Origin of the sequence: Millisia brevis NBRC 105863, assembly GCF_001552615.1 — a bacterium.
Taxonomy (GTDB): Bacteria; Actinomycetota; Actinomycetes; order Mycobacteriales; family Mycobacteriaceae; genus Millisia; species Millisia brevis.
Map to the genome: position 1 here is coordinate 115343 of NZ_BCRN01000001.1, position 230686 is coordinate 346028.

Genomic DNA, 230686 nt, shown 5'->3' on the forward strand with positions numbered 1-230686 from the left:
TCTTCTTCTTCGCTTCGGGCGCCTTGGTCTCCCACGTTCCCGACGACATGCACAATCACATCCTCACCACGAGTCACTCCCTGCACAGCGTAGACGGAGAGTTGCCAATGGGGCCAGTGTGGCGTAATGAAGCGTCTGGGGATAGTGGGACAACTGATGGTACACACGCGCACGCCGGATGCCGACCACGGACCGGCACCCGGTGGAAGTTAGACGCCCAGAGACTGAATAACGATGGTGGGCAACGGCACCGACACACCGTTCACGGCGACTGCGACCACAACAATCATGACGATGACCGAGATGATCAGCGCGACGGTCCACCGGGCGGTCGGCGTCATAACGGACGGTTTCGGGGTCGCTCCGATGCCGCCCCTGCACGGGATCGGCCGACCGGACTCATTCCACCCATAGGCTCAACATCCTACTGAGGCGACCCCGGAGTCCGGGGCCGACGTCGGTGATCCGACGCCGGCCCTGCGGGACTCATCGGCGTCGAGCCGTCAGCGCCCCTTCCATACCGGTGCCCGCTTCTGCGCGAACGCGAGCGGCCCCTCCTTGAAGTCCTCGGTCTGCATCAACGCCGCCCACTCCCGGCCGGTGTCCTCCCAGGAGGCCGTCTCGTCGACGCTGCCCTCGCGGGCGCCGTAGGCCACCCGCTTGCTCGCCTGCACCGACAGCGGTGCGTTGACGGCGATCCGGTTCGCCAACTCCAGCGCGGCGTCGAGCAGCTGGTCGTCGGGCACGACCCGGTTGATCAGGCCGTATTCGAGCGCCTGCTCGGCGGTGATCGGGTCGCCGGTCAGGATCATCTCCATCGCCAGTCGGCGCGGGATCTGCTGCGGGAGCCGGAAGACGCCGCCCGCGCCGGCGAACAGACCGCGCTTGACCTCGGGCAGGCCGAAGACGGCCGATTCCGCGGCGACCACCAGGTCGGCGGTCAGCGCGATCTCGGTGCCGCCGCCGAGGGCCGCGCCGTTGACCGCGGCGATCGTCGGGACGTTGACGAAGTGGCGCACGAAGCCGGCGAAGCCCCACTCCGGGTTGTTCGGCGCGTAGATGTTCTCGCCGCGCGAGATCGCCTTGAGGTCGGCGCCCGCGCAGAACGCCTTGTCACCGGAGCCGGTCAGCACGATCGCGCGGATGTCGGGATCGGCCTCCGCGTCCTCGAGCGCCTGCCCCAGTGCGGAGCTGACCGCGCCGTTGATCGCGTTGCGCGCCTCGGGGCGGTTGATCGTGACCACCAGCACGTGGCCGTGCCGCTCGGTCAATGCGGCCGGGGTCGTGGTCGCTTCGGTCATCGGCTCAGATCTCCGTCACGGTGAACGTGCGCAGGACCGGGGGGCCGGCGAGCAGTTCGCCGAGCGGGGCGAGGCCCGCGGCACCCTCGCCGGCGCGCCACTGCCGGTACTTCGCATCGGCCTCGACCGACTCCCAGGTCTCGATGGCCAGGAAGGTCCCGGGGGCAGTGGTGTCCTCCACCACCGTGACGTCCTCACAGCCGGCGAAGGCGCGGGTGTCGGCCAGGATCTTCGACAGCACCGCGGGGGCCTCGTCGACCTTGTCCGGGCGGACCGGCACCTCGAGTTGTGCGATCAATTTCGGCACGTAGTTCTCCTCTCCGGGACGCCCGGCGACGGCGTCGTCACCGGGACCACTCACGAACCTAGCGAACGATCGGCCGGGTGGGCAGGCCATCGGCGGGACCGGCCGTGATCCGGCCGGCCGGTGGTAGCGTCGCATCGACGGACTATCGGAGGGATCGGCGATGTCGCGATCGGATACGCCACTGTCGGACAGCACCTTTCGCCCCTCGGCGGAGCCGTCCGGTACCACCGCTCCCGGCTTCGAGGCGGTCCGGGATGTCCTCGCGCAGCAGGTGGCCGCCGGCGCCGAGGTCGGCGCCTCGGTCGCCGCGAGCCTCGACGGCGAGGTGGTCGTCGATCTGTGGGCGGGTTCGCTCGACGCCGCCGGCACCCGGCCGTGGACCGCCGACACCGTGGTCAACGTCTGGTCGATCAGCAAGGTGGTCAGCGCGATCGCGGTGCTGCATCTGATCGGACGCGGTCTGGTCGACGCCTCCGCACCGTTGAGCCGGTACAGCGATCGGTTCGACCGCCCCGCGCTGCGGGAGATCACCGTCGACCAGGCACTGTCCCATTCCGCCGGAATACCCGGCTGGAACCAGCCCTTCGACATCGACACCTTCTACGACTGGGACGCCTCCGGCGACGCGCTGGCGCAGGTGGAGCCGTGGTGGGAGCCGGGCACCGCGAGCGGCTACCACGTCGCCAGCTACGGGCGGCTGCTCGGCGAGGTGATCGAACGGGCGAGCGGGCTGCGCCCGAAGGACTACCTCGCCGAACATATCGCCGGTCCGCTCGACGCCGACTTCACCTTCGGGCTGGCCGAGGCGGCTACCGATCGGGCCGCCGAACTGCTGCCGCCCTCGCGGGTGCGGATCCCGACCGCGCCGGACTTCGATCGCACCATGCTGCGGAAGGCCTTCGGGGCGCCGGCGATGACGGTCGATCTCGCGATGACGCCGCAGTGGCGGGCCGCCGACCTCGGTGCGGTGAACGGTCACGGCAATGCCCGATCGATCCTGCGGATCGCGCAGTCCTTGCAGGCCGGTTCGCCTCTGCTCGCCGACGCGGTGGCCGAGGACGCCTTCCGGCGCCGGGTGAGCGGGGTCGACAATGTGCTCGGCACGCCGCTGACCTGGGGCGCCGGGATCGCCCTGGCCGACGCGAGCGGGCCGTTCGGCTTTCTGCCCGCCGGCCGGATCGGCGTCTGGGGCGGCTGGGGCGGTTCGCTGGTGGTGATCGACCGCAGCCGGCGGCTGACGATCGCGTACGCGATGAACCGGATGCAGGACGATCTGATCGGCTCGCCCTCGGCCCGCGCCTACGTCGAGGAGATCTACCGGGCGGTGGACCCGGCCGCGTTGGCCGCTGTGCAATCGTCTTCCTGAGCGGGCCGGCGAGGAGATAATGCCCTCGGCATCCCGCTGAGGAAGATGAACGGACGGGTGGTCAGGACGCCGGCACGATTCCCGCCGCTTCGGCCGGCTGCCGGTACGTCCGAGCCAGCGAGGCGATCGTCTCGTGGGCGTTGAGTCCGCTGGGGTTGGGCACGATCCACAGTTGCGCGCGGTAGTCGTCGGTACCGATGCCGCGTTCCTGTCGGCCGGGCCTGGCGGTGCGATCGCCGAAGGCGGTGCGGTAGGCGGTGATGCCGGCGACGGCCACCACCCGCGGTCGGTAGGTCTCGACGGTCCGCAGGAGCCGTTCGCCGCCGGCGCGCAGTTCGTCGCGGCTCAGCTCATCGGCGCGGGCAGTGGCCCGTCGGACCAGGTTGGTCATCCCGATGCCGCGATCGAGCAGGTACTGCCGGTCGGCGTCGGACATCCCGTCGACGCGGTCGATCTCGCGGTCGATCACCCCGCCGGCCAGCAGCGCCGGGTAGAAGCGGTTGCCGGGATGTGCGAAGGGCGTCCGGGTCGCCGCGGTCCACAGGCCGGGGTTGATGCCGACGATCAGCAGCTTCACCGGCGGGCCCTCGCCGGGCGGTGGGAGCAGGTCGGGTATCACCGCATCGCGGAAGCTCTCCAACTGTTCCCGAGTGAATCCCACCGGGCCGACTGTAGTGGTCGCAGCGGGTCACGCGGTCGCGCGGCGCAGCGTCGCGGCCGCGAGGACCACCGCGCCGACCACGAACCCGGCCAGGATCAGCAGCCGCAGCAGGATGTACCCGGCGCTCTGACTGTTGTCGGCGACGGCCTGCATCGCGTCGATGGCGTACGCGAGCGGCACGACATCGGACAGCTGCCGCAGTCCGGTGGGCAGACTGTCGCGGGCCAGGAATACCCCACCGAGCAGGATCTGCGGGAACACCAGGACCGGCATGAACTGCACGACCTGGAATTCGGTGCGCGCGAAGGCGCTTGCCAGCAGACCGAGCACCGTGCCGAGCAACGCGTCGACGATGGTGACCGCGAACAGGAAGACCAGGGAGCCGGCGATGTCGAGGCCGACCGCCACCGCGACACCGACGGCGATCGCCGACTGCACCACGGCGAGCGCGCCGAAGGCCAGGGTGTAGCCGAGGATCAGGTCCGCCCGCCCGATCGGCAGGGCCATCAGTCGTTCGAGGGTTCCGGAACGGCGTTCCCTGAGGGTGGAGATGCTGGCGACCAGGAACATGATGATGAAGGGGAACATCGCGATCATCGCCGGACCGATCCGTTGAAAGACCGGGGTGTCGGAGAAGATCCAGGCGACCAGGGCGATCAGGACGCCGGGCACCACCAGGAGCATCGCCATCGTGCGGTGGTCGTGGCGGAGCTGGCGCAGGATGCGCCCGGCGGTGGCCAGAGTGCGAGAGACGCTCACGACTGCACCTCCTGCGGATTGTCCGCGACGATCGCCAGGAAGGCCGCCTCCGCGGAATCGGTCCCGGTGCGCTCGCGCAGGCCGGCCGGGGAGTCGTCGGCGATGATGGCGCCGTCGCGCATCAGCAGGAGCCGATCGCAATGCTCCGCCTCGTCGAAGACGTGGCTCGAGACCAGCAGAGTCGTTCCACCGCCGGCCAATTCGGCGAAGGTGCGCCACAGGTCCCGGCGGACGATCGGGTCGAGCCCGACGGTCGGCTCGTCGAGCACCAGCAGCGGCGGGTCACCGAGCAGCGCGACCGCCAGGGAGACGCGACTGCGCTGACCACCGGAGAGGTTCTCCACCAGTCGATCCGCGTAGTCGGCCATGCCCACCGTGCGCATCGCCCGGTCGGTGCGGTCACGGTCGGCGCCGACGATCACCCGGAAGTAGTCGAGGTTCTGCCGAACGGTCAGATCGTCGTAGACGCTGGGAGCCTGTGTCACGTAGCCGATCTCCGAGCGCAGCGCGGCGGAGCCCGCGGCACGGCCGAGCACGGTGACCGTGCCGGAGGTGATCCGCTGTACTCCGACGATCGTGCGCATCAGCGTGGTCTTGCCGCAGCCGCTCGGGCCGACGAGCCCGACGATGCCGCCCTCCGGTATCGCGAGGTCGATGCCCCGCAATACGTCCACTCGCCCACGCCGAACCACGAGGTCCCGCGTGTCGATCGCCAGCTTATTCCCCATGTGAGGAATTATTCGCCCGGTGGACCGAACCTGTCAACGGTCACCGAGCGGGCCGCTCATCTGTCACCGAGCGGGCCGCTCATATGTCACCGAGCGGGCCGGTCAGATAGCCCTGCAGGACGGGTCCCACCAGGGTGACGATCCGTTCCGGCGGCAGCGAGGCGATCGGCTCGAGCCGCACCAGATAGCGCGCGGCGATCAGGCCGACCATCTGCGAGGCGACCAGACCCGCCCGCTCCGCGGCGGACGAGTCCCCGATCGCATCGAGTCGGTCCTCGATCCGTCCGATCAACTCTCCGACGATGAACTCCGGCAACGACCGGGCGGCGCCGTCCTGACCGATCGCCGACCGGAACAACGGAATCGCGCGCTCCCGAATCTCGGGGGTATCCCAGGCCTCGAGCAACCTGCCCACCAATCGCTCCCCGAGGCCCTCGATCGGGCCGTCGATCACCGAGCCGAGGATCACATCCGGACGGACGGGCAGGCTCACGGCCGCGGCGAAGAGCTCCGCCTTGTCGGTGAAGTAGTGCCGCACCAGGGCCGGATCGACTTCGGCCCGTCGTGCGATCGCCCGGATGGAGGCGCCGGCGTATCCGGCCTCCAGGAATTCGGCGCGCGCCGCATCCTCGATCCGCGATCGCCGATCCTCCCGGCCCTTGCGCGGTCGACCCGGCCGCCGCGGCGTCGTGACATCCGTGTGCTCAACCATCCGGGCCAGGGTACGTCCGGGCCCGTCGCCGGCTGTCGGATCGCTCAGGCCACCGCCGCCGGGTCGACCCGCAGGATGCGGTCGTCGCCGGGCGTCGGCTCGCCGCGACCGTCGGTGTTGTTGGTCAGGATGTAGAGCGAGCCGTCCGGCGCGACGACGACATCGCGCAGTCGACCATATTGTTCGACGAAGTTCTCGCGCGTTCCGGAGACGGTGGCGTCGGGGGCGATGTCGATCGTCCACAGGCGCTGCCCGCGCAGGGCGGCCATATAGACGGTATCCCCGACCGCGGCGATGCCGCTCGGACTCGCCTCGGCCGGCGTCCAGACGGCGACCGGGTTACGGAAGCGCGGATCGTCACTGAAGCCTTCGACCTCGGGCCAGCCGTAGTTCCCGCCCGGCTCGATCAGGTTCAGTTCGTCGAAGGCGTCCTGGCCGAACTCGGACGCCCACATCCGTCCGCGCCCGTCCCAGGCCAGGCCCTGCGGATTGCGGTGACCGAGCGAGTACACCGGCGATCCGGGGAAGGGGTTGTCCGACGGCACCCCGCCGTCCGGCGTCAGCCGCAGGATCTTGCCGCCCAGCCAGGCGAGGGATTGGGCGCCCTGCGGCACGGTGGCGTCGCCGGTGGTGACGTAGAGCATGCCGTCGGGGCCGAAGGCGATGCGCCCACCGTTGTGTCCGGTGAAGCGCGGGATTCCGCCGAAGATCACCCGATCGAGGGTCAGCGTCAGCTCCCCCGGTTCCCCGTCGATGTTCAGGCGCACGATGCGGTTGTCCCAGAGGGTGGTGATCGCCGCGTACAGCATCTGCGGAGCGCCCGGCGATTCCGGCGCGAGGGCCAGACCCAGCAGGCCGGCCTCGTTGATCGACAGCAGGTCGGGTACCGCGATCAGATCCCGTACCGCCCCCGCGGGGGTCACCTCGCGGATCAGCCCGGTATCGCGCTCACTGATCAGGGCACCACCGCCGCCCAGCGGCACCACCGACCAGGGCGCGACCAGATTCTCGGCGAGCGACTCCGCAACTCCGGCGGAATCCGGCGTCGCATATCCGACGCCTCCGCCGAGAACGGCTACGTAACCGATCACAGCCGCCATAGACATGGTCATGGAACGCCATCTCGGATGCATAAACTCCCCGTTATCGGTTGCGTCGAATCTGCCGATCGCTCGTGCACGTGCACCGAAATACGGGCGTGGGGACGGTTTTACACAGAATGCGCCCACACAGCCCGACCACCGCCTTGTGGCCATGCGGGACACTACACGCCGACCACCAGCGGGGGTCGGCCCGACAACCGATGGGATACGCCACATTCGGGCGTCGATGACACGGCACTCACGCGCCGTTCAGGCAAGCGGTTCGCAGCGAAACCGATAAGGAAACCTATCGGCGGGATATCCGCCGATTACCGCCGGTCAGCTCAGAATGCGGATCTGGAACGGGTATTCGTAAACCTTGCCCGCCAAAGCCCGGAACATTCCGCGCAGGTGCACGAACAGGCTCACCAGGAAAATGATGATCAACAGCGGAATACCGACGACGAGGCCGATGACGGTCGCATTCAGGACCCAGGCCACCAGGTACAACACCCAGAACGACAGGTTGAAGTTGAACGCGCCGGCGGCGGCGGTGCGCACCAGGGGGCCGTTGTCGCGGAAGAGCAGCCAGATGATCAGGGGGCCGAGGATGCTGAGGAATCCCGCGCTCAGCAGGGCGGCGATCGGTGCGGACAGATGGGCGAGCACCGCGAGCAGGCGCGAACTGTTGGCTTGATCGACGGATTGCTGCTGGTAGGTCACGTATCCCAGTGTTCCAGACATATGGGGCGGTGCGCATCGGTGATCCCACCCATAGCCCGGGGGCCGGACGGCAGCGGACGGTGTGCTGGAATCTGCGGCGATGTCCGATACTCCCGCGTCCGATCACCCAGCGTCCGCAGACCCCGCGTCCGATCCGCCCGGCTCCGTCCTGCGCGTGGCGTCGTTCAACGTCAACGGGATCCGGGCGTGTGCACGTCGGGGTTACGCCGACTGGATCGATCGACGCCGGCCGGACATCGTCGCGATCCAGGAGATGCGCTCGCCGGTGTCGGAGGTTCCGCTCGATGCGTTCGACGGCTACCACCTCGCCTACCACCCGGGCGAACTCGCCGGCCGCAACGGTGTCGCGATCGCCAGTCGAGTCGAACCGCTGAAGGTGCGCATCGGGACCGGCAGCCGCGAGTTCGATCCACAGGGCCGCTATATCGAGGCCGACATCGATCTCGGGTCGCGGGTGCTCACGGTCGGCTCGGTCTACGTCCCCAAGGGCGGGACGCTGTACGAGGACGACGCCTCGCGGCTGCGGTACGAGCGCAAGCAGCGCTTCTTCACCCACTTCGCCCGGTACCTGACCGAGGCGCGGCGCTCCGCACTGCGCGACGGCCGGGAGTTCCTGGTGCTGGGCGACTGGAACATCGCGCCGACCGAACTCGACGTCGACAACGCGAAAGCCAAGCGCCGCAACGAGGGTTTCCTGCCCGAGGAACGCGAGTGGATCGACCGGCAGATGTCGCCGCGCACGCTGATCGACGTGGTGCGCCGGCTGCGGCCCGAGGAACAGGGCCCCTACTCCTGGTGGAGTTGGCGCGGACAGCAATGGACCCTCGATCGCGGCTGGCGCATCGACTACCACTTGGCGACGCCGACATTGGCCGCCGCCGCAGTCACCGGTGGTACCGACCGCGAGGACACCTATGAGGCCCGGATGAGCGACCATTCGCCCGTCGTGGTCGATTACGCGCTCGATCGGCTCGACCCGAACGGCTGAGCGCCGGCGATGGGTAGCATCACGATCACGCTCACCCCTTCGCCCACAACCGATTCCATCTGAACGGATCCGCCGTGCGCCTCGACGACGGCGGCGACGATCGACAGCCCGAGCCCGGTGCCGCTGCGGGATTCACCACCCGACCCGGCCGCGCGGAAGAACCGATCGAATACTCGCTGCCGGTCGGCCTCGGGTAGGCCGGGACCCTCGTCGCGCACCACCAGGCGCGCCGAACCGCCGTCGATCGTCACCCCGACGGCGGCCGATGTGCCGGTAGGGGTGTGCACGATGACGTTGGACAGCAGATTGTCGGCCACCCGCCGCAATCGGTCGGCGTCGCCGATCACCGGAATCGGTTCCTCAGCGGTCAGCCGCCAGGCCCGATCGGGTGCCCGCACCCGGGCGGCGACCACGGCGTCGGCCACCACCTCACGCAGATCGACCGGCTGCCGCTCGAGGGGACGCCCTTCGTCGAGGCGGGCGAGCAATAGCAACTCGTCGACCAGTATCCCCATCCGTTGCGCCTCGGCTTCGATACGGGCGAGGATCCTGGCCAACTCCGCCGGATCGTCGGCGCCGCCGCGGCGGAACAGTTCGGCGTAGCCTCGCACGGAGGCTATCGGGGTGCGCAGTTCGTGGGAGGCGTCGGCCACGAAGCGGCGCAGCCGATCCTCGGACCGTCGACGCTGATCGAACTCGGTTTCCAGTTGCGCCAGCATCGCATTGAGCGTGTCGGCGAGCCGGCGGATCTCCACTCCGGGTGTCTCGACGACGATCCGAGTGCCCGATGCGGCGGTGTCGATCGACGCGGCGGTCACCGAGATGTCCTCGAGCGGCCGCAATCCCCGCCGCAATACCCACCAGGTCAGCCCGCCCACCACCGCCAGGGCGACCGCCGTCGAGATCACCGCCACCCCGGTCACCCGGGAGACCAGTTCGTCGACGGCCTCGGAGCCGCCGGCCGGTATGTCGCGGCGCCCGTCCAGCAGGGCCGCCCGGGTGGCGCCCAGGGCGAGGAAGAGTCCGAGCGCGAAGATTCCGACGATGCCGACCACGAGCCGAGTGCGCAGGGACCAGCGCGCACCCGGCCGTATGTCGATCACCCTCCAGTTCTATCGCCTCGCCGGCGCCGCGACCCCTCGGTCGGCCCCGGGAGAACTCTGTGAAGTTGCGCGGATCAGAGCCGCTCGATGATGGTCGCGTTCGACAGGCCACCGGCCTCACACATCGTCTGCAGGGCATAGCGGCCGCCGGTGTCACGCAGTTCGTGGACCATCGTGGTCATGATCCGCGCGCCGCTCGCGCCGAGCGGATGCCCGATCGCGATCGCGCCGCCGCGAGGGTTGACCCGATCCAGGGGCACGCCCAGTTCGTCGGACCAGGCGAGTACGACCGAGGAGAACGCCTCGTTGATCTCGAACAGGTCGATGTCGTCGAGGGTCAATCCGGCCCTGGTCAACACCTTTCGCGTCGCGGGAATCACGGCGGTCAGCATCAGGAGCGGATCGTCACCGGCCACCGCGAACGAGTGCAGCCGCGCGAGCGGGGTCAGACCGAGCCTTCGCGCGGTCTCGCTCGAGGTGATCAGCACCGCCGCACTGCCGTCATTGATCTGACTGGCGTTGGCGGCGGTGATGTTCCAGCCGATCTCCGGGAACCGGGCGGCGATCCGCTCGTCGTAGTAGGCAGGCCGCAGGCCCGCGAGCAGGTCGAGGGTGCTGCCGGTGCGAATGCCTTCGTCGTGCGTCAGCCCCTGCAGCGGCGCCAGTTCGGCGTCGAACAGACCGTTCTTGGTCGCCTCGGCCGCCTTGGCGTGCGAGTCCAACGCGAATTGGTCCATCCGCGAGCGGGTCAGATTCCACCGTGCGGCGATCAGCTCCGCCGAGATCCCCTGTCCCACCATGCCGTCCGGATACCGCTCGGCGAATGCGGTACCCACCAGATCGGTCGCACCCTGCACATTCGACAGCATCGGAACTCGGCTCATCGATTCGAGCCCGGCGGCGATCACCACGTCGTAGGCCCCGGCGATCACGCCCTGGGCGGCGAAGTGGATCGTCTGCTGGCTGCTGCCGCATTGCCGGTCGATCGTGGTGGCCGGCACCGATTCCGGGAATCCCGCGGCCAGCGCGGCCCGGCGGGTGATGTTGACCGCCTGCTCGCTCGACTGGGTCACCACACCGCCGATGACGTCGTCGATCAGCTCCGGGTCGATGCCGGTCCGCTCGACCAGCGCGCTCAGGGTACGGGCGAGCAGGTCGACCGGATGCACCTCGTGGAGGGCTCCGTTGAGCTTTCCCTTGCCGACCGGCGTTCGTACCGCGTCGACGATGACCGCATCCCGCATGTCCGAGCCTCTCCCCTTGCTGGCTTCAGTTTAATTTAGTCAGATACCCGACGGTACCCCCTGACTTCACTCGAGTAAAGTCCGGCTACCATCGATGAGGTGCCCATGACCCTTCGCGGCCCACTCGCCGACAGAACCCGCTGGTCGACCGAGCAATGCTCGATCGGCAAGGCGATGGACATCGTGGGGTCGCGCTCGGCGATGCTGATCCTGCGCGAGGCGTTCTACGGAACCACTCGCTTCGACGACTTCGCCCAGCGCGTCGGCATCAGCGATGCCGCAGCCGCCACCCGCCTCAAATCGTTGGTGGACAACGGCATCCTGACCAAGACTCCGTATCGGGAGCCCGGTCAGCGGGTGCGTCACGAGTACACCTTGACCGCCAAGGGGCGGGATCTGCTGCCGGCGGTGCTCGCGTTGATGCAGTGGGGAAATGCGTATCTGCAGGACGACGGTGGCCCGTTGTCCGTGGTCGACGCCGACACCGCGGAGGCCGTCTCGGTCGCTCCGCATACCGGGACCGGCGAGGTGGATCTCGATCGGATGGAGTTGCGGATCAACCCGCGGTGGGCCCGATCCCGATGAGTGAAGCCGGCGAGCGCACCGTCGCCCATCGGGTGATTCGCTCCGTCGACGGCCGCCCGCTCACACCGGCGATCAGCCTCCTGCCGCTGCGCCGCGGGCCGGGTGACCCGACCTTCCACATCGAGCCGGACGGCACGATCTGGCGGACCAGCCGCCTCGACAGTGGTCCGGTGACCTATCGGGTGCGCGCCCTCGATGCGCATGCTGTCGATGTCGACGTGCGGGGCCCCGGTGGCGCCGAGTTGCTCGATACCGCAGATCGCCTGCTCGGGGCGAACGACGACGATGCCGGCTTCACCCCGGACCACCCGACCCTGATAGCCGCGCGGCGCCGCCATCCCCATGTGCGCCTGGGCCGTACCGACCGGGTGCTGGAGGCGCTGGTACCGGCGATCCTCGAACAGCGCGTCACCGGCAAGGAGGCCTTTGCGTCCTGGCGCCAATTGGTGAACCGATACGGCAGTGCAGCCCCCGGACCGGCCCCGACCGGAATGATGGTGGCGCCCTCGGCCGACACGTGGCGAACCGTGCCGTCCTGGGGCTTTCATCGCGCCGGCGTCGATCCCGGCCGCGCGAAGACGATCGTGCGCGCCGCCGGCCTGGCCGATCGCCTCGAGAAGTTGACCGACCGGCCGACGGTCGACGGCCGACGCGCCCTGCAGTCCCTGCCGGGCATCGGGATCTGGACCGCGGCCGAGGTCGCCCAACGCGCCTGGGGTGATCCGGATGCGTTGTCGGTGGGAGATTTTCACCTGTCCCGTGTCGTCGGCGTGGCGCTGACCGGCAGCGGCATGACCGACGAGGAGATGGTCGCCTACCTCGAGCCGATGCGGCCGCACCGGTACCGTGTGGTGCGGCTATTGGAACTGACCGGGCTCGGTTGGGAGCCGCGCCGTGCACCGCGTGCGGCGATCACCGACCACAGAGGGCACTGATGCGCTTGACATTCCCCCGTCGACGGACGCTGCTGATCGGTGCTGCGGTGCTGACGAGTGTCGGCGTGGTTGCCGCGGCCGGGATGCTGTGGTGGAAGCCGTGGGCGCCGCGGGTCGAGGTGGTCGATCCGGGCCCGTCCGGTACGCGCATCGACGCGGCCGGTGTCGTCGGGAATTACTATCCGGCCGAAGGGGATCCGGCGCCGGGCATCCTGGTGTTGGGCGGCTCGGAGGGCGGGATCTCCGCCGGCGCGGACGCGGTGGCCCGGGCGCTGCACGCGGAGGGCTTCTCCGCGTTGGCCCTGCGCTACTTCGGCGACGCCGGCGGCACCACCCGGATGTCGGAGATTCCGCTGGAGATCTTCGACCGCGGCATCGACTGGTTGGCCGACCAACCGCAGGTATTGCCCGACCGGTTGGGGGTGGTCGGAGGTTCGAAGGGCGGCGAGGCGGCCGTGCTGCTCGGCAGCCGACGACCCGACCTGCGGGCAGTGGTCGGGCTGACCCCGTCGCACGTCGTCTGGCAGGGCTTCGACCTCGGATCCCCGTGGCGCTCGGTCGGATCCACGTGGAGCAGCGACGGCGTCGGCGTGCCCTATCTGCCGAATGGGCGGTATTCACCGGGCGGGGATCTGGTCGACATGTACCGCGACGGGCTCGCCGCGCTTTCCGACCATTCGGAGGCGATCATTCCGGTCGAACGGTCGACCGCGCCGTATCTGTTGGTCTGCGGGGAGTCGGACATCCTGTGGCCCGCCTGCGCGATGTCGCAGCAGGTGGCGCAGCGCGCGGCCACCTTCGGTGGGCCCCCGGTCACGGTGTTGAGCTACCCGGATTCGGGGCATCTCGGCGTGGGTCCGCCGGTATCGGCCGACAGTCCCTCCTACGAGCGCCTGGCCGACGTCGGTGGCACCGTCGAGGGCAACGCCGCGGCGCGCGCGGATTCGTGGCCGCGGATCGTCGCCTTCCTGCGCGATCACCTCGCGACCGGCTGAGCGGGTAGCGCTACTCGCCGTCCGCCGCGCGCAGACAGGCCTCGACAGTCGGCATCGTGCCGGTGAGCGCATGCGCCCCGGCCACCAACTGCGCGCACAGTCGGGCGCGCTCCGCGTCGGCCATGCCGGGGAACAGTGCCCGCTCGATCCTGCCGACCTCGGCGCAGCGCTCGGCCAGATGGTCGCGCCCCGACGGGGTCAGGTCGACGACGCGGCGCCGCCGATCGGTGGGGTCGGCTCGGCGGACCACCAGGTCGGCCGCCTCGAGGTCGTCGAGCAGATAGGTCATCACGGTCCGGTCGATCCCCAGGTACTGGGCGAGGGCGGCCTGGCTGCGGTGATCACCGCGGGCGAGGGCGAGCAACACCTGGTGCCCGCGCTGACCGTGCGGCAGATCGCTCATCAGCGCCGAGAGCCGGCCACGGTACTCCCGGCCGAGGACGTCGAGCGCCCAACCCAGTTCCATCGAGGCATCGGAACCGAGCGGGGCCGGTACCGGCTGCCCCGTGTCGGTATCCGCGGCCGATGTCATGTACCGAGCATACGCCTTCATCGGTCGGGAATATCGTCTGTCTAGAATACGATCTAACCAACAGATAAATTGTTCGACGGGTCAACAGAGGGGCACCGATGGTCGCGGATATCGGCATCGCACTACGGGCGGACGCGGATGGTGTCGCCGACGCCGCGGACCTGGCGAACGCCGCCGAACGCGCGGGGCTGTCCCTCGTGGTGCTGCTTCCGGCGGTCGACGCACCCGATGCCGACGTGTGGACGATGGCGAGTTGGGTGGCCGCCCGCACCGCGACGATCTCGATCGGCATCGATCCGCACCCACCGACGGTCGACGGGCTTGCGGGGATGCCGTTTCGCCGGGTGGTCGCCCGAGCGGTGGAGAGCCTGGAGGCCCTCGTCCCCGGACGGCTGATCACCGACCCCGATCGCTGGACGGTCACCGATCACCTCGACGCCGCGGCCGCCCGATCCGCCGACGCGAGCGAGCGCGCGATCGTCGTACCGGTGACCTCGATCGACGAGATCGACGCCCTCGCCGCCACCGCCCGCACCACCGGTATAACCGGCGGCCCGTCCGCCGACCGCCCGCTCGCGGCGCGGCTGCGACGCGCGGCAGGCATCGACTACGACGGGGTTCCCGGATCGCTGCGCGCATCGGCGATCGAGCCGGGCGATCCGGCCTTCCCCACCGTCTCCTCGACGTACATGCGCGGCGGTCGGCCGGGGCTGGTGCTGCGGCCGCGCACGGTTGCCGAGGTCGGCGACGCGCTGGCCTTCGCCGCCCGGCATCCGCACCTGCCGTTCGGCCTGCGCAGCGCGGGCCACGGCATCAGCGGTCGGTCGACCAATCGCGACGGGTTGATCCTCGACATGGGCGGCTGGAATCAGATCGAGATGCTCGACGCCGAGCGCGGTCTGGTCCGGGTGGGGCCCGGCGCCACCTGGAAGCAGGTCTCCCGAGCACTGGAGCCGTACGGACGGGCGATCGGTTCGGGTGACTACGGCGGCGTCGGGGTCGGCGGTCTGGCCACCGCCGGCGGCGTCGGATTCCTCTCCCGTTCCCAGGGATTGACGCTGGACATGATCACCGCCGTCGAACTGGTGTTGCCGGACGGGACCCCGGTACGCGCCACGGCCGAGGATCACCCCGACCTGTTCTGGGCGATGCGCGGCGCCGGGGCGAACTTCGGGGTGGCGACGGCGTTCGAATTCACCGCACCCCGGCTGGGATCGGTCGGCTGGGCGCAATTGGCGGTGGTCGTCGACGACCTCGGCGACGCCCTGGCGCAGTATCTGCACGTCCAGAACGACAGTCCCCGCGACACGGTGATCTTTGCGCTCACCGGTCGCCCGCGTCCCGGCGAGCCGACGGTCCTGCAGTTCTACGGCATGGTCGCCGACGACGACCCGGGCACGATCCTCGAACGCCTGACCCCGTTCGCCCGGATCGGCACGCTGGTGCAGCAGCAGGTGGTGCTGACCCCCTACGCGGACGTGTTGGCCACCGCGCCCGACCCGGGGCCGGGCGGGCACCGATCCAATCGAGAGGTTCGGTCGCGCTCGGGCCTGCTGTCAGCCAACCGATCCGACGAGTTCGATGACTTCGCCCGGGCTGCAGCCGATTTCATTGCCGGCGGGGCGACGTACTTCTTCCAGTTCCGCGCGATGGGTGGCGCGATCGGCGACACGCCGGCCGACGCCACCGCCTTCGCCCACCGTGACGCCGCGTTCTCGGTCGCCGCGCTCGGCGCCAACGACCAGCGTCTCGACCGCGGCTGGGCGCCCCTGCGCGGATATATGGACGGCACCTATCTCAGCTTCGAAACCGACCGCTCACCGGAACGTCTCGTCGACGCCTTCGGCGCGCGCGGCCTCGCCCGTTTGACCGCCCTGAAGCGGCACTACGACCCGGGAAATCTGTTGAGCGACAACTTCGCTCTCGGTCCGGCCGTCGCCGCGACCCACGAGGAGGAACTCCGATGACCGACTACGGACACGACCCGATGTTCGGCACCTTCGTCACTCCGACCGCCGACAACCCCGGCCACGTACTGGAACTGGCCCAGCTGGCCGACCGCTCCGGCCTGGACATCGTCACCTTCCAGGACCATCCCTACCAGCCGCGCTTCCTGGACACCCAGACGCTGATGAGCGTGGTCGGCGCGCGCACCCACAATGTCGCCATCGCGGCCAATGTCACCAATCTGCCGCTGCGACCGCCCCTGCTCCTGGCCAAGGCGACGGCGACCCTGGACCTGCTGACCGAGGGCCGGGTGGTCCTCGGCCTCGGGGCCGGTGCGTTCTGGGACGCGATCGTGGCGATGGGGGCGCAGCGGCTGACTCCGGGGCAGTCGCTGACCGCCGTCGGGGAGGCGATCGACCTGATCCGGCAGTCCTGGGATACCACCGCCAAGGGCGGAATCTTCTTCGAGGGCAAGCAGTATCAGGTCTCGGGGGCACGCCGAGGACCGGCGCCGGCGCATCCGGTGCCGATCTGGGTCGGCGGCTACGGGCCGCGCATGCTCGACCTGATCGGCCGCACCGCGGACGGCTGGGTGCCCTCGATCAGCTACCTGCCCAAGGGGGTCGACTCGCTACCGGAGTTGAACGCCCGAATCGACGACGGCGCCGAGGCCGCCGGCCGCGAGCCGACCGCGATCCGCCGGGTGGTCGGACTGATGGGTGGCGAGTTCACCCCGACCGTCGGCGACGAGTTGCTGCACGGGCCCGTGGATCTGTGGGTCGACCAGCTCACCGATCTGGCTGTCGAGCACGGGATCAGCGCCTTCCTGCTCGGGACCGACGACCCGGACGTCACCGCGCGCTACGCCGACGAGGTTGTGCCGGCCGTCCGGGAGCGGGTGGCCGCCTCGCGGGCCTGATCATCGGTGCCGGCCTCGAGGACCGCGACCGCCCAACCACGCAGGCTCGCCGCGGCGATCTCCCGCTGTTCGTGGAACGGGTTGTGCCCGGCTTCGACCACCGCATACGTTGCGCGCGAGTAGGAGTCGGCCAGCCCGATCGCGTCGCGCCAGCCGACCATCGGGTCCTCGCGGCCCAGGACGAACAGCACCGGCCGGTCGAAGGTACCGAATGCGTCCTCCGGGTGGGCGGCGAAGTCGTAGTTGTCCATCACCCGCTTGATCGCCGCCCGATCGCCGCTGATCGAGCCGGGCACGATGTCGCGCTGAAAGGCGTCCCAGTTCCGGGTGGTGGGTCGATGGGTGACGGCCCGGAATTCCGCGACGATGTGCTTCGGTTCCAGGTCGAGTACCCACCGCGGGTCGGCCGGGCGGTGCCCCTTGGCGGGCAGATTCCGGTCGGCGCGTTGGGCGTACACCACCGGCGCGAAGAGGGCCATGCCCGCGACCCGGCCGGGATCGCGGGCGAGCACGGCACGGGCGGTGCCGCCGCCGAAGGAGCTGCCGACCAGTGCGTACCGCGGACCGAGCCGGTCGACGAATGCGGCCATCCGACGATGGACGTCGGCCGCGTTACCGATCCCGTCGCCGCTGCTGCTGCCGTGCCCGGGCAGGTCGACGTAGATACGGCGCAGCCCGGGCAGGTCGCCGAGCGTCGCCTCGCCGAACTCGAGCATCTGGTGGTGATCACCGCCGATACCGTGCATGAACACCACGGGGAGCCCCGTGCCGACGTCCACCCGGTGGACGCCGAGGGCGTCGAGATCGGCCGAACCCTGCTGCTGCATGCCCCGGAGGCTAACAAGCAGGACTTTTATACTGTTGACGGCGAGTCCACCCTCGCCGGTCAGGAGAGCCGCCACATGTCGTCGCCCATCGACGCCACGACCGACGACCGCCCCGCGAACCTTCGCGATCTGGGCGGCCTGCCGCTGATCGGGGGCGGTTTCACCCGCACGGGCATCCTGCTGCGCAGCGACGCCCCCTATGCGGGTGACACGCAGTCGATCGCGCCGGTCTGGCCGCCGCGCACCGTCGTCGATCTGCGCTCGGAGGTGGAAACGACCATCAGCCCGCGGACCTGGCCGGCCGATACCCGGGTGATCCACCACCCGCTGTTCACCGCCGCCCGGGTGGACGGCCACCTGGCGAAGCCTCCCACGATGACCGATATGTATCAGGAGATGCTCGATCTGGTACCGGAACGGATCGCCGCGGTCCCCGGTCTGATCTCCACCGACGGTCCCGCCCTGGTGCACTGCACCGTCGGCAAGGACCGCACCGGTGTGGTCATCGCGATCCTGCTGATGCTCAGCGGGGTCGACCGGGATGCGATCGTCACCGACTACCGGCGCACCGAGGCGTCGCTGCCGGGCATCGTGCGCCGTATCCGCGCGCATATCAATGTGCCCGACGACTTCGACGCCGACCATCCGATGGCGCAGGCCCCCGCCGAGGCGATCGAGGCGGTCATCGACCGGGTCGACTCCGAACGCGGCGGCGCGAAGGGCTGGTTCCTACGCAATGGCGGCGACCCGACCGCCCTGGAGACCCTGGTCGGGAGATTGGCGAACTGACATCGTGTCGACGGAGGAGGGTGTGGACGCGCTGGTGCGGCGCCGGCTGCGGGAGCTGCGACAGGCCCGCGGGCTGACCCTCGAGTCGGTGGCGACGCGGGCCGGGATCGACGTGTCCACCCTCAGTCGTCTCGAGTCCGGCAAGCGCCGTCTCGCTCTCGACCATCTCCCGCGATTGGCGGCCGCCCTGTCGGTGACCACCGACGACCTGATGCGTGCGCCGGAACAGACCGACCCGCGGGTGAACGGCGCATCGCAGACGCACGACCTGATCACGTTCTGGCCCTTGACCCGTCAGGGACCGGCCGGCGGTCTGCACGCCTACAAGATCCGTATCGACCCGCGGCGGGCCACGCCGCCGCGGGAGTTGCCGATCCACGACGGGAACGACTGGATCTACGTGCTGTCCGGGCGCTTGCGGCTGCTGCTGGGCGACCGGGACTTCACCATCGAGCCCGGCGAGGCGGTCGAGTTCACCACGCGCACACCACATTGGTTCGGGGTCGCGGAGGGCACGGTCGAGGCGATCCTGATCCTCGGGGCGTCCGGCGAGTCGATCCACCTGCACGAGTAGCCGCGCATGTACGAGCAGCGCGAGTCGCCGCCCGAACTGATCTCCCTCGTCTGGCGCGCCCACAGCGACACCGCGGCGACGTACGTCGAACCCGCGGCGGAGAACTGGGGCATCGCGTTTACGCAAAGCACCGACGGCGGCCGGGTCGCGACCGTCATCGGGCCGGCGGTCTCCGCTCGGACCATCGATTATGTGGCGGGAGAAAGACACTGGGGTGTCGACCTGGTCGCACACGTCGCATGGCGCGGGTTGGACAAGGAGCCGCTGCTCGGCCGGATGATCGACATCCCGATCGAGGACGACTGGTGTGTGATCGCCGGGGTGCGCATCACCGTCCCGGGGTACGACGACCTCGAGGCCTTCGTCGACGGGCTGCACCGGCAGGGCCTGCTGGTGACCGATCGCGACGTGTCGACGACTCTGGGCGGCGGCGACGCACACTGGTCCGGCCGCACGATGCAGCGACGGTTCCGCGACGCCACCGGACTGCGCCGCAAGCAGATCGAACAGGTCCGGCGCGCACATCGGGCACGGGATCTGTTGCTGGACGGGGTCAGTCCCGCCGAGGCGGCGCTGCGGGCCGGCTACAGCGACCAGTCCCATATGACGCGCGCCCTGCACGCGCTGATCGGCCGGACGCCCGCGCGGATCATCGAGGAGCGCTGATCGCGGGCTGGCTGTCCGTTTTCTTCAAGAGGAGCCCACCCCGGGTGGGACAGAGTGGTCGGCATGACCACAACCGAAGCCGCACCGACCATCCGCCCCTTCACGATCGAGGTTCCGGGTGCCGACATCGACGACCTGAACAGCCGGCTCGACCGCATCCGCTGGCCGAATGTGCCGGACGGCGCGGACGGCCACGGCTTCGCCCTCTCCGAGGTGCGCGCCCTGGCCGATCGGTGGCGCCACACCTTCGACTGGCGGTCCGTCGAGGCGCGCCTGAACGAACTGAATCACCTGATGATCGACGTGGACGGTGTCACGATGCACGCGGTCCACGAACGCGCCGCCGACGCCTCCGATCGACTCCCGGTCGTGCTGCTGCACGGATGGCCGGACAGCTTCGTCGGGCTGATCGACGTGATGAACGCCCTGGTCGAGGCCGGTCATGACGTCATCGTGCCCAGTCTGCTCGGGTACGGCTTCTCCGGGCAGCCCGCCGGGCCGCTCGCCGTGGAGACGATCGCCGCCGCGGTCGACACCGTCGTCGACCGGTTGGGGTACGCCCGCTATGCGGTGCACGGCGGGGACTGGGGTAGCGCGGTGGCCGAGCATCTGGCGCTCACCCGGCCGGAGCGGGTCGGCGCGATCCATCTGCTCGATGTGCCGTACTACCACATGTTTCTGGTCGACACGGCCGAGGCGACCGACGACGCCGAGCGCACATACCTGGAGGCAGCGGCCGATTGGGGTGACACCAGCGGCTACCTGGCGATCCAGTCGACCCAACCGTTGACACTCGCCTACGGTCTGTCCGATTCTCCGGTCGGACTGCTGGCCTGGATCGGCGAGAAGTACTCGGCGTGGACCGACCGGACACCCGACCCGGATGCGGTGCTGACGCTCGCGTCGCTGTACTGGTTCACCAATACGATCTGGTCGTCGACGCGGCTCTACGCCGAGGGGATGACATCGTGGGACGAGGAGGATTCCGAATCCGACTGGTCGACCCCCGCGGTGGCGGTGCCCGCCGGTTTCGCGCTGTTCCCCGCCGACATCACCTCCGCCCCACGTACCTTCGCGGAGCGCTTCTTCACCGATATCCGCCGCTACAGTCTGATGTCCTCCGGCGGTCACTTCGCGGCCCGCGAACAGCCGCAGGCCGTGGCCGCCGAGATCGTCGCCTTCCTCAGCGGCGTCGCCGCGTCGGCGGACGGTGCGGCTGCGGCAGGATAGGGCGGTGACCCGCCCCTCCCGTGTCGCCGCGGTGCCCGGCAACCCCATCGTCCGCGAACGCATGGCACGCCAGCAGGTGACCGCGCCGAGCTTCGACGACCCGGTCGAGGTGGTGCGGTCGCTCGGCGCGATGCAGGCCCAGGATTACGGACAATCGTTGTGGGCGATCGCCTCCCGGCTGCGGGTACCGGCGATCGAGCCGGTGCGCGACGCGATCGCCTCCGGGCGCATCCTGCGGACCTGGCCGATGCGCGGCACGATCCACTGGGTGCCCGCCGAGGATGCCGGCTGGATGGTCGGGGTCTCGGCCGAACGAACGCTGCGGTCGGCGCGCACCCGGCACGAGGAGTTGGGGGTCGACGCCGCCGCGGTCGCCGCGGCCGACGAACTGTTGACCGCCCGGCTGGTGGGCGGGCACGCGTTGGCCCGCCCGGACGTCATGGCGCTGTGGGAGGACGCCGGGATACGGACGGATCAGCAACGCGGCTATCACCTGCTGTGGACGCTCGCCCACCACGGCCGCATCGCGATCGGCCCGATGGCCGGTAAACAGCAGACATTTGTTCTGCTCGACGAATTCGCGCCCGAGCCCATGCTCTTCGAACCCGTCGCCGGACTGGCTGAACTGGCGGCGCGGTATCTGAACGGGCACGGCCCGGCGACGGTGCACGATGTGGCGTGGTGGACCGGGACCACGGTGTCGGCGTCGCGGGCGGCGGTCGACGCCGCCGCGGCGGCGGGGCGGGTGATCCCTTTCGCGCACGACGACCGGCAGCTGTGGACCGGTGCGAGCACCCCCACCGACGTCGATGAGCCGGTGGGCGTGCGGCTGTTGGCGTCGTTCGACGAATTCTGCCTGGGCTACAAGACGCGCGACGACTGCCTCGATCCCCGCGACTTCACGAAGGTCGTGCCCGGCGCCAACGGCATCTTCCACCCGACCTTCCTCGTCGACGGTGTGGTGGTCGGCACCTGGCGGCGCACCGTGAACGCGAAGTCGATCGACGTCACGGTCGATATCTTCCGACCGCGTTCGGCGACGCTGCGCGATCTTCGGGCGGCGATCGACCGCTTCGTCGACGCCTACGACCTGCCGGTCGGGGCCGTCACCATCGATCGGTGACGGCCCCGCCGATCAGGCGCCGGCACCCACGCTGCGGGGTCGTCCGATGACCACCAGCAGCACGGTCAACACACTCAGCACCGCCATGACCCCGCCGATCTGCGGCAGTGAGGTCAGCGGCCCGAGGATCGCCACTCCCAGCGCCGAACCCGCCTGTCGTCCGGCGTTCAATACGCCTTGCGCCGCGCCGGCGACGTCGGCGGGGGCGTGGACGGCGATATCGGCGGTCGCCGCCGGGATGACGGTGGTGCAGGCCAGCACGAGCGCGATCTCGGCGGGCACGATCCAGGCGAGCGACGAGTTTCCGGCCACCATGATCAGCAGGAGTCCGGCCAGCACGTCGAACATCAGGCCGCCGAGGATGACTCGCCGCGCCCCCCAGGCGGCGACCATGCGACCGGTGAAGATCGGCAGGACGCACATCGGCAATGTCATGGGGATGAAGGTCAATCCGGCCTGCAGTGGTGTGAGGTCACGTTCGAACTGCAGCCACAACGTCACCGCGTAGAGCACGCCGTAGAAGACCAGCGTGGCCACGGCCGCCGCGACGATGCTGCCCCGCAGATCGGGCCGACTCATCAACTGCGGTGGGATCACCGGAAAGGGGGCCCTGCGTTCGGCCACGGCCAACCCGACCCCGAGCACGGCGGAGACCGCCAGGATCACCCACGGCAGCGGACGCGACCAGCCCCCGGTCCCCCCTTCGATCAGGCCGAGCGTCAACGATGTCAGGGTCAGCACCGACAGCACGATGCCCGGGCCGTCCACCGCACGCGCACGCGCCGCCGGCGCGTTCACCAGTCGATGCACCAACCACATCGCCACGAGCGCGATCGGCGGATTCACCAGGAAAATCCATCGCCACCCGCCCAATTCGACGAGGATGCCACCGAGAATCGGTCCGAGCAGCAGACCGCTGCTGGTCAACGCCGCCCAGAGCCCGATCGCCTTGGCCCGCTCCCGCGGATCGGCGTACTGCCCGGCCAGCAACGCCACCGACGACGGGACCAGGCAGGCCGCGGCGACGCCCAGCAGGGCCCGCCCGCCGATCAGGGCGGCCATCGACGGCGCCGCCGCACAGCAGAGCGACAGGACGGCGAAGCCGATCAGCGACCACCGATAGAGCCGAACCGAACCGACCCGATCCGAGATCGCTCCCGCGGCCAGCAGCAGGCCGGCGAAGGTGATCGTATAAGCCGTCGCGGCCCACGGCAGTTGCCCCGCGCTCGCCCCCAGGTCGGCCTGCACATCGGGGAGTGCGACGTTCAGAATCGAGGTGTCGAGCAGCACCAGGAAGTTGCCGATCGAGACACCAACGAATACGACCGCGGAGGTGCGTGAGCGCGCGGCTGTTGCCGTCCGATCGCTCATCACGCACCGATCCCCGTCGGGAGCACCCCGGTGCGCGCCCACTCGACCAGCGGGTCGGCGGCGTCGGTCCCGACGTATTCGATGCGGTTGCCGTACCGATCCGGCTTGGTGATGATCGAGAACGGCGTCCCGCCCTCCTCCATCCGGAAGACACCCTCCGTGCCGACACCACCGGGAGCGTGAAGTTCCTTGAGCCGCAGGCTCATATCCGGCTCCCAGTAGCCGTGGTAGTAGATGCCGCCGCGGTGCGCGGGCCCGACCACCCCGTCTCCGCTCGCCTGAATCAACTCCAGGAACGGTGCGTCGGTCATCGACAGCACGGCCGTTAGCCGGAACGGATGCGGGTCGGGATCCTCGAGGCGCGGGATGTCGAAGGTGCCCGGTTCGGTGAAGCGGACGCCGAGGCTGTCGCTGTAGTACGCGACCGCTGCGGCGAGATCGTCGACCACGATGCCGGTGTGGAAGAACGGGGCCGTGCGCGCCTGCTCGAAGGCGTCGGCGTATTCGACGACTCGCGGGGGCTCGACGAGACAGTCCAGCAGGTGCGGGAGGAAGGCGGCCAGATACGGGGTGGCCGCGTGCGACTCGAAGGCTGCGCGGTCGCGATAGGTTTCGACGACCAGCCGACGCAGCGAATTCGACGCGTCGACGACATAATCAAATCGGGTACAACCGGGCTCGTTGTGAAAAATTTCACCACTGAGGGCCAGCATTAATGCGTCGACACGTTCTTCCGTACCGGGTTTGAGTATTTGTTCGGCCGTGACAGTGATCATGTTCGAGCCTTTCGAATTCATCGAACGGGAATGACTACACCGAAACCGTGGAACGAGTGGTCACCGGCACCGCGAAGGAGGCGCGGTCGCCCACCCAGCGGTCGTCGGGGACCACGGTGGCGAGTTGGGCGAGTTGGGCGTCGTTCAACGGGGAAGACATCGCCGCGGCGTTCTCCCGGGCGCGGTCCGGGCGCCGGGAACCGGGGATGGGGACCACATCGGGCCCCTGCGCCAGCAGCCACCCGAGCGCCGCCTGCGCAGCGGTGATTCCCCAGGAGCGGGCCAGGTCGGCCAGGTGCCGCACCTGCTGCTGGTTGGCTTCCAGCCGGTGCTCCTGGAAGCGCGGGTCGTTGCTCCGGAAGGGGCTCTCGGCGACCGACATCGGATCCACCAGGGTGGCGGTCAGCAGGCCTCGACCCAATGGGCTGTACGGGACCACCCCGATTCCGAGCCGGCGGGCCGTCGGCACCACGTCGAGCTCGGGCTCGCGCCACATGAGAGACCACTCCAGCTGAACGGCGGCCACCGGGTGCGTACGATCCGCCGCTTCCAGCTGGTGCGCGTCGACCTCCGAGACGCCGAGGTGGCGTACCTTTCCGGCGTCGACGAGCCTGCTCATCGCACCGACGGTCTCCTCGACCGGGAATCTCGGGTCGACGCGATGCAGGTAGTAGAGGTCGATGTACTCGACTCCGAGTCGCCTCAGGGATTCCTCGCAGTAGCCCTCGACGTGGTCGGGATTCCCGTCGAGCACAACACCATCGGCGCCACGCACGATGCCGAATTTGGTGGCGATGCGTACCTGATCGCGCGGCGCCGCACCGGCGAGGGCCGCGCCGAGGAGGCGTTCGTTGTGGCCCTGGCCGTAGCTCATCGCCGTATCGAACATCGTCACACCGGATTCGAGGGCCGCGCGAATCGCTGCCGTGGACTCGGTGTCATCGGTGGCGCCGTAGCCCTGCGAAAGACCCATGCAGCCCAGGCCGATTGCGGAGGTTGTCAGACTATTCGGACTATTCAGACCGTTTGCGCCGAGAATTCTTGTGGTCATGCATCAACCATTGCCCGAACCGGCCGGTAGTTCAAAGACACGTTGATGATGGGGGCGATATCGAACTAATATGGGCGCCGTGGAGTTACGCCAGCTGGTGTATTTCGATGCCATCGTTCGTTATGGAGGATTTACGCGGGCCGCGCAGAACCTGCACGTGGCACAACCCGCGATCTCCTCCCAAATACGGAAACTGGAGCACGAACTGGGGGTGCAGTTGCTCGTCCGTTCCCCCCGCGGCGTCGTGGTGACCGAGGCGGGAGCCCAACTGTTGGAGCACGCTCGCGCGGCGTTGTCCTGCGTCGCGGACCTGACCACCACCGCTGCGGAGCATCGCGGCGTCGACTACGGAAGCGTGCGGATCGGGGCGACACCGTTGACCGGTGGCGTCGAGTTGTCCCGGGCGTTGGCCGACTACCGCGGGCGCTATCCCAATGTGCGGCTGACGCTGCGGTCCGGACTCGCGGCGGAACTGATCGAGGCGCTCGTCCAGGGCGAACTCGATCTGGTGGTCGCACCCGAGCACGACTTCCCGGACGGCACGATCACGCTCCGCCGGCTCTCCCGGGAAAAGTTGGTGATGATCGCGCCGGTCCATTGGGACGCGCGCCCCGGCGCGCTGGCGGACATCCTCGAGGAACAGTTCATCTGCCTGCCCGCCAACAGCGGTCTTCGGCGACTGCTGAACACCGCGTTCTCCGCTTTCGATCGGGAGCCCAGCATCGTCTTCGAAACCCACAGCCCGGCCAGCATCCGCGAGATGGTCGCCAACGGCGTCGGGATCGCATTGGTCGCCGAATCGATCGCCACCGCACCGGGACATCCGGTCTCGGTGTTTCACCTCGACGGGCTGCCGGCGCATCCACCGATCTGCGCCTACAGCCCGGTCACCCCGACCAACCCGGCCGCCGCGCGTTTCACCGCCGAGTTGGTGACTCAACCACCGTTGCGGGGAGTGGTGGCATGATCGGCCGCGCGTAGTCCCGACATCATCGCCGCTGTCACCGTCGCCGGATCGTCGGTCCAGGTCGCCTCACCGGCGAGGTGCAGGACGCCGCCGATCGGCGTGGCGATGACGTCATGGTCGGCGGTGGTCGACCCGAGGCGCATGTAGGCATAGGAGCCGCGCGACCACGGGTCGTCCTGCCATCGGGTGATGTGCACTCCGGTGGGCGGGGGTACCGGCCCGTAGATCTCGGCGAGGGCGTCGAGCACCGATGCGGTGATCCGTTGGTCACTCCAGTCGCGGATCTCGGCCGCGCAGGGCCCGGCGGCGAAGGTCAGCAGGGTGGGCACCCCGTGCAGGCGGGTTAGGTCGTACCAGGAATGCCACCACCGGGCGGCCGGTCCCTGGCGGCGGATCGCGTAGACGCCGTCGTCCCAGAAGCGGTCCTCGAAGCGCAGGAACACCTTTTCGAAGGCGTTCATCGCCAGGCGTTCGATCGCTGCGGCGACCGGTTCGGGAAGCGGCGGTTCGAACGTGAGGTCGCCGGCCTGCAGGACACCGATCGGCACGGTGACCACGGCGTTTGCGGCGCGGACGGTTCCATCGGACATGACGGCGGTGACCCCCGCGTCCGACCAGTCGATCCGGTGCACCGGGGTGTCGAGCCGGATGTCGAGCCCCTCGGCCAGGCCGTAGGCCAGCTGGTCGTAGCCGTCGGGGAAGACGACCTCGTCGCCGATCGTCTCGTCGTCGTCGAGGCCGTGCGCGTCGAGGTCGGCCCACCACACGCCGTACTGCTCCTCGGTGCGGTGCCGGAGGAATTCGGCCACCCGCTCGGCCCGCTCGTTCTCCCATCCCAGTGTCGTGAACGCCGCCTGCGCGGCGTCGCGATAGGACAGCCCGGGGTCCGCCGCGGCGATGATGTCGCCCAGGACCCTGTCGCAGGCGCCGACGTCGGCGATGAACGACTCTGTGTCGACGGCGGAAAGCCGGGTTCCGTCGGGGCCGTAGTAGGCGATCGGGCGCCCCCCGGCCTGATAACTGCCCACCGTGAATTCGACGTCGGGCATGTCGAACGCGCGGGTCGTCTCGTGCACCGGACTGTCGGTGATGCCGTGGATCCAGGAGGCGCCGAGGTCGGTGACGAGGACCCGCCCGTCGGGACCCGGTTCGCGCAAGGTGTGGACCCGGCCGCCGATCCGATCGCGAGCTTCGAGCACCACGACGCGGCGGCCCGCAGCGGTGAGCGTGCGAGCGGCGGCGAGGCCGGAGATGCCGGCGCCGACCACGAGGGTGTCGAACGCGGGTCCATCGGGATCGGGCATGTGCGTCAGCCTATGGCCCGGCTCAGCCGTCGGGCAGCCGCATGACATAACCGATGCGCGGGACGGTGTGAATCAGGGCAGGCCCGTTCGCGTCGACCTTGCGCCGCAGGTAGGAGATATAAGTCTGGAGAACTCCGTCGTTGCCGTTGAAGTCGTATTCCCAGACATAGTCGAGAATCTGCCGTTTGGTCAGCACCCGGCCGGCGTTGACCAGCAGGTAACGTAGCAGAGCGAACTCGGTGGGCGTCAGGTCGAGTCGCACACCCGCGCGGGTGATCCGGTGTGCGTCGTCATCGATCACCAAGTCGGCAAAAACCAGCGCAGTGCCGGCTCGATCCGTTCCGGCACGCCGCAGGACACTGCGGACCCGGGCGATCAATTCCTCGAGACTGAACGGCTTGGTGACGTAGTCGTCACCGCCGACGGTCAATCCGGCCACCTTGTCCTCGGTGGCGTCGCGAGCAGTCAGGAAGACGACGGGGGCGGACCTACCGGCCGCTCGGAGTTCGCGGCACAGGTCGATCCCGGAGCCGTCCGGCAGGCCGATATCGAGGACGATCAGGTCCGGTTCGAAGTCGGCGACAGCGACCTTGGCGGCAGCGGCGGTACCTACGGACTCGGTCTCGAATCCCTCGTAACGCAAAGCCGTTGAGACGAGATCGGCCAGGTACACCTCGTCGTCGACCACCAGCACTCGGGCACGGCGCGTCGTACGCTCCTCCCCCATCAGCCGAGTCACACCTCCAGTTCTATCGGGCGACGTTCCGCTTGTCCGCCCTACGCCTCTTAGAGAACTCTGTGACAGAGGAATCCAAGAAGCACCACACATCCGCCCAAGAACGGATTGTTGTGCTTGCCCTATGAAAACTCTCTCGGGTGTTGTCCTGAATCATGCGCGAACGGTCGTCATCGTCGCGCTCGCCCTGATGATGGCCGGAGCGGGATGCGTCCTGCTGCTGGTACCGCAGATCTCCGAGCGGAACGAATATCCGGGCCTACCCGCATACGAGGCGAACGCGGCGATCGATCGCCACCTGGGTACCGGCGGCTACGAGCGCCCGATCATCCCCGTCATCGTCCTGCCCGAGGGAACCGATGCGCGCGCTCCCGACGTCGTGGCAGATCTGTCGGCGGGATTCGCCGCCATCGAATCCCGCACCGGTGCCCGGGTGGCAAGTTACGGAAACACCTCGGACGCCGTGTTCATCGGGAACGACCACCGCACGACGTTCGCGTTGGTGTACGGCCCGCATGTATCGCAAGGGGGCATCCCCGGAAGCGCGCTGGGGGAGGGAATCGTCCTGGACCAACAGATCATGGATGCTCTCGAGGGTCGACTCCCCGCAGGCTCCACGCTGACGGTTACCGGCCTCGACACCCTCGCGACCGGGTCGGACACCGGAGGCCTGAACGTCGCCATGAAACTGGCCATGACGATCGTGGCCGCATTGATCGTGCTCGCGTGGGTCTTCCGCTCCGCTCTCGCGGCTGTGCCGCTACTGATCGCCCTGGTGGCGCTACCGGTCTCCTGTATCGGACTGTTCCTGGTGTCACCATTTGTGCCCATCCACGAAACAACTCTGCAGATGGTCCCCTTGTTCGGTATCGGTATTGCCGTCGACTACGCACTGATCCTGGTCATCAGGTGGCGCGAGGAACGCGCACACGGCTATCGGGGCGACGAAGCGGTACACCGGGCCATGGACACCTCCGGTCACGCCATTCTGTTCAGCAGCGGCGCTGTGGCTCTGGGGCTGTCGACCATGCTGATCCTGCCGATTCCCCTACTGCGCAGTCTCGCCATCGGCGGCGTCGCGGTCGCGGCGGCGAGCGCGCTGGCGGCCATCGTGCTGCTTCCCGTGTTGCTCTCCGCCGCCGGGCGTCGTCTCGATCGCAATCCCGAGAAGTCGGAACGCCACGACCGGCGAGAGGAGAAGGCCGGTCGCGCCTGGACGGCTTGGGCGCAGCTGATCGTTCGGTATCGCTGGATCGCAGCCGTCTCCTGTACCGCCGCCCTGTTGGCACTGGCCGTGGCGGGATCGACCATCAACCTCCACCTGCCGGCCGCCGAGAACCTCAGCCAGTCGGGACCGGGGCGAGAAGGCCTGACGCAGTTGGAGGACACCGGTGTGCCGGCCGGAGTCCTCACCTCGTTCGACGTGTTCGTGGACGACGCCACCGATGCACCGACGGTAGTAGGGACCCTCGAAGGTGTTGCGGGCGTTCGTACCGTCCTGTGGTCCCGGGAGTCGTCGTGGCTCGGCGATGGCTCGGCGGTGGTCACGGTGGTTCCCTACGAGGAGGGCGGAACTCCGGCCGGGCGGGCGACCATCGATCGGGTCATCGCAGCAGCACCGGACGGGTCGATGGTCGGCGGCAATGTCGCCCAGCAGATGGACTACATCGACGCCGCCTACGGCACGTTCCCCCTGGTGCTGACCCTGCTGGGATTCGTGACCTTCATGATGCTGGCGGTGGCGTTCCGTTCGTTGGTATTGCCCATCAAGGCGATTCTGCTGAACCTGTTGTCCCTCGGTGCCGTTCTGGGAGCGATGGTCATCCTGTGGCAGTGGGGCTGGGGTACGGAGGCCATCTTCGGGCTTCAACCGGACGGCACGGTGGGAACCTTTGTCCCCCTGACCATCTTCGCGTTCCTCTTCGGTCTGACGATGGACTACGAGGTCTTCATCCTCTCGCGCATGCGTGAGGAGTACGACGCCACCGGTTCCACGCGGGAAGCGGTGATCCGCGGCGTCGGACGCACAGGACGCCTGGTGAGCGCAGCCGCCCTCATCCTGTTCTTCTCCTTCGCTTCGATGACCACCGGCGGGGAACTGGACGTGGCGGTATTCGCCTCGGGAATGGCGTTGGGGCTGTTGATCGATGCCACCATCATCCGCTCGATTCTCGTCCCGGCCACGGTCGCGATGATGGGACGGTGGAATTGGCGACTTCCGACATGGGGCATCACGCGGGCACTCCCGGCGGCCGAGGCGCCACGCTCCGGTAGGCATGTCCGGTCGGGGTGATGGTCTCGACCGCGTGTCGTCCGGAGGGATGGGCAACGGTTCGGGTCACCCATCCGGACGGCTGTTTGGCGTGGTTGCACCCCGCGCACAATCCCTGCCCGTTGGCGAACGTGGTCGGCCCACCCGCGGCGACGGGAGTGATGTGGTCGATATGCCGAATCGGCGCATCACAGTAGGGCATGCGGCAGGTGCGATCCCGGGTGCGGATCATCCGCCCCAATCCGGCCGGGAAACACCTGGAGCGCGATTCCATGGCCACGATCCCGACCGGATTGGTGTACACCCGGCGCAGAGTTGCGAGGCCTTCGGCGTCGGCGGCCACGACCAGATCGCGGGCGAGGTCGGCGGGGATCGGCCCAAACCCTTCGCAGTGGGCCGGTTCGTTCCCACGCCCGAACAGCGTGGTGTCCGAGATCGTGAGGTTCACCTCGACCGGCACCACCGGCATTCCGGTCGCAGGCGTGGTCGTGTGCAGGACCCGGTCGACGAGGGTGTCGACCATGATCGCTCCACCGGAGCGCTCGTCACCGGTGTGTGGGGCCGCGTCGGCTGCGCGCCGCAGGGCGGCGTACACGGCGACTCCCTCCACGAGGGGGACGGTCGCCGAGAGTCGGGCCATCCCACCGGGAAGTGGCCGCAGGGAGACCCGCCGATCCTTCACGGCCTGTTCGGCGGCCCTGACGAATACCTCCCGGTCGGCCTGGTAGGCCCACTCCCGGATCTCCTTCTCCAACTGTCGGACCGACAGCGACTCGAGCCGGTCGAGGTCGGCCCCGATTCTCGCGTCGATCGCGCCTCGATCCTCCCGCGAGATGCACGCGGTCTCACGGGCAATGATCGTCGCGCGCCATTCGTCGATCCGCCCCGCCCGCAACGCGGAGAACGTGTGTGGCATCTCCGTGGTCAGCACCATCGCCAACCCGACTCGGCGACCACCGGCGTGCGGGGATTCCCGCCGCGCCATCCCGACCTGAGCGTTGATGCTGCGATTGATCCGTTCGACCTTTTCGGCGCGGTGAGTGACGCCGCGTTGGGAGCGGACGAACTCCGCGGTGACCGCTGCCGCGTATCCGGCGGCGGCGGCCGTCAACCGGGAGATCGCTGCCAACGCGTCGATACGGGTGTGATCGTCACCCGGCCCGGCCGATCGCGTGAGCGCGGCAATCCAGGTGTCGAGCACCTCGGGGGTCACCGCACCCGGTAACACAGGCATCTCCGATGGGAACATGTGTTCGACACTATCCGATCCGACCGACAACAAGCCAGAGCCGTCTCTCATCTGTGGATAACTCCGCACCTGTGGAAAATGCAGGAGCGCAATCGAATCGCGGATCGCCGGCTGTCGGTGCGGGCGAGTACGTTGCGGATCAATCGAACATTCGAGCGACACGGAAGGGAGTCGAGCCGATATGACGCAGCGGATCGAACGAGCCGAGAACCGAGGCCCACCGACGGTGGACCCGACTCGCACCGCAGAGCGCCGGAACCGACCACGCACACTGTGTGCGTGGATCTCAACCAGGTGGCGACCGAGCTGTACGCGGGCTCCCGCGAGGAGTTCGTCGCCCGACGGACGGAACTGGCCAAGCGGGCCCGCTCCGGAGGGGACCGCGACCTGGCGAAGCAGATCGGCGAGCTGCGCAAACCGACCGCAGGGGCGTGGGTGGTCAACCGGCTCGCGACCGACCCGGAGAGCAACCTGGCCGGCCTGCTCGAACTCGGCACCCGGCTGCGCGCCGCCCAGTTCGCGCTGGATACCGCCGGCATGCGGACGCTCGGGACCGACCGACGCCGAGCGATCGCGACCCTGGTGCGCCATGCCCAACGGATCGCGCAGGACGCCGGCATCGCCGTGGGCGCCGGACTGGTCCGCGACGTCGAGGAGACCCTGACCGCCGCAGTCGCGGACGAGGCGGCCGCCCGGGCGGTGGCGTCCGGACAGTTGACCCGGACGCTGCAGTACTCCGGATTCGGCGAGGTCGACCTGGAAGCCGCCACGGCGACCAGGCATCCGAGCACGCCGGAAGACCCGACCGCCGGGTCGGTGGGAGACGGCGCGCCCGATCGGGACGAGCGAGCGATATCCGACGGCGCCGCCGCGGCAGCCGACACCGCAGACGCAGACGCAGACGCAGACGCAGACGCAGACGCAGACGCAGACGCAGAAAGGAAAGCACAAGCAGCCCAACAGAAGCAGCGGGAAACAGCCCGACAGGCCCTGTTCGCAGCAACCGAACGGTACGGCCGGGCCGAGCTCGAGCAGGCGGTCGCGGACGCACAGGTTCGCACCACCGCGGGCGCGCTCGAACACCTGCAGAGCGATCTGGCCGACCTGATCGAGCGCATCGAGCAGGCCCGCGCGGCGGCGACCGCGGCTACCGCTCGTGCGGCCGAGGCCGCGGACGAACTCAGCAGTGCCAGTGCGGAATTGGCGCGCGTCCGAGAAACCTCGGCCCGCGCGCGAGACGCCGACTGAACGATGCGGACCACGGTGGTCGGGCGGGTCGCCTCAGGGTGAAGACCGGGGTATTCCCCGATGGAGCCCAGTCCGATTCGCCCGTAGCGTCGACCCCGGTATCGGCCACTCGGCAGGGGGAAGCTCGTGACCAGCCCACGCGTAGAAACCGTTTCGCCCGAACATCCTTCCGAGCGAACGAGTCGGTTCGCCGGTTGGGACCGCCCGATGCTGTGGATGGCGGCCGCCATGGCCACCTACAGCGTGATCGCGGTGATCGGCCTGGCGATCGACGACCGCATGATCACCGGCGCGCCGGCTTGGGCCAAGCCGCTCAAGTTCGGCATCTCGATCGCCCTCTACGGGGTGGTGTGGGCGTGGCTGCTGTCGTACCTGACCGGGCGGCCCCGCCGTATCGCGTCGATCGCCTCGATCGGGATCGTCGCCGCCTTCGCGGTCGAGATGGTCGCGATCACCGTCCAGGTGCTGCGCGGAACGTCGAGCCATTTCAATCAGCAGTCCACCTTCGACAGCACCGTCTACTCCGCGATGGCGGGTTCGGTTGTCGCGCTCTACCTGCTGACCCTGGGCCTGAGCATCCTGCTGTTCCGCGTCACCATTCCGGATCGGGCCCTCCGGCATGCCATCCGCTGGGGCGTGGTGATCGGACTGGTCGGCATGGGCCTCGCCTTCCTGATGACCTCACCGACCGCGCAACAGCTGGCGACCGAGGACGCCGGCGGCACGGTCGATGCGATGGGCGCCCATACCGTCGGTGCGGTCGACGGCGGCCCCGGCCTGCCGCTGCTGGGATGGAGTACCGAGTACGGCGATCTGCGCATCGGCCACTTCGTGGGAATGCACGCCCTGCAGATCATTCCGCTGGTCGCGCTCCTGCTGGCCGGCCTGGCGCCGCGGCGACCGTGGCTGACCGAACACGTACGGACCACCCTGATCACCGTGCTCGCGGCGGCCTGGCTGGCCGCCACCGGCCTGGTCACCTGGCAGGCGCTGCGCGGCCAGTCGATCGTCGCGCCCGACATGGTGACTCTGCAGGCGTGGGGACTGCTGGCCATCGGCATGGTCGCCGGGGTCGGCCTCGGCATCCGCCTCGGTGGACCCGCATCCAGCGACGGCACGGCCATCGCAACAGTCCGGCGATCGGTGGCGGCTCACCCACCCACAGCGAAAAACTATCCCGAATAGTAGTAATGTGGCCGGGACCGTTATCGCCGCGTGATTTCGACGCGGCGACCAGCCGACCACGAGGACCTACTGTGGCTCACCATCGCAAACCGTCGGTGCGGCGGGAACGAACGTTGAGCGTCTCGCTGGCGCTCGGCGCCGTCTTCGCGGCCGCCACCACGACCGCCGGCGCGTTGCCGGGCGAGAGCCGGGACGTCGAGGAGGTCGCCGATCCGGCCGGCACGCCGCCGACCGATCCCATCCCGGCCGCCGACGCCGTCGACGCCGCCGGACTGCTGCCGCCCGCACCCGCGCAGATCCTTCCGGTCGTCGCGACGGGCCCCGGCGCCGAACTGCTCGACAGCCTCCGCCGCGCCACCGTGCGGGACGCCGAACGCGCGGCGGCCGAGGCCGAGGCGATGCGACCGCGCACCTTCTTCCCCGTGTCCGGCACGGTGACCTCCGGCTTCGGGCCGCGCTGGGGCACCACCCACTACGGTCTCGACATCGCGAACACCATCGGGACCCCGATCGTGTCGGTCACCGACGGCACCGTGATCGATGCGGGGCCGGCGTCCGGCTTCGGGATGTGGGTGCGCATCCTGCAGGACGACGGGACCATCGGGGTGTTCGGACATATCGATCAGGCCCTGGTCAGCGTGGGTCAGCGGGTCAGCGCCGGCGAGACGATCGCCACGGTCGGCAACCGCGGCCAGTCGACCGGACCGCATCTGCACTACGAGGTGTGGCAGGCCGACGGCAGTAAGACCGCGCCGATGGCGTGGTTGAATGCACGAGGAATCGGCCTGCCCTCCGACGCCGCCGTCTGACGAGGACGGGCGACGCGGCGCACTTTCGAGGCGCCACATCGACACGAGCCGGTCGCAACCATCGGGGTGAGCCAATGCAGGGTCTGGGTGACCTGGAAGCCCTCGTCATGGACGAGTTGTGGTCCACCGACGAGCCACAGTCGGTGCACGACCTGGTCGCCCGGCTCGAACGGCACAAGTCCCTCGCATATACAACGGTCCTGACCGTCGTCACCCACCTGCACGACAAGGGGTGGGTGTCCCGACAGAAGCGCGGCCGGGCCTACTTCTATACCGCCACCGAATCCCGAGCCGCCGCCACGGCCCGTGCGGTCCGCGAACTGCTCGACAGCAGCGCCGACCCCGCCGCGGTGCTGCTGCACTTCGCCCGTACCGCCACCGCACGCGAATCCGACATCCTGCGCCGCGGCCTGTCCGGGGAGTCGGATCAGCCATGACCGTTGCCGTCATCCTCGGCACCGCCGCGATCCTGATCGCTGTCGCCGGCCCGAAACTGCTCGAATCGCCGGCCCTGGGGAGTACCTCACCGGGCACCCGGATGACCGCTTGGCTCGCCGCGCTCGCGGGCGTGCCGGTCTTCGCCGGAGCGGCCCTGATCGTCTCCGCCTGGCCGCGTCATCCGATGGTCGAGTCGCTCGTCGACGCGATTCTGTTGTGCGCCGGCACCCTCTCGCACGCACTGCCGACCGGCACCGCTCGCGTGGTCGCCGCGCTGATGCTGCCGGTATGTGCCGTGCTCGCTGTCCGGCTCGTGCGGGCGGCCCGCCGCGACGCCGGGGTGCGTGCGCGCCTGCATCACCATCATCGGGATGTCCTGTCGGTGATCGCCCGTCCGGTCGACGGGGTCATCTGGCTCGACCATCCGCTGCCCCTGGCGTACAGCGTCGCCGGCCGACCCGGTTATGTGGTCACCTCCGCCGGATTGACCGAACGCCTCACCGACAACGAACGGGCGGCGGTCCTCGCCCACGAGCGGGCCCATCTGCGCGGCCGCCATCACCACATCGTGTCCGTCAGCGAGACGCTCGCCGCGGCCCTGCCCGTGCTGCCACTGTTCTCCCGGGCGCCCGCGGCGATCCGCACGCTCGTCGAACTGGAGGCCGACCGCCGTGCGGCCCGCGCGACCGATGCCGCGACCGTGCGATCCGCGCTGGCCACCCTGTCCCCCGAGGGACAACCGGCCCCGGCCGGGGTGTTGACCATCGGCACGCAGGTCGCCACCCGGCTCGACGCCCTCGCTTCGCCGGCGGTCGACCGTCGGGGAGGATTCGGAGGCGTCGTGGCGGCGGTGCTGATGTGGGTTTTGCCCGCAGGTATCGCGCTGGGCACGGTCGCGGGACTGTCGGCGATGATCTGCGCGGCGTTCATCGGATGACCCACATGTCCGGCCGTCGCCCGAACAGCGGACACTGGTCGGTACTGCCATATGTTCACAACAACGACGGAGGCTTCAGCGGTGGTCGATGACGGGACGAAACGAACCGGCGACCCACTGGCGGATGCAGCGGTCACCGAACGCTCCCTGGCGGGGTCGATCGATCCGGGGCCGCGGGCCCTGGTGATCGCCGTGGCGGTGCTGGTCCTGGCGGGATCGTTCGCACTGCCGCTCAGCCCCGGAGCAAACGGCTGGCAGGTCCTCGCCTCGGCGCCCGCCGCGGTCGCCGACACGATCACGCTGCCCTCGCGGGTCTTCGTGATCATGGCCGCGAGCTTCGGCATCGTGCTGTCGATCCTGAGCCTGGTCACCCGGATCTGGCCGGTGGCGTTGGTGACCGCGGCCGGGTGCACCGTCTCGATCGTCTTCGGTCTGCTCGCGATCTGGTCGCGTCAGACGATCGATCCGGCGTCCGGCAATCCGGGGATCGGCATCGGCCTGCCACTGGCTTGGCTCGCCGTGATGGTGCTCGCCTTCAACTGGGCGACGATCGCCTCCCGTCGCTCCGCGGCGATGTACGAGGCCGAGCATGCTCGCCGGATCGCCGCCGCCGAGGCGCCCGAGGGCTTCAACTACCGCCTCTCGCCGCCGGTCGCGCCCGCGAAGATCGTCTCCGAGGCCGAGGCGGACAAGACGGACTGATCGACTCGGTCAGGCGCCCAACGCGTCGTCGATGCGAGCCAACAGTTCGTCGTAGGTGCCGATCGTGAGCATCTCGCCGTTGAGGAAGAGCGTCGGGGTGCCCTGAACGCCGAGGGCCAGACCGGCATCGAAATCGCGGCGGACCCGTTCGGCGACCGCCGGGTCGACCAGATCGCGTTCGAACTGCTCCATATCCAGTCCGAGATCGACCGCGAAGGTACGGAACAGCTCCTCCTGCGACTGGCTCGACTCACCCCACTGGGCCTGGGTGTCGTACATGCGCTTGTACATCTGCTCCAACCGGTCCTGCCGGGCCGCCGATTCGACGACGCGAGCGGCCAACTCGGAGTTGGTATGGCTCGGGATCGGGAAGTAGCGGATACCGAGGTTGATCCGGCCGTCGTAGTCGGCGCGCAGTTGCTCGATATACGGATAGATCGCCCGGCACGCCTCGCATTCGAAGTCGAGGAACTCCACCAGCTCGACCGACCGATCGTCGGAGGTCGTCAGGGTGCGGATGTCGTCGGTCCACACCGCGGAACGATCATTCGCGGCGACAGGGGTGTCATCGCTTCGCCCGAGCAGCAGCACGCAGGCCATGGCGATCACGGCGATCGCGACCAGCCCGACGGCAACCGTGACGTCCTTCGACAGTTTCATCCGGTGCGCACTTCCTCACGATCGGTTCCGGCTATCGGGCCTCCCCGCACCGATGCGTATCCGGAGGGCCCACCCAAAAAACTACACTCCATAGTTTTTTCCGGTTCCGACTCGCCCGGGGCGACACCCCGAGATAACGAAACTGCATCGAAGATCACCGTCCGGCGACGGGCGGCCTTGTCGGACAACAAAAAAGCCTGCGGACCGTGGTGGTCCGCAGGCTTTTCACTGTGTCTACCGACGGTCGAACCGTCGCAGTGGGCGAAGGGGGACTTGAACCCCCACGTCCCGAAGGACACTGGCACCTGAAGCCAGCGCGTCTGCCATTCCGCCACTCGCCCGAGTGGAACTGCTGAACGTTAACACGACCCGCCGCCAGTTCCGAAATCAGTGTCAGAATGGGCATACGGACCGACGGGTGCTCAGCCCCAGACGTATATCATGCGTGGACGGTAAGTCCCTGCCGACACGCGCGCGTCCCCTTGCGGACGACCCGGGTGGGCGGGATACCGTCGGCATGGTCGGAACACGGTGGGAAGGAGTGACCCGATGGGCATGGTCCAGCGTTTCGAACGCAAACTTCAGTCCGCAGTCGGTGACGCTTTCGCCCGGGTCTTCGGCGGTGGCGTTCTCCCGCAGGAGGTCGAGGCGGCACTGCGGCAGGAGGCCGCCGACAGCCTGCAGCACGACGAGAACGGCCGCTCGATCGCACCGAACCTGTACGTGATCACGATCAGCGAGTCCGACCACGAGCGTTTCGCCGAGGATCGCGAGCTGACCACTAAGGCGTTCTCCCGCCACCTGCAGGACCACATCCGCGAGCAGGGCTGGACAACTCCGGGTGACGTCCAGGTCAGATTCGAGCCCGCCGGCGGTCTGCACACCGGAATGTTCCGTACCAGTAGTGCGGCGGATTCCGAAGCCAAGTACCCTAGCCGGGCTCCGGACGAGGCTCCGGCGCGTCCGGGTACACGTACGAGACAGCCCAACGAACCCAGCCTGGGTTCCCTGGTCCGCGTGCCCGAACAAGAAGAACCGAGTCCCCGCCCACCAGAACAACCCCAAGATCCGATTCCAGGAGCCGGCAGCATGTCCCAGAACCAAGGCCAATCGTCCGAAGGTCACCAGAACGGACGTGCCTACAGTGGGGCGGCCCAGTACGACGACTACCCGCCGGAGGATCCGGGCAACCGGGTGCAGCCGCCGAGTACCCGCGCCCAGGCCGAGGCCTACGACGATCAGCGCGGCTACGACCCGGCCTACCGCGGCGGCTACCCCGAACAGCGCTACGGCGGCTACGACCGCGAGTACGACAACGGCTACGGCGATCGCGGCGGCTACGAGCAGGGCTACCAGGACGATCCGCGTCGTCGCCCGTACCAGGATCAGGGACAGGCCTACGGCCGCCCGGAGTACGAGCAGGCTCCGCCCCGCGCCTACGAGCAGGGCTACGGCGAGCCGGCCTACCGCGGCGGCAACGGCTACGACCAGGGCTACCAGAACGACGGCTACGACCGCGGCGGCGACTACCGCGACGGCGGTTACGACCGCCAGGCGTACGCCGAGCCCGCCTACGAGGCCCCGCCGGCCGCCCGCGAGCCCGACTACGGCCGCGGCGGCTACCAGGGCAACTACCCGGGCGCCCAGGCCGGCCGGGTGGTCACCGCCACACTGCAGCTCGAGGACGGCAGCGGCCGGTACTTCCAGCTGCGCGAGGGTGTGAACATCGTCGGTCGCGGTCAGGATGCCCAGTTCCGCGTGCCCGATACCGGCATCTCCCGTCGCCACCTCGAGATCCGGTGGGACGGCCGGGTGGCCATGCTCACCGATCTGGGGTCGACCAATGGCACGACCGTCAACGGTGCGCAGGTCGGCGACTGGCAGCTCGCCGACGGCGACATCATCCGCGCCGGGCACTCCGAGATCGTGGTGCGCATCGGCTGAGCCGGTCGCGACCGGTTATCGTCTTCCCGCGGCACCCGCCGGTGCCCGCGGTCTCCTGCGGGGTCGGGACACGCCGCGAACAGTGCTGTACCCACTGCTGTTCGTATCGACGAATCATCCCCATATGATGGCGAATCAGCCGCATATGATGCAGCGGGTGGACCCGTGTGGTCCCGACTACCAAGGGAGGTGCGCGCCGTGCAGGGCCTGATTCTGCAGCTCACTCGGGCGGGCTTCCTGATCCTGTTGTGGCTGTTCGTGTGGTACGTCGTACGTACCCTGCGCGCCGACGTGTACGCGGCCTCGGGCATGCGCGCGCCGGCGCCGTACAAGCGCTCCGGGCGGGGTCTGCCGAGCTTCGGCAAGTCGAAGGTCGCCAAGTACCTCGTCGTCACCCAGGGCGCGCTGGCGGGGACCCGTATCGCGCTGGGCACCCAGCCGGTGCTGCTCGGCCGCGCGGACGATTCGACGCTCGTACTGACCGACGATTACGCGTCGACCCGGCATGCGAGGCTGTCGCCACGTGGGCACGACTGGTATCTCGAAGACCTCGGTTCGACCAATGGCACCTATATGGACCGGGCGAAAGTCACGACGGCCGTTCGGGTTCCATTGGGTACCCCCGTACGAGTAGGCAAAACCGTAATCGAGCTGCGCCCGTGACCCTTGTTCTGCGCTACGCGGCCCGCAGCGACCGCGGGCTCGTCCGTTCCAACAATGAGGACTCCGTCTACGCCGGCGCGCGTCTACTCGCCCTGGCCGACGGTATGGGCGGACATGCGGCCGGCGAGGTCGCCTCGCAGTTGATGATCGCCGCCCTGGCCCATCTCGACGACGACGAACCCGGCGAGAATCTGCTCGGCAAGCTCGAGCAGGCCACCCGCGACGGCAACGACGCGATCGCCCACCACGTCGAGGAGGACCCCGAACTCGACGGCATGGGCACCACGCTGACCGCGTTGTTGTTCTCCGGCCGCAAGATCGGCCTGGTCCACATCGGCGACTCGCGCGCCTATCTGCTGCGCGACGGCGAACTGAGCCAGATCACCCGCGACGACACCTTCGTCCAATCCCTCGTCGACGAGGGGCGCATCACCGCCGAACAGGCGCACAGCCACCCGCAGCGGTCGCTGATCATGCGCGCGCTGACCGGCAACGAGATCGAACCGACGCTGATCCTGCGCGAGGCGCGAGCCGGCGATCGCTACCTGCTGTGCTCCGACGGTCTGTCCGATCCGGTCAGCGAGGAGACGATCGCCAATACGATGCGCGAGGGCGCCTGCGACGAGTGCGCCGATCGGCTGATCGAATTGGCGCTGCGCAGCGGCGGACCCGACAACGTCACGGTGATCGTCGCGGACGTGATCGACCTCGACTACGGCGATTCGCATCCGATCGTCGGGGGCGCCGCCTCCGGCGAGGACGAGGACGACGCCCCGCCGCCGAATACCGCCGCCGGCCGCGCCGCCGCGATCCGGCCCAAGCAGGAACGCCGGCCGAAGCCGCTGGTGGTCGGTCCCCAGGAGGAGCCGCCCCGCAAGGGTCGACTGCGGCTGTGGATCGCCGGTTTCCTCGCGGTGGTCGTGTTGGCCGGCGCGGGCACGGTCACCGCCAACTATCTGATGCGGTCGAACTTCTTCGTCGGCGAGAACAACGGCAATGTCGTGATCAAGCAGGGTCTGCCGGAGTCCTTCCTCGGGCTGTCGTTGACGACGGTCGCCGAGGTCGGGTGTCTGGTCGGCGAGGACTCGGTGCGCCTGAGCGCTGCCGGCTCCAACTCCTGCGATCAACTGCGCCTCGACGATCTGCAGCAGGCCGGGCGCCAGCAGGTGCAGAACCGCCTGCCGTCCTCGAGCCGCGAGGGCGCCCGCGATCAGTACAACCGTCTGGTCAGCGAGTACCTCCTGCCGGAGTGCACCACCGGCGAGGAGCAGACGCAGGACGCGACCCCGAGCGCGGAGCCGTCGCCGACCACCGAGGCCGCCCCGGCCGCACAGCCCGCTCCGCCGACCGCCGCGGCGCCGACCCCGGTCGATCCCAATGCGCTGCCGCCGGAGACCGCTCTCGCTCCCCCGGCTCCGCCCGAGGAGTTGACCCCGACGTCGACGCCGGTGCCGCAGATCGAGGGCACCACCTGTAGGGCGACCCGGTAATGGCTTCCCCGTCGACCACCGGACAGTTCCCGAGCCCGGCCGGGGGATTCGCCCCCGCGCCGGGCATCTCCGACAAGCGCAATGTCGAGGCCGTTCTGCTCGCGGCCGCGGTCGCCATCACGACGATCTCGTTGATCCTGGTGGAGATGAGCCAGGATCGGGTGATCGGCTGGCCGCTCGCCAGGTACGGCTTGGCCTATCTGGTGTTGGTGCTGATCGCGCACCTGGCGATCCGCCGCTTCGCGCGGTGGGCCGATCCGCTGTTGCTGCCGATCGTCGCCCTGATCAACGGTCTGGGCCTGGTGTTGATCCACCGCCTCGACCTCGCCGAGCAGAACCAGGCCCGCTACGAGGGTCTGCCGATCCCTTCCCCCGACGCCACCCAGCAGATCCTGTGGACCGCGCTGGCGATGACCGGCTTCCTGGTGGTGCTGATCGGGCTGCGCGACTACCGCACCCTGGCCCGCTACGGCTATACCTTCGGGCTCGGCGGACTGATCCTGCTGATGATCCCGGCGCTGCTGCCGTCGGCCTACTCGGAGGTCAACGGCGCCAAGATCTGGATCCGACTGCCGGGCTTCAGCATTCAGCCGGGTGAGTTCTCCAAGATCCTGCTGATCATCTTCTTCGCCGCGGTCCTGGTGGCCAAACGCGAACTGTTCACCACCGCGGGCAAGCATGTGCTGGGCATCGACCTGCCGCGCGCCCGCGATATGGGTCCGATCATCCTCGCGTGGATCATGTCGGTCGGCGTGCTCGTCTTCGAACGCGATCTCGGCTCGTCGCTGCTGCTGTTCGGCACCGTTGTCGTGATGCTGTACATCGCGACCGAGCGGGTCGGCTGGGTGATCGTCGGCGCCGCCCTGCTCGGTGTCGGATTCGTGCTCGCGTACAACCTGTTCGGCCACGTTCGGGTGCGGGTGCAGACCTGGCTCGATCCCTTCCAGGACTATGCGGGCACCGGCTACCAGATCTCGCAGTCGCTGTTCGGCCTGTCGACCGGCGGTCTGGCCGGTACCGGCCTGGGCAGCGGGCGCCCCGAACAGGTGCCCTTCGCCAAGACCGACTTCATCGTCGCCACCGTCGGTGAGGAACTCGGACTGATCGGCCTGGCCGCGATCCTGATGCTCTACCTGATCTTCGTGGTGCGCGGCCTGCGCGCGGCCCTGGCGGTGCGCGACAGCTTCGGCAAGCTGCTCGCCGCCGGCCTGGCCTGCACGGTGGCCATCCAGGTCTTCGTCGTCGTAGGCGGCGTGACCAAGCTGATCCCGCTGACCGGTCTGACCACGCCCTATCTGTCGTACGGAGGCTCCTCCCTGCTGGCCAACTATCTACTGCTCGCGTTGCTGGTCAAGATCTCGGCAGCGGCCCGCGAACCCTCGACGGGGGTGAAGCGGACGTGAACACCCCCCTGCGCCGCGTCTCGCTGGCCGTCATGGTGATGGTGATCGCGCTGCTGCTCAACGCGACGTATATCCAGGTCATCAAGGCGGACAGCCTGCGCTCCGATCCGCGCAACTCCCGGGTCCTGCTCGACGAATACTCCCGCCAGCGCGGCCAGATCTCCGCGGGCGGTCAGGTTCTGGCCGTGTCGGTCGCCACCGACAACCGCTACCGATATCTGCGCACCTACCCGGCGAGCGCCCTGGGCGATACGAGCCCACTGGCGAACGCCCCGGTGACCGGTTTCTACTCGATGCTCTACTCCTCGGTCGGGATCGAGAACACCGAGGACTCGATCCTCAACGGCTCGGACAGCCGGCTGTTCGGCAAGCGCTTCCTCGACACCGTCGCCGGCCGCGATCCGCGCGGCGGCAACGTGGTCACCACGATCAACCCCGCCATGCAGCAGGTGGCCTACGACGAGCTGACCTCGCGCGGCTATACCGGCTCGGTGGTCGCGATCGAACCGTCGACCGGCAACATCCTGGCGATGGCCTCGACGCCGAGCTACGACCCGAACCGGTTGGCCTCGCACGACGGAGCCGAGAGCACGCAGGCCTGGGAGGAACTGACCAACGACCCGGGCAATCCGCTGCTCAACCGGGCCACCCAGGCGACGTATCCGCCCGGCTCGACCTTCAAGGTCGTCGTGACCGCAGCGGCGCTCGCCCAGGGCGCGACCCCCGACGATCAGCTGACCGCGGCGCCGGTGATCACCCTGCCCGATACGACCACCACCCTGGAGAACTACGGCGGCAGCTCCTGCGGCGGCGGTGCGACGGCCTCGCTGCGCGACGCCTTCGCCCGGTCCTGCAATACCGCCTTCGTCGAGCTCGGTATCCGCACCGGCGCCGATCAGTTGCGCCAGACCGCCGAGGCCTTCGGGATCGACGATCAGCCGATGAACGTCCCGGTCCCGGTCACCGGCAGCACGATCGGTCCGATCGAGGACGGCGCGGCGCTCGGCCAGTCGAGCATCGGTCAGCGCGATGTGGCGCTGACCCCCTTGGAGAACGCCTCGATCGCCGCGACGATCGCCAACGGCGGTGTACGGATGGAGCCCCAGCTGGTGTCCGAGCTGCAGGGACCCGACCTGTCCACGTTGTCCCAGACGACACCGGAGTCGCCCGGTCAGGTTATTTCCCCGGAGGTGGCGTCGACCTTGACCAGTCTGATGATTGGTTCCGAGCAGCACACCGGCGGCGTCGGGCAGATCCCCGGTGTGCAGATCGCCTCGAAAACCGGTACGGCGGAACATGGTACGGATCCCCGTAATACCCCGCCGCATGCCTGGTATATCGCCTTCGCACCGGCGGACAACCCTCAGGTGGCCGTGGCCGTGATAGTGGAGGATGGCGGTGACCGCGCGCTCGCCGCCACGGGCGGGTCGGTGGCCGCCCCGGTGGGTCGCGCCGTCATCGCGGCCGGATTGCAGGGGAGGTGAGGTCATGGCACTCGGCAACGGCGCACTGATCGCCGATCGCTATCGGCTTCAGCGGTTGATCGCCACCGGCGGTATGGGTCAGGTCTGGGAGGCGGTCGACAACCGTCTCGACCGACGGGTGGCGGTCAAGATCCTCAAGCCCGAGTTCTCGACCGACGCCGAGTTCTCCGAGCGGTTCCGCGTGGAGGCACGCACGACCGCGCTGCTGAACCACCCCGGCATCGCCGGGGTCCACGACTACGGCGAGATCACCGACCCGGACGGGCAGACGACGTCCTATCTGGTGATGGAACTCGTTGTGGGCGAACCGCTCAACGCCGTGCTCGCCCGGATGGGCCGACTGCCGGTGCGCCTGGCGCTCGACATGCTCGAGCAGACCGGCCGCGCCCTGCAGGCCGCGCACAGCGCCGGCATCGTCCACCGCGACGTCAAGCCGGGCAACATCATGATCACCCCCGCCGGGCAGGTGAAGATCACCGACTTCGGCATCGCCAAGGCGGTCGACGCCTCGCCGGTCACCCGCACCGGCATGGTGATGGGCACCGCCCAGTACATCGCCCCGGAGCAGGCCGTCGGCGACGACGCCACCGCGGCCTCCGACGTCTACTCGCTGGGCGTGGTCGGCTACGAGGCGCTGTCCGGCAAGCGGCCGTTCAGTGGTGACGGCGCCCTGACCGTCGCGATGAAGCACGTCCGGGAAACCCCGCCGCCGCTGCCGACCGATCTGCCGGCGAATGTGCGCGAGCTGATCGACATCACGATGGCCAAGAACCCGGAGGACCGGTACCGCGACGGCGGCGAGTTCGCCGACGCGGTGGCCGCCGTGCGCGCCGGACACCGCCCGCCGGCCCCGGGTACCACCGTGCCCTCGACCGGTCGATTCGGCGGCGCGGCGGCGCCGGTCGCCGGAACCCGGGTGGCCACCGCGGCGTCCGCGGGCACCGTCCCGCCCAACGGGACCTCCTCGACGCGCGCCACCGGATCCGGTGGCGACAGCGGCGGATTGGCGCCCGGTCTGACGCAGGGGCAGCGCAATCTCGCGATCGGAGCGGTCGCTCTGCTCGTCCTGGCGGCGCTGATCGCGATCGGCGTGCTGCTGTTCCAGAACACCGGCGGCGAAGCGGCGGTCACCACGACCACCACGCAGGCCCCGACGACCACGGTGCACACCACGACGGCCGAACCGGAACCGACGACCGTCGCCCCGGCCCCGCCGCCGGAAACGCAGACCCAGCAGCCGACGCAACCGCCGCAGACGACGACCGAGGCGCCGCCGACCACGACCGAGGCGCCGCCGACGACGACGGAACCGCCGGTCACCACGACGCAGGCGACCACGCCGCCGCCGGTCACCACGGCACCGTCGACCACCGGCAACGCGATCCAGCTGCCCGGATTGGACGTCCTGCCCAGCATTCTCGAGCGACCGGACTCTGCCAACGACGCCGGCTTGTTCAGCCCATCCGATTCCGACCGAGGTAGCCCGTGACAACCACCCCCCGCAAACTCTCCGAGCGGTACGAGCTCGGGGAGACGTTGGGCTTCGGTGGCATGTCCGAGGTTCACCTCGCTCGGGATATCCGTCTCAGTCGCGATGTGGCGATCAAGGTGCTGCGACAGGACCTCGCCCGTGACCCCACGTTCTACGAGCGGTTCAAGCGGGAGGCGCAGAACGCCGCCGCCCTGAACCACCCGGCGATCGTCGCGGTCTACGACACCGGCGAGGCCGAGACCCCCGAGGGGCCGCTGCCGTACATCGTGATGGAGTACGTCGAGGGCGACACGCTGCGCGATATCGTGCGCGGTGAGGGGCCGATGCCGCTGCGGCGGGCGATGGAAGTGATCGCCGACGTCTGCTCGGCGCTGGATTTCAGCCACCGCAACGGCATCATCCATCGGGACATCAAGCCGGCCAACATCATGATCAACCGCGCCGGCGCGGTGAAGGTGATGGACTTCGGCATCGCCCGGGCGATCGCCGACGCCGCGAACCCGATGACCCAGACCTCCGCGGTGATCGGCACCGCGCAGTATCTGTCGCCGGAGCAGGCGCAGGCGATCGGCGTCGACGCCCGCTCGGACGTGTACTCGCTCGGCTGCGTGTTGTTCGAGATCCTGACCGGCCGGCCGCCCTTTGTCGGTGATTCGCCGATCGCGGTTGCCTATCAGCACGTGCGGGAGGAGCCGCCGGTTCCCTCGACGGTCAATCCGAATATCACCACCGAACTGGATTCGGTGATCCTCGAGGCGCTGAGCAAGAACCCGGACAACCGGTACCAGAGCGCAGCGGAGATGCGCTCCGACCTCGTCCGGGTTTTGGGCGGTCAACGTCCGACCGCTCCGGCGGTGCTGCCGGAGGAGGACCGCACCGACCTGATCAACGCCTCCGGCGCCGCGGCGCCCCCGCCACCGCCGGCGGGCCGCCGCAACGGACCGCGGGAGGTGTCCTCGGGGCCCGGTCGCCATCACGCCGATCGGCCGCGCGTCGGCTCGGGTCGGTGGATCGGGCGCAGCCTTCTGGCGCTGCTGCTGGTCGCGGTGGTCGGCGGTATCGGGGTCTGGCTCTGGCAGCAGCAGTCCTCCGGTGGCGGCGGTGCGCAGCAGATCGCGGTACCCGATGTGGTGGCCCAGCCGGCGGAGACCGCCCGCGCCCAGTTGACGGCCGCGGGACTGAATTACGACATCACTCAGAAGCCCGATCCGCAGATCGCGGCGGGATCGGTGATCGCGACGCGGCCGCTTGCCGGCGCCTCGGTCGACCCGGGCACGACGGTCAGCATCGACGTGTCGACCGGTCCGGCGCAGGTATCGGTTCCCGACCTGAGCGGTATGAGCCGTTCGGCGGCCGAGAGCGAGCTGACCGACGTCGGCTTGACCCTGGCCCCGCAGGTCGACACCACCGCGTCCTCGCTCGGGCAGCGCGACCAGGTGATCCGGCAGACCCCGGCGGCGGGCAGTGCGGTCAACCCCGGCAGCGCGGTGCGGATCGTGCTCGGCAGCGGGCCCGAGGAGAAGGTCGTTCCCGACGTCTCCAACCAGGCGCTCGGCGCCGCCCGGCGCACTCTGGAGGACGCCGGCTTCCGGGTCCAGATCGAGCAGGTGTCGTCCTCGCGTCCGGTCGATCAGGTGATCTCGACCAATCCGGCCGGCGGCAGCGATGCGGTCGACGGCGACACGATCGTCATCCGGGTATCGCTCGGCGACCTGTTCACCGTGCCGAGCCTGACCGGCATGACGGTCGAGCAGGCCGCGGCCGCCCTGAACTCGGCGGGCTGGACCGGAACCGAATCCCAGATCGGTCAGACCACGACCACCGTGCTCACGCCGGATCAGAACGGCATCGTCTCGCAGCAGTCGATCGGCGCCGGGACCGAGCAGCGCAAGGACGTGGGGATCAGCCTGACCGTCGGGTCGTTCATCCTGGGCGGCATTCCCCAGTAGCGGGCTAGACCCGGACGGCGGTGCTCTCGAGCAAATCGACGAGCCCGGCGTCCGGGGCCTCGCCGCAGATGGTCAACCAGTTGGCCAGCATGCGGTGGCCGCCGTCGGTCATCACCGACTCCGGGTGGAACTGCACCCCGTGCAGGGGCAGTTCGCGGTGGGCCATCGCCATGACGATGCCGCTGTCGGTCTTCCCGGTGACCTCGATCTCGTCGGGGATCGTCTCGGGTACCACGGTCAGCGAGTGATAGCGGGTGGCGGTGAACGGCGAGGGCAGGTCCGCGAGCACTCCGCCGCCGGTGTGGAAGACCTGGCTGGTCTTGCCGTGCAGCAGTTCGGGCGCGCGGGTGACCGTCGCTCCGAAGGCCGCGCCGAAGGCCTGGTGGCCCAGGCAGACGCCGAGCATCGGGGTGCGGGTGCGCGCGCAGGCCCCGACGAGGTCCATCGTCGCTCCGGCGCGCTCCGGCGTGCCGGGTCCCGGGCTGAGCAGAACGCCGTCGACATCGCCGATCGCGGCCTCCCGATCGGCGAGCAGCGGATCGTCATTGCGCAGGACGCGGGTCTGCGCGCCGAGCTGGCCGAGGTACTGCACCAGGTTGAACACGAAGCTGTCGTAGTTGTCGACCACCAGGATCCGCATACCACCACGATAGCCAGGGCGACCGCTGCGACACAGCCCCCGGTACGCTGTAATGCCGAGGAGTCGGATCGTGCAAAGTCCCCCCATCCTGTCCACAATCCATCCACAGCCCTGAGGAAGATATGCCGAAGTCGAAGGTCCGCAAGAAGCCCGAGGTCACCGGAGGCTCCCGGTCAGCCACCCGGCAGCAGGCGTACGTCGAGCCGTCCAGTCCGCTCTATGTGACGGTGATGCTCGGCTTCATGCTGCTCGGGCTGGTATGGCTGCTGGTGTATTACCTGGCCCAGAACCACATCGCCTTCATCGGCGCCCTCGGCGCCTGGAACTTCCTGATCGGTTTCGGCCTGATGATCGTCGGCCTGTTGATGACCATGCGGTGGCGCTAGCAGGTCCCGCCCGCGGGCCGCACGCTCGAATCACATCGCTGTAGTCTCTCCCCACTGTGGAAAGTGCCTGTGGATAACTCTTCGACGACGACGGCGGACTCCTGGTCGACGCCGCTTCCGGTGGTCGCGGCCACCGGCCTGGGCGGTATCGCTCTGCTCGCCGCCGGGTGGCTGTCCGCGCTCGATCCCGGCGGCCGGGTCCTGCTGACCGTCGCCGCGGCCGTGCTGCTGGTCTACGCCGCACTGGGCGCGCGGGTGCGACCCCGGCTGGCCGTCGAGGGCACGGAACTGGTCCTGGGCGGTATCAGGGGTACCCGCCGGATACCCCGCGGGCAGATCGTGTCGATCGTCGTCACCCGCACCGTTCGGATCGTGTCGCGCTCGACACTGCTGGAGATCGACTTCCTGGACGACGCCGGCGGCGAACATATGCGGGTGCTCAGCCGCTGGGACCTCGGCACCGCCCCGGACGCCGTCCTCGACCGCCTCGACGAACTCGGCTTCGTTCCCCCGAAGGAATACCTCCCCCCGCAGGAACACTGAGCGCCCGTCAGGCCGCGCGGATCGCGACCTCCCGCACCAGTTCGACGAAGCGGCGCGGGTTCTCGAAATGGAAGCCGTGCCCGGTGGCGACACGCACCACCCGACCCCGGCGCAGCAGCCCACCGGCCCGTTCGGCGTCGTCGTCGGTCATCGCCCCCTCCAGGATCCCGGCATCGGTCACCCGCCAGTCGGCGTGCACCAGGATCGTCGGCGCCTCGATCGCCCCCACCATCGCCGCCTGGTCGAGGTCCCCCACCCAAGTCCCGTCGTAGAAGGCGTCGGCGAATTCCGGGTCGAAGCGATGCATCCCGGCGAACGCCTCGTTGGCCGTCGGCGGCAGGAACCACAACCGCAGCGGCCGGTCCGGATGGATGCGGCGATATCGCTGCGCGTACCGGACGATGCCGTCGCGACCCGACCCGAAATAACCGATCCAGCCGTTGTGGGCGATATACCAACTGGCGAAGTCGGTGACCGTGTCCGGCGCGAGCGGGTCCTGCGCCAGGAATTCGTGGGCGGGACGGGCCAGATCGACGTAGTTGAACTGCCGCGGCATGCGGTCGGGGTCGGTGGAGAACAGCGGCGGGTCCTCGAGCAGCAATCCGCGGACCCGATCCGGGGTGCTCGCGGCGATGCGGGCGGCGATCAGGCCGCCGGAGGAATGCCCGGACAACAGCACCGGGCCGCCGATGAAGCGGTCGATCAGGTCGATGATCTCGCCGCTGATCGCGTCGATGCGGTAGCGCCCGGGGGTACGCGCCGACCGCCCGTGGCCGGCGATGTCGACGGCGTGGACGTGGAAGTTGCGGGCCAGGTCCGGCAGCACCCGCGCGTAGCTCTGCCAGGCCGCACCCTGGCCGTGCAGCAACAGCACCGGCGGACCGTTGTCGGGGCCGACCGCGACGTTCAGTTCGGTGCCCGCGGCGGTCGACCACCGGACCTCGGTGACGCCGAACCGCCGCGCGCGGGCGACCTCGCGGTCGGCGTAGGTGGAATTGTTCCAGGCGTAGCCGCCGAGAGCGGCCGCCGCGGCGGCGGTCACGGCGGCGACCGGAACGAGCAGGGCGGGGGCGAGCAGGGCCTGCGGAAACCGGTGGCGGCCGGTCGAGTCGTCGCGCACGGTTCAACCGTAGTCGACCCGCGTACGAACTATATGCGGCGCCGCAGTTTATGCGGTACCGTATGCGAGTGGAGCGTGACACGGGGTCCGAACTCGACGGGGTACGGACCGAACTGGATGCCGCCGAACAGGTGATCGGGCAGCCGAATCCCGAACGCGCACTGATACACCTGCGCGCGGCGGCCGATCGGCTCGCGCGCCTGATCGACGAGACGATGGCCGAGGCGGTGATCTCCGGAGGAGCCACCCTGCGTTCGGCCGGCGCCTCGGCGGGCCTGACCGAGAATGCGGTCGGCCCGCGGCTGGCCCGCACCGACGCGCTGGCGCCCTACGCCAACGACTCCGGCCGGGTGACCGCGAGCGGCATCCGCCGCGCCCAGTACGACCGCGAGACCGGTGCGCCGCCACCGCCCGCCGAACAACGAGAGCCCTTGCGGTTCAAGCCACGTCGTCCCAGCTAGTCGCCAGGGGCGGGACAGGAGCGCGACAATGACCAACGCCGATCTCACCCACCTGTACTTCCTGCTGGACCGGTCGGGTTCGATGCAGAGCATCAAGACCGATACCGAGGGCGGCTTCGACGCCTTCATCGAGGAACAGCGCCGCGCCCCGGGGCGATGCCGAGTGACATTGGCCCAGTTCGATCATCGGTACGAGGTGGTCTACCGGGATCTCGACGTCCACCGGGTGCCACCGCTCGACCTGCGCCCGAACGGTTCGACCGCCCTGCTCGACGCGATGGGCCGGTTGATCACCGACACCGGTGCGGATCTGGCCGCGCTGCCCGAACAGCAACGGCCGGGCACCGTCCTGATGGCGATCATGACCGACGGCATCGAGAACGCGAGCATCGAGTGGACCCGCCCGGCGATCCGTTCCCTGGTCGAACAGCAGGCGACGGTCTACAACTGGCAGTTCCTCTACCTGGGAGCCGATCAGGACGCGATCGAGGTCGGCGCGTCGATCGGGGTCTCGGCCGGACGGTCGATGACCTACTCGCGCGGACGTTCCGGCCCCGCGATGGCGGCGGTATCGGCGAACATCACCTCGTTGCGCGCCGGCCGGATGCGCGATCCGGCCGCTCCGCTGCGGGATTTCGACGCCGCACAGCGCCGCTCGGCCGAGGATTCCTGACAGACTGGCGGTATGCAGCGACCCGTGGGGGGCCTCAGGGTGGCGGCGGGGGGCGCGGCGATCGGACTGACCGCTGCGATCCTGGCTGCCTGCTCGGTGCTGCCCGCGACGCCGGATCCCGGCCCGGCGACCACCGAAACGGTGACCGAGACGTCGAGCGGTCCACCTCCACCGACGGTACGGGAGGTGGTCGGAGCACCGGCGGCGGCCGCGGCGGTCCAACGGTTCGTCGACGATCTGGTGGCCGGGCGGGAGTCGACCCAGCGGTGCTGGGCGGTGGCCCCCGTCCGGGTGCGGCAGATGTACGCCGACCCGGACGCGGTCGTCTCCGCCCTGACCGATGCCGGGGTGGCGGCTCCGACCGAGGTCACCTGGTCCGACGGGAGCACCCGCGCGACGGTCACCTATCCGCAGATCGCCTCCGGCTACGCCTGTCCATATGTCGGGGCGAGCGACGACCCGAACGTGCTGTACACCGCCGCCGACGCGATCCACGTGGTGACGCGCTATCTGGGGCGGTTGGCGGGCCGACCGGTCGACCCGGCGGACGTCGAGTCGTCGCAGCCCCTGGTATGCGAGACGGGGCCGTCACCAACCCCGCTGCGGGACAACCCGTCCCCCTTCGACTCGGTCGGCCTGGTCGACCCGACGGGAGCGGCCGCCCTGCCGTCGTTCGGAGACGACGTCCGGGTGACCATTCCCGCCGAGATCGACGGCCTCTGGCGCGACGTGACCGCCCTGGTGCGCATCGGCGGCAACGGCTACTGCCTCGAGGAACTCGCCACCGCGGGCTCCGCGGCGGCTACACCTGCTCCGTAGACGCCTGCGTCACCACGTGGGTGACCGGAATGTCGTACTGCTCGCGCGCCCGATCGACCATCTCGAAGCGCAGCCATACCGATTCCTCCGCCGGCAGGGTGACGATCACCAGCTGATCGGGGTGGAAGGTCTCGACCGCCTCGGCCATCGCACGCAGCGGCCGGTAGTCGCCGAGCGCCCCCTCGGCCGACAGCCCGCCGCCGCGCATGATCGCGAGCATGTCGTCGAGGCGTTTCTGGGCGGCCTCGTTGGTTGCCTCCCAGATGTACACCGCGCCTTTGTAGTCCGCCTGTCCGGTGTCGATCGGATTGGCGGGCACGCAGACGAAGTATTCGCCCGAGCTGTCCGGGTCGATCTCGCGCAGCCGGTCGAGCAGTTCGTCCGCCTGCATCGACTGATTGGCCATCACCAGCACCCGGCCGGCCGGACCGCTCGGGGCGGGGGTCTCGGTGACCGCCTCGACCGAGCCACCGCGCCACTTGGTGATCGCGTAGAGCACCAGGACCACCGCCCACGAACCGAGGCTCAGGAACAGCTGGGTGCGGGTACCGGGGTCGAAGAGCATCTGCACCAGCACCGCGACGATGCCGACGCAGGCGACGATCGACAGATACGGGAACGCCCACATCTTGATCCGCAACTTGTCCGGGGTCGTCCTGCGGCGCAGCACGATCTGGGAGATGCAGATCAACAGGTAGACGAACAGGATGATCGCACCCGAGGAGTTGAGCAGGAACGAGAAGACGGTGTCCGGCGAGATCGCGGCGGCGATGACGCACAGAAAGCCGACCACGGACGAGGCGAGGATCGCCGGAGCGGGGACGCCGCGATGGGTCACCCGGATCAGGGCGACGGGGGCCTCCCGCCGGGCGGCGAGGACGAACAGCATCCGGGATGCGGTGTACAGACCGGAGTTCAGGCAGGACAGCACCGCGGTCAGAACCACCGCGTTCATGATGTGGTCGACACCGGGGATGCCGATCGCCTTGAGCGCGGCGACATACGGGGAGGCGGAGGTCTCCTCGGAGTTCCACGGCAGGATGACCGCGACCAGGAACATCGAGCCGACGTAGAAGATCGCGATACGGGCGATAACGGAGTTGGTCGCCCGGCTGATCGCCCGCTCGGGGTTCTTGGTTTCGGCGGCGGCGATGGTGGCGATCTCGGCGCCGACCATCGAGAAGATCACCACGACAACGGATGCGAAGATCGCCCCGATGCCCATCGGGAAGAACCCGCCGTGTGCGGTCAGGTTGCTGAAGTCGGCGTCGCGACCGGGCCACAGGCCCGAGATGAAGATACAGCCGATCACCAGGAAGCCGACGATCGTGGCCACCTTGATACCGGCGAACCAGAATTCGAATTCGCCGAACGACGACACCGAGAACAGGTTGGTCGCCGTCATCGCGACCATCAGGATCAACGACAACAACCACAGCGGAGCATCGATCCAATAGGTGATGACCTGGGCGCCGGCGACCGCCTCGAAGCCGACGACGATCACCCAGAAGTACCAGTACAGCCAGCCGACCGAGAAGCCGGCCCAGCCGCCGAGCGCCCGGCGGGCGTAGTCGGCGAAGGAGCCGGTTGTCGGGTTGGCGGCGGCCATCTCGCCGAGCATCCGCATCACCAGGATGATCAGCAGACCACAGATCGCGTAGGTGATGAACGCGCCCGGGCCCGCTTCCTTGATGACCGTTCCCGAGCCGACGAACAACCCCGCACCGATGACCCCACCGATCGCGATCATGTTCAACTGCCGCTGAGTGAGGCCCTTTTGCAGTTCCGGTGATCCGCTCATTTCGATACCCTCCCCCCGTCTCGGCGAGACGCGAATATCCACATGGAAACACTGGATATCGCGACGTGCAGCGCAACCGTCGAATACCGAATTCGTTTATCCGTATTGTCCGGTTGATGCCGATTTTCGGGAGGGTGAATACCGGGCGAAGAGTCGATTTCTTTTGAGTTACTCGGGCGTCAGTTCGAATCGGCGGTTTCGAGAATCCGGCTGTGGCGCCGATGTTCCCAGACCAGGGCGCCAGCGACGATGCCGAAGCCGAGGACCATGAACAGCAGGGTTGCCGGAATATCGGTGGGCGCCACGTACGCCCGATCCTCGTCCTGCCAGGGCCACAGTGCGCGAAGCGATCCGGCCATCAGACCGGTCAATACGACCAAAGTGATCGCCCGCTTGTGTTCGAGCAGGAATTGCAGAACCTTGACGAACAACGCGAGCCCGGTCGCCGCGCCGAGTATGAAGACCGCGACGTACCCCATATCGGCACTGCGCACCGCGGCCAACGTCGGCTGGTAGAGCCCGACGGTCAACAGGATGAACGATCCCGACAGACCGGGAAGCACCAATGCGCAGACCGCGATAGCGGCGGCGAAGAAGATGATCACCGGATGGGTCGGCAGGTTCGCGCCCGGCAGGCCCATGATCAGAAATGCCGCCACCGCCGCAGCGGCCGCCGTGGCCCAATGCTTGAGCTCCCAGCGGATTCCCGAGCCGTGGTACGGAATCCACACGCTGGCGAGCACCAGGCCGAAGAAGAGCGCGTAGAAGTACTGGGTATAGCGCTCGAGCAGCGGTTCGATCGTGACCAGCGCGATCAGCAGGAAGACCACCATGCCGATCAGCGCGGGGACGAGCACCGACCAGTCCGCCCGACGGAACTCCGCCGACGCGCGATCGAAGCCGCGCCGGCGGATCCCGTCGGCCACCGCCAGGCGTGCCCCGCTGACGACGTGGCCGGCACCGACGATGAACTGGTCGTAGAGGCCCACGATCAGGGCGACCGTGCCGCCGCTGATCCCGGGCAGGGCCTCCGTGGTGCCGACCGCACCCCCTCGCAGAACGTTCAGGGCAAATCTGCTCGATGCGGTAGCCATGCGGTGCGGCGATCTCCTCGGTGTGGGGCGCGCGCGGTCACACGGCCTCGTGGTCGTCTTCCCGGCCACGAATACGTCCCCGGCCGACCGTCACGATTCTAGAGATTCGGACAGAAGGGACTAAACCGGCTACTCGACGCCGTCGCGGTCGACCCAGCCCATGTCGGGATAACGGTCGCCCACCGCCGACATCGACGACAGTTCGTCGAGCACCGCGGTCGGCAGCTGCAGGTCGAGGGCGCCGAGGTTGTCGGCCAGATGCCGGCGCCGCTTGGTGCCGGGGATCGGGACCACATCGGCGCCGCGGGCGAGCAGCCAGGCCAGGGCCACCTGCGCCGGGGTGGCGTCGACCTCACCGGCGATCGCGACGATCCGCGCGACCAGGGCGCGGTTGGCGGCGAGGTTGTCGCCCTGCCAGCGCGGCAGGGTGGTGCGGAAATCGCCGTCCGCAGGGGTGAGGGCTTCGGAGCTGCCGGTGAGCATGCCTCGCCCGAGCGGGGAGTACGGGACGACGGTGGCGCCGACCTCGCGGGCGACGGGGACGACCTCGTTTTCGATATCACGGCTGAAGATCGACCACTCCGACTGCACGGCGGCGATCGGGTGGACCGCGGCCGCGCGGCGCAGGCTCTGCGCGGAGGGCTCGGAGATGCCGAGCCTGCGGACCTTGCCCGCGGTGACCAGTTCGGCCATCGCGCCGATCGTCTCCTCGATCGGGATCGTGGTGTCGACCCGGTGCAGGTAGTACAGGTCGATCACGTCGACACCCAGCCGGGACAGCGACCCGTCGACGCTCGACCGCACGTAGTCGGCCGATCCCTTGGCCCCGCTCGGATAGCCGCCGTCCGGGTCGAGCACGATGCCGAACTTGGTGGCGAGCACCACCTCGTCGCGGCGGGTCGCCAGCACCTCGGCGAGCAGGGCTTCGTTGTGGCCGTCGCCGTAGATGTCGGCGGTGTCGAGCATCGTGATGCCGCGGTCGATCGCCTCGTGGAGGGTGGCGATCGATTCGTCGTGATCGGGGGTGCCGTAGGCGTAACTCATCCCCATGCAGCCGAGGCCCAGCGCGGAGACGGGCAGGTCGGCGAGGTGGCGTTGCGGCAGCGCGGTCGAACGGTTGGTGGTGGGCGTGGACACGATGAACCTCCGGGGGAGCCCGAAAGGGCGTGGCAGGGTGGCCCGCGACCCGGACGGGGCGGGCGATAGGTCGAGCGTGAGGGGGCGGCGGTCCCGGTCAGGGAGCGCCGTAGGTCTCGAGCTTGTAGTCGGTGACGGCCAGGGCGGTCTGCAGTTCGGCGATCTGCTCGAGGATCCGCTCCCGATGCCGCAGCATCATCTCGCGGCGTTCGTCGACGCTCGCGCCCTGATCGACCAGCTCGACGTAGCGATGCAGATCGGCGATCGACATGCCGGACGAGCGCATGCGGATCAGAAACAGCAGCCGGCGGACGGCCTCCTCGTCGAACCGCCGATGCCCGGAGGCACTGCGGCCGATCCGGACCAGCCCGGCACGTTCGTAGTAGCGGATCGTGTGCGGGCTGACCCCGAGCAGATCGGCCACCTCGGCGACCGAGAGCGGCTCGGAGATCTGCCAACCGTCGATCACCTCGGTGACCGTGGGGACTGCTGTCATGTCTTCGACAGTAGGACTGTGAGCGCACTCGAAGGCAACGCAGAGATTTTGTGACCCCGGACACAGGTCGACGGCAGCCCGGGATCAGGCGTCCGGGCTCAGGTACCGCAACGCATGGTGCGGGACCAGCCCGAGCCGCTCGTAGAGCCGCAGCGCGGGTCGATTGCCGGTCTCGACGTGCAGCCACACCGTCTCGGCGCCGCGCCCCGCTCCCCAGCGCAGCATCTCCCGAACGATCAGGTGGGCCAGACCCGCGCGGCGATGCTCGGGGTCGACCTGCAGTCCGTGCAGGTAGAGCCAACCGTCGTCGAGCGCTCCCGCACCGCTGCCGACCGGCAGGGTGACCACCACGTGATCGGCCGCGCCGGTCACCACCGGCTCCGGGGCATGGTCGGACGGGACCTGCGCGCACCGGGCGACGGCGGTCGCGATCGAGCCCACGAGGACCTGCGAGTCGGCGCCGCGGATCGGCGTCCACTCCCGGCCGAGCAGATCGCGGTGGATCGGTGAATCGGCCACCACCTGCACGATGACGCGTCGCTGCCGACTGCGGTAGAAGTCGACAACCCTGTCGAGCGCGGTATCGATCGGCATTCCGGGATCGCCGATCGCCAGGGCGCTGTTGGCCCGCCGCCGCAACCGACCCCACGGCTGCGGTTCCCAGCGCAGTACCCAATCCCCCAGCCCGGTCGCGACCATGTCGGGGAAGGCCACGAAGGAGTGCGCCTCGACCGCACGCGCGTCGGCTGCATGCACCGGCGCAGCATAAACCGACGCCCGGGCCCACCGAACGAATCGGTGGACCCGGGCGCCGTGCGTTGCGACCGCGGGTGGGACTAGGTGCGGTCCGGCTTGTCGAGATCGGTGTCGGTGCGCACCGGCGGGGGTGCGGTGGCCACCGAGCCGTTGGTCTCGGCCAGCGCGGGGCTGCTCGACGGGTGGGTGAACTTCTCGACGAACTCCTCGTTCGTGGCCAGGTTGCGGTCGATCTCGTTGAGGTCGATCGGCTCCTCGTCCTTGATCATGTCGTCCGGGTCGACCGAGTTCGGGTCGTTGAGCACCTCGTTGAGCCGTTCCCGGTCGAGGTCGCCGGTCCAGCGGGCGATCACCAGGGTGCCGAGGCCGTTGCCGGTCAGGTTGGTCAGCGCGCGGCCTTCCGACATGAAGCGGTCGATGCCGACGATCAGGGCGATACCGGCGACCGGGATCACCGAGTCGAAGGCGGCGAGCGAGGCGGCCAGGGTGACCAGGCCGGCGCCGGACACACCGGCGGCACCGTTCGAGGAGATCAGCATGAAGGCCAGCAGGGCGATCTGGGTGCCCAGCGGGACGTCGATACCGAACGCCTGGGCGATGAAGATCGCGCCCATCGACATGTAGATGGCGGTGCCGTCGAGGTTGAACGAGTAGCCGGTCGGGATCGTCATGCCCACGACCTGCTTCGGGACGCCGGCGGCCTCCATCTTGGCCATCATCCGCGGCAGCACCGTCTCGGACGACGAGGTGCCGAGCACGATCAGCAGCTCATCCTTGATGTACCGGATGTACTTGAAGATGCTGAAGCCCGAGAGCGCACAGATCGGGCCGAGGATCAGGAAGATGAACAGCAGGCAGGTCAGCCAGAAGCTACCCATGAAGTAGGCCAGGGCGCCGAGGATGGCCGAGCCGTACTCGCCGATGGTGAAGGCGATTCCGCCGAGGGCGCCGAGCGGGGCGACCCACATGACCAGCTTGATGACGCCGAACATGATCTTGGCGAAGGTATCGAGAGCGCTGACGACCGGCGCGGCCTTCGGGCCGAGCATGGTGACCGCCACCGCGACGAGCAGGGCGAGCAGCAGGACCTGCAGCAACTGGCCCTCGACGAAGGCGCTGACGAAGGTCGTCGGCACCAGGTTGAGCACGAACGCGGTCAGACCGCCCTCACCGGCCGCACCGGCGGCCTCGATGGCGTTGTTCGCCGCCGACGCGTCGAAGGTCGAGATGTCGTATCCGAGGCCGGCGCCCGGCTTGAGGACGTTGACGACGATCAGGCCGATGCCGAGCGCGAAGACCGTGGTGACGTTGAAGTAGACCACCGTCTTGAAGGCGAGGCCGCCCGCCTTGGCGAGGTTGCCCATGCCTGCGATTCCCACCACAACCGTGGCGAAAATGGTCGGCGCGATCACCACCTTGACCAATTTGATGAACAGGTCCGCCATCCACTTCAGCTGGGATGCGAACTCCGGGACGGTCAGACCGAGAATGATCCCGACGCCGATACCGAGCAGGACCCAGAAGTAAAGATGCTGGTAGAGCTTCTTCTTCTTGCGAGGCTTCTTGCCCGCCTCGGATTCGACACTCAAATGAGCCATATCGCCACCTCGATGTGATGCGCGCTGCCGTGATGCACCCGCCCGGGCGGGTGCCCGGATGACAACGTGTTCTCATTAGGCTGGCGTGTGTTGGACCTCACATGAAGGCAAGAGCGCGAAACTTGAGGTTGACTTGACACAACTTGCGGTCGAACGGCCGGAGAACACCGGCCGGAGGAAGCCCATGCCGACCGCGGCGTCGAGGACCAGGCGCGACTTCCTGCGGGCCGCCGGCGTCGCGGTGGTTGTGCTCGGTGGCGGTCTGGCGGCGGCGTGCGGTTCGACGCCCCCGGTACCCGGTCCCCAGCGTCTGGCGACCGGTCCGTCCGGAGCCGCGTACCGCGAGGTCGGAGCGGCGTTGACCGACCTGTGGAACGGTGCGTGGGGCTCGCCGGTCGTCGAGGCGATCACCACCGAAGCCGCCGTCGACAATCTCGACCTGCTGTTGTCCGGCGACGTTCAACTCGGCTTGCTCAACGTCGACGTCGCGGCCGACCACGTCGACGACCTCGCCGCCCTGATGCGGATCTTCGACTCGGTGCTGCAGGTGGTCGTGCCCCGCGACTCCCCCGCCCGGTCGGTCCGCGACCTCGCCGGCGGCCGGGTCTGCGTCGGACTGCCGGGATCGGGCTCGCGCTTCGTCGGCGATCGGGTCTTCGAGGTCGCCGGCATCGACGTCGAGCGGATCAGCCTGGGTCAGACCGAGGCGGTCGCGGAGATGATCGCCGGGCACCTCGACGGCTGGATGTCGATGTCGGCGATGCCCACCCCGGCGATCTCTGAGCTGCTCGACCGCGAGCCCGGCCGGTTCCGGTTCGTGGAATTGGGGGTCCACGACGAGATGCTCACCCGTTTCCCCGGCGTCTACCTCGACACGACGATCTCCCCGGCGATCTACCCGGGCGCCGACCCGGTCCGCGCGGTCGGCAGCCCGACACTGCTGACGGTGCGCCCGGATTTCGACGAGAACATCGCCTGGTTCCTCACCTCGACGACGATGCGCAATACCGATCGGCTCGCCGGTCGACGCACCGAGTTGTTCCAGCTCAACCCGCGCACGGCGGTGGCGACCACCCCGGTCCCCCTGCACCCGGGGGCGGCGCGCTACTTCCGCGAGGCGAAGCTCTAGGCCTCGCCGTCTCCGACCAGCGGCAACCGCACGACCACCCGCAAACCCGACGGGAGGTTGTCCTCGAGCCGCAACTGGCCGCCGGCGTCGGTGATCACGTCGGCGAGGATCGCGAGCCCCAGTCCGGTACCGGCGACGTTCTGGTGGCGCGAGGCCCGCCAGAACCGTCCGGTGGCCCGCGTCCGCTCCTCGCTCGGGATGCCGATGCCGTCGTCGGCGACCCGCACCTCGACCATCGACGCCCCCTCCGTCCGTTCGTCGACCACCGCGTCCACGACGATCCGGGTCCCCCCGGACAGCCGGGTCGCATTGGAGATCAGCTCGTCGAGGACCGCCGCGAGGCCGCCCGCGGGCTGGCGCGCCACCAACCGCAGGTCCGGGGTTTCAACATCGAGGGTCATCCCGGCCTCGGCGGCGATCGCGGTCCAGCGCGCGAGACCGTCGGCGAAGACGTCGAGCAGGGCGGGGGCCTCGGTATCGGGGATCGGCGCCCCACCGGCGAGGGTGGTCGCGACCAGCATCGCCTCGAGGGTCTGCGCCATATGCTCGACCTCGGCGACCGCGTCCGCGTGCGCCTCGCGGGCATCGTCGTCCTCGAGCCAGAGCTCGAGATTGTCGACGGCCAACTGCAGGCCGGTCAGCGGATTGCGCAGCTGGTGGGCGGCGTCGGCGGCGAAGGCCTCCTGCCGGCGGATCGACCGCTGCACGGTGCCGACCATCGCGTTGAACGACGTCGACAGTTCGCGCAGTTCGGGAGGCCCGAGGTCGACATCGGCGCGCGCGTCCAGGTCGCCGGAGCGTACCCGCCGGGCCGCGGTCTCCAGGTCGGTCACCGGTCGCAGCGCCCAGCGCGTCATCGGCAGCACCGCCCCGACCAACAGCGCAAAGGGCACCAGCAACACCCCGATGCCGATCAGCCAAATCCGCAGGATGCGATCCTGGAGGTGGTCGACCGGCGCGGCGATCACCACGACCGCGCTGACCTGGGAGTCGCGGCCGACCGGTTCGACGACGTACATCGGCCCCGACGACCACGGCCACACCGTCCGCGGGTCGGTCTTGGGGCTGCCCGCGAGCGCGGCGCGCAGCTCGTCGGTCAGCCGATCCGGCAGCGGCAGGTCCGAGCCGTAGAGACGTTCGCCGCCGATGCCGACCACCCACACCGTCGAGTCGTAGAGGTCCTGGTACTCGTCGAGTTCGGCGGTCAGCCGGGAGCCGGGTTCCGGTTCGGCGGCGATCGTGCTCGCGAAGCGGGTGGCGTCGCCGACCCGATCATTGAAGGTGGTCTGGGTGCTGCGCAGCGCCGCCAACCACGCGTAGGGCACCAGCAGCCCGATCATCAGCAGGATCAGCGCCGGGATCAGCAGCACCAGGAGGCGATTGCGCACGTCAGAACCCCGGGTCGGCGGGCTCCGGCGGGACGGGGTCGCCGGGCGCCTCGAGCCGGTAGCCGACCCCGCGCACGGTGCTGATCGTCACCGATTCACCGAGCTTGGTCCGCAACGACGCCATATGGGTGTGCAGGGTGCGGCTGCCGCCGGCGTAGGAGGACTGCCAGACCTGGTCGAGCAGGTGTTCGCGGGTGACGACATTGCCCATGCTGTGCGCCAGCAACAGCAGGATCTGGAACTCCTTGCGCGACAGCGTCAGGGGTGCCTGCCGCAGCCGCGCCTCGCTGCGATCGAGGTCGAGTTCGAGCTGCCCGACCGCGATCACGCCGCGCGCCGCCGGCACCGCCCGCACCGCCCGCAGCCGCCGGGTGACCGCCTCGATCCGGGCGAGCAGTTCGCCCACTCCGAACGGTTTGACCAGGTAGTCGTCGGCGCCGGCGCGCAGGCCTCGGACCCGCTCGACCTCCGCGCCCAGCGCGGTCACCGCGATCACCGCGGTGCCGGGGTGGTCCCGCAGGACTCGGATGACCTCCACCCCGTCGCCGTCGTCGAGCATCAGGTCGACCAGGGCGACGGTGAATTCGCGTTCGGCGATCCGCTCGCCCGCGGTCCGGATATCGGCGGCGCGAAAGACCTCGTAACCGGCAGCCCGCAGCGTGCGGGTCAGGGCGCGCGCCACCCGGTCGTCGTTCTCGACAACCAGTGCGCGCATATGGAAAAACGATAGTGCGAGCGGCCTCCCCCCGGCGGGAAACCCGACGACGTTCGGGTGAAGGGTCAGGATTGCGGTATCCGATAGGCCTCTTCGATGACGGTCCGCAGGTTCTCCAGGTAGGTCGGCGGGTCGGCCCGGCGCCAGATCAGCCGAACGGTCAGCGGCGGCGCGTCGACGACCGGCCGGTAGACGACGCCGGGGCGGCGGAACTGTTCGACGGTCGCCTCCGGCGTGATGCCGACGCCCTGACCTGCGGCGATCAACGTCAGCCATTCGTCGGTGCCCTGGACGCGGCGGAACGACGCCGGCCCGGCCCGGCCCGCCCACATCTGCGGGGAGGTGGTGCCGAGCACGGTTTCGATGCCCATCACCCGTTCGGTGAAGTCGTCCATATGCAGCCGGCGCCGCCGGGCGAGCGGATCGTCCGAGGGCAGGGCGGCGAACCGACGTTCCTGCCCGACGTCCACCGAGGCGAGGCGGCGGTCCTCGATGGGCCGGCGGACCACCGCGACGTCGACGGTCCCGTCGGTCAGCCCGACGGTCCGATGCGACGACTGCACGAAGATCAATTCGCTGCCCGGATACAACTGCGCCCAGCGGCGCTGTACCGCGATGGTGTGTTTACCGAGAGCGGCCCAGCCGAATCCGATGCGCACCTCGCCGGTCGGGACCTCGGCCCGGGTGATGATGGCGGCGACCGCCGCGAGCGCCTGTCGGGCGTAGGGAAGCACCGACAGCCCGGCCGCGGTGAGCGCGACATCGCGGGAGGTGCGCCGCAGTACGGCAAACCCCAACTCCCGCTCCAACGAGGCGACCCGGCGCGAGATGGTCGCCTGCGAGGTGCCGAGCGCGATCGCGGCGTCGGTGAAGGTCCCCTCGTCGACCACGGCGACCAGCGCCCGCAGCTGACGCAGGTCGATATCCATACGCCCAGTGTATGGATATCGGCGGCGCATACATTTTTCGCAAACGCCGGCGGTCCGCACACTTATCGCATGTCGATGACCGAGGAGCGCCCCGTGGCGACCACCGACGCGCCCGGGCATTCGGGGCGCGGGCTGGCCCTGATGCTCTCCGCCGCCGGCTCGAGCCAGGTCGGCGCCGCGATGGGCGCGCACGCCTTTGGCGCGATCGGTCCGGCCGGCGTGGTGGCCGTCCGGCAGTTGGTCGCCGCCGCGGTGTTGCTGCCGATCGCGCGGCCCAACCCGCTGCGTCTGACCCGCGCCCAGTGGTACCCGACACTCGCGCTGGCCGCGATCTTCGCCGGCATGAACCTCGCTCTGTACACCGCCGTCGATCGGGTCGGCCTGGCGCTGGCGGTGACGCTGGAATTCCTCGGGCCCCTGGCGGTCGCCCTGGCCGGGTCGCGTACCCGGCGGGATCTGCTGTGCGCCATCGCCGTTGCCATCGGCGTCTACATCCTCGTGCTCCCCGGGCCTTCGTCGGATCTGCTGGGCATCGGATTCGGGCTCGCGGCCGCCGCCTGCTGGGCCGGCTATATTCTGCTCAATCGGATTGTCGGACGTCGTCTTCCGGGGTTGCAGGGCACGGCGGTGGCCACCTCGGTATCGGCGCTGGGCTATCTGCCGGTCCTGGTGTGGCTGTTCGTATCGGATCGTGTGACACCGGCAGCCTTCGGATTCGCGGTGGTGGCCGGGATTCTGTCCTCGGCGGTGCCCTATACGCTCGACCTGATCGCCCTGCGCGGCGTCTCCCCGCGGGTCTTCGGCGTGGTGATGAGCGCGCATCCGGTGATGGCCGCGATCGCCGGGTTGTTGTTGCTCGGACAGCAACTCGCGCTGCACGAGGTGGCGGGTATCACCATCGTCGTCGCGGTCAATATCGTCACCGTTCTCGCGGCCGGTCGCGGTGGACCGGTCAGCCCGGGATCGACAGGCCGTGGTTACCGTTTCGGTTTCGGTCGACGATCGAAGGCATGACACGACGAGCCACGAACCGTTCCGCTTCGATCGACATCACGATTCCCGACCTGTCCGGCCGACGCGCCGTCGTCACCGGGGCCAGCGACGGGATGGGGGTGGGCATCGCCTCCCGACTGGCCGCGGCCGGTGCGGAAGTGGTGATGCCGGTGCGCAATCCGAGCAAGGGCGAGGCGGCGATCGCCACGATCCGCGCCGCCGTTCCGGGAGCCAGGGTCTCGCTGCGCTCCCTGGACCTGTCCTCACTGGAGTCGGTCACCGCGCTCGGCGATACCCTGCGCGCCGAGGGTGATCCGATCCACATCCTGATCAACAACGCCGGAGTCATGCGGCCCCCGCAGCGACAGACGACGGTCGACGGATTCGAATTGCAGTTCGGCACCAACCATCTCGGCCACTTCGCCCTGGTGGCGGGGCTGCTGCCGCTGCTGCGCGCCGGACGCGCGCGGGTCACCTCCCAGGTCAGCATCGCCGCCCGGCGGGGCACCATCAACTGGGACGACCCGAACTGGGACCGTTCCTATGCCGCCATGCGCGCCTACAGCCAATCCAAGATCGCCCTCGGACTGTTCGGACTCGAACTCGAACGTCTGAGCACGGCCAACGGCTGGGGTATCACCAGCAATCTCGCCCACCCGGGTGTGGCCCCGACCGCTCTGATGGCGGCCCGTCCCGAACTCGGCCGCAGCGCGGACACCCCGAACATCCGGATGACCCGCGCCCTCTCGGCTCGCGGCATCCTGGTCGGCACCCCGCTCACCGCCGGCCTGCCCGCGCTGCTGGCCGCGACCGACCCGACCGCGAAGGCCGGCGCCCTCTACGGGCCGGGTGGATTCGGCCAACTCGGCGGCCGCCCCGGGCGGGTGCAGATGTACCGCCCGATGCGTAGCGCCGACGATGCCCGGCGCATCTGGGAGCTCTCCGAAAAGCTCACGCGGACAGCGTACGTCCCCGCCTGACCGGTCCTGCCCGACCGGCCCACTACGTGAGGAACCGCATGTCCGTCACCACTTCGCAGGGCGGCACCCCGTCCGGCCGACGTCAACGCAATCCCTGGTGGGTCGCTATCGGCGCCGGCACCGCCAACGTCTTCGGCACCCAGATGTACCTGGGGACGATCGGCATCTTCGTCCTGCCGATCTCCGAGTCCACCGGCTTCAGTCGCACCACCGTCACCGGCGCGTATTCCGTTGCCGCGGTGGGTATGGCGATCGGGCTGATCATCGTCTCGCAGTTCGTCGACCGCTATGCCGCGCGGTACATCCTCATCCCGGGCTTCATCGGATTCGGGGCGTCGATGGCCGCGATCGGCCTGATGCCCGCGATCGTCCCGATCTACTTGATCCCCAGCTTCTTCGTCGGCTTCTTCGGCGCCGCCACGGTGGTACCGGCCACCCGGGCGGTGGTCAGTTGGTTCGACAACAATCGTGCGTTGGCCGTCGGCATCGTCACCGGGATCATCGGTCTCGGCGCGGCCCTCGGCCCGATCCTGGCCGGCGCGTTGATCGACGCGGTCGGCTGGCGCGCGGCCTACGGCGTGATGGGCCTGCTGTCGGCGACCGTCTCGGTGACGCTGGTCGGCTTCTTCGTCCGGGCCCGAGCGGAGCGGCACGTCCGCGGACGCCTGGTCGACCACACCACGGTCGACGACCACGATGTCAGCCTCGAACTACCGGGGGTGACCTTCCGCGAGGCGACGCGCACCCGCCAGTTCTGGGCGATCGCCATCGGTTTGGGCCTGGTCGGTGTGGTGGTGGTCGGCCTGCAGGTGCACCTGGTGCCGATGATGACCGACCGCGGCCTGAGCGCATCGCTGGCGGCGTCGCTGCTGGTCATCTTCGGGTTGGCGTCGCTGATCGGCCGCGTGATCGGTGGGTTCGTCATCGATCGGGTGCACGCCACGATCGTCGGTCCGATCGTGATGCTCGCCCCGATCGCGGGCATGCTGTTCCTGCACCCGCCGTTCACGTCGGCGGCGATCGCGGTGGCGTTCATCGGTCTCGCCTTCGGTGTCGAGGGCGACCTGCTCGCCATCCTGATCACCCGCTACCTCGGCACCCGCTCCTTCGGTCGGATCTTCGGCGCGGTCCAGGCGGCCTTCCTGCTCGGCACCGCCTTCGGTCCGCTGCTGCTGGGGCTGGGGTACGACAACCTCGGGTCCTACGACCCGGTGATCCCGGTGCTGATGGGCATCCTGGTGGTCGGCGCAATCCTGATCGCCACCCTCGGCCGCTACCCGTACCCCGCCGTCGCCGGCTTCGACCGCCTCGCCGCTCGTGACGAGATCGCCGCCGCGGAGGTGCTCAGCGATATGGCGGAGGGGAACGACGGTCAGGTCACCCGGAATCGGATGCGGGTGCCGGGCGGGGCCTGAGCCAGCGCATCGAGGTCCTCGTCGCGGACCACCGCGATCACCGGATAGCCACCGGTAACGGGGTGATCGGCCAGGAAGATCAGCGGCACTCCGGAGGAGGGGACCTGGATCGAGCCGGTCGCCACCCCCTCGCTGGGCAGTTCCCCGGTCCGGGCGCGGGGTAGGGCGGGGCCGATCAGGCGGGCGCCCACCCGGTCGGTCTGGTCGGAGATCGTCCAGGCCGCGGTGTCGAGCATGTCGATCGCCTCCGGCTCGAACCAGCTGTCGCGGGGGCCGAGGCGCACGGCGACGGTCAGTTCGGTGGGAGGCGGAGCCGACCAGACCACGGCACCACCCACGATCCCGGTCGGTCCGTCGCCGACCGGGATCGTGGCACCCGCGAGCAGCGGGGCCGGACCCAGGCCGGCCAGTGAATCGAACGACCGAGACCCGAGCACCTCGGGCACGTCGACCCCACCGCGCACCCCGATCACATTGCGCAATCCGCCGACGGGCGAACCGATCTCGAGCGCATCACCGGCGTCGAGGCCGATCGGACGCTGATCGTGCACCTCACGTATGCGCCCGGAGGCTCGCTCGACAATGATCTCCACCGGCGCACCGGTCACCGCGACCACCGCCCGCTCGGTGGCCGCCAACCGCACACCGCCGGCCAGAACTTCGAGAACCGCCGCATCCGAGGGGTTTCCGACCAGATCGTTCGCCAGGCGGGCGGCCACCCGATCCATGACGCCCGCCGCCCCGACACCCGATGCCGCCAGCCCCGGCCGGCCGCGGTCCTGGACGAGGATCGGGAACCGGGTCTGTTCGACCACCAGCGGACCGGGCGCGGGTACGACATCGACCGGCGCCTCTCCGGTGTCGGTCAACGCCTCCACCGGGAGGAAACGCACCCGGTCGCCGGGCCGCACCAACGCCGGGCGCTCCCGATCGACGTCCCACATCCGCGCGGAGGTCCGCCCGATCAGTTGCCATCCACCGGGACTCGACCGCGGGTAGACCCCGGAGAACTCCCCCGCGATCGCCACCGAGCCGGCGGGGATGCGCGTGCGCGGCGTCGCCCGGCGCGGCACATTCAGCAGCGGGTCCCCGCCTACCAGATAGACGAACCCCGGCGCGAAGCCGGCAAATGCCGCAGCGTAAACAGCCCCGCTGTGCCGGTCGATCACTTCCTGCGGCGAGATGCCCGCCAGTTCGGCTACTTCGGCCACATCCTCACCGTCGTAGAGCACCTCGATCTCGACCAGATCACCGGCGGCGGCACCCACAGGATCCGGCCGCGCCGCGTCGATCACGTCGCGCAACGCCACCGGGTCGAGACGGGTCGGGTCTATCCGGACCAGAACCGTTCGGGCGGCGGGCAATACCTCCAGAACACCGTCGATCGGCCGCTCGGACAGCGCCCGCGCCACCGCCGCCACCTCGTCGTGGTCACCCACATCGATGAGGACGGCTCGGTCCCCGGCGCTGCGGATCGTGCGGCCGCTCATGAGGCGAAGGGAGCGATGCCGATTCCGTTGTCGGTCAGCCGGGTGCGCACCGCGGTCGCCATCTCGACCGCGCCGGGGCTGTCGCCGTGCACGCAGATCGAGTCGGCCTCGAGCCGCACGATCGATCCATCGATCGCCTCGACCACGCCGTCCTCGACCAACCGAACGATGCGCTCCGCCACCAGGTCCGGGTCGTGCAGGACGGCGCCGGCCTCGCGCCGGGAGACCAACGTGCCCGCCGGGGTATAGGCACGGTCGGCGAAGGCCTCGCGCACCACCCGCAGGCCGGCGTGTTCGGCCACCTTCAGCACGGCGCTGCCCGGCAGCCCCAGCAACGCCAACGAGTCGTCCACGCCGCGGATCGCCTCGACGACGTCGCGTGCCTGACGTTCATCGTGAACGATGGTGTTGTACAGCGCGCCATGGGGTTTCACGTACGTCACCGACCCACCCGCCGAGGCGGCGATCGCGGTGAGGGCCCCGATCTGGTACATCGCCTCGGCCACCAGGTCGCGGCTGTCGACGTCGATGGTTCGGCGGCCGAAGCCGGCCAGGTCGCGGTAGGCGATGTGTGCGCCGATCGCCACACCGTTGCGCACGGCGCCGGTGCAGGTGTCCTGCATGATCGCGGGGTCTCCCGCGTGGAAACCGCAGGCGACGTTGGCGCTCGACACCACCTCGAGCATCGCGGCGTCGTCGCCCATGGACCACTGCCCGAAGCCTTCGCCCATATCGCTGTTGAGATCGATGGTCATGTCCACTCCTTCGACGGTACGGTCGTGCCTCAGCCGGTCACCAGCGAGAAGATCGGTCCGATCGACATCGCCCCCATGTAGTACGACAGCGCGGTCGCGGCGGTACCGGCGATCAGCAGCCACCGCGGATAGCCGACGCCGCCGAGCAGATCGCGACGGAACCATCCGATGTAGATGAAGATGGTCAGGCCGATCGGTAGGACCAGTCCGTTGAAGCCGCCGACGAAGACGAGGATCGTCGCGGGCGCGGCGCCCCAGAACAGGAAGACCACCAGGCTGACGACGATGAAGCCGATGGTGATCCAGTTGCGCACCCGCTGGTTGCGGCCGAGTTCCTCGGAGAACGCCGAGAAGAACGAGCTCGAGGTGTAAGCCGCGCCGATGACGCTGGAGATCGCGGCGGCCCAGAACACCACGCCGAAGACCTTGTAGCCGATCTCGCCCGCCGCGGCCTGGAAGGCCTGCGCGCCGGGGTTGGCCGTGACGTCGAGAACGACACCGCTGGCGACCACGCCGAGGACCGCCAGGAACAGCACGTAGCGCATGATGCCGGTGACCAGGATGCCCTGGACGGCGGCGCGGGTGACCTCCTTGGCGTTCTCGGGCCCGGCGGTGCCCGAGTCGAGCAGCTTGTGGGCACCGGAGTAGGTGATATAGCCACCGACGGTGCCGCCGACGATCGTGGTGATCGCGGCGAAGTTCAGTTGCTCGGGCAGCACCGTCTGGATCAGGGCGTCACCGATCGGCGGACCGGAGACGATCGCGACGTACAGCGTCAGCGCGATCATGCCGATACCCAGGATGATCAGCACCCGGTCGACCAGCAGGCCGGCCCGTCGGGACAGGAAGATGCCGATCGCGAACAGCGCGCCGATCGCGCCACCGATCTTGGGATCCCAGCCGAAGAGGACCTGAAAGCCGAGTCCGGCGCCGGCGATATTGCCGATATTGAAGGCCAGGCCGCCGATGATGATCAGTACGGCCAGGACGTGACCGGAGCCGAAGAGCGCCCGGTTGGCGAGCTGCGGGGCAAAGAGCCGGGACATCGTGACCATCCGCCAGACGTTGAGCTGGATGGCGAAGTCGATGATGACCGACAGCAGGATGCCGAAGGCGAATGCCGCCCCCAGCTGCTGGGTGAAGGTGGCGGTCTGGGTGATGAAGCCGGGGCCGATGGCGCTGGTCGCCATCATGAAGATCGCGCCGATCAGCGCGCCTCTGCGGGCCTTGGCGTGAGCTTTGGCTTGTTGGCCGAGCCCGGGCTCGCGGGCGCCGTCCGGGGACTCTGATGTGTTCATCGCGTATTTCCCATCCATCGCGTTCTGTCGATACGGGGTACTGCCCGTCTCCCACGGACGCACCGTTGGGTTCACAGAAGGTCGGGTTTCACAGAAGTATGCCCTGTTGTTGAACAACTCGCAGCGCTTCGTTGAACATTCCTCGGAAGAGTTTCAACAGGGAGCCATGGATCCTTCTACGATGAGGCCATGGATCGTGGCCTCGACCTCACCGAACGCATCGCCCAAACCCTGCGCGGGCTGGTGGTGGACGGCGAACTCACCGCCGGGGCTCAGGTCAACGAGGTGGCGCTGTCCGAACGGCTCCGGGTGTCCCGCAATACGCTGCGCGAGGCCGTGCGCATCCTGGTGCACGAGGGCATCCTCGAACGCCGCCCCCACCGCGGCGTCTTCGTGGCCGCCCCGGACCTCGGAGACGTGCTCGACCTCTATCGGGTGCGCCGAATCATCGAGATTCAAGCGGTTCGCGACACCCCGCGCCACCACCCCGGAATCGCGCGGGTGATCGACGTCGCGGAGCGAGCGGCCGAACTGCGCGAGGACGGCGACTGGTCGGGCGTCGGGTCCACCAATATGGACTTTCATGCCGCGATCGTGGCCCTGGTGGACAGCCCGATGCTCGACGCGATGTTCCGCACCCTATTGGCTCGGATGCGATTGGCGTTCTCCCAGTTGGGTTCTCCCGAGTTCGTGCACGGTCCGTTCGTCGACGACAATCTCGAACTGGCCAAGCTGATCCGCGACGGCGACACCGAGCGCGCCGCGGAACTGCTCGACACCTACTTCATGCGATCCGAACGCACGGTCACCGCCGCCTACGGCCGCATGGATATCGAGCGTTCCCGCCCGGTATAGGCCGCGGCGATGTGACGGGTGCCGCGCGCCGGTCGGGTGAGAATCGGGAAGGATGGTGGGCGTGCCTCGACAGGGAGATCCGCTGCGGCGGCTGGGATTCTTGACCATCGGACTGTTCGACGCGGACAACCCCGCGGCCGGTCACGAACAGACCCTTCGCACCATCGAACGGGCGGAGGACCTGGGGTTCGACAGCGCCTGGCTGCGCTGTCGACATATGCAGTACGGCATCTCCTCGCCGGTGGCGGTCATGGCCGCCGCCTCGCAGCGCACCAGCCGCATCGAATTGGGGACCGCGGTCATCCCGCTCGGCCTGGAGAACCCGCTGCGGCTGGCCGAGGACCTGGCCACCGTCGACGTACTGTCCGGCGGCCGCATCAATCCCGGTGTCTCGGTGGGCACTCCGATGCACTACGACGACTTCAAGGAGCACCTCTACCCGGACACCCACGACGTCGAGGACTTCTCCAAGAAGCGCGTCGAGCGCCTGCTGTACTGCCTGCGGGGCGAGCCGGTGAGCGACTTCAGCGGGACCCAGGGCTTCGAGACGTTCAGCCGCCGTGTCGAGCCCCATTCGCCCGGGCTCGCGGACCGGGTCTGGTACGGCGGGATGCGCTCGTCCGCGATCTGGGCCGGCCGGCAGGGCATCAACTTCCTGAGCAGCTCGATCGTCACCATCGAGGGCACCGACCGCACCGGCACCGATCCGGCCGACTTCGGGATCGTGCAGGCCGGTGACATCGACGCCTTCCGCGCCCACCACCCGCTCGGCGAACGCGCCCGTGCCTCGCAGGGCCTGGTACTGATCCCCACCGATTCGGCCACCGACGATCAGAAACGCCGCTACGCCGAATTCGCCGCCGCCCGCCTGCCGCGCACCAAGGGCCCGGTCGGGCCGCGCGGCATGCTGATCTCCCCCGATCTGGTCGGCCCGAGCGACGAGCTGGCCGAACAGCTCTGGGCGCACCCGGGCTTCCATCGGGTGGACGAGATCGCCGTCGCGCTGCCGTTCACCTTCGGGGAGGACGACTACACGCAGATCATCACCGACCTCGCCGAGCACCTGGGACCGGCGCTCGGATGGTCGCCGCGCTCGTCCGCGACCGGGGACACCGCCTAGGCTCAACCCCATGAGCACAGCGGCCCAGCAGTGGATCGACCAACCCGCCCTCGCCGGCGGACAACTGCTGCTGCGGCGGCAACCGGGGGCGGTGGAGGTCACCTTTCATCGACCGGAGAAGCACAACGCGTTCACCGACGCGATGTACGACGGTCTGCTGGCACTGACCGCGAGCCTGGTCGACGACACCGAGACGCGCGTTGTCGTCTTCCGCGGGGGCGGTGGCCGCGCCTTCGCGGCGGGCAACGACATCTCGTCGTTTGCCGGCTTCACCACCGGCGCCCACGGGGTGGCCTACGAGGCACGCATCCGACAGGTTCTCGACGGCCTGTCCGGACTGCCGCAGACCACGCTCGCGGTGGTCGATGGGCTCTGCGTCGGGGGCGGTCTGGCGGTCGCGAACGCCTGCGACCTGCGGGTGGCGACGCCGGCGTCCCGGTTCGGATATCCGATCGGCCGGACCCTGGGCAATGCGCTGTCCGCCTCGCTGGTACACCGCTGCGTCGAGGTCTTCGGCGATCCGATCACCCGCGAGATGCTGTTGACCGCGCGGCTGATCGACGCCGAGCGCGCCTACGCGGTCGGCGCGGTCATGCAGGTCCAGCAGGCCGACGAGTTGGACGCCTTCATCGACGGATTCGTGATCACCACCGTGCCGTTGGCTCGGCTGACCGGCGTGCTGACCAAGTCGCAGCTCGCCGAGGGCCCGCACCGCTACGACCGCGACGCCGACGATGCCCGCCTGGACATCGCCTACGGCAGCGCCGACTTCCGCGAAGGGGTGTCGGCCTTCCTGGCGAAGCGCAGCCCCGCCTTCGGCGGCTCGATCGACTGAGCCGACTACCCCGCGCAGTCGCCGAGCATCGTGGTCTCGAGCATGATGCGGCCGAGCGCCACCCAGGCGGAGCCGTAATAGCTCGGCTCCCGTTCCAACAGGTCGGATGCCTCGTCCAGGCGCAGGCCGGCCCGCTCGGCGTCGCCGGCGGCCGCCGCGGCGCCCGCCGCGCCGACCAGCGCCAGCGGATGCGCCCAGTCCACCCGCGCCGTGCCATCCAGGCCGAAGACCGCCACCGTGCCCGCCCCCTCGCCGTCACCGATGCGCCCGTCGAGCGCGGCGGCCAGGGCCCGGTCGGCCGGATCGCAGGATTCGGCCATTCGGATGGGGAAGCGGGCCGCGTCCATGCCGTACTGGGTGTTGCCCGCGGTATCGGTCGGGGTCGGGGTGGCGGTGCCGACGGCGTCGACGCGGACCCAGTCCGCGGGCAGGTTGCCGGTGCCGATCAGTTGCCAGGACACCGCCCGTTGGGTCTGTGACAGCAGGTCCCACCGCGGATCGTCGCTCGCCTCGCCGAGCACACGGTCGGCGCGCGGGCTGAAGTAGCTGGGGTTGACGGTCGCCGGGGTGGTCGTCGACCAATTGCCGGCGGTCAGCACGATCCCCTCACCGGATATCGCCGAACCGTCCGGCAGCGTCGCCGCGGCCACGCCGGCGACCGTCGTGCCCACCCGTACGGTCTCGCCGGCGAGGACCGCCCCGGCCAGCATGCGCCCCGCGGTCGTCATCGCCGGGTCGGCAAACCGTTGACCGGCCAAAACCAGGGCGCGGGCCGCGTCGAGGTCGGCATCGGCGGCGCTGCTGGGATCGACGACGGCGCCGTCGGCCCACCGCCAGGACAGCAGGCTGTCGGGGCGCTGCAGATGCTCGCGCGTCCAGTTCCACACCGAGCGGAACCGCTCGCGGTCCCCGATGGCCACCGCGACCAGCAGGGCGTACGCCTGCCCCTCGCTGACGGTATCGCCGCTTTCGTCCCGGCGAACGACACGACCGTCGGGATCGACGTAGTCGTCGAGGAATTGCTCCCCCGCGAGCCGGGCCGCCACATCGGGGCCCGGCTCGCGGGGATCGGAATCACGCTGGTGGACAAGCACACCGAAGGCAATAAGGCAGACGACCACCAGCGTGAGCAGCCCGAGGACCGGGCGGCGCCGGCGGGTCACCACATGGGGTCCGGTCCACCCACCGGCCCGATCGCGTCCGGCTGAACTCGCAACTCCGGAACTCCGTCACCGACGCCGAGCAACATCATCGTCGCCCGTCCACCGTCGGGCACCGGAGCGGTGAGATGCCATACCCGTTCGCCCGCTTGTACGGTGACGGCAACCTGCCCGGCCGGGATCTGCGCGTATCCGGTGACCAGCCCGTAGCTCACGCCGTCGGCCAGGACCATCCCCTCCGCCCCGAATCCCGGATCGGTGAGCGTCATCCGCAGCGGTCCGACGTCCGGCGTGGCCACGGCCAGCCGCACCAGTCCGGTGCCGATCGGCGGATCGGCGGCCATATCCCCGACGAACTGGGTAGTGGCCGATTCCGGACCACCCGCCCCGGCGAAGAGGGTGAACGTATGACTCTCCCCCGGTCGCACGGTGATCCGCTGGCGCACCACCGACGGTGCGGTGGGCGAAACGCGACTCGCGAGCACGTAGGAGCCCGCGGGCAACTCCCGATAGTCGCCGACGCTGCCGTAGCCGCCGACGGGGATCGAGCCGACCGGACCGCCGGAGGTGTCGAAGATGTCGACGATATGCGGCCCGGCCATCGGTCGCAGCTCCGCGACCCGCACATTTCCCGGGGTGGGTGCGACCTCGCCGAGATCGCCCCCGACGGGTGCGATCGGCGGCGCCTGGTTCGAGAGGGATTCGGCCGGTAGGGGTTCCGGCGGGAACCGCACCAGCAGTCCGTCGGGAAGTTCCCGGATCGAGTCCGGCGCGAAGGGCTCGACCTGTGCGGAGAAGAACTCGACCAGGGACGCGCGATCGGCCTCGTTCGCGGTGAACAACACCTGTCGACGGAGCCCGCCGACCAGGTCCTCCGCGGGGATCGCCGGCAGGCCGAGAACCCCGAACGGCAGACGCGTCGACAGCACCGCGAGCGAGGCGAGGATGCGCGGATCGACCGGTGCGGTGCGCAACGTCTCCGCCGCCGCCGGGGCCGCCCGGTCGCCGAGGCGGATCGCCAGCTGGTCCCCGATACCCGCTGTGTCGGTGACCGGTTCGGTCGAACCGATGTGGCGCACCTCGACACTCGTGGCGCCGGCGCCGAAAGCCGCCACCGGTACCGAGTGGGCGATCGCGTCGGCCACGACCCCGGCGGCCGGGGTATCCGATCGGATCGAGGCGGTGACGATCACCCAGTCGTAGTCCTTCCGTCCGCGCGGCGCCCAGCTCTGCACCTCGACGTCGGTGTCGGTCTTGTAGAACCAGACCACGTCCCGGCGGTCGCGCCCGGCCTGCACCAGATTGGTCCACATCGCGTCGTCGACGATCAACCGATCACCCAACGGCACGTTCTCGTGAATCCACTGCTCCGCCTGACGAATCGGCGCGTCCTCGTCCACGGTGAGCGCCCGGGTGAGCGCCGGCCCGGAGACGAGGGCGGCGGTGGCCGCGAACGCGATGACAACCAGCAGCACCGACCCGCGCCGCAGCGCGGACGATGCCGCCGATTCCCGTCCGGCCGAGCTCACCGCGTGTCGGGCCGGGGCCGGCTCGCCGTGTGCGATCGTCGCCCGATAGGCGGCGTCCGCGATACCCGCCGCGAGGATCGCGACGAGCGGGATGACGGCGATCACGAAGGGAACCGGCAGATATCCCTGGCGCAGCACCGCGGCGACCAGGATCAGCATGCCCAGCGTCAGCGGACGCAGGGCGTGGACGTACCAGCCGGCCAGGGCGACGGGCACCGCGAGCCCCATCAGCAGCGGATCGAGTTCCCACCACCGCAGGACGGTGTGCTGATTGAGCGTGCCCGGCTCGAAGACGCTGCCGCCTCCGGCCCGACCCCACAGCTGGAATCGAATGGCGTCGACCAGGCTGACGTGGTCGGGACCGGGGAACAACTCGTTGCGCACCGCCGCGAACAGGACGTACCCGGTCAGGATCAGTCCGATCACGGTGGCGGTCACCGCCATCGTGTAGCGCCGCGTTTCCCGGGCCGACCGCGTCCACGCCATCATCAGCACCATCGGCAGCAACAGCAGCATCGTCTCCTTCGTCAACACCGCCACCCCGAAGCAGACCGAGCCGCCGAGGGCCGCGGCCAGCCGCTGCTGCGGCGAACAGAACAGGACGAGCGCCGCCAAGACCCAGGCCATCGCGATGTTGTCGAGGTAGACCATGCGCCCCAACGAGATCGCCAACGGCGACAACGCGAAGATCGTCACCGCCGCGGCCGCCGCCACGGTCGACAGGCCGAGCCTGCGCGCCAGTATCCAGATCAGCACGGCGGTCATCACGGCGATGACCACCATGAACGCGCGGCCGGCCACGATCGCGTCGATCGAGGAATGTGGACCGCCGATCAGCAGGAACCACCCGGCGATCTGCAACCAGCCGAGCGGTGGATGGTCGTACCAATAGGTGTAGTGCGCAAGCGAACCGAGCTGGAGCACCGCGTACGCCTGGGCGACGTACGTCCCCTCGTCGTCGACCCGTTGCGGCGAACCGATCAGGTTGACGATCCGCACCGCCGCGGTGAGCAGGACCAACGATGTCGGCAGCGCCCACATCCGCATGCGGTTCCACCGGCCGACTCCCCGACGGCCGGTGACCACTGCAAACGGTGTGGTCTCCGCGGTGGCGGTCATGCGACACCCGCCGCGGACGGGGTGCGATGCAGATTCGAGTGCGCCGTCTTCTCCCACCCGCGGCGGCCGCGAGCTTCCCGCCACACCGATCGCAACGCCGCGAATGCCAACAACAGTTGATACGGGAATGCGCCGAGCACCAGTCGAATACGGTCGCGCCAGCGCAGCCGCACCCCGAAGGCGCGGGAGAACTCCCCCAACCCGGCCATCTCGACCGCCACGGTGACGATCGTCGGTGTCAGCGGCAGGAAGGTGAGCAGGGTGATCGGGACGGGCACCTTGACCAGCAGCATTGCGGCGAGCGACAGCGGGATCAGCAGGCCGGTGGCCGCCTGCAGGAAGGGCATCGCGAGCGTATAGCGGGCGAGCCAGCGCTGCCGCCGGGTCGGCAGCCGGCGCCACTCCTTCTTGCGCAGGACCTGCAGGAACCCCTGGTTCCATCGGGTGCGCTGTTTGATGAGCGCCGGAATCGAATCCGGAGTTTCCTCCCTGGTAACCGCGTCGGGGTCGTAGGCCACCGCGACGGTAGCGCCCGCCGCCGACAGCCGGACACCGATCTCGCAATCCTCGGCCAGGCACTCCGGATCCCACCCCCCGTGGGCCCGCAGCAACTCGGTCTTGGTGAAAACGGTATTGCCGCCGAGCGGAATGAACCGCTGCTGCGCGTGGAAGTGCAGCCGCGAACGGAACCAGAAGTAGTACTCGAGGCAATTGCGCAACGACCACCAACTGCTGTGCACGTTCATCAACTGGACGCCCGCCTGGACGACGTCGGCGCCGGTCTCCTCGAACCGGGCCTCGATCAGGCGGAGCAATCCGGGGTGCACCTCATCCTCGGCGTCGAAGACCCCCGTGATCTCACCGGCGCAGGCCGGCAGCGCCCGATTCAACGCCTTGGGCTTGTTCTTCGGCACATTGTGATCGATGATCACCCGCACCCGATCGGGATGTCGGCGCTGGGCCGCGCGGGCGACCGCCTCGGTCTCCGGATCGTCGTGACCGATGATCGCGATGATCTCGAAGTCCGGATGATCCTGCATTGCAAGCGAATCGATCGTATCGCCGAGTACCTCCTGTTCGTGGCGCGCCGGCAACAGCAAGGAGAACGAGTGCGGTCGTCGCGCCGATCGGCGGGTGAACCCGGTGGCGACAAGGGATCGCGGGGTGCGCCACGCGTGCAGCATCCACCACAGCGTTGTGGAGGCGACCACCGTGAGCGCCAACGCGACGACCGCGAGCACGACGCTGATCAGCACCGTTCCCCAGCCGGTCGAAAGACTTTCGGGTGCATCGGGATACGCGGTGCGTACATCCGGAGCGGGGAGCGCCTGCACCCCGTCCGCGCGCGGGAGGACCCCGCCGGAGTTCCCGGTCGCGTCATCGTCGTCGCCGGATACGGCCGCCGGGGCGGCGCCGCCCACGATCACCGACTGCGCGGCGTCGTATCCCACCTCGGGATTCGACGAAGTGGCATCCGTTCGGGAGCCGGGTAGCGCGGTGAGGACCATCACGAGCAGGAAGACCGCGAGCACCGCGGGTAGGCCCAGCCGGCGCAGCAGCGGCCGGAGTCGACTGGGCAGGGGAAGGTTCGAAAAAGCGCGTTGCATACGGCGACTCCTCTTGGTGGCGAGAGGGGGACGCATCATTGCGTATCCACAGACTGACCGGTCGGTGATCCGGCGACACGCGTAGTTGCCTACGCGATTGGCAGGACCAATGCGTAAATCACTGATACCTATCAGTCACCCCGGTTGACCGACAGCCGCCGACGGCCCCCGCCCGGCCGGCATTCACGGGACACAACAGACCCCGCCGCGAGCACCAATCGCCGAAAGCCCGCGCGCGAGATAGTAACCGTGAGGCTGACCAGGAGTCGACTACAGCCCGACCCTCGCTCTCCGACCGGTCGCGCCGAACCGGACCGAACAACAAAAAATCGGACCGGCTATCGCCGGTCCGATTAATTTGAACTGTGGGCCGAAACCGAGTGGCCTCCATGTCGGAGGTTCACCTGAAAGGAACCGGCTCACAGAACGACCAAGATCACATTTGCATGCCGCCCCTCGGCGCCGACCGCGACGCTACTTCTTGCCGTCCTCGGCGGGCTTCTTCTTCGCCGGCTTCTTGCTGTCGGACCCCGGCTTCTTGCCGTTGGTCGACGGGGCGCTGCCGTTGAGGGAGACAGCCGTCGCCGCGGCGCCGACCGTTCCGGCGTGGTCCGGGACGTAGCGCAGGGTTTCCCGCGGCGGACGCGCGTACCCGACGGCCGGCGGCCGATCCGGGATCTCGATCTTCGCCGGCGGGATGTGCTCGTAGGGGATCGAGGCCAGCAGGTGCGCGATCGAGTTGATCCGCGCCGCGCGCTTGTCCTCGGACTCGACGGTGTACCAGGGCGTGACGCCGGTATCGGTCGACTCCATCATGCGGTCCTTGGCGCGGGAGTAGTCCTCCCAGCGGCTGATGGACTGCATATCCATCGGCGAGAGCTTCCACTGACGCATCGGGTCGGTCGCACGGGACCGGAAGCGGGCCTCCTGCTCGACGTCGGACACCGAGAACCAGTACTTGCGCAGCAGGATCCCGTCATTGACGAGCATCTTCTCGAACTCGGGCGTCTGGCGGAGGAACCGCTCGTACTCGTCGTCGGTACAGAAGCCCATCACGCGCTCGACACCGGCACGGTTGTACCAGGACCGGTCGAACAGGACGATCTCACCGGCGGCGGGCAGATGCTGGATATAGCGCTGGAAGTACCACTGGGTCTTCTCCCGCTCACTCGGCGCGGGCAGGGCGACGACGCGGACGACGCGGGGGTTGAGCGCCTCGGTGATGCGTTTGATCGCACCACCCTTGCCGGCGGCGTCGCGGCCCTCGAAGATCACGATGACCCGTTGCCCGGTCGCCTTGACCCATTCCTGCAGCGCCACCAACTCCTGCTGCAGCCGCGCCAGTTCCTGCTCGTAGAGGACCTTGTCCATCCTGCGCTGGCCGCTCGCCGTGTCCTTTGCCATCTGTTCATTCTCCCGCCCCATGTCCGTTTCCGCAGAAGAAGCGCCGACCCCGGGCGCCGGCGTGACGAACACAACGCTTCGCGCGGCCGGCTATGCTGGTCGACGCAGCTGGTTCGCCCGTGCGGTCGTGAGGAGCCCCGAAGACCGTCGCGTGCGTCGAAGCATTCCGACCTCCCCTGTGGATCGTCGGCATGTGAGAGGGAACCCGGTGAAAGTCCGGGACTGTCCCGCAGCGGTGAGTGGGAACGACCGCCGTCATCAGCACTGGGTATCCCCCGGGAAGCGACGGCCAGTAGGTGCGACTTTCTGTCGTGTGCCCGCGAGTCCGAAGACCTGCCGCCTGCGTCGGGTGCGCCGCATCCGACGGTCCACCGCCTCGAGGATTGGGCGGAGCGACCCGGTCGTGCTTGTCGCGCGTCCGCCCCTCGCGGCGGGCGCTGCGTGTGCTGTGGGCTCATCGGGCGTGTCCGTTCGCGGGTGGTGGTTCATCAACCACGTACCGAAGGACAACATCGTGTCCCCTGCCGATCAACCCGGGCGGTTCACCGCCACCGTGCTCGGTTCCCCGCGGATCGGGCCGAAGCGCGAACTGAAGAAGGCCGTCGAACGCTACTGGGCCGGGCGTATCGACGCCGACGCGCTGGCGGCCGTCGCCGCCGATCTGCGCCGCCGGCACAACGCCGATCTGCGGGCCGCCGGGCTCGACTCGGTCCCGGTCAATACGTTCTCCTATTACGACCAGGTCCTCGATACCGCGGTTCTGCTCGGCGCCCTGCCGGAGCGGGTGGCCGGCATCGCCGATCCGCTCGATCGGTACTTCGCCGCCGCTCGCGGCACCGACACGATTCCCCCGCTCGAGATGACCAAGTGGTTCGACACCAACTACCACTACCTGGTCCCGGAGATCGGACCCGATACGTCCTTCGCGCTCGACGATGCGGCGGTCCTGGCCGACCTGGCCGAGGCCCTCGCCGACGGGATCCCGGCCCGCCCGGTGATCCTCGGGCCGGTTACCTTCCTGCTGCTGTCCAAGGCGGTGGGGACCGACGCACCTCCGATCGACCGGCTCGCGGAGCTGGTGCCGCTGTACGAAAACCTGCTGGCCCATCTGCACCGGGCCGGTGCCGAATGGGTGCAGATCGACGAACCGGCGCTGGTCGCCGACCGGACCGACGAGCAGATCGCCGCCGCTCGGGAGGTCTACGACCGGTTGTCGGCGCTGTCGGATCGACCGGCGATCCTGGTCGCCTCCTACTTCGGCAGTCTGGGCGCGGCCCTGCCGGCATTGGCGTCCACCGGGATCGAGGGCATCGCGATCGACCGCGTGGCGGGGTCGGATTCGATCGCCGCGGTACCGGAGTTGACCCGCAAGCACGTGGTTGCCGGGGTGGTCGACGGTCGCAATATCTGGCGCACCGACCTCGAGGCCGCGCTGGCCGAGTTGGGCACCCTGCTCGGATCGACCGGATCGCTGGCGGTGTCGACGTCGAGTTCGCTGCTGCACGTGCCCTACACCCTGGACGCCGAACCGGATCTCGACGACAGCCTGCGCTCCTGGCTGGCGTTCGGGTCTGAGAAGGTCACCGAGGTGGTGACGTTGGCGACCGCCTTGTCCGGCGGCGTCGAGGCGGTGTCCGGGGCGATCGAGCAGTCCCGGCAGGCCGCGGCCTCGCGGCGTGAAGACCCCCGTCTGCACGACTCCGCCCTGCGGGGTCGGTTGGATTCGGTGCTGAGCACCGAGCCGGGCCGGTCGCCCGCCACCGAACGTCGGGCGGCCCAGACCGGGTTGGCCCTGCCACCGTTGCCGACCACCACGATCGGGTCGTTCCCACAGACCGGACAGATCCGGACCGCCCGGGCGGCGCTGCGACGCGGGGAGATCGACACCGCCGAATACCTCGAGCGGATGCGCACCGAAATCGCCGAGGTGATCGCCTTCCAGGAGGGTCTCGGCCTGGACGTGCTGGTCCACGGCGAACCCGAGCGCAACGACATGGTGCAGTACTTCGCCGAACTGCTCGACGGTTTCGCCACCACGGCGAACGGGTGGGTGCAGTCCTACGGCACCCGGTGCGTCCGCCCGCCTATCCTCTACGGCGACGTGCGGCGACCGCAGCCGATGACCGTCGACTGGATCACCTACGCGCAGTCGCTGACCGCCAAGCCGGTCAAGGGGATGCTCACCGGGCCGATCACCATCCTGGCGTGGTCGTTCGTGCGCGACGACCAGCCGTTGGCCGACTCCGCCAACCAGGTGGCGCTCGCGATCCGCGACGAGACGGTCGACCTGCAGGCCGCGGGCATCCGCATCGTGCAGGTCGACGAACCGGCGCTGCGCGAGTTGCTGCCGCTGCGTGCGGCCGATCAGCCGGCGTATCTGGACTGGGCGGTGCGCGCCTTCCGCGTCGCGACCTCCGGGGTGGCGGACTCGACGCAGATCCACACCCACCTCTGCTACTCCGAGTTCGGCGAGGTGATCGACGCGATCGCCGGCCTCGACGCCGACGTCACGTCGATCGAGGCGGCGCGGTCGCATATGGAGGTGCTCGACGACCTCAACGCCGCCGGGTTCGCCAACGACGTGGGCCCCGGCGTCTACGACATCCACTCCCCGCGGGTCCCCGGGGTCGAGGAGGTCGCGGAGTCGCTGCGGCTGGCGTTGGGGCAGGTGCCGTCCGAACGGTTGTGGGTCAACCCCGACTGCGGGCTGAAGACCCGCGGCACCGCCGAGGTCGAGGCATCGCTGCGCAATCTGGTCGCCGCCGCCCACAAGGTGCGGGCCGATCTGAGCTAGCACCCGTCGGGCCGTCCACACCGTCCGCGTCACAGCGGGGCCGCGACAATTATTGTCACGGCCTCGCTGTGCGGGGTCGTTTGTGGACGTCACCGCGACGATCTTCAGTCCGGCGGGGGCAGCACCCCGGTCTGGTAGGCCTTCACCAGGCGCCGCGGGACCATATGGCGGCGGCCGGCGATCATGATCGGCACCAGTGCGGGCGGGGTGGCCCGCCACTGCGCGCGGCGGGTGCGGGTATTGCTGCGCGACATCCGTCGCTTGGGGACAGCCATCGGAACTCCTGAGTTGGCGCGATCCACCCACTCTAAACGACAATGGTTGTCGTTATCGACTGGAGGTTTCTTCGAGTCTGCGCGGCGATCATGCCCTCGTCGGTGATCGACTCGCAGCGCACCGACATCACCCTCGACGCCGCGCACTTCACCGCATACCTGCCCACCGGATGGACGTCGGATTCCGGTACATCATGATGAACCGCATGGCGGATTCCTTCCCTCGTGTGGTCCACGTCGGCAACGTTGGCGTCTACGTGGCTGTCGCTCGCGGCGACGTGGGACCCACAGTGCCGCCGCGGCGGCGGGAAGAAATCCGTCAAGATACCGAGATCGGATACTGATCGTTCGGATACGCATGCCGACTGGATACGCATGCCGACGCCGGCCGGGGCCAACCCGCAGACAGCGAGGAGTTCGATGTCCGGCTTTGCGAGGGGACTACTGGTCGGCGCCCTGCTGGGCGTCGCGGTGACGGTGATCGCCGGTCTGTGGTGGACGTTCGGCCGGCCGGACCCGCTGGACGCGGTCATCGCGACCTCCCGCGGCGGCACGATGGCCGACCACGGCGACCCGTCCTCCGCATCAGCGGCGCGCTACCAGGTGGTGATCTCCGCCGAGCCGGACTCCGACGGTTACCTGGTTTCCGGGATCGTCTGCATCGGCGGTTGCAGCTACCGGCAGGACCTCGGAACGATCGGCCGCGCCGACTCGCCCGCCGACGCGGTGGCCCGCTTCGGGGACATCCGGTGGGAGCCGGAGGTGATCACCATCGGCGGCCGCGACGGGATCCACGCGACGATCGACCGCGCCCAATTGGAAGTCCACAGGTGACCCCGGTCATGGAAATAATTGCAGTGTCAACTAAGTTGTAGGAACTATGAAGAACATCGGATTCCTGTCCTTCGGACATTGGACACCGTCGCCCCACTCGCAGACGCGGTCGGCGGCGGATGCCCTCCTGCAGTCGGTGGACTTGGCGGTTGCCGCCGAGGAGCTCGGAGCCGACGGCGCGTACTACCGCGTCCACCATTTTGCCCGCCAACTGGCCTCGCCGTTCCCGCTGCTCGCGGCGATCGGCGCGCGCACGAGCCGCATCGAGATCGGCACCGGCGTGATCGACATGCGTTACGAAAACCCCCTCTACATGGCCGAGGACGCCGGCGCCGCCGACCTGATCGCCGGTGGCCGGTTGCAGCTCGGCGTCAGCCGGGGATCGCCCGAGCAGGTGATCGACGGCTTCCGCTACTTCGGCTACGAGCCGCCGGACGGTGACCACGCCGAGATGGCGCGCAAGCACACCGAGATCTTCCTGGAGATGATCGACGGCCACCGGTTCGCGCAGCCGAACCCGTCGCCGATGTTCCCGAACCCGCCGGGCCTGCTGGGCCTCGAGCCGCAGTCGCCCGGGCTGCGCGACCGCATCTGGTGGGGTGCGGGCAGCCGCGCCACCGCCGAGTGGACCGCGAAGATCGGGATGAACCTGATGTCCTCGACGCTGTTGACCGAGGACACCGGCGTGCCGTTCCACCAGTTGCAGGCCGAGCAGATCGAGCGCTACCGCGCCGCGTGGAAGGAAGCGGGGCATACCCGTGAGCCGCGCGTCTCGGTCAGCCGCAGCATCATGCCGCTGGTCACCGATATGGACCGCGCCTACTTCGGCGACGAACGGCGCAGCAGCGACCAGGTCGGCTACATCGACGGCGGCACCGCCCGCTTCGGCAAGGCCTACGCCGGGGAGCCGGACAAGCTGATCGAGGAACTGGCGCAGGACGAGGCGATCGCCGCGGCGGACACGCTGCTGCTGACCGTCCCCAACCAGCTCGGCGTCGAGTACAACGCCCAGCTGATGGAGAACGTCCTGACGCTGGTCGCCCCGGAACTCGGCTGGCGCTGACGCCCGCTCAGATCCACCCCCCAGCCCGGCTAGATCCACCCCAGCCGGCGGGCGGTGGCGCCGGCCTCGTGCCGATTGGCCGCGCCGAGCTTGGTGACCGCGCTCGATAGATAGTTGCGCACGGTGCCGGGTGACAGCGCGGCCCGCCGGGCGATCTCGTCGATGGGAGCGCCCTCGGCGGACAGTTCGAGCACGTCGGCCTCGCGCGGGGTCAGCGGGCTGTCACCGGCGCTGATCGCCTCGGCGGCCAGCTCCGGGTCGACGTGCCGCCCACCGGCGTGCACCTTGCGCACCACCTCGGCCAGAGTGGTCGCCGACGTCGTCTTCGGCAGGAACCCCCGCACCCCGACCTTGAGTGCCCGCTTGAGGTGACCGGGCCGCCCGTGGCTGGTCACGATGACGCAGGCACAGCTCGGCAGTCGTTGGGCCAACTCCTCGGCGACCTCGATGCCGTCGAGGCGCCGCGTGCCGTTACCCGGCATCTGCAGATCGAGCACCGCGACGTCGGGCTCCACTTTCAGCGCGGTCGCCAGGGCCTCGTCCCCGCTCGCCGCCTGGGCGACCACCTCGAGGTCGTCCTCGAGGTCGAGCAACTGACCGAGCGCCTCCCGGATGAGGTTCTCGTCGTCGGCCAACAGCACTCGGATCACCACGATCGAATCGCCCTTCGGTGTTGGTGTGACGGCACGCACTTTCGCCAATATCCTTACGGTCCCGCCACATTCGGGAAACGGCAACACGCCAAAGTGGCAGTTAACATGAGCGTTACAGCCAATCTGCCACTTTCGGCGGGCGGATGTGCTAGCCACAATGGAGGCATGTCCGCATCACCTGTGCGAACGGAAACCGAGCAGTACGCCACGTCCGTCCTCATGCACGACGCCAACCATGATCTCGCCCTGCGACCGATCCACTTCCGGGACCGGCTGCTCGCCCGGCTCTGCGCCGGGAACCTCGATACCCAGCTCGCCGCGGGAGCGCCGATCGAGTCGCGCAAGCTGCGCGCAGTGCGAGCGGCCCTGCTGGTCACCCCGGCCCAGCGCGAACGGCTGGCCTCCGCCTGGGTGTCGGTCCTGCATCAGGCCGAGCCCGTTGCCGACCCGATTCCGATGGTGGCGTCGTCCCGCGTTCCCGTCCAGCACGACGAGGTCAGGGAGGCCGCGCCCCAGATCGAGGAGCTGACCACCGTCCTGCGCTCGCCGCGCCCGATCTCGGCACGCGGCGCCGCGATGGCTCGGGTCCTGCTGATCGACGGCGGCGGTCCGCTCTATTCCGCCGGCTGCCGGCGCAACCTGGCCGACTCGGTCGCCGAGGCGGCCCGGGAGTTGGACTCGCTCTGCCTCTGACCGGGCCACGCGCGCGCTAATCGCCGACGACATCTGCCGGGAAGCCCGCGACCAGCGCAAACCGGTCGTCCTCGCGCTGCACGGTCAACGTCGCCCCCAACGGGGCGAGCCGTTCGCGCAGCCCACTGATGCCGGATCCGCCGACGGCGGTCGGGTCCGCGGGATGCGCGCCGTCGTTGCGCACGATCAGGGTGCCCGCCCCGGCGGGGTCGCCGAGCCATTCGACGATCACCTCCTCGGCGTCGGCATGCCGCAGCACATTGGTGATCGCCTCGCGGATGACCCACCCGGCCGGCTCGTGCAGCCGTGCGGGCAGCGCGGCGAGGTCGCATCGGGATTGGATACCGGCCGACGCCAACAGGGAGGTCGCCCCGTCGAGTTCGGCCTGCAGGTCGGTCTCGCGATACCCGCGGGCGAGGGCGCGGGCCTCGCGCAGCGCCTCCTGCGCCGCCGACCGCACCCGCAGCATCTCCTCCCCCGCCCGCTGCGCGTCCCGATCGGCGAGCCGGGCCGCCAGCTCCGAGCGCACGGCGATCGTCGACAGGTGGCGGCCGAGCACATCGTGCACGTCGCGGGAGAACCGCAGCCGTTCCTCGGCGACCGCCAACCGGCTCTGCACGCCGCGCGCCTCGTCGAGTTCCTGCACCACCCAGAGCACCCACAGCGATACCCGCAGGATGAACAGCAGGAAGACGTAGAACGCCACCCACACCAGCGCCGCGGCCGGATCGGCGTCCAACACCAGCGAACCCACCGCGTAGAGGACGACGCCGGTCACGATGGCGAACCACTTCGGCATCGCGCCGACCACCCACGCGGCGCTGGTGAAGACGGTGCCCATCACGACGGTGGCCGGCACCTGCGGCAACGTCGATCCCCACGCCAACAGGACGAGAATCGCCACCCCGGTACCTATGAGCAGGCGTCGCGCGTCGGGTGCGTTCGGATCGACCCCGTTCGGGTGGGCGAGCGCGACGTGCACCCCCCACGTGCCGATCGCACCCATCACCGCGATCGTGACGACAACCGCCGCGATCGCGGCCGGCCCCTCGAACGCAGCCGGGCTCGGCGAGAGCGCCCAGAGCAGGGCCAGCGACCATACCCCCAGGTAGAGCGACACCTTGGTGTACAGCTCGACCCGCTGCACATCGGTGCGCCGGGACCAGAAGCCGTTCCAGCGTGCCATCGAACGCGGATTCCTTCCGTGCCGTTCGTCGGGAGAATCTGTTCGGTCGATCGTAGGCATCGGCGCCTCCCGTCGGGCGAAACGCGGCATCCGTCGAACCACTCGAGGTGATTCGACGGATGCCGTTGTAGGTCCGATCAGCTGCAGGTCCGATCAGCCGCGCGGTTCCCAGCGCATCGACCGCTTGGTCAGCACCGCGGCGAGCACCAACCAGCCCACCAGCACCGCCAGCGGTCGACCGGCCTCGGTGAAGGTCTGCGCGAAGGTCAACGAGATACCGTCGAGGTCCTGGCCGAACCACGCGATCCGCACCAGCGCCTCGATCGCGGCGCCCGGCGTCAGCTCCAGGTACGGGTGCACCGACTCGGGGAAGACCGCCCGCAGCGAGCCGACGATCGCCAGCATGAGGATCGGCAGCGAGGTCACCCGCGCCGCTTCGGCATTGCGGGTCCACGCCGCGGTCCAGAAGGCGAGGCCGGCAAATGCGGTGGCGATCACCAGCACCGCGACCAGCAGCACGATCGGATTGGCCGGCAACGGCTGCCCGAAGGCCGGGGCGATCGCGACCGCCAGCAGCGAGACGATCAGCATCACCGCGATGCCGGGGATGGCGATCGAGGCGAGCAGGTCATTGTCGCTGCTCTCGCCGGAACGGAATCGCTTGAGCACCAATTCGTCCCGACGGGTGACCGTCTGCGAGAGCATGTTGTAGTACACGGGGAAGAGCGCGGCGAGCAACAGCACGTTCGTCATGCTCATGATGCCGAAGGTGGTGTCCCCGCGATCACCGACCAGCAACCAGGCCAGCGGGATGAGCGGGAAGATGAAGGCGTAGGCCAGGGTCATGCGGTTCCTGGTCAGCAACAGCGCATTTGCCTTCGCCATGCCCGCGATACGCCGGACGCGGGAGCCCTGGCGGTGGTCACCGGCGTGGCGGGCCGGGGTCAGATCGACGGTGGGGGTGATGGCCATGGTTCAGACCTCTTTCGAAGACGTGGGGGCCGCGCGACGGTCGTCGTCGCCGTCGGCGATCGCCAGGAAGACCGACTCGAGGCTCGCGGTGCGCGCGTCGAGGCCGTCGATGCGCACCCCCTCGTGCTGGGCCCATCCGAGCAGGGCGGTCAGGGATTCCTGCAGGTCGGTGGTGTGCAGGACGGTGCGCGGATCGGACAGGGATGCGGGGTCGACGGTGGCGCGCGGCAGGGCGGGCAATTCGCGGTGCAGCCGATCGAAGGTGATCGTGGAGGGGTGCCCCTCGGCGATCTCGCCGGCGGTGCCGCTGCGGACGATCCGCCCGGCGTGCATGATCTCGAGGCGATCGGCGAGGGCTTCGGCCTCGTCGAGGTAGTGGGTGGTCAGCAGCACGGTCGCCCCGGCGTCACGCAGGCCGCGCACCAAACGCCATACCTCCCTGCGGCTTTCCGGGTCGAGGCCGGTGGTCGGCTCGTCGAGCATCACCAGTTCCGGCCGGCCCATCAGCGTCAGGGCGAGGTCGAGGCGACGCTTCTCGCCGCCGGACAGGGCGCTGACCTTCACGTCGGCGCGGGCCCGCAGGTCGAGCATCTCGAGCGCCTCCTCGACCGGGCGCGGCGTGCTGAGCGTCGAATGCCACAGCCGGGCGGTCTCGACGACGGTCAGGTCACCGGAGAATCCGCTGGACTGCAACAGAACTCCGATCCGCCGCCGCACCTCGGCGCGGTCGGCGATCGGGTCGAGACCCAGCACCCGCACCTCGCCCTCGGTCGCACGGCCGAGCCCCTCGATCACCTCCAGGGTGGAGGTCTTGCCGGCGCCGTTGGTGCCGAGCAGGGCGGTGACGGTGCCCTCGGGAACGATCAGGTCCAGTCCGCGCACGGCTTCGAAAGCCTGTGCACCGGTGCCGTAACGACGACGCAGCCCGCGCACCGCGATGGCGGCGCCGGTGTGCTGCGAGGTCGCCTCGGGCGAGCGAGTCGCTTGTGTCGTATTCATGGTTCCACTGTCGCGCCGAATCAGCCACGGCGGCAGGTCGATTCCTCACCGGTTCGCCGGCGCTTTTCACCGTTCGGGCATGACAAATGTCATCTGCCCGACCACACCGGGCGCTCGCCCGCCGCCGCGACCACCGCGTCGGTCAATCGATCCAGCAGTTCGGACCGCAGTTTCCACCGCTGCCAGTACAGCATCACGTCGACGTGATCGTCCGGACCGAGACGTACCAGTCGGCCCGCGGCGAGATCCCGCTCGATCTGGCCGGCCATCCCCACCCCCCACCCGAGCCCGTGCCGGATCGCGTGCAGGAAGGCGTCGTTGCCGGGCAGGTTGTGGGCCGGCGCGTCGGCGACCCCGTAGCGCTCGAGGATGCGGTGCTGCAGGTCGTCCTTGTCGTTGAAGCGGACCAGCGGCATCGCCGACCAGTCGATCCCGTCGGCGCCGCGGTACCGCGCCACCAACTCGGGGGTGGCGACCGCGAAGTATCGGAACGCGGTCAGCGGTCGGGTGGAACAGCCCTGGACGCCGATCGGCTCCGAGGTGACCGCGGCCAGCACGTCGCCGGCCCGCAGCAGCCGGGTCGAGTGTTCCTGGTCCTCCACCCGGACGTCGAGCAGCACATCGGACCAGTCGGCGACCGCGGTCAGCACGTCGCCGAACCAGGTGCTCAGCGAGTCCGCGTTCACGGCGATCGGGACCACCGTGCGGCTGCCGGCGGGGCGGTCGGGACCGCGGATCTCGGCGAGCGCCTCGGCCGCCAGGAGGTGTTGCTGGCGGGAGAAGCGGATCAGCACCTCGCCGGCCGGGGTGGCCCGGCAGGGGGCCGCGCGCACCACCAGCACCTGTCCGATCTCGTTCTCCAACGCGCGGATGCGCTGACTGATCGCCGACGGGGTGACCGCCAGCTGCGCGGCCGCGGCCTCGAACGTCCCGGTGTCGATCACCGCGGTCAACGCGGCCAGCCGATGCGGATCCATAATGAAGCAACTCTAATGGTTGTCAAGAATCATTCGTTGGCCTTAACAGACCGGCGACCCTAGCGTCGTTCCGGTGACGACGTACCTGGCCGGACTGGCCACCACTGCCGGATTGATCGTGGCCATCGGCGCCCAGAACGCCTGGGTGCTGCGTCTGGGCCTGATCCGCAACCACGTCGGCGTCGCCGTGGTGGTGTGCATCCTGGCCGACATCACGCTCGCGATGATCGGCATCGCCGGACTCGGATCGATGATCACCGCACGCCCGACCCTGCTCGAGGTGATCACCTGGGTCGGTGCGGCCTATCTGTGTTTCCTCGGCGTCGCCGCGTTCCGGCGGGCCGCCCGTCCGGACGCCCTCGACGCGGCGACCGGGGCCACGCACGGTCGGCGGGGGGTGCTGCTGGGCACGTTGGCGGTGACCCTGCTCAACCCGCACGTCTACCTCGACACCGTCGTCCTGATCGGTTCGCTGGCCGCCACCCACGGATCGGTCGGTCGGTGGATCTTCGGCGCCGGGGCGATCACCGCCAGCATCCTGTGGTTCACGGGCCTGGGCTTCGGCGCGGTGCGGGCGGCGCCCTGGCTCGCCCGGCCGACCACCTGGCGGATGATCGAAGCGGCGATCGGCCTGGTGATGTTCGGACTGGCCGCCATGCTGGTGATCGGCTGAGCCCCGCGACCGGTCCGGGCTACTGCAGGATCGGCGCGAGGACCTCGCGCAACTGGATCGCGCGCACCGCGATGATCGTGACGATCAGGGCGGCGATCCCACCGACGACCGCCCAGCCGTAGGCCTGCTTCCGCAGGTAGAGGAAGCCCGCGGCGACGGCGGCGCCCGCGAGCAGGCCGCCGAGGTGCCCCCACAGCGAGATCCCCGGTACCGCGACGCTCAACCCGAAATTGAGCACCAACAGCATGATCAGCGAACTCGGATTGCGACGCAGTCGCAGCACGACCAGCAGGGTCGCGCCGAACAGTCCGAAGACCGCTCCGGAGGCGCCCGCAGTCGCGCCCATCGGCTGCATCACCAGCACGGAGGCCGAACCGCCGAGCAACGACAGGAAGTAGATCGCCAGATATCTGGCGCGACCGAAGAAGACCTCACAGTCGCGACCGAAGATGAACAGCGCGAGCATATTCGCCAGCAGATGCAGCGGCCCGTAGTGCAGGAAGCCGCTCCCGATCAACCGTTCGAGATCGCCGTACCCGACCAACGGGCCGAAGAGGACCAGCCGGTCGAACAGCGTCGATCCGGAGGCGTTGTCGAAGAGGCTGCGCGACTGCACCGCGGTGATCGCGAAGATCGCCACATTGATCGCGATCAGCCCCATGGTGATCGGGGCTGCGGAGGCGCGGGTGGGGCCGGGGCGCTGTGGGGTGCGCACATCCGCGGGATCGGCGCGGATGCAGTCGAGGCATTGATTGCCGACGGGCGCGGAACGCAGACACTCCGGGCAGGCCGGGCGGCCGCAGCGGACGCACGACAGGCCGGTGGCCCGATCCGGATGCCGGTAGCACCCCGGGAGCTGCTGGTACGGCACCGGACCGGGCGGTTGGGTCATATCAGGCGATGGTGATCTTCTCGATCACGACCGGCTCGACCGGACGATCGCCGCGGCCGACCTTGGTCGACGAGATCGCGTCGACAACCTTGCGCGACTCGGCGTCGAGCACCTCACCGAAGATGGTGTGCTTGCGGTTGAGGTGCGGGGTCGGGCCGGTGGTGATGAAGAACTGCGAACCGTTGGTCGCCGGTCCGCGGTTGGCCATCGCGAGCAGGTACGGACGGTCGAAGCGCAGTTCCGGGTGGAACTCGTCGCCGAACTCGTAGCCGGGGCCACCCGCACCGGTGCCGGTCGGGTCGCCGCCCTGGATCATGAAGCCGTCGATGACGCGGTGGAAGATCGCGCCGTCGTAGAAGGGCCCGCTCTTACTGCCCGAGGCGTTCTCGGTGGTGTACGGCGCGGTGCCGTCCGCCAGTCCAACGAAGTTCTCGACCGTCTTCGGCGCGTGATTGCCGAAGAGGGAGACAACGATGTCGCCACGGTTGGTATGCAGGGTCGCTGTTCCGGTCTGGATGTCGGTCACCCGGCCATCGTGCCATGCGACCGCGGGCGGATCGACGACGCCCGCCGTGTCGGGACCGGTCGGCGAACTCTGGGCATAAGGTGAAGGTATGACTACCTCGGAGACGCCGGGCGTCGAGGCGACCCCGGACGACGATCACGGTTCCCAGAGCACCGGTCGGCAGGTCGCGAAGGCCGCCGCCGTCACGGCGTTCGCGTTGACCAAGGCCCCGCTGGTCGCCGGCTTCACCGCCGGACGGTCCGCCTTCCGCCTCGGTCGCGAGGTGATGGCCAAGCGCGCGGCCTCCCGTGGGGACACCAGCGGCAAGCTGTCGACCGGCACGGTCGTGGCGGTCGCCCTGGGTGCCACCGTGGTCGGTGTCGGCGTCGCCGCCGTCGTCCTCGCACGCCGCAACGAGCCCGCTCCGCCCGCCGCCGCGCCGCCGTCGCTGCGCGAGGTCGCCGGCACCGAGGTCTCGCTCAACGGCCACGGTCCGGCCGCCGCCACGGTGACCGCAGAGACCGCTGCCGACGAGACGCCGGTCGAGTCGCCCGTCGAGACGGCCGCTGCCGAGCCCGTGGTCGACGAGATCGTCACCGTCGAGGATCCGGACGCCGCGAGCCCCGCCGCCGAAGATGCCGCCGCCGAGGATGTCGCGCAGGACGCCGCCGAGGCCGCTGCCGACGAAACCCTGCCGGTCGACGAGGCGCCCGTGGACGAGACCCCGATCGACGAGGCCCCCGCCGACGAGCCGCCGGCGGTCACCGAGGTCGCACCCGAGGTCGCCGAGGCGGAGTCGGTCGAGGTCACGGTGGACGAGCCCGCCGCGATCGAGGAGGCCCCCGAGGCTCCCGAAACCACCGATACCACCGCCGACCTCGATGCGGTCGACACCGAGGTCCTCGAGGCGGTCGACGCTCCGGTCACCACCCCGAACCCGGTGGTATCGACCGACGAGGTCGGCGCCCTGCCGTCGACCAACGGTCTGCCGGCCGGTGCGGATCGCTCCGAAGGCTGATCCCGACCGATATCCAGGAATGGGCCCGTCCTTCGCGGAGGACGGGCCCATTCCTGTGTGGGTCGAGCGATGTGGGGCGGGTCGGTCAGTCGTTCGGGTGGCGATGCGGCTGCGGCGGGGCGTCGTTGAAGTAGACAACCGCGCTGCGGCCGACGGCCCGGGGCGAACGCCCCGACTCGAGGGCGGCCGGGCCGTTGCCCGGCGGGATGGCCCGGGGAGCCTGCGTGGTGGGACGGGGTCCGGAACCGGCCGGGATCGACGGCTGGGCCAAGGGCCCGTCGACGGAGGATTCGACGGCCGCCGGCACGTCGGCGACCGGATGCCAGCCGCCCGATGCCTGCATCGACGTCTCCCTGCCGGGGGCGCGCTCGACGGGGACCCGATCCACGGCCGGACGCGGCTGCGGGAGCTGGTCGTCGACCGGACGCGGCGGCGGGAGTTGATCGTCGGCCGGACGCGGACGGGCCTGCGGATCGGCCTTCTTCGGGCGGCGCCGCTTGGCCCGGTAGAGCTCGGCGTCCGCGGCGCGATAGAGCTCGGCCCAACGCTGGACGGCGGTCAGGCAGACCGTTCCGGCGCTCCAGCCGGCGGCATGGGACTGCCGCAGCCGTTCGAGGACAACCTCGGCGTCGTGCTCGCGCACACCGGGCATGAACAGCACGAATTCGTCGCCGCCCAGGCGGCCGAGGACCTCACCGTTGCGCAACTGGGAGCGCCAGGCTTCGGCGACCCGGCTGAGCAGAACGTCGCCGGCGATATGCCCGAAACGGTCGTTGACCTGCTTGAAGTTGTCGAGGTCGATCACCGCCATCGTCACCGGCAGGGCGCGGGCGGAGTAGACCGGAAGCATCGATTCGACGGTCTGCTCGATCCCGAGGCGGTTCAACAGGCCGGTGAGCGGATCGTGCAGCGCCGAGTACCGCATGCGCCGGGCGAAGGCGCTGAACGCCTCGCAGGCGATCACGACGCCCATCGCGATCATCACGTAGACCACCCAGTGGGCCTGCGCCGGGGAAAGGAAGGCCGCGCCAATGATTCCGGCGATAAGAATGGCTTCCCATATCCACGACATGCGCTCGGACCACGAGGCGCCGATGTGCATCGCGAGGAAGATCGCGGCCTGAGCGGCCAGAAGATTGGTGACGAAAAGGTCGTCGGTGGCGAAGACGAGCATGATCCCGACGATCGCCAGCACGGTTACCAGGCCGAGAACTCGGCGCGGAAGCGGCTTCGGCGTGAAATGGACGATGCCAATACCGACCAGTCCGACAACGGCAGACGCACCCAGCCAGACGCCTCCCGAGCCGCCGTTTCCGCCCAGGAAGCCGACAAAAGCGGCCGCATACAGGACGGTCGTTACGACAAAATAGGCAACCATGGCCGATGCAGCGTCGTCCATCCACCGGCTCTTCACACCAAACAGTATTGCGCAAGGTATCGGACGGCGCCCCCGGCGGTGGGTATACGACGGAATAGCCGACCGTAGCGAACTGACCGACAGGGTTCCCCCCGGCAAACAACCAAATGGACGGTCTGCTTATTGAACTCTCAGGTTCCCGAGGACAATGGCACATTGATCTACATCGCCGCAGGCAGACGGCACGCGGGTTCAGCCGTATGCGACCCGACTCCGACGAACCGAAGGAATGGGTACCGACTGCCGCCACACCGACCGCCGGCGGACGCCGCGAATCCACTGCGGAATCGATAGCCAATCGGAACATCGGCCCACCGATTCCTCCGCGCGCTGCCGCCCGTAGTGGACGAAACGGGCAGCACGGAGGCCCGGCCGCCGGGGCCTACTCGGCGACGAAACGCGCCTCGACGACCACCGAGACCACGATGTCCTCCGGCACGAACGACAACGACGGCCCGGCGGGCGCCGCCGCCCGCGCGAAGGCCATCGGACCACGCTCCACCAACGGGCTCGGACCGGAGCCGGCCAGCAGTCCGGGATCGGCCAACGCGACCGCGCGCACCTTCGATAGGCCGAGCGCAGCGGCGTATACCTGCGCGGCGGATACCGCGTCGGCGACCGCGGCGCCACGCACGTCGCCCATCATGCGTTCGCGGTCCTCGGGCAGCAGATCCCACGAGATCGACTCGACGGTGATCGCTTCGTCCGAGGCGCGCGCCACGACCCAATCGGCGAAGGCGGTGAAGTCGACAAAGGTGGCCGAGGTGGTCACCGAGGCGTGGTGGATCGTCGGGCGCGGCGCCCCGTCCGGCGCATAGGGCCGTTCGGACCAGGCGTTGAGCCGCTCGGCCGACCAGGAGGTGACCGGTCCCGCCGTCGGATGGCTCAGCTCGGTCAGACTCGCGGCCACCTCGGTGGCCGCGGCGGCCGCCAATTCGACCACCCGCTCGCGCTCGTCGCCGGCGTATTCACAGCGCACCGTCACGATCGCCCGCTGGGCGGCGCGACGTCCCTCACCGGTGCCGCGGACGGTAATCGTCGTCTCGGTCATGGGGCCCATCTTGCCCGGTGGCTCGCGTCGCCCGGCGGCTCCGTGCCGACATATGCATGAGACGTTCCGTCTCGGACAGTATCGGTACCGTCGAAGGCGGACCGAACCGCGGCACACCACCGGGAGCATCGATGCACGGAGGAACCGAACCGCACGCCGTCGCGCCCCGCCGTTTGGCGCGGGTCGCGGTGACTCTGGCGCTGGCCGTGGCCGCGACGATGTCGCTGTCGAGCGGGGCGCGCGCCGCCACGATCGCCCCCGGTTCCGAGTACGTGGCGCTGGGCAGCTCGATCGCAGCAGGCCCCGTCCTGCCGCCCGTGGTCGACTCCGGCTGCCTGCGATCGGGCTCGAACTATCCCAGCCTGGTCGCCGAGGCGTTGTCGCTGCAGCTGGTCGACGTCACCTGCTCGGGAGCGACCACCGCCAACGTGCTGTCGACACCGCAGGGGCTGGCCGGCGGGGCGAGCAACCCGGTACAGATCGACGCGATCGGTCCGCAGACCCGGCTGGTCACCGCGAGCATCGGCGGCAACGACCTGCAGTACGTCGGCCGCCTGACCGCCGACAGCTGCGCCAACACCCCGGTGTCCGACGTGCCGGGCGCCTGCGACGCGCTCGCGGCAACGCCCTCGACCATCCCTGCCGAGGCGGACTACGCGGCGGTCGAGGACCACCTGGTGCAGGTCGTCACGACCGCCCGTTCGCGCGCACCGCTGGCGACGGTCGTTCTGGTCGACTACCTGCCGATCCTCGATCCGAACGACCGCGACTGCGCGGTCACCCCGTTGACCGATATCCAGTGGCAGACCAGCTACCGGGTAGCGACGGGCCTGGCGGCGGCCTTCCGGGCGGCGGCGGACCGCACCGGGGCGACCCTGGTGCGCGCATCCGACCTCGGCGTCGGGCACACGCCGTGCAGCGCCGATCCGTGGATGTCCGGCTTCCAGGCGCCCGACCCCGCCGGCGGGCCGTTGCCGTACCACGCCACCGAGGCCGGGATGGCCGCCGTCGCGGCCGACGTCGTGCGCACCCTGGGCTGATCGACACGCGGACATGTCAAACCGATGTCAGGTTATGACGGGTACATATGGAACTACCGTTGAGTACAAGCTGAGAATCCGTGATGACTTGGCGAAAATTGTTCCTTTCGGTACCGCACGACCGGTAAATATGTGGCGTGACATCGAGTGTGCATGATCTCAGTCGTGTGCTCCCGTGTGCCGCGGAACGCCTCTGGAAGGTGGTCGCCACCCCGGAGTTGATCGTCCGCTTCCTCGACGGCGTGGGCACCCCGCAGCGCATCGGTCGTCACCAGCAGCAGGACGCGGGCCGGTATCGGATCCGCCTCGACACCGCCGGCGAGCCCGCCGAGGTCGAGTTCGACGCGGTTGTCGTTCGTTCCGGGCGCGAGGTGCGCTTCGAGAACGTCGACGGCCCCGGGCTGATCTCGATCACGCTGGCCGACCGGGCGCCGGACGCCACCGAATTGATCGTGACGGTGCTGCGGGCCGCCGACGCCCTCCCGCCGACGGTTCACCCGAACAACGAGTCCGTCCTCGCCTGGATCGATCGGGCCCTCGGGCGCATCGACGACTACATCACCGGGCGGCCCACATCGGTGGTGATCAACCACGGCGACATCCGCCCGGCGACGTTGGCGGTCCTGAAGGTGATGGTCGCGACCGGGGTGGTCCGTGCGAGCGCGCCGCATCGGGGACTGCTGCAACTGGCCTCGCTGGCTCGATGGGGCTTCACCCTCGGCGGCGGAATCGCCGCGGCCCGCGCTCGCAGTCCCCGGGTGCCGGCGATCGTCGACGACCGCGGCACGCTGACCTTCGGAGAATTGCACGATCGGTCGAACTCCCTCGGAGCCGCCCTGCAGAGCCGCGGGATCGGCCGGGGCAGCACCGTGGGGCTGTTGGCCCGCAACCACTCGGCGATGGTCGGCGCGCTCGCCGCGTGCGGCAAGATCGGCGCCGACGTCGTGCTGTGCAATACCGCGCTGGCCGCCCGGCAACTCGAACATGTCGCCGGCCGCCACGACCTGTCGGCGCTGCTGCTGGACGACGAATTCGACCCGCTCGCACATGGTCTGCCCTCGGAACTGCCGCGCTTCGCCCTGCGCCAGGACGGCCGACTGCCGGATCGGCTGGGGATCCGCGCCCTGCTCGGTTCGACCTCCACACCGATCTCCCCTTCGCCGACGCCGGGAAAGCTGATCGTGTTGACCTCGGGGACAACCGGTTTGCCGAAGAGCGCCACCCGTCCCACGCCGGGGGGATTCGGCCCGATCGCCGCGATGCTGTCGCGGATGCCGCTGCGCATGGGTCAGCCGATGATGATCGCCGCGCCGTTGTTCCACAGCTGGGGCCTGGCGATGCTCCAGGTGAGCACCAGTCTGCGGGCGCCGGTGATCCTGCCGCCGCGGGCCGACCCGGAGGAGTTGCTGCGAGGTATCGCGATGCACCGCTGCGCGTCGCTGGTCGCCGTGCCGATCATGTTGCAGCGCATCATGAATCTGCCCGCCGCCGTCCGTGATCGCTACGACACGAGCAGCCTGAAGGTCGTCGCGATCAGCGGTTCACCGCCGTCGGCGCATCTGGTGCGGGAGTTCACCGCGGCCTTCGGTGACGTGATCTTCAACTTCTACGGCTCGACCGAGGTGTCCTGGGCATCGGTGGCGGGCCCGCGCGATCTGCGGCTGGCGCCGACCACCGCGGGGCGTCCCCCGCTCGGTACCTCGGTGATGATCGCCGACCCGCAGGGCCGTCCCGTTCCCGTGGGGATGATCGGCCGGATCTGCGTCTCGAACGACATGCTCTTCGAGGGCTACGCCGACAACCCCGGTCCGCAGACCCACGACAGCCTGATGGACACCGGCGACCTGGGCTGGATCGACGGATCGGGGCGCCTCTACGTCGCGGGGCGCAACGACGAGATGATCATCTCCGGTGGCGAGAACGTCTTCCCGCGACCAGTGGAGGAGACGCTGGTCGACGTCCCCGGCATCGCGGAAGCCGCCGTGGTCGGGGTCTCCGACGCCGAATTCGGACAGCGCCTCGTCGCCTACGTCGTCCCCGACGGCAGCCGGGAACTCGACTCGGAGACCTTGCGGGATCACCTGCGCGAACACCTCAGCCGCTTCGCCGTTCCGCGCGACTTCGTCTTCGTGCGGGACTTGCCGCATACCGCGACGGGCAAGATCCTCAAGCGCGACCTCGCCTGAGGATCCTGCCCCTGCCGCTAGAGGTCGAGTCCGGTCAGGACCAGCACCCGCTCCTCGGTGAAGTCGTCCATCGCGCTGCGCAGACCCTCGCGCCCGACGCCGGAGGCCTTCACCCCGCCGTAGGGCATCTGGTCGGCGCGGAACGACGGCACATCACCGATGACCACACCGCCGACCTCGAGCTCGCGGTGCGCGGTGTACGCCACCTGCAGATCCCGGGTGAAGATGCCGACCTGCAGGCCGAACCGCGACGCGTTGACCAGCTCGAAGGCGTCGTCGAGGGTGTCATAGGGGACCAGCGTCAGCACCGGCCCGAAGACCTCCTCGGTCAGCACCTTCGCGTCGTCCGCGGCGTTGGCCAGCACGGTCGGGGCGATGGTGCGCCCGTCCCGCTCGCCGCCGGTCAGCAGGTCGGCGCCACCGGCGACCGCCTCGCTGATCCAGCCCTCGATGCGGTCGGCTGCCGCGTCGTCGATCACCGGTCCGACGACGACCTCGGGATCGGCCGGGTCGCCGGTCTTCAATGCCGCGACCTTCTCGACCAACAGCGCGGCGAATCCGTCGTAGGCGGAACGCGGCACCAGGACGCGCTGGACGCCGATGCACGACTGTCCGGCCTGGTAGTTGCCGAAGGTGGCGATCCGCTGGGCCGCCCACTCGAGGTCGTCGTAGTCCGGCGCGATGATCGCCGCGGCGTTGCCGCCGAGTTCCAGGGTGACGTGCTTATTCGGCACCGCGCCCTTGATCATCCAACCGACCCGCTCGGAACCGGTGAAGCTGACCACCGGCAGCCGCGGATCGGCGACGACCTCGCTCATCCGGGCGTCCGGCACGATCGCGATCGTCACCGCGCCCGGCGGCAGATCGGTCTCGGCGATGATCTCGCCGAGCAGCAGGGCCGACAGCGGGGTCTTCGGCGCCGGCTTCAGCAGGATCGGGGCACCGGCCGCGATCGCGGGAGCGATCTTGTGCGCCACCAGGTTCAGCGGAAAGTTGAACGGCGAGATGCCGAGCACCGCACCGCGCGGGAAGCGGCGGATGATCGCCATCCGACCGGCCGCCGACGAGTCGGTGTCGAGACGCTGCAGGTCGCCGGAGAAGCGGCGCGCCTCCTCGGCGGCCCACCGGAACGTCGAGATGCCGCGGGCCACTTCACCTTTGGCCCACATGATCGGCTTGCCGTTCTCGGCGCTGATCACCTCGGCGAACTCGTCGGCGCGCGCCTCGAGCCCGTGATAGATCGCGTCGAGGGCGGCGGCCCGCGCCGCGGCGGACAGCGCCCTGGTGGCGGGCAGCGCCGCGGCCGTGGTGGCGATCGCCTCCTCGGTCTCGGCCTCGGTCAGGTAGTGGGCCTGGCCGACGACCCGCCCGTCGTAGGGGTTGGTGACGTCGAATGCGTCACCGCCGGTGCGGATCTTGCCGGCGATCAGGTGCCCGTAGGTCGTGCTCATGCGCCGACGACCTCCGCGAACGCCTCGTCGAGCAGGTCGAGTCCGGTGGACAGCAGGTCTTCCTCGATCACCAGCGGCGGCAGGAAGCGGAAGACGTTGCCGAAGGTGCCGCAGGTCAGGGTGACCAGGCCGCGACGGTGGCCGGCGGCGTTGATCGCAGCGGTCGTCTTGGCGTCGGGGGTCTTGGCCTCCCGATCGGAGACCAGCTCGATCGCCTGCATCAGGCCACGGCCGCGGATCTCGCCGATCACGTCGTAGCGGGAGGCGAGGTCCTCGAGCCGCCCGGTCAGCAGCTTGCCCAGGCGGGCCGACCGCTCGACGAGGTCGTCGGCGCGCATGGTCTCGATCGCACCCAGCGCGGCCGCGCAGGCGATCGGGTTGCCGCCGTAGGTGCCGCCGAGTCCGCCGGAGTGCGGCGCGTCCATCAGGTCCGCGCGGCCGGTGACCGCGGCCAGCGGCAGGCCGCCGCCGATCGCCTTGCCGGTGGTCATCAGGTCGGGGACGACGTTCTCGTATTCGCTGGCGAACCAGTTGCCGGTGCGGCAGAAGCCGGTCTGCACCTCGTCGGCGATGAACACGATGCCGTTGTCGGTACACCACTGGGCCAGCCGGGCGACGAATCCCGGTGCCGGAACGATGAATCCACCCTCGCCCTGGATGGGCTCGAGGATGACAGCGGCGGTGTTCTCCTCGCCGACACGCACGTGCACGGCCTCGACGAAAGCGTCGAAGGCCTGGTCGGCGCACTGATCGACGCCGCCCGGCCAGCGGTACGGGTAGGCCATCGGGACGCGGTGGATCTCGCTGGCGAAGGGGCCGAAGCCGGACTTGTAGGGCATCGACTTCGCGGTGAGCGCCATCGTCAGGTTGGTGCGGCCGTGGTAGGCGTGATCGAACGCGACCACGCCGGCGCGACCGGTGGCCGAGCGCGCGATCTTCACCGCGTTCTCCACCGCCTCGGCGCCGGAATTGAAAAGAGCCGAACGCTTCTCGTTGTCGCCGGGCGCGAGGTCGTTGAGCTGCTCGCAGACCTCGATGTAGCCCTCGTAGCCGGTGACCATGAAGCAGGTGTGGGTGAACTTGCCGGCCTGCTCGCGCACCCGCTCGACCACCCGCGGATCGGTGGCGCCGACGCCGGTCACGGCGATACCGGAAGCGAAGTCGATCAACTGGTTGCCGTCGACGTCCCGCAGGATGCCGCCACCGGCTTCGTCGATGTACACGGGCAGGGTCGCGCCGACCGCCGACGAGACGGCCGCCGCCCGGCGGCTGTGCAACGCCTGCGAGGCGGGGCCCGGCAGGGCGGTGGTGAGGCTGTACTCCTGTGCGACCATCGCGGTCCTCCTACGGCCTGAGCCGATCCACGGCCAAACGGCCGATGACGTGCGGGGCTGAGTGTTTGCCCACCAGTCTTCGCCGGTTCACCGTTTGGGGCAGCTATACGTTTCGGCACCTTCTTTCGATGTTCGCTCCATAATGGCGCGCACCATTCGTTCCGAAGGGTTTACCGGCCGTCGGTCGGCTGCTCCACCTGTAGGGCCAGCCACAATTCGGCCCGCCGCGTCGGCGAGTCGAGCGGATAGCCGAGCCGGCCCTCGATTCGGCGGATGCGATTGCGCAGGGTGTGTCGGTGCACGCCCAGTTCGGTCGCGGCCGGATCCCACTGGCCGTGATGCGCCAACCAGGAGCGCAACGAATCCCGCAGTTCGTCGTCGAGCGGGGCCAGCGCGGCGGTCCCGAAGCGGCGGGCGGTCTCCTCCGACACCAGCTCCAGCAGGGTCGGCGGCGGGATGCCGGCGAAGTACACCGCCGGAAGATTCTCGTGCGCAGCGTAATCCGCGGCACGGCCGGCCTGCTCGCGCGCCTCGACGAAGTCGGCATAGGAGGTGGGATCCGAGATCCCCAGGTGGACCCCCTCCAACTCGGAGAAGGGCGCCGGGACCACCGATCGATCGCCGTCCGCGCGGTCGATCAGGTAGGCGGGCACCACGACGATCAGCACGTCGTCGATCCGGGCGTGGATCGCCGCGGCGGCGGCGGCCGTACGGTTGCCGATCAGCCGCTCCCGCGCCCGGGCCAGCGCGTAGCGGCTGCCCCGGCATTCGACCACCACGATCGGCGGATCGGGCAGCCCGTGCCACAGGTCGGCGGCGATCCGGCGGACGGTCCCGATGGCGGACGGGCTGTCGACGGCGGTCAACAGGCCCATCGTCGAGGCTTCCAGTTCGAGCCGATCGCGTTCGAACAGCCGGGAGCGGTCGAGCACCAGGGTCAGCAGAGACACCGCCGCCATCACCACCTCGCGCTCGGGTCCGGTCGACGCGCGGTCGCCGCCGAGGACCAGGATGCCCGCGACGTTCTGACCGGCGATCAGCGTCTGCAACCACACCTCGTGACCGTCGGCCCCGCGGCTGACCAGGCTGCCCGGCCCCGCGGTGGCGGCCAACCGTTCCAGGTCGGGCCGCAGCGCACCGATCCGCCCGGCCTCGACCGAGGGGGCGGCGGTGATCAGCGCGCCGGCGTGATCGACCAGGACCGCCCAGCCGCCGATCGACCGCACCAGGACCGCGACGACCGCCTCCGGCCCGCCGGCGCCCACCGCCGCGGCGGTCAGGCGCTCCCGGCAGCGGTGCACCCAACTGCGCACCGCGTCCTCGCGGGCCGCAATCGCCCGGGATACCGCCTTGGTGATCGCCAGGAAGGGGGTCGCGCGCGGCACGCTGAGCAGCGGCAGGCCGGCGGCCCGGCAGGCATCGACCAGGGCGACCGGTACCGCCTCGCGGTGGACACCGATCCCGTAGCCCAGGGCCGCGACGTCCGCCTCGACCAGCCGTTCGACGTAGTCGCGCACCTCGTCCCGACGCCGCGGCAGGCGCACCCCGGTCAGCAGCAGCAGCTCGCCGCCCTCGAGGAATTCGGTCGGGTCGATCAGCTCGCTGACGTGGGCCCAACGGACCTCGCGATCCAGATGCTCGCCGCCCGAGACGGCCTCGAGCCCCAACTCGACATCGTCGAGCAACTCGCGCACCGGGACCATCACGACACGATACGTCGCCGCCCCCGATCCGCAGCGACCTATTGGTCGTAATTGCCCGAAATCTTGGTGGCCGCAACATATCCGGACAGGACGGACCCGCCCGGCGGCGGTAGCGTGACCCGATGACCGAAGCGCAGGCCCGGGGGTCCCGTCGTCGCATGGTCGGCCGCGACATACTCGAACGCCACCGGACGGCCACACCTCTCGAGCTGTTGTTCGACCTGGTCTTCGTCGTCGCGTTCGGGACCGCCGCGCAGCAACTCGCGCACGCGATCGCCGGCGACTACATCGGGCCGGGCATCATCGGCTTCGCCTTCGCCACCTTCGCGATCGCCTGGGCCTGGATCAACTTCACCTGGTTCGCCTCCGCCTTCGATACCGACGACTGGCTGTTCCGGCTGACCACGATGGTGCAGATGATCGGCGCGCTCATCCTGGCGTTGGGCCTACCGGCGCTGTTCGCCTCGCTCGAGGAGCACACCCTCGACAACGAGGTGATGGTCCTCGGCTACGTCGTGATGCGCATTCCGATGATCGCGCAATGGCTTCGGGCGGCCCGCCAGTCGCCCGAGTACCGCGATGCGGCGATCATGAACGCCGTCGGCATTCTGGTGGCCCAGGTCGGCTGGGTGGCACTGCTTTTCGCGCACACGCCATTGACGGTCACCATCGTCTGCGCTCTATTTCTCTATATCGTCGAACTCGGCGGCCCCGCCCTGGCGGAGCGGCGCGGCGGGACGCCCTGGCATCCGCACCACATCGCCGAGCGCTACGGGCTGATGGTGATCATCGCGCTCGGCGAGGGCATGGTGGGCACCATGGCGGCCCTGACCGCGATCCCGGGCCCCGACGGGCCGGGGTGGTCGTTGGACTTCGTCCTGATCGGCTTCGCCGGGGTCGCCCTGCCCTTCGGCGTCTGGTGGACCTACTTCAGCATCCCGTTCGCCGAACTGCTCGCCGCCCATCGCAACCGCGCCTTCGGGTTCGGCTACTGGCATATCGTGGTCTTCGGCGCCGTCGTGGCCATGGGCGCGGGGTTCGATATCGCGGCCTACTTCCTCGAACACGAGACCCGCGTCGGCGACGTCGCGACCATCCTGTCGGTGCTGATCCCCGCCGGCCTCTACTTCGCGGCGATCTTCCTCATCTACAGCCTGGTCACCCGCGAATTCCAGATCTATCACCTGGTGCAGTTCCTGATCAGCATCGCACTGTCGGTGCTGGTGGTCGTCCTGGTTGCCGGCCCCGTGTCGGTGCCATGGGCACTGCTCGCCACCGCGGCGATCCCGTGGGTCTGGGTGGTCGGCTACGAGGTCTACGGGCGTCGCAGCGGCGAGCGCATCATCGCCGCGCTGCCCACCGAGTGACCCCGGTTCCCTTCCGCGACCGGGTTCGGTCATCGATCGGATGCTGCGCGAAACCGGAGAAACCGCACTAAGATCACCATTTCAACGGCATCCGTGCGTCCGCGACTCCGGTCGCCGGCAGAGAGGATCCTTCGAGGTTCGACGTTCGCGTCGCACCGCGATCGGCGCGGCCGGCCGCCGTCGGCGCCCGAGGACATAACGGCGTAGCCCTCAGCGCACCCACTCCATTTCGGCATCTTGCCGGCTATGACACGGGTCACAACACTCTCTCGTAGCGCCATCCGGGCACGAGCGACGACCTCCGGAGAGAAGGGCACAGCGATGACACCGAACGGAGTCTCCTCATGACCACCCGCGAGAACACCGGCGAGGGCGACCTGCACGAAAAGGGCCTCTCCGGCGACAGCGTCGGCCTGATGGGCGCGATCACACTCGGCGTGTCCAGCGTCGCCCCCGCGTACACGCTGACCGCCACCCTCGGCCTGGTCGTCCTGGCCGTCGGGGTCCAGATGCCCGCGGTCTTCATCGCCGGCTTCATCCCGATGTTCCTGACCGCGTACGCCTATCGCGAGCTCAACCGCGATCTGCCGGACTGCGGAACGTCGTTCACCTGGGCGACCAAGGCCTTCGGCCCGTGGATCGGCTGGATGTGCGGATGGGGCATGGTCGCCGCGACGGTGATCGTACTGTCGAACCTCGCCGGCGTCGCGGTCTCCTTCTTCTACCTGTTCATCGCCCGGGTCACCGGCAACGAGCAGATCGCGGACCTGGCCGCCAACAAGGTGGTCAATATCGTCACCTGTCTGGCGTTCATCGCGATCGCCACCGCCATCGCCTATCGGGGAATCACCACAACCCAACGCCTGCAGGCGATCCTGGTGACCTTCCAGATGGCCGTGCTCGTGCTGTTCGTCGTGATGGCGATCTCCTCGTCGTCGAGTTCGCCGACCGGGATCCCCTTCTCGCTCGACTGGTTCAACCCCCTGGCCACGGTCAGTCTGGCCGCCTTCATCGCCGGCGTCTCCGGATCGATCTTCGCCTTCTGGGGATGGGACGTCTGTCTGACGGTCAACGAGGAGGCCAAGGACGCCGCCAAGACCCCGGGACGCGCCGGTCTGCTCTGCGTCTTCACCATCCTGGCGACCTACCTGTTCGTAGCCGTCGGCGCGATGATGTACGCGGGCGTCGGCACCGAGGGCCTGGGACTGAGCAACGAGGAGACGTCGGACAACGTCTTCGGGGCGCTCGCCGAGCCGATCATGGGCCACTGGCCGTCGCTGCTGCTGTTCCTGGCGGTCCTCGCGTCGAGCGCCGCCTCGCTGCAGACGACGTTCCTGCCGCCGGCACGCACCATGCTGGCGATGAGCCAGTACAAGGCGATCCCCGCCCGGTTCGCCCGGGTGCATCCACGGTTCCTGATCCCGGGCTTCGCCACGATCGCCAGCGGTGTCGCCACCGGCCTCTTCTACACCGTGTTGACCGTGCTGAGCGAGCGCGTCCTGTACGACACGATCGCCGCCCTGGGCATCATGATCTGCTTCTACTACGGGCTCACCGCATTCGCCTGCGTCTGGTACTTCCGCAACCAGCTGTTCGTCAGCGCGAAGAGCTTCGTCTTCCGGGCGCTGTTCCCCAGCCTCGGCGGGCTGATGCTGGCCGGCGTCTTCGTGCTCTCGCTCATCGAGAGCTTCTCGCCGGACTACGGCAGCGGGGCGGCGATCGGCGGCGTCGGCCTGGTCTTCTTCCTGGGACTGGGAATCCTGCTGCTCGGCGCGGTGCTCATGCTGATCTACGCGCGTCGGAACCCGGCATTCTTCCGCGGGGAAACATTGCGCAGTGGCATCTCCGAGGTCTCCGTTTCCGACTAGCGTCATGCTCGACGTGGCGTCACTTCGCACGAAAGGCGGTCCCCCGTGTCCGACTCGACGGTCCCCGACCATCCCCTCGATCCTGTCAGTGCCGACGAGATCCGGACGGTCACCGGAATTCTTCGGCGGGAGAAGGGAGTCGGACCGGGGTGGCGCATCGCCTCGATCGAATTGCGCGAGCCCGACAAGGAGGTCGTGCGGGCCTTCGCACCGGGCGACGCGATCCGCCGCGACGCGCGGGTGGTGCTGTGGAACCGCGAGGACGGCGCCACCTACCGGGCGGGCGTCTCGATCACCGATGACGCCCTGACCTCCTGGGAGGAGGCGCCGGGGCGGCAGGCGAATGCCACCGTCGACGAGTACCACGAGTGCGAGACGGTCCTGAAGAAAGACCCCCGGGTGATCGAGGCGCTCGCGAGCCGCGGCATCACCGACCTCGACCTCGTTCTGATCGATCTGTGGACCTATGGGGCGCACCTGGTTCCGTCGCAGTTCGCCGACCGCCGCGTCGGCTGGTGCGATCTGTGGGTGCGCGACGCCCACACCTCGAACCCCTACGCCCACCCGATCAAGGGCCTCAAGCTCATCTATGACATGAACAGCTCCGAACTGCTGGACATCGAGGACTCCGGGCACATCGTCACCGCTCCGGATGTCCAGGGCGAGTACACCCCGGAGCACATTCCCGGGTACCGGGTGCGCACCGACCGCAAGGCGTTGGACATCACCCAGCCCGACGGCCCGAGTTTCACTCTCGACGGCAACGAGCTGCGCTGGCAGAAGTGGCGAATGCGCCTGGGCTTCAACTACCGCGAGGGTTTGGTGATCCACCAGGTCGGCTACGAGGATGGCGTCGACGCGGCCGGCGCGCCGATCGTCCGGTCGATCGCCGACCGCCTGTCGTTCGCCGAGATGGTGGTCCCCTACCGCGATCCGACGCCCGAGCACGTCCGCCGCACCGCCTACGACATCGGCGAGTGGGGGCTGGGGTATATGACGACGTCGCTCGAACTCGGCTGCGACTGCCTGGGCGAGATTCGTTACGTCGACGCAACTTTGAGCAACTCGGCGGGTGAGCCCTACACCATCACCAACGCGATCTGCCTCCACGAGGAGGACAACGCCGTGCTCTGGAAGCACGTCGACGAGCGCGCGGGGGCCGAGGTGCGCCGGATGCGTCGGATGGTGGTCTCCTTCCACGTCACCGTCGCCAACTACGAGTACCTGACCTATTGGCGGTTCCACGAGGACGGTTCGATCGAGTGCGAGGTGCGCGCCACCGGCATCATGGTGACCACCCCGTTCGAGGGCGACACCGCACCGCCGTACGGCACCGTGGTCGACCATCAGACCTACGCGCCGATCCACCAGCACTTCCTGATCGCCCGCCTCGACCTGGCGATCGACGCCAACGGTGATCCGGCGACCGCCGGCAACAGCGTGGTGATGTCGGAGACCGAGCAACTGCCGATCGGCCCGGACAACCCCTTCGGATTGGCGTTGACACAGCGCAATACCGTGCTGCGCACCGAATCCGAGGGCAAGCAGGATTCGAACTGGTCGACCCAGCGCGGCTGGAAGGTGATCAACCCCAACCGCACCAACAAGGTCGGCGGCCCCGTCGGCTACAAGCTCGCCTCGACCGCCGCCTTCCCGGCGATGCTCGACGAGTCGTCGCCGGTCTTCCAGCGCGCCCGGGTGCTCGGGCATACCGTGTGGGTGACCCCGTACGACAGCGAGGAGCGCTGGCCCTGTGGGGAGTTCGTGAATCAGAGCTCCTCGGACGACCAGGGCATCGCGGCCTGGACGGAGGCGGATCGAGCGATCGAGAACACCGATGTGGTGCTCTGGTACGTCTTCGGCATCCACCACATCCCCCGGATGGAGGAGTGGCCGGTGATGCCGGTGGACGCGGTGTCGTTCTGGCTCAAGCCGACCGGATTCTTCGACCACAACCCGGCCCTCGACGTCGCACCGTCGGAGTCTGCGCATTGCGCGGCGCCCGCGCCGGAAGGCGGCTCCTGCCACTGATCGGTACCGCCCGCGATCTGCCGTCGAGCAGGTCGCGGGCGGTCAGTCGGTGATCAGCGGTTCGATCGCCTCGGCCATCTCGACCACGCCGTCGCAGGCGTGGCCGGTGAATCCGTTGGTGCCGCCGCGTCGGGGAAAGGTGTCGATGATGACAGCCCCGAAGCTGGTGCGCATGAGCAGCGCGCAGGAATCCTCTGTCAACGAGTCCGGGACATACAGCGTCTCGCGTCCGTTGATGGTCATCGACTGCGCGGGCGCCGATAGCGGAATCTCCTCCCACGGGACGTTCTGCGCGAAGAAGCTGATCGAGCGGTCCGGTTGGAGGATTCTGCAGGCGACCAGGTCCTTCTCGCCGACGCTGGTCTCCTCGCGCGTTTTACGGGTGGGGTCGAGCCCGAACTGCCGAAAGACGCTGTCTTCGATCACTTCGCAGGCATCGAATGTCACATCCGGTAGCCCGGCGACCGTCGATGCCACCAACGATGTCGACACCGGCGGATCCACCTGCGCCGTTTGATCATCGGAATCGGCGCCACCGGCACATCCGGCCAGCAGTATGCCTACCCCGAGAACAACCACGACAGCCCGCGGCCTCACCAGCCCACCTCGGCTCCCGCCGCGCGGATGCCCTCCGCGCCCCCTGTGTCGGATTCCAGGTAGTTCGCTCCGGCCGCACGAATCTTGGCCGCGTACTCCCGAGCCACCGCCTCCTGCTGATCCAGGTGATCGACGGCCTGCAGGCGCTTGTCCTCGAACCCGGCATCCAACTCGACCGCCGACGGGAACCCCGCGAACCCGGTCCCGTAACTGTGGTCACGCAGCCTTTGCGCCGCTGCCGCCAAGGCATCCGCATGCCGATCGAACGCCGCCGCAATCCGCTCGGCAGCGCCCGGTTCGATCCGCAGTACGTCTCCGTCCGGCACGGCAAACCTCCTCGTGTGGTCCTTCCGATTGGACGCAACCGAGCCCCGAGCGGTTCCGGATCGAGTCCAGAAAGGTAAGGCACATCACCCCTGACCTGGGTTGATTAACATACCCGTAACAAGGGAGACTGGAGGACGTCAGCGATTCGACCAGGAGTAGTACCCAACATGTTGTTCGCACGTGCCCGTGCCCGTCGTCAGTCCCGCCTTCTCTACAAGGCGATCAACCGTGTCGCCAGCCCCGGCCAGCGCGACGAGTTGATCGTCATGGCTCAGCGCGCAGAGTCGCACTGACGCTCACAGACAACCGCGGCGCCCCCGAGGATCCTCGATCCCCGCCGGGCGCCGCTTTTGTGTCCGGGAGCGTGTCAGCGCATGCGTTCGAGCGCGTAGACCAGCACCGGCACCAGGACCACGTGCATCAGCGACAGCAGCACGGTGCTGACGGTGTCGAAGCCGGCGGTCACGGTCATCGCGATGGTGCCCAGGGCGGCGATCGAGCCGATGATCTGCGCCGGACGAATGACCGCCGGCACCTTCGGCGCCATCAGCCCGGCCACCAGCAGTCCGACCGTCAGCGGGAGGATCGTCATCACCAGCACGCCGCCGGGAGCGACGGTCTCGGTGCCGCCGGCGCCATCGGAGACCTCGAACGATCCGCCGAGGGCCAGGCCGATCAGCCACAACACCAGGTTCGCCACCACCGCGGCGACGACGGCCGCCCCCGTGGTGACGAGGATGCGCCGCAAACCGAGCGTCGACGTACCCGTTTCGGTCATGTGCATTCCCCTTCGGTCACCAGCTGCGTCCCGATTGCCGGGTTTTCTGGTGAGACTAGCCGAGTAGCCGCTTCCACCACGGACGTCCGGTTGTCACTTCGGGACCCCCTCCACCGTGCGGCGCCGCCTCGGTGGGGTCGATCTCGCCCCGCTCGACGAGATGGGCGGTGAACGCCCGGGCCTCGGCGGCCGAGCCGGACCGCTCCCGCCCGCGCGCCCAGTCCGCGAACAGCTCGACGAAGCGATCGCCCAGCATGCTGCGGATGTGCGGGATATGCCAGGCGACCTCACCGGCGCGTTTGCGCAGCAGCGCGTCGGCCGCGACGCCAACCCGTCGAGTGTCGAATCCCTCGGGGATCGGGCCGCCGACTACCAACGCGCGAACCAGCTCGGCCTGTTGACGAGCCAGCTGCTCGCGTTCCCACACAGTGGCTCCTGCCTCGGACCCGGCCTCGTCCCCTGCCTCGACCTCGGACACGGGCTCGTCAGGCATCGGCCCACCAGCGGCTGCCGACGGTGATGCGGTCGGCCGACGCCGCAATTGCGATCGCGTCGAGTTCGGTGAGCAACTCGCGGGCGGGTGGGTAGTCGCCGTCACGTTCGAGCATGAACGCCGGCGCTCCCGCCGCCGCGGCGCGGGACACCAGGTCGAGCACCTCGTCGGGGACCGCTGCGCAATGCGTGTCGTGGTACAGCTCGCCCGCGTCGTGCCCGCCCGCCACGTGGCAGTAGGCGACCCGCTCGATCGGGAGTCGGGCGAGGTCACGGGCCGGATCGGTACCGCGATTGCGGGCGCAGGCGTAGACGTTGGCGACGTCGAGCAGCAGCAGCGCGTCGGTGCGCTCGACGATCTCCGCGATGAACTCCCCCTCGCTGAACTCGTCGTCCGGCCAGTCGAAGAGGGTGGCGATGTTCTCGACCGCGAAGGGCACCGGCAGCCGGTCCATCGTGCGGCGGATGTTGTCGACCAGGACGTTGAGCGACGCGCGGGTGCGCGGCACCGGCAGCAGGTGGCCGGCTTCCAGACCGTCGGCGCGCACGAAGGCGAGGTGCTCGCTGACCAGTGGCGAGTCGAGCGCCGTCGCCGCTCGGGCGAGCACGTCGATCCGTTCGGCCGTCACCGGTTCCGCGCCCCCGAGCGACAGCCGGATGCCGTGCGGGATCACCGGAACGGCCAGCTCCCGCAGGATCTCGACCGTCGCGTCGCCGACCGATTCGGCGATGACCTCGGTGAAGCCGAGACCCGGCAGCTCGGAGACCAACCCGGAGATCTCCGGGCGCCAGCCGATTCCGATTCCCGCGATCGGAGAACTCATTGCCCACTCCCCCTGGTCGATGGTCTCAGTCACCGCCGCCACATCCTCCCCCGCCGCAGCCCGGACCGGCATGGCCTCCCCCACCGCCGTGGCCACCAACGCCCGCGTCCGCCCATACCCCGTAGGCACCCGAGCAACTCGCGCTGCCCCCATAACTGAAGCCGAGCAGGCTCACTCCGAACAGGGCTCCCGCCCGCCGCCGCTCGGCCACACCCCCTGCGGCCGCCGATTCGGTGCGAACAACCCGGCCGATCGAGTCGACGGCGTCCGGGCCGAACAGCGCCACGGCCATCGCCGATTCGCGCGGGCCGTACAACCGCGTCGACGGGCGCCGGTCCGGCGTCAGATGCCGGTAGGTGTGCGCCAGTTCGGCGATCACGCGGTCCCCCCGGCTGGTGCGACGCAGGCTTCGCCTGCGTCCGAACCATTCCCGCACCAGGTCGACGGTGAGCACCACCGCGCGGATGAGCAGAACGGCGGCCGCAACACCGAAGACCCAGCGCAGCACGGTCGGCACCGGTGAACCGAAGACCACCAACCCCACCGGACCGAGCAGGATGCCGGGCATCGCCATCAACGCATCGGCAACCACCCGCCACCGTCCCGGTGGACACCCCAAGTACCCGCGATCGGTCACCTCGGCGCTCAGGTTCCGCCAGTCGTGGCCCGGGTTCCGGATCAGTCGATCGTAGGTAATGGTCGTGGACCGGGGCACCTTTCGCAGCACTGCGGCGGTGAAAGGGTGCAATGTCGCCGTCGGCTCCGTCCCGCGGCGCCGCAGATGCCTGCCCCGTTCGACGGTGATCCGCTCGAGTAGGAGCAGTTCGGTGATCGCGACGGCAACCGCGTGCGGATACGAGAACAGGGCGCCTACCTCGACCGGTTCCAGCTCCGGCTCGTCGCCCCGACGTGCTCCGGGGCGGGGGCGATCCCGGAGGGCGAGGACGGCGCCGACGAGGTATCCGATGGCCACCAGCCACCACAGGTGATTCACGACACCCTTCCCTTCCGCAGGTCGGTCGCCCACATTTCGACAGCAGCCCCCCAGGACGCGAATGTCCTTGGTGCCGTTCGTATCCTGATGTCGCGGAACGCTTCGTGGAGCGCCGGTTCGGAGTCGCGTACGGCCTCGGGCCCGTAGATCGCCGCGCCCATGGCGGTTTCGCGCGGCTCGTGGACGGTTGGCGCCGGTCGATGATGCGGGCCCAGGTGGCGGTAGCGCTCGCGCGCCCGGCGCAGTTCACCCACGCCGCGCGGGGTCGGTCCGCTGCGGACCCGGTCGTACGGGTTGCTGTGCAGCACAGGAACGATCAGGGCGGCCCCGGTCACCGCGCAGATCAGTACCGGCGCGAAGGCCGCCGCCGACAGCACACCGGTGGCGATGCCGATCGCCCCCAGAGCCCCGACGACCAGCGGAGCGACCGTCACCCAGCCGGAGGCCGGGCGCCGCAGATATCCCCGTTCGATCAGATCGTCGCGCAGCGCGCCCCGCGGACCGACGGTCGCCGTCTCCGCCTCGGCCGGCGGCCGTCCCCCGCCAGCGGCGACGGCGCGCCCGACATCGTTCACGAACGGATGCGTCCATTGCTGCGCGCGACTCCCGGTCGCGTGGACTCGGCCGGCGCGGACGACGATCGCGTCGTGCGCGGCCAATTCCGTCAGCGCGACCAGGACGGCGAGCCGATCCGATGTCAGCATTCCGAACTCGACCGGTGCGAGAGCGGGGCGCCGCCCCCACGGCACCGCCGATCCGTACAGGACGGCCCATGCGATTCCCGTGCCGACCAGGGTGAGCACGACCACCGCGAGATATCCGACGGCCGGCCCCCATTCGGGCACGTTCGATAATCCCCCCATGCCGATCCCCTCCCCGGATCATGCGTAAGCGCTTGCGCACCTGGTCCGTTCAGTATCGGGAAAATCCGGAAACTTCAGGTGGCGAGGTCGAATCGATATATTGCCGTTATCGCGAATTCGTGGGACCCGCCCCCGAATACCTGCCCTGACCGGCGCTTTTGTCGCCGCACCTCGAGAGGCTTTTCCGGCAGACCATTACGGCCGGAGCGCATGGTGCGCCCGGCCGTAATGATTTCGAGATTCTTATCGACGAATTCGTCTCACTGCTTGTCGCGCCAGGCGATCCACTTTTCGAGAGCGCTCAGGTCGTAGTCGGGTCCACCGACACCGATGGTGAACAGCGACGCGCCCGCCTCGACGAAAGCCGGTCCGATGTCCTCGGGTTCACCTTCGCGCACCCCGATCGAGCGCTCGATCAGCAAGGGGTCGCGGCCGACGGTCTCGCAATGCCGATCGAGGACGCCGCTCTTGTGGGTGAACACCTCGAGATCGCCGAAGGAGTGCCAGATGTCGGCGTACTCGGCCACCAGGCGCAGCGTCTTCTTTTCGCCGCCGCCGCCGATCAGCACCGGGATGTGGCGCGTCGGCGGGGGGTTCAGCTTCTCGAGGCGGGCGGTGATCTTCGGCAGGGCGCCGGCCAGATCGTCGAGTCGCCCACCGGCGGTGCCGAACACGTAGCCGTACTCGTCGTAGTCCCGCTCGAACCAGCCCGATCCGATGCCGAGGATCAGCCGGCCGTCGGCGATGTGGTCGACCGTGCGGGCCATATCGGCCAGCAGCTGCGGGTTGCGGTAGCTGTTGCAGGTGACCAACGCGCCGATCTCGATCCGCGAGGTCTGCTCGGCCCACGCGCCGAGCATCGTCCAGCACTCGAAGTGCTTGCCGTCGGCATCGCCGTACAGCGGATAGAAGTGGTCCCAGTTGAACGCGATATCGACGCCGAGCTCCTCGGCGGCGGTGAGGGCATCGCGGATCGCGCTGTAGTCGGCCTGCTGGGGCTGCAGTTGAACACCGATACGGATGGGGTGTGCGGTCATGACGGCGACGCTACTCCCGACGGGTGAACGTCCCTGGCGCCAGTCGCCGGGTCAGTCGAGCACGCCGCGCTTGCGCCATTCGATCGCCGGGCAGGTATCCATCACCATCGGCACGCCGGCGGCGGTGGTCCGCTCGAAGGCGTCCTCGTCGACGACGCCGAGTTGGAACCACACCCCCTTGGCGCCGACCTTGACCGCTTCGTCGGCGAACTGGCCGGCGGCCTCCGACCGGCGGAAGACGTCGACCACGTCGATCGGGAACGGGACGTCGGCCAGCGAGGCGTAGCCCTGCTCGCCGAGCACGGTCGGGGCGGACGGGTGGATCGGCACGATGCGCTTACCGCGCGACTGCAGCAGCGCGGCGATCCGATAGGCGGTCTTCGACGGATCGCCGGACAGGCCGACCACCGCCCAGGTCTCCAGCTCGTTCAGCATCGAGTCGACGGCCGCCGGGTCCTGCCAGGAAGTGCTCATCCCTCAACGGTAGCCGCGTCAGGCGACGCCGGCGGTATCCGCCGGTTGCGGGGCTCCCAGCCCTTCGGCGGCCGCCCGGTACCGCTCGACGACGATCTCGATCAGCGCCGGGTGGGCACCGATCGGCGCGGTGACGATGCCGGGGTACGCGGCCTCCAGGCGGTGCTGGAAGAAGCCGGGGGCCAGCAGGTAGGACAGCACGGTCACCGCGCGGTCCGGGTCGCGCCGGCGGGCGTCGGCCACGGCGTCGGCCACCGATACGTCCGGTCCGGCGACGCAGCCGTGATCGACGCGGGTGCCGAGCAGGTGCGCGACCCGCGAAGCCATATCGCGGGCATCGCGCTGCGAGCTAGGGTCGCTGGAACCGGCCGGGGCCAGCACCAGGTGCGAGTCGGCTTCCGGCTGCGCCTCGAGCAGACGGTCGACGACGATGCGGGCCAACCGGTCGTCGGGGCCGAGGGCATCGGCGACGGCGACCCCGGGGCGGCCCTCGGCGGCCTCGGCGATATCGCGGTGCACGTGCACCCCCGCGGACAGCAGCAGCGGAACGACCACCGCGCGGCGCCCCTCGGCGGCCACCCGGTCGAGCACATCGGCCACCGCCGGCTTCTGGACGTCGACGTAGGCCAGGCGCACCTCGACGTGCGGCAGCGCCAGGCGCACATCGCGGGCGATGCGCTGCACCATCGCGCGGCCGTGCGGGTCGCGGGTGCCGTGTGCGGTCAGGATCAGGGTGGGAATCATCATGCCTCCGTCACGGCCAACGAGTAGCCGCGCTTCACTACGGTACGGACGAGATCCGGAGACCCCGTTGAGCTGCGCAGACGGGCGATCGTCACGTCGAGCGCGTGCGGATTGCGAGCATCGCCGGGCAGCAGGTCGAGCAGGTCGCCGCGCAGGACGACGTCGCCGTGCGCGTCGACCAGGGCGCCGAGGATGATCCGGCAGGCCGGGGCGACGGTGATCGTGCGGCCGTCGAGCACGATGTGCCGGGCCCGCACCAGCAGCGGGCCGGCGACGGTGTCGATCGGCCGCCGCTGGGCGAAGTGGCCGACCAGCTCGCGCAGCATCGCGCCGAGCCGCCACCGTTCGGGTACCAACGGCTTCAGACCCACCCGCAGCAACGGTTCGGCGGTGATCGGGCCGACGGTGGCCACCACCAACCGATCGGCGGCGATCAGATCGCGCATCCGCTCGATCTGTTCCGGCTCCGCGCCGGTCAGCCACGCCTCGACGCCGGGAGCCGAGGTGAACACCACCGCGTCGAGCTGGCCGTCGGCGGTGGCCGCCACCGAGGAGCACAGCGCCACCCGATCGGCGCTCTCCCAGCGGTAGGTCATCACCCCGGTCACCTTCGCGCCCGCCTCGACCAGCGCGGCGTCGAGACCACCGGCACCCGCACCGTGCAATTGCACGGCGACATGTTGCCCGGCGATCCCCTCGTCGAGCAGGTGTCGCTGGATCTCCTCGACCGTCTCGGAACCGGCCACCCAGTCGGGGCTCAGGTCGGCCGCCTCGATCGCACCGCGGGCCTTGGGACCGCGGGCGATCAGCCGAGAGCGGCCGAGGGTGGCGAGCAGATCGTCGGCGAGACCGACCGCGTCGGCGGCCTCGATCCAGGCGCGGAAGCCGATCGCCGTGGTCACCACGACCACATCGGGCTGATCCGCGAGCAGGGCGCGGGTGGAGCGGACGGCGGCGTCCTCGTTGGGGTGGGCCACCGAGCGCAGCGCCGGGTGGTGTTCCACCAGGGCGCCGCGTCGCTCGAGGGCTACGCGCAGTTCGGTCACGCGGCGATCGGCGGTCACCGCGATCACGCATCCGGCCAAGGGCAGCGTCGCCGAGCCGGACAGGTCGTGGTCATTCATCAGGGGGCCGTGCACCCCCCTACGTGCATTCGTCGCCGTGGACACCGGCGACATCGACCAGAACCCGACCATTTTCCACCACCGCCGGATAGCTGATCAGGTCGGCCGTGTCGGACCGCGCCGGCATTCCGGCCGGATCGAGGCACAGACCGTCCACCAACGAGAAGACCTGCTTGTAGATCGGGGAGGCGATCGTCGGTGTCTCGCCCCGCGAACCGGTGATTCCGCGCGAGATCACCGCCGCCCCGGAGAAGGGGCAGATATTCGACACCGCGAAGACGCTGTCGTCGCTGAGCCGAAAGACCGCGATCTGGCGGTCGTCGACCAGGGCCGCGACCCCGAGTTCCGGAATCAGCTGATCGAAGGGACAGATGTCGACGTACCGGGCCGAGTCGGCGTCGGGCAGCACTGCGGTCATGAACGGACCTCCAATGTCGGCGATGCGATGACGACCGGGCCGGACTGTGTGTCCCGGTCGGTGGCTGCCCTGTCTCGATCGGTGGCCGGGCGTCGCTGCCCGCGTTCGAGGACGTAGGCCAGGGTCGGGTCGACGGCGTCGGGGGCGTTGACGAAGGGGGTGAACTGTCGCAACCGCTCCGGATCGCGCAGCACCGCGGCCCATTCGTCCTCGTACGCGTCGACATGGCGAGCCATATGCGCATCGAGCTCGGCCCCGATGCCGAGCGCGTCGTCCACCACGATCTCACGGATCCGGTCGAGCCCGCCATCGTGATCCTGCTGCCAGACCGCGGTGCGCTGCAGACGGTCGGCGGTGCGCACGTAGTAGACCAGGTACCGGTCGATCACCCGGATCGCCGTTTCCGTGTCGACGTCCTCGACCAACAGCTGCGCGTGCCGCGGGGTGAAACCGCCGTTGCCGCCGACGTAGACGTTCCAGCCGTTGTCGGTGGCGATCAGCCCGACATCCTTGCCGCGGGCCTCCGCGCACTCGCGGGCGCACCCGGATACGCCCAGCTTGAGCTTGTGCGGGCTGCGCAGGCCCCGGTAACGCAGCTCCAGTTCGATCGCCAATCCGACCGAGTCCTGAACCCCGAAGCGGCACCAGGTGGAGCCGACGCAGGACTTGACCGTGCGCAACGACTTTCCGTAGGCGTGGCCGGATTCCATCCCGCCGTCGACCAGGCGCTGCCAGATCGGCGGGAGCTGGTCGAGCCGGGCGCCGAAGAGATCGATGCGCTGGCCGCCGGTGATCTTGGTGTACAGCCCGAAGTCGCGGGCGATCTCGCCGATCAGGATCAGCTGCTCGGGGGTGATCTCGCCGCCGGGTACGCGCGGGACGACCGAATAGGTGCCGTCCTTCTGCATATTGGCCATCACGCGGTCGTTGGTGTCCTGCAGCGCGGCGCGATCCTCACCGAGGACGTGCTTGCCGTAGAGCGAGGCGAGGATCGAGGCGATCGCCGGCTTGCAGATATCGCAACCGCGGCCGGTGCCGAAACGTTCGATGATCGCGGCGAAGCCGGTCAGCCCGGTCACCATCACCGCGTTGAACAGCTCCGCGCGCGACATCGCGATGTGCTCGCACATCGCCGAGGACACCGTGATGCCCTGCTTGGCGAGCTCGCCGGCCAGCAACTTCTTGACCAGCGGCACACAGGAACCGCAGGAGGTGCCCGCCTTGGTGCACTGCTTGACCGAGGCGACGTCGTGGCAGCCGTCGCAGACCGCCTGCCGGATCTCGCCGGCCGAGACCGCATTGCAGGAGCACACCGAGGCGGCGTCGGGCAGTTCGGTCTGCGGCCGGGCGGCGCCCTCGGGCAGCAGCCAGGCACCCGGGTCGCCGCCGAGTTCGGCGCCGAGCATCGGCCGCAGCGAGGCGTAGGCGGACGCGTCGCCGACCAGCACGCCGCCGAGCAGCGTCTTCGCGTCGTCGGTGACCACCAGCTTCTTGTAGACGCCGGTGACCGGGTCGGAGTGCACCACCTCGAGCGCACCCGGGGTCTGGGCGAACGCGTCGCCGAAGGAGGCGACGTCGACGCCGAGCAGCTTGAGCTTGGTCGACATGTCGGCACCGGGGAAGTCCGCTTCCCCACCGAGGAGTCGGTCGACGGCGACTTCGGCCATCGCGTAGCCCGGTGCGATCAGGCCGAGGCAGCGGCCGCCGATGCAGGCGACCTCGCCGATCGCGTAGACGTTCGGATCGTCGGTGCGGCAACCGTCGTCGACGACCACCCCGCCGCGCGGACCGGTCGCGAGCCCCGCCGGACCGGCGAGATCGTCGCGCGGTCGCACGCCGGTGGCCACGACGACCACATCGGCGGGGATCACCTCACCGTCGGTCAACCGAAGCCCGGAAACCGTTCCGTCCGCACCGATCTCGACGGCCTCGCTCGCCTGGCCGGTGCGCACGACGACGTCCATCCGCTCGATCAGCCGGCGCAGCGCGTGGCCGCCACCCTCGTCGACCTGCAGGGCCATCAGCCGCGGCGCGAACTCGACCACGGTGGTGTGCGCCTGCAGGCCGACCAGGGCGCCGGCGGCCTCCAAACCGAGCAGACCGCCGCCGATGACCACGCCCCGCACGGGACGACCGAGCTCCGTTGCTCGGGTGGTCACCCAGTCCTTGAGAGTGACAACATCTTCGATGGTTCGGTAGACGAATACCCCGGGCGCGTCGGCGTGCGGCAGCGGCGGTACCCAGGCGTACGAACCGGTGGCCAGGACCAGGTGGTCGTAGTCGATCGGATCGGCGCCGTCGACCTCGATCCGGCGGGCCGCCCGGTCGATTCCGCTCGCCCGGGCGCCGACCCGCAGGTCGACCTCGGTGTGCTCCCACAGCTGCGGATCGCCGAGGGCCAGGTTGCGCGGATCGACGCCGGAGAAGAAGGAGGACAAGGCCACCCGGTCGTAGGGCAGGTGGTTCTCCTCGCCGACGACGGTGACGCGGAAGCGGCCGTCGGCATCGCGGGAGCGGAGGGATTCGACGAATCGGTGGGCGACCATGCCGCCGCCGACAACTACTACGTGTTCGGTCATTCTCGGTCCTTACGGTCTTTCGTGTACCGGGGGCTGTCCGGGATACGGCGGATCGGGAGCGATCAGACCCGCGCCATGGTCGCGCCGGGGCGCAGGTAGAACGCGGCGGTCACGACGGCCATCACCAGGAAGACACCGACGTAGATCTGCAGGGCGGGCACGATCGAGCCGGTCAGGTCGGTGGAGAAGCGGTAGATGAACGGCACCAGGAAGCCACCGAACGCGCCGACCGCGGAGATCAGGCCGATGGCGCCGGCCGCGCGCCGCTTCATCTCCAGCCGGCCCTCCGGGGTGTCGTGGCCGTGCACGATCGCCAGTCGGGTGAATACCGACGGGATCATCCGGTAGGTCGACCCGTTGCCGATGCCGGTGGCGATGAACAGCAGCAGGAAGGCGATGAAGAACAGCACCAGGCTGCGCGATTGCACGCCGATCACCGCGATCACACCGGCGCCTGCCATCACCAGGAAGGCGACGAAGGTGACCGCCGAGCCGCCGACCCGGTCGGCGAGCTTGCCGCCGAGCGGCCGCGAGATCGAGCCGACGAGGGCGCCGAGGAAGCCCCAGGTCAGGGCGATGTCGGTGCGTTCGAAGACCGACCGCAGCAGCGTCGGGAAGGCGGCGGAGTAGCCGATGAAGGAGCCGAAGGTGCCGATGTAGAGGACGGCGATCAGCCAGGTGTGCAGGTGCTTGGTGGCGTTGATCGTCGGCCGGATGTCGGCCTTGGCCTCGCGCAGGTTGTCCATCTGGAAGTACGCGAAGACCGCGGCGCCGATCGCCAGGACGAAGTAGAGCAGGCCCGCGTTCGCCAGCCCGGCGCCGATCCCGCCGAGCGCGACCACCAGCGGCACGATCTTCTGGGCCACGGCGACACCGATATTGCCACCGGCCGCGTTCAGGCCGAGGGCCCAACCCTTTTCACGTTCGGGGAAGAAGAAGGTGATGTTCGCCATCGAGGAGGCGAAGTTGCCGCCGCCGAGTCCCGCGGTGCCGGCGACGACGAGCAGCACCCAGAACGGGATGCCGGGATTCGACACCGCCCAGGCGAGACCGAGGGTCGGAATCACCAGCAGCAGAGCGGAAATCACCGTCCAGTTGCGTCCGCCGAAGATCGGCACGGCGAAGGTATAGGGGATGCGCATCATCGCGCCGACACCGGAGGCCACCGCCACCAGGGTCAGCGCCTCGCCCGCGGTCAGGGCCCAGCCGTTGGTACCGGCGGCGGTCAGGGTGCCGTCGGCGGCGAAGGTGCCGGTCATCATCACCACGACGATCGACCAGAGCAGCCACACCGAGAAGCCGATGTGCTCGGCGACGATGGACCACAACAGGTTCCGTCGGGCGATCGGCTTGCCCGTCGCATCCCAGAAGTCGACGTCGTCGGGATCCCAGTGTTCGATCCAGCGGCCGGGGCCGATCAGTTCGGCCGGGGTGGGCGGGGCGGAGCTGTTGGCGTGCGGGGTCGATGTCGATGTCGACGCGGGCGAAGGCGCGGAAGTCATGTTCGTGTCCCTTTCCGGGAGCTATCGGAGAACCTCGAAATGTCGAGCACTGACGACGCGGCCGTCGGGCGTATGCGGCCCGACATTGGGCTTCCGCATGGGTGAAGGGCTCGATCCCGCGATGAACACCACCGTAGGAATCGGACATTCGCGCTTCGATACACAACGGTTAAACGTCCGCAACATGCAACTACCGCCGCGCGGACCGCCGCGATGAGAACTTCGACATATGCCCGTAACAAACGGTGGCCGGGCCTTCTCACGGTGCGCCACATTCGCTGCACCGGGCCCGGGGAAACCGACCGATCGTCGGCACGATATCCCCCGCGCGCCGAATTGCCGGTCGGCACCCGGTCGTCCACTCTGTCCTGCATGAATATGAGCTGGAAGCTGCACGGCGACGGTCGGACGATCGCCGCCGACGAGATCGTCAAGCCGGATGAGCGGCTGGCGTGGCCCGCGACGATCGGGCTCGGTTTGCAGCACGTCGTCGCGATGTTCGGCGCCACCTTCCTGGTGCCGCTGCTCACCGGATTCCCGCCGACGACCACCCTGTTCTTCTCGGGTGTCGGCACGATCCTGTTCCTGCTGATCACCGGCAACCGGCTACCGAGCTACCTCGGCTCGTCGTTTGCGTTCATCGCGCCGATCACCGCGGCGGTCGCCTCGGACGGTCCCGGCGGGGCGCTGTTCGGCATCATCGCGGTCGGTGTCCTGCTCGCCCTGGTCGGTGTGCTGGTCCAGTTCACCGGCACCGGCTGGATCGACGCGCTCATGCCGCCGATCGTCGCCGGCGCGATCGTGGCGCTGATCGGCTTCAACCTCGCCCCGGTCGCGAAGGCCAACTTCGCGATCTCGCCGTGGATCGCGCTGATCACCCTGGCCGCGGTGATCCTGTGGACGGTGATCTTCCGCGGCCTGATCGCCCGCCTGTCGATCTTCTTCGGTGTCGTGGTCGGTTACATCGCCGCGGTGATCGCCGGGCAGATCGACTTCACGCCGGTCTCCGAGGCCGCCTGGATCGGGTTGCCCGACTTCCAGTCCCCGACGCTCGCCTGGTCGGTGCTGCCCGCGTTCCTGCCGGTGGTGCTGGTGCTGATCGCCGAGAACGTCGGGCACGTGCGCAGCGTCGCCCACCTGGCCGACCCGAGCCTGAACAAGCTGACCGGTCGCGCGCTTTTCGCCGACGGTGTCGCCACCACGATCGCCGGCGTGGGCGGCGGCTCCGGTACCACCACCTACGGCGAGAACATCGGCGTCATGGCCGCCACCAAGGTGTACTCGACCGCCGCGTACTGGGTGGCCGGTGGCTTCGCGATCGCGCTGGGCTTCCTGCCGAAGGTCGGCGCCCTGGTCAACACGATCCCGCCCGGCGTGCTCGGCGGCGTCACCACCGCTCTCTACGGCCTGATCGGCGTGATCGGTATCAAGATCTGGATCGACAACAAGGTCGACTTCTCCCGCCCGGCCAACCAGTTCACCGCCGGCATCGCCCTGGTGATCGGCATCGCCGACTTCACCTTCTCCAACGGGTCGCTGACCTTCAACGGTATCGCCCTGGGCACCCTCGCCGCGATCATCGTCTACCACGTGATGACCGCGATCGAGCGCGTTCGGACCCCCTGACGGCCCGACCGGAAGAGACCATCCGTCGGCGGCCGGTTCACCGCCGCCGACGGGTGTTCAATGGGGACATGGCCACCAGTGAGATGTCCACCAACGGTATTCAGTCGATCTTCCTCGAAACCCACAGCTGGAAGCAGACCGCCGAATTCCTGCAGGCCCTCGGCTACTCCATCGACTTCGAGACCGACCACAACTCGGGTCAACTGCGCAACGCCACCGGCCCCACCATCTTCGTCGCCGAGGTCCCTGCCGAACAGCCGGTGCGCACCACCCTCGCGCTCGAGGTGCCCGACGCGGACGCCTTCTTCGCCACCGCGCCCGTCGAGGTCGTCGAACCGTTCACCGAGACCCATTACGGGACCAGGGAGATGACGGTTCGCGACCCCGACGGCCGGATCTGGAGCCTGCAGGCGCCGCTGGTCGACCCGAGCTGAGTGGGATCAGACGACCGGCAGGATCAGGTCGGTGCGCAGCCGACTCGGGTCGATACCCGGGAACGGCTCGGTGACGTAGGCCTCGATGGTGCGGCCGGTCGGCTGGGCGCCGGCGTCCAGCGCGGCCTTCGCCAGTCCGGCCCAGGCCTCGGGAAGGCCTTCGTAGGAGCCGACATGGCTGGCCGCCCAGGCGGTGCCCGGCTCGAGCGTCACCGGCACCGCGACGTAGTCGCCGAGTTCGAGCGGGCCGTCGATCGGCTCCGCCACCGGGAAACCGATCTCGAGGTCGAAGACCTCGAAGGGGCTGCCGTTATAGATCGCCAGCGCGGCGCCGACGGGGATGAAGGTGCCCTTCTCGGCTGCGGCACCGAGCGCGGAGAAGGTGCCGTCGAAGAGGGCGGGTAGCGCATCGAGAGTGGTCTTCTCGTGCCGGACGACCACCAGGTTCAGTTCGGGGATCGACACCTGGACGGGTGTCTCGTGGGGATATTCCGGAATCAGGGAACTCACCCGGCCACCCTATCGACCGCCCCCTCCGTTTCGGTGGTTCGGGCCGCAATCGGGCACCCCATCGCGGAGCCGCCACTAGGTTCATCGATGTGTTCCGCTCGCGCGAACCCAGGCGGCCCGGCAGGCGACCGTGACGCTGACCCCGACACGCATCGTCGCGCTCAGCTTCGCCGTGGCCATCGCGATCGGCACCGGTCTGCTGATGCTGCCCGCCGCCCGCGCCGACGACATCCCCACCGGCGTGGTCGACGCACTGTTCACCGCCACCTCGGCGATCTGTCTGACCGGGCTGGTCATCGTCGACACCACTACCCATTGGTCGGGATTCGGTCTGGGGGTCATCCTGGCGCTGATCCAGATCGGCGGACTGGGCATCATGACGATGGCCTCGCTGGTCGGACTGCTCCTGGCCGACCGCATCGGGCTGCGCGCCCGCCTCAACACCGCCGTCGAGGCCCGCTCGACCGGCGGCATCGGCGATGTGCGGACCGTGGTGCTCGGTGTGGTCAAGATGAGCGTGATCCTCGAGCTGATCACCGCGATAGCCCTGGCGGCGCGCTTCCACCTCGGCTACGACGAAACGGTCCCCCGGGCGATCTGGCTGGGCGTCTTTCACGCGATCTCGGCGTTCAACAACGCCGGCTTCGCCCTATTCGGCGACAACATGATCGGCTTCGCGGGCGATCCGTGGATCTGCCTGCCGCTGATCGCGGCGGTGATCACCGGGGGTATCGGCTTTCCGGTGCTCTTCGAAATCGGCCGGCATCTGCGTCGCCGCCGCCCGCCGCGCTGGACGGTGCACACCCGGCTGACGCTGCTGACCACCGCGGTGCTGCTGGTCGGCGGGACGGTCGCGGTGCTGGTCCTCGAATGGCAGCGCACCCTGGCCGGTTTCTCGATGGGTGAGCGTCTGTTGGTGGCGTTCTTCCAGGGGTCGATGCCGCGGTCGGCCGGATTCAACAGCGTCGACTACGCCGCGATGGACCCGGCGACACTGCTGGTCACCAACGTGTTGATGTTCATCGGCGGCGGCAGCGGCAGCACCGCGGGCGGCATCAAGGTGACCACCTTCGCGCTGCTGCTGTTCGTGATCCTCGCCGAGGTGCGCGGCGAGTCGAAGGTGACCATCTTCGACCGCACGATGGATCCGCGGGTCCAGCGGCAGGCCCTGTCGGTGGCGTTGCTGGCGGTGGCGCTGGTGATGGTGCCGACGATCGTGCTGCTCGCCGGGACCAGCTTCGATCTCGACCACATCCTGTTCGAGGTGATCTCGGCATCGGCGACCGCGGGGCTGTCGGTCGGCCTGGCTCCACAGCTGCCGGTCTGGGGGCAGGTCATGCTGGTCGCGCTGATGTACATCGGCCGGATCGGGTCGATCACCCTGGTCAGCGCGTTGGCGGCGCGCACCCGCACCCGGCGGTACACCTACCCGCAGGAGCGCCCGCTCATCGGCTGAGCGACGCGCCCACATCCGGACGACAACGAGAGGAACGGCAGTGGCGACTAAGGACACCTCGAATGTGGTGGCCGTCCTGGGGCTCGGGCGCTTCGGACGGTCGCTGGCGCTCGAGCTGATGCGCGAGGGGGTCGAGGTGCTCGGTGTCGACTCGCGCGAGGTGGTCGTCCAGCGCCTCTCCGGGCAGCTGACCCACGCCGTCGTCGCCGACACCACCGACGAGGAGTCGCTGCGGCAGCTGTCGGTACACGAGTACACCCGGGCGGTGGTCGCGATCGGCACCGATCTCGAGGCCAGCCTGCTGACCGCCTCGGCGCTGCTCGACATGGAGATCCCGAATATCTGGGCCAAGGCGACCAGCTCGGCGCACGCGAAGATCCTCACCCAGATCGGCGTCCACCACGTGGTGCAACCGGAGTACGACATGGGCAAGCGGGTCGCCCACCTGGTGCGCGGACGCATGCAGGACTACATCGAGTTCGACGACGGGTTCGCCCTGGCCAAGACCACGCCGCCGGCGTTCGTGATCGGTCGGCGGTTGGCCGATTCGACGATCCGCACCAAGTACAAGGTGACGGTGGTGGCGATCAAGCGCCCCGGCGAGGGCTTCACCTACGCGACCGAGGACACCGTGCTGGCGCCGGAGGACACGATCATCGTCTCCGGAACGGTGCACGACACCGAGCGCTTCACCGACCTAGCATGAGACCGCCCGGCACGAAACGTGGCCGGCAGCGCCGGCACCCACCATGATGGGGCCTATGAGCTTCCGCCAGACGGACGACTTCGACACTTCACCGGAACAGCTGTGGGCCTGGTTGTCGCGCCCCGGCGCCATCCACCGCCTGATGCCCCCGTGGCAGCCGATCACCGTGGTCCGCGAGGCGGCGAATCTGCGGGACGGCCGCGCGCAGTTGCGGGTCCTCGGGCTGCCGTGGACCGCCCGCCACGACCCGTCCGGGTACATCGAGGGCTCCCGTTTCGTCGACGAACTGCTCGTCCCGGTGCCCGGATTTCTGCCGCTGCCGACCGTGGTGCCGTGGCGTCACGAACACACCCTGGAGGCGAGCCCCACCGGGGTGAACATGACCGACGAGGTCAGCACCCCGGCACCGGGCGCCCTGCTCGATGGGATCTTCCGGTACCGCACCCGACAGGTCCGCGACGACCTCGCCGCCCACCGCCGGTACTCCGCGACGCCGCTGACCGTCGCGGTGACCGGCACCAACGGGATGATCGGCACCGCGTTGACCGCGCTGCTGTCGACCGGTGGACATCGGGTGATCAAGCTGGTGCGGAAGGCATCCGGGGGCGACACCCTCGAACAGCGGGTCTGGGACCCGGCCGCGCCGACGCCGGAACTGTTCGCCGACGTCGACGCGGTGGTCCACCTCGCGGGCGCGCCGATCCTCGGCCGGTTCACCGAGGGACACAAGCAGAAGGTGCGCGACTCGCGGGTCGGTCCGACCAAGCTGCTGGCGCGGGCGGCGAGCGCCGCCGGGGTGTCGACCTTCGTCAGCGGTTCGGCGATCGGCTTCTACGGCGCCGACCGGGGCGACGAGGAGTTGCCCGAAACCGCGGGGCGCGGCACCGGATTCCTCGCCGATGTGGTGGCCGACTGGGAGGCCGACGCGGTCGACGGCGTCGGGCCCGACACCCGACTGGTGCGGGTGCGCACCGGAGTGGTGCTCTCCCCGGCCGGCGGCATGCTGCGCCTGCTGTACCCGATGTTCGCCGCCGGGCTCGGCGGACCGCTCGGCGACGGCAAGCAGTGGTTCTCCTGGATCTCGTTGGACGACATGGTCGAACTGCTCCTGCGCGCGGTGACCGATCCGGAGCTCTCCGGGCCGATCAACGCGGTGGCCCCACATCCGGTGCGGTACAGCGAATTTGCCCACACCCTCGGGAAGGTGCTGCACCGACCGGCGATCCTGCCGGTGCCCTCGCTGGGTCCGCAGGTCCTGCTGGGGCGCGAGGGCGCCGAGGAGTTCGCGCAGGCCGACCAGCGAGTGGTGGCCGCCAAGCTGTCCGACGCGGGTCACCACTACCGCCACCCGACGATCGACGTGGCGCTGGCGCATCTGCTCGGGAAGGCCGACTGACACCACCGCCGCCCGGCTGCCCTGCGCGGTCGCGGCAGCGCCCCTACGCTGATCGGGTGATCGACGCCGCGGAGCTTCTCGATCTCGGCGATCCCGACGTCGTCGCCGACCCGTATCCCCACTTTCGGGTGCTGCGGCAGCGGGCGCCGCTGGCTCGGCACAGCGGGCTCGGCATGTATGTGGCCACCGGCTACGAGCAGTGCGCGCAGGTGCTGCGGGAGCGCGGGATGGGACGCACCTTCCGGCCGCGTGTTCCGGCCGCCGAGTGGGAGACCTTCAACTGGTTGCACGCCGACGCGATCCTGGAGAACGAGCCGCCCACCCATACCCGGTTGCGTCGGCTCGTCCAGGGCGCCTTCGGACGCGGGCATGTGGAGCGGCTGCGCCCGCGGATCGAGGAGTTGACCGCCGGTCTGCTCGATCGGTGCGCCGAGCGCCTGGCGGAGACCGGCTCCTTCGACGTGATCGCCGAACTTGCCGAGCCCCTACCGGTATTGGTGATCGCCGAACTGCTCGGCTGGCCGCAGGACGATCGGCATCTGCTGCGGCCGTGGTCGCAGGCCATCGTGAAGATGTACGAGGTCGACCGCACTCCCGAACAGGAGGCGGCGGCGGTCCGGGCGAGCGACGACTTCGCCGCCTACACCGAACAGCTTGCCGCCGAACGCACCTCGCATCCGGGTGACGACCTGCTGTCCGATCTGGTCCGGGCCCGCGACGGTGCGGATCGGCTGACGACGCGAGAGTTGATCGCGACGGTGGTGCTGCTGCTCAACGCCGGCCACGAGGCGAGCGTCAACGGCTTCGGCAACGGGATCGTCTCGCTGCTGGAGTCGGGCGGTCCTGCAGGCGCCGGCGCGCCGCTGGTCGAGGAGATGCTGCGGCACGATTCGCCGCTGCAGATGTTCGTGCGCACCGCGTTCACCGATGTCGAGATCTCGGGGACCACGATCCGCGCGGGTGAATCGGTCGCCGCCCTGCTCGGCGCCGCCAATCGCGACCCCGCGGTCTTCGAACAGCCCGATCGCTTTGTCCCCGAACGTGATCCGAACCGGCATCTCGCCTTCGGCCTCGGCATCCACTTCTGCCTCGGCGCCCCGCTCGCCCGCCTGGAACTGGAGGTCGGCGTCGAGGCACTGTTGCGCCGCTTCGGCCCGCTGCGCGTCGCCGAGGCCCACCGCCGGCCGACCTTCGTGCTGCGCGGCTACGAACGCATGGCCCTCACCCGGGGCTGATACGGTCGCAGCGGCCATCGACGAACGGGGGATGCAGTGGTGCCGGACAGGGTGAAAATTACCGCGTTGGCGGGTTTTGTCGCCATGGCGTTCTGGCAGTTCTTTGCCGTCGCCGCCGATGTCGGTAAACAACGCATCCTGATGTGGGCGCTGCTGCTGTTCGTGATCTCGGCCGGGATCACCTGGCTGGTCACCGGCCGGCGGCAGCGCTCGGATACCCCCTGATCCCGCTCAGCTGTTGAGCGCCACCGCTGCTTCGGCCGTGTCGACGATGAACGTCAGCGTCTCCTGCAGGTAGAGGGTGATCGTCGTCGCGTCGTGCGCGAGGTAGCCGATCGACAGATCCTGGCCGAGCCGCAGGGTGTAGTCGCCGCCGCGGGTGGACAGCAGCGCCGCGCCGGTCAGGGCGGGCGCCCAGACGATGTCGTCGACCACCCGGCTGAGGTGGGCGTGGATCGGATAGCCGTGGTCGGAGGTCTCGGTGACCTCGGTGTACAGATCGGCGCTCAGGACCAGCGCATAGGGACCGTCGACGCCGGCCAGGCGCAACTCCCCCAGCCCATGGGCGACGGCGGTGGGCAGTTCCCGTACATCCGAGGGCAGCGTGATCGGGGCGTTGGTCGACTCCGGCCGAACGCCACCGATCCTGGCGTCCTCCCACCCGTCGAAGATCGCGCGGTCCTCGGCGAAGGCGATGCGCTTGGCGGCCTCCCGCGCCGGGTCCCAGTCCGGGTCCGGAGCGCCGCGCTCGACGTCGTCGACCGCCTGCCGGGAGACGACGAAGGGCACCCGCAGCTCGACGATCGGCTGCACCGTCCGCAGCTGCGAGAGCAGACCGTCCTCGGAGGACGCCAATTCGGCGACATGACCGGTGCCGACCGCGGAGAGCTTGTAGCCGCCCGGCTCGGCGACGTCGACCACCCGGCGGCCGGCGACATTCGCGGTGAAGGTCGACCGCACCTCGCCCTCGAGGTCCTTCCAGGCCGCCTCGGAGACGGGAGCGAGCTCGCGGTGCAGATTGTTGACGGTCATGGCGTGCTCCTTTTGAGGCTGCCGATGCCGAGCGAGGCGTCGGCGGTCGGTGCGGAATCGTCCGGGTCCTGCGAGGTGATGTCCTGCGCCGCAGCGGAATCGGCGGCCGCGGGTTGGGCGTCGAAGAAGGTGGGCGGCGGGGTGTAGAAGAGCACCCCGGTCACCGCGGTCGAGAAGTCGAGGATCCGGTCGGTGGTACCGGGAGGGTTGCCCAGGAACATATTTCGCAGCATCTGCTCGGTGACCGCCGGGGTGCGCGCGTAGCCGATGAAGTAGGTGCCGTATTCGGCGGTCCCGACCGCACCGAAGGGCATGTTGTCGCGCAGGATCTGCAGCTGGTTGCCGTCGGCGTCGTTGACGGTGTTGAGCGCGACATGCGAATTGACCGGCTTGACGTCGTCGGGCAGTTCGACATCGGCCAGCTTGGTGCGGCCGATCGCGGCTTCCTGCTGCTCGACGGTCAACGCGTTCCAGGCCGACATGTCGTGCAGGTACTTCTGGACGATCACGTAGGAGCCGCCGGCAAAGGTCGGGTCCTCGTCGCCGATCACCACCGCGTCGAACTTCGCCCGGCCGGTCGGGTTCTCGGTGCCGTCGACGAATCCGAGCAGATCACGCAGGTCGAAGTAGCGGAAGCCGTGCACCTCGTCGACCACCTCGGCGACACCACCGAGCCGATCCATGAACAGCGTGGCCAGCTCGAAGCACAGGTCGAGCCGCTCGGCACGGATGTGCAGCAGCAGATCACCCGGAGTGGACGGAGCATGGTGCACCGGCCCGTCCAAGGCGATGAACTCGTGCAGATCGGCCGGCCGCGGTCCGGCGTACAGCCGATCCCAGGCGTCGGAGCCGATCCCGATCACCAGGGACAGGTTGTTCTCCGGGGATCGGAATCCCACCGAGCGCAGCAGCCCACCGGAATCGGCCAGCACGTCCCGCACGGTCGACTCACCGCCGGGGGAGATCGTCAGCACCAAGAAGATCGCCGCATGGGTCACCCCGTCCAGAACGGCGCCGGGCTCCGGATAGTGCGCCTCGTCGGTCATTGCCGCCCCCTCTCGACGCGTTCCGGTGTGCCGTCGATCGGGCTCGACACACGGGGTCGGACCGGATGCCGCTCCCGCCCGAGGTTAGCCTCAGCAACCCCGACCCGCACGGGTCGAGGATCGGCGACACGGACGTTACCCGTTCCGCGGAGCAGCATTTCAGCTTTCTACCATCCCGACGCTACCGAGGGCCGGGCGGGGCGCGATCGATGTTCGTCCCCACAGGAGTGGTTGTGAAGGGTTGAATGTGGGCATGACAACCGCACAGCCCACGAAGATCGGAATCATCCTCGGCAGCACCCGCCCGGGACGCCGCGGCGAGGCCGTCGCCCACTGGATCGTCGAGCAGTCGGCCGGCTATCCCTCGGTCGTCGACGGTTCGGTGACCGTCGAATTGCTCGACGTGGCCGCCTTCGATCTGTCGCTGCTGTCGGAGCCCACGATCCCCGGCGCCGCCAACCGCAAATACGAGAATCCCGCGACGCGCACCTGGGGTGCGGCGATCGACGCGCTGGACGGTTTCATCTTCGTGACGCCGGAGTACAACCACAGCGTTCCCGCCGCGCTGAAGAACGCCTTCGACGTGATCTACCCCGAGTGGGGTCACAAAGCACTCGGCCTGGTGTCCTACGGCGCGGACGGCGGCGTGCGGGCGGTCGAGCACTGGCGGGCCATCGCGGCCAATGCTCATCTGATGGCGGTGCGCGGTCAGGTGAGCCTGGGGCTGTTCACCGACTGGGACGGCGACACCTTCACGCCGAGCGAGCGGCGGGACGGGGAACTGCGGAGCCTGTTCGATCACGTGGTCTCGGTCACCAACGCCCTGGCGCCGCTGCGGGCCTGAGATGTCCGAATCATCGGCGATCGAGGAGTTCGTCGATCGCACCCGGTCCCGGCTGGACGCCTTTCCGCGGCGCAGCCGGGATCTCGCGGGTCTGACGGCGGCGGCGGTCGCGATCGTGCTGCTCGAACCGCCCGACGGGCCGACCGTCGAATCGCCCGGCCCGCAGTACGTGATCACCCGACGCCCGGCCGGGATGCGCCGGCATTCGCGGCAGTGGGCGCTGCCGGGCGGGCGTCTCGACGGCGACGAGACGCCGGTCGAGGGGGCGCTGCGCGAACTCGGCGAAGAGGTCGGTGTGCACCGCGGCGAGAACGCGGTGCTCGGTCTGCTCGACGACTATCCGACCCGCTCGGGCTATGTGATCACCCCGGTGGTCGTCTGGGGCGGCCGCCAGGACGAGTTGATCCCGCAGCCGACCGAGGTGGCCGAGCTGTACCGGCTGCCGGTCGAATCGCTCGACGTCGAACCCGGCTTCGCGACGATCCCGCAGTCACCGTCGCCGGTGATCAGCCTGCCGTTGCTCGGCGGCCGGCTGCACGCGCCGACCGCCGCGCTGCTGTACCAGTTCCGCGAGGTGGTCCTGCACGGCCGAGCCACTCGCGTCGACCACTACGAGCAGCCGGTCTTCGCCTGGAAGTAGCCGGCTACCCCCGGCCGCCGGCGATCCGGTCGAGCAACCAGCGCAACGCCGCGGTCTGTTCGCCCGGATCGGCACCGGCGTCGATCGCCAGGGCCGCGCGGTCGAAGGCCGCCGATACCAACCCCGCCAGCGCGTCGACCGACACCGTGTCGGGCACCGTTCCCAGTTCCCGCAGACCCTCGACCAGGGTGGCCGCCGAGGTGGCCTCGTCGAGGGCACGCATCTCCTCCGGACCGAACGCCGCGGGCCCCTCGACCATCAACAGTCGGGTGCGGCCCGGCTGCGCCATCGCGTCGAGATAGGCGGCGGTGCCGGCCGCCAGCGCATCGGCCGGGCCCCCGTCCGGGTGGTCGGCCGCCCGGATGTCGTCGGCCACCCGACCGGCCTCGCGGTCGAGCAGCGCCCGGAAGAGATCCCGCTTGTCGGTGAAGTGGTGATACAGCGCGCCGCGGGTGGTGCCGGCGGCCGCGACGATCTCCGGCGTCGTCGTGTCGGCATATCCCCTGGTCACGAACAGATCCCTGGCCGCATCCAGCAGTGCTGCGCGGGTGGTTTCCGACCGCTGCCGGTTCGATCGGCGGGCGGGAGTGCGCTCTACCTCTTGCATACAGACAGACTGTACGTTAATTTCACATGCAGACAGTTTGTATGTAAATGAAGGAGATGACGATGCCACTCACCGACATGCAGGTCACCAGCTACTACCCGGTCCTGATGACCACCGACGTACCCGGAACGGCGACGTTCTGGCAGCAGCACTTCGGCTTCGTGTCGATGTTCACCGACACCTGGTACGTCCATCTGCAGCTCGACGGACACCCGGAGGTCAACCTCGCGGTCCTCGACCATGCCCATCCGACGGTTCCGGAATCCGCCCGCACGGCGATCACCGGCGGCCTGCTGATCAACTTCGAGGTCGCCGACGTCGACGCGGTGTACACGCGATTGGCGGCCGCCGGGCTGCCGATGCTGCTCGAACCGCGGGACGAGGACTTCGGCCAGCGGCACTTCATCACCCGCGACCCCAACGGCGTGCTGATCGACGTGATCACCCCGATCGCGCCGTCTGCGGAGTATGCCGAGCTCTACGACTCGGCGGCGCTGCCCGGCGACGGCTGAGGCCGCGCTCACCGAGCCGAGGTGCCAGGATCGTCGGGTGACGGCGGTGCTGGACGGCTTTGCGACCATCGGAGTGGTCGTGGCCGTCGGGTTCCTCCTGGCGCATCTGGGGCTGGTCGACGAGCGCGGTCAACGGGCCCTGTCGACGATCGCGTTCAATGTCGCCTCGCCGGCGTTGTTGCTGCGCATCATGCAGGAGACGTCCCCCGCCGCATTGCTGTCGGCCAATCTGTGGACCGCAGCGTTGAGCGCGTACGGGGCGATGGCGGTCTACGCGGTGATCGCCCATCGGCTCTGGCGGCCGCACCTACCGGCGGGCACCACGGTGATCGGTGCGTTGTGCGTCGGCTACGTCAACGCCGGCAATCTCGGCCTGCCGATCGCGTTCTACGTGCTCGGCGACGTCGCCCGGGCCGCACCGACCATGCTGATGCAGCTGCTGCTGATCGCCCCGCCGGCGATGGCACTGCTGCATTCGGCCACCCGCGAGGGCGGCAATCGACTGCGCACGGTGGTGCTCGGGGTGGTGACCAATCCGATCGTGCTCGGCTCGGTGATCGGCCTGCTGCTGTCGGTCTTCTCGGTCACCCTGCCGGGCGCGATCGCCGGCCCGCTCGATCTGCTCGGCGGGATGGCGGTGCCGGCGATGCTGATCGCCTTCGGTATCGCCCTGCGGCTCGGCCCCAAGCCGGCGGGCAATGGCAGCGCCCCGCACGTGTGGACGCTGGTGGCGATCAAGACGTTCGTCAACCCGTCACTGGCCCTCGGTCTGGGTCTGCTGTTCGGACTCGAGGGCATCGAGCTGTTCACCGTGGTGATCATGGCGGCGCTGCCGACCGCACAGAACGTCTTCATGTACGCCCACCGCTACGGTCGTGGTGAGCACCTGGCCCGCGATGCCATCCTGATCAGCACGTTCGCGTCGGTTCCGTCGATCGTGATCGTCTCGCTGGGATTCCACCTGCTCGGCATCGTCTGATCCACATCGTCCGACCGAACCGGTCCTCACCAGAAGTGGGCGACGTCGATCACCAATCGACTGCCGTCGCCGGGTCCCTCCAGCGTGAACACCCGAAATGGCAGCCGGGCGCGTACCCCGAGAGCGAAGGTGGTCTGCCCTTCGAAGGAACCGGCGAAGGCCAGTTGTCGGAAGGTGGGATGCCAGCGCAGGTCGGCCACCTCGTTCGGATCGGCGGGTGCCCACGTCGGCTGCCCGGTGTCCGGGTTGTATACCGGCGATCGGGCCACCACCTGCAGGGTCGCCCCGCCGCGCACCGGGACCGGCTCGCCGGAGCCCTCGCGATGCACCACGTCGACGTACCGGACGACGTACCCGTCCGGGGGCCCGGCCAGGTCGATCACCAGCCTGTCCGCGCATCCGTCCCAGCCGGTGCGCACATCGACGATGGTCGCGGCGCCGGCATCCGGCGCCTCCTTGGGCAACGATCCGGCCAGGGTGACCGCGCAACCGGGCTGGGCGAGCGCGGGGGCGGCGGCCGACAGCGGTCCACCGAGCAGGCCGATCGTCACCAGTCCCGCGACCCCGAAACGGGTTGCTTTCGATAAGGAATTATTCGTTCGGAATTGCATGATCGCTCCATTCGACATTCCGCCCCATCCTGCGATCGGATATCCGGGTGAAGCACCCGGGGAAATGTCTATCGAAGCGCTCGTACCAGGCGTTATCGACCAATTTCCCGCGTGCGAGATTCGTATGTTGATCGAATGACTATTCGACCGCGCGTCGAATAGTCGGCCGCGAACGGCGCACGCTTATGCGGAGTCGAAACGCCGGTCCTCGCCGCGTCGGGATCGGCCGAGCAGGTCCTCCCGCCCGCGGGCGACCCGCGAGCGCACCGTGCCGATCGGGCAGCCACATACCCGCGCCGCTTCCTCGTAGGTCATGCCCAGGATCCCGGTGAGCACCAGGGCCTCGCGACGATCGATATCGATGCCGTCGAGCAGGATGTTCAGTTCGACGATGTCCTCGAAACCGGCCCGATCACCGCGCGTGGCCCGCCGATCGGCGGCGGCCTCCCAGTCCACGCCGTCGGTCAGGCGCGGCCTGCGATAGGACCGGCGAATATGGTCGACGACCACCCGTCGAGCGATCGACAGCAGCCAGGTGCGGGCGCTGGATTGAGCGGCGAACCGCGCGAGCGCCGGGATGGCGCGCAGGTAGGTTTCCTGGGTCAGATCGTCGGCTTCGGACGGCGAGGCGAGGTGGGCGACGAAGCGCCATATATCCCGTTGGGAGCCGCGCACGAAGTCTTCGAGGGCACGCTGATCACCGGCCCCGGCGGCCAGAGCCAACTCGGTCAACGAGGCGTCGGTGGCCATCGTGGAACCTCATTTCCGAAGCGGGACTGTGGGCACGCCGGCGATCGCCGAGTCACCCTAGTGCACCCGGCGCGGCATACTCGCCCGGAGCCCGGCGCGCGCAATTCCGCCGGCCGGGAACTTCGATCGGAAGCGGAGCGACTGCTGGATCATGGACTGTGCGATAGCGCGCGAGTCCCTGTCGGCCAGGATCGACGGGGAGCGCGAACCGGTACCCGCGGAGCGGGTCGACGAGCACCTGGCCGGTTGCACCGACTGCTGCGCCTGGTATGCCGCCGCCGCGGAGTCCGCCCGGCGGCTGAGCGTCCGATCGGCCGTCCGCACCCCGGATCTGACCGCGGACATCCTGGCGGCGGCGGGCGCGGTCGCCCCACGGTCGAGGTGGCAGCGAGCGCGTCGATGGGTCCTGCGCGACCACCCGTTGCGGGCCGCGGTGCTGGTGCTCGGCAGCCTGCAGGTCCTGCTCGGGGTGGGCCAACTCCTCGGCATGACGTTCGCGATGACCGGACACGCCCACGGCGACATGGACACCACCGCCCACCTGTTCAACGAGACCACCGCGTGGTCGATCGCGGTCGGCATCGGCCTGATCGTGGTCGGCCTGCGCCCGAGCGCCACCACCGGCATCTTTCCGCTGCTGGCCACATTCGTCGGCATCCTGCTGGTCTTCGTGGCGGTGGACGGCGTCGCCGGCAATGTCACCCTGTCGCGGGCATCGAGCCATCTGGTGGTGCTCGTCGCGGTGGCCGTGGTCGGCGCGATCCACCTCCGCTACCGCGACCGGCCCGAGCCGCCGACCGGATCGGCGGTGCGAGCGACCGAGGTCGCCCCGCCCGACACCTCCTCCGGTCGCCGTCGTCGGCATGTACATCTGACCGACGATCCGGCGGCCTGAGCCGGCCGGGACACCCCCGGCCGGCGATCCGATACCGACCGTCATCGCGATTCGGTCGGCGAGGCGGTATCCGACTCGTCCGCCCGCGCGCGCAGCAGCCCGACCACCACATCCACCGCCACGAAGCCCGCCAGCGATATGCCCAGCAGCGGTACATACCACCCCACGATGGCCGCGACCAGGATCACGCCGATCGCGACCCCGACCGGCACCCGGGTGAGCGTGCCGCGGGCCGGCGGCGCACCGACGGCCCACCGCCCGGCCGATCGCGGCCGCCGCGACCACCACATCCGATAGCCCCGGATCACGACGGTGATCAGGCCGATCGCCACCAGCGCCAGGACGATCTGGTTGACCCATCCGAACAGGATGCCCATGTGGGTGTCGATCACCCAGTTGGTCATCTTGGCCATCAGCGGCCACGACGAGAAGTCGACCCGGTCGACCACCCGTCCGTCCGCCGGATCGACGGCGAGCGCGTCGTATCGGGTCGGCCAGCTGCGCTTGGCTTCCCGCACGGTCCAGGCCTGATCCTCGCCCGACGGCGGGATCAGCCGGATCGGCACCTGCAGACCCGCCTCGACCGCGGTCGTGAACACCCCGTCGATGCCCACACCCCGGGTGATCGCGGCATCGGAGGTCTCCGCCGCGGGTGCGCCGTGACCACCGTGCCCACCGGCTGCGGTCTCGTCCTGGCCGGACAGGGCCGTGGTCACGGTCGGAGAGGTCCAGTCGAGCGCGGTTCGCAGGTCGGAGATGCTCTCGCCGGCATATCGCGACCAGGTCAGACCGCTCGCCGAGAGCACCACCAGTCCCAGGACGATCCATACGCCGACGGCGCCGTGCCAGGACAACGTGCGCGCGCGGCCGGATCGGCGGCGATCGGGGAGCACGGCCGCGCGGGCCGCCCGGGTGCGACGTCGGACCATGCCCCACCACATGATCAGACCGCCGAGGGCGACCAGCCACAGCCAGCTCGCGGCCAGTTCGCTGTAGTGGCGACCCACCTCGCCCAGGTGCAGGTTGCGGTGCAGTTCGTCGATCCACGCGCGGACCGGTAGCCACTCCCCGTAGGTGGTCAGCGCACCGCGAACCTCGCCGGAGTAGGGGTCGACGAAGACCGTGCGGCCGTATCCGTCTGGGACGTCGTCGACGGCCAGCACCACCCGGGTGGTGCCGTCCTCGGTGCGCGGTGGCCGGACCTCGGTGATCGCCCCCTCCGGATGCGCCTGCCGGGCCGCGGCCACCTGGTCGGCGAGCGGAACGGTGTGCTCACCGATCTGCGCGACGGTGAGTTGCTCGCGGTGCACGAGTTGCTCGAGTTGCGGGGTGATCGTGTAGGGCAATCCGGTGATTGCCGCGATCAGGATGAACGGGCCGACGAGGATCCCCGCGTAGAAGTGCAGCCGCATCAACAACGCCCGGATCCCCGGCCAGAGGGGTGGGCGCGGGGACGAGGGACCGTCCGATACCCGGGATTCCGCAACGTCCGACATCAAAGGCCCCTTCGAGTGACTCGAGGTAGCCGGCTGAGGCCGCGACACCGCGGCTGCTACCCCACGTAGTCAGTCGTCGTCGGCAGGGGCGCTTCGGTTCCCGCGCGATCGGAATCGGTGCGTGCGGATTCGGGTGGCCGGCTCGTCAGGGGCGTCCGGCGTGCGGGACGTCGACGATCGTGGTGTAGAGCACCGCCTCGCGGGTGTCCTTGCGGTTGTGCTCGAAGAAGTCCGGCGCGGAGCAGAGCAGCAGGGTGCGGCCGTCGGGTCCGCCGAGTTGGCAGGCGTAGATGCCCGCGCCGGTCGGCACCCGGACCTCGTCGACGATCTCGCCGCCCGGCGCGACGCGGACCGCCCGATTGCCCAGCGCGTCCGCGGCCCAGATATGTCCCTCGGCGTCGAGGGTGCAGCCGTCCGGGGCGACCGCGATCTGCCCGAGCACCTCCTCGAAGGTGGCGCCTTCCGGTTGGGGCGCAAATTCGGCGACCACGCGGCGACCGGAGAGAGTTCCGTCCGCGGCAAGATCGAAGGCGGTATATCGGTTGCCCAGGGTCTCGCCGACGGTCAACGTCGCGCCGTCCGGGCTGATCACCATGCCGTTCGGGAAGAACAGATCCTTGGCGACGACGGCGACCGAGCCGTCCGGGTCGACGCGGATCAGCGACGCCAACTCCGGCGCACCGCCGCCCATGAGGTCGAATCCGAAATTGCCGACGAAGATGTGGTCGTTGGCGTCGACGACCAGGTCGTTGAGGTGGCCGCCGCAATGAGCCGAGACGTCCGCCAGTTCGGTCAGCTCGCCGTCCGCCCAGCGCAGGATCTTCCGGTCACGCATCGAGACGACCACCAGCGTTCCGTCGGCGAGCCAGCCGAGGCCGGAGGGCTGCTGGTCGACGGTGAACAGGACCGTCTCGACGCCGTTGTCGTCGTAGGTCGCCACCTGCCGACGGTAGAAGTCCGAGGCCCACCACCGACCGTCGTGCCACCGCGGACCCTCGAAGAAGGCGCCGCCCTGGAAGAAGACTCGAACATCCCGCTCGCTCATGTCGGGATGCTAAGCATCCGAACCATTTTCCCGTGGCGTAATCGCGAGGACTACCTCTCGGCAGCCGAAGAGGCGGCGAGGAAGCGGTCGACGATGTCCAGATAGATCGGCCCCTCGGAGTCGGCGGTGAACGACGGGTCGCTCGCCATGCGGGAGATGAACCCGTCCATCAGCACGAGCAGCCAGTCGACGATCCGCTCGACCACCAGGTCGTCGCGGATCAGTCCGGCCGTGCGGGCGCGGGCGACCAGGGGACGCAGACCGTCCCGTTGGGCCGCGTCGTCGCGTTCGAGCGCGGCGGCGACCTCGGGATCCCCCATCACCGCGCCGACGGCGTTGACGAACCCGGCCAGGCGGGGTTCGCGCAGTTCATCGGCGGTATGCGCGGCCCACGCCCGAATGACCGTCGACGGGTCGGCGTCCGGCTCGCGAGCGGCGAACCAGTCGATGACCTCGGACGTTCCGAGGTCGAGGATCGCCAGCAGGGCTGCGGATTTGGTGGGGAAGTAGTGAAAGAAGGTGCCCGACCCGATCCCGGCCCGCGCGCAGATCGCGGCGGTAGTGGTGCGTTCGTATCCGGCGTTTGCGAACTCGGTCACCGCCGCGTCGATGATCATCAACCGGCGGGCGGCGTGCCGTTCCGGGTCCACCGTGCGTGCCATCGTCTCGTCACCGATCCTTTTGTTGGAGCTACTGCTCCGTTATATTAGCAGAGTGACTACTCGGATTTACCGATCGGGCCGACCGTGAGCGCCCCGGAGGCGTGGCGTCTGACGTCGAACGGCCGGGCGCACGAGGTCACCATCACCGACCGGGGCCTCGGACGACGGGTGGCGTGGACCGTCGACGGAGTGCCGGTGGGCGATCGCTGGACGATGGACGACTACCTGGTGCTCGTCGCCGAGGGGTACGGAGCCGTCGGACTGCACGCATCGACCCTCGGGCGCATCCGCCGGGTCAGTTGGTTCGACGTCGAATCCGAGGCCGCCGCCCGCGCGGCCAATCGGGTCCCCCTGTCCGGGAAGGACTTCGATCCCGAGCCGGGTTCGGCGGCGGCGCGTCGGATCGAGTGGATGCGCGCCCACCCCCGGCTGCATACCGCACGCAGCGCCGCGACCGCAGCGGCCGGGGTGCTGTTCGGCATCCTGATGGTCTCGCTGCTCGCGCAGGTGATTTTCCGCATTCCGTGGCCGGACTGGCGGCTGCCCACCATCGCGTGGCCGGACTGGCAGCTGCCGAACATCCCGTGGCCGAGCATTCCGCTACCCGACTGGAACCTGCCCGACTGGGATCTGCCGCCCTGGTTGGCCACGATCGCCTCGGCCCTGAAGTACGTGGTCCCGGTCCTGATCGCCGCCGGTATCGCCTACGCGGAAGCCCGCCGACGACGTCACCAGTCGACATACGGCAACCAGCCGGAGCCGGAGCCGGAGCCGGAGCCGGAGCCGGAGCCGGAGCCGGAGCCGGAGCCGGAGCCGGAGCCGGAGCCGGAGCCGGAGCCGCGAGACCGGTAGCAGCCCCCCCCCCCCCGGGAATCTCCCCGCCACGTGATCCACGTCTCACCAATTGATTAGCAAGGCTAACTATCTATATTCTGAGTCGGTTCCCATCGGAACCACACGCATTCGGGAGGCACTCGTGGCGAGCACATCGTCCGACTCATCGACACCCTCGGGTTCACCGACACCACAGGGTGTGTCCACACCCTCGGGCACGTCGCAGCGTTCCGCGACCGCGCCGCCGAGCATGTGGCATCAGCCACGAGCGGTCTACGCCGTCGCCTTCGCCTGCGTCATCGCGTTCATGGGCATCGGCCTCGTCGACCCGATCCTCGCGCCGATCGCCGAGAAGCTCGACGCCTCACCGTCACAGGTCTCCCTGCTGTTCACCAGCTATATGGCGGTGATGGCGGTCGCGATGCTCTTCACCGGATGGGTATCGAGCCGCCTGGGCGCCAAGCGAACCCTGTTGGTCGGGTTGGCGATCATCATCGTCGGCTCCGCCCTCGCCGGGTCCGCCGGTTCGATCACCGCGATCATCGGGTGGCGCGGCCTGTGGGGGCTGGGCAATGCGCTGTTCATCGCCACCGCGCTGGCGACGATCGTCGCCTCGGCGCGCGGCTCGGTCGCGCAGGCCATCATCCTGTACGAGGCGGCTCTGGGCCTCGGTATCGCGGTCGGCCCGCTGGTCGGCGGCGCGTTGGGCAGCATCTCCTGGCGCGGACCATTTTTCGGCGTCTCGGTACTGATGGCGATCGCGCTGGTGGTCACGATCCTGTTCCTGCCGGCCGGCGAGCGGACGACCACACCCGAACCGTTGACCGCACCCCTGCGGGCGCTGCGACATCCCGGGCTGGCGAGCATCGGCGTTACGGCATTGCTCTACAACTTCGGGTTCTTCACGCTGCTGGCCTTCACCCCGTTCGTCCTGCACATGGGCGCGGTCGCGGTCGGGCTGATCTTCTGCGGCTGGGGTCTGGCGCTGGCGGTGACGTCGGTAGCCGTGGCGCCAGTTCTGCAGCGACGCTTCGGGACCGTACCGTCGATGATCGGGGCACTGCTCTGCTTCGCGGGTGTCCTGGTGGTGATGGCGGTGTTCACCGACAACCGCGCAGTGCTGGTCGCCTGCGTCGTGATCGCCGGAATCTTCCTCGGCATCAACAACACCCTGGTCACCGAGGTGGTCATGAAGGTCGCACCGGTGCCGCGCCCGGTGGCCTCCGCCTCCTACAGTTTCGTGCGCTTCGGTGGCGGCGCGGTCGCCCCGTGGCTGGCCGGCAAGCTCGGTGAATCGATCAGCCCGCACCTGCCGTTCTGGGTCGGTGCCGGTGCGGTGATCCTGGGCGCCCTGCTGCTGGTGGTTGCCCGTCGCCTCTTCGCCGCGGTCGATGTCGAGGATGCCGCCGGCCACGACTTCGAGCCGGACACCGTTCGCGGCGCACAGGAACTCACCGTCGCCGACTCCTGATCACCCGTCCCTCGATCCCCGGGGTGCCGCCATAGGGGGCACCCCGGGTATCGCTGTCGAGTGGGCCGGAGTTCGGTTCAGACGGAGGCGCGGCTGCGCACCTCGTCTGCAGCGTGCTCGATGTTCTCGCGGGCGGTGTGGGCCGCGGCCCGCACGTCCTTGCGGAACTGCTTGGCCGCCTTCTTCGCCCGGCGCCGGTCCTTGCGGCTGACCACATCGTCGAAACGGTCGGATACCGCGGACAGGGCGTCGTCGATCGAATCGCTCGGCCAGGCGTCCTTGGCCCGCTCGGCCGCATCCTCGACCGATGCCGCCGAGGTCTCCGCCACGGAGCGCAGCTGCTTGCCGGCCGACTTCGCGGCCTTCTTCAGCGCTTTCTTGTCGGCGCGACTGCTCGCCGACTCGACCCGGTCGACCAGGGTCGCCGCAGCAGCACCGACCGCCTCGCTGGGGAACTTGTCGCGGGCGCGTTCGGTAGCGGACTCGAGAGAGTCAACCACCTGCACGGCGGCGTTGCCCACGGCCTCCGACGGGAAGGCATCGAGGGCACGTTCGGCTGCGGCCTCGAGGGAACCGACGACATTGCTCGCGGTTTCTCCGATCGCCAGCGTCGGCGTCGGGGTACCGGAGATCTGGTCGCCGAGCTTGCGGGCCGCGCGGCGGGCACGCCAACCGACCGACGGCTTGCCCTCGGTGTCGACCGATGCGAGCAACAGCCCGCCGAGCAGGCTGACGTTCTTGACGAACTGCACCTGCTGCGCCTGCCGCTGCGCCGGGTCCTCGAAATCCCAGAAACGGTGCGCGGCCAGGGTCGTGGGCACCAGGCTGCCGGCGAGAGCCAGGGCGGCGATACGCGGGAAACGACCCACTGCCAACGCGGTACCCGCGGCTACCTTGACCGCCCCGTCGATCTGTACGACGGTCGCGGTGTTCACCGATTTGCCGAACAGCGGTGTCACAACGGATTCGGCCACGTCCTGCTTGTTGGCCGGATTCAGAATCTCGTCGAGCCCCCCGGTGATAAAGATCGAAGCCAACATCGGGCGGGCAATCCTGCGTACGAGCACGGATTTGCCTCCTTATCTTCCTCGCTGTCGAACGTCCTTGTTCTTCTTCGAAACTACCCACCCGGAGGGGAGCGCACAGCCACCCCCGGGTTTTCTGGGCTCGGTCAGCCGAGTTTGTCGGCCAACCGATCCGCTCGATCGATCAGGTGAGGCGCGCCCAGGTACTCGGCGATCGCCGCGAATTCCGGGGTGGGACCACGCCATTGCCAGTCGTCGACGGCGCCGACCGCGATGTCGGTGACCACCGTCGCGATCCGCCGGAAGAGCACCGCCAGATCGCGTTGCTCGGTGAGGATGCCGGCCAATTTCTCCGCCCCACGAACGCCGGGGACATCCCACTGCTTGGGATCGTCCGGAATGTCCTCGAGCCGTCCGTAGCGGGCGAGCACCGTGGCCGTCGACTTGGCGCCCCACCCCTTGAGGCCGGGGAAGCCGTCGGCGGTGTCCCCGACCAGGGCCAGGTAGTCCGGAATCGAGTCGGGGCCGATCCCGAACTTGGCGATCACCGCTTCCTCGTCGATGATCTCGCCCTTGCGCCGGTCGAATTGAACCACCCGGTCCCCGCGGACGCATTGGCCGAGGTCCTTGTCGGGGGTGACGATGAGCACCTGCTCGACCCGGGCGTCCTCGTCGGCGACCAGGGCGGCGGCGCCGAGCGCGTCGTCGGCCTCGTATTCGACCATCGCCCAGGTGGTTACACCCATGGCGACCAGGGCGTCCTCGAGCAACGGAATCTGGTTGAGCAGCACCGGATCCATGCCTTCGCTGCTTTTGTAGCCCTCCCACAGATCGTTGCGGAAGCTCTCGATCACGTGGTCGCTCGCCACTCCGACATGGGTCACCCCGTCGGCGATCAGTTGCAGGGTCGAGCCGAGCACGCCGACCGTCGCGGCGACGGCGCTGGGATTCTCATGGTGCCGCGCGGCACCGAAGTGCTGCCGGAACAACTCGTAGGTGCCATCGATGAGGTGGACCTTCATGACCTCATTCTTAACCCGATGATTCGCCGAGCCCGCGTAGGGTGCGGATATGCCTTCCCTTTCGGCACCGTCTGCCCGTCCGGCACCGTCTGATCTTCCGGAACGGGCCCCGGCCCCGGCCGTGCGCAGGCCTCGGCGGGGCGGCGTCCGCCGGTGACCGCTCGCACCGTTGCCGGGCTGACCGTTCTGCCCGGCTGGCAGGCACGCGCACCGCAGCCGGAGGATCTCGCCGACCTGATCGTCCTGCGCGGAGCCGACCAGAAGGCCTTCACCGGGTCGTCGTCGGCCGACGCGGCGCTGGTGGAATCCGAAGCGATCGGCCCCGCCAGCTGGACGCGGCATCAGGCGGTGGTGGTCGACACCGAGGGCCGCATCCGCGCCTGGGTGGTCGTGCACGATCGGGCGGCCGGGCGGACGATGGTCGCGCTGTACATAGATCGGACGTTGACCCCACCGGACCTGCGCTCGGAGCTGGCCGCCGCGAGCTACGCCTGGGCCGCGGAGCAGGGCCTGCAGTTCGCGCAGTTGCGCGGACGTACCGGCACGCGGTTGGACGCGAACCCCTACGCCGAGGACCTCGAGCAGCGCGACTGGCTCGGTCGGGCCGGGTACGACTGCCGACGCCGGTGGCTGAACATGACCCGTCCGGTCGTGCCGGGCGAGGACCTGCCGGCGGTACGGGCAGGCGTCACGATCCGCCCGGTCGAGCGACACCCGAGCGGCCTACCGGTCGCCGAGGACCTGCAGACGGTGCATCGGATGTTGGAGGAGTCCTTCCAGGACCACTTCAACTCCTACCGGGAGTCGTTCCCGGAGTTCACCCAGCGCCTGCGGGAGGACCCGAGCCACCGGTGGGACCACTGGTGGCTCGCCTTCGTCGACGACCCCGAGCATCCGGACGCACCGCCGCTGCCCGCCGGCGCGGTCGTCTGCTCGGTCCTCGGCGCCAATGTCTCCGGCGCGGAGGGCACCTACGTCGAGTACATCGGCGTCAACCGCCTGGCCCGCGGTCGCGGGGTGGCCAAGGGGCTGCTCTACACCGTGATCGGCGACGCCGCCGACCGCGGCCGCAACCGGGTGGGCCTCGAGGTCGACGCGGACTCTCCCACGAACGCCGATCAGCTGTACCGGTCGATGGGCTGGGACACCGACTACCTCACCGAGTCCTGGTTCCGCGACCTCTGATCGGCACTCACCCTGCGGCGGGCACCGCCCGCTCGACCGCCAGGTCGGCGTCCACCCGAACCAACTCGGCGTTGATCTGCGCGCCCGCCATCACCCCGGCCGCAGCCGAGGCGACGACCATCGACGACAGGTCGGCGACATTGCCGGCCGCCCAGACACCCGCGACCTCGGTGCGCCCCATCGGGTCGACCGGGATGTACACGCCCATCGGGTTCTCGGCGAGCGTGCCGCCCAGCGCGGTGTAGAGGTCGGCGTTCGCGACCAGCCGCGGTGCGACGGCGACCGCCTCCACCGGGAACTCCCGCCCGTCCGCGAGCACGACCGCCCGTACGCCGCCCTCGGCGCGCGCGAGTTCGCGAACCGGCCCGTCGACCACCTCGACGCCCAAGGCGTCCAGGCGTGCGCGGTCCTGCGGGTCGAGCGGCGGCATCGCGTGCGCGAAGAGCGTGACCCGATCGCTGAGGTTGCGCAGCAACAGCGTCACGTGGCCGGCCATCGGCCCGGTGCCGATGACACCGATCCGCCGACCGCGCACCTCCCAGCCGTGGCAGTAGGGGCAATGCAGCACGTCGTGCCCCCACCCCTCGCGCACCCCGGGGATATCCGGCAGTACATCGGTCAACCCGGTGGTCAGAAGCAACCGCCGGCCGCGCACGGTCGTTCCGTCGCTCAGGTCGAGTTCGAACCGATCCTCGCCTCCGGGGTCGGACGCGTCGAGCCCTCGCACTGCCACCGCGTCAGCGGAGCGGATCTCCGCTCCATACGACAGTGCTTCCGTCCGACCGGTGGCCAGCAGGTCGAGCGGGGAGATGCCCTCGTGGCCGAGGACGTTGTGGGCACCGTCGGCGGGTGCGTTACGTGGCGACCCGGCGTCGATCACCAGGACCGAGCGAAGGGACCGGGCCAGGACCACCGCGGCCGCCAGGCCCGCCGATCCTCCGCCCACGATCAGGACGTCGTAGCTGTTCATATCCCGAGTCTGTCCCCGGATGCGCCGAAACGGCAATCAGATTTGCGGAATAGGCAATCCCCCTTCCGGGCGACAACGAGACCACCGAGATTCGGCCGTCGCCGGTTCACTCATCGATCCACCCCCTTGTCCGCCTCTTGTATTGCCACTATAGTCGAACATATGTTCGATGCCAATGACGAGTCGACCGCGGAGGAGATCCGACGCGGCACAATGCGACTGGCCGCCACGGGCGGCCCGGCCACGCAGGCGGATCGGATCACCATGCTGCGCAGGCTCGAGGAACTGACCTCCGCGGCGGCAGGGCTGCAGGCCCAAGTCGCCGCCGACCTCGACCGCTGCGGGCGCAGCGAAGCCGCCTGTGCGGGTGTACCGGCGGATCGTCGGGGTCGCGGTATCGCCGCGCAGGTGGCGCCGGCTCGCCGCGAGTCGCCGCATCGCGGGCGGGTCCGGCTCGGGGTGGCACAGGTGCTGACGTCCGAGATGCCGTGCACGTTCACCGCCCTGCGGACCGGGCGGATCTCCGAGTGGCGGGCGACGTTGATGGTTCGGGAGACCGCGGCGGTATCGCGGGCGGTGCGCGAACGTATCGACGCGGTCCTGGCCGGAGATCCCGAACGGATCGCAGGCATGAGCGATGGCGAGATCGTGGCCGCGGTTCGGGAGTTGGCCTACGCCGCCGAGCCGCGGATCTGGGTCGAGCGACATGCGAAGGCGGTCGGCGACCGCACCGTCACGATGCGCCCGGCGCCGGACGGCATGGTCTACCTGACAGCTCTGCTCCCTCTGGTCGAAGGAGTGGCGACCTACAAGAGCCTCCTGGCGGCCACCAGCGACCACACCGCCGCTGGTGGGCGCGGACGCGGACAGATCATGGCCGACACCCTGGTGGAGCGGATCACCTCCGCCGACGGGGCCGGGCGGCTGCCGTCGATTCCCGTCACCGTCGATTTGGTGGTGTCCGACCGCACCCTCCCGGGCGCGGACAGCACCACCATCGACAGCCCCACGGAGGGCGCCGGGGACGAAGCGGCGTACGTCGACGGGTACGGACCGATCCCGGCCGAGGTGGCACGCCTGGTCGTCGATCGAGCCGCCCGCGCCGGGAGCGCCGGACTCCGCAGGCTGGACGCCGGGCCTGCCACCGGCGAACTGGTGGCCATGGATCGCCGGACCCGGCTGTTCCCGGATGATCTGGCGACCGTCATCCGCCTTCGGGACCGCCGCTGCCGCACGCCGTGGTGCGACGCGCCCATCCGACGCACCGATCACGTTCGGCCGTACGCGGACGGCGGATCCACCGACTACGCCAACGGCCAGGGCCTGTGCCAAGCGTGCAACCACGCCAAGCAGGCGCCGGGTTGGCACCAGGACTCATCGACGGAGGGAGGACGCCATGTCACTCGAACGGTCACACCGACCGGGCACCACTACCGGTCGGCGGCACCGCCGCTGCCGCGGCCGGCGGCCTGATTCAGCCGGCAAGCCGCGCGACGACGGCCCGCAGCAGCGGCGCGAGATCGTCGCGGCCCGACATCGCGGAGGGCTCGATCCACTCCAGGTCCTGTATCTCGGCGAGCGGCGGGCCGTCCGGGCGGCCCGGGTGGGCGAAGACCGTCGCGTGCAGACGGGTGCCCGCCTCGTTGGCCGCGGGCTCATCGAACTCGCCGACCAGCTCGAGTTCCGACTCGACGATCGCGGTGCCGATCTCCTCGGCAATTTCACGCACGGCGGTTGCAGCGGGGCTCTCCCCCACCTCCGGCTTGCCGCCGGGCAGCATGAAACGGCTGGTACCGCGCTTGCGGACGGTCAGAAATCGGCCCGCGTCATCCCGAAAAACCACTGCGGACACCGTCAGATAGTCGGTCACGTGGACTATCGTGCCGGCTGTGAGCACCCGCGACGACGACACGACATTGGCCGCCACCCTCGCGTCGGAGGCAGCGGAGTTGTTGGTCGCCCTGCGCGGCGGCGACCTGACCGGCAAAGCCCTGGGCAAGGAGGGCGATCAGCGGTCGAACCATCTGCTGCTCGGGCGGCTCTCGGAGTTTCGCCCCGGCGATGCGGTGCTCTCCGAGGAATCCGCGGACAACAAGGAGCGGCTGACCGCCGATCGGGTGTGGATCATCGACCCTCTGGACGGGACCCGGGAATACAGCATCGCCGGCCGTATCGACTGGGCCGTGCACGTGGCGCTGTGGGAGCGCGGCGACCTGACGGTCGGCGCCGTGGCCCTGCCGTCGTTGGGGATCACCTACACCAGCAATCCGGAGCCGATCGCGCCCGCGATCGGGTTGGCCCCGGCCCGCACCGACGATCGTCCGCGCGTGGTGATCAGTGGGTCGCGTCCGCCGGTCTTCTCCGAGCCGGTCGCCGCGGCGATCGGCGGCGAACTGATCCCGATGGGATCGGCCGGCGCCAAGGCGATGGCGGTGGTCCGCGGCGAGGTCGACGCCTATGTCCACGCCGGTGGACAGTACGAATGGGACTCCGCCGCACCGGTTGCCGTCGCCCGAGCGCACGGGCTGTGGTGTGGTCGCATCGACGGCACCGAGTTGCTCTACAACCGGGACGACGTCTATCTGCCCGATTTGATCATCTGCCGCCCGGAGCTGAAGGACGCGATCGTGGAGGTCACCTCCGCATCTCGTTGACAGCCGGTCTCGCGGTGGCACTATGGATGGGGCCGCCGCTACGGCCGAGCCGTCCGCCAGCCAAGGAGGACCTTCAGTGAGCGTCGATTCCCACCTGGCCACCACTACCGAACACTCTCTCGCACAACGTTTCCTACAGGTACGCGGCCTGACCGATCTGCTCGCGTCACGACTGTCCGCCGAGGACCAGACTCCGCAGTCCATGACCGCGGCCAGCCCCGCGAAATGGCACCGCGCGCACGTGACCTGGTTCTTCGAGGAGTTCGTGCTGCGCCGCGACCCGGCGTACACCGTCTACGACGACACCTACCGCTACCTGTTCAACAGCTACTACGAGGCGGTCGGCGAGCGGCATCCGCGCCACGACCGCGGCCTGGTCACCCGGCCGGGCGTCGAGGACATCACCCGCTACCGCGAGTACGTCGACGCGGCGCTGTCCGATCGACTGCGCCGCGGCGACCTCGACGACGAGGCCCTGACGCTGGTCGAGCTCGGCTGCAATCACGAACAGCAGCATCAGGAACTGCTGCTGATGGATATCAAGCATCTGTTCTCGACGATTCCGCTGTCCCCCGGGCCGATCTACGTCGATCGCGAGGTCGATGTCGACGCCGGAACCCCGTCGCTGGGGTGGCGGTCGGTCGGCGGCGGGGTGGTCGAGATCGGGGTACCCGGCGCCGGCGTGCCGACCGCACCGTTCGACGGTGGCTTCTCCTACGACAACGAGGGCCCGCGGCACCGGGTCTTCCTCGAGGATTTCCACATCGCCGATCGCCCGGTCACCAACGCCGATTGGCTCGAGTTCATCGCCGACGAGGGCTACCGCCGCCCGGAGCTGTGGCTGTCGGACGGGTGGGCGTTCTGTCGCGAGCAGGACCTGCACGCACCCGGGTACTGGCGGCTCGAGGACGACGGATGGACCACGTTCACGTTGTCCGGTCGGCGGCAGGTGGTCGGGGACGAACCGGTGCTGCACGTGTCCTTCTACGAAGCGGACGCCTTCGCCCGCTGGGCCGGCGCCCGCCTTCCCACGGAGTTCGAATGGGAAACCGCTGCAACCGAACTGGGCGATGCGCGTGGCAACCTGCTCGATCCGGATCGCTGTCATCCCGGTCGGGTGGGCACGGCGATGATCGGAGACATCTGGGAGTGGACCTCCAGCGCCTACCTGCCGTATCCGGGATTCGTCGCGGCCAACGGCGCGGTCGGCGAATACAACGGCAAATTCATGTGTGACCAGCACGTCCTGCGCGGGGCGAGCGCAGTCACCCCGGTCGGCCACGAGCGTGCGACCTATCGCAACTTCTTCCCGGCCTCCGGGCGATGGCTGTTCGGCGGCCTGAGGCTTGCCCGGTGAGCGGATCGACGGTCGTCACACCACCCGACCCGTCGCCACTGGCCGGCGATGCGCTGGCCGGCCTCTGGCTCGACCCGCCGGCCCTGCCGGCGAAGTGGCTCTACGACGAACGGGGCAGCCGCCTGTTCGACGAGATCACCCAGCTTCCCGAGTATTACCCGACCCGGCGGGAAACGTACCTGCTCACCCGGCATGCCGCCGATATCGCCCGGTCCACCGACGCGACGATGCTCATCGAATTCGGTTCGGGCACATCGACGAAGACCCGCATCCTGCTGGACGCTCTCACCGGGGTCGGCGACGGCCGAACACTGGCCTATGTTCCCGTCGACGTCAGCAGCGAGATGCTCACCAGCTCGGCGCAGCGGCTGGCCCTCGACTATCCCGACCTCGACGTACGGCCGGTGGTCGCCGACTTCACCGACCCCGATCTGCGGCTTCCGGCGGCGGACGGCGCCCGGCTGGCGGTGCTGCTCGGCGGCACGATCGGCAACTTCGACCAGCCGCAGCGGCGGGCATTCTTCACCGGCCTGGCCGGCGCCCTGCAGCCCGGGGACTTCGTTCTGATCGGCGCCGACCTGATCAAGGACACCGGCCGCCTGGTCGCGGCGTACAACGACAAGGCCGGGGTGACAGCGGATTTCAACCGCAACGTCATCGAAGTGCTGCGCCGGGAACTCGACGCGTCCGGGCTCTACCCCGACGACTTCGACCACATCGCCCGGTGGAATCCGGCCGACCACCGGATCGAGATGTGGCTGCGGGCCCGCCGCGACGTGCACGCCCATTTCGGAGCACTGGCGAAGGACTGGCAGCTTCCCGCCGGCGCCGAGATCCTGACCGAGATCAGCATCAAATTCGATGCCGTATCCCTGAGCGGCGAACTGTCCGACGCCGGGCTCGACCCGGTGACCGAATGGACCGATCCGTCGCGGGACTTCGCGCTTCTTCTCGCCCGCGTCCGGTAGCTATCCGCCCGGTCCGTGTTGCAGTTGGATCAACATTCATCGGCACCGACATGCGCGCGCCGCCTCGAGCGCGTCTAATGTCTGCAACTTCGAGTGCGACAAACCCGACGGGTGCCTCGTACCGGACGGACCGAGAAGGAGCAGACATGCGAAGGATCGCCCCCTGGGCCGCTGTCACCACAGCGACCGCGCTGCTGATCGGCGGTTGCGCCTCGGAACGCGACGACGGCAGCGGCGGCTCCTCGACCGACCAGGTGACGTTCACCTTCGCGGCGTCCTCGGACCCGGCATCGCTCGACCCGGCCTTCGCCAGCGACGGCGAATCCTTCCGTGTGGCCCGGCAGATCTTCGAGGGCCTGGTGGGTACCGAACCGGGTACCGCGGATCCCGCCCCGCTGCTGGCGCAGTCGTGGGATGTCAGCGACGACGGCCTGCAGTACACCTTCAACCTGGTCGACGGGGTCAGCTTCCACGACGGGACCCCGTTCAACGCCGAGGCGGTCTGCTACAACTTCGACCGCTGGAACAACTTCACCGGCGTCGCGGCGTCCGAGAGCCTGTCCTACTACTGGCTGAAGGTCAACGGCGGCTACGCCTCCGACGGCAACGGCAAGTACCAGTCGTGCAGCGCCTCCGACGACACCACCGCGGTGGTCACCCTCGACACCCCGCTGCCCGAGTTTGTCGCCGCACTGTCGCTGCCGGCGTTCTCGATGCAGTCGCCCACGGCGCTCCAGGAGTACAACGCCGACGACGTGCAGGGCCAGTCCGATGCCCCGGTGCTGCCGGAGTACGCGACCGCGCACCCCACCGGCACCGGCCCGTTCCTGTTCGATTCGTGGTCGCCCGGCGAGAACGTCACCCTCACCTCCAATCCCGACTACTGGGGTGACCAGGGCGAGGTGACCCGGGTGGTCTTCCCGATCATCAGCGACACCACCGCCCGCCGCCAGGCCCTGGAGGCCGGCGACATCGACGGCTACGACCTGGTGGCGCCCGGCGACGTCCAGGCATTGCAGGACGCCGGCTTCGAGATCGCCAACCGCGAGGCGTTCAACATCCTCTACCTGGGCATGAACCAGGCGGTACCCGAACTGGCCGATATCCGGGTACGCCAGGCGATCGCCCACGCGGTCAACCGCGAGGGCCTCGTGGCGGCCACGCTGCCCGAGGGCACCGAGGTGGCGACCAACTTCGTGCCGCCGTCGGTCTCCGGATGGAACGCGAACGTCGAGACCTACGCCTACGACCCCGATCAGGCACGGCAGTTGCTCAGCGAGGCCGGCTTCACCGAGGCGACCCCGTTGACGATCAACTTCACCTACCCGACCAACGTGTCGCGGCCGTATATGCCGACCCCGGAGCAGGTCTTCGAGCGGATCGCCGCGGACCTCGAGGACGTGGGCGTCGTCGTGCAGGCGACGCCGCTGCCGTGGTCGCCCGACTACCTCGACCGCATCCAGGGCGGACCGGACCACGGTCTGCACCTGCTGGGGTGGACCGGCGACTACAACGACACCTACAACTTCATCGGTGTCTTCTTCGGCCAGCAGTCGCAGGAGTGGGGCTTCGACAACCCGGAGCTGTTCGCCCAGATCAACGACGCGCGGGTGCTGCCGGACATCACCGAGCAGGAGGCGGCGTACGAGGCCGCGAACGGTGCGCTGCTCGAGTTCCTGCCCGGCCTGCCCATCGCGCATCCCGTGCCCTCGCTCGCGTTCCGGGCGGGCGTCGTCTATCCGACGTCGCCGGTCCAGGACGAGGTGTACACCATGGTGGAATTGCCGAACTGATCGTGACCGCGGCCGATCCCACCGAAACGGGCTCAGCCGGTGACCGTGCGGACCTCTCCGATGAGGGGCCCGCATGGTCCGGCTGATCCTCCGACGTCTCGCGCTGCTGATCCCGACGCTCTTCGGGCTGACGCTGCTGCTGTTCTTCTGGGTGCGGGCGCTGCCCGGTGGCCCGGCCGCCGCGCTGTTGGGCGAACGGGCCACCCCGGAGGCGGTGGCGCAGCTCAACGAGGTGTACGGGTTCAACCGGCCCCTGTACCAGCAGTACTTCACCTACCTGGGCCAGCTGCTGCAGGGCAACTTCGGCACGTCGCTGTCGACGCGGCGACCGGTCACCGAGGAATTCGCCAACCGGTTCCCGGCGACCCTGGAGCTGACGATCATGGCGATCGCGATCGCCATCGTCCTGGGAATCACGTTGGGGTACATCGCCGCCCGGCGGCACGGCCGCGCCGTCGACAATATGGCGGTCGTCGCCTCCCTGCTGGGCGTGACGATCCCGGTGTTCTTCCTCGCGTTCATCCTCAAGTACATCTTCGCCGTGGAGCTCGGCTGGTTCCCGACGACCGGCCGCCAGTCGAACGACATCAATGCCACGCATCCGACGAATCTGTATGTGCTGGACGGCCTCCTGACCGGTGAATGGGATGCCTCCCTCGACGCCCTGCGGCATCTGATCCTGCCGGCGTTGGCGCTCGCGACGATCCCGTTGGCGATCATCACCCGGATGACCCGCGCCTCGGTGATCGAGGTGCAGAACTCCGACTATGTGCGCACCGCGGTCGCCAAGGGCCTGGCGCCCGGCCACGTCAGCAGGCGGGTGATCCTGCGCAACGCGCTGCTGCCGGTATCGACGACGATCGGCCTGCAGGTCGGATTGCTGCTGTCCGGGGCGGTACTGACCGAGACGGTGTTCTCGTTCCCGGGGATCGGCGGTTTCCTGGCGACGGCGATCTCCGGCGCCGACTATCCCGTCCTGCAGGGCTTCATCCTGTTGATCGCCCTGGTCTACGCCCTGGTGAATCTGGCCGTCGACGTCTCGTACGGCCTGATCGATCCGCGTCTGAGGACACGATGACGACCACTCCCGGCGCCCCCGATGCGCAGCCACCGCTCGAACCCGAGAACGCCCGCACGGTCGCGGAGGCCACCGCCGGTCTGGCCGACGACAGCGCCGGTCTGTGGCGGCAGGCGTTCACCCGCATGCGGCGCAATCCGATCGCGATCATCGGCGCGGTCATCGTGCTGCTGTTCGTGTTGGTCGCGCTGTTCGCTCCGCTGCTCGCCCCGTACCCGGCGGGCGCGGTACCCGGCCGGGACCTGGTGCGCCCGACCATGATCCCCGGCCCGTCGTCGGAGTATCTGCTCGGCCTCGACCGCTTCGGCTCGGACGTGTTGAGCCAATTGATCTGGGGTGCACGCGCATCGCTGATCATCGGCGTCGCCTCCACCCTGATCGGACTGCTCGGCGGCGTCGCGCTCGGCCTGCTGGCGGGCGCCTTCTCCGGCTGGGTGGACACGGTGACGATGCGCCTGGTCGACCTGATGTTGGCGATTCCGTCGCTGCTGCTGGCGGTGTCGATCGCGGCGGTCGCCGGGCAGAACAATATGTCGATCATCATCGCGATCGGTGTGGTGCAGGTCCCGGTCTTCGCGCGGTTGCTGCGCGGTTCGATGCTCGCCCAACGCGATCAGGACTATGTGCTGGCCGCCCGATCGCTGGGCCTGACCCGTCGCACCGTCACGATGTCGCACGTCCTGCCGAACTCGTTGGGTCCGGTGATCGTGCAGGCGACGCTGGTGCTGGCCACCGCGGTCATCGAGGCGGCGGCCCTGTCATTCCTCGGTCTGGGCGGCGGCCGCCCCACCGACGCCGAATGGGGTCGCATGTTGACCGGCGCGCAGGCCGAATTGGCGATCGCCCCGCAGTTGGCGTTCCTGCCGGGTATCTGCATCTCTATCACCGCGCTGGGCTTCACCCTGCTCGGCGAGTCGCTGCGCGAGGCTCTCGATCCCCGGATGCGGAGGCGATGATGGCCGACACCTTCGTCACGGCGGACGACTCGGGCACCCCGGTCCTGCGGGTGCGGGATCTGGAGGTCACCTTCACCACCGACGCCGGACCGGTGGTCGCGGTGCGCGACGTCTCCTTCGATATCGAAGCGGGCCGCACGCTGGCGGTGGTCGGCGAATCCGGTTCGGGCAAGTCGACGATCGCCGCGGCGGTGCTCGGGTTGCTCCCGCCGAACGGATCGATCACCAAGGGCTCGGTCATGATCAACGGCACCGAGGTGGTCGGGCTCTCGCGTCGGCGGTTGCAACCACTGCGCGGTCGGGTGATGGCACTGGTGCCGCAGGACCCGATGAGCAATCTCAATCCGACGGCGACGATCGGTCGGCAGCTGACCGAAACCCTGGAGGACACCGGCACCACCAAGGGACGCGAGACGGGCAAGCGGGCGGTCGACCTACTGGCCGAGGCGGGGATCTCGGACGCCGCGGATCGCATCAACGCCTACCCGCACCAATTCTCCGGCGGCATGCGGCAGCGCGCGCTGATCGCCATAGGTTTGGCCGCGTCGCCGCAACTGTTGGTGGCCGACGAGCCGACCTCGGCGCTCGACGTCACCGTCCAGCAGGTGGTCCTCGACCGGATGCAGGAGTTGACCTCCAAGCGCGGTACCGCGGTCATGTTGATCACCCACGATCTCGGGTTGGCCGCCGACCGCGCGTCCGACCTGCTGGTGATGTACCGCGGCGACCTGGTCGAGGCCGGCCCCGCCTTGCAGGTGCTGCGCAACCCCGAACACGAGTACACCCGAAGGCTGCTGGCAGCCGCGCCGTCCCTGGCCTCGCAGCGGATGCGCGGCACGGCCGGGCTGCAGGTCGCCGAAGCTGTCACCGCGTCGCCGGACGAGACGGCAGCCGAGACCCCGTTGATGGCGGTCCGCAACCTGCGCAAGGTCTTTCCCGGCGCCCGGCGCGGCCTCTTCGGGCGGGAGCCCGACGTGGTGGCCGTCGACGATGTCTCGTTCGACATTCCGCGCGGGCATACGGTGGCGATCGTCGGCGAATCGGGTTCGGGCAAGTCGACGGTGGCGCGGATGCTGCTGCAGTTGACCGAGCCGACCTCCGGCGAGGTGCTGTTGGAGGGCCGTCCGGTGGCGATCTCCGGTCAGGCGGAGGAGATCGCGTTCCGGCGGCGCATCCAGCCGATCTTCCAGGACCCCTACTCGTCGCTCGACCCGCTGTACACCGTCTTCCGGACGATCGAGGAACCGCTGCGCGCCCACAACTACGGCGACGCGACGCAGCGGTCGGAGCGGGTCTACGAGCTGCTCGACCATGTGGCCCTGCCGAAGTCGATGGCCTCCCGGTATCCGGCGGAGTTGTCCGGTGGGCAGCGGCAACGCATCGCGATCGCCCGGGCGTTGGCGTTGCGCCCGGAGATCGTGGTCTGCGACGAGGCGGTATCCGCGCTCGACGTGATCGTGCAGGACCAGATCCTGCGGCTGCTGGTCGAGCTGCAGGAGCAGCTCGGGCTGACGTACGTCTTCATCACGCACGATCTGGCGGTGGTGCGGCAGATCGCCGACTACACCTGCGTCATGGAGCGCGGACGGTTGGTCGAACGCGGTTCGACCACCGCGCTCTTCGACACTCCCGAACAGCCGTATACCCGCCGGCTGTTGGACGCGATCCCCGGCCGGACGCTGGTCACCGGCCCGGAGGATTAGCGAGGGTCGCGGGCGACGGCGGCGAGACCGGCGACCAATGCCTCGGTCGCCGTGGACAATCCGCCCGGTCCGGCGACGGAGCTGCGCGGTCCGATCCCCCGCACCCGCGGCGGCAGTTCCAGTTGGCAGCCCCCGCCGCGGGGGCGGTTGACGGGGTTGTCGGCGTGCAAGCCGCGCAGCCCCGCCGGGATGCTCTCGAGGTCGGTGACCACCTCGAAGCCGGGCAACACCACCGTCCGGGCGATCTGCGCGGCGAGGGCGCGATTCGACCCGCCCGCCAGCAGCTGGGTGGCGCGCCCGAAGCGGAAGTAGCCGTGCAGCGAGATCACCACATCGACGTGATCGAGGAAGGCGGCCAACCGATCCGAGTCGGACGCCAGGTAGCGCGTCGAGGTGAGATGGTCCGGGTAGCCCTCGGGGTGGCGCACCAGGTAGATCGACGCACCGGACGCCTGCGCGGCCCGCTCGGCGATGACGTCGGTCATCCGCTCGACGTCGCCGCCGTGGATCGCCATGAACCCGAACCGCGTTCCGAGACTGCTGAATTCCTCGACCCCCGGCGTCGCCAACAGCTCCGGTAGCGAGCGGGGCGCGTTGGGGCTGGGGCCACCGTTGGGTTGCGGCCAGTGGGTCGGGTCCCAGCGGCGCAGGTACTCGACCCACCGGGCCGGCAACCCTCGTTCGATGGCGCCGGCCACCACCTGTTCGAGGTATCCCGGTTGCGGCGCACCGGGATTCGGTCGACGGTCGGCGTGCAGCAGCACCGATTCGGGTCCGGTGGCGGTGGTGACGGTGCGGACCTCGCGGACGGTGCGGCCGGGTTCACTCGAAGCGGTATCCGCGGCGCGGTCGAGGGCGGCCGGATCGCCGGCGGCGATGGTCCAGATCACGCCGTGGACCTCGGAGCCGGGGAAGGGTTCGATCGCCGCGACGCCCCGGTCGTTGATCAGCCAGTCATGGTCGGCCAGTACCGCCGGCCGCGGATCGGACGCGCCGGGGCATACGGCGGCCATGACGTCCGCCCGCAGGTGGATGTCGTAGGCGAAGTACCGGGCCGTTGCGGCCGCCGCGTCACCGATCGGTCAGCGCCTGTTGACCGGGACGATGCCGTATGCCTCCGCCGTGGTGCCCGCGGGCAGCCCGAAGCGCTCGGCGATCGACTGACCGAAGACCAGCAGCATGTCCTCGAGGTCGGCGCGGTGGCCCGTCTGCGAGGCATGCCGGCGCAGCGCCGCGACCTTCCGGTCGAAGAACTCGGTGGTGTCGATCGGGTGGTCGGCGGTCGGGTGCGCCATCAACCAGATCTCCCCAACCTTCCAGAAGTCGAGGCCCAGTTCCGGCCAGGCGAACGGGTTTTCGGCCGCCGGATAGCACGCCCGCACGGTGGCCTCCCCGGCGGCGAGGTGGTCGGGATGCGAGGCCATCAGCCGTTCGTACCAGCGCTCGGGGCTCTGGGTGAGCACCCGTTGCGGCCGTACCTCGCGGATGACCCGGACGATCTCGCGTTGCAGGTCGAACGACGGTTCGAGCCAGCCGTCGCGGAAGCCGTCCAGGAAGCGGACATCGGTGACGCCGAGTTCCGCGCTCGCGGCGCGCTGCTCACCCTCCCGCAGCGCGGGGATGGCGGCGATATCGGCGTCGGGTTGGGCGCCCTGTTCACCGTGCGTGCAGCACAGCAGGGTCACCTCGATGCCGGCGTTCGTCCACGAGGCGATCGTTCCCGCGGCGCCGAAATCCGCGTCGTCGGGGTGGGCGACGACGACCAGAATCCGCTCAACCTCGTCGTCGGGCATCGGTTGGATGGGCACGATCGACCAATCTAGGCGATGCCGCGTCCCGACCGTGCCGCGGCTGCTGCGCGGGGTTCGGCGACCGGCGAGCCCGGCCGGGGGCGTCGACAGATGTATCCGAACGCGGGCGGGGCGTTGCGCCAGACGGTGCGGCTGATCTGCGCCTCCTCGAAGACCGCCTCGAGGGCGGACCGGAAGCTGCGAGCACCGCGCATCGGGCCGGTATGGGTGTAGGCGAAGGTGGTGAACGCCCCGTCGGGGGCCAGGATGTCGGCGATGCGGCGCAGGATTCGGTGTTGGTCGGCGGCGTCGAAGAGCGACCAGGGCAGGCCGCCGACCACCGCGTCCACCGAGGTCACCCCGCGTTCGGCGAGTAGGCGGTCCAGGTCGCGCACATCGCCGGTGATCACCTCGATCGTTGGGTGTCGTCGCGCGAGATCGGCGGCCAGGTGCGGATCGACTTCGACCGCGAGGTGGCGCCCGCCGGCGGGCAGCCGCTCCGCGATCAGGGCGCTGACCGCTCCGGTTCCGGGCCCCAGCTCGACGACCACCGGACGTCCGGTCGCGGGAACCACCGAGGCCATCAGCGCGGAGAGCCGCCGGGAGCTGGGTGCGATCGCGCCGATCCGGCGCGGGTTGCGGACCGCTGCCCGCAGGAACGACCGATGCTCCCGCATGCCGGCCACACACAGTGCTCGCGTCATGGGCCTCACGGTCGCAGCCGACCGCGGGGCGTACCAGGACCCGTGAATCCCGGGATACCGCGACCGGTCCGAACTAGGCCCGGTACAGCAGATCCCGGGGGTGGAGTGGAGTGACGCTGAGCCGCTCGACAAGTCAATGTCCCCCTGTCACCGTCAATCGTCGTACTGACTGAACGCCGCCAAGGTGACAATGGTCAGGAGAAACACCACCAGAACTCGAATGAAAGCCATGCTGGCCACCGCAGAAACACGAGCCGTGGACCTATCTCTCACCGGCCAGAAGGCGAGGCTAATAGCGGACCCGAGGCTCGCGACTACGAGAATTGCAATCTCCGGAATCCCGGTGAAGTTACTGAAAGCTAGATCGAAGAACGGAACTACGAGAGCAGGAAGATAGTCGCCGACCGGTATCGTGTACAGGAGCGAAAGCTGCGGAACCGCGTCCGGAACGGAACTCTGGGCGAAGCTGCGGAATTCTCCATTGAAACTGGCCGCCGCCATAATGATACTTAACGACACGCCTATTGATGCCGCGCAGTCGGCGTTCACCGATCTATCCATCCCCGCGCCGAATGCATTTCGTATCGGCACATATGCAACCGACCCATGCTGCGCCAGTATCGCGGATAAAAGCCCCCAAACTAGAACGAAGTACACGACACCGATAACTACACCAAAGACAGTGCCAAGTACGCTCGACCCGAAGTTCAGTATGGGCAGAAGAAGCTCCCAAAAAGCAATACCTAGCCCGCCAACCAGAGCTACGGCCGCTAATCCGTACCTGAGCGCAGAGCTATCCCTGAGACCTCTTAGCAAGTACGGAGTAATCCACAGAACGACACCCGCTCCGACGACGCCAAGCACAACTATCAAGATTCCACCAAGAGGGCCCTGCATCAATTCGGAAATGTAGACCCGGACTCTCTCAGCGAGGGCGGACAGCCATATCGCCGCACCTCGAGCCAACGAGTATCCCCAGAATAGGAGAGCGAGCACCCAAGAGAATATAGGGATGGATAGCAATCCGATCCCGAAGGAAAGCAGCGTCGTGCCAACAGGTTCCCAACTCGCTGCCAACCCGGCTCTCACCACCGACGCTACGGCCAGTAGCAGAATCAAGAGCGGAAGCATCCAAAGTCCCAAGCGAGTGAGTTCCTGCGTGAGTTCCTGGCGGTACAGTTCCTTGACCCAGGCAGCAGGTATCTCGCCGTTATCCAGCAAGAACCTCACCCCGGGTATTCCTAAATCCGGGACAGATCTGCTGAAAAGATTAGGCGCGGTAGCCAAAGCCAGAGCGACGCCAAGGGTTGCCAGAAAGGGGACCGCCAATACAGGAAATCCAGTCACACGTTCGAAACCTTTTCCCAAATTAGACATCCAATCGGACTCCTCGGTCAGCAGATCACACCAGCTAACGGTCACCAGGCGCCCTTGATAGTTCGGGTATGCCTAGGATTCGGGCATAGCCCCGATGCACTCAAGGCTGTGCTGCACCTGAGATCACGATGCTAGGCAAAATGAGGCTTCCGTAAAAGACATAAATATGGGTGTCACCAAAGAGCACCCCAGTCGGTGCCCATCAATCCGGCGATAACGTTCAGGTTAGCGTTTGGTCAGCGGCCCTTCTTCACGGTCAACCGCCAGTAGGTATAGCCGAGCACGACCACCGCGAAGAGGGACAGCATCGCGTAGTCGAGCATCAGGTTCGACGCCGTCGGCTCCCACAGGTATTCGTCGTCGATCGACGGGGTGCCGGGCGATACGGTCGGCAGATCGGCGCTGACCGCCGCTGCCGCGAAGCCCCAGCGGGCCGGGAAGAGCCAGGAGAACTGCTCCAGGAAGAGCCGTCCGGCCAGCGGGAACTGGCCGCCGCAGAACACCAACTGCACCATGATGACGATCACCAGCGGCGGCATCGTCTGCTCGGTCGAGCCGACCGTCGCCGAGATCGCCAATCCGATGATCGCGCTGACACAGGCGAGGAAGGCGATCGAACAGAACAGCTCCAACCAGCCGGGCAGCAGCACCCCGTTGCTCGGCAATCCGCGACTGGCGTAGGTGATGCCCACCATGATCGCCGTCTGGACGATCGCGGCGAATCCGAAGACCACCACCTTCGCGCCCAGATAGGACCCCGGTCGCAGTCCGACCGCGCGTTCACGCTCGTAGATGGGGCGTTCGCCCACCAGATCCCGCACGGTCAGCGCGGTGCCCATGAACGCCGCCCCGACGACGAGGACCACCAGGATCTGCACCGTTTCGAGCAGGTTCGCCGGGCTGTTGGGGTCGAACCCGGACGAGCCGGGGATCACCAACGACAACATGCCCAGGATCACCGGCATCAGTACCAGGAACACCAGATAGGCGGTATCGGCCAGGATCAACCGCACCTGGCGGCGGGCAATCGTGCCCATCTGTCGCAGGAAACCGGTCTGCGACGCCCGCACCGGCGGACCCGACCGGCCGACCGGAGGCGGCGGCTGCGCAGTGCCGTGCAGGGAGCGGTACCGCTGGTGCGCGGCGTCGGGTTGGTCGGCGACGAAGGCGAAGATCTCGGCCCAGTCGGTCGACCCCATCTCGGCGCCCACATCGGACGGCGGCCCGCAGAACGCCGTGCGTCCACCGGGCGCGAGCAGCAGCACCTGGTCGCACATGTCCATATAGGTCAGCGAGTGGGTGACGACGATGACCACGCGCCCGGCGTCCGCGAGGCGGCGCAGGGTGCTCATCACCTGCCGGTCGAGCGCCGGGTCCAGGCCGGAGGTCGGCTCGTCGAGGATCAGCAGCGACGGCCCGGTCAGCAGTTCCATCGCCACCGAGGCGCGCTTGCGCTGGCCGCCGGAGAGCCGGTCGACGACGGTGTCGAGGTGCTCGAGCAGTTGGAGTTCGCCGAGCACACCTTCGATGACGCGGTCGCGGTCGGCGGCGGTCATATCCGGCGGCAAGCGCAACTCGGCGGCGTACCGCAGGGCCTGACGCAGCGTCAGTCGGCGGTGCAGGACGTCGTCCTGGGGGACCATTCCGATGCGGGTGCGCAGCGCCTCGTACTCGGCGTGCACCCCCTGCCCCTGGAAGGTGACATAGCCGGCGCTGGGGTTGACCAGTCCGGCAACCACTTTCGAGACGGTCGACTTGCCGGCTCCCGACGGGCCGATCACCGCGGTCAGGGTGCCGGGTGCGGCGGAGAAGTCGATCCCGTCGAGGAGACGTTTACCGTCGATGTCGAGGCCGATCCCGCGGGCGTGCAGGCCGTCCGCGACGATCGCGGCGGGCGCCCCGGGCACCAATTGTCCGGCGGTGACGGTGAAGTCGCTGTTGCCGATCGTGACGACACTGCCCTCGGGCAGCAGTTCGCGTCCGATGCGCCGGCCGTTGACGAAGGTGCCGTTCGCGCTGCCGAGGTCCTCGATCATCAGTCCGGACGGGCCGGGGGTGATGCGGGCGTGCATGCGGGAGGCTAGGACGTCGTGCACCACGATGTCGCAGCCGGGATCGCGACCGACGGTGCGGACCCCGGACAGCGAAACCGGTTGTGGTGCATTCGGAATGCCGGAGGAGGGCAGTTGGTCGAGCGCTGCCATGTTGTACTGCAGCGACTGCATATGCGGGGCGTTCCACATCTCCGGGGACACCGGGCCCGGCAGCGACGGCGCCCCACCGAGCGGCGCGGCGTCCGGCCACAGGTCGAGGACCGGACCGTCGATCGCGTGGCCGATCACCACCTGCAGCGGACCGGTAACCGGGTACTCGACCATCCGTTGCCCCGCGACGTAGAAGCCGTTGGTGCTGTTCGCATCGACGACCGTCCAACCCCCCGGCCGCCATTCGATCGCCAGATGATTGCGCTAGACCAGGGGATGGTCGAGCACGATGTCGTTGTCGGGGGCCCGCCCCAACGTCACGCGCGGTGTCGCACCGAAGACGCGGTCGTACCCGCTCATCGTCACCCGCAGGGCGGTGGCTACCTGACCGTATGGCACGCGTCGACTCTAGTGAGAGCCTCCTCCGGGCCCTGCGCCGGAACCGGACACCCGACTACCGATACACGTCCCGACGATGGGCGACGTCGACGACGGTGACCGTCCGGCCTTCCTCGTCGATGCGGTAGATCACCCGATATGTACCGCGACGTGCACTGTGCCGGTCGTCGAGCGGGGGTCGCAGACGCTTACCCACGCGTTGCGGATTCTCGAGCAGCGGACCGACCACGAATTCGTATGCCGCGAACGCCACCGCCTGCGGTAGGTGCGTCGTCAGCTGACGACGGGCGGTCGGAGCGATCACCAACGTATAGCGATCCGATTCCGACGTCGGCTCGGCGGCCGACTCGAAGGTCACGCCGAATGCCTGCGTCGCTCACTCATTGCACGGGCCAGATCGGCTTCCGATTCCCCTTCGCCGCGGGCGAGTTCGGCATCGGATGCAGCCAGTCGGCGCAATGTATTCGGGTCGGACAGAACCGCTATCGACTCCTCCAGCGCCGCCAGATCCTCGGTGGCGATCAGCACGGCAGAAGGCTGGCCGTGAACGGTGACGGTGACCCGCTCGTGTTGCGAGTTCACCCGACCCACCAATTCCGACAGCCGCGCCTTCACCGCGGCCAGCGACAATACCGTGTCCATGGTCATAAGTATGACCATATCGACTCCGGCTGTCGATGCCTCCGGGCCTCGGGATGCGGTACCCACCGCATCCCGAGGACGACCGCCGGTTGGTGATGCCGGTCAGTTGGTGATGACGTTGGGGACGTAGTTGCCCTCGGTGCCGGTCCAGGTGATAGCACCGTTCTGGAAGGTCGCCTGCCAACAGTCGGGCAGGGTGGTCTCGCCGGCGATCGGGAAGCCGAGCGCGCCGGTCGGGCCACCGTTCTCCCGGTAGATCCGCTCGAGGTCGCCCTGCACGCTGAAGGTGCCGAACGACGAGGTGTAGATCGAGCCGCCCGAGAACGGGGTGACCGAGCCGTCGCCGACCGGCTCGGTCGGCCCCTCGACCGTGCCGAGGGCGCCGGTCGCGCCGCCGTTCTGTTCGTACAACTGCGAGGCGGCGGTGCTGATCGCCGCGGTGCTGCCGTCGGCCAGGGTCACCTCGACGGTGTCACCCGAGATCGCAGACTCGGCCGCCTCCGACGCGCCCGAGGCTGCGGACTGGGCCGCATCCGCTGCTTCCGTTGCCGCCGCTGCGGCGGACTGCTGGGCCTCCGAAGCCGCCGACTGGGCGGATTCCATGGCCGACGACGCGAGGGCGGCGGCCGACTCGGTGGCCTCCGTGATCGCATCGTTGGTGCTGTTCCCGCATGCTGCCGACGCGAGAATTCCTGCCGCCGCAACCGCCGCAAAAGCCCTGCGTGCCAGGGTGAATCGGTTCATGAACGTCCTAACTATCCGAGAGTCGCCCCGCCGAGACGACGGGAATTGTCGTCCGTTCGGTGCACTGACGGGCCAGAGGCTAACACCCGAGTTGACCCAAGAGTCCCGATTGCCGCAACGCCCCATGGGGACCGCTCGAGCACCCACCCGCGACCGCTGCCGCACCGTTGGGGGAGCCGCAGCCACCCCTGCCACCGCGGCGCCGGTGGGTCAGAAGGTGGCCGATTGTGTCCCCGGCACAACGGGACTCGCGTCCGCGTGTTTGCGCGCCACCGCGAGCGCGGCGAGCTCGACGCGCGTGCGCAGGTCGAGTTTGGTCAGGGCGTTCGAGACGTGGGTTTGTACCGTCCGCTGCGAGATGTAGAGACGCTGGGCGATCTCGGCGCCGTTGAGCCCGGAGGCGACCAACTCGGCGACGGTGACCTCGGTGCGGGTCAGACTGTTCCATCCGCTGCGCGGTCGTTCCCGCGCCGACCGGGCGTCGAGCCGCAGGCCGAGGGCGCGCAACCGGGAGGTGACGCGAGCCGACAGCGTCGGGGCGTCCATCTGTGCGGTGAGCAGCAGCGCGTGTCGCGCGTATTCCCTGGCTGCGGCCTTGTCACCGGTGCCGGCCGCTGCGCAGGCGGCCTCCTCCCAGCCCTGAACCTCGACGATCGCGTCGCCCAGGTCGTGCGCCGCGCGGGCGCAGGCGACAGCGGCGGAGATCACGGCCGCGGTATCTCCCGTTGCGAGCGCACCGGCAAGGGCGATCGGCCCGACCCGCGCCGGCGGCACCGGCTCGGGGATGTCGGCAAGCCCGGCCACGACGCGCTCCAGCAGCGCCCGATCGTCCGCCCGCTGCGCGATGCGCGCGCAATCGACGGCCAACGATGGCAGCCAGCCGTAGAGGCCCATCTCGACCGCGGCGGACCAACATCGCCCGGCGACCGCCACGGCCGGCCGCAGCTTGCGCTGCGCTTCCAGCAGCAACATCTGTGCCTGTTCGGGCACCGGCAGGCCGAATTGATTGGGCAATCCGGAAGCCGCGAAGGTATCCAACCGGGTGGCGGCCGCCGAGAATTCGCCACGCAGGATATCGACCATCGCCCGCGCTCCCTGCGCCAACGACGTCCAGCCCATCCCCGCGGCCGCCGCTCGTTCGAGACCGACGTCGAGCGAGGCGGCGGCGTCGTCGAGCCGGCCGCGGCCCAGAGCGATGCCGCCGCGAGTGAAGTCGTGATACGCGGTCATCCACGCGGCGCCACGATCGGTGCGCAACCGGATCGCATGGTCGAGCAGCGCATCGGCGGCGGCGGGCCCGTGCACGTAGTGCTCGATGAACGGCGGCCAGAGATCCGCCGAGGTGCTCAGTTCCGGTGCGCTGTCCTGCCGTTCGGTCGCCCCCTCCCGCCGGGACGCCTCGAGGGTCAGTTCCAGACCACCCTCTCCGTCACCGGCGAGGAATCGACGCAACCCCTCGGTGACCAGGTCGGCGACCGTCCCCGGCGCCGGGTAGGTATGGGGGGTCGTCGGTACCGGTCCCGCTCCACCGAGGATGCCGACGTACCGCTGGATGCCGACCAGGGCGGCGCGGGTGGTGGCATCGACCGGCATCCGCAGTGTCGCGGCCGTCAGCTCGAGCACGCGCGTGGATTTGCCCTGCGCGATCAGGGTGAACAGCAGGATGCGATAGAGCTGCGCGATCGTCGCCAGGTCCCCGGCCTTCGCGAGGCCCTGCTCGGCGACCTCGGCGGATCGATCGAACTGACCGGAACGCGCCAGCGCGGTGGCCAGGTCGAGTTCCAGGGTTCGGATCGGGGATTCGACGATCGACCGCTGATGTGCGGCCGCGTCGAGGAGGTCGACGGCCACCGCGGGTACGTGCGCCAACTCGTGGTGGGCGCGGGTGATCGCGCTGACCGCGGCGGCATTGTCCGAGCCGGCCGCCAGCACGTGGTGGGCCACCAGTTGGCGGTTGCCCGCGGCGTCGTGATGTCGGGCGATCGCGGTGTGCAGCACGGACCGCAGGGCGGGGGCGAGTCCGTCGTAGGCGACATCGGCGTAGACGTCGTGGGTGAAGGTCATTGTGCCGCCGGAGGAAACGGCGACGACGCCGGCGTCGACGGTCGTCTGCGCGACGCCGACCAAAGCGGAGGCCGAGGTACCGTCCAATGCGGCGATCTCGTCGAGGGTCGCCGGGCCGCCCCAGACGGCGAGCGTGTGCACCAGCGCCCGCGATCGGTCGTCGAGGAGCGCGAGTTGCTCGCGGATCACCGCATGCAGGCTTGTCGATGGCTCCGCCTCGCCCACCGATGCGATCGTGACCCGGGCGCCGAGGCCATCGGCGTCGCCGTCCGCCCGAGTGGTCAACTCTCCGCGGGCCCGAAGATCGTCGAGCAGGGCGAGCGCGTGCATCGGGTTTCCGCCGGACCGCCTCAACCGATCGATCAGGCGCCCGTCGGGCCGGGCACCCACCACCTCGTCGACAAGTACCTCGAGGTCGGCGTCGTCCATGACGGGCAACTGCCATTCCCGCACCGACCGGCGGGCGATCAACCGGTTGAGCATCTCCCGGGTGGGCAGGTGTCTGCGGGCCAGCAGGATCACCAGGGGCAGGTCGTCGGTGGCCGCAGCGAGCGCCCCGAGAACTTCGAGGCTGCCGGAGTCGGCGTGGTGGACGTCATCGATCACCAACAGTTGAGGCTCGCTCGCGCACAGGGAATCGACAGCGGCTTCCAGTTCGACGGCAAAGCCCGCGGGAATCGGCACGGGAATCGGGATATCGAGCAGGGTCGCGATCACCGCATAGGGCTGGCGCCACGACAACTCGTCCGCGGTCACCCGCCGCGTGGCGATATCGAGGTCGCCCACCAAACGATCGATGGTGTGCGTCTTTCCGCTGCCCGGCCCGGCGGTGATCACCAACGTGCGTGGACCGGCCCGATCGATGGCGAGCCGCAGGGCCGCCGCCAACTCCGCCGTTACTGCTCGTCGGCTACCCGAAACCGACGCGTGCATGTCCGAAGAATAGGTGACGGCCGACTCCGTCGCACGGCCCACGGTGATCGTTGGCAGCAAATCCTACGTCTCGACACGGATGTTCAGCCGTTCGCAAGCGACAAGAATAAGGGTGCAGCAGAAAATGATTCGCGAGACCAGGTTCGAAACTGTTCGAATCTGCCGATGATGGTGATGGATTCGGGCGGTTTTCGGACCGTACGTCGGTTTCGTCTCGCGGACACCGTACGTCGCTTGGGAGAAACGGAGTCCCGGATGAACAAGACGATGATGCGCGCCGCGTCGATCGTCGCCCTGACCGTCGCCGGCGTCCTGGGTACCGCGGGCACCGCCGCCGCCGATCACGTCGACATCCCGAAGCCGAGCGGGCCGCCGTGGACCGCTTCGTCCGATGGTCTGACCTACTGCTTCGAGGGCTACTGCGACAACTGGGACAAGCTGTCGAACTACGTCTGCACCACCGCCGGGCCGACCGCACCGATCTGCGAGACCCTCATGGTCGGCGTTCGCCTCCTTCCGCCGCTGCCCATCGGTAATCTTGTTCCGCACCACATCATTTCCTGATGCGTCGCGCCGACCGGGTGCATCCCTCCCGGGCGGCGACACCATTTTCATCCGATGATGGATACCGTCACTCTCCGGGAGTGGCTGTGTCCGAGTGAGGTTCGAGAGCCATGTTCGGTGCGTTCGCGGTGCGGTACAACGACCGCCGGTGGCGTCGCGCGGTCTGCGCGATGGCGGCGATATCCCTGCTGTGGGCCGGTTCGGTCACCGCGGCCCCTCCCGCGGCCTCCCAACCCTCCGCTCCGACCCTGCCGACGCCGTCGACCGACCCGTTCTACAGCTATGCCGAATCCCTCGAGGGTGTCGCCGCGGGAACGGTGCTGCGGACCCGCCCGGTGCCCTACGGCTACAACAACCTGACCGCACCGATTCGCAGCACCCAGGTGCTCTACCGGACCACCGATCAGCGAGGTCTGCCCACCACCACGGTGGCCACCGTCCTGCTGCCGCCGGCGGCCGGGCCGACGAAGCTGATCTCCTACCACATGGCCTACGACGCACTCGGTTCCGAATGCGACCCGTCGTATACCCTCACCGGTACCGGCGGTCACAGCCAGACCGGCACCTTCGAACAGGCCGTGATCACCGGCTACCTCGCCGCCGGCTATACCGTCGTCGTCCCGAACTACGAGGGTGCAGGGCAGCAGTGGACGATCGGGCGGCAGTCGGGCTATGCCGCCCTCGACGGTATCCGTGCCGCCGAGGCCCTATTGGGGCTGCCCGCGTCGACGCCGGTGGGAATGGCCGGTTACTCGGGCGGATCGGTGCCCACGCAGTGGGGCGCGGAAGTCGCCCCCACCTACGCCCCGGAGCTGAACATCGTCGGTGCCGCGGCCGGCGGACTGCCCGTCCACCTGGCCCACAACCTGCCCTATGTCAGCGGGTCGCAGAGTTGGGCGGGCGTGATACCGGCCCTGATCGTCGCGTACCAGCGCGCCTACGGCCTCGACACCGCGGCGTTCCTGTCCCCCACCGGAGTCCGGATCACCTACGAGGTCGCCGGGTTGTGCATCAACAACTTTGCCTCGAAGTTCCCCGGTCTGACCGACAGCGAGATGGTCGCCCCGCCGTATACCTCGCTGTTGGAGGTGCCGAGCGTCGTGGCGGCAATCAACGACAACATCATGGGCTCGACCGGCACACCGCGAGTACCGATGCTGCTGGCCGTCGGGGACGTCGACGGAATCGGTGACGGCGTCATGGTCACCGCCGATGTCGAAGGGCTCGCGAGGGATTACTGCGATCGCGGTGTCCCGGTCACCTACGCGCAATTCGACCGACTGTCACACGCGGAGGCGTTCATTCCCTTCCAGGGGCAGACGTCCGCATTCTTCGCCGACCGCTTCGGCGCCGCACCGCCGACCGGCAACTGCGCGCTGGTGGGTCCCGGCAACAGCCTCGTGCCCTTCCCTACCCCCTGATCCGACCCGCCGGAACCTTCTCGACCCGCGGCGTCCCCTCGCGGCCGGTTTCCCCACGGCCGATGCTCGTCACCACGAACGGAGTACCCCCATGCCCGAATTACCGCTCTTCTCGCCACGCCCGCACCGCGCCTTCAGCGCCGGTTTCTATGCCGGCGCGGACTTCGACTACTCGGTGCGCGGCGTCCTCGGCGACGTGCCCTACGGCGGCGCCGACGTCGGGGAGGTCCTCGCGACGATCGACGGCGTCGCCAACGCCGATCACGAGCACTGGTTTCAGGCGTGGCACGACACCGGCAGCCGACTGCGCGCCCTGGCCGATGCCGAGGCGGAAGCAGGCAACACCCTCTCCGCCTCGCAGGCCTACCTGCGGGCGGCGACCTACTTCGCCGTGGCCGTCAACTCGGTGAGCGGCCTGAAGTCCGACGAACTGCTGGTGCCGACGTTTCGGCTGCACCGCTCGAGTTGGGAGCGGTATATCGACACCACCGATCGCATCGTCGAGCAGGTTGCCATCCCCTACGAGGGGGATACCTTGCCCGGCTACTTCTTCCGGCCCACCCCCGACTCCGCCGTGCGGCCGACACTGGTGATGGTCAACGGCAGCGACGGCGCGATCAGCGGGATGCTCGGCTCCGGTGGTGCCGCAGCGTTGGCCCGCGGCTACAACGTTCTGATCTTCGACGGTCCCGGTCAGCAGTCGATGCTCTTCGAACGCGGTGTCGGGTTTCGTCCCGACTGGGAAGCGGTGCTGACCCCCGTCGTCGATTGGGTGCTTCGACGCGACGACGTCGATGCCGATCGGTTGGCGCTCTACGGTCTCAGCCAGGGCGGTTTCTGGATCTCCCGGGCCCTCGCCCACGAGCATCGCTTCGCCGCGGCGATCGCCGACCCGGGCGTGACCGATATCGCCGCCTCCTGGACGGCGAACATTCCGAGCAGCCTGGCGAAGCTCTTCCGGGCCGGCAAGAAGGAAGCCTTCGACCGGGATATGGGGTTGGGGATGAAGCTCTCCCCGGCCACCGCGCGCACCTGGCGTTTCCGGGCCCGCCCCTATCGGCAGGACAGCTACTTCGACACGCTCACCGAGGTGCACCGGTACACGCTGACCGACGATGACGCCGCCCGGATCACCACCCCGCTGTGGATCGCGGATCCGCAGGACGAGCAGTTCTGGCCGGGCCAGTCCAAGGACCTGGCGGACCGGGTCGGCGGGCCCGCCGAGTTGGTGGAGTTCACCGCCGCCGAGGGCGCGAACTTCCACTGCCAACCGCTGGCCCGACTGCTGACCGACCAGCGCATGTTCGGTTGGTTGGACGCCACCCTGCGCGGCTGAACGGGTCGATATCGCCTGCCGAAGAACAGTTTTCAACTGATCGGGAGTTCGCGCTGCGTGATCTTCGGCGCGCCGGTGCCTATCCGAAGGCGTTGGTGATAGCCCGGGTCAGTTCGGTGATCGCCAACCAGGCAAAGGCGGCGGCGCACAGCACCAGCAGCGTGTTCGTCAGCCACCCGTTGCGCCATTCGCGCGGCACCCGATCGGTATTGAGCAACCACAGCAGGGTAACCGACAGGAACGGCATGAAGAACGATCCGAGCACACCGTAGGCGAGGATCAGCCACACCGGTTGACCGAGGAACAACATGATCATCGGCGGGAACGTCAGCCACAGGATGTATCCGCGGTAGTACAGGCCGCCGGCCCTGCGCTGCGGGGCATCCTTGGGCATCTTCCGCAGCGTTCCGATCGCATCCGCGAACATCAGGGAAACACCGTTCCACACCCCGATGAGCGAGGACATCGCCGCCGCCCAGAAGCCGACCAGGAAAACCGTTCCGGCCCAACCCCCGTAGCGATCCTGCAGGACCTCCGACAGATCGAGCAGTCCGCGGTCCCCGGTGGATACGGCGATCTGCGCGGAGTACAACAACTCGGCGCCGACGATCAGCGTCGCGGCTACGAAGACTCCGGTGACGATATAGGCCACCGCATTGTCGATCCGCATCGACCTCATGAATGCGGGAGTGGTCCAGCCTTTTTCGGTGATCCAGTAGCCGTAGGCGGCCAGTGTGATCGTGCCGCCGACTCCGCCGGCCAAGGCGAGGACGTAGACCGTGCCGCCTTCGGGCACCCACGGCCGCAGGCCACGGCCGATCTCGAGCAGGTTGGGGACGGTCAGGATCGCCGCGCCGACCATCGTCACGAACATGACGCCGACGAAGAAGGCACAAATCTTCTCGAAGGCACCGTATTTGCCCATCCACACCAGGGCGAGTCCGATGATGCCGGACATGATGCCCCAGGCGGCGACCGGCAGGAACGGAAAGAGCGAATGCAGCGGTAGTCCGGTGCCGGCCATCGCGGCGGCGCCGTAGACGAATCCCCAGATGATGATGTAGGGAATGAAATAGATGTGGGTCCATCTCCCGAGGCTCGACCATCCCTCGAAGATCGACTTGCCGCTGGCGAGTGTGAAGCGCCCCGCCCCTTCCACCAAAACAACTTTCATGATGCAGCCGATGACCACGCACCAGAACAGCCCGTACGCGTACCGGCTGCCCGCGATGAGGGTGGCCACCAGATCGATCGCACCGACACCGGTCGCGGCGACGATCAGGCCGGGGCCGATGATCGACCATCGGCCGGCCTGCGGGGTATCCGATCGGGTTGTCTCGCTCATCGCTGCCCCCGTTCTCGCACCTGCGGCGGGGTCGCCACGATGTGCGAACGCCTAGCAGCCTATTCCGGGACTCCAGTCGAATGTCAGCTTTCGGAATATCGTCCGGTTCGATGACGTGAATACCCTAAAGGACGAAGAGAACCCGGCCAGGTGCCCGCCGCGTCCGGCCCGGGGGCGGGGCTGCTCATTGCCGGCCTACTCACCCACCGCAGCCACCACCACCGCCGCAACCACCGCCACCGCCACCATCGCCCCCTCCGCCGCCGTCACCACCACCGCCGCCACCGCCACTGCCGCCGCAGCTCGCCGCGCCGCAGCTGTCCGAGTCGCCGTCCCACGACAGGTCGCCGCCCACCACGGCGCCACCGCCGTCGCCGGAAGGCGCTGCCACCACACGCAATTCGTTCTCCCAATCGATCATCTCCGGGTAGAGATCCGCCGCCGCCATCGCCCCGAACAAGGCGACTGCCATCGCCGCCGCGGAACTGCCGTATGCCGTCCAGGACGGCCGCCGGCTCGGCTGGAGGTATTCGTGGTCCCGGACGATGCGGTCGAGAGCGGCCCGCCCGACTCGCGTCAGCCGACTCGGGCCGTTGGTCACGGAGGAGAAGGCGCTGTAGGTGATGCCGAAGCAGGCCAGGATCAGTCCCATCACCACGAAGATCTCGAACCCGGTGGTGGGTCCCACCAGCACGATGGCCCGGGCGATCACCACCAATGCGCCGTTGAGCACCAGCAGTAGGAAGACGCGCAGCGGTCCGGGTCGCGCCGACCGCAGATATCCTCGTTCGGCTAGGCCTTCCCGGTGGTGCGCAAGCGTCGGCGCCAACTCCCGGGCCACGTCCCTCGGGCGGATACCGGGCGAGCCGGCAACCGTCCGCAGGATCGCCCGGGAGACCTCGACCGGCAGGTCGAACAAGCCGGGACCGGTCCGATCGGCGGAGGTGACGCGAAACGACCGGCCGTCGGGGACGATCAGCCCGCCGCTGCGCAGGATCGCCAGGGCGACCACGATCGCGCGGGCGTTCGAGCGCAGCAGGGCCACCTCGAACGGGCCGAGCAGCGGGCCGGTCACCCGATCCGGCTCACGGCCCCGCACCATCAGGCCCACAGCGGGAACGACCACGGCGAACAGCAGGTAGACCACGCCGAGCAGGGCGATCCCGGGTGGATATGACGTACTCGATTCGTACACGGCAAACCACCTTTCGTAGGTTTGTCCGTATCAGAGCGCGGCGTGCTGACAATCCGCTGACCGCCCGCTTACCGCCGGGTTGCTACAGCGGCTCGAGCAACCGTCGGAAGAACTGGCGGGCGCGGTCGTGCTGTGGGTCGCCGATCACCTGCTCGGGCGGCCCCTTCTCGAGCACGACACCACCATCGGCGAAGACGACCTGGTTGGCCACCTGCCGAGCGAACCGGATCTCGTGGGTGACGATCACCATCGTCCACCCGGCGGTCGCGAGGTCCCGCAGCACCGCCAGCACCTCGCCCACCAGTTCCGGGTCGAGCGCCGAGGTCGGCTCGTCCAGCAGGATCAGCAGCGGTTCGAGCGCCAGCGCCCGCGCGATTCCCACGCGCTGCTGCTGCCCACCGGACAGCTGATACGGGTACTGGTCGGCCTTCTCGGACAGCCCGACGCTCTCGAGCAATTCCTTCGCCCGCACGATCGCCTGCTCGCGCGGCTTGTGCTGCCCGTAGACCGGGCCCTCGATGATGTTCTGCAGCACCGTCTTGTGTGGAAACAGGTTGTGCGACTGGAAGACCATGCCGCTCTGCGCGCGGTAGCGGCGCAGCGTGTCCTTGGGCACGGGCTGCGAAAAATCCACGGTGACATCACCGATGGTGATCACCCCCGCATCCGGGAGGTCGAGGGCGTTGAGCGCCCGCAGGATCGTGGTCTTGCCGGACCCCGAGGGCCCCAGCAGCGCGGTCACCGTGCCGGCGGGGACGGTGAAGTCGATCCCCTGCAGGACGTGGTTGTCGCCGAAGGACTTCGTCAGGTCGCGCACGACCACCAGGTCGCCCTCGGTGACCGGGGGCGACTCGACCGGCGTCGGAACGTCGGGGATGTCGGAATCGGATCCGGTGCCGGGATTCTCGTCGGTCATTTCGCCACGAACCTATCGAGTCGGCCTTCCACGCGGGTCTGCGCGAAGGACAGGATTTGGCAGACGATGAAGTAGTAGACCGCCGCCGCGCCGTAGAGCGCGAAGAATTCGAAGGTCGGGGCTGCGGCGATCTGCGCGGTGCGCAGCAGTTCGGTCACCAGGATCGTCGACGCGAGCGAGGTGTCCTTCACCAGCGAGATCAACGTATTCGACAGCGGCGGTACGGCGGTGCGCGCGGCCTGCGGCAGGATGATGCGCCGCAGCGTGGTGACGTACCCGAAACCGATCGTCTCGGCGGCCTCCCATTGCCCCTTCGGCACACTCAGGATCGCCGCCCGGATCACCTCCGCCGCATAGCCACCCACGTTGAGGCTGAACGCGATCACCGCCGCCGGGAACGGGTCGATGGTGATGTTCAGCTCGGGGAAGGCGTAGAAGATGATGAACAACTGCACCAGCAGCGGGGTTCCGCGGATCACCGAGACGTAGAAGCGGGCGATCGCCGATACGACGCGGTTGTTCGACAGCCTCGCCAGCGCGACGCCGAGGGCAATCACCAGGCCGATGACGAAGCTGATGATCGTCAGCGGGATCGTCGCGGTGATCGTCGCCTTGGCCATCGGCCACAGGTTGTCCAGGATCAGCCGCCACGCGCTCGGCGCGGTTCCCCCGGCCGCCTCCGCGGTCGGACCGCCGGCGACGTTGGCGTCCAGGTACTTCTGCGAGATCGCCGCCAGGGTGCCGTCGGCCTTCAGGTCGTTGATCGCGCCGTTGATCGCGTCCATCAGGCCGCTGTCCTTGTTGGCGGCGAAGCCCTGTTCGCTCTGCTCCCCGGTCTGCGCGGCGATCTTGACCGACGTATCGCCGGTGCTCGCCAGGTAGGCGTACACCGAGAGGCTGTCGTTGACGGTCGCGTCGACGCGCCCCTGGCCGAGCAGGGTGATCGCCTGGGTGAAGCCTTCGACCGCTTCGACATTGGCGCCGGCATCGCGGGCGACCTGCGCCCAGTTGCTGGTCGCCGACTGGGCGGTGGTCTTGCCGGCGAGATCGTCGAGCGAGGTGATCGAGTCGTCGTCGGCGCGGGTGACGATCACACCTTCGCCGATCGCGTACGGCTCGGACAGGTCGTAGAGGTCCTGCCGCTCCGGGGTGATCGTCACCTGGTTGGCGACGACGTCGAAGCGGTCGGCGCCGAGGGCGGCGAAGATCGAGTCCCACGGTGTTTCGACGAAGACCGGCTGTACGCCGAGCCGCTCGGCCACCGCCTCGGCGACTTCGACGTCGTAGCCGACCAATTCGTTGGTGGCCGGATCGTGGTAGCTGAAGGGCGCGTACGTCCCCTCGGTGCCGATCCGGAGCACACCGTTCTGTTGGATACGGTCGATGCCGGTGGCGTCACTGGAACTGCCGCACGCCCCGAGCGTGATCACCACCAGAAACATGGTGGCGGCGAGCATGACCCATCTGCGCACTGTGCTCCCCCTTCGCGGTTCGTCGCCGAACACACGGCCGATCAGGGGAAGCTAGCACCGGCCGGACCGGAAGACAGGATTTCCGATCAGCGAATTGTGCGGTCCACGAGGGTGGATCAGTCGAGGAAGAAGCGGTACCACTCCAAATCGGACGAACCGGCGCGCGCAGCGATATGCGCCGCCAGGCAACCGAGCTGCGTGGTCGGCCCGTGCTGCGAGCAGGGCCGCAGATCCGGCTGCGCCTGCGCCACCGCCGGTAGACCCGCCCCCACCGCGGCGGCCAGAGTGGTCACCACTGCCAACTGTGCCAACCTGCGCATCGTTGTCCCCTTCGTCCAGCTTGTCCAAAACCGTAGTCGACAATGCCGGCGATGTCCCAACGAGAGGACGGCCCGGGTCAGTCGATGAACTCGAGCGACGGGAAGTCGATCGTGTCGCCGATGGGGATGCGGTGCGGGTTGGAGATCAGATTCGCGCCGGCGACCATATCGACGAGGGTGCGGGTGCGGGCCTGTCCTCCGGTGCCGTAGACGTACTCGGTCAGCTCCGACAGGGTGTCGCCGGCGACGACCTCGTGCCGCAGGTTCAGCCGCGGCACGATCAGCACGGTGCCGGTATCGGGGTCGCCGTCGTCGAGATGGTTGGCGATCGAGATGATCGGCCAGATCGTCGCCCGGCCGTACCAGCGCTGCGCGAGCATCGGCAGCGTCTCCCCGGTGACGACGACGTGACCGGCGACGTTGACCAGGTCGGGAATGAGCAACCACTCACCGACCCGCAGGTCCCGCTGGGCGACGCCGCTCGGGATTTCGAAGATCTCGCTCATGCCGGGGTCGGAGTAGAACGCGCGGGCCAGCCCGCGCTTGGTGTCGCCCTTGCGGACGCGGTGGCGGTAGGTGACGTAGGGGATCAGCAGTTCCTGGCCGACGGTGATGCGGTTCGGATCGACGATGCCGTTGATCGCGGAGATCGCGCGGAAGCGGTGGCCGTCGCCGTAGAAGCGTTCGGCGAGCCCGTAGAGGGTGTCACCCGAACGGATCTGGTACTTCATCACGTCGCCTCCTCGGCCGGGCTGCGCGTTGCAACACGGTGCAGACAGCGTGCGTGGTGCGGGGCCGTTCGATCACGCGTAGTGCACTACTCGAATCGCCGAGGACGGTGTACACCCGACCGCCGTCCGGCCCCGGAAAGCACCTCACCCACCGGGGTCCGGCCGATCGGCACGGTCCCCGGTGGGTGATGTGGGGTGGATCAGATGAAGCCCGGCGGGAGCGGCAGCACGCCGTTGGTCGAGCCCAGGATGAAGAATCCGCCGGCGTGCGGGTAGCACAGCAGCGTTCCGGGCGGGCCGGGGTAGCAGTCCGAGGCCGGGAACGGCGGCGGGAGCTGGATCGGCGCCGGCTGCGCCGACGCGACCCCGGCCGCACCCGCGGTGATCGCCAGCGCTGCCGCCGACGTCAACAGAATCCTACGAATCATGGTGTCCTCCAACGTCGACGTTTCCCGACCCCGCTTCGACGGTACCTCAGGCCTTGGCCGCGTCACCCTGCAAACCGGTGACGGTTCCGGCGTTGGCCTCGTCGAGGGTGAGGTTGCGCCCGCTGGCCGGGTCGAACAGGTGGATCTGTCCGGCGTCGACCCAGAGCTCCGCGTCGTCCCCCTCCGCCACCCGACTGGCGCCGTCGAGATTGATCACCAACTGGGAACGCATCGAGTCGCCATCCAGATCGCGCGCGAGCTGATCGAGCTGATCGGTCACCTCCGGAGGCGCGGTGAACGGGATGTAGGCGTAGGTCTCGTTGCCCAACCACTCGACCTGGTCGACCTTCGCGGTGAAGGTCGAACCGCCGTCGCGCTTCGACGCGTCGACCAGGGTGGCGTCCTCGAAGTGCTCGGGCCGCACACCGGCGATCAATACCCCGCCGCCGTACCCGGAGGAGGCGACCTTGTCCGCCCGATCCGCCGGGATCGTCACCGTGCCGAAGGGCAACTCCAGCTTGTCACCCGAGAGGGTGGCGGGCAGGAAGTTCATCGGCGGCGAACCGATGAAGCCGGCGACGAACAGGTTGCCCGGGTTCTCGTACAGCTCCCGCGGGGTGGCGAGCTGCTGCAGGACGCCGCGCTTGAGCACCGCGACCCGGTGCCCGAGGGTCATCGCCTCGGTCTGGTCGTGGGTGACGTACACGGTGGTCATGCCCATCTTCTTCTGCAGACGGGCGATCTCGGTGCGCATCTGACCGCGCAGCTTGGCGTCGAGGTTCGACAGCGGCTCGTCGAAGAGGAACGCGTCGGCATCGCGGACGATCGCGCGGCCCATCGCGACGCGCTGACGCTGGCCACCGGAGAGGTTGCCGGGCTTGCGGTCGAGGTGCTCGTCGAGCTCGAGGGTCTTGGACGCCTCGCGCACCTTCTTGTCGACCGTCGCGTTGTCGACGCCCTGCAGGCGCAGCGGGAACGCGATGTTCTCGTAGACGGTCAGGTGCGGGTACAGCGCGTAGTTCTGGAAGACCATCGCGAGGTTGCGATCGCGCGGAGCCAGATCGTTCACCCGGCGGTCGCCGATGATCATGTCGCCCGAGGTGATGTCCTCGAGGCCGACGATCATCCGCAACAGCGTCGACTTACCGCAGCCGGACGGACCGACCAGGATCATGAATTCACCATCGGCGACGTCGATGCTGACATCGTTGACAGCCGGGAACCCGTCCCCGTATCGCTTGAAGATATTCCTCATCGAGATAGCGGCCACGAGGTCTCACCCCTTAACTGCGCCGGAGGTCAAGCCGGCGACGATCTTTCGCTGGAACAGCAGAACAATGATGATGATCGGGATCGTCGAGATGACCGCGCCGGCGGCCAGCAGTGACGCCGGACGGTTGAACGGATCGGAACCGACGAAGAACGACAGCGACGCCGGGATCGGTCGCGCGGCCTCGGTGGAGGTCAGCGAGATGCCGAAGACGAAGTCGTTCCAGGCGAAGAAGAACGTCAGGATCGCCGCGGTGAACACTCCGGGTGCGGCGAGCGGGACGATCACCTTGCGGAAGGCCTGCCACGAGGTGGCTCCATCCACCTGGGCCGCCTGCTCCATCTCCCAGGGTATCTCGCGGAAGAACGCCGACAGGGTCCAGATCGCCAGGGGCAGCGTGAAGGACATGTACGGAATGATCAGGCCCGGCCAGGTGTCGTACAGGCCGATCGCTCGCCACATATCGAACAGCGGCCCGACCAGCGAGACCACCGGGAACATCGCCACCGCCAGCGCCGCCGACAACACCAGCTTCTTGCCGCGGAACTCGAGTCGGGCGATGGCATAGGCGGCCAGGGTCGCCAGGATCACCGACAGCAGCGTGGCGATCAGGCTGATGCCGATCGAGTTGAAGATCGCTCGACGGAACTGTTCGTTGTTCCACGCGTCGATGTAGTTCTGCCACCCGGCACCGCCGCCGGCGCTCGGGAAGAAGCCGGGGCTACCGGAGGTCACCGCGGCCTGCGACTTGAACGACAGCGAGATGATCCACGCCACCGGCAGCAGACACCACACCAGGATCAGCGTCACCCCGACGATCATGCCGACGCGATTCAACAGGGCTTTCGTATCAGGAGACATCTCGTCATCCCTCCTGTCGGGCCGAAGCCAGGTCGACACGGAACAGCTTGACGATCAGCCAGGCCACCAGCAGCACCGACAGGAACAACAGGACCGATAGTGCCGATCCGATGCCCAACTGGAATTGCTCGATCGTCTGTCTGTAGGTGAGGAAGGAGATCGACTCGGTCCCCACCGCGCCGTTGGTCATCACGAAGATGTTGTCGAAGATGCGGTAGGCGTCGAGCGCGCGGAAGAGGATCGCGACCATGATCGCGGCACGCATATTCGGCAGGATCACCTTGGTCAGCCGTTGCCACCAGGTGGCGCCGTCGACCTTGGCCGCTTCGACCATGTCCTCGGATACCTGCGCCAGACCCGCCAACAACAGCAGCGACATGAACGGCGTGGTCTTCCAGATTTCGGAGACCATGATCGCAACCATCGCCGGCACGGTCTCGCCGAACCAGTTGAAGGTATCGCTGACGCCCGGCAACCACTGGTTGATGAAGCCGTTGTTCTGGCTGAACGCGAACTGCCAGGCGAAGCCGGAGACGACGGTGATGATGCCGTACGGGATCAGGATCGAGGTACGAATGACGCCGCGGGCGAAGATCACCCGGTGCATGACCATCGCGAAGACGAAACCGATCACCAACTCGATCGCCACGGTGACCACCATGTAGATCACCGTCACCAGGGTGGTCTGCCAGAACAGTGGATCGGTCAGCGCCGTCACATAGTTGGTCAGCCCGACGAACCGCCGACCCTCCGGATCGGTCAGTGAATAGTCGAACAACGACAGGTAGAGCGCCCGCAGCATGGGGAACGCCGTGACGACCAACATGACGATGATCGCCGGCAGAACCAGGTTGCGCCCCAACCGACCTTCCGCCCGGGTCCGGTCACTGACCTCCGGTTTCGGATCGGCGGGCGCCGGCCGTTCGGGGGTGGCTACAGCGTTCACAGCAGAGCCCTTCCTTCGAGCACGTCCCGCAGGAAGTCCGCGGAGCGCTGCGGCGTGGTGTCCGGGTTGACCGAGTTCGGCGGATGCCAACGGGCCTGGACGGCACTGGAAATCATCGAGTAGAAGGCGCTCTTCGGCCGGGGACCGCCCTCGTCGACGCTGGTGCGGAACAGCTCGAGCAGGTCGGCCGGGTAGGCCTCGGTCAACTCCGGAGCCTGATAGGCCGAGGTGGTCGAGGGCATCAGACCTTCGTTGACGGCGAGTTGCGTCTGGGCCTCGCTGTTGGTGACGCATTCCGCGGCGGCCATCGCCTGATCGGGGTACTTGGTGAAAGCGCCGACGCCGACGTCGATTCCGCCGATCGGCGGCTTCGAGGCCGTCCCTGCGTCGGTCTCCGGGTACCGCACCCAGCCCAGATCGTCGAACTGCTCCTGCGTCAGCGAGCCGGCCTCGACGAGCGCCTTGTAGTTGCCATAGACGAAGGTCCAGTTGACCATGAACGTCCCGGCGCCGGACGCGGCGAACATATAGGGCAGCACGGTGCCCTCGTTGGAGACGGACAGATCCGGCTGCGCGGCGTCCGACTGCGCGAGCTTCTGGATGATCTCCGCCGCGCGGCGACCGGCGTCGGAGTCGATGTCGACCGAGGCATCGCGACCGGCCTCGGTATTGCTGACGATGTCGCCGCCGGCGCCCTGGATCAGCGCATTGATCAGCACCACGTAGGCCTCGTACTTGTTGCCCTGGATGCCGACCGTGCCGTTGTTACCGGCGGCGGCGTCGATGATCTGATCCCAGGTCACCGGCGCGGTCGTGTCGAGGCCCGCGGCCTCGGCCAGCGACTTGCGGTACCAGAGCACCTGGGTATTCGCCCACTGCGGCAGCGCGTAGACCGCGTTGTTCCAGACGACCGTGTCGGCCGCGCCGCGCAGGTAGTCACCGTTTTCGTCGGTGATCGCGTCGGCGATATCGGAGGGCACCTCCTTGAGCCAACCGGCGTTGGCGAACTCCGGCACGAAGACCGGGTCGAGGCTCATCAGGTCCGTGGAACTGTCATTGGCGGCCAACCGTCGGGCCAGCTGGGTGCGCTGGTCGGTGGCGCTCGATGGAAGCAACTGAATAGCGATGTTGTAGTCGTCGGTGGAACAGTTTTCTGCGATCTGGGTGAGCGAGTCGACACCGTCGGGGTTGATATACCAGTTCAGCGTGGGTTTTCCCGAATCGCTCGAACATCCCGACAGCAGACCGCCACTCAGAGCGACCGCCGCGAACATCGCGACGGCACGTTGAGCTCTCATTCGACCTCCCAGTGATACCGATCACAGATTTACCACGCCGAGCGCGCCCACTCGTGCGTTTCGGTCGAGCTGTCCGTACCGGTGGTTGGAATCGCAACCGGGCCGAAACGAACAGCCGAGGGCAAAACTACTCGGCGAACGGCGTCGCTTGGTCGGGTTCCATCAGTCAATTCGCCCAATTGCGGTCGCACCGCGTCGCGAGAGGGACGTCTGTCCGTGACCTACCGGACGAACCGGACAGCCCGGGTCTGTGATGGCGAACACAGGAAGGACATTTCACCCCGAACGCCGTCCGTATTGCGCTCTTTGTCGCAATTGTTGCGATTGCACAATAGTTGCGTGAGGGTTAGCGTTTCCCTCGTGAGTACGGATCCGCACACCGCCGCCTTCGAGGCCATGACCGCGGTGTTCAAGCGCATCCATCTGTCGATGGAGTCCACGTCCCTGCAAGTTCTGCAGGACGGTGAACTCAGCATCTCCCGCGCCCGCGCCCTGGTGGGCCTGGGGTGTCAGTCGGAACCGCTCCCGGTCTCCGAAGTCGCCACCCTGGTGGGACTCTCACCGGCCGCCGCCGGACGTCTGGTCGATCGGCTGGTCGTCGACGGGCTGGTCCGTCGCGAGGAATCCCCCACCGACCGTCGCGTCAAACTGGTCGCCCTCACCGACGAGGGCCACGCGGCGGTACTCGATCAGCGCGACGCCAAGGCCCGTGCCGTTCGAAAGATCCTCGACGAGCTCACCACCGATGAGGCCCTGGCACTCGCCTCGGCGCTCCACCCACTCATGCTCTCGGTTCAGGAGAACTGAATAGATGTCCACTCCCTCATCCACCGGCGAAGTCACGCCGGCACAGCAGGAGTACCCCGAGAAGATCGATGCGGCGGTCCTTCTCGTCGCCGGTGTTGTCGTGGTCGGCTCCATCATGTCGATCCTCGACATGACCATCGTCAACGTCGCCCTCCGCACCCTGCAGGCGGACCTGCAGGTCGGGAGTTTCTCGACCGTCGGCTGGACCGTCACCGGCTACACCCTGGCCCTGGCCACCGTTATTCCGCTGACCGGTTGGGCCGCCGACCGATTCGGCACCAAGCGGCTCTACATGCTCGCGATCACGCTGTTCACGCTCGGCTCCGCGTTGTGTGCCAGCGCGGACACGATCGGTGAGCTGATCGCGTTCCGCGTCATCCAGGGCCTCGGCGGCGGCATGATCATGCCGCTGGGCATGACGATCCTGACCCGCGCCGCGGGCCCCAAGCGGATGGGCCGGCTGATGGCCGTCCTCGGTGTCCCGATGCTGCTCGGCCCGATCCTCGGACCGATCATCGGCGGTTTCATCCTGGAGCACTGGAGCTGGCACTGGATCTTCCTGGTCAACGTGCCGGTCGGCGTGATCGCCCTGACCTACGCCTGGTTCGCACTGCCCAAGGACGTCACCCGCAAGGGCGAGAGCTTCGACTTCATCGGCATGCTGCTGCTGTCCCCCGGTCTGGCGACCTTGCTCTACGGTGTCAGCTCGATCGCCGGTGAGCCGGTCGGATTCGGCAAGACCAGCGTCTGGCTGCCGATGCTGATCGGCGTGGTGCTGATCGCGTCCTTCGCCATCTACTCCTTCAAGCCCGCCCACCCGTTGCTCGACCTGCGGCTGCTGAAGAACCGCACCCTGGCGGTCACCGTCATCACGATGGCCTTCTTCTTCATGGCCTTCTTCGGCACGATCGTCCTGCTGCCCACCTACTTCCAGACCGTGCACGGGGCCTCGACGCTCAAGGCCGGTCTGCTGATGGCCCCGCAGGGTCTCGGCGCGATGATCACCATGCCGATCGCCGGCATGCTGATCGAGAAGTTCCCGATCGGCCGGATCGTCCCCTTCGGTCTGCTGTCGGTCTTCGCGGGCATGTTGATGCTCACGCAGATCAGCGACACCACATCGTTCGTCTACACCTCGGGGGCGCTGTTCCTCTGCGGTCTGGGCATGGGCTTCACGATGATGCCGATGATGACCTCCGCGCTGCGGACCCTGCAGAGCCACGAGGTCGCCCGCGGTTCGACGATTATCAACATCAACCAGCAGATCTTCGCCTCGATCGGCGCGGCCGTCATGACCACGATCCTCGCGAACAACTACACGCCGCTGGCCAACCTGGCCCAGCGGATCGGGGAGTACACCGTCACCGGCAAGGACGTGCCGTCCGACCTGCTCGCGCAGGCCGCCACGTACGGGACGAACTTCGCCACCGAGGCCCTGCACGATATGGGCGAGGCGTTCTCGCACACCATCTACATCAGCGCGGCGCTCGTCGCGGTGACCCTGGTCTGCTCGCTGCTCCTGCCGCGCAAGAAGGAGGAGTCGCACTACGCCGACGACGGCGGCATGGTCGTCATGCACTGAGTCACGTCATGCACTGAGTCACCCCAGCCACCACCGCGGCCGGCCGAGCATCCCGCTCGGCCGGCCGTGGTGGTTTTCCGACTCAGCCGAGGGCGTCGTCGACGTAGCACCACCGCCAGGACTCCCCGGGCTCGATGCTGGACATCACCGGATGGCCGGAGCGGTGGAAGTGCGCGGCGGCGTGTTTGCCGACCGACGAGTCGCAGCAGCCGACATGCCCGCATTCCAGGCACATCCGCAGATGCACCCAATCGGTGCCGTCGGCAAGGCATTCCGGGCAACCGTCGGGGGTATCGGGGATCGGATGCGCGTCCTGCGCCTCGAGCAGATGCTCGCAGGCCGGGCCGGCGGGGCTCGGGGTGCGCAGCGGCGCCTCGGAGGTCCGCGCGGCGTGTTCGATACCCCACTGCAGGGACGCCTCCTCGGCATCCATCTGGTTGAGCACCGCGGCGAGCACCGGTTCGTCGACCGTTCCCTCGGCGCGGATCTCGAGCACCTTCGCCCGCTCCGCCGCGATCATCTCGAGCCGCATCCGCCGGTAGGCCTCGCTGGGCGTCTCGACGTCGCGCATCCCACCCAGCCGCTCCCAGATCTGGTTGATGCGGGAGGTCGCCTGCTCCTTGATCGCCCGCAGGGTCTGCGGGTCGCTGTCCGGATCGTTCTCCAGCCGGCGCAATCCCGCGCCCATCGCCGCCTGGACGACGGTCGCCTCCTGGAGGGCATCCTCACGCGGATCGGGGCCGCGGATGTCGAGCGCGCGGGCGACCGCGGGCAGCGTCAGCCCCTGCAGGACCAACGTTCCGACCGTCACCACCAGGGCGATCAGCACCAGCGAGGCGCGCATCGGGGCGTCCTCCGGGATGGTCAGCGCCGCCGCCAGCGTCACCACCCCGCGCATGCCCGCCCAGGAGCTGACCAGCGACCGTCGCAGTGCCTCGGCCCGGTTGTCGCCGCGCATCATCGCGCCGATCAGGGTGAACGGGATCATCCACATCGGCCGCATCACGATGACGACGCCCAGGATGATCAGGCCGATCACCAGGGTGCGGCCCAGGGATTGGCCGCTGTCCCCGACCGCACTGAGGATCTGGTGCATCTGCATGCCGATCACCAGGAAGACGGTGTTCTCCAGCAGGAAGGTGACGCTGCTCCAGTTGATCCGCTCGGACATCCGGGACGCCGCCGACTGCAGGAATTGGGACTTCTGCCCCAGCAGCAGTCCGGTGGTGACGACGGCGAGAACGCCGGAGGCGCCGATCAGTTCGGCGGGCAGGTAGGCGATGAACGGGGTGGCGAACGACAGGGCGGTATCGGCCGCCGACTCGGTCAGCCGCCGGCGCAGCAGCCCGACCAGCAGGAACACCACGATGCCGATGCCGACGCCGCCGATCACCGCGACGGAGAAGTCGCGGGCGACGGTCAGCCCGGTGACGTGGCTGTCATGGGTTCCGAAGCCGTGCACCGCCAGTCCCGCCGCCGCCAGCGCGGTGCGCAGGGAGACCAGCGCGGTCGCGTCGTTGAGCAGCGACTCGCCCTCGAGGATCGTGGTGATCCGGCGCGGCAGCCCGATCCGGCGGGCGACCGCGGTGGCGGCCACCGCGTCCGGTGGAGCGACGATCGCACCGAGAGCGAACGCCAGAGCGAAGCTGATGTCGAGCAGGGCGTAGGCCACGAACGCCACCCCGAGCGCGGTGAACAGGACCAGCCCGACCGCCAAACTCACGATGGGAGCACGCAATCGGGACAAATCGCGCAGCGACATGTTCAGCGCGGCGGCGTAGAGCAGCGGCGGCAGCAACCCGTAGAGCACGAGTTCGGGCGTCAACTCCTGTTGGGGAGTGAAGGGGAGGTAGCCGATCGCCACCCCCACGGCCAGCATGCCCAGCGGGGCCGGGATGCCGATCGGCTCGCAGAGACGGGCCACCACAATGACCGTCACGGCGATGGCGACGAGGCTCAGCGCGATTTCCACCGGCTCATTGTGCGACTCGGTTCGCCGACATCGAGCGCGGACGCATCGAAATCGCTGCTTCCGACCACGAACGGCCGCGTCGAACTCTGGCCGACCCGGGGCCCGGGTGCGATGCTGGCCGGGTGAGGCCGATCGAATTCCGCAGCGACAATGCCGCCCCCACCGCCGACTATGTGCTCGAGGCGATCGCGCAGGCCAATTCGGGCTCCGCGATGGCCTACGGCGGGGACGCCATCACCGCCGCTCTGCAACAACGGGTTTCGGAGCTCTTCGAGCGGGAGGCGCGGATCTTCCCGGTGCTGACCGGTACCGCGGCCAATGCGTTGGGCTTGGCGGCGATGTGCCCGCCCTGGGGTGCGGTGATCTGTCACGAGGTCGGGCACATCCTGACCAGCGAGGCCGCGGCGACCGCGGCGTTCGGCGGCGGTATCCAGGTGACCGGGTTGCCGGGCGCCGGTTCGCTACTCGACCCGACGACGGTGGCCGCGCACCTCGACGGTGTGCGCTGGGACGATCCGCACGAGTCGCAGCCGGCGGTGCTGTCGGTGACGCAGGCGACCGAACTCGGCGCGGTCTATCCACTCGACCGGATCGCGGAGCTGGTCGAGCTCGCCGCCGAGCGCGGTCTGCGGGTCCACCTCGACGGGGCGCGGCTGGCGAATGCGATCGCCGCGCTGGGGTGCACCCCGGCCCGGGCGGTCGCCGGGGTCACCACGTTCACCCTCGGGGCGACCAAGAACGGGGTGCTGAGCACCGACGCGATCGTCACCTTCGACGACCGGGTCGCCGACGAGCTGCGCTTTCGGCTCAAGCGGGCCGGGCAGGTCGCCTCGAAGATGCGGTACGCCTCGGCGCAGCTGCTGGCCTATCTGGCCGAGGATCGCTGGATCGACTCGGCGCGGCACGCCAACGCCGCGATGCGCAGGCTCGCCGCAGGGGTCGCGGCACTCGGGTTCACCATCGAGCCGCAGCCGGAGGCGAATATCGCCTTTGTCGCGATGCCGGACGAGATCCGGCAGCGGTGGTCGAAGGCCGGGGTGGACTTCTACGACCTCGGGCCGGGCCGCATACGGCTGGTCACCAGCTTCGCGACCTCGGACGCCGACGTCGACGACGCGCTGGATCGGTTGCGCGGGATCGTCTGACCGGCCGAACCCGGCGACCGCACGATCCGAACGGCCGAAGGACCGCGCAGCCTGCCGGCCGGGCGGTCCTTCGGTCGAACGGGCGCGGATGGATCAGGCGCCGGCGGTATCCAGGCTCTGCCCGGCTTCGGCCGGACGCGGGATCGCGTCGTTGTAGGGCGCGTCGCCGCGGCTGACCACACCGCGATGCAACGACAGGTAGAGCAGACCCGAGCCCACGACGATCACGCCGGTCAACCCGACGATCCAGTCGTCGTACCAGGGGGTACCGGGGGTGCGGCTCGACCAGATCATGTTGATGATCGCCAGGACGCCGTAGACGAGCGCGCCGATGTTGACCACCAGACCCCACCGGCCGAGCGTGTACTGGCCCGACGGCACCCAGCCCTTGAGGCGGGCGCGCAGGGCGGCGAGCACGACCATCTGGAAACCGAGGTAGATACCGAGAGCGGCGAAGCTGACGATCTTGGTGACCGCGTTGGTGCTGACCATCGACCCGATCACGATCAGCGCGGGCACGATCGCCGCGAGCAGCAGCGCATACGGCGGGATACCGCGGCTCGACGAGAAGCGCTTGAGCAGATCGCTTCCCACGATCATGCCGTCGCGGCCGTAGGAGTAGGCGAGCCGACTTGCGGCGGCCTGCAACGACATCGCGCAGGACAGGAAGGAGATCAGCACGATCCACAGCACGATGCGCGCGCCGGTCTCGCCGAAGCTCTCGTTGAGGATCGTGGTGACCGGGTCGGTGTCCTCGCCGCGGATGACCGCACCCATGTCGACCACCGCCAGAATGAGCGCGAAGCAGACGAATGTCGCTGCGGCGCCGCCGATGTAGATGGTGCGACGCATGGCCTTGGGGATCAGCCGACCGGGGTTGGGGACCTCCTCGGCGACGTCGCCGCAGGCCTCGAAGCCGTAGTACTGGTAGATGCCGATCAGGGCGGCGGCGAGGAAGGCGACGGTATAGCTACCGCCGGTCGCCGGGGCTCCGAAGGAATCGAAGATCACCCCGAAGCTCTGATGACGGTTGGCGACGATCAGCCAGATGCCGACCACGAGGGCACCGATGATCTCGGCGCTGAATCCGATAATCGCCGCGATGGCAAGCACTTTGGTGCCCATGAAGTTGATGATCGTCGCGACGAGCAGCAGCCCGAGGGCACACCCGATGACGGTCATGACCGTCGGTGTGAACCCGAGGGCGGCGGCGACGAAGGCGCCGGATCCGTAGGCGACCGAGGCGATCGTGCAGAGCAGCGCGATCAGGTATATCCAGCCGGTCATCCAGGCGTATCGACGACCCCACAGTCGTCTGGCCCAGGGGTAGACGCCTCCCGCGACCGGGAATTGGGCGACAACCTCGCTGAACACCAGCGCGACGAGCAGCTGCCCGATGCCGACGATCACCAGACTCCAGATCATCGGCGGTCCGGCGGTCGCCAGCGCGAAGGCGAAGACGGTGTAGATCCCCACTACGGGGGACAGGTAGGTGAAGCCGAGCGAGAAGTTCGCCCAGGGACTCATTTCTCGTCGAAACTCCGACGTATAGCCCAGGGAAGCGAGATGATCGTCGTCGGTGTGTTGCATGGGTGACACCCCCATCTGAGGTCCTGATCGCTAAAACATACATAGGTAGAGGTTTACCGGCAACAGATAAGAGAAATCCGTATCGCCGCTGGTCCGAACGGCTTTCGCGAAATGTCGGCGTTGGGACTTTTGCCCGATTTACTCCGCAACCGCGCTCGGCCGGCGACCTGCCATATGCTCTTTGCTGTCCACCACCAGCCGGAGAGGGAGCCCGCCATCGAGTCCGCCGCCGCGTTCATCGCACCGCTGGCGACCGCGGCCCGGTCGGAGGAGATCGCCGCCCGCCTCAGCGAGGCGATCCACCTGGGCCTGATCGCCGACGGCGAGCAGCTCCCACCGGAGGCGGAGTTCGCGCGGCAGCTCGGCGTGGCGATCATGACTCTGCGGGAATCGATTTCGACGCTGCGCGAGCGCGGCTTGGTCGAGACCCGGCGCGGGCGCAATGGCGGCACCTTCGTCCGACGCCCGCCGGAGCCGCCCGAGAAGCCGGACCTCGACCGGCTGCTCGCCGCCTCGGTGTCGAGCCTGCGCGATATCGCCGACGAACAATTGGCGATCACCGGGACCGCCGCCCGCCTCGCCGCCGAACGAGCGGTCCCGCGCAGCCTGCGGCGCATCCACACGCTGGTCGACCAACTCCATTCCGCGACCTCCCGCGGCGGATGGGTCAAGGCGGACTCCCGCTTTCACGTCGAGGTGGCGATCGCGTCCCGCTCGGAGCGCCTGGTGCGACGCGAGGTCGCCCTGCAGGCGGAGACCGCCGGGATGCTCTGGCTGCCACATCTGAGTGCGCAGGACCGCGAGGCGATCGGCCGCGAGCACCACGAGATCGCCGCGCGCATCGCCGCCGAGGACGCGGACGGCGCCCATCAGGCGGCGGCTCACCACGTGCGCGCCAACCTGCGGCGTCTGACCACGGGCCATCTGCGTCTGATCGAGGCCGGCGAGAAGGGGAACCCTCAATGAGCGACGAGGTGTTCGAGGCGGTGGTGGCCGAACTCGATCGATACGCCGAACAGCGGCTCGCACCGCTGACCGCGCTCGCCGAGCAGGCGGCCGGCCTGCTCGCCGCTTCCTCGGCGGCCGTACCGGCCGCCGACTTCGACATCCTCGAACCGATGATCCGCCGGCAACTCGCCGACGACCCGACGATGGTCGGCCACGGCTTCGCCGCGGGCGCGGGCGTCGTCCGCGACAATGACCGCTTCCTGCAGTGGTTTCAACACCGCGCGACCGGCATTCGACGCCTAAAACTCAATCTGACCCCGGGCGACCCGGAGCTCTACGACTACTTCGACACCGACTGGTTCTCCCGGGCGCAGCAGGACCGCACGCCGGCGCTCTTCGGCCCCTATGTCGACTACGCGGGCGCCGACTTCCTGGTGATCACGGCGGTGGTCCCGGTGATCGTCGACGGCCGATTCCTCGGCGTCGCGGGCGCCGACATGCTTCCCGGCGTCATCGAACACGCCCTGGTCGCGATCATGCGGCGACTGCCCGGCGATGCGGTGATCGTCGGCACCGATCGCTCGGTGGTGGCCGCCAATACCGCCCGCTGGCTGCCGGGCGAGCGGCTGGCGATCCACCCCTCCCGGGATCGGCTGCGCTGGCGATCGGTCGGCGAGCTTCCCGCCTGGACCGGGTGGACGATCGCCCTCGCCGCCACCCCCTCCTGAGCCGCGAACCCCCAGCCCTCCGGCACCGGTGACGACCAATTTTCCCATTCGCGCTGCGGCATCCCCGTTAAACATCTAGCCTTAGATGAATATCCCCCACGGCCCAGAGGAGGGTGACTTGACCATCACCGAAACCGACGAGGCGCCCCGCCTGGCGATCACGGACCCGTCGTTCTCGATCACGTCCGACGTGGTTCACCGTGCCCGCGAACAGAATTGGTACGCCCACACCGAGTTCGGCCTGGCGGTCCTGCGGTACGACGAAGCCGCCAAGCTGATGAAGCATCCGAAACTGCGCCAGGGCAGCGTGGCGTGGCCCGCACACAACGGGGTCACCACCGGCCCGTTCGCCGAGTGGTTCCACAGCTGGGTGCTCAACAAGGAGGGCGAGGAGCACCATCGGTTGCGCCGACTGATGAACCCGGCCTTCTCCCCCAAGCTCATCGGCAGTCTGGTCCCGCGCTTCCAGGCGCTCGCCGGCGAACTGATCGACAACTTCGCCGACCGCGGCGAGTGCGAGTTCACCACCGAATTCGCCGAGCCCTATGCCGCACGCGTCATCGCGATCATGCTGGGCCTGCCCGAGGACGAGTGGGAGATCGTCGCCCGCGAATCCGCCACCCTGGGCCTGGCGATGGGCATCACGCTCCAACAGGATCTGCCGCAGATCGAACAGGCCCTCGAACGGCTCTACGCCTACGCCGACAACCTGATCGCCGATCGGATCGACCATCCGCGCGACGACTTCATGAGCGTGCTGGTGCAGGCGCAGCGCGAGGGCGATCGCCTCTCGGCGAAGGAACTGCGGGACGCGATCGTGCTGCTGATCTTCGGCGGCTACGACACCACCCGCAATCAGCTCGGCCTGGCGATGCAGACCTTCCTGCACCACCCCGACCAGTGGGCGCTGCTGGCCGAGCAGCCGGAACTCGGCGGCAAGGCCGTCGAGGAGGTCATGCGGGTCAACCCCACCGTCCGCTGGGTGACCCGCGAGGCGGTCGAGACCTTCGAGTACCAGGGCCTGACCATCGAGGCCGGCACCACGCTGCACCTGTTCACCGAGTCCGCGGGCACCGATCCGCGCGTCTTCGGCGAGTCGGCGTTCGACATCACCGCCGAACGCAAACCGCACTACGGCTTCGGCGGCGGTGTGCACCACTGCCTGGGCCACTTCGTCGCCCGCAGCGATATGAGCGAGGCGCTGCCCCTGCTCGCCCGTCGCCTGCGCGACCCGAAGCTGCTGCCCGGCGAGAAGTGGTTGGCCGACTCCGGAAATACCGGACCGATCGTGCTGCCGATCTCGTTCACCGCGGCTCCCTGATCGAACCGCATCACCCGCTCCACCCCGTGACATCCCGATCGGCCGGCCCCCGATCGTCCGGCCCCGCTCGGTCAGCCCCCGAACGGTCCGCCGCCGCAAGCACCTGAGGAGTCGAACCATGAAAATCAGCGTTGACCTCGACAAATGCCAGGACCACGGCCAGTGCGCCATCGCGGCGCCGGTCGCCTTCCGCATGAACGACGAGGGCATCCTCGAGTACGAAACGTCCGTCGACGACGCCTACCTCGACGAGGTCGAGGACGCCGCCGACGTCTGCCCGGTCCAGGCCATCCTGATCGACCAGGGCTGATCGTGTCCGATCCGGGCGTGGTGATCGTCGGCGGCTCGCTCGGCGGCCTGCGCGCTGCCGAGCAGTTGCGGTCGGCCGGTCACACCGGTCCCCTCCGGGTGATCGGCGAGGAGGTCCACCTGCCCTACAACCGGCCGCCGCTGTCGAAGGACGTGCTGGCCGATCCGGGCGATGACGATGTCGACCGGCTGCACGCGACGCTCGCCTTCCGCCGCCGGGCGTCCGTCGCGGACGTCGAGTTCCTGCTCGGCAGCGCCGCGGTGGGCGCGGAACTCGGCGCCCGCACCGTGCGGCTCGACGACGGCGCGACGCTGTCCTACGACGGGCTCGTCGTCGCGACCGGCCTGCGGGCGCGCCGCCTCGACCTGCCCGGACCCGCGGCCGGCCGGCACGTCATCCGCACCCTCGACGACGCGCTCGGCCTGCGGGCGGCGATCGCGTCGCGGCCCTCGGTGGTCGTGATCGGCTCCGGATTCGTCGGCTGCGAGACCGCGGCGTCACTGCACACGCTCGGTCTGGCGGTCACCGTCGTCGACCCGGCCGAGGTGCCCTTCGCCCGGGCGCTCGGACCGCGGCTCGGCGGCGCCGTCCGACGGCACCTCGAACGGGCCGGGGTCACCTTCGCGATGGGGGTCGGCGTCGCCGGTTACGCCGGTACGGAGGCGGTGACCGGGGTGATCCTCGCCGACGGCCGCGTCCTCGACGCCGGCCTCGTCGTCGAGGCGGTCGGGTCGCGCTGCAATACCGAGTGGCTCGACGGCAACGGTCTGGACCTGGGCGACGGGGTCCTGACCGACAACAACCTCGCCGTCGCGGGCACCGAGCGGGTCGTCGCGGTCGGCGACGTCGCCCGCTTCCCGAATCCGCTGGTCGACGACGTGCCGCGACGCGTCGAACATTGGTCGATGCCGACCGATACCGCCAAGCGGGCGGCCGCCACCCTGGTCGCGCAGCTCACCGACGAGCCCGCGCCCGACACCCCCTTCACGCCGATTCCGTCGTTCTGGAGCGACCTGCTCGACCTGCGATTGCAGGCATTCGGGTCACCCGCGCTGGCGGATGAGGCGATCCTCGAAGAGGGTGATGTCGACCGACTCGCGGACGGGGCGCTGATTACATATCGGCGTTCCGGCTTGCTCATCGGCACCGTCGCCGTCAATCTGCCCCCAGCGCGTCAACGTCAGCTGCGCGAACGTTTCCTTGAACGTGTCTCCTGAAAGGCCCACCATGAGCACTGCCCTCGACCAACACCGCGAGCAGAATGCGTCGTCGGATGCACTCGCCGACATCCGCGCCGAGATCGACGCCGCGGGGGTGGAGTTCATCTACTACCAGGCGGTAACGATCACCGGCCGCGTCGTCGGCAAGGTGGTCCCGGCCGGACACTTCGAGCGAATCGCGACCAACGGCGTCAACCAGCACCGCACGGCGATCGCCAACCTGCAGACCACCCGCGACGGCCGGCTGCTCGGCGGCGGCACCGAGGCCGCCGAGTACACCGCGGTCCCGGACCTGGACACCTTCCAGGTGCTGCCCTGGGATACCAGCATCGCGCGCTTCTTCTGTCGCCTCTACGAGCCCGACCACCGACCGGAGAACGCCGGGGGCGCCCTGGCGACCGACAGCCGCGGCCTGCTCAAGCGGATGCACGCCGACTTCACCGAGCGCACCGGCCTGGAGCTGCGGACCGGCACCGAACCGGAGATGACCTGGGAGGGCCCCGGCTTCGAGACCACCTTCCGCCCGGATTCGTCCCCGGCGTACCACATCGAACACCTCGAGCGGTACCGCGTGATCTACCAGAAAGTGATCACCTATGCGCGGGCGATGGGCCTGGACATGATCGAGGGTGACTTCGAGGACGCCGGTCAGGTCGAACTCAACTGGATGTACGACCACGCCGATCTGACCGCCGACCGGCTCGTCACCTACCGGCAGATCGCCAAGCAGGTCGCCCGCGAGCTCGGCATCGAGTGCAGCTTCATGCCCAAGCCCGGTACCGGCTATATGGGCAACGGCTGCCACCACAACTGGAGCCTGTGGACCGCCGACGGCGAGAACGTCCTGCGGGAGACCGGCCGCGAGGAGCTGCACCTGACCGAACAGGGCCAGTACGCCCTCGGTGGTCTGCTCGAGCACACGCCGGGCGCGATGCTGATCATGGGATCGACGGTCAACTCCTACAAGCGGTACTGGGACGCCGGCCAGTTCGCGCCCTCGCGGATCGACTGGGGTCTGGACAACAAGACCTGCACCGTGCGGCTGTCGGCGAACGGCCGACTCGAGTACAAGCTGCCCGACGCCTCGGTCAACCCCTATCTCTCGCACGCGGTCATGATCGCCGCGATCGACGACGGTCTGAAGAAGAAGACCTCGCCGGGCGACCCGACCGTCGGCTCGTCGTACCTGTCGACCGCGCCGGAGATCTTCGACAAGCTGCCGCTGAGCCTGGGCGAGGCGATCTCGGCCTTCAGCGCCGACGACTACCTGCAGCAGTCGTTGGGGCCGGAGCTGTCCGACCTGCTGGTCGACTACAAGACCGACGAATGGGCCCGCTTCAACAGCGCGGTCACCACCTGGGAGCGCGATATGTACTGGAACGATCTGCCGTGACGGACGCCGATTCGGGACGCCCGGACGGGACCGGGGCGGTCGACGCCGCTCCGGTCCTGCGGTTGGCCTGCATCGACACCGATGCGCCGCCGCTGTTCGACCTCGCGGCCGCCGACGGCAGCCGCACCGGCTTCGAACCGGCGGTGGCCGAGTTGCTCGCGCAGCAGCTCGGCCGGCGGCTGGAATGGGCGATCATGCCGTGGGGTCGGATGCTGCCGGCCGTGCGCGACCACGAGGTCGACGCCGTCCTGTGCGGGCAGGGGGTCATCCCGGCCCGGCTGGAGGTGGTCGACTTCGCCCGGCCCTACGGGGTCTTCCACGAGGGTCTGCTGACCCGTCGCGGTGAAGCGGTGCCGGGGCCCGAGCATCTGGCGGGCCGGCGGATCGCGGCGATCGAGGGGTCGGCGAACGAGCGGTTGGCGCGCACCTTCCCCGACGCCGAGGTCGTCACCTTCGCGACCGACAACGTCTACCAGGACATGTTGGCCGCGCTGCGGGCCGGCGAGGTCTTCGGCGTCGTCGACGACGACGTGGTCTTCGTTCCGCTCGGCGACTCCGACCCCGACTTCGAGCTGGCCTTCGTGGTCAAGACCAACAACCCGTGGGCGGTCGGCGTCGCGAAGGATCGGCCGGAGACCTTCGCGCTGATCGACGCCGCGATGGCCGCGATCATCGCCGACGGGCGGCATCGCGAGGTCTGGCAGAAGTGGCTGCCGACCCTCGACTACCCCTTCGCCGAGCAGGTCGACCGGTGAGCCCGCGCGACACGACGGTGGACGCATGCGGCCGCTGATCGCCGTGCCGGGCAGGCGCAGTCCGCAGGTCGGTGTGCTGCGCTTCTCGGGCACGATCATGGCCGAGGCAATCGCCGAGGCGGTGTGGGCGGCCGGCGGCGAGCCGCTCGCCCTGCACGGGCCGGATGCCGACCCGGCGGCCGACCTGGTCGCCCGGCTGGGCCGCTTCGGCGGTGTGGTCATGCCGGGCGGCGGCGATATGGACCCGGCCCGCTTCGGGCAGTCTGCCGCGCCGGAGTCCGAGCCGCCGATGACCCACGACGACGACCTCGACTTCGGGGTGGTCGACGCGGTGCTGACGCTCGGCATCCCGACGCTGGCGATCTGCCGGGGGATGCAGGTGCTCAACGTCGCGCTCGGCGGCACGCTGATCCAGCACCTCGAGCCCGGACCGGTCGTCCACCGCGGCGCGGTCCACGATGTCGCGGTCGATGCGGGCTCCCGGCTCGCGGCGATCGTCGGTGCGCCGACCGTTCCGGTGTCGTCGTATCACCACCAGGCGATCGACACGGTCGGCCGCGATCTGGTGGTCACCGCCCGAGCGGCCGACGGCTGCATCGAGGCACTCGAGCACACCGCGGGCACCGTCCTGGCGGTGCAGTGGCATCCGGAGGACCTGCACGCGACGAGTCCGACGGATACCGCGCTCTTCGTCGATCTGATCGAGCGCGCGGAAAAGTATGTGACCGATGGGGATCGGACGTGATCGTCCCACCCGGACGGTCGATCCCGCTACAACTGGAGGACTGAAAACGTGTCGGTGACACCCGTTGTGACCCGAGCCGAGGTGGAAGATCCCGGCGCGCTGGACCGTTCGCCCGGCCGACCACACGTCGCGGTACTGGGCTCGCTGAACTATCCGGACCTGACCGAGTCGACCGCGGAGCTGGTGCGGCGCTTCACCCGCACCGCCCTCGAAGGCCTCACCGCCGCCGGGGCGTCGTACACCCTGGTCGACTCCTCCGTGCCGGAGGAGTTGGCGGCCGCGGCGGTCGACGCCGACGCGCTGTTCGTGCTCGGCGGCGGGGATATCGCGGCGGCCTGCTACGGCGGACCGTCCGGCGAGGTGCCGAACTCCTACGGTGTGGACGAGGCGGTCGATCGCGCCTCGATCGCGCTGATCACCGACTACGCCGACGGCGGGTACCCGGTCCTGGGGATCTGCCGGGGATCGCAGTTGATCAATGTGACCTACGGCGGGTCGATCATCCCCGACATCACCGATTACGCGCTGCACCACGGCGGCCCGGACGAACCGCTCTTCCTGGACGAGAAGATCACCGTCGTGGCGGGGACCCGGCTGGCGGGCATCGTCGGCCCCGGCACCCTGGTCGTCCGGTCGGGCCACCATCAGGCGGTCGACCGGGTCGGCGACGGGCTGGTCGTGGCCGCCCGCGCGCTCGACGGCGTCGTCGAGGGCGTCGAGGATCCGAACCGTTGGGTGCTCGGGGTCCAGTTCCATCCCGAGGACGACGACGGCGGGGAGCGCGAGCTGCGCCTGCTGCTCGGCGCCCTGATCGAGGCCGCCGGTCAGCCGAGGGTCTCGGGGTAGTCCGCGGGCAGGCCCCGGACGTGCTCGCCGAGGAAGGCGAGCACCACCTGGTACCAGAGCTTGGCATGCCGCGGCGTGAGCACCCAGTGGTTCTCGTTGGGGTAGTACAGGAATCGGTGCACGGTGGTGCCGTCGTCGGCGGCGGGCAGTCCGGAGGCGGACAACAGTTCGTACCACAGCCGCAGGCCCTCGCCGATCGGCACGCGATAGTCCTTGTCCCCGTGGATGACCAACATCGGGGTGCGGATATCGGCCACGTGCCGGTGCGGTGAATTGTCCAGCGCCATACCGTCGGTCATCTCGCGTGCCCAGTAGAAGGCGTAGTCGGTGGTCGGTCCGAAGGCGTCGAGCGCCCACAGGCTCGCGTGGGTGACGATCGCGTCGAAGCGATCGGTGTGCCCGGCCACCCAATTGGCCATATAGCCGCCGAAGGAGCCGCCCATCGCGGCGGTGCGGTCGGCGTCGATATCGGGCTCGAGTTCCGCGGCGTCGGTGGCGGCCATCAGGTCGGTGAACGGCGGACCGCCCCAGGCGCCCCAGCCGCGTTGGACGAACTCCTGGCCGTAGCCGGTGGACAGGGCCGGGTCCGGTAGCAGCACCGCGTAGCCGCGGGCGACCAGCAGCCACGGGCACCACCGCCACGACCAGGTATTCCAGGAGCCGAGCGGGCCGCCGTGTATCCACAGCACCAGGGGCGCGGGCCGCTGCGCGGACGCATCGGCGGGCACGGCCAGCCAGGACCGCACCCGCACCCCGTCGGCGGTGGTCGTCTCGACCTCGCGCAGGGTGCCGGGCAGTTCCGCGCGCCCGATCGGCCCCGGCAGGGCGGTGACCGCACCGTCGCCGAGGTCGATGCGCACCACCTCCGGGGGCACGTCGTAGGCCGCCCGGATCGCGTACGCCACAGATCCGTCCGGGGCCACGTGCACGTCGGAGTAGGCGGCGGCATCGGTGGTCACCCGTTCGGGCGCTTCCCCGTCGATCGGGATGCGGAAGATCGGCGCACGCCCGTCGTCGTGGGCCACGACCAGCAGTCCCGATCCGTCCGGCAGCCACACGGTCTGCTCGGGCCACCGATCCCACTGCGGTGCGAGCGGACGCGGCCGTCCGCCGTCGATATCGGCGATCCACAGCTGCCTTCGGGGCGCATTCTGTGGGGTCGAGAGGGTCTCGCGCTGGTAGGCGACCGACCTACCGTCGGGGCTGATCCGCGGGTGAGAGAGGTCGGCGTCCGGGTCGTCGAGGATGCGGGCGCGGGAGCCGTCGGCGGTGTCGATCACCTCGAGGACGCTGCGCACGACGCCGCGGGCGCCCGCGACCTGCAGGTCGACGACCACCAGGGCGCCGTCCGCGCCGATGCTCGGGCTGACCTCCCGCAGCGCCGAGCCGACCGCACCGGTGAGATCGCGCAGCGTCGCCGGGGCCTCACCCACCTCCCCGACAAACAGTCGCGGCGCGTCGGGGCCCAGATCGTGATCCCAGTAGCGCACCGGGTAGCCGCTGTGCAGGATCGCCGAGACCTTGCCCTCGGACCGCAGGTCACGCAGCCGCCGCTCGTCCGCCTCGTCGACCGCGGACGGCAGGGTCGCCGCCGTGACCAGCAGCGTCGACGCGTCCCGGGCGGGCAGGAACGCGGCGATCCCGTGGGGGCGGCCGGCGGCCAGGCGGGCCTCACCGCCGTCGGCCGGCAGCAGCCATACCGCGGGCTTGGCCTTGTCGGCAGCCTGATCGCCGCGCACCCGGGTGGCGATGAACAGCAGATCCCCGGCGGCGGTGAAGGCGGGCGCGCTCTCCCCCTTCGGCCCGCGGGTCAGCCGGATCGCGGGGGCGATACCCGCCGGGTCGATCTCCCAGAGCGCCGAGACGTAGGCGGTGCCGGCGTCGTCGAGCGCCGAGATCACGGCGACCAGGCGGGTGCCTTCCGGCGAGAGCGCCAACCCGCCGACCCGCGGCAGCGCCAGGTAGCTGTCGAGGTCGTGAAAGGGGGTATCCGACGAATCGTCGCTCATGGGTTCGTTCGTAGCAGATTCCGTCGCGAATTTCGGTGCAGAATCGAATCCATGACCGACACGGATATCGCAACCGGGGTGCTGGCTCCCGGAACCACCGCCCCCGACTTCACCCTTCACGCGACTCCCGATCAGACCCTCTCCCTGCACGAACTGCGCGGCAACCCGGCGGTCCTGGTGTTCTACCCGGCCGACTTCAGCGCCGTCTGCGGCGACGAGTTGGCGGTGTTCAACCAGGCGCTTCCGCTGCTGCGCAAACACCATGCCGTCGTGGTCGGCATCTCGGTCGACAGCGTCTGGGCGCACCAGGCGTTCATCAAACACCTGAACCTGCACTTCGACCTGCTGGCGGACTTCGAGCCGAAGGGTGCGGTCTCGCGGCTCTACGGCGCGTACGACACCGAGCACGGCTTCAGCAAGCGCGCACTGTTCGTCATCGACAAGGACGGGGTGATCACCTGGAGCTACCTGTCCCCCACCGCGGTCAACCCCGGCGTCGACGGCGTGCTCGACGCCCTGGACGCGCTGTCGGCGTGATCGTCATTCCCATTTCCCGAAGGAGTCAGAGATGAGCCTGCACCCTCCCGTCGGACCGGACGATCATATCCGCGGGGCGAAGGACGCCGCGCTGGTGATCGTCGAATACGGCGACTACCAATGCCCCTACTGCGGTCAGGCCGAGCCGCTGCTCGAGCAGATGCTCGCCGCCCACGGCCATCGGGTGGCGCTGGTCTTCCGCAACTTTCCGCTGACCGAGATGCACCCCCAGGCCCTGCCCGCCGCGCTGACCGCCGAATACGCCGGGACGCACGGCGACTTCTGGAACGTCCACGACACCCTCTTCGCCGAGCAGGACCGGCTGGGCCCGAGCCTCTACGAGGCGATCATCGGGCGGGCCGGATTGTCGGTATCCGACTTCGAGCACAGCATCGCCGATCAGTCGAACCCGCTGTACAAGCGGATCGAGGACGACTTCGAAGGCGGCATCCGCAGCGGCGCCAACGGCACGCCGGCGTTCTTCGTCAACGGACAGCGATACGACCGCGGCGCGGCGAACCTGGTGCGCGACGTGGCCGAACTGCTGCGCGCCAACCCGTGAGCCCGGGGATCACGGCCACGAATGCCTGAGGGGGACACCGTCTTCCAGACGGCGGCCCGGCTGCGCGGCGCCCTGGAGGGGCAGGTGCTGACCGGCTGCGATATCCGGGTGCCGCGCTATGCGACCGTCGACCTGACCGGTCTCCGGGTCGACGCGGCACTCTCACGCGGCAAGCATCTGCTGATCCGCGTCGGCGCGCACAGCATCCACACCCATCTGAAGATGGAGGGGGTCTGGGAGGTCTACCGGCCGCCGGCGCGGTGGCGGCGGCCGGCGCATACCGCGCGCATCGTGCTGGGGGTGGACGGCGCGCAGGCCGTGGGCTTTTCGCTCGGCATCACCGAGGTGGTGCCGATAGCCGACGAGGAGAAGGCGATCGGGCCGCTGGGTCCCGACCTGCTCGGCCCCGACTGGGATGCCGGGGTCGCGGCGGCCAATCTGGCACGCGACCCGGACCGTCCGATCGGGTTGGCGCTGCTCGACCAACGCCTGCTGGCCGGCGTCGGCAACGTCTACCGGTGTGAACTGTGCTTTCTGCGCGGGGTGCACCCGGCGACGCCGGTGGGTCGGGCGGGCGACCCGGACGCCTGGGTCGACCTGGCGCACCGGTTGCTGGTGGCCAACCGCGATCGACCGGTGCGGGTCACCACCGGCGACCGGCGGCGCGGGCGATCCACCTGGGTCTACGAACGGGCCCGCCGCCCCTGCCTGCGCTGCGGCACGATCATCCGCACCGGCACGCTCGGCGGCGGGGATTCCGGCGACGACGAACGCATGATCCGGTGGTGTCCCGGCTGCCAGCGGTGATCGGCCGGCCGCTCAGGCGCTGCGCTCCGTCGGATCCGACTCGTCGGCGCCCGGGCAGCCGTATTGGGCGCGCAGGCGTCCGCGCACCGACTCCGGATGCGGCGCCGGGCGCGGCGGCCAGCGGCGGACGGTCCCGCGCAACCGACCGGCGAAGAAGGCGACCTCCGAGGCCCACCGGGTGCGATCGAGCTTGGTGACCGCCTGCGGCAGAAGCGGATTGCGCGTGATGACGTAGAGCGCGGCCATCGCGATCTCCAGCGGCGTCCAGCCGGGCAGACCGTAGTCGCGGAACTCGGCGTAGGTGCGGGCCTCGGCGATCCCGAATGCGTGCAGGCGCCGCACCAGCTTCCGTCGCGAATCCCGAAGACGATAGGAGACAACCGCTTCCGGCGTGTAGCCGAGGGTATAGCCGGCCAGCTGGAGCCGCCACGCGAAGTCGGGCTCCTCGCCGGCGATGCGGTAGCTCTCGTCGAAGCCGCCGATCGCGCAGAAGGCATCGCGGCGCACCCCGACGTTGCCGCCCGGCGCGCAGGGCAGGAAGCGGGCTCGTTCGAACGACTCGCGGATGGTGGTGACCGGGCGCCAGGCGAGCACCTCCGGGGAGTTGAGGCTCTCCCCCTCGAGTTCACCGGCGACCGCGTCGTAGTTGTCGGCGGCCGCGACGATGCCGGACAGCCAGGTCGGATGCGCGACATCGTCGGCGTCGACGAAGACCAGCAGGTCCCCCCGGCTGTGCAGGGCACCGACATTGCGGGCGTGCGCCGCGCCGCGTTGATCGCTCGCGTCGACCACCCGGATCGTGGTGCCGTCGGGGGGTGTCGGCAGGTCGCGCAGGTATTCGGCGGTGCCATCGGTCGATCCGTTGTCGGCAAAGACCAATTCACGCGGACCGGCGTAGTCCTGCGCCAACAGCGCGCGCACCTGCTCCTCAATGGGCACACGCGTATTCAGGAATGGGACGATCACGGAAACGAGCTGTGGTGGCATAGGACGACCCCTCGCCGCATGGTCAACTTCTGGCATCTTTCCGGACACGATTGAGGAATCGGACGGTAGCACGCCGGAGTTACATGCACGCGGAAAGCAGCGGCCCCAAGGTCGTTTCGGTGATCCGGGAAACAGCCGCTCAGCTGCCGTGACAGATGTTACCCAGATATTCCGAGAGGTCGCTTCGAGTCGGATCGCCGACCGGGATGCGCGCATACTCCGGTGCGCCGTCGCCGAAGGCGATCCACACGGGGAAAACGAATGGCTTCTTCGAATCCGCGACGACGTGATCGGCGCAGGTCGCCGGACCGATCAACAAGGGCACCCGAAGCTGATCGGAGTCGGCTTCCATTGTCACCGGCAATGGCTGCGCCGGATCGGAGACGACATTCCAGACCACCGATCCGGCCACCTCGTCGACTCGGATGGGATCGGTCTGCGCGGCGTCGCCGCGCCCGATCGTCAGCGTCGCGTGGCGTTGCGGGAAGCCGGTGGTCGGCACGCCTCCGGTCGAGTCCGCCGGCCCGTCGAGGGTGAGGGTCATCGAGATCCGTTCGGCGATCCGCTCCGCCGCGCATTCCTCGTTGTGGATGCGGTCGATGATGTCGTAGGGCTGAGCAAGCGGCACCGTCTCGGTAGCCGATGCGCCGGAGGCGTCGAGATAGGCCACCACCGCCTCGATCGGTTGGACCGAGGCGGCGCAGTCGGCAGTGCCGAAGGTGACCGGAACGTCGAGGCGCGCACCGGGGCCCATGCTCAGCGGCCGGTCGGAGGGCGGGGTCTCGGCGAATGCGGGCGATCGGAATTGCACGGTCTGCAGCGTGATCGCCGCGTCGGAGGCATTGGTGACGGTGATCTGGAAGCGGCCGCCGCGCGCATCATCGTCGCGGCTGCGGTACGCCGACGCCTCGATCGTCCCCGCCGCCGGCTGCTCGGCCACCGACCCGTTCGCACAGCCGGAGACCAGCACCACCACCCCGAGCAGAAAGGCCCATCCACGCACCCACCGACCGTACGTGCGTTTCGGCACGCTCACCCGCGCTACGCGCGGGTAGACGTACCCGATCGACCCTAGGGTGAGGGGATGGTGTCGATCGACGCGGCTTCCGAGGCCGCCATGCGACGGATCGTCGATGCGGTGGACGAGGACGCTCTGGTCGCCGACCTGGCCGCGCTGGTCCGGTTCGGGCCGGTGACCGGGAGCGACGGCGAGTCGGCGGCGCAGCGCTATCTCGCCGATCGGCTCGGGGCGGCCGGGCTGACCGTCGACCTGTGGGCGGAGGACGTCGAGGCCCTGCGCGCGGCGCCGGGCGGCCCGGGCGACGAGACCGACCGCAGCGAGTTGCTCGGGTTGGCGGCGGCGACCGGACCCGGTTTGCCGGGGATGATCCTGGTCGGGCACGTCGACGTCGTCCCGAACGGCGATCCGGAGGCGTGGACGGTCGATCCGACCGGCGCGACGATCAGCGGGGATCTGCTCTACGGGCGCGGGGCGGCGGACATGCTCTCCGGGCTGGCGGTCAACGTCGCGGTGGCGCGGGCGGTGCTCGCCTCGGGGGTGCGGTTGGCCGCCCCGCTGGCGGTGCACAGCGTCGCGTCGGAGGAGGACGGCGGCTTGGGGGCGTTCGCGACGCTGCGGCGCGGGCATCGCGGCGGCGCAGCGGTGATCACCGAACCCACCGACGGGCGCCTGGTGGTGGCGTCGGCGGGGGCGTTGACCTTCCGGCTCGAGGTGCCGGGCCGCGCGGCGCACGGCAGCAACCGGCTCGACGGGGTCAGCGCGTTGGAGGTCTTCGAGCGGGTGCACCGGGCGTTGCGGGATCTGGAGGAGCGCCGCAACGCCGGCGGGGACGCCCGCTTCGGCGGTAACCCGCTGCCCTATGCGCTGTCGATCGGCATGGTGCGGGCGGGTGAATGGGCGAGCACGGTGCCCGATCTGGTGGTCGCCGACGGCCGCTACGGGGTGCGCATCGGGGAGGATCCGGCGGCCGCGCGGGCGGAGTTCGAGCAGGTGGTGGCCGGTCTGGGCGCCGTCGATCCGTGGCTGCGGGAGCACCCGGTGGGCGTGACGTGGCCCGGCGGTCAGTTCGCCTCCGGATCGGTCGACGACGGGCACCCACTGATCGGCGAGGTCGCCGACGCGGTGGCGACGGTCCGCGGGGAAAGCCCGCAGTTGGTGGCGGCACCGTACGGCAGCGACCAGCGGCACTACACCGCCGCCGGAGTTCCGACGGTGCTGTACGGGCCCGGCGCGCTCACCGACGCGCACGCCCCGGACGAAAAGGTGTCGCTGGCGGACACGTTGGCGGTCGCGCGGACCCTCGCTGTGCTGGTCGCGCGGCGCTGCGGGGCGCACTGAGCCGAACGGTGAACCAGTCGCAGGTTGGCGTCCGGCGGCAAGACTTCCGTCGGTGCGTCTGGGACAATCGTCCCGGAGGAGGCAGAGTCATGGCGTTCAGGGGCGAGGTGCTTTCGGTTGCAGCATTGCTGGATGCTGCCCGTGCCACGCCCGAGACCGCGCCCGATTCGAGTGTCGACGTGCGGCACACCGCCGCGCAGAACGCCTCCGTCTGCCACACACTCCTGGCAGATGGCCAGGGCCTGGATGAGTGCTGGCGATTCGCCATTCTCCAAACACTGGACGACTACACTTCCGCCCTGCGAAGAGGCGGCCCCGCGCGTGCAGCCGAGGTGTTCACCGAGGAACCGCGCCGGACGGCCGCAGCAGAAGTCGATGCAGCGTTCGCCGCGCTTGCCGACTACCTCGCCGAGCGGGATGGATGGCAGGTACCTGCCTGGGCACAAGATTCATCACGTCGCACCTCCATCTGGTATCCGGCGGTGCCGGCGATCTTCCGGGACGAGGCGGACCGAGACAGTCCCGAAGCCTTCCGGCGGCGTGGGATTCTCATTACTTCCCGCTCCCTGGCGAGGGCATGACCGGAAGCGGACCACTCGATGCCGACGGGGTACGCGCCCTGTTCGCCGAGTTGTCCGACCGCCTCGCAGCCGCAGACGTGGCTGCACAACTGTTCGTGGTGGGCGGGGCGGCGATGGCGCTGGCCTACGACCGTGACCGTCTCACCCGTGACGTGGACGCGCTGTTCGTCCCAGCTCCGGAGGTGCGGCAGATCGCCGAAGAGATGAGTGAGCCGCACGGACTGGAACCGGACTGGCTCAACGACGCCGCCAAGGGTTTCCTGCCGGGCGCGGACGAGCACCCACAAACCGTATTCGAGTCCGAGTCGCTGCTGGTACGCGTACCGTCACCGGAGTATCTGTTGGCGATGAAGCTGCATGCCTCTCGCGACGATCGCGACCTCGACGATGCAGCGCTGCTCTTCAATCGGCTCGGCTATACATGCGCGCAGGAGTGCATCACTCTGCTCGCCGGCACCTACCAAACCAGCCCGGTCAGCTCCTGCCGCGCCACGCTACGTCGCCGAGGAGGTCGCCACACGCGCCCGGACCTACCGCGATACCGAGGAATCGAAAGAATAGCCCCGTTCCTTCAGGTACACCTATCCGGCGGGCGTCACATCCGTTCCCGATCCCTTGACCGACGCCTTGGCCCGGTTCTGCGGTCGCACCGCCCGGGTGCCGCGGACGAATCCGGTCACCGAGATCTCGGCCGACACCAGCGCGTCCTCGCCGGCGACAAACGGGTGGAACGCCACCCCGGCGCCGCCGCGCCCCTTGACGGGGATATCGGCGACCTCGGTGACCTTCCAGCCCTTGTCCGAGATCGACAGGAGCGCCTCACCGTTCGCGCAGGACACCGGCAGCGCGGCGATCACCTCGTCACCGTCGGCGGCGAGCTTCACCCCGGCGACGCCGTTGCCCGCGGCGCCCTGCGGGTTGACCGCGGCCGGGTCGATGCGCAGGATCTTGCCGCGGCGGGTCACCAACGCCAGGTGGTAGCCCTCGGGCAGTACCCCGGAGCGCAGCAGCCCGGTGATGTCCGGGGCCACCGGGATATCGCGGATCTTGAAGGGCAGGCCGCCGCCGGTGGTGAACTTGACCCGACCGTCGGTCCACACCGCCCAGCCCAGGCCGGAAGTGAGCAGCTCGCCGTGGCTGTCGGAGAAGACGCCGCGATCGTCCAGGCGCCACGCGGTATTGACCTTCCGCTCGCGCGGACCGTCGTCGTCGGCGCCGGTCGCCACCGGGGTCGCGTCGTAGTCGAGCACGGTGCGCCGGTCGAACTCGGGGCCCTTGAACAGTTTCGCGGTCGCCACCAGCTCTCGGTCGATGACCGTGCGCCGCGCGTCGGGGTTGGAGACCAGCTCGGTCAGCTCGGCGAACTCGGCGTCCAGCTTGTCGGCCTCGGCCTGCAGCTCGATCACGTCGAGCTTGGTCAGCCGGCGAAGCTGTAGGGCCAGTACGTAGTTGGCCTGTTCCTCGTCGATCTCGAAGTGCGCCTGCAGGCCGGTGCGGGCCTCGTCGACGGTGTCGGAGCCGCGGATCACCGCGACCGCGGCGTCGATGTCGAGGTGGATCTTCATCAGGCCCGCCACCAGATGTCGCCGGGCGGTGACCTTTTCGAGCCGGTACTCGCTGCGGTGCAGCACCACCGAGTCCCGCAGGTGCAGGAAGGCGCCGATCAGCTCGCGGACATTCCACCAGCGGGGCACCCGGTCCTCGTCGAGGGCGACCAGGCTGGCGGCGAAGGTCGACTCGAGCGGTGTGAGGGCCAGCAGTTGGTCGCGGATCTGCTCGGCGTTGTGGCCGCGCTTGGCGGTGACCACGATGCGCAGCCCGTTGCGGCGGTCGGTGAGGTCGGACATGTCGGCGACCCCGGACATCTCACCGGATTCCACCAGCGCTCGAATCCGGTCCTGCACAGTATTGCTCGCGACGCCGGGCGGCAGTTCGGTGACAATGCAGTTCTTGCCCTCGACGTTGATCGTGCCGCGAACGGTCAGCTGCCCGCGCCCGGTGGTGATGTATTCGCGCAGCCCGGCGGTGCCGACAACGGTGGCCCCGCATCCCCAGTCGGGACCGGGGATCAGCTTCATCAGGGTGTCGTCGGTGGTGTTGGGCCGGGCGAGCAGTGCCCGGCAGGCGGCCATGATCTCGCGCGGATTGTGCGCGGGCACCTTGGTGGCCCAGCCTTCGGCGATACCGACGGCACCATTGCACAGCAGCACCGGCCATTGAGCGGGCAGCATCGTCGGCTCGGTCCACTCGCCGTCGAAGGTCGCCACCATCGGCACGGCGTGGTCGTCGAGTTCCGCGGTCAGCGCGGCACCCGGTGCGGACAGCCGCATCTCGGTATACCGGTCGGCGGCGGGGATATCGCCCTGGATGCGGGGGAAGGCGCCCTGCCCGTCGATGACCTTGACGCGCTGGAAGTCCGCGGCCATCAGCGCGGCGGCCCCGTACATCGAGGCGCCGCCGTGCGGGTGCAGGTTGCCGGTCACCGCGGAGCAGACCTTGGAGGACTTCTGCGGCTTGTTGCCGGGCAACAGCTTCGAGTCGTGCATCTGGTACAGCAGGCGGCGCTGGCCGGGCTTGAGCCCGTCGAACGCGGACGGGATGGCGCGGTCGCTGACGCTGTAGAGCGCAAACGTCAGCTGGTAGTGGTTCCAATAGTCGTCGGCGCTCTGGTCGAGCACCAGCTCGGGATTCTGCTCGGGAACGTCCAGGGTGGCGGTCACGGTGGGTCTCCTACGTCAAATCCAGCGCGGAGGTGTCGACCATGGAGGCCACATCGGCCATCCAGGTGCGCCGCCCCTCCGGCGGTCCGCCGAACAGAATGTGGTGCAGCCGCTTCTCGTCCTCGTCGAGGTGTACCCGAATCACGGTGCGCCGCTGCGGGTCCAGCACGGTATTCCAGAAGTCGTCGGCATCCATCTCGCCGAGACCTTTGTTGCGCTGCACCTCGACCTTGCGCTTGGAGGAGGCCTTCAAGCGGGCCACCGCGGCGTCGCGTTCCGACTCGTCCTGACAGTAGATCCGCTCGGTACCGTCCTTGACCACGAACAGCGGCGGCAGGGTCACGTAGACCATGCCCGCCTCGACCAGCGGCCGGTAGAAGTCCAGGAACATCGAGATGAGGCTGGAGTTGATGTTGCCGCCGTCGGGGTCGGCGTCCGAGGCGAAGAGGATGCGGTCGTAGCGACATTGCTCGGGATCGCAGGTGTCGCGCACCCCGCAGCCCAGGATGCGCTCGATCGCGTCGAACTCGTCCTTGACCCGCGCCTTGGTGAGGGTGAAGCCGTACACGTTGGGCGGCTTGCCTTTCAGCGGGAACGCCGCCTGGAAGGTCGCGTCGCGGGCGGCCTTGATGGTGCCGAGCGCCGAGTCGCCCTCGCAGAGGAATAGTTCGGCGCCCGACCCGCGTCCGGTCTCCCTGCTGGGTAGCAGCTTCGGCGGCAGCGACAGGTTGGTACCGAGCCCCTTGGCCCGCGAGGCCGCCCGCGAGCGCGCCTTGGCACCCTCGGCGCTGCGGCGGGCGCGGGCCGACTCGAGGGCCAGCTTCGTCCACAGGCTCACCGCGTCGCCGTTGGTGGGGTTGGCCGCCCAGATCGTCACGCTGCGTGCGACATCCGGGGCCATCGCGACGTTGAGCGAACGCGATGACACCGCGGTCTTGGCCTGCGAATCCCAGGCGACGTCCGGGGCACGCGTGTCGACGGCCAGCGCGGTGACCGCGGCGAAGTCCTGCGGCTCGGGACCTTCCTCGCCCTTGGCCAGGCCCAGATCGCGGATGCGCGACGCCCGGTCGGCCAACGCCTCGGACAGCCCCTTCATCGCTGCGTTGAGATGCGACCCACCGCCGGGGGTGCGCACGGTATTGCAGAACGCGGCCACGGTGGCCGGTTCCGCCGGGCCGGCGCTGAGCGACCAGCGGAACGGGGTGGGCCCGCGGCCGGTGGTGTACTCGCCGCGCCCCTCCACCGTCGAGCGCACGCCGGGTACGGGGGTATCGCCGGCGGTGCACATCAGGCTCAGCAGCGCCTCGGTGCCCCACGGGCCGCTGAACGGTTCGAGCAGGGCGGCGGGCAGTTCCTCGCCGGGGCGCCCCTCATCGACGACGACCAGGTGCACCCCGGGAGACATCCGTGCGGCGGCGTGCGCGCGCAGCAGGACCTCGCCGATGTCCACGCTGGTGTCGGGCACCACGGTCGGATCGAACAGGATGCGCACCGTCGTACCGTGCAGGTCGGGTTTGCGATTGCTCACACCGCGCAGTTTCTGGGCGTCCGCGCGGGTGAAGGGGGCCTCGGCGTCGAATTCCTTGCCCTCGAAGGTGCCGGGGTAGCCGCCGCCGAAGCTCTGCAGGTAGGTCTTGCCGGCGCGGCGCACCGTCACGTCGGTGCGGGCGGAGATGAAGACCGCCGCGGCGGCGCCGATGCCGTTCAACCCGGCGCCGGTGCTCGCGGCGTCGGCGTGGGCGGAGAACTTCCCGCCGGCGCGGGCGGTGCCCAGCGTCTTGACGATGCCGTTCTTGCCGGTCACCGGGTCGGAGTCGACCGGCAGGCCGCGACCGTCGTCGGCGACGCTGACCGAACCGTCCGCATGCAGGGTGATCGTGACCTGCGAGCCCCCGTGGGCGGGGACGGCGACCTCTTCGATCGCGTTGTCGACCAGCTCGCGCAGGGCCGTGTTGAGCACGTCGAGACCCAGGTTGACCGCCGGCCGCAGGCGGGTGTGCTGGACATCATCGAGCTCGGTGATGTCTGCGGCGGTGTAACTCAACTGCGGGTCCTTTCCGGTGGCAAACCGCGCGGGGCGGCGTACGCATTCTGCCCTGGACCGCCGACACCGTGCGCCATGCCGCGGTGCGCGGCACCCGGCGCGTCCGTCTCATTCAACAGAAGCACAGGTCGAACCGGACAGCCACCGACGGGCCCGCAGGGCGGCGAACGGCGCGAGGCGGGCCCCACCGGAAGGCCCGCCTCGTTCCCGTTCGCCGTCCCGGGCGGTCAGCCCACGGCGAGTTCGCGACCCTGCAGCGCCGAGACCACCAGGTTGCTCTTGGGCAGTTCCGTGCCGGCGGCCACGGCGGCCGTCCAGTCGGCGGTGGTCGCCACGGCGGCGAAGTTCGACTGGTAGAGCACCATCAGCGTGGTGTGCAGCTGCTCGGCATCGACGTGGCCGGCCTCGTTGGCCAGGTTGATCGCGCCGGTGGCGTCGGAGAGGATCTCGGCGGTGAACCCCAGACCCTCGGCTTCCACCGCGGTGGCCAGGTCGCAGTTGTTGGTCATATAGCCGACGATGGTGATGGTGTCGATCGCATTGGCGCGCAACCATTCCGCCACATCGGTACCGGCGAAGACGCTGCCGTAGTCCTTGTGGACGAGCTTCGGGGACGACCCGACGGCCGCCTCGACGTCGGGGTGCAGCGCCCAGCCCGCGGACCCCTCGACGAAGACCGGTGCGCCGGCGGGCATCCGATGCTGGATCACGGCGATCGGGATATCCTGCGCGGCGGCGACACCGATCGCGGAGACGATGGCGGCCAGCGACTCGTCGCGGGGCGGGTACTGGATCTGGAGGGGGCCGGTGAAGTACTCCTGCTGAACGTCGACGACGAGGAGCGCGCGGCGCGGTGCGGTCATGGTGGGTTCTCCCGAGTTGGGCGATGCCGGTACTGCTTTCGGCGTTGTCGGGACCCATCCTGCAAGGCCGGCCGCCGGGCGACGAGTGGCATGGATGCATACTTTCGATGGTTTTGTGCCACCATGGTGCCGGGCGCCGGTGGACGTCCCCGACGCGGGAGGCGACATGCGCATAGCGGTGTATGCGTTCGACGGCATCACCATGTTCCATCTGGCGGCGCCGCTGATGGTCTTCGGTGAGCTGGCGCGCCTCGGGCTGGCCGACGACTGGGAGGTTCGGCTGTGGTCGGACCGTCCCGGTTCCATCCGCACCGCGGAGGGCTATCCGATCGGCGAGATCGAGGGGCCGGAACTGGTCGACTGGGCGCGGATCGTGATCGTGCCGTCCTGGCCGCAGCCCGTGATCCCCTCCGACGAGGGGTTTCAAGGATTGCTGCGCACCGCCCACGAGCGCGGGGCGATCATCGTGGGACTGTGCCTGGGCGCGTTCCCGGTCGCCGAGAGCGGAGTGCTGAAAGGGCGTACCGCGGTGACACATTGGGAGCTGTTGCCGGAGCTGACCGAGCACCTGCCGGGGACCGATATGCAGACCTCGGTGCTCTACATCGACCACGGAGACGTGCTGACCTCGGCGGGGACGGCGTCGTCCATCGACGCGTGCCTGCACCTGCTGCGCCGGCACCTGGGATCCGCAGCCGCGAATCGGGTGGCGCGCAGTCTGGTCGTGGCCCCGCATCGCGACGGCGGACAGTCCCAGTACATCGAACGGCCGCTGGCCCATGCCCCCACCGACACCGCGATCGCCGACGTGCAGCAGTGGGCCCTCGGCCACCTGACCGAGGAGTTGTCGGTCGACCGGATGGCCACCCGAGCGAATATGAGTCGCCGCAGCTTCATCCGGCGGTTCACCACCACCACCGGGATGACGCCGGCGCGCTGGATCCTCGCCCAGCGCCTGAACGAGGCCCGCACACTGCTGGAGACCACCGACTGGAGCGTCGACGAGGTGGCCTCGGCCTGCGGATTTGCCAGCACGGTGACGTTCCGGCAGAACTTCACCGCGGCGTTCGCGACCACCCCGACCGCCTACCGGCGCCACTTCGCCGGCACGACCGTTCAGACCCGGGTGGTGTGCACTGGTCTTCCTCAGCGCGAGGCCGAGGAGACTATGCCCTCGGACCGCCGCTGAGGAAGACCGTTGCACACACCCCCGGCTGAACACTCACCCGGCGGCCAGGCCTCAGTCGAGCAGGTCGACGGCCAATTCCGGCGGCCGGGCGACCACCGCGTGCGCGCCGCGGATCACGATGGGCCGCTCGATCAGTTTCGGGTGCTCGGCGAGAGCGTCGAGCAGGGTGTCGCGGTCGGCGCCCTTCAGCCCCAGTTCCCGGAACAGCGCCTCGCCGGTGCGGGTGATCGCCAGCGGGTCGTCGGTGCCCAGCAGTGTCAGCATCTGCTCGAGCTCGGCCCGGCTCGGCGCGTCGTCGAGGTAGCGGCGGATCTGCGGGGTGACACCGCGCTCCTCGAGCAGGGTCAGGGCCCCGCGGCTCTTCATGCAGCGCGGGTTGTGCCAGATCGTCACGGGTTCGGACATATCTCTCTCCTATGCCAACCGACTGCCCGGGCGCAAGTACCCGGCGGGGTCGCGCGGATCCGGCCCTTTCCGTCCTACTGCGCGGAAGGGTCGTCGTCGCGCCGACCGCGCGGGAGGCTCACCGAATGCCCGAAAGCAGTCCGCATCAGCACATCCGATTCAACGCCTTCGACATGAATTGTGTGGCCCATCAATCGCCGGGACTGTGGCGGCATCCGGACGACCGCTCCCGCGAGTACCACACGATCGACTATTGGGTTTCGCTGGCGAAACTGCTGGAACGCGGTGGTTTCGACGGGCTATTCCTCGCGGACGTGCTGGGCACGTACGACGTCTTCGCCGGAACGGACGAGGCGGCTATCCGGCAGGGCGCGCAGATCCCGGTCAACGACCCGTTGCTGCTGGTCTCCGCGATGGCGCACGCCACCGAGCACCTGGGGTTCGGCGTCACCACCGGCACCGGTTTCGAGCATCCGTACCCCTTCGCCCGCCGGCTGTCGACGCTCGATCACCTCACCCGCGGACGGGTCGGTTGGAATGTCGTCACCGGATATCTGCCCTCGGCGGCCCGCAACCTCGGCGCCGACGATCAACTCGAACACGACAGCCGCTACGACCACGCCGACGAATATCTCACCGTCCTGTACAAGCTCTGGGAGGGTTCCTGGGAGCGCGACGCGGTGCTGCGCGACCGGGAACGCGGCATCTTCGCCGACCCGGCCAAGGTCCACCATATCGGCCATCGCGGAACACATTTCACCGTTCCGGGGGTACATCTGTCCGAGCCGTCACCGCAGGGGTCACCGGTGATCTACCAGGCCGGCGCCTCGCCGCGTGGGCGCCGATTCGCCGCCCAGCACGCGGAGGCGATCTTCGTGGCCGCGCCGACCAAGGCGATCCTGCGGACCGTGGTCGCCCAGATCCGCGAGGAACTTGTCGCCGCCGGACGCGACGCCTACGACGCGAAGATCTACACGCTGCTGACGATCATCACCGATTCCACCCCGGAGGCCGCTCGCGCCAAGGCGGAGGACTACCGGCGGTACGCCAGCGACGAGGGCGCGCTGGTGTTCATGTCCGGGTGGATGGGCATCGACCTGGCGTCCTACGACCTGGACGAGCCGATCGGCAATGTGCACAGCAATGCGATCCAATCGGCGGTTGCGGCGTTCCGGCAGGCGTCGGAGTCCGGTTCCGAGTGGACGGTCCGCGATATCGCCGCCTGGGGTGGGATCGGCGGGACCGGTCCACTGCTGATCGGTTCGGGCGACGAGATCGCCGAGGCGCTGCGCGGCTGGGTCGACGAGACCGATGTCGACGGCTTCAACGTCGCCTATGCGATCACCCCCGGATCGTTCGAGGACATCGTCGAACACGTGATCCCCGCATTGGAACGGCGCGGCTGGTACGACCGCACGTACACGCCGGGCACGTTGCGGCACAAGCTGTTCGGCCGAGGCGATCTACTCCCGGACAATCATCGGGGCGCCGCGTACCGGCCGGGCGGACCACTGTCGACCATCGACGATTCGGCGCGCGTGCGAACGACGGCCGCGGGAGTCAGTATCGGGTGATCCGCAGCGCCCGCATCTTGGCGTAGAGCGTGGTCCGGGAGATACCGAGCTGCCCGGCGGCGCGCACCTTGTTGCCGCCGCAGTCGTGCAGCGCCGCGACGATCGCGTCGCGTTCCGCCCGGTCGATCGGGGCGAGCGGACGGATCGGCTCGAGGGACCGATAGGCCTCGGGCAGGTCGTCGATGACCGCCCCGCCGGTGCGCCGATGTTCGACGACGTACTCGATCACCGACCGCAGCTCGCGCAGGTTGCCCGGCCAGGTATGGCAGGCGAGGGCCCGCAGCGCTCCCGGGGTCAGATGTAGCGACGGGTCCGCCCCGACCGTCGACAGCATCGCCTGCACCAGTTGCGGCAGCTCGCCGAGCCGATGCGCCAACGGCGCGGTGCTGCGCCGGTCGACACATTGGCCCGCCAGCGCGGCGGCGCGCCCGGTCAGACCGTCGGAGGGGCCGGTGACCAGGATCAACTGCGGATCCGCGCGCCCGGCGATGTGGTCGCCGATCATCGCGATCAGGTTCTCCGGCAGCAGGTCGAGGCCGTCGACCACCAACGTGCCCTGTCCGGACCGCACCCGGGCGGCGAAGTCCGCCGCCCACGCCTCGCTGCCGTCGAGCAGCGCGCCGGCCGCGGTCAGCACGGTGACCGGCTGTTCGGTCGCGGCGCTGCGCGCCTGAGTGCTGCGCCCGGAGCCGGGGGGCCCGTCGATCAGGATCGGCGCGTTCTGCCGCACCCGGGTCACCGGGGCCGCCGGCTGCTGGGCTTCCGGTTCGATATCGAGCAGCACCCCGCCGCGGGTCACCCGAGCCGCGCGCACCCGGGCGCGCACCCCGGACTGCAGCATCAGATCGGTGCTGGTGCGATCGCCCATCTCCGCGACGATCATCCGCAGCAGAGCCAGGTCGGTCGAGGTCAGCAGGTCGAGCGCCGCCTGGTTGGACATCAGCACGTCGTGTCCGACCGCGACGACGGCGCGGCGGCGGCCACCGGCGGATTGGAAGGCGCGCAGCAGTTGGGCGTCGCTGGCCCGGCTGCGGTCGAGGAGGCGTTGTTCGATCTCGGCGACCGCCCGGGCCACCAGCGGCGCGACCAGCGGGTGCGCGTGCTGGGTGAGCGTCGACAGGTCGAGCACGCCCTCGATCCGGCGGGTGACCGGATGAAAGATCGGGTGCCCGTAGCAGCTGAAATTGCGCAGCTTGCGGGCGAAGTGTTCATCGCCGTTGACCGTGATGCTGCGCCGGGTCTCGAGGACGGTGCCCGGCGCGTTGGTGCCGACGACGTCCTCGAGCAGGCAGGTGCCGACGTCGACGCCGAGGCTGTCCAGCGAGGAGCGCACCGTGGAATCGCCGCTCCACAGGTGGGCCAGCCGCGCCTCGCGGTCGACCAACAGGGTGCTGAATTTGGAGCCGGCGAGATCGTCGGCCAGCTTCTGCAGGACCGGTCGCGCGGCCGTCAGCAGCGGGCTGTCCCGGTCGACTTTCTGCTGGTCGATCCGGTCGAGCGCGGACTCGGGTTCCAACCCGGCCAGCTCGGCTCGACGCCACGATTCGGCGATGGGGGCGCGCAAGGCAACCGTCATTCGCTTGTGACCTCCGCACACGTTCCCGAGGTCTACACCTCACTGTGTCCCCTATCACAGGGTACCCCGCCCGGTATGACCGTTGGGGCGCTCCGTTGCTCCGGGACGCCGGTTGTCCAGAACCTGAACACCCCGGCCGCCGGCCGCCGGGGACTCTGGGCGGTACCGGTGGTCGTGACTCACCTCACATCATCCGCCGTCCGCATTGTTGCGCTACCTCCCGGAGGACCCCCATGACCGAGATCCTGAGCCCGCCCGAGACGTCCGTGCTGCCTTCGGTCCGCGACTGGCTCGCCCGCCCCCACCAGCTGTTCATCGGTGGACAGTGGGTCGACGCCGCGTCCGGGCAGACCTTCGAGACCCGCGACCCGGCCACCGGGCAGGTCCTGACGTCGGTCGCACACGGCGGAGCCGAGGACGTCGATCGGGCGGTACGCGCGGCCCGCAAGGCCTTCGAGGGTGAGTGGTCGCTGTGGACGCCGGCGCAGCGCCAACGGCTGCTCTTCCGCATCGGTGAGGCGATCTACGACCACGCCGAGGAACTCGCCCAGCTCGAATCGCTCGACAACGGCAAGTCCGCGGGCGTCGCCCAGGCCGTCGACATCACCTGGGTCGCCGAGCTCTTCCAGTACTACGCCGGCTGGGCCACCAAGATCGAGGGTCGCACCATCCCGGTGTCGGTGCCGTGGGCGCCGGGCACCAAGTGGCACGCCTACACGCTGCGCGAGCCGATCGGCGTCTGCGGCGCGATCGTGCCCTGGAACTTCCCGCTGCTGATGGCCGCGTTCAAGGTGCCCGCCGCCCTGACCACCGGCAACACCGTCGTCCTCAAGCCCGCCGAGGACACCCCGCTCACCGCGCTGCGCCTCGCCGAGATCATGGCCGATGCGGGTCTGCCCGACGGCGTCTTCAACGTGATCACCGGATACGGAGACGCCGGCGCGGCCCTGGCCGCGCACGACGACGTCGACAAGATCGCCTTCACCGGATCGACCGAGGTGGGCAAGCTGATCGTCGACGCCGCCAAGGGCAACCTCAAGAAGGTCACCCTCGAGCTCGGCGGCAAGAGCCCGCAGGTCGTCTTTGCCGACGCCGATCTCGACCTGGCGATCCCCGGAACCGCGTCCGGCTTCCTGTTCAACCACGGCCAGACCTGCACCAGCGGCACCCGCATCCTGGTCGAGGACAAGATCTTCGACGAGTTCATGCAGGGTGTTGCCGACGCGGCGTCCGCCAGCCGGCTCGGACCGGGCCTCGACCCGTCCACCGACGTGGGCCCGCTGGTCTCCCAGGTGCAGCTCGACCGCGTCCTCGGCTACATCGATCAGGGCCTCAGCGACGGTGCCCGCGCGCTGACCGGCGGCCGCCGCCACGGCGACACCGGCTACTTCGTCGAACCGACCGTGCTGGTCGACGTCGACGCCTCGTTCAGCGTCTACCGCGAGGAGATCTTCGGGCCGGTCGTGGTGGCCACCCCGTTCAACGCCGAGCAGGGCCCGCAGGCCGCGGCGAACGACACCCCCTACGGCCTGGCGGCATCGGTGTGGACCACCGACGTGTCCAAGGCACATCTGACCGCCCGGCAGGTCAAGGCCGGCACCGTGTGGATCAACGCGCACAACGCTTTCGACGCCGCGCTGCCGTTCGGTGGCTACAAGCAGTCCGGTTGGGGTCGTGAACTCGGCGCCGCCGCGATCGACGCCTACACCGAGCACAAGTCGATCAATACCTTCCTGGGCTGACCTACCCGGTTTGTTGGGTAGATCACTCGGCCGGGTCGCGAAACCCCCCACGCGACCCGGCCGAGCCCGGTATACCGAAGCGAACGGGTCCGTTTCGTCCCGACCCACGGGCCCCGCAGCAGCGTCACCGACGCCGCCGACCGCGCAGCCAGACCGCACGCCATCGATCGAAGGAGATCCCATGACCGGGGACGACCTGACCCTCTCGTACGCCGCCGGACCGACCGACCAGCCGTTGCTCGAGGACACCATCGGGGATCGGTTCCGGACCACGGTCGCCGATCGGGGCGACGCCGAAGCGCTCGTCGAGCGGGTGTCCGGGCGGCGCTGGACCTGGAACGAACTGGGTGAGGCGGTCGACGCGGTCTCCCGGGGCCTGATCGCCGCCGGCATCGATACGGGCGACCGGGTGGGCATCTGGGCGCCGAACTGCGCCGAGTGGGTGGTGACCCAGTTCGCAACCGCCCAGGTCGGCGCGGTGCTCGTCAATGTCAACCCGTCCTACCGGACGCACGAATTTTCCTATGCGGTCAACCAATCCGGCATGAAGATGCTGATCGCCGCGTCGAGTTTCAAGACCAGCGACTACCGCGGCATGGTCGAGGAGACTCGCGATCGCTGTCCGTCCCTGGAGCGGGTGGTCTACCTGGACACCGACGATTGGGCGACGCTGATCGCCGAGGGCGCGGACCAGGCCCCCGAGCTGCTGGTCGACCGGATGGCAGCGCTGAGCAATACCGATCCGATCAACATCCAGTACACGAGCGGCACCACCGGAAATCCGAAGGGCGCCACCCTCAGTCACCGCAACATCCTCAACAACGGCTACTTCGTCACCGAGACGATCCGCTTCACCGACGCCGACCGGCTGGTGATTCCGGTGCCGTTCTATCACTGCTTCGGCATGGTGATGGCCAACCTGGGCTGCATCACCCACGGCGCCACGATGATCATCCCCGCGCCGGGCTTCGAGCCGCGTGCCACCCTGGACGCCGTCGAACAGGAGAAGGCGACCGCCGTCTACGGCGTGCCGACGATGTTCATTGCGATGCAGAATGATCCGTCGTTCACCGGGCGGGATCTGTCGTCGCTGCGCACCGGCATCATGGCCGGCTCGATCTGCCCGATCGAGGTGATGAAGCGCTGCGTGGATGAGATGCACATGGGCGAGGCGTCGATCGCCTACGGCATGACCGAGACCTCGCCGGTGTCGACGCAGACCCTCGCCGACGACGACCTGCAGCATCGCACCGAGACGATCGGCAAGGTGCACCCGCACGTCGAGATCAAGGTGGTCGACCCGGCGACCGGCGAGACGGTGCCGCGCGGCACGTCCGGCGAATTCTGTACGCGCGGTTACTCGGTGATGCTCGGCTACTGGGAGGACCCGGCGAAGACCGCCGAGGCGATCGATGCGGACGGCTGGATGCACACCGGCGACCTGGCCGTGATGAATCCGGACGGCTACTGCGCGATCGTCGGCCGGATCAAGGACATGGTGATTCGCGGCGGCGAGAACATCTACCCGCGCGAGATCGAGGACTTCCTCTACGGCCACCCGGATATCGAGGACGTCCAGGTGGTCGGCGTTCCGGACCAGAAGTACGGCGAGGAGCTGTGCGCCTGGATCCGGATGAAGTCCGGCGCCGCCGATCTGGACGCCGAAGCGATCCGCGAGTTCGCCACCGGCAAGCTCGCGCACTACAAGATCCCGCGCTACGTGATGATCGTCGACGAATTCCCGATGACGGTCACCGGTAAGATCCGCAAGGTACAGATGCGCGAAGAAGCGCGGGAGATGTTGGGCCTCTAGGACGTTCGGCGGCGGGTTGTCCTACCCGCCGCCGATTCCGCTCCCGGGGCAATCGCGCGGTCAGCCGTCGCCGCCGCTGCCGAAACATGCCGTTGGGCCGAGCAGCAGCGCAAGTAGGGGGCGCGGCCGAACCCAGCGCGAATGCCGACCAGGAGTAGTTCTCCCGGAGGGCCGCACCCGCTACTCCGGGACTGAGCGCAGCCGTCGGCTTCGCATGTCTCCCGGCGATGTCATGGTTATCCGCCCTGAAGAAACGCCACCACTGGCGCCGCCGAGCCCGTCGCGAGCTCCGCCGAGCCCACGGAGAGGGCCCTGATGAAGTTCCAGAGCGGGCTCCCGACCCACGGCGGACTGGCGATGGTCGCGGCGGCGATTCCGGGTGCCGCCACCCCCGCGCCGATCGCGATCGCCGACGCGGCCAGTACTCGTTGAAGTCGACGGTTCCACATGATTGCTCCTTGCTGCCGGGTTCGGTCGGTCATCTCTACACTTTGAACATTGGATACTCAATGTCCAAAGTGGGCTCAGCGTAGCGCGCCGACGGTCCACGCTCCAGACCCGGCCGGCCGGGCGCACGAAGGGAGAGCCCCGGATCGGGGCGGTGCGTTCCTATACTCGCGGCATGACGGGCGCGGACCTGACCGGTGTGCCGGAGACAGCGCTCTGGACGCTGCGCAATCGGGCGGTCGAGGCCGCCCGGCCGGATGCGTATATCGACGATCCGCACGCCGTTCGACTCTTCGAGCAGCTGGCCGGCGACGACCTCGACCGTTTCGGCAAGCCGAGCCAGACCCATCCGCTGCGGGCGCTGGCCTTCGACCGGGAGATTCGCGACTACCTCGACCTCCATCCGGGTGCGCCGGTGGTCGCCCTGGGTGAGGGTCTGCAGACCAGCTACTGGCGACTCGACCGGCCCGACGTGCGCTGGTTCTCGATCGATCTGCCCGAGATGGTCGCCGTGCAGGACCGGCTGCTGCCGGCGGAGCCGAACATCACCCGCATCGGGGTCTCGGCGCTCGACCGCAGCTGGCTCGAGGAGGTGCCGACGGGTCCCGCGATCATCAGCGCCGAGGGACTGTTCATGTATCTGCCGCGCGAGGACGTGCACGCGCTGATCGCGGACATGGCCGCGCGCTTCCCGAGCGGGCGGTTGATCTACGACTCGATTCCCGGCTGGTTCAGCCGCATGACCCTGCGCGGCAAGGTGCGTCTGACCGAGCGGTACGTCGCCCCGCCGATGCCGCACAGCCAGACCGTCGATCAGGGCGCCGAGCTGCCCAATCGGATTCCGGGGGTCGTCGCCGCCAGGGAGGTGCAATTGCCGCCCGGACGCGGACTGTGGGGATCATCGCCGGTATCGGCTGTCCTGCGACGGGTGGCCGACCTTCCGGTGATTCGCAACCGGCGTCCCTCGATCACCGCCCTCGACTTCGCCGAGGCGTAGACCCAACCTCCCGAATCGGCCCGACGCGCGGGCCGATGTCCGAGCGCGCTGGTAGTACGGAGAGGGGCCGGCACCCGCCGACCGCAGCCTCGAGCGCGGGAGTCACCACGAATACGCCACCCACCGAGCGGGAACCGGGCTGGATCCGGCGGCTCTTCGCCTATATCCGCCGCTACCCGGTCCTCGCGATCATCACCGCCGTGGCCTCGGCGTCGCTGGCGCTCAACGCGCTGGTACCGCTGTTGACCAAGGAGGTGGTCGACGACATCGACGGCGGTCGCACCGACGACACCTCCCGGGCGCTGATCGGCCTGGTCCTGGTGGCCGTCGCCCTCTTCGCGACCACCTTCCTGCGGCGCTGGGCGGCGGGAAAGCTGAGCCTCAACGTCCAGTACGACCTGCGCCGGGACGTCTTCGCCGCCATCCAACGCCTCGACGGGGCGGGCCAGGATCGACTGCGCACCGGCCAGGTGGTCTCGCGCGCGAACTCCGACCTGCAGATGGTGCAGGGCACGATGGCGATGGCGCCGATGGCGTTCGGGCAGATCATCAACGCCGTGGCGGCGTTCGCGCTGATGGCGTGGCTCTCCCCGCTGCTCACCCTGGTCGCGTTGATCGTCCTACCCGCCGCGATCTACCTGTTCCGACAGTTCCGGGAGCAGCTGTTCCCGGCGAGTTGGGCGGCGCAGCAGGCCGCGGCGGACGTCGCCGACGTGGTCGAGCAGGACGTCACCGGGGTACGGGTGGTCAAGGCGTTCGGCCAGGAGGACCGCGAGATCGCCCGGCTCGGCGCCGCCGGTCGCGCGCTGTACGCCCTGCGGCTGCGGTCGGCGCGCATTCAGGGCCGCACAACGGTGCTGCCCAGCGTGGTCACCTTCGGGCAAGTCCTGGTGCTGCTGCTCGGCGGGTGGCTGGCGATCCACGGGTCGATCAGTCTGGGCACCTTCGTGGCGTTCACCCTGTACATGGCGTCGCTGTCCGCTCCGACCCGGTTCATCGTCATGCTCTTCGTCATCGCCCAGCAGGCGGGTGCCGCGGCGGATCGGGTGCTGCAGATCGTCGATCTCGACGCCGGGATCACCGAACCGGAGCATCCCCGCACCCTTCCCGCCGGCGGCCTGGATGTGCGCTTCGACCGGGTCTCCTTCGGTTACGACGGGCCGAGCGATTCGGTGCTGCGCGAGGTCACCCTCGATATCCCCGCCGGGTCGACCGTGGCGGTCATCGGGCCGTCCGGCTCCGGGAAGTCGACCCTCTCCCAGCTGTTGCCGCGCTTCTACGATCCGTCGACCGGAACGATCCGGATCGGCGATATCGACCTGCGCGACCTGGCCTTCGCCGACCTGCGCCGCGCGGTCGGGGTGGTCTTCGAGGAAGCGTTCCTGTTCAGCGACTCGATCGCGTCGAATATCGCCTACGGCCGCCCCGACGCGACCGATGCGCAGATCCGGGCCGCCGCACGGGCGGCGGAGGCCGACGAGTTCATCTCCGCCCTGCCCGACGGCTACGACACCGTCATCGGCGAACGGGGTCTGACCCTCTCGGGTGGTCAACGCCAACGGCTGACCCTCGCGCGCGCCCTGCTGTCCGACCCGCGGGTGCTCGTCCTCGACGACGCGACCAGCGCGGTCGACCCGGCGACCGAGGCGGCGATCCTCGACACCCTGCGCCGCATCACCGCACAGCGCACCACGATCCTGATCGCGCATCGCCGCTCCACCCTGGCGCTGGCCGACACGATCGTGGTGATGGACGCCGGCCGGGTGGTCGACCACGGCACCGCCGAGGAACTCGACGAGCGATGTCCGCTCTACCGACAACTGCTCGGCACCCGCCTGACCGACCACACCCGCGCCGCGACCCTGGTGCCCGGGCCGGACGGGGTCACCGCGGCGCTCTGGCCCGCCGCCGAAGCGGATACCTCGCCCAACGAGCGGCCGCACGAGGCGCGTAGCCCCGGCGGAGGACGCGGCTTCGCGATGGGAGCGATGGCCGACATCCCGGTCACCCCCGAACTGCTCGCCCGGGTTGCCGCCCTACCCCCGGCGCGCGACGAACCGATCCTCGACCCGGACGACTCGGCCGAACCCGCCGCCTCGCCCACCCCGACCGAACCGGCCCCCGCCGCATCCGTTCCCGGCGCCCCCGTCTCCGCAGCACCCGCCGCCACAGCGCCCGTCTCGGCAGCCTCCGTCGGCGCGGGTTCGGTCACCGGAGAGGCGGTCACCGGAGAGGCGGTAGCCGCGCAACAACATCGGCCGTACTCCCTGCGCCGCGCCCTGCGCCCGGTGCGCGCGCTGCTGGTGGTGGCGCTGGGCCTGGTCGCCATCGACGCCGCGGCCACGACCGCGATCCCCGCCCTGCTGCGTTCGGGCGTCGACCACGGCGTGGCGATCGGGTCGATGTCCGCGGTGACGTGGTTCGCGATCGCCGCCGGCGCCATCGTGATCGGCGACTACGTCGTCCAGCGGGCGCAGATCGTCGTGATGGCCCGCGCGGGCGAGTCGACCCTGCTCAACCTGCGGCAACGCGAATTCGCCCACCTCAACCGGCTCGGCCTCGACTACTTCGAACGCGAACTCGCCGGCCGCATCATGACCCGGATGACCTCCGACGTCGACGCGCTGTCGAGCTTCCTGCAGACGGGGCTGCTGACCACGGTCGTGGCGATCACCATGTTCATCGCCACCGCGATCGCGCTGCTGGTGATGAACTTCTCGCTGGCCCTGGTCGCCTTCGCCGTGCTGCCTCTGGTGGTCTTGGCGACGGTCGTCTTCCAGCGCTATTCGTCACGCAAGTACACCCTCGCGCGCGAGCAGGTCGCCGACGTCAACGCCGACCTGCAGGAGAACGTCGCCGGGCTGCGGGTCTCGCAGACCCTCGGCCGGCAGGACCGCAATTCGCAGATCTTCGCGGACAAGGCGGACGCCTATCGCCGCACCCGGATCCGCGCGCAGGTGGCGATCTCGTTGTACTTCCCGCTGATCGCGATGCTCGCCGACCTGGCCGCGGTGGCGGTGCTCGCCGTCGGCGCCGGACGGGTCTCGGCCGGGACGCTGACCGCCGGCACGCTGCTGGCCTTCGTGCTCTACCTCGACGCGCTGTTCACCCCGATCCAGCAGTTGTCGCAGACATTCGACTCGTTCCAGCAGGCGCGGGTGGCGCTGGCCCGAATCGGCGACCTGATGGCCACCCCGACCTCGGTGCCGCCGCCGGTCGACCCGGTTCGGCCGAAGCACCTGACCGGCGATATCGACCTCGACGACGTGACGTTCGCCTACTCGGCGGATACGGCACCCGCGCTCGACCACGTCGACCTGCGACTCGAGCCCGGCGAGACCGTGGCGGTCGTCGGCAGGACCGGGGCCGGCAAGTCGACGCTGGTAAAGATGATCGCCCGGTTCTACGACGTCACGTCCGGGCGGGTGCTGGTGGACGGGACCGATGTGCGCCGCTTCGACCTGCCGAGCTATCGGCGGCGGCTGGGCGTGGTGCCGCAGGAAGCGCACCTCTTTGTCGGAACGGTTGCCGAGAACATCGCCTACGGCCGGCCCGATGCGCCGCGCGCCGATATCGAGGCAGCCGCCCGCGCCGCCGGGGCGATCGATGTGATCGCCGCGCTGCCCGGCGGCTTCTCCCACCGGGTCGACGAGCGCGGCCGCAACCTTTCGGCCGGCCAGCGTCAGTTGATCTCCCTCGCCCGCGCCCAGCTGGTGGAGCCCGATGTGTTGCTGCTGGACGAGGCGACCGCCGCGCTCGACCCGTCCGCCGAGGTCGCGGTGCTCGACGCGACCAGCGCCCTGGCCCGCGACCGCACCACCCTGATCGTCGCGCACCGGCTGACCACCGCCGCCCGCGCGGACCGCATCATCGTCATGGACAAGGGGCGCATCGTCGAGACGGGGCAGCACGACGAATTGCTCGCCTCGGGCGGCACCTACGCGGGGTTGTACGCCGACCGGGTGTGACGCGACTCGCACCTTTCTCCCACCCGAAAGGGCATCATCGGTGGCTGCAGCTCGAGGCCGGGCTGAAAGGAGGGAGTCGGGTGTCCGACGCACACGATCTGGTGGATCGGTTCTACGCGCTGTTCGTCTCCGTCGATCCGGAGGGAGCGCGCGACATCCTCGCCCCCGACTGGGTCAATCACCCGGCCGATGAGGGGCGCAACCCGGACGTGGCCGGGTTCATCCAGGGAATCGGCGACCTGGGGTCTGCCCTGACGCCGCTGCGGATCCGTCGTCTCGTAACCGTGGTCGAGGGCGATCTGGTGGTCTGTCGGATGCACCTGTCGGGCCGGTTCGTCTCCGCGTTCGGTGGCTACGAGCCCACCGGGCAGGAATCCGGCTTCGACGCGATGGACATGCACCGCATCGCCGACGGCCGCATCGCCGAAACCTGGCATTTCGAGCGCCTGGAGATGCTCGCGGACGGGCGATAGCGCCCGCCGACACGCGGCCGATCTCGGGCAGCCCGTGCCGTCCACAGAACCCCCGTTTTCCGGGGGTCCGTGACGATTATCGTCGCACCCCGCCGCTACGGCCGAGTCTGTGGCGGCTACCTGTCCGACCCTCGCGCTACCGTTCGCGCCATGAGCCCTTCCCTGGACGCGATCGGCATCGTGACCACCGAACTCGAACGGTCCCTGGCCTTCTACCGACTGCTCGGCGTCGACGTTCCCGCCGCCGGCGAAGGCCACGTCGAGGCGACGCTGCCCAATGGGCTGCGGCTGATGTGGGACACCGTCGAGGTCATCCGCTCGTTCAACCCCACCTGGCAGCCGCCCACCGGCGGCCCGGGGCAGTCATTGGCCTTTCTGTGCGCGAATGCGGTGGAGGTCGACACCATCGTGGAAGCGTTGGCAGCGAACGGGTTCACCGTTGCCCGGCCGCCGTGGGATGCATCGTGGGGTCAACGCTATGCGACCGTGGTCGACCCGGACGGCAACCACGTCGATCTCTTCGCGGCCTTGTCCGGGTAGATATCCGGGACATTCCGGATGGTCCGGATGCGCGGTAGTCGCCATAGTTGAACACCATGCAGGCCAACCGAAGACGCGTCACGACGCGGCGGGCTCGCCAGACGTTGGTGTGGGTGCACGTGCTGTCGTCGGTCAGTTGGATGAGTCAGGCGCTCGCCTTGTTCGTACTGTTGAGCGACCGCACCGCGGCGTCGTCGGCGGCCGCGCACCTGCTCGACACCACTGTTCTGGTGTTGTCCGCCAATACATCCGCGATGACCGGCTTCCTGTTGGCGGCCACCACGACGTGGGGGTTCTTCCTACACTGGTGGGTGCTGGTGAAGTTCGTCATCACCGTCGGCCAACTGGTCGTGGGGATCGTGATCCTGTCCCCGAATCTCAATGCCGCAGGAGCCCAGCCGCACCCGATGCTGGTCGCGGGGACTGTAGTGATGGCATCACTGATCGCAGTACAGGCGTTGCTGTCGATCACCAAGCCGTGGGGCCGAGTCCCGGGGCGGCCGGGGAAGCCGGCGCCGACGGCCGACGCTGTGGTGATAGCCGCGCCGATCGCGGTGCTCGCGGATATCGGCATCTTCCTGGTGATCGGCCAACCCATTCCGGCCTGCTCATTCGTGGTGCTGATCGCGGGCCTTGTCACCCGGCGCGCAGGCCGTCCGGGGCGTCGACTTCCCGTTGCGGCCTAACCGGTTCCGCGCCTCGCGGACTCGGCCCATTCGACGCGTCCCGCCCGGTTCCCTCCCCGGCGAACGGACCCACCCGGCGACGACCTACGGCGGGAACTCGGCGGGGAACTACTTGAGGAAACGCCGGAACCCCGGCGGACCGATCGGCCGCCGGGGTTCCGGTTGGTAGGTGCAGGTCAGGCCGGCGGGTTGGCGTACGCCGCGGTCTCGAACTCCAGGTACTTCACGAACGAGGTCGCGTCACCGAACGGCAGGATCTGGGTGGCCCAGAAGCCGCCGAAACCGTTCTCCCGGTCGATCCAGTAGAACAGGTTGGCCAATCCGGCCCAGCCCTGTCCGCCCGCGGGCCGACCGGTCGGCGCCGGCTCCTCGTTGCGCATGAACGGCAACGACCACGACTTGCTCACGCCGGGGAAGAACTCGGCATCGTTGGACAGCGAGGGGATGACACCCGGCAGGGCGCCGACCGACAGGTCCTCGGCCAGGTGGCGCTTGACCGCGTACTCGACGGTGTCGGCCTGCAGGATCCGGCCGTTGTCCCCCTGCCCGTCGTTGAGCCACGCCCGAATGAACTTCAGATAGTCGCCCACGGTCCCGTACAGACCGTGACCGCCGAAGTCGATATCGGGCGGAGACGGCAGCTCGAGTCCGTTGTAGGTCAGCGACCCGTCGGCATTCCGGTCGTGCATACCGGCGAGACGGGCGCGGCGGGGGTCGTCGAGCGCGAAGGTGAACGACTCGATGCCCAACGGCGCGAAGATCTCCGACGCGAAGACCTCACCGAGCCGCTTGCCGGTGATGCCCTCGACCACCTGACCGGCCCAGTCGATGTTGGAGCCGTACTCCCACTTCGTGCCCGGGTCGAACAGCAGCGGGGTGGTCAGTGCAGCCCGCGTCGCGGTGATGACGCTGGGCTGCCCCTTCTCCTCCGCGAGCCGGGCGTAGTTCTCGTTGAAGAAATCGTACCCGAAGCCGCCGCTGTGGGTGAGCAACTGACGGGTGGTGACCTGCGTCTTCGGGGTGCGCAGGATCGGCTCGCCCGCGGAGTCGAAGCCCTCGATCACCTGGGCTTCGGCCAGCCACGGGGCGTAGTTCTGGGCCGGCGCGTCCAGATCGAGCTTCCCCTGCTCCACCAGCTGCAGCGCCGCGGTCGCGGTGAAGGCCTTCGTGGTGGAGAACAGCGCGAAGATGTCGTCGACGGTGATCGGCTCGTCGCCGTCCACCCTGCGGTTGCCCGCCGCCCCGAGGTAGACGGTGTCGTTGCGATCGGTCAGTCCGGCGACAACACCCGGAACCGGCGCGTCACCCGTGACCGCCGCCTGCAGAATGGCGTCGGCGGCTTCCCGGAATTCGGTCATGTTGGAGAGTTCCCTTCAAATGTGTTCGGTGACCTGTGTTTCGGCGGTCAGCGGAGGTCAAAACCTTTGTATCCCGCGCGGGCGACGTCGAGGGTGCGTTCGCGGTAATCCCCTACTCCGCCCGTATAGGACAGGACCCGACGCGGCTTGCCCTCGACGTTCGAGCCGGTGTACCAGGAGTTGGTGCGGGAGATCAGATTTGCGCCCGCGGTCTCATCGTGGTGTTCCACCCACTGCTGCTCCGCCTCGGCGGTCGGTTCGATGACCTTCGCCCCGGTTTCGCGGACGTGATCGAGAGCGGCGCTGATCCACTCGGTCTGCTGCTGCAGGCAGGTCGTCATATTGCACAGCGCCGCCGACGGGGCCAGCGGTGCGCCGGTGGTCAGCAGGTTCGGGTAGCCGTGCACCATCAGACCCATCGTGGTGCGAATTTCCCGGCTCCAGTCATCGGCCAGAGCGCGCCCCTCCCGGCCGCGGATATCGATACGGGTCAGCGCGCCGGAGCCGGCGTCGAAGCCGGTCGCCAGGATGATGACGTCGAGCTCGTGGACCGTTCCGTCGGCCAATTGCACGCCCTCGGGAACGATGCGGGCGATCGCATTGTCGCGAACGTTGACCGCCGTGACGTTGTCGCGGTGGTAGACCTCCAGGTAGCGGGTCTCCAGCGGGACGCGGTGGGTGCCGAAGCCGTAGTCGGTGGGCACGAGCAGGTCGATCAGCTCCGGGTCCTGGAGCCGGTCGCGCATCTTGGCGCGCACGAACTCGGAGACCTCCTCGCTGACGTCCTCCTCGAAGAACATTTCGATGAAGCCGGCCAGCCACATCTTGAGCGACCCGTTGTCGTAGATCTCCTCCATGAGCTCGAGGCGCCGCTCGGGGGTCAGGTCGGCCCAGACGTACTGGAAGTCGTACTCGAAACCGCTGAAGGTATGCGGCAGGGTCTCGCGCAGTTCCTGGAAACGGTCCTTGTAGGCGGTGACGTCGTCCGGTCCGAACTGCGGGTTGCGCATCGGCAGCACGTACTGCGGGGTGCGCACGAAGATGGTCAGTTCCTCGACGCGTTCGGCGATCGTCTGGATCACCTGGATGCCGGTGGCGCCGGTGCCGACGACGCCGACCCGCTTGCCGTCGAGGTCGACATCCTCCTTGGGCCACCGCGAGGTATGGAAGATCTTTCCGGAGAAATCGCTCTGACCGGGGAAGACGTTCTCGAGCGGGGCCGACAGCATGCCGGCGCAGGTGATCAGGAACTGGGTGTTGATCACTTCACCGGTGTTGGTGGTGACCGTCCAGCGGCCGGTGTCCTCGTTCCAGACCGCAGAGGTGATCGTCGTGGAGAAGGAGATATCGCGGCGCAGGTCGAGGGTCTCGGCGATGTAGTGCAGCCACCGCTCGATCTCGGGCTGGTCGGGGAACCGCTGGCTCCAGCTCCAGTTCTTGTAGAGGTCCTCGTCGAAAAGGTACTGGTAGATGTACGCCTCCGAGTCGAAGCGCGCACCCGGGTAGCGGTTCCAGTACCAGGTGCCGCCGACGTCGGTTGCGGTGTCGTAGGCGTGCACCCGCAGCCCGCGTTCGCGCAGCTGATGGAGCTGGTAGAGCCCGGCAACCCCGGCGCCGATGATCAGCGCGTCGAGCTCCCGAGTGGCGGGGGCCGACTGCTGCGGGTCGGTGAGCGTATCCGTCATCGAAGTCCTCCTGTGAGCGGTGTCACTTCCTTTCGAAATCGTGTGGGCCCGGGACACTCGGTCGGGTGTCCCAAGTTGGGACAGCTCCCAACCCTTCGGATAGTGGTCAATCGCCGTCACCATCGCGATAATGGTGTGTTGTAGCTCACATCCGATGGGTAGATGCATTGTCCGACCAACGATGGGCGGAATCGGTCGATCACCAGCGACTTCGATTCGCCGCCGCACGCGCCGAGTTTCTCGACGGCGGCGACACCACGGCCCTGGCTGTTCCCGACCTGGTGGCGGCGTCGTGGCGGCGCAGCGCCTCCGCAGGCGTCGACGCGACCCGCTATCGGGTGACCTACCACTCCGATATCGACGTCGACTCGCGCCTGGCGCGGTGCGCGCGGCCGGTCCTCGAGCGCCTGACCAGGGACATGGCCGATGTGCCCGTCTCGATCGCGCTGACCGATTCGCGCGCCCGCATCATCGAACGCCGGGACTGTTCCAACGCCGTCGGCCGCGTCCTCGACCGGGTCGATTTCAACCCCGGCTTCAGCTTCGAAGAGGGCGGGGTAGGCACCAACGGGGTCGGCACCGTCTTCGAAACCCGCCAGCCCGTCAGCGTCGTGGGCGCCGCCCACTTCAACGAATCGCTGATCCCCTTCGCCTGCGCCGGGGCACCGGTTCTCGATCCGTTGACCGGCCGCATCGAGGGTGTCCTGGATGTCAGCC

213 protein-coding genes, 1 tRNA gene, 3 pseudogenes and 1 riboswitch (2 of these 218 cut by a window edge) are annotated in these 230686 nt (G+C 69.0%); of the genes and pseudogenes, 105 read left to right on the plus strand and 112 right to left on the minus strand.

The window, feature by feature from the left end; genetic code table 11:
* From MB1_RS00480 to MB1_RS00490, 4 genes are all read right to left on the minus strand, one after another.
* Positions 1-49: the 5' end (the start) of a CHAP domain-containing protein gene (locus MB1_RS00480; RefSeq protein WP_245649958.1), read on the minus strand. Its footprint begins 695 nt before the window's first position; only the first 49 of its 744 coding nucleotides appear in the window; its start codon is at positions 47-49; its stop codon lies off the left edge, out of view.
* Between the two features lie 160 nt (positions 50-209).
* A complete protein-coding gene (locus MB1_RS26740; RefSeq protein WP_281189679.1) occupies positions 210-341 on the minus strand; it encodes a hypothetical protein in 132 nt (43 codons plus the stop codon).
* 162 nt (positions 342-503) lie between these two features.
* Positions 504-1301: a crotonase/enoyl-CoA hydratase family protein gene (locus MB1_RS00485; protein ID WP_066902641.1), complete on the minus strand. Its 798-nt coding sequence runs from the start codon at positions 1299-1301 to the stop codon at positions 504-506.
* Between the two features lie 4 nt (positions 1302-1305).
* Positions 1306-1662 (minus strand): putative quinol monooxygenase, encoded by a 357-nt coding sequence (locus MB1_RS00490; protein WP_245649959.1) that lies wholly within the window; start codon positions 1660-1662, stop codon positions 1306-1308.
* Between the two features lie 106 nt (positions 1663-1768).
* On the opposite strand from MB1_RS00490, the gene MB1_RS00495 reads away from it, so the two are divergent.
* A complete protein-coding gene (locus MB1_RS00495; RefSeq protein WP_066902643.1) occupies positions 1769-2974 on the plus strand; it encodes a serine hydrolase domain-containing protein in 1206 nt (401 codons plus the stop codon).
* 61 nt (positions 2975-3035) lie between these two features.
* Here the strand turns inward: MB1_RS00495 and MB1_RS00500 are convergent, their stop codons facing one another.
* The 6 genes from MB1_RS00500 to MB1_RS00525 all read right to left on the minus strand — a co-directional run bounded on the left by MB1_RS00500 (position 3036) and on the right by MB1_RS00525 (position 7639).
* The gene (locus MB1_RS00500; protein ID WP_066902645.1) at positions 3036-3635 is read right to left on the minus strand and encodes a mismatch-specific DNA-glycosylase; all 600 of its coding nucleotides are present in this window, start codon (positions 3633-3635) and stop codon (positions 3036-3038) included.
* 27 nt (positions 3636-3662) lie between these two features.
* A complete protein-coding gene (locus tag MB1_RS00505; RefSeq protein WP_066902647.1) occupies positions 3663-4394 on the minus strand; it encodes an ABC transporter permease in 732 nt (243 codons plus the stop codon).
* Positions 4391-5122, minus strand: coding sequence for an ABC transporter ATP-binding protein (locus MB1_RS00510; protein ID WP_066902649.1), 732 nt, complete (start codon positions 5120-5122; stop codon positions 4391-4393). The genes MB1_RS00505 and MB1_RS00510 overlap by 4 nt, the downstream gene beginning before the upstream one ends.
* Before the next feature lie 79 nt (positions 5123-5201).
* The gene (locus MB1_RS00515) at positions 5202-5834 is read right to left on the minus strand and encodes a TetR/AcrR family transcriptional regulator (RefSeq protein ID WP_066902650.1); all 633 of its coding nucleotides are present in this window, start codon (positions 5832-5834) and stop codon (positions 5202-5204) included.
* Between the two features lie 44 nt (positions 5835-5878).
* Entirely contained in the window at positions 5879-6946 is a 1068-nt protein-coding gene (locus tag MB1_RS00520) for a PQQ-dependent sugar dehydrogenase (protein ID WP_084350551.1), read from the minus strand.
* A gap of 309 nt (positions 6947-7255) precedes the next feature.
* Positions 7256-7639 carry a DUF4870 domain-containing protein gene (locus tag MB1_RS00525; RefSeq protein ID WP_218000153.1) on the minus strand — a complete coding sequence of 128 codons (384 nt, stop codon included), beginning with the start codon at positions 7637-7639 and terminating at the stop codon, positions 7256-7258.
* A 169-nt stretch (positions 7640-7808) separates the two neighbouring features.
* Between MB1_RS00525 and MB1_RS00530 the strand changes: the two genes are divergently transcribed.
* Positions 7809-8648, plus strand: coding sequence for an exodeoxyribonuclease III (locus MB1_RS00530; RefSeq protein ID WP_066903384.1), 840 nt, complete (start codon positions 7809-7811; stop codon positions 8646-8648).
* Here MB1_RS00530 and MB1_RS00535 read toward each other — a convergent pair.
* Both MB1_RS00535 and MB1_RS00540 read right to left on the minus strand, forming a co-directional pair.
* On the minus strand, positions 8615-9751 hold the full coding sequence (locus tag MB1_RS00535) for a sensor histidine kinase (protein ID WP_066902654.1): 1137 nt from the start codon (positions 9749-9751) through the stop codon (positions 8615-8617). The genes MB1_RS00530 and MB1_RS00535 overlap by 34 nt on opposite strands.
* A gap of 74 nt (positions 9752-9825) precedes the next feature.
* Positions 9826-10995 (minus strand): thiolase family protein, encoded by a 1170-nt coding sequence (locus MB1_RS00540; protein WP_066902656.1) that lies wholly within the window; start codon positions 10993-10995, stop codon positions 9826-9828.
* Positions 10996-11100: 105 nt separating this feature from the next.
* Between MB1_RS00540 and MB1_RS00545 the strand changes: the two genes are divergently transcribed.
* The 3 genes from MB1_RS00545 to MB1_RS00555 are packed head-to-tail and all read left to right on the plus strand — an operon-like array spanning position 11101 to position 13510.
* Positions 11101-11580, plus strand: coding sequence for a winged helix-turn-helix transcriptional regulator (locus MB1_RS00545; RefSeq protein ID WP_066902658.1), 480 nt, complete (start codon positions 11101-11103; stop codon positions 11578-11580).
* Complete coding sequence (locus tag MB1_RS00550; protein ID WP_066903386.1) at positions 11577-12515, plus strand: DNA-3-methyladenine glycosylase family protein; 939 nt, start codon at positions 11577-11579, stop codon at positions 12513-12515. Before MB1_RS00545 ends, MB1_RS00550 begins: the two co-directional genes overlap by 4 nt.
* Entirely contained in the window at positions 12515-13510 is a 996-nt protein-coding gene (locus MB1_RS00555; RefSeq protein ID WP_066902660.1) for an acyl-CoA thioester hydrolase/BAAT C-terminal domain-containing protein, read from the plus strand. The genes MB1_RS00550 and MB1_RS00555 overlap by 1 nt, the downstream gene beginning before the upstream one ends.
* Positions 13511-13520: 10 nt before the next feature.
* Here the strand turns inward: MB1_RS00555 and MB1_RS00560 are convergent, their stop codons facing one another.
* A complete protein-coding gene (locus MB1_RS00560; RefSeq protein ID WP_066902662.1) occupies positions 13521-14042 on the minus strand; it encodes a MarR family winged helix-turn-helix transcriptional regulator in 522 nt (173 codons plus the stop codon).
* A 98-nt stretch (positions 14043-14140) separates the two neighbouring features.
* Here MB1_RS00560 and MB1_RS00565 point away from each other — a divergent pair, with 98 nt between their 5' ends.
* Both MB1_RS00565 and MB1_RS00570 read left to right on the plus strand, forming a co-directional pair.
* Positions 14141-16009 (plus strand): FAD-binding oxidoreductase, encoded by a 1869-nt coding sequence (locus MB1_RS00565; RefSeq protein ID WP_066902664.1) that lies wholly within the window; start codon positions 14141-14143, stop codon positions 16007-16009.
* The gene (locus MB1_RS00570) at positions 16006-16908 is read left to right on the plus strand and encodes an LLM class flavin-dependent oxidoreductase (protein ID WP_066902666.1); all 903 of its coding nucleotides are present in this window, start codon (positions 16006-16008) and stop codon (positions 16906-16908) included. The genes MB1_RS00565 and MB1_RS00570 overlap by 4 nt, the downstream gene beginning before the upstream one ends.
* Here the strand turns inward: MB1_RS00570 and MB1_RS00575 are convergent.
* On the minus strand, positions 16851-17735 hold the full coding sequence (locus tag MB1_RS00575) for an alpha/beta fold hydrolase (protein ID WP_066902667.1): 885 nt from the start codon (positions 17733-17735) through the stop codon (positions 16851-16853). The two genes, MB1_RS00570 and MB1_RS00575, sit on opposite strands and share 58 nt — an antisense overlap.
* A 75-nt stretch (positions 17736-17810) precedes the next feature.
* On the opposite strand from MB1_RS00575, the gene MB1_RS00580 reads away from it, so the two are divergent.
* The 5 genes from MB1_RS00580 to MB1_RS00600 all read left to right on the plus strand — a co-directional run bounded on the left by MB1_RS00580 (position 17811) and on the right by MB1_RS00600 (position 22117).
* Positions 17811-18524, plus strand: a complete 714-nt coding sequence (locus tag MB1_RS00580) for a tyrosine-protein phosphatase (protein WP_157083830.1) — start codon at positions 17811-17813, stop codon at positions 18522-18524.
* Positions 18525-18546: 22 nt separating this feature from the next.
* Entirely contained in the window at positions 18547-19098 is a 552-nt protein-coding gene (locus MB1_RS00585; RefSeq protein WP_245649960.1) for an XRE family transcriptional regulator, read from the plus strand.
* Between the two features lie 6 nt (positions 19099-19104).
* Complete coding sequence (locus MB1_RS00590; protein ID WP_066902671.1) at positions 19105-19764, plus strand: helix-turn-helix domain-containing protein; 660 nt, start codon at positions 19105-19107, stop codon at positions 19762-19764.
* Positions 19765-19827: 63 nt separating this feature from the next.
* A complete protein-coding gene (locus MB1_RS00595) occupies positions 19828-20994 on the plus strand; it encodes an epoxide hydrolase family protein (RefSeq protein ID WP_066902673.1) in 1167 nt (388 codons plus the stop codon).
* 4 nt (positions 20995-20998) lie between these two features.
* A complete protein-coding gene (locus MB1_RS00600; protein ID WP_157083831.1) occupies positions 20999-22117 on the plus strand; it encodes a winged helix DNA-binding domain-containing protein in 1119 nt (372 codons plus the stop codon).
* Positions 22118-22129: 12 nt separating this feature from the next.
* Here MB1_RS00600 and MB1_RS00605 read toward each other — a convergent pair whose 3' ends face one another.
* The 3 genes from MB1_RS00605 to MB1_RS00615 are packed head-to-tail and all read right to left on the minus strand — an operon-like array spanning position 22130 to position 25315.
* Entirely contained in the window at positions 22130-23488 is a 1359-nt protein-coding gene (locus tag MB1_RS00605; RefSeq protein ID WP_066903393.1) for an MFS transporter, read from the minus strand.
* On the minus strand, positions 23488-24285 hold the full coding sequence (locus tag MB1_RS00610) for an antibiotic biosynthesis monooxygenase (protein ID WP_084350557.1): 798 nt from the start codon (positions 24283-24285) through the stop codon (positions 23488-23490). Before MB1_RS00610 ends, MB1_RS00605 begins: the two co-directional genes overlap by 1 nt.
* 13 nt (positions 24286-24298) lie before the next feature.
* A complete protein-coding gene (locus MB1_RS00615) occupies positions 24299-25315 on the minus strand; it encodes an aldo/keto reductase (protein ID WP_066902682.1) in 1017 nt (338 codons plus the stop codon).
* A gap of 79 nt (positions 25316-25394) precedes the next feature.
* Between MB1_RS00615 and MB1_RS00620 the strand changes: the two genes are divergently transcribed.
* The gene (locus MB1_RS00620; protein ID WP_084350690.1) at positions 25395-26282 is read left to right on the plus strand and encodes a LysR family transcriptional regulator; all 888 of its coding nucleotides are present in this window, start codon (positions 25395-25397) and stop codon (positions 26280-26282) included.
* Here the strand turns inward: MB1_RS00620 and MB1_RS00625 are convergent.
* On the minus strand, positions 26252-27586 hold the full coding sequence (locus MB1_RS00625; RefSeq protein WP_066902683.1) for a flavin monoamine oxidase family protein: 1335 nt from the start codon (positions 27584-27586) through the stop codon (positions 26252-26254). The genes MB1_RS00620 and MB1_RS00625 overlap by 31 nt on opposite strands.
* 22 nt (positions 27587-27608) lie before the next feature.
* On the minus strand, positions 27609-28313 hold the full coding sequence (locus tag MB1_RS00630) for a response regulator transcription factor (protein ID WP_066902685.1): 705 nt from the start codon (positions 28311-28313) through the stop codon (positions 27609-27611).
* Between the two features lie 133 nt (positions 28314-28446).
* On the opposite strand from MB1_RS00630, the gene MB1_RS00635 reads away from it, so the two are divergent.
* Positions 28447-30615 (plus strand): MMPL family transporter, encoded by a 2169-nt coding sequence (locus tag MB1_RS00635; protein WP_066902687.1) that lies wholly within the window; start codon positions 28447-28449, stop codon positions 30613-30615.
* Here MB1_RS00635 and MB1_RS25925 read toward each other — a convergent pair.
* Entirely contained in the window at positions 30554-31828 is a 1275-nt protein-coding gene (locus tag MB1_RS25925) for an HNH endonuclease (protein WP_169801574.1), read from the minus strand. The two genes, MB1_RS00635 and MB1_RS25925, sit on opposite strands and share 62 nt — an antisense overlap.
* Before the next feature lie 294 nt (positions 31829-32122).
* Here MB1_RS25925 and MB1_RS25930 point away from each other — a divergent pair, with 294 nt between their 5' ends.
* The 6 genes from MB1_RS25930 to MB1_RS00670 all read left to right on the plus strand — a co-directional run bounded on the left by MB1_RS25930 (position 32123) and on the right by MB1_RS00670 (position 37162).
* Positions 32123-33091, plus strand: a complete 969-nt coding sequence (locus tag MB1_RS25930; RefSeq protein WP_066902689.1) for a hypothetical protein — start codon at positions 32123-32125, stop codon at positions 33089-33091.
* Positions 33092-33319: 228 nt separating this feature from the next.
* Positions 33320-34276, plus strand: coding sequence for a hypothetical protein (locus tag MB1_RS00650; protein WP_157083834.1), 957 nt, complete (start codon positions 33320-33322; stop codon positions 34274-34276).
* 71 nt (positions 34277-34347) lie between these two features.
* Complete coding sequence (locus MB1_RS00655) at positions 34348-35085, plus strand: M23 family metallopeptidase (protein ID WP_245649961.1); 738 nt, start codon at positions 34348-34350, stop codon at positions 35083-35085.
* A 74-nt stretch (positions 35086-35159) separates the two neighbouring features.
* A complete protein-coding gene (locus tag MB1_RS00660; RefSeq protein ID WP_066902693.1) occupies positions 35160-35522 on the plus strand; it encodes a BlaI/MecI/CopY family transcriptional regulator in 363 nt (120 codons plus the stop codon).
* Complete coding sequence (locus MB1_RS00665) at positions 35519-36460, plus strand: M56 family metallopeptidase (protein WP_066902695.1); 942 nt, start codon at positions 35519-35521, stop codon at positions 36458-36460. The genes MB1_RS00660 and MB1_RS00665 overlap by 4 nt, the downstream gene beginning before the upstream one ends.
* Before the next feature lie 81 nt (positions 36461-36541).
* A complete protein-coding gene (locus tag MB1_RS00670) occupies positions 36542-37162 on the plus strand; it encodes an Rv2732c family membrane protein (RefSeq protein ID WP_157083835.1) in 621 nt (206 codons plus the stop codon).
* A gap of 9 nt (positions 37163-37171) precedes the next feature.
* On the opposite strand, the gene MB1_RS00675 is transcribed toward MB1_RS00670, so the two are convergent.
* Positions 37172-37822, minus strand: coding sequence for a DsbA family protein (locus MB1_RS00675; protein ID WP_066902699.1), 651 nt, complete (start codon positions 37820-37822; stop codon positions 37172-37174).
* Positions 37823-38080: 258 nt separating this feature from the next.
* A tRNA-Leu gene (locus MB1_RS00680) sits at positions 38081-38163 on the minus strand.
* A gap of 208 nt (positions 38164-38371) precedes the next feature.
* Here MB1_RS00680 and MB1_RS00685 point away from each other — a divergent pair.
* The 7 genes from MB1_RS00685 to pknB all read left to right on the plus strand — a co-directional run bounded on the left by MB1_RS00685 (position 38372) and on the right by pknB (position 48247).
* Entirely contained in the window at positions 38372-39766 is a 1395-nt protein-coding gene (locus tag MB1_RS00685; RefSeq protein WP_066902701.1) for an FhaA domain-containing protein, read from the plus strand.
* 198 nt (positions 39767-39964) lie between these two features.
* A complete protein-coding gene (locus tag MB1_RS00690) occupies positions 39965-40429 on the plus strand; it encodes an FHA domain-containing protein FhaB/FipA (RefSeq protein ID WP_066903397.1) in 465 nt (154 codons plus the stop codon).
* Positions 40426-41919 carry a PP2C family protein-serine/threonine phosphatase gene (locus MB1_RS00695; protein ID WP_066902703.1) on the plus strand — a complete coding sequence of 498 codons (1494 nt, stop codon included), beginning with the start codon at positions 40426-40428 and terminating at the stop codon, positions 41917-41919. The genes MB1_RS00690 and MB1_RS00695 overlap by 4 nt, the downstream gene beginning before the upstream one ends.
* Positions 41919-43322, plus strand: coding sequence for an FtsW/RodA/SpoVE family cell cycle protein (locus tag MB1_RS00700; protein ID WP_066902705.1), 1404 nt, complete (start codon positions 41919-41921; stop codon positions 43320-43322). Before MB1_RS00695 ends, MB1_RS00700 begins: the two co-directional genes overlap by 1 nt.
* Complete coding sequence (locus MB1_RS00705; RefSeq protein ID WP_066902708.1) at positions 43319-44806, plus strand: peptidoglycan D,D-transpeptidase FtsI family protein; 1488 nt, start codon at positions 43319-43321, stop codon at positions 44804-44806. The genes MB1_RS00700 and MB1_RS00705 overlap by 4 nt, the downstream gene beginning before the upstream one ends.
* A gap of 4 nt (positions 44807-44810) precedes the next feature.
* Positions 44811-46295 (plus strand): serine/threonine-protein kinase, encoded by a 1485-nt coding sequence (locus MB1_RS00710; protein WP_066902710.1) that lies wholly within the window; start codon positions 44811-44813, stop codon positions 46293-46295.
* The gene (gene pknB / locus MB1_RS00715; RefSeq protein ID WP_066902712.1) at positions 46292-48247 is read left to right on the plus strand and encodes a Stk1 family PASTA domain-containing Ser/Thr kinase; all 1956 of its coding nucleotides are present in this window, start codon (positions 46292-46294) and stop codon (positions 48245-48247) included. The genes MB1_RS00710 and pknB overlap by 4 nt, the downstream gene beginning before the upstream one ends.
* Before the next feature lie 4 nt (positions 48248-48251).
* Here pknB and MB1_RS00720 read toward each other — a convergent pair whose 3' ends face one another.
* A complete protein-coding gene (locus MB1_RS00720) occupies positions 48252-48887 on the minus strand; it encodes an aminodeoxychorismate/anthranilate synthase component II (protein ID WP_066902714.1) in 636 nt (211 codons plus the stop codon).
* A 122-nt stretch (positions 48888-49009) separates the two neighbouring features.
* On the opposite strand from MB1_RS00720, the gene crgA reads away from it, so the two are divergent.
* The gene (gene crgA, locus MB1_RS00725) at positions 49010-49273 is read left to right on the plus strand and encodes a cell division protein CrgA (protein ID WP_066902717.1); all 264 of its coding nucleotides are present in this window, start codon (positions 49010-49012) and stop codon (positions 49271-49273) included.
* Positions 49274-49342: 69 nt separating this feature from the next.
* Positions 49343-49816, plus strand: a complete 474-nt coding sequence (locus tag MB1_RS00730; RefSeq protein ID WP_169801575.1) for a PH domain-containing protein — start codon at positions 49343-49345, stop codon at positions 49814-49816.
* 7 nt (positions 49817-49823) lie between these two features.
* On the opposite strand, the gene MB1_RS00735 is transcribed toward MB1_RS00730, so the two are convergent.
* Entirely contained in the window at positions 49824-50936 is a 1113-nt protein-coding gene (locus tag MB1_RS00735; RefSeq protein ID WP_066902722.1) for an alpha/beta fold hydrolase, read from the minus strand.
* Between the two features lie 68 nt (positions 50937-51004).
* Here MB1_RS00735 and MB1_RS00740 point away from each other — a divergent pair, with 68 nt between their 5' ends.
* From MB1_RS00740 to MB1_RS00750, 3 genes are read left to right on the plus strand one after another with little or no spacing between them, the layout of a single operon-like run.
* Complete coding sequence (locus MB1_RS00740; protein WP_218000154.1) at positions 51005-51397, plus strand: hypothetical protein; 393 nt, start codon at positions 51005-51007, stop codon at positions 51395-51397.
* 28 nt (positions 51398-51425) lie between these two features.
* Positions 51426-52070 carry a vWA domain-containing protein gene (locus MB1_RS00745; protein ID WP_066902725.1) on the plus strand — a complete coding sequence of 215 codons (645 nt, stop codon included), beginning with the start codon at positions 51426-51428 and terminating at the stop codon, positions 52068-52070.
* 12 nt (positions 52071-52082) lie between these two features.
* Positions 52083-52889 carry a hypothetical protein gene (locus MB1_RS00750; RefSeq protein ID WP_157083836.1) on the plus strand — a complete coding sequence of 269 codons (807 nt, stop codon included), beginning with the start codon at positions 52083-52085 and terminating at the stop codon, positions 52887-52889.
* On the opposite strand, the gene MB1_RS00755 is transcribed toward MB1_RS00750, so the two are convergent.
* From MB1_RS00755 to dctA, 6 genes are all read right to left on the minus strand, one after another.
* A complete protein-coding gene (locus tag MB1_RS00755) occupies positions 52873-54690 on the minus strand; it encodes an amino acid permease (protein WP_066902729.1) in 1818 nt (605 codons plus the stop codon). The genes MB1_RS00750 and MB1_RS00755 overlap by 17 nt on opposite strands.
* A 179-nt stretch (positions 54691-54869) precedes the next feature.
* Complete coding sequence (locus MB1_RS00760; RefSeq protein WP_066902731.1) at positions 54870-55784, minus strand: DUF368 domain-containing protein; 915 nt, start codon at positions 55782-55784, stop codon at positions 54870-54872.
* 129 nt (positions 55785-55913) lie between these two features.
* Entirely contained in the window at positions 55914-56921 is a 1008-nt protein-coding gene (locus MB1_RS00765) for an aldo/keto reductase (protein ID WP_281189681.1), read from the minus strand.
* 97 nt (positions 56922-57018) lie between these two features.
* Positions 57019-57417 (minus strand): MerR family transcriptional regulator, encoded by a 399-nt coding sequence (locus MB1_RS00770; RefSeq protein ID WP_066902732.1) that lies wholly within the window; start codon positions 57415-57417, stop codon positions 57019-57021.
* Between the two features lie 84 nt (positions 57418-57501).
* On the minus strand, positions 57502-58173 hold the full coding sequence (locus MB1_RS00775; RefSeq protein WP_066902735.1) for a GNAT family N-acetyltransferase: 672 nt from the start codon (positions 58171-58173) through the stop codon (positions 57502-57504).
* A gap of 80 nt (positions 58174-58253) precedes the next feature.
* A complete protein-coding gene (gene dctA, locus MB1_RS00780; protein ID WP_157083837.1) occupies positions 58254-59771 on the minus strand; it encodes a C4-dicarboxylate transporter DctA in 1518 nt (505 codons plus the stop codon).
* Positions 59772-59955: 184 nt separating this feature from the next.
* Here dctA and MB1_RS00785 point away from each other — a divergent pair, with 184 nt between their 5' ends.
* Positions 59956-60900 carry a TAXI family TRAP transporter solute-binding subunit gene (locus MB1_RS00785; RefSeq protein WP_066902737.1) on the plus strand — a complete coding sequence of 315 codons (945 nt, stop codon included), beginning with the start codon at positions 59956-59958 and terminating at the stop codon, positions 60898-60900.
* On the opposite strand, the gene MB1_RS00790 is transcribed toward MB1_RS00785, so the two are convergent.
* From MB1_RS00790 to MB1_RS00800, 3 genes are all read right to left on the minus strand, one after another.
* A complete protein-coding gene (locus MB1_RS00790; protein ID WP_066902739.1) occupies positions 60897-62288 on the minus strand; it encodes a HAMP domain-containing sensor histidine kinase in 1392 nt (463 codons plus the stop codon). The two genes, MB1_RS00785 and MB1_RS00790, sit on opposite strands and share 4 nt — an antisense overlap.
* 1 nt (position 62289) lies before the next feature.
* Positions 62290-63003 carry a response regulator transcription factor gene (locus MB1_RS00795; RefSeq protein WP_066902741.1) on the minus strand — a complete coding sequence of 238 codons (714 nt, stop codon included), beginning with the start codon at positions 63001-63003 and terminating at the stop codon, positions 62290-62292.
* Between the two features lie 65 nt (positions 63004-63068).
* Complete coding sequence (locus tag MB1_RS00800; RefSeq protein WP_066902743.1) at positions 63069-63932, minus strand: LysR family transcriptional regulator; 864 nt, start codon at positions 63930-63932, stop codon at positions 63069-63071.
* 69 nt (positions 63933-64001) lie between these two features.
* On the opposite strand from MB1_RS00800, the gene MB1_RS00805 reads away from it, so the two are divergent.
* Genes MB1_RS00805 through MB1_RS00815 form a run of 3 tightly spaced genes read left to right on the plus strand, consistent with a single transcriptional unit; the run spans position 64002 to position 67320 of the window.
* Entirely contained in the window at positions 64002-64946 is a 945-nt protein-coding gene (locus tag MB1_RS00805; RefSeq protein WP_245649962.1) for an EamA family transporter, read from the plus strand.
* A complete protein-coding gene (locus tag MB1_RS00810) occupies positions 64943-65905 on the plus strand; it encodes an SDR family oxidoreductase (protein WP_066902745.1) in 963 nt (320 codons plus the stop codon). The genes MB1_RS00805 and MB1_RS00810 overlap by 4 nt, the downstream gene beginning before the upstream one ends.
* A 38-nt stretch (positions 65906-65943) precedes the next feature.
* Positions 65944-67320, plus strand: a complete 1377-nt coding sequence (locus MB1_RS00815; RefSeq protein ID WP_084350568.1) for an MFS transporter — start codon at positions 65944-65946, stop codon at positions 67318-67320.
* On the opposite strand, the gene MB1_RS00820 is transcribed toward MB1_RS00815, so the two are convergent.
* The 3 genes from MB1_RS00820 to MB1_RS00830 are packed head-to-tail and all read right to left on the minus strand — an operon-like array spanning position 67278 to position 70863.
* Complete coding sequence (locus MB1_RS00820; protein WP_084350570.1) at positions 67278-68810, minus strand: 5-oxoprolinase subunit B/C family protein; 1533 nt, start codon at positions 68808-68810, stop codon at positions 67278-67280. The genes MB1_RS00815 and MB1_RS00820 overlap by 43 nt on opposite strands.
* Positions 68807-69565 (minus strand): LamB/YcsF family protein, encoded by a 759-nt coding sequence (locus MB1_RS00825; protein WP_066903409.1) that lies wholly within the window; start codon positions 69563-69565, stop codon positions 68807-68809. Before MB1_RS00825 ends, MB1_RS00820 begins: the two co-directional genes overlap by 4 nt.
* Positions 69566-69594: 29 nt before the next feature.
* Positions 69595-70863 carry an NRAMP family divalent metal transporter gene (locus MB1_RS00830; protein ID WP_066902747.1) on the minus strand — a complete coding sequence of 423 codons (1269 nt, stop codon included), beginning with the start codon at positions 70861-70863 and terminating at the stop codon, positions 69595-69597.
* Between the two features lie 189 nt (positions 70864-71052).
* Here MB1_RS00830 and MB1_RS00835 point away from each other — a divergent pair, with 189 nt between their 5' ends.
* The 3 genes from MB1_RS00835 to MB1_RS00845 all read left to right on the plus strand — a co-directional run bounded on the left by MB1_RS00835 (position 71053) and on the right by MB1_RS00845 (position 73673).
* Positions 71053-71718 (plus strand): GntR family transcriptional regulator, encoded by a 666-nt coding sequence (locus MB1_RS00835; protein WP_066902749.1) that lies wholly within the window; start codon positions 71053-71055, stop codon positions 71716-71718.
* 61 nt (positions 71719-71779) lie between these two features.
* Entirely contained in the window at positions 71780-72838 is a 1059-nt protein-coding gene (locus MB1_RS00840; RefSeq protein ID WP_066903411.1) for an LLM class flavin-dependent oxidoreductase, read from the plus strand.
* Between the two features lie 10 nt (positions 72839-72848).
* A complete protein-coding gene (locus tag MB1_RS00845) occupies positions 72849-73673 on the plus strand; it encodes an enoyl-CoA hydratase-related protein (protein ID WP_066902751.1) in 825 nt (274 codons plus the stop codon).
* 5 nt (positions 73674-73678) lie between these two features.
* Here the strand turns inward: MB1_RS00845 and MB1_RS00850 are convergent, their stop codons facing one another.
* From MB1_RS00850 to ppk2, 4 genes are all read right to left on the minus strand, one after another.
* Positions 73679-74839, minus strand: coding sequence for a glycosyl hydrolase family 8 (locus MB1_RS00850; protein ID WP_066902754.1), 1161 nt, complete (start codon positions 74837-74839; stop codon positions 73679-73681).
* Positions 74833-77481, minus strand: a complete 2649-nt coding sequence (locus tag MB1_RS00855; protein ID WP_066902756.1) for a glycosyltransferase family 39 protein — start codon at positions 77479-77481, stop codon at positions 74833-74835. The genes MB1_RS00850 and MB1_RS00855 overlap by 7 nt, the downstream gene beginning before the upstream one ends.
* On the minus strand, positions 77478-79088 hold the full coding sequence (locus tag MB1_RS00860) for a glycosyltransferase (RefSeq protein ID WP_245649963.1): 1611 nt from the start codon (positions 79086-79088) through the stop codon (positions 77478-77480). Before MB1_RS00860 ends, MB1_RS00855 begins: the two co-directional genes overlap by 4 nt.
* 474 nt (positions 79089-79562) lie before the next feature.
* Positions 79563-80492 (minus strand): polyphosphate kinase 2, encoded by a 930-nt coding sequence (gene ppk2 / locus MB1_RS00865; protein WP_084350698.1) that lies wholly within the window; start codon positions 80490-80492, stop codon positions 79563-79565.
* Positions 80493-80651: 159 nt separating this feature from the next.
* Positions 80652-80847, plus strand: a riboswitch (cobalamin riboswitch).
* A gap of 159 nt (positions 80848-81006) precedes the next feature.
* Between ppk2 and metE the strand changes: the two genes are divergently transcribed.
* Positions 81007-83286 (plus strand): 5-methyltetrahydropteroyltriglutamate--homocysteine S-methyltransferase, encoded by a 2280-nt coding sequence (gene metE, locus MB1_RS00870; protein WP_066903415.1) that lies wholly within the window; start codon positions 81007-81009, stop codon positions 83284-83286.
* Between the two features lie 104 nt (positions 83287-83390).
* Here metE and rpmF read toward each other — a convergent pair whose 3' ends face one another.
* The gene (gene rpmF, locus MB1_RS00875) at positions 83391-83561 is read right to left on the minus strand and encodes a 50S ribosomal protein L32 (protein WP_066903417.1); all 171 of its coding nucleotides are present in this window, start codon (positions 83559-83561) and stop codon (positions 83391-83393) included.
* Between the two features lie 42 nt (positions 83562-83603).
* Between rpmF and MB1_RS25450 the strand changes: the two genes are divergently transcribed.
* From MB1_RS25450 to MB1_RS00885, 3 genes are all read left to right on the plus strand, one after another.
* Positions 83604-83759 (plus strand): hypothetical protein, encoded by a 156-nt coding sequence (locus tag MB1_RS25450; protein ID WP_157083838.1) that lies wholly within the window; start codon positions 83604-83606, stop codon positions 83757-83759.
* A 222-nt stretch (positions 83760-83981) separates the two neighbouring features.
* Positions 83982-84395, plus strand: a complete 414-nt coding sequence (locus MB1_RS00880; protein ID WP_066902758.1) for a hypothetical protein — start codon at positions 83982-83984, stop codon at positions 84393-84395.
* A 46-nt stretch (positions 84396-84441) separates the two neighbouring features.
* On the plus strand, positions 84442-85458 hold the full coding sequence (locus tag MB1_RS00885; protein ID WP_066902760.1) for an LLM class flavin-dependent oxidoreductase: 1017 nt from the start codon (positions 84442-84444) through the stop codon (positions 85456-85458).
* Positions 85459-85487: 29 nt separating this feature from the next.
* On the opposite strand, the gene MB1_RS00890 is transcribed toward MB1_RS00885, so the two are convergent.
* Positions 85488-86108: a response regulator transcription factor gene (locus MB1_RS00890; RefSeq protein ID WP_066903419.1), complete on the minus strand. Its 621-nt coding sequence runs from the start codon at positions 86106-86108 to the stop codon at positions 85488-85490.
* 168 nt (positions 86109-86276) lie between these two features.
* Between MB1_RS00890 and MB1_RS00895 the strand changes: the two genes are divergently transcribed.
* The gene (locus MB1_RS00895) at positions 86277-86804 is read left to right on the plus strand and encodes a hypothetical protein (protein ID WP_157083839.1); all 528 of its coding nucleotides are present in this window, start codon (positions 86277-86279) and stop codon (positions 86802-86804) included.
* 16 nt (positions 86805-86820) lie between these two features.
* Here the strand turns inward: MB1_RS00895 and MB1_RS00900 are convergent, their stop codons facing one another.
* The 4 genes from MB1_RS00900 to MB1_RS00915 all read right to left on the minus strand — a co-directional run bounded on the left by MB1_RS00900 (position 86821) and on the right by MB1_RS00915 (position 90938).
* Positions 86821-87990, minus strand: a complete 1170-nt coding sequence (locus MB1_RS00900) for a sensor histidine kinase (protein ID WP_066902764.1) — start codon at positions 87988-87990, stop codon at positions 86821-86823.
* A 153-nt stretch (positions 87991-88143) separates the two neighbouring features.
* Positions 88144-88962, minus strand: a complete 819-nt coding sequence (locus MB1_RS00905; protein WP_066902766.1) for an ABC transporter permease — start codon at positions 88960-88962, stop codon at positions 88144-88146.
* 3 nt (positions 88963-88965) lie between these two features.
* On the minus strand, positions 88966-89961 hold the full coding sequence (locus MB1_RS00910; protein WP_066902767.1) for an ABC transporter ATP-binding protein: 996 nt from the start codon (positions 89959-89961) through the stop codon (positions 88966-88968).
* Between the two features lie 89 nt (positions 89962-90050).
* On the minus strand, positions 90051-90938 hold the full coding sequence (locus MB1_RS00915) for a LysR family transcriptional regulator ArgP (RefSeq protein WP_066902770.1): 888 nt from the start codon (positions 90936-90938) through the stop codon (positions 90051-90053).
* A gap of 73 nt (positions 90939-91011) precedes the next feature.
* Between MB1_RS00915 and MB1_RS00920 the strand changes: the two genes are divergently transcribed.
* A complete protein-coding gene (locus MB1_RS00920) occupies positions 91012-91611 on the plus strand; it encodes a LysE/ArgO family amino acid transporter (protein ID WP_066902772.1) in 600 nt (199 codons plus the stop codon).
* 19 nt (positions 91612-91630) lie between these two features.
* On the opposite strand, the gene MB1_RS00925 is transcribed toward MB1_RS00920, so the two are convergent.
* The gene (locus MB1_RS00925; protein ID WP_066902774.1) at positions 91631-92503 is read right to left on the minus strand and encodes a rhomboid family intramembrane serine protease; all 873 of its coding nucleotides are present in this window, start codon (positions 92501-92503) and stop codon (positions 91631-91633) included.
* Position 92504: 1 nt separating this feature from the next.
* Entirely contained in the window at positions 92505-93029 is a 525-nt protein-coding gene (locus MB1_RS00930; protein ID WP_066902776.1) for a peptidylprolyl isomerase, read from the minus strand.
* 88 nt (positions 93030-93117) lie between these two features.
* On the opposite strand from MB1_RS00930, the gene MB1_RS00935 reads away from it, so the two are divergent.
* Positions 93118-94026, plus strand: a complete 909-nt coding sequence (locus tag MB1_RS00935) for a hypothetical protein (protein WP_066902778.1) — start codon at positions 93118-93120, stop codon at positions 94024-94026.
* Between the two features lie 85 nt (positions 94027-94111).
* On the opposite strand, the gene MB1_RS00940 is transcribed toward MB1_RS00935, so the two are convergent.
* Positions 94112-95425 (minus strand): GGDEF domain-containing protein, encoded by a 1314-nt coding sequence (locus MB1_RS00940; protein ID WP_084350701.1) that lies wholly within the window; start codon positions 95423-95425, stop codon positions 94112-94114.
* Between the two features lie 400 nt (positions 95426-95825).
* Positions 95826-96494 (minus strand): SIMPL domain-containing protein, encoded by a 669-nt coding sequence (locus MB1_RS00945; protein WP_066902780.1) that lies wholly within the window; start codon positions 96492-96494, stop codon positions 95826-95828.
* A 131-nt stretch (positions 96495-96625) separates the two neighbouring features.
* On the opposite strand from MB1_RS00945, the gene MB1_RS00950 reads away from it, so the two are divergent.
* A complete protein-coding gene (locus MB1_RS00950; protein WP_066902782.1) occupies positions 96626-97534 on the plus strand; it encodes an SGNH/GDSL hydrolase family protein in 909 nt (302 codons plus the stop codon).
* A 167-nt stretch (positions 97535-97701) separates the two neighbouring features.
* Positions 97702-99720: an AMP-binding protein gene (locus tag MB1_RS00955; RefSeq protein WP_245649964.1), complete on the plus strand. Its 2019-nt coding sequence runs from the start codon at positions 97702-97704 to the stop codon at positions 99718-99720.
* 17 nt (positions 99721-99737) lie between these two features.
* On the opposite strand, the gene MB1_RS00960 is transcribed toward MB1_RS00955, so the two are convergent.
* The 3 genes from MB1_RS00960 to MB1_RS00970 all read right to left on the minus strand — a co-directional run bounded on the left by MB1_RS00960 (position 99738) and on the right by MB1_RS00970 (position 104208).
* On the minus strand, positions 99738-101171 hold the full coding sequence (locus tag MB1_RS00960) for an aldehyde dehydrogenase family protein (protein WP_066902786.1): 1434 nt from the start codon (positions 101169-101171) through the stop codon (positions 99738-99740).
* A complete protein-coding gene (gabT, locus tag MB1_RS00965; RefSeq protein WP_066902788.1) occupies positions 101168-102505 on the minus strand; it encodes a 4-aminobutyrate--2-oxoglutarate transaminase in 1338 nt (445 codons plus the stop codon). The genes MB1_RS00960 and gabT overlap by 4 nt, the downstream gene beginning before the upstream one ends.
* 170 nt (positions 102506-102675) lie before the next feature.
* Complete coding sequence (locus tag MB1_RS00970) at positions 102676-104208, minus strand: PucR family transcriptional regulator (protein WP_066902790.1); 1533 nt, start codon at positions 104206-104208, stop codon at positions 102676-102678.
* Between the two features lie 122 nt (positions 104209-104330).
* Between MB1_RS00970 and MB1_RS00975 the strand changes: the two genes are divergently transcribed.
* The 3 genes from MB1_RS00975 (at position 104331) to MB1_RS00985 (ending at position 109474) form a co-directional block, all read left to right on the plus strand.
* Complete coding sequence (locus MB1_RS00975; protein ID WP_066902792.1) at positions 104331-105575, plus strand: low temperature requirement protein A; 1245 nt, start codon at positions 104331-104333, stop codon at positions 105573-105575.
* Between the two features lie 344 nt (positions 105576-105919).
* Positions 105920-107443 carry an APC family permease gene (locus MB1_RS00980; protein ID WP_066902794.1) on the plus strand — a complete coding sequence of 508 codons (1524 nt, stop codon included), beginning with the start codon at positions 105920-105922 and terminating at the stop codon, positions 107441-107443.
* A gap of 45 nt (positions 107444-107488) precedes the next feature.
* Complete coding sequence (locus MB1_RS00985) at positions 107489-109474, plus strand: primary-amine oxidase (protein ID WP_066902796.1); 1986 nt, start codon at positions 107489-107491, stop codon at positions 109472-109474.
* Positions 109475-109516: 42 nt separating this feature from the next.
* Here the strand turns inward: MB1_RS00985 and MB1_RS00990 are convergent, their stop codons facing one another.
* The 14 genes from MB1_RS00990 to MB1_RS01055 all read right to left on the minus strand — a co-directional run bounded on the left by MB1_RS00990 (position 109517) and on the right by MB1_RS01055 (position 122227).
* Positions 109517-110071: a DUF3558 family protein gene (locus MB1_RS00990; protein WP_169801576.1), complete on the minus strand. Its 555-nt coding sequence runs from the start codon at positions 110069-110071 to the stop codon at positions 109517-109519.
* Positions 110068-110397, minus strand: coding sequence for a hypothetical protein (locus tag MB1_RS00995; protein ID WP_066902800.1), 330 nt, complete (start codon positions 110395-110397; stop codon positions 110068-110070). The genes MB1_RS00990 and MB1_RS00995 overlap by 4 nt, the downstream gene beginning before the upstream one ends.
* 368 nt (positions 110398-110765) lie before the next feature.
* Entirely contained in the window at positions 110766-111176 is a 411-nt protein-coding gene (locus MB1_RS01000; RefSeq protein WP_066902802.1) for a DUF6069 family protein, read from the minus strand.
* Positions 111177-111231: 55 nt separating this feature from the next.
* Complete coding sequence (locus MB1_RS26400; protein ID WP_245649965.1) at positions 111232-111669, minus strand: SCO6045 C-terminal-like domain-containing protein; 438 nt, start codon at positions 111667-111669, stop codon at positions 111232-111234.
* Positions 111662-112492, minus strand: coding sequence for an MbnB/TglH/ChrH family RiPP precursor modification enzyme (locus tag MB1_RS01010; protein WP_066902804.1), 831 nt, complete (start codon positions 112490-112492; stop codon positions 111662-111664). Before MB1_RS01010 ends, MB1_RS26400 begins: the two co-directional genes overlap by 8 nt.
* 25 nt (positions 112493-112517) lie before the next feature.
* Complete coding sequence (locus MB1_RS01015; RefSeq protein WP_066902806.1) at positions 112518-113486, minus strand: TIGR04222 domain-containing membrane protein; 969 nt, start codon at positions 113484-113486, stop codon at positions 112518-112520.
* Entirely contained in the window at positions 113483-114331 is an 849-nt protein-coding gene (locus MB1_RS01020; RefSeq protein ID WP_066902808.1) for a hypothetical protein, read from the minus strand. Before MB1_RS01020 ends, MB1_RS01015 begins: the two co-directional genes overlap by 4 nt.
* Before the next feature lie 278 nt (positions 114332-114609).
* The gene (locus tag MB1_RS01025; RefSeq protein WP_066902810.1) at positions 114610-115386 is read right to left on the minus strand and encodes an LLM class F420-dependent oxidoreductase; all 777 of its coding nucleotides are present in this window, start codon (positions 115384-115386) and stop codon (positions 114610-114612) included.
* 51 nt (positions 115387-115437) lie between these two features.
* Positions 115438-115860 (minus strand): CoA-binding protein, encoded by a 423-nt coding sequence (locus tag MB1_RS01030; protein ID WP_066902812.1) that lies wholly within the window; start codon positions 115858-115860, stop codon positions 115438-115440.
* Between the two features lie 18 nt (positions 115861-115878).
* Complete coding sequence (locus tag MB1_RS01035) at positions 115879-116607, minus strand: sirohydrochlorin chelatase (RefSeq protein WP_066902814.1); 729 nt, start codon at positions 116605-116607, stop codon at positions 115879-115881.
* Positions 116604-117728, minus strand: a complete 1125-nt coding sequence (locus tag MB1_RS01040; RefSeq protein WP_066902816.1) for a uroporphyrinogen-III synthase — start codon at positions 117726-117728, stop codon at positions 116604-116606. Before MB1_RS01040 ends, MB1_RS01035 begins: the two co-directional genes overlap by 4 nt.
* Positions 117729-117747: 19 nt before the next feature.
* Positions 117748-118146: a nitrite reductase small subunit NirD gene (nirD, locus tag MB1_RS01045; protein ID WP_066902818.1), complete on the minus strand. Its 399-nt coding sequence runs from the start codon at positions 118144-118146 to the stop codon at positions 117748-117750.
* Positions 118143-120725, minus strand: coding sequence for a nitrite reductase large subunit NirB (gene nirB / locus MB1_RS01050; protein ID WP_066902820.1), 2583 nt, complete (start codon positions 120723-120725; stop codon positions 118143-118145). Before nirB ends, nirD begins: the two co-directional genes overlap by 4 nt.
* Positions 120726-120787: 62 nt before the next feature.
* A complete protein-coding gene (locus tag MB1_RS01055) occupies positions 120788-122227 on the minus strand; it encodes an MFS transporter (RefSeq protein ID WP_084350578.1) in 1440 nt (479 codons plus the stop codon).
* A 372-nt stretch (positions 122228-122599) separates the two neighbouring features.
* Here MB1_RS01055 and MB1_RS01060 point away from each other — a divergent pair, with 372 nt between their 5' ends.
* Together MB1_RS01060 and MB1_RS01065 are read left to right on the plus strand one after the other, a co-directional pair.
* Positions 122600-123853, plus strand: a complete 1254-nt coding sequence (locus tag MB1_RS01060) for a uracil-xanthine permease family protein (RefSeq protein ID WP_066903423.1) — start codon at positions 122600-122602, stop codon at positions 123851-123853.
* 83 nt (positions 123854-123936) lie between these two features.
* Positions 123937-124287 (plus strand): VOC family protein, encoded by a 351-nt coding sequence (locus tag MB1_RS01065; protein WP_066903425.1) that lies wholly within the window; start codon positions 123937-123939, stop codon positions 124285-124287.
* A gap of 6 nt (positions 124288-124293) precedes the next feature.
* Here the strand turns inward: MB1_RS01065 and MB1_RS01070 are convergent, their stop codons facing one another.
* On the minus strand, positions 124294-124797 hold the full coding sequence (locus MB1_RS01070) for a GyrI-like domain-containing protein (protein ID WP_084350580.1): 504 nt from the start codon (positions 124795-124797) through the stop codon (positions 124294-124296).
* 124 nt (positions 124798-124921) lie between these two features.
* Between MB1_RS01070 and MB1_RS01075 the strand changes: the two are divergent.
* From MB1_RS01075 to MB1_RS01095, 5 genes and pseudogenes are all read left to right on the plus strand, one after another.
* Positions 124922-126253: pseudogene (locus MB1_RS01075) on the plus strand (TrkH family potassium uptake protein); the annotation flags it as partial.
* 64 nt (positions 126254-126317) lie between these two features.
* On the plus strand, positions 126318-126959 hold the full coding sequence (locus tag MB1_RS01080) for a potassium channel family protein (protein ID WP_439646916.1): 642 nt from the start codon (positions 126318-126320) through the stop codon (positions 126957-126959).
* Between the two features lie 55 nt (positions 126960-127014).
* The gene (locus MB1_RS01085; protein WP_066902826.1) at positions 127015-128355 is read left to right on the plus strand and encodes a TIGR01777 family oxidoreductase; all 1341 of its coding nucleotides are present in this window, start codon (positions 127015-127017) and stop codon (positions 128353-128355) included.
* A 56-nt stretch (positions 128356-128411) separates the two neighbouring features.
* Entirely contained in the window at positions 128412-129590 is a 1179-nt protein-coding gene (locus MB1_RS01090; protein WP_066902828.1) for a cytochrome P450, read from the plus strand.
* Positions 129591-129629: 39 nt separating this feature from the next.
* Positions 129630-129815 carry a hypothetical protein gene (locus tag MB1_RS01095; RefSeq protein ID WP_157083841.1) on the plus strand — a complete coding sequence of 62 codons (186 nt, stop codon included), beginning with the start codon at positions 129630-129632 and terminating at the stop codon, positions 129813-129815.
* A gap of 6 nt (positions 129816-129821) precedes the next feature.
* Here the strand turns inward: MB1_RS01095 and MB1_RS01100 are convergent, their stop codons facing one another.
* Together MB1_RS01100 and MB1_RS01105 are read right to left on the minus strand one after the other, a co-directional pair.
* On the minus strand, positions 129822-130622 hold the full coding sequence (locus tag MB1_RS01100; RefSeq protein ID WP_066902832.1) for a family 1 encapsulin nanocompartment shell protein: 801 nt from the start codon (positions 130620-130622) through the stop codon (positions 129822-129824).
* Positions 130619-131668 carry a Dyp-type peroxidase gene (locus tag MB1_RS01105; protein WP_066902834.1) on the minus strand — a complete coding sequence of 350 codons (1050 nt, stop codon included), beginning with the start codon at positions 131666-131668 and terminating at the stop codon, positions 130619-130621. The genes MB1_RS01100 and MB1_RS01105 overlap by 4 nt, the downstream gene beginning before the upstream one ends.
* Positions 131669-131921: 253 nt before the next feature.
* Here MB1_RS01105 and MB1_RS01110 point away from each other — a divergent pair, with 253 nt between their 5' ends.
* A complete protein-coding gene (locus tag MB1_RS01110; protein WP_066903429.1) occupies positions 131922-132512 on the plus strand; it encodes an NADPH-dependent FMN reductase in 591 nt (196 codons plus the stop codon).
* A 1-nt stretch (position 132513) separates the two neighbouring features.
* Positions 132514-133152 carry an NUDIX hydrolase gene (locus tag MB1_RS01115; protein WP_066902836.1) on the plus strand — a complete coding sequence of 213 codons (639 nt, stop codon included), beginning with the start codon at positions 132514-132516 and terminating at the stop codon, positions 133150-133152.
* A gap of 4 nt (positions 133153-133156) precedes the next feature.
* Here the strand turns inward: MB1_RS01115 and MB1_RS01120 are convergent, their stop codons facing one another.
* Positions 133157-133759: a TetR/AcrR family transcriptional regulator gene (locus tag MB1_RS01120; RefSeq protein WP_066902838.1), complete on the minus strand. Its 603-nt coding sequence runs from the start codon at positions 133757-133759 to the stop codon at positions 133157-133159.
* 62 nt (positions 133760-133821) lie between these two features.
* Between MB1_RS01120 and MB1_RS01125 the strand changes: the two genes are divergently transcribed.
* Entirely contained in the window at positions 133822-134271 is a 450-nt protein-coding gene (locus MB1_RS01125) for a VOC family protein (protein ID WP_245649966.1), read from the plus strand.
* 37 nt (positions 134272-134308) lie between these two features.
* A complete protein-coding gene (locus MB1_RS01130) occupies positions 134309-135250 on the plus strand; it encodes an AEC family transporter (RefSeq protein ID WP_066902840.1) in 942 nt (313 codons plus the stop codon).
* Between the two features lie 26 nt (positions 135251-135276).
* Here MB1_RS01130 and MB1_RS01135 read toward each other — a convergent pair whose 3' ends face one another.
* Positions 135277-135801, minus strand: coding sequence for an AMIN-like domain-containing (lipo)protein (locus MB1_RS01135; RefSeq protein ID WP_245649967.1), 525 nt, complete (start codon positions 135799-135801; stop codon positions 135277-135279).
* Between the two features lie 243 nt (positions 135802-136044).
* Complete coding sequence (locus MB1_RS01140) at positions 136045-136611, minus strand: sigma-70 family RNA polymerase sigma factor (RefSeq protein WP_066902842.1); 567 nt, start codon at positions 136609-136611, stop codon at positions 136045-136047.
* 151 nt (positions 136612-136762) lie between these two features.
* On the opposite strand from MB1_RS01140, the gene MB1_RS01145 reads away from it, so the two are divergent.
* Positions 136763-137506 carry a zf-HC2 domain-containing protein gene (locus tag MB1_RS01145; protein WP_066902844.1) on the plus strand — a complete coding sequence of 248 codons (744 nt, stop codon included), beginning with the start codon at positions 136763-136765 and terminating at the stop codon, positions 137504-137506.
* Positions 137507-137547: 41 nt separating this feature from the next.
* Here the strand turns inward: MB1_RS01145 and MB1_RS01150 are convergent, their stop codons facing one another.
* From MB1_RS01150 to MB1_RS01160, 3 genes are all read right to left on the minus strand, one after another.
* Positions 137548-139002 (minus strand): PepSY-associated TM helix domain-containing protein, encoded by a 1455-nt coding sequence (locus tag MB1_RS01150; protein ID WP_066902846.1) that lies wholly within the window; start codon positions 139000-139002, stop codon positions 137548-137550.
* Positions 139003-139147: 145 nt separating this feature from the next.
* On the minus strand, positions 139148-140047 hold the full coding sequence (locus tag MB1_RS01155) for an SMP-30/gluconolactonase/LRE family protein (protein WP_066902848.1): 900 nt from the start codon (positions 140045-140047) through the stop codon (positions 139148-139150).
* 50 nt (positions 140048-140097) lie between these two features.
* Positions 140098-140709: a TetR/AcrR family transcriptional regulator gene (locus tag MB1_RS01160; protein WP_066902850.1), complete on the minus strand. Its 612-nt coding sequence runs from the start codon at positions 140707-140709 to the stop codon at positions 140098-140100.
* Positions 140710-140793: 84 nt separating this feature from the next.
* On the opposite strand from MB1_RS01160, the gene MB1_RS01165 reads away from it, so the two are divergent.
* A complete protein-coding gene (locus MB1_RS01165; RefSeq protein ID WP_066902851.1) occupies positions 140794-141561 on the plus strand; it encodes a hypothetical protein in 768 nt (255 codons plus the stop codon).
* 232 nt (positions 141562-141793) lie between these two features.
* Positions 141794-143014, plus strand: coding sequence for an MFS transporter (locus tag MB1_RS01170; protein ID WP_066903435.1), 1221 nt, complete (start codon positions 141794-141796; stop codon positions 143012-143014).
* 77 nt (positions 143015-143091) lie between these two features.
* On the opposite strand, the gene MB1_RS01175 is transcribed toward MB1_RS01170, so the two are convergent.
* Together MB1_RS01175 and MB1_RS01180 are read right to left on the minus strand one after the other, a co-directional pair.
* Positions 143092-144054, minus strand: a complete 963-nt coding sequence (locus tag MB1_RS01175) for a DoxX family protein (protein ID WP_066902853.1) — start codon at positions 144052-144054, stop codon at positions 143092-143094.
* Between the two features lie 131 nt (positions 144055-144185).
* Positions 144186-145061 carry a 5'-3' exonuclease gene (locus MB1_RS01180; protein ID WP_066902855.1) on the minus strand — a complete coding sequence of 292 codons (876 nt, stop codon included), beginning with the start codon at positions 145059-145061 and terminating at the stop codon, positions 144186-144188.
* 153 nt (positions 145062-145214) lie between these two features.
* On the opposite strand from MB1_RS01180, the gene MB1_RS01185 reads away from it, so the two are divergent.
* Entirely contained in the window at positions 145215-146246 is a 1032-nt protein-coding gene (locus MB1_RS01185) for a GNAT family N-acetyltransferase (protein ID WP_218000155.1), read from the plus strand.
* Positions 146247-146253: 7 nt separating this feature from the next.
* Here the strand turns inward: MB1_RS01185 and MB1_RS01190 are convergent, their stop codons facing one another.
* On the minus strand, positions 146254-147216 hold the full coding sequence (locus MB1_RS01190; protein ID WP_066902857.1) for an NAD(P)/FAD-dependent oxidoreductase: 963 nt from the start codon (positions 147214-147216) through the stop codon (positions 146254-146256).
* Between the two features lie 162 nt (positions 147217-147378).
* Between MB1_RS01190 and MB1_RS01195 the strand changes: the two genes are divergently transcribed.
* A complete protein-coding gene (locus MB1_RS01195; protein WP_066902859.1) occupies positions 147379-148689 on the plus strand; it encodes an HNH endonuclease in 1311 nt (436 codons plus the stop codon).
* Between the two features lies 1 nt (position 148690).
* Here MB1_RS01195 and MB1_RS01200 read toward each other — a convergent pair whose 3' ends face one another.
* A complete protein-coding gene (locus tag MB1_RS01200; RefSeq protein ID WP_245649968.1) occupies positions 148691-149086 on the minus strand; it encodes an NUDIX hydrolase in 396 nt (131 codons plus the stop codon).
* Between the two features lie 19 nt (positions 149087-149105).
* Between MB1_RS01200 and MB1_RS01205 the strand changes: the two genes are divergently transcribed.
* The 7 genes from MB1_RS01205 to MB1_RS01235 all read left to right on the plus strand — a co-directional run bounded on the left by MB1_RS01205 (position 149106) and on the right by MB1_RS01235 (position 157725).
* Positions 149106-149870, plus strand: a complete 765-nt coding sequence (locus tag MB1_RS01205) for a 3'(2'),5'-bisphosphate nucleotidase CysQ (protein ID WP_066902861.1) — start codon at positions 149106-149108, stop codon at positions 149868-149870.
* Positions 149871-149946: 76 nt separating this feature from the next.
* Positions 149947-151227: an ergothioneine biosynthesis protein EgtB gene (gene egtB / locus MB1_RS01210; RefSeq protein WP_066902864.1), complete on the plus strand. Its 1281-nt coding sequence runs from the start codon at positions 149947-149949 to the stop codon at positions 151225-151227.
* Positions 151224-152195, plus strand: a complete 972-nt coding sequence (egtD, locus tag MB1_RS01215) for an L-histidine N(alpha)-methyltransferase (RefSeq protein ID WP_066902866.1) — start codon at positions 151224-151226, stop codon at positions 152193-152195. The genes egtB and egtD overlap by 4 nt, the downstream gene beginning before the upstream one ends.
* A gap of 146 nt (positions 152196-152341) precedes the next feature.
* Positions 152342-153988 carry an ABC transporter substrate-binding protein gene (locus MB1_RS01220; RefSeq protein ID WP_066902867.1) on the plus strand — a complete coding sequence of 549 codons (1647 nt, stop codon included), beginning with the start codon at positions 152342-152344 and terminating at the stop codon, positions 153986-153988.
* 73 nt (positions 153989-154061) lie between these two features.
* Complete coding sequence (locus MB1_RS01225) at positions 154062-155066, plus strand: ABC transporter permease (RefSeq protein ID WP_066902868.1); 1005 nt, start codon at positions 154062-154064, stop codon at positions 155064-155066.
* Positions 155063-156022: an ABC transporter permease gene (locus tag MB1_RS01230; protein WP_066902870.1), complete on the plus strand. Its 960-nt coding sequence runs from the start codon at positions 155063-155065 to the stop codon at positions 156020-156022. The genes MB1_RS01225 and MB1_RS01230 overlap by 4 nt, the downstream gene beginning before the upstream one ends.
* Entirely contained in the window at positions 156022-157725 is a 1704-nt protein-coding gene (locus MB1_RS01235) for a dipeptide ABC transporter ATP-binding protein (RefSeq protein ID WP_066902872.1), read from the plus strand. The genes MB1_RS01230 and MB1_RS01235 overlap by 1 nt, the downstream gene beginning before the upstream one ends.
* Here MB1_RS01235 and MB1_RS25455 read toward each other — a convergent pair.
* The 9 genes and pseudogenes from MB1_RS25455 to MB1_RS01280 form a co-directional block, all read right to left on the minus strand.
* Positions 157722-158738, minus strand: a complete 1017-nt coding sequence (locus MB1_RS25455; RefSeq protein ID WP_066902873.1) for a poly-gamma-glutamate hydrolase family protein — start codon at positions 158736-158738, stop codon at positions 157722-157724. The two genes, MB1_RS01235 and MB1_RS25455, sit on opposite strands and share 4 nt — an antisense overlap.
* Before the next feature lie 69 nt (positions 158739-158807).
* The gene (locus tag MB1_RS25460; protein ID WP_218000157.1) at positions 158808-159533 is read right to left on the minus strand and encodes a PIG-L deacetylase family protein; all 726 of its coding nucleotides are present in this window, start codon (positions 159531-159533) and stop codon (positions 158808-158810) included.
* Between the two features lie 11 nt (positions 159534-159544).
* Entirely contained in the window at positions 159545-160219 is a 675-nt protein-coding gene (locus MB1_RS01250) for a class I SAM-dependent methyltransferase (protein WP_084350586.1), read from the minus strand.
* Between the two features lie 153 nt (positions 160220-160372).
* On the minus strand, positions 160373-161449 hold the full coding sequence (locus tag MB1_RS25465) for a hypothetical protein (RefSeq protein WP_157083842.1): 1077 nt from the start codon (positions 161447-161449) through the stop codon (positions 160373-160375).
* A 383-nt stretch (positions 161450-161832) separates the two neighbouring features.
* Positions 161833-164160 (minus strand): annotated as a pseudogene (locus MB1_RS01260) (FHA domain-containing protein).
* A 94-nt stretch (positions 164161-164254) separates the two neighbouring features.
* Entirely contained in the window at positions 164255-164557 is a 303-nt protein-coding gene (locus MB1_RS01265; RefSeq protein WP_281189692.1) for a type II toxin-antitoxin system RelE family toxin, read from the minus strand.
* The gene (locus MB1_RS01270) at positions 164554-164841 is read right to left on the minus strand and encodes a type II toxin-antitoxin system Phd/YefM family antitoxin (protein WP_245649971.1); all 288 of its coding nucleotides are present in this window, start codon (positions 164839-164841) and stop codon (positions 164554-164556) included. Before MB1_RS01270 ends, MB1_RS01265 begins: the two co-directional genes overlap by 4 nt.
* 102 nt (positions 164842-164943) lie before the next feature.
* Entirely contained in the window at positions 164944-165585 is a 642-nt protein-coding gene (locus tag MB1_RS01275; protein WP_066902882.1) for an LGFP repeat-containing protein, read from the minus strand.
* 210 nt (positions 165586-165795) lie between these two features.
* Positions 165796-168582: a LuxR C-terminal-related transcriptional regulator gene (locus tag MB1_RS01280; protein WP_066903447.1), complete on the minus strand. Its 2787-nt coding sequence runs from the start codon at positions 168580-168582 to the stop codon at positions 165796-165798.
* Positions 168583-168837: 255 nt separating this feature from the next.
* On the opposite strand from MB1_RS01280, the gene MB1_RS01285 reads away from it, so the two are divergent.
* The 3 genes from MB1_RS01285 (at position 168838) to MB1_RS01295 (ending at position 171903) form a co-directional block, all read left to right on the plus strand.
* Complete coding sequence (locus tag MB1_RS01285; RefSeq protein WP_157083843.1) at positions 168838-169146, plus strand: hypothetical protein; 309 nt, start codon at positions 168838-168840, stop codon at positions 169144-169146.
* Positions 169147-169316: 170 nt separating this feature from the next.
* Positions 169317-170567, plus strand: a complete 1251-nt coding sequence (locus tag MB1_RS01290; RefSeq protein ID WP_066903449.1) for a lipase family protein — start codon at positions 169317-169319, stop codon at positions 170565-170567.
* Between the two features lie 91 nt (positions 170568-170658).
* The gene (locus tag MB1_RS01295) at positions 170659-171903 is read left to right on the plus strand and encodes an alpha/beta hydrolase family protein (protein ID WP_066902886.1); all 1245 of its coding nucleotides are present in this window, start codon (positions 170659-170661) and stop codon (positions 171901-171903) included.
* A gap of 79 nt (positions 171904-171982) precedes the next feature.
* Here the strand turns inward: MB1_RS01295 and MB1_RS01300 are convergent, their stop codons facing one another.
* From MB1_RS01300 to MB1_RS26255, 11 genes are all read right to left on the minus strand, one after another.
* A complete protein-coding gene (locus MB1_RS01300) occupies positions 171983-173248 on the minus strand; it encodes an Nramp family divalent metal transporter (RefSeq protein ID WP_066902888.1) in 1266 nt (421 codons plus the stop codon).
* A gap of 199 nt (positions 173249-173447) precedes the next feature.
* Complete coding sequence (locus MB1_RS26745) at positions 173448-174443, minus strand: TIGR04222 domain-containing membrane protein (protein ID WP_066902890.1); 996 nt, start codon at positions 174441-174443, stop codon at positions 173448-173450.
* A gap of 82 nt (positions 174444-174525) precedes the next feature.
* Positions 174526-175359, minus strand: a complete 834-nt coding sequence (locus tag MB1_RS01310) for an amino acid ABC transporter ATP-binding protein (protein WP_084350588.1) — start codon at positions 175357-175359, stop codon at positions 174526-174528.
* Positions 175356-176816, minus strand: a complete 1461-nt coding sequence (locus tag MB1_RS24815; protein ID WP_084350590.1) for an ABC transporter permease subunit — start codon at positions 176814-176816, stop codon at positions 175356-175358. Before MB1_RS24815 ends, MB1_RS01310 begins: the two co-directional genes overlap by 4 nt.
* Positions 176817-176947: 131 nt before the next feature.
* Positions 176948-177151, minus strand: coding sequence for a hypothetical protein (locus tag MB1_RS01325; protein WP_157083844.1), 204 nt, complete (start codon positions 177149-177151; stop codon positions 176948-176950).
* 77 nt (positions 177152-177228) lie between these two features.
* The gene (locus tag MB1_RS01330) at positions 177229-177882 is read right to left on the minus strand and encodes a LysM peptidoglycan-binding domain-containing protein (RefSeq protein WP_066902893.1); all 654 of its coding nucleotides are present in this window, start codon (positions 177880-177882) and stop codon (positions 177229-177231) included.
* Positions 177883-178082: 200 nt separating this feature from the next.
* Positions 178083-178310, minus strand: coding sequence for a hypothetical protein (locus MB1_RS01335; protein WP_157083845.1), 228 nt, complete (start codon positions 178308-178310; stop codon positions 178083-178085).
* A 46-nt stretch (positions 178311-178356) separates the two neighbouring features.
* A complete protein-coding gene (locus MB1_RS01340; protein ID WP_066902897.1) occupies positions 178357-179580 on the minus strand; it encodes an ABC transporter ATP-binding protein in 1224 nt (407 codons plus the stop codon).
* Positions 179581-179586: 6 nt separating this feature from the next.
* On the minus strand, positions 179587-180441 hold the full coding sequence (locus MB1_RS01345; RefSeq protein ID WP_066902899.1) for a carbohydrate ABC transporter permease: 855 nt from the start codon (positions 180439-180441) through the stop codon (positions 179587-179589).
* A gap of 4 nt (positions 180442-180445) precedes the next feature.
* Positions 180446-181387, minus strand: coding sequence for a carbohydrate ABC transporter permease (locus MB1_RS01350; RefSeq protein ID WP_066902901.1), 942 nt, complete (start codon positions 181385-181387; stop codon positions 180446-180448).
* A complete protein-coding gene (locus MB1_RS26255) occupies positions 181384-182685 on the minus strand; it encodes an extracellular solute-binding protein (RefSeq protein ID WP_084350592.1) in 1302 nt (433 codons plus the stop codon). The genes MB1_RS01350 and MB1_RS26255 overlap by 4 nt, the downstream gene beginning before the upstream one ends.
* A gap of 360 nt (positions 182686-183045) precedes the next feature.
* Here MB1_RS26255 and MB1_RS01360 point away from each other — a divergent pair, with 360 nt between their 5' ends.
* Positions 183046-183492: a MarR family winged helix-turn-helix transcriptional regulator gene (locus tag MB1_RS01360; RefSeq protein ID WP_066902904.1), complete on the plus strand. Its 447-nt coding sequence runs from the start codon at positions 183046-183048 to the stop codon at positions 183490-183492.
* 4 nt (positions 183493-183496) lie between these two features.
* Positions 183497-185074 carry a DHA2 family efflux MFS transporter permease subunit gene (locus tag MB1_RS01365; RefSeq protein ID WP_066902906.1) on the plus strand — a complete coding sequence of 526 codons (1578 nt, stop codon included), beginning with the start codon at positions 183497-183499 and terminating at the stop codon, positions 185072-185074.
* Positions 185075-185156: 82 nt separating this feature from the next.
* On the opposite strand, the gene MB1_RS01370 is transcribed toward MB1_RS01365, so the two are convergent.
* Entirely contained in the window at positions 185157-187046 is a 1890-nt protein-coding gene (locus MB1_RS01370) for a Na+/H+ antiporter (RefSeq protein ID WP_066902908.1), read from the minus strand.
* A 122-nt stretch (positions 187047-187168) separates the two neighbouring features.
* Here MB1_RS01370 and MB1_RS01375 point away from each other — a divergent pair, with 122 nt between their 5' ends.
* The gene (locus MB1_RS01375; RefSeq protein WP_066902910.1) at positions 187169-188191 is read left to right on the plus strand and encodes a threonine aldolase family protein; all 1023 of its coding nucleotides are present in this window, start codon (positions 187169-187171) and stop codon (positions 188189-188191) included.
* A 93-nt stretch (positions 188192-188284) separates the two neighbouring features.
* Here the strand turns inward: MB1_RS01375 and MB1_RS01380 are convergent, their stop codons facing one another.
* The gene (locus tag MB1_RS01380; protein ID WP_157083847.1) at positions 188285-189781 is read right to left on the minus strand and encodes an APC family permease; all 1497 of its coding nucleotides are present in this window, start codon (positions 189779-189781) and stop codon (positions 188285-188287) included.
* Positions 189782-189955: 174 nt separating this feature from the next.
* Here MB1_RS01380 and MB1_RS01385 point away from each other — a divergent pair, with 174 nt between their 5' ends.
* The 9 genes from MB1_RS01385 to MB1_RS01425 all read left to right on the plus strand — a co-directional run bounded on the left by MB1_RS01385 (position 189956) and on the right by MB1_RS01425 (position 198047).
* Positions 189956-190747, plus strand: coding sequence for a FadR/GntR family transcriptional regulator (locus MB1_RS01385; RefSeq protein WP_066902914.1), 792 nt, complete (start codon positions 189956-189958; stop codon positions 190745-190747).
* Entirely contained in the window at positions 190744-191457 is a 714-nt protein-coding gene (locus MB1_RS01390; protein ID WP_066902916.1) for a cache domain-containing protein, read from the plus strand. Before MB1_RS01385 ends, MB1_RS01390 begins: the two co-directional genes overlap by 4 nt.
* Before the next feature lie 118 nt (positions 191458-191575).
* Complete coding sequence (locus MB1_RS01395; RefSeq protein WP_066902918.1) at positions 191576-192778, plus strand: cytochrome P450; 1203 nt, start codon at positions 191576-191578, stop codon at positions 192776-192778.
* Between the two features lie 118 nt (positions 192779-192896).
* Positions 192897-193088: a ferredoxin gene (locus MB1_RS01400; RefSeq protein ID WP_066902920.1), complete on the plus strand. Its 192-nt coding sequence runs from the start codon at positions 192897-192899 to the stop codon at positions 193086-193088.
* A 2-nt stretch (positions 193089-193090) separates the two neighbouring features.
* On the plus strand, positions 193091-194305 hold the full coding sequence (locus MB1_RS01405; protein WP_218000158.1) for an NAD(P)/FAD-dependent oxidoreductase: 1215 nt from the start codon (positions 193091-193093) through the stop codon (positions 194303-194305).
* 10 nt (positions 194306-194315) lie between these two features.
* A complete protein-coding gene (locus MB1_RS01410; protein WP_066902922.1) occupies positions 194316-195701 on the plus strand; it encodes a glutamine synthetase family protein in 1386 nt (461 codons plus the stop codon).
* A complete protein-coding gene (locus MB1_RS01415; RefSeq protein ID WP_245649972.1) occupies positions 195698-196456 on the plus strand; it encodes a substrate-binding periplasmic protein in 759 nt (252 codons plus the stop codon). Before MB1_RS01410 ends, MB1_RS01415 begins: the two co-directional genes overlap by 4 nt.
* 25 nt (positions 196457-196481) lie before the next feature.
* Positions 196482-197201: a gamma-glutamyl-gamma-aminobutyrate hydrolase family protein gene (locus tag MB1_RS01420; protein WP_066902924.1), complete on the plus strand. Its 720-nt coding sequence runs from the start codon at positions 196482-196484 to the stop codon at positions 197199-197201.
* 48 nt (positions 197202-197249) lie between these two features.
* Entirely contained in the window at positions 197250-198047 is a 798-nt protein-coding gene (locus MB1_RS01425; protein ID WP_245649973.1) for a gamma-glutamyl-gamma-aminobutyrate hydrolase family protein, read from the plus strand.
* On the opposite strand, the gene MB1_RS01430 is transcribed toward MB1_RS01425, so the two are convergent.
* On the minus strand, positions 198026-200056 hold the full coding sequence (locus MB1_RS01430; protein WP_066902928.1) for a S9 family peptidase: 2031 nt from the start codon (positions 200054-200056) through the stop codon (positions 198026-198028). The two genes, MB1_RS01425 and MB1_RS01430, sit on opposite strands and share 22 nt — an antisense overlap.
* Before the next feature lie 51 nt (positions 200057-200107).
* Between MB1_RS01430 and MB1_RS01435 the strand changes: the two genes are divergently transcribed.
* The 3 genes from MB1_RS01435 to MB1_RS01445 are packed head-to-tail and all read left to right on the plus strand — an operon-like array spanning position 200108 to position 201962.
* Positions 200108-200593 (plus strand): redoxin domain-containing protein, encoded by a 486-nt coding sequence (locus MB1_RS01435; protein ID WP_066902930.1) that lies wholly within the window; start codon positions 200108-200110, stop codon positions 200591-200593.
* A gap of 31 nt (positions 200594-200624) precedes the next feature.
* Positions 200625-201155, plus strand: a complete 531-nt coding sequence (locus MB1_RS01440) for a DsbA family protein (RefSeq protein WP_066902932.1) — start codon at positions 200625-200627, stop codon at positions 201153-201155.
* Positions 201156-201176: 21 nt separating this feature from the next.
* Positions 201177-201962, plus strand: coding sequence for a DNA-formamidopyrimidine glycosylase family protein (locus tag MB1_RS01445; protein WP_066902934.1), 786 nt, complete (start codon positions 201177-201179; stop codon positions 201960-201962).
* Positions 201963-201974: 12 nt separating this feature from the next.
* Here the strand turns inward: MB1_RS01445 and MB1_RS01450 are convergent, their stop codons facing one another.
* Complete coding sequence (locus tag MB1_RS01450) at positions 201975-203165, minus strand: glycosyltransferase family 2 protein (protein WP_084350600.1); 1191 nt, start codon at positions 203163-203165, stop codon at positions 201975-201977.
* Positions 203089-203952: a hypothetical protein gene (locus MB1_RS01455; RefSeq protein ID WP_157083848.1), complete on the minus strand. Its 864-nt coding sequence runs from the start codon at positions 203950-203952 to the stop codon at positions 203089-203091. The genes MB1_RS01450 and MB1_RS01455 overlap by 77 nt, the downstream gene beginning before the upstream one ends.
* An 81-nt stretch (positions 203953-204033) precedes the next feature.
* On the opposite strand from MB1_RS01455, the gene MB1_RS01460 reads away from it, so the two are divergent.
* The 3 genes and pseudogenes from MB1_RS01460 to MB1_RS26865 form a co-directional block, all read left to right on the plus strand.
* Positions 204034-205308 (plus strand): M20/M25/M40 family metallo-hydrolase, encoded by a 1275-nt coding sequence (locus MB1_RS01460; protein ID WP_066902941.1) that lies wholly within the window; start codon positions 204034-204036, stop codon positions 205306-205308.
* Between the two features lie 89 nt (positions 205309-205397).
* Entirely contained in the window at positions 205398-205889 is a 492-nt protein-coding gene (locus tag MB1_RS01465) for a hypothetical protein (RefSeq protein WP_066902943.1), read from the plus strand.
* Positions 205886-206266: pseudogene (locus MB1_RS26865) on the plus strand (DUF6036 family nucleotidyltransferase); the annotation flags it as partial. The gene MB1_RS01465 and the pseudogene MB1_RS26865, both read left to right, overlap by 4 nt.
* Before the next feature lie 204 nt (positions 206267-206470).
* Here MB1_RS26865 and MB1_RS01470 read toward each other — a convergent pair.
* The 3 genes from MB1_RS01470 to MB1_RS01480 form a co-directional block, all read right to left on the minus strand.
* Complete coding sequence (locus MB1_RS01470) at positions 206471-208609, minus strand: DNA gyrase subunit A (RefSeq protein WP_066902945.1); 2139 nt, start codon at positions 208607-208609, stop codon at positions 206471-206473.
* 10 nt (positions 208610-208619) lie between these two features.
* Positions 208620-210653 (minus strand): toprim domain-containing protein, encoded by a 2034-nt coding sequence (locus MB1_RS01475; RefSeq protein ID WP_066902947.1) that lies wholly within the window; start codon positions 210651-210653, stop codon positions 208620-208622.
* Positions 210654-210880: 227 nt separating this feature from the next.
* Positions 210881-211516 (minus strand): isochorismatase family protein, encoded by a 636-nt coding sequence (locus MB1_RS01480; protein ID WP_066902949.1) that lies wholly within the window; start codon positions 211514-211516, stop codon positions 210881-210883.
* Between the two features lie 166 nt (positions 211517-211682).
* On the opposite strand from MB1_RS01480, the gene MB1_RS01485 reads away from it, so the two are divergent.
* Positions 211683-212705: a GlxA family transcriptional regulator gene (locus tag MB1_RS01485; RefSeq protein WP_157083849.1), complete on the plus strand. Its 1023-nt coding sequence runs from the start codon at positions 211683-211685 to the stop codon at positions 212703-212705.
* Between the two features lie 51 nt (positions 212706-212756).
* Here the strand turns inward: MB1_RS01485 and arsC are convergent, their stop codons facing one another.
* On the minus strand, positions 212757-213110 hold the full coding sequence (arsC, locus tag MB1_RS01490) for an arsenate reductase (glutaredoxin) (protein ID WP_066902951.1): 354 nt from the start codon (positions 213108-213110) through the stop codon (positions 212757-212759).
* A gap of 125 nt (positions 213111-213235) precedes the next feature.
* On the opposite strand from arsC, the gene MB1_RS01495 reads away from it, so the two are divergent.
* Positions 213236-214684 carry an LLM class flavin-dependent oxidoreductase gene (locus MB1_RS01495; protein WP_066902953.1) on the plus strand — a complete coding sequence of 483 codons (1449 nt, stop codon included), beginning with the start codon at positions 213236-213238 and terminating at the stop codon, positions 214682-214684.
* Here the strand turns inward: MB1_RS01495 and MB1_RS01500 are convergent.
* Positions 214671-216260 (minus strand): sigma-54-dependent Fis family transcriptional regulator, encoded by a 1590-nt coding sequence (locus MB1_RS01500; protein WP_066902955.1) that lies wholly within the window; start codon positions 216258-216260, stop codon positions 214671-214673. The genes MB1_RS01495 and MB1_RS01500 overlap by 14 nt on opposite strands.
* 233 nt (positions 216261-216493) lie before the next feature.
* On the opposite strand from MB1_RS01500, the gene MB1_RS01505 reads away from it, so the two are divergent.
* The 7 genes from MB1_RS01505 (at position 216494) to MB1_RS01535 (ending at position 226926) form a co-directional block, all read left to right on the plus strand.
* Positions 216494-218002, plus strand: coding sequence for an aldehyde dehydrogenase family protein (locus MB1_RS01505; RefSeq protein WP_066902957.1), 1509 nt, complete (start codon positions 216494-216496; stop codon positions 218000-218002).
* 181 nt (positions 218003-218183) lie between these two features.
* Positions 218184-219815 (plus strand): AMP-binding protein, encoded by a 1632-nt coding sequence (locus MB1_RS01510; protein WP_066902959.1) that lies wholly within the window; start codon positions 218184-218186, stop codon positions 219813-219815.
* A 622-nt stretch (positions 219816-220437) separates the two neighbouring features.
* On the plus strand, positions 220438-221259 hold the full coding sequence (locus MB1_RS01515) for a class I SAM-dependent methyltransferase (protein WP_066902961.1): 822 nt from the start codon (positions 220438-220440) through the stop codon (positions 221257-221259).
* A gap of 35 nt (positions 221260-221294) precedes the next feature.
* Entirely contained in the window at positions 221295-225227 is a 3933-nt protein-coding gene (locus tag MB1_RS01520; RefSeq protein ID WP_084350602.1) for an ABC transporter ATP-binding protein, read from the plus strand.
* An 80-nt stretch (positions 225228-225307) separates the two neighbouring features.
* A complete protein-coding gene (locus MB1_RS01525) occupies positions 225308-225700 on the plus strand; it encodes an ester cyclase (RefSeq protein ID WP_066902963.1) in 393 nt (130 codons plus the stop codon).
* Positions 225701-225850: 150 nt separating this feature from the next.
* Entirely contained in the window at positions 225851-226240 is a 390-nt protein-coding gene (locus tag MB1_RS01530; RefSeq protein WP_066902965.1) for a VOC family protein, read from the plus strand.
* 56 nt (positions 226241-226296) lie between these two features.
* Positions 226297-226926 carry a hypothetical protein gene (locus tag MB1_RS01535; RefSeq protein WP_066902967.1) on the plus strand — a complete coding sequence of 210 codons (630 nt, stop codon included), beginning with the start codon at positions 226297-226299 and terminating at the stop codon, positions 226924-226926.
* Between the two features lie 176 nt (positions 226927-227102).
* On the opposite strand, the gene acmB is transcribed toward MB1_RS01535, so the two are convergent.
* Together acmB and MB1_RS01545 are read right to left on the minus strand one after the other, a co-directional pair.
* Positions 227103-228284: a methyl acetate hydrolase AcmB gene (gene acmB / locus MB1_RS01540; RefSeq protein WP_066902969.1), complete on the minus strand. Its 1182-nt coding sequence runs from the start codon at positions 228282-228284 to the stop codon at positions 227103-227105.
* A 47-nt stretch (positions 228285-228331) separates the two neighbouring features.
* Positions 228332-229969 (minus strand): flavin-containing monooxygenase, encoded by a 1638-nt coding sequence (locus tag MB1_RS01545; protein WP_066902971.1) that lies wholly within the window; start codon positions 229967-229969, stop codon positions 228332-228334.
* Positions 229970-230136: 167 nt separating this feature from the next.
* Between MB1_RS01545 and MB1_RS01550 the strand changes: the two genes are divergently transcribed.
* Positions 230137-230686, plus strand: the 5' portion of a protein-coding gene (locus tag MB1_RS01550; RefSeq protein WP_066902974.1) for a sigma-54-dependent Fis family transcriptional regulator. The gene runs 1202 nt beyond the window's last position; 550 of the gene's 1752 nt are visible here — the first part of the coding sequence; its start codon is at positions 230137-230139; its stop codon lies off the right edge, out of view.

Coding starts and splice junctions, on each gene's coding strand:
- MB1_RS26740 (WP_281189679.1), bottom strand. CDS start 341: ATGACGCCGACCGCCCGGTGGACCGTCGCGCTGATCATCTCGGTCATC.
- MB1_RS00485 (WP_066902641.1), bottom strand. CDS start 1,301: ATGACCGAAGCGACCACGACCCCGGCCGCATTGACCGAGCGGCACGGC.
- MB1_RS00495 (WP_066902643.1), top strand. CDS start 1,769: ATGTCGCGATCGGATACGCCACTGTCGGACAGCACCTTTCGCCCCTCG.
- MB1_RS00510 (WP_066902649.1), bottom strand. CDS start 5,122: ATGGGGAATAAGCTGGCGATCGACACGCGGGACCTCGTGGTTCGGCGT.
- MB1_RS00515 (WP_066902650.1), bottom strand. CDS start 5,834: ATGGTTGAGCACACGGATGTCACGACGCCGCGGCGGCCGGGTCGACCG.
- MB1_RS00520 (WP_084350551.1), bottom strand. CDS start 6,946: ATGACCATGTCTATGGCGGCTGTGATCGGTTACGTAGCCGTTCTCGGC.
- MB1_RS00540 (WP_066902656.1), bottom strand. CDS start 10,995: ATGCGGGATGCGGTCATCGTCGACGCGGTACGAACGCCGGTCGGCAAG.
- MB1_RS00545 (WP_066902658.1), top strand. CDS start 11,101: ATGACCCTTCGCGGCCCACTCGCCGACAGAACCCGCTGGTCGACCGAG.
- MB1_RS00550 (WP_066903386.1), top strand. CDS start 11,577: ATGAGTGAAGCCGGCGAGCGCACCGTCGCCCATCGGGTGATTCGCTCC.
- MB1_RS00555 (WP_066902660.1), top strand. CDS start 12,515: ATGCGCTTGACATTCCCCCGTCGACGGACGCTGCTGATCGGTGCTGCG.
- MB1_RS00560 (WP_066902662.1), bottom strand. CDS start 14,042: ATGACATCGGCCGCGGATACCGACACGGGGCAGCCGGTACCGGCCCCG.
- MB1_RS00565 (WP_066902664.1), top strand. CDS start 14,141: ATGGTCGCGGATATCGGCATCGCACTACGGGCGGACGCGGATGGTGTC.
- MB1_RS00570 (WP_066902666.1), top strand. CDS start 16,006: ATGACCGACTACGGACACGACCCGATGTTCGGCACCTTCGTCACTCCG.
- MB1_RS00575 (WP_066902667.1), bottom strand. CDS start 17,735: ATGCAGCAGCAGGGTTCGGCCGATCTCGACGCCCTCGGCGTCCACCGG.
- MB1_RS00580 (WP_157083830.1), top strand. CDS start 17,811: ATGTCGTCGCCCATCGACGCCACGACCGACGACCGCCCCGCGAACCTT.
- MB1_RS00590 (WP_066902671.1), top strand. CDS start 19,105: ATGTACGAGCAGCGCGAGTCGCCGCCCGAACTGATCTCCCTCGTCTGG.
- MB1_RS00595 (WP_066902673.1), top strand. CDS start 19,828: ATGACCACAACCGAAGCCGCACCGACCATCCGCCCCTTCACGATCGAG.
- MB1_RS00605 (WP_066903393.1), bottom strand. CDS start 23,488: ATGAGCGATCGGACGGCAACAGCCGCGCGCTCACGCACCTCCGCGGTC.
- MB1_RS00610 (WP_084350557.1), bottom strand. CDS start 24,285: ATGAATTCGAAAGGCTCGAACATGATCACTGTCACGGCCGAACAAATA.
- MB1_RS00615 (WP_066902682.1), bottom strand. CDS start 25,315: ATGACCACAAGAATTCTCGGCGCAAACGGTCTGAATAGTCCGAATAGT.
- MB1_RS00625 (WP_066902683.1), bottom strand. CDS start 27,586: ATGCCCGATCCCGATGGACCCGCGTTCGACACCCTCGTGGTCGGCGCC.
- MB1_RS00630 (WP_066902685.1), bottom strand. CDS start 28,313: ATGGGGGAGGAGCGTACGACGCGCCGTGCCCGAGTGCTGGTGGTCGAC.
- MB1_RS00635 (WP_066902687.1), top strand. CDS start 28,447: ATGAAAACTCTCTCGGGTGTTGTCCTGAATCATGCGCGAACGGTCGTC.
- MB1_RS25925 (WP_169801574.1), bottom strand. CDS start 31,828: ATGCCTGTGTTACCGGGTGCGGTGACCCCCGAGGTGCTCGACACCTGG.
- MB1_RS00650 (WP_157083834.1), top strand. CDS start 33,320: ATGGCCACCTACAGCGTGATCGCGGTGATCGGCCTGGCGATCGACGAC.
- MB1_RS00660 (WP_066902693.1), top strand. CDS start 35,160: ATGCAGGGTCTGGGTGACCTGGAAGCCCTCGTCATGGACGAGTTGTGG.
- MB1_RS00665 (WP_066902695.1), top strand. CDS start 35,519: ATGACCGTTGCCGTCATCCTCGGCACCGCCGCGATCCTGATCGCTGTC.
- MB1_RS00675 (WP_066902699.1), bottom strand. CDS start 37,822: ATGAAACTGTCGAAGGACGTCACGGTTGCCGTCGGGCTGGTCGCGATC.
- MB1_RS00685 (WP_066902701.1), top strand. CDS start 38,372: ATGGGCATGGTCCAGCGTTTCGAACGCAAACTTCAGTCCGCAGTCGGT.
- MB1_RS00700 (WP_066902705.1), top strand. CDS start 41,919: ATGGCTTCCCCGTCGACCACCGGACAGTTCCCGAGCCCGGCCGGGGGA.
- MB1_RS00710 (WP_066902710.1), top strand. CDS start 44,811: ATGGCACTCGGCAACGGCGCACTGATCGCCGATCGCTATCGGCTTCAG.
- MB1_RS00720 (WP_066902714.1), bottom strand. CDS start 48,887: ATGCGGATCCTGGTGGTCGACAACTACGACAGCTTCGTGTTCAACCTG.
- crgA (WP_066902717.1), top strand. CDS start 49,010: ATGCCGAAGTCGAAGGTCCGCAAGAAGCCCGAGGTCACCGGAGGCTCC.
- MB1_RS00745 (WP_066902725.1), top strand. CDS start 51,426: ATGACCAACGCCGATCTCACCCACCTGTACTTCCTGCTGGACCGGTCG.
- MB1_RS00750 (WP_157083836.1), top strand. CDS start 52,083: ATGCAGCGACCCGTGGGGGGCCTCAGGGTGGCGGCGGGGGGCGCGGCG.
- MB1_RS00755 (WP_066902729.1), bottom strand. CDS start 54,690: ATGAGCGGATCACCGGAACTGCAAAAGGGCCTCACTCAGCGGCAGTTG.
- MB1_RS00760 (WP_066902731.1), bottom strand. CDS start 55,784: ATGGCTACCGCATCGAGCAGATTTGCCCTGAACGTTCTGCGAGGGGGT.
- MB1_RS00770 (WP_066902732.1), bottom strand. CDS start 57,417: ATGACAGCAGTCCCCACGGTCACCGAGGTGATCGACGGTTGGCAGATC.
- dctA (WP_157083837.1), bottom strand. CDS start 59,771: ATGGCTCATTTGAGTGTCGAATCCGAGGCGGGCAAGAAGCCTCGCAAG.
- MB1_RS00785 (WP_066902737.1), top strand. CDS start 59,956: ATGCCGACCGCGGCGTCGAGGACCAGGCGCGACTTCCTGCGGGCCGCC.
- MB1_RS00795 (WP_066902741.1), bottom strand. CDS start 63,003: ATGCGCGCACTGGTTGTCGAGAACGACGACCGGGTGGCGCGCGCCCTG.
- MB1_RS00800 (WP_066902743.1), bottom strand. CDS start 63,932: ATGGATATCGACCTGCGTCAGCTGCGGGCGCTGGTCGCCGTGGTCGAC.
- MB1_RS00805 (WP_245649962.1), top strand. CDS start 64,002: ATGTCGATGACCGAGGAGCGCCCCGTGGCGACCACCGACGCGCCCGGG.
- MB1_RS00810 (WP_066902745.1), top strand. CDS start 64,943: ATGACACGACGAGCCACGAACCGTTCCGCTTCGATCGACATCACGATT.
- MB1_RS00815 (WP_084350568.1), top strand. CDS start 65,944: ATGTCCGTCACCACTTCGCAGGGCGGCACCCCGTCCGGCCGACGTCAA.
- MB1_RS00820 (WP_084350570.1), bottom strand. CDS start 68,810: ATGAGCGGCCGCACGATCCGCAGCGCCGGGGACCGAGCCGTCCTCATC.
- MB1_RS00825 (WP_066903409.1), bottom strand. CDS start 69,565: ATGACCATCGATCTCAACAGCGATATGGGCGAAGGCTTCGGGCAGTGG.
- MB1_RS00830 (WP_066902747.1), bottom strand. CDS start 70,863: ATGAACACATCAGAGTCCCCGGACGGCGCCCGCGAGCCCGGGCTCGGC.
- MB1_RS00835 (WP_066902749.1), top strand. CDS start 71,053: ATGGATCGTGGCCTCGACCTCACCGAACGCATCGCCCAAACCCTGCGC.
- MB1_RS00845 (WP_066902751.1), top strand. CDS start 72,849: ATGAGCACAGCGGCCCAGCAGTGGATCGACCAACCCGCCCTCGCCGGC.
- MB1_RS00855 (WP_066902756.1), bottom strand. CDS start 77,481: ATGACCGCCACCGCGGAGACCACACCGTTTGCAGTGGTCACCGGCCGT.
- MB1_RS00860 (WP_245649963.1), bottom strand. CDS start 79,088: ATGCAACGCGCTTTTTCGAACCTTCCCCTGCCCAGTCGACTCCGGCCG.
- ppk2 (WP_084350698.1), bottom strand. CDS start 80,492: ATGGCAAAGGACACGGCGAGCGGCCAGCGCAGGATGGACAAGGTCCTC.
- rpmF (WP_066903417.1), bottom strand. CDS start 83,561: ATGGCTGTCCCCAAGCGACGGATGTCGCGCAGCAATACCCGCACCCGC.
- MB1_RS25450 (WP_157083838.1), top strand. CDS start 83,604: ATGGTTGTCGTTATCGACTGGAGGTTTCTTCGAGTCTGCGCGGCGATC.
- MB1_RS00880 (WP_066902758.1), top strand. CDS start 83,982: ATGTCCGGCTTTGCGAGGGGACTACTGGTCGGCGCCCTGCTGGGCGTC.
- MB1_RS00885 (WP_066902760.1), top strand. CDS start 84,442: ATGAAGAACATCGGATTCCTGTCCTTCGGACATTGGACACCGTCGCCC.
- MB1_RS00895 (WP_157083839.1), top strand. CDS start 86,277: ATGTCCGCATCACCTGTGCGAACGGAAACCGAGCAGTACGCCACGTCC.
- MB1_RS00900 (WP_066902764.1), bottom strand. CDS start 87,990: ATGGCACGCTGGAACGGCTTCTGGTCCCGGCGCACCGATGTGCAGCGG.
- MB1_RS00905 (WP_066902766.1), bottom strand. CDS start 88,962: ATGGCCATCACCCCCACCGTCGATCTGACCCCGGCCCGCCACGCCGGT.
- MB1_RS00910 (WP_066902767.1), bottom strand. CDS start 89,961: ATGAATACGACACAAGCGACTCGCTCGCCCGAGGCGACCTCGCAGCAC.
- MB1_RS00915 (WP_066902770.1), bottom strand. CDS start 90,938: ATGGATCCGCATCGGCTGGCCGCGTTGACCGCGGTGATCGACACCGGG.
- MB1_RS00925 (WP_066902774.1), bottom strand. CDS start 92,503: ATGACCCAACCGCCCGGTCCGGTGCCGTACCAGCAGCTCCCGGGGTGC.
- MB1_RS00935 (WP_066902778.1), top strand. CDS start 93,118: ATGACTACCTCGGAGACGCCGGGCGTCGAGGCGACCCCGGACGACGAT.
- MB1_RS00940 (WP_084350701.1), bottom strand. CDS start 95,425: ATGGACGACGCTGCATCGGCCATGGTTGCCTATTTTGTCGTAACGACC.
- MB1_RS00945 (WP_066902780.1), bottom strand. CDS start 96,494: ATGACCGAGACGACGATTACCGTCCGCGGCACCGGTGAGGGACGTCGC.
- MB1_RS00950 (WP_066902782.1), top strand. CDS start 96,626: ATGCACGGAGGAACCGAACCGCACGCCGTCGCGCCCCGCCGTTTGGCG.
- MB1_RS00960 (WP_066902786.1), bottom strand. CDS start 101,171: ATGAGCACGACCTACGGGCACCTGATCGCCGGCAAGATCCGCACCGGC.
- gabT (WP_066902788.1), bottom strand. CDS start 102,505: ATGGTCGCACAGGAGTACAGCCTCACCACCGCCCTGCCGGGCCCCGCC.
- MB1_RS00970 (WP_066902790.1), bottom strand. CDS start 104,208: ATGGTCCCGGTGCGCGAGTTGCTCGACGATGTCGAGTTGGGGCTCGAG.
- MB1_RS00975 (WP_066902792.1), top strand. CDS start 104,331: ATGACCGAAGCGCAGGCCCGGGGGTCCCGTCGTCGCATGGTCGGCCGC.
- MB1_RS00980 (WP_066902794.1), top strand. CDS start 105,920: ATGACCACCCGCGAGAACACCGGCGAGGGCGACCTGCACGAAAAGGGC.
- MB1_RS01000 (WP_066902802.1), bottom strand. CDS start 111,176: ATGACCGAAACGGGTACGTCGACGCTCGGTTTGCGGCGCATCCTCGTC.
- MB1_RS26400 (WP_245649965.1), bottom strand. CDS start 111,669: ATGCCTGACGAGCCCGTGTCCGAGGTCGAGGCAGGGGACGAGGCCGGG.
- MB1_RS01010 (WP_066902804.1), bottom strand. CDS start 112,492: ATGAGTTCTCCGATCGCGGGAATCGGAATCGGCTGGCGCCCGGAGATC.
- MB1_RS01025 (WP_066902810.1), bottom strand. CDS start 115,386: ATGACCGCACACCCCATCCGTATCGGTGTTCAACTGCAGCCCCAGCAG.
- MB1_RS01030 (WP_066902812.1), bottom strand. CDS start 115,860: ATGAGCACTTCCTGGCAGGACCCGGCGGCCGTCGACTCGATGCTGAAC.
- MB1_RS01035 (WP_066902814.1), bottom strand. CDS start 116,607: ATGATGATTCCCACCCTGATCCTGACCGCACACGGCACCCGCGACCCG.
- MB1_RS01040 (WP_066902816.1), bottom strand. CDS start 117,728: ATGAATGACCACGACCTGTCCGGCTCGGCGACGCTGCCCTTGGCCGGA.
- nirD (WP_066902818.1), bottom strand. CDS start 118,146: ATGACCGCAGTGCTGCCCGACGCCGACTCGGCCCGGTACGTCGACATC.
- nirB (WP_066902820.1), bottom strand. CDS start 120,725: ATGACCGAACACGTAGTAGTTGTCGGCGGCGGCATGGTCGCCCACCGA.
- MB1_RS01055 (WP_084350578.1), bottom strand. CDS start 122,227: ATGACTTCCGCGCCTTCGCCCGCGTCGACATCGACATCGACCCCGCAC.
- MB1_RS01060 (WP_066903423.1), top strand. CDS start 122,600: ATGAATATGAGCTGGAAGCTGCACGGCGACGGTCGGACGATCGCCGCC.
- MB1_RS01065 (WP_066903425.1), top strand. CDS start 123,937: ATGTCCACCAACGGTATTCAGTCGATCTTCCTCGAAACCCACAGCTGG.
- MB1_RS01085 (WP_066902826.1), top strand. CDS start 127,015: ATGAGCTTCCGCCAGACGGACGACTTCGACACTTCACCGGAACAGCTG.
- MB1_RS01100 (WP_066902832.1), bottom strand. CDS start 130,622: ATGACCGTCAACAATCTGCACCGCGAGCTCGCTCCCGTCTCCGAGGCG.
- MB1_RS01105 (WP_066902834.1), bottom strand. CDS start 131,668: ATGACCGACGAGGCGCACTATCCGGAGCCCGGCGCCGTTCTGGACGGG.
- MB1_RS01110 (WP_066903429.1), top strand. CDS start 131,922: ATGACAACCGCACAGCCCACGAAGATCGGAATCATCCTCGGCAGCACC.
- MB1_RS01115 (WP_066902836.1), top strand. CDS start 132,514: ATGTCCGAATCATCGGCGATCGAGGAGTTCGTCGATCGCACCCGGTCC.
- MB1_RS01120 (WP_066902838.1), bottom strand. CDS start 133,759: ATGCAAGAGGTAGAGCGCACTCCCGCCCGCCGATCGAACCGGCAGCGG.
- MB1_RS01125 (WP_245649966.1), top strand. CDS start 133,822: ATGCCACTCACCGACATGCAGGTCACCAGCTACTACCCGGTCCTGATG.
- MB1_RS01140 (WP_066902842.1), bottom strand. CDS start 136,611: ATGGCCACCGACGCCTCGTTGACCGAGTTGGCTCTGGCCGCCGGGGCC.
- MB1_RS01145 (WP_066902844.1), top strand. CDS start 136,763: ATGGACTGTGCGATAGCGCGCGAGTCCCTGTCGGCCAGGATCGACGGG.
- MB1_RS01150 (WP_066902846.1), bottom strand. CDS start 139,002: ATGTCGGACGTTGCGGAATCCCGGGTATCGGACGGTCCCTCGTCCCCG.
- MB1_RS01155 (WP_066902848.1), bottom strand. CDS start 140,047: ATGAGCGAGCGGGATGTTCGAGTCTTCTTCCAGGGCGGCGCCTTCTTC.
- MB1_RS01160 (WP_066902850.1), bottom strand. CDS start 140,709: ATGGCACGCACGGTGGACCCGGAACGGCACGCCGCCCGCCGGTTGATG.
- MB1_RS01170 (WP_066903435.1), top strand. CDS start 141,794: ATGTGGCATCAGCCACGAGCGGTCTACGCCGTCGCCTTCGCCTGCGTC.
- MB1_RS01175 (WP_066902853.1), bottom strand. CDS start 144,054: ATGTTGGCTTCGATCTTTATCACCGGGGGGCTCGACGAGATTCTGAAT.
- MB1_RS01180 (WP_066902855.1), bottom strand. CDS start 145,061: ATGAAGGTCCACCTCATCGATGGCACCTACGAGTTGTTCCGGCAGCAC.
- MB1_RS01190 (WP_066902857.1), bottom strand. CDS start 147,216: ATGAACAGCTACGACGTCCTGATCGTGGGCGGAGGATCGGCGGGCCTG.
- MB1_RS01195 (WP_066902859.1), top strand. CDS start 147,379: ATGTTCGATGCCAATGACGAGTCGACCGCGGAGGAGATCCGACGCGGC.
- MB1_RS01220 (WP_066902867.1), top strand. CDS start 152,342: ATGCGAAGGATCGCCCCCTGGGCCGCTGTCACCACAGCGACCGCGCTG.
- MB1_RS01225 (WP_066902868.1), top strand. CDS start 154,062: ATGGTCCGGCTGATCCTCCGACGTCTCGCGCTGCTGATCCCGACGCTC.
- MB1_RS01230 (WP_066902870.1), top strand. CDS start 155,063: ATGACGACCACTCCCGGCGCCCCCGATGCGCAGCCACCGCTCGAACCC.
- MB1_RS01235 (WP_066902872.1), top strand. CDS start 156,022: ATGGCCGACACCTTCGTCACGGCGGACGACTCGGGCACCCCGGTCCTG.
- MB1_RS25455 (WP_066902873.1), bottom strand. CDS start 158,738: ATGGCCGCCGTATGCCCCGGCGCGTCCGATCCGCGGCCGGCGGTACTG.
- MB1_RS01250 (WP_084350586.1), bottom strand. CDS start 160,219: ATGACGCGAGCACTGTGTGTGGCCGGCATGCGGGAGCATCGGTCGTTC.
- MB1_RS01270 (WP_245649971.1), bottom strand. CDS start 164,841: ATGGACACGGTATTGTCGCTGGCCGCGGTGAAGGCGCGGCTGTCGGAA.
- MB1_RS01275 (WP_066902882.1), bottom strand. CDS start 165,585: ATGAACCGATTCACCCTGGCACGCAGGGCTTTTGCGGCGGTTGCGGCG.
- MB1_RS01280 (WP_066903447.1), bottom strand. CDS start 168,582: ATGCACGCGTCGGTTTCGGGTAGCCGACGAGCAGTAACGGCGGAGTTG.
- MB1_RS01285 (WP_157083843.1), top strand. CDS start 168,838: ATGAACAAGACGATGATGCGCGCCGCGTCGATCGTCGCCCTGACCGTC.
- MB1_RS01290 (WP_066903449.1), top strand. CDS start 169,317: ATGGCGGCGATATCCCTGCTGTGGGCCGGTTCGGTCACCGCGGCCCCT.
- MB1_RS01295 (WP_066902886.1), top strand. CDS start 170,659: ATGCCCGAATTACCGCTCTTCTCGCCACGCCCGCACCGCGCCTTCAGC.
- MB1_RS01300 (WP_066902888.1), bottom strand. CDS start 173,248: ATGAGCGAGACAACCCGATCGGATACCCCGCAGGCCGGCCGATGGTCG.
- MB1_RS01310 (WP_084350588.1), bottom strand. CDS start 175,359: ATGACCGACGAGAATCCCGGCACCGGATCCGATTCCGACATCCCCGAC.
- MB1_RS24815 (WP_084350590.1), bottom strand. CDS start 176,816: ATGCTCGCCGCCACCATGTTTCTGGTGGTGATCACGCTCGGGGCGTGC.
- MB1_RS01325 (WP_157083844.1), bottom strand. CDS start 177,151: ATGCGCAGGTTGGCACAGTTGGCAGTGGTGACCACTCTGGCCGCCGCG.
- MB1_RS01330 (WP_066902893.1), bottom strand. CDS start 177,882: ATGAAGTACCAGATCCGTTCGGGTGACACCCTCTACGGGCTCGCCGAA.
- MB1_RS01335 (WP_157083845.1), bottom strand. CDS start 178,310: ATGATTCGTAGGATTCTGTTGACGTCGGCGGCAGCGCTGGCGATCACC.
- MB1_RS01345 (WP_066902899.1), bottom strand. CDS start 180,441: ATGTCTCCTGATACGAAAGCCCTGTTGAATCGCGTCGGCATGATCGTC.
- MB1_RS26255 (WP_084350592.1), bottom strand. CDS start 182,685: ATGAGAGCTCAACGTGCCGTCGCGATGTTCGCGGCGGTCGCTCTGAGT.
- MB1_RS01365 (WP_066902906.1), top strand. CDS start 183,497: ATGTCCACTCCCTCATCCACCGGCGAAGTCACGCCGGCACAGCAGGAG.
- MB1_RS01380 (WP_157083847.1), bottom strand. CDS start 189,781: ATGCAACACACCGACGACGATCATCTCGCTTCCCTGGGCTATACGTCG.
- MB1_RS01385 (WP_066902914.1), top strand. CDS start 189,956: ATGCTCTTTGCTGTCCACCACCAGCCGGAGAGGGAGCCCGCCATCGAG.
- MB1_RS01390 (WP_066902916.1), top strand. CDS start 190,744: ATGAGCGACGAGGTGTTCGAGGCGGTGGTGGCCGAACTCGATCGATAC.
- MB1_RS01400 (WP_066902920.1), top strand. CDS start 192,897: ATGAAAATCAGCGTTGACCTCGACAAATGCCAGGACCACGGCCAGTGC.
- MB1_RS01410 (WP_066902922.1), top strand. CDS start 194,316: ATGAGCACTGCCCTCGACCAACACCGCGAGCAGAATGCGTCGTCGGAT.
- MB1_RS01420 (WP_066902924.1), top strand. CDS start 196,482: ATGCGGCCGCTGATCGCCGTGCCGGGCAGGCGCAGTCCGCAGGTCGGT.
- MB1_RS01430 (WP_066902928.1), bottom strand. CDS start 200,056: ATGAGCGACGATTCGTCGGATACCCCCTTTCACGACCTCGACAGCTAC.
- MB1_RS01435 (WP_066902930.1), top strand. CDS start 200,108: ATGACCGACACGGATATCGCAACCGGGGTGCTGGCTCCCGGAACCACC.
- MB1_RS01440 (WP_066902932.1), top strand. CDS start 200,625: ATGAGCCTGCACCCTCCCGTCGGACCGGACGATCATATCCGCGGGGCG.
- MB1_RS01445 (WP_066902934.1), top strand. CDS start 201,177: ATGCCTGAGGGGGACACCGTCTTCCAGACGGCGGCCCGGCTGCGCGGC.
- MB1_RS01450 (WP_084350600.1), bottom strand. CDS start 203,165: ATGCGCGCATCCCGGTCGGCGATCCGACTCGAAGCGACCTCTCGGAAT.
- MB1_RS01460 (WP_066902941.1), top strand. CDS start 204,034: ATGGTGTCGATCGACGCGGCTTCCGAGGCCGCCATGCGACGGATCGTC.
- MB1_RS01465 (WP_066902943.1), top strand. CDS start 205,398: ATGGCGTTCAGGGGCGAGGTGCTTTCGGTTGCAGCATTGCTGGATGCT.
- MB1_RS01480 (WP_066902949.1), bottom strand. CDS start 211,516: ATGACCGCACCGCGCCGCGCGCTCCTCGTCGTCGACGTTCAGCAGGAG.
- MB1_RS01485 (WP_157083849.1), top strand. CDS start 211,683: ATGCGCATAGCGGTGTATGCGTTCGACGGCATCACCATGTTCCATCTG.
- arsC (WP_066902951.1), bottom strand. CDS start 213,110: ATGTCCGAACCCGTGACGATCTGGCACAACCCGCGCTGCATGAAGAGC.
- MB1_RS01495 (WP_066902953.1), top strand. CDS start 213,236: ATGCCCGAAAGCAGTCCGCATCAGCACATCCGATTCAACGCCTTCGAC.
- MB1_RS01500 (WP_066902955.1), bottom strand. CDS start 216,260: ATGACGGTTGCCTTGCGCGCCCCCATCGCCGAATCGTGGCGTCGAGCC.
- MB1_RS01505 (WP_066902957.1), top strand. CDS start 216,494: ATGACCGAGATCCTGAGCCCGCCCGAGACGTCCGTGCTGCCTTCGGTC.
- MB1_RS01510 (WP_066902959.1), top strand. CDS start 218,184: ATGACCGGGGACGACCTGACCCTCTCGTACGCCGCCGGACCGACCGAC.
- MB1_RS01515 (WP_066902961.1), top strand. CDS start 220,438: ATGACGGGCGCGGACCTGACCGGTGTGCCGGAGACAGCGCTCTGGACG.
- MB1_RS01520 (WP_084350602.1), top strand. CDS start 221,295: ATGTCCGAGCGCGCTGGTAGTACGGAGAGGGGCCGGCACCCGCCGACC.
- MB1_RS01530 (WP_066902965.1), top strand. CDS start 225,851: ATGAGCCCTTCCCTGGACGCGATCGGCATCGTGACCACCGAACTCGAA.
- MB1_RS01535 (WP_066902967.1), top strand. CDS start 226,297: ATGCAGGCCAACCGAAGACGCGTCACGACGCGGCGGGCTCGCCAGACG.
- acmB (WP_066902969.1), bottom strand. CDS start 228,284: ATGACCGAATTCCGGGAAGCCGCCGACGCCATTCTGCAGGCGGCGGTC.
- MB1_RS01545 (WP_066902971.1), bottom strand. CDS start 229,969: ATGACGGATACGCTCACCGACCCGCAGCAGTCGGCCCCCGCCACTCGG.